Source organism: Vibrio antiquarius, assembly GCF_000024825.1.
GTDB lineage: Bacteria > Pseudomonadota > Gammaproteobacteria > Enterobacterales > Vibrionaceae > Vibrio > Vibrio diabolicus.
This window is the reverse complement of sequence record NC_013456.1, coordinates 978,754-1,209,439: the sequence shown is the minus strand read 5'-3', so window position 1 is coordinate 1,209,439 and position 230,686 is coordinate 978,754. Positions and strand designations below refer to the sequence as shown.

Genomic DNA, 230,686 nt, shown 5'->3' with positions numbered 1-230,686 from the left:
AACGCATTTAATAAATTGTCGCCAGACTCATCAACGGGCAACGCTTCATCACCACTTAAACAATAGTTTTGGTGGCAGTATTCCATCAGCTCAGAAACCAGAACCGAAGGCACTCGCTCGGTGTTGTCTTGGATTGAACGGCCAACATAACTGATGTAGAGCGTTTGCTGTGCAGACAACATCGCTTCGAGGAATAGGTAACGGTCATCATCTCGGCGCGAACGGTCGCCCGGCTTGGTTCTTCCCGTCATCAAGTCAAAGCCTTCTGGCGGCATAGAACGCGGGTACACGCCGTCATTCATCCCCAGTAGACATACGGTTCTAAACGGAATAGATCGCATCGGCATCAGGGTACAAAAGTTCACTTGACCAGCCAGGAAGCGCTGGCTGACTCGTGTGCCAGATAATTTGTTTTGAAGGTATTGGCTGATGATCGACGGCGATAACGCATCATCAAATGCGGCATCAGCTAATTGCTCTTTGAGTTGGCTGAGCGTATCTCGAATGGATTTGAGCGCCATTTCACCTTCTAACTCAACCGAGAAGAAGTCATCCAGCAGTGAAACTAATGTCTCTCGCCAACTATCAATAGTCTGAACATGAGAAAGTTTGCTTCGATAAGTGCTAATTTGTTGGATAAAGTGTGCCAACTTGCCCGCCAGCTCTGCGCCCATGCCTTGCACTTCGTTGTACGGAGACAAACTGCCTTGCTCGGTTTCAAACAAACCTGCGGATTCTGGCATCGCGTAGCCAAGCAACATGCGTTGAATACCAAATTGCCATGTGTTTTGACGGGTTTCCGGCAGTTCAAATTCGCGTCCGGTATTGGCATCCAACCCCCAGCGAATTCCCGATTCTTCAACCCATTGTTTGGCTTGTAAGAAATCATCTTCGCTGAGTTCAAAACGCTTTAATATCGCTGGAGTTTCCAGAAGTTCGAGTAGTTCTGATGCCAAACAGCGCGTATTGGGTAAGTTCACCAACTGCATAAATGCGGCCAGAATTGGGCTCTCTTGATCGGCGGTTCGGTCAGAAATCGAATAGGGAATAAAACGCTCACCCGGTGCGTTACCAAAGACCGCCTGAATCGCAGGGCTGTAAGCGTTGATGTCCGCGACCATCACGATAATATCGCGCGGTTTTAACGTTGGGTCAGCATCGAACATCGCCAATAGTTGATCATGCAGCACTTCCACTTCACGCATCGGGCTGTGGCAAGCGTGCAGGCTGAGTGATTTATCACCCAAGCGAACCACTTGTTTGTGATGACTGTTTTCAATCTGTTGGTCATCTTGATGTTCTTCAAGATTGAGAATATCCGCTTGCAATTGATGGAGCAGACTGTCGCGCTCAACATCAACAAACGCTTCAATTTCATGAGACTCCAGCTGAGACAACAGATACATATTGTCACGCCCGAGTTTACCCATGGACGCCAACAGACTGTTTCCGACCACATCGGTGTGCAGCTCATCGATCACATTATCTTCCAGTGATCCTTTCAGTTGCTCAGTTTCACCTTGCACTTCCGAGTGATCGTCATGCCACACAACGTGCTGACGATGTTTCGCCGCCAAACGAGCCAGATATTTGCGATCTCGAACTTCACCCCAGTAATAACGACACGGGTTGGTGAACATCAGATGCACGTCGATGTGTTCACCAATTGCTTTTAGCGCATCCATATAGCGAGGCGGCAACGAAGAAATGCCAAAAACAAACAAACGCTTGGGTAAATGGTCAAAATTGCCGTTAAAACTCTCTAACGTGTCGATAAAGTGCTCATAAAGGTTGGCACGGTGATATGGAGACTGTCCTAATGACACAGTGTGATCATACAACGCTTGCCATAAGATCGGCTGCCACGGATGCTCATCTTCCAGCTCTGGCACACTATGCCCAGCTTCCCAACTTGCGATCCACTCCGGACGATACACCAAGTAACCATCGAAAATATCGGCAATTTTCTCAGCCAGCTGATACAGCTTAGAGTGATCACTGTCATCTTTGAGGTACTGCGCTAACGGCGAAAACACGTCTTGGTTGAGAAGCCCCGGCAGCAGATGCATCAACTTCCAAGTCATCGCTTCTTTGTTAAACGCACTGCGTTTTGGCACGTCTGGCAACACCTGCGTAAACATTTCCCAAATGAAGGTAGCAGGAAGCGGAAAATCAATGTTCGCGGCAACACCAAACTCTTTGGCCAATTCCATTTTTAGCCACTGGGACATGCCCGGACTTTGAACCAGAATTTGTTCTTTTTCGAACGGGTTTTCCAGCGGACCGATTCGAATCAGTTCGACAAGGAGTGATTTAAGAACGTCAACTTGGTTGGAGTGATAAACAGTAAACAAATTGGGAATACCGAGCGCCGATTGAAACTGTTAGCTAGCTTAGCACAGCCCCATTTAAACCCGCAGTGATCTCGCGTTCGGAAAAAACAAAAGGTTATATATCACTCAAATAGAGTATGAATCTTCTGAATTTTCACATGTCAATCAAGTCTGACACTTCCATACAAAATGTGACATTCGTCGCAACTATTCCATAATAAAAAACACTGTTTTATACTCTCTCTACCCATAATTTATAAACAAACAAAAAGTATGTTTCGCAAACTGTCTTCCAACAGCGCTTGGCTGATTGCTTTTTTTGCTTGCTTTGCAGTGTACCTGTCGATCGCTTGTTATCCTTTTGTGTTGTCTAACAATCAGAATGAACCGCTAACCTTGTTGCAAGGTTACTATTTGGTTTCGACTCAATATGGCTGGCTGGGCTTGATCGCTCTTCCATTTATGTTGTTGAGTTTATTGCTCTCTTTTCTACCGACTCGAGCATTCAAAGGTATCGTGATCGCTATCGCGATCTGTCTATTGATCATGTTTAAAGTCGATATCCTCGTTTTTCAGCAATACAAACTTCACATCAACGCCCTATTAATCCGTATGTTTTTCGAAGGTGGCGGTGATGTCTTCGATATTTCTTGGATGAGTTGGCTAATCTTCATCAGTGAAGTTGCCGTTCTGGTGATCGGGCTCGCCTGTACCGTTTGGGTAAGTAATAAACTGGCACAAAGCCGAGCTAAGTTCGTTTTGATCAGCGTCTGGTTTGCTGTATTGCTCAGCACACAGATGATTCATGCGTACAAAAACGCGCTTTACGACGATGAAGTCAGTCAGTTTTCGAATAACTGGCCACTTTACTACCCGCTGACGGCTCGTAAATTTATTTACAAACACGACCTAGTGGATGAGAACATTGCATCGAAGAACCGCGTAGAGTTAACCAACATTGAACGGAGCTCACTCAACTACCCGCTTGCGCCGATTCAAGTGCAAAGCAAAGAGAAACAGCCCAATGTTTTGTTTATCTTGGTTGACGCGTGGCGCTACAGTGATGCGACGCCGGAAGTCATGCCAAATGTCAGCAAGTTCGCCGAAAAAACAGTGAATTTCACACAACATATGAGCGGCGGCAACTCAACTCAAGCGGGTATTTTCAGCCTGTTTTACAGCTTGCCCGCGACCTACTGGGAAAGCTTTTACGCAAGCCAACGCTCTCCTGTTTTTATGGATACGCTGCAAGCAGAAGGCTACCGCATGGGCATTTTTGGCTCGGCACCGCTCACCAGCCCGCCACTTTCTCGCACGGTATTCAAAAAAGTGTCGGACTTGACCTTGAAACAAAGTGGGGAAACGGCCGTCGAGCGCGATCAGCAGATCACAGACAAGTTCATCGAGTTCCAAAAGCAGGACAGCGACAAGCCGTACTTTGGTTTTCTGTTCTACGATGCCGCCCACGGCACGGTGTTTCCTGAACCTGAATTTGCGAAATTCAAACCATACTGGGAACGCGTTGACCACATTTTGCTCAACAACGATTTTGACGCTTCGCTTTACCACAATCGATACAAGAACTCGTTGTACTACATCGATAGCTTGATTGGTGATGTGCTGAAAAACGTCGACTTAGACAATACCATTGTGGTGATTTCATCTGATCATGGTGAAGAGTTTAATGACCATAAGATGAACTATTGGGGCCACACGGGTAACTACAGTGACGTACAAGTGCATGTGCCTCTTTACGTGTACATACCAAATCGTCAACCAGAGCAAATTGATTACCGCACGACCCATTTTGACGTCGTGCCAACCATGATGAATACGCTGTTTGACGTTCAAGGCACAACGAGTTCATACAGTGTTGGTCATAACTTGTTTGATAGTTCTGCCCCTCGCGATTGGTATATTGCTGGCAGCTACTACAACTATGCATTGGTCGGCAAAGAACTGATGCTTGTGGTCAATCCTGGCGGGCACTCTCAGCAACTGAATCGCCAGTTAAAAGTCGAGAAAGAACAGAAAGTTCCTGTCGATATCATTCGTCATTCTCTGGATGAGATGTCGCGATTTTACAAAAAAGGCTAGTGTCCAACATCGACGCCGATTGAAATAAAAAAGCCTCTTGGCAGTAAGACCAAGAGGCTTTTCCCTATCTGCTATTTAAGCGTGATGCACGCTCATCAAGCGTGGCTGAATCAATAAGTTGTTGATGTATTGTAAAGCCACATAAGAGACAACAAATGTTGCCACAATCAACTCAAGACCAGCTAAGCCTCGCACTTGTTGAACATAGTGCGCAGCCAATCCTTGCAACTCCATCCAATTCGCCATTTTAAACAGCGCCGTCGCACCGATCACCATCGGGAAAGTGAACGCCGCATAGCCTGGGCTAAATGGCAGTCTAAGCAATTTAAAGAATGCGAGGTAAATGATGGCTGTCATCAATACCGCGATACCAAATAGCATAGCGATGATCACTGGTGATGGTGTCGCAGTGACCGTTAAGTACCCTGCCAATGATAGACTTGCTGGCGCTGCCATGATTGCCATTGTTGGTTTCGCTGCATCCGGAATTTCATGGGTAAACATGAAACGGTAAATCATCATCGGCAACATGATCGCGTACGCCACCATCCCAAACATCAATGCACCTTGTGCTACTGGTGCTAACATCGGGTTTCCAGAGAAAGACACATCCGCAACGATGATACCCACTGGCGGTACAAACCAACTAGGAACCATGTGGTGCAATTCAAAATCTTTGGCGCGATGGTAAACAAAGCTCACCAAGAACACGATGTGCAGAACCACTGCAATCAGCCAAAGCACATCACCAGCCAATGGGTAAAAATGGCCGAGAGAGTTCGATACCACCATAGTGCCCATCGCAAATGTCGGAACCACGCTGCCCACAACCGGATGAGCCAGATCTTCTCTCAATAAATGGTTATGTAGCAAAAACTTGGTTGCCAATATAGCCAACAATACGCTCGCGATACCCGCACTAATCCACTGTCCGTAGCCATGTAATTCGGCGAAGTTTTCCCAGCTCCAGCCTAAGCTTGCAATACCAAGAGCCAAACCCGCCATCGGAGTTGGGGCTCCCATTACTTTCGCTTTTGTTCTTTGAATCATGATGACCTCAACCAGACTCACTCTTGATGGAGCGTATAATACGCTTGCACTTCGTTCCGATATATCTAATTATTTAAAACAAACGTTCAAAATTACTTAACGGTGGGGTATGGCAAGTCACATTTCTCTTAAACAACTGAAAGTGTTTACGACGATCACGCAGCACAAAACGCTCACAGCAGCTTCTGATAGTCTCTTTTTATCGAAAGCCGCAGTGAGCATGGCACTCTCAGAATTAGAAAAACAGATCGGCCATCACTTGTTTGATCGTGTTAATAACCGGCTGATTTTGAACCAAGAAGGTCAAAAACTGCTGCCACTGGCGGATGAGTTACTCAACCGAGCCAAAGACATCGAGAGCATTTTCGATGGTGACCAAGCGGTATCGGGCCAACTTCGCATTGGTGCCAGCGACACCATTGGTAACCAAGTCGCACCCTATTTGCTTAGCGAATTTCGTCAGCAAACGAACCATCGTTCTCAAAGTCTGTTCATTTCTAACTCTGCACAAATCTGCGACATGCTGACCGATTACGAGTTAGACATCGCCCTCATTGAAGGCAAAACACTTCACCCTGAATTGCAGTCTACCCAGTTTAGCGAAGATGAAATGTGCGTGATTTGCGCGCCCGATTACCCAGCCGCGCACGAAGGGCCAATAAACTTAACCGAGCTAGAAAACAGCGAATGGATATTGCGAGAGGCAGGATCTGGTTCACGCGAATTTTTTATGCGCGTTGTCGCGCCGCGCTTGGAACATTGGCATGAAGCTTTTCAGCTCAATACCACCGAAGCGTTGATCAACTCAGTATCGGCGGGGTTAGGCTTGGGCTGCTTGTCACGCTTGTCTGCTGAACCTGCTATTCGTGACGGTCGCGTGCAACTGCTCGACATGCCTTTGGATATGAAACGTCGCTTCTGGCTACTGGTTCACAAAGAGAAATACCAAAGCCCACTACTCAGAACGTTTATCGAATTTTGCCAAGATTGGGAACGACCAAATAACCTTTATCTAGAGAATACGCCCTCCAAGTAAAACGGAGATAGTTTAAATGCTGGTCAGTTAGTTGTACGTGTCTCTCATTCTTAGGCTTGTCGCTAGACTTAACTGGTCAAAAACTGTATAAAAAGCCAGTATCAATACACCAAGTTAGGGGACCAACCATGGCTGTAATCGTCAAGTACGTGGTAGAACGCAATGGAGAAGAGAAAATGACTTTTACCTCTAAAGCGGAAGCTGACGCATACGATAAAATGCTAGACATGGCAGACGAACTATTCACGCTGCTAGGTAAAAGTGAACTTCTAGAAGACGAAGGTAAGCAAGAAGATCTTGCGATGTACCTCGCTCAAAACAAAGAAGAAGTGCTTTACGCACTGGGTGCAAAACGCAAACCGGCACCAAAGAAAGCAAAAAAGCTTGAATCTGTAGAAGAAGACAAGCAAGAAGACGCTGCATAAGCCTCTCATTTGTTAAAGAAACGCCGCATCATGTGGCGTTTTTTATATCTGAAGGCACACATCATCATAGAAAGCTCGCCCTTTCTTTCGAGCACAGATACGACAAATCGCCTTCTTTCATTTCAACAAACACCTGCTAATTGACCACCTCACAACCACATTTCTCATCAGACAGACATATCTCCCAAAAGACAAAAGGTATCCATCTACAGACTTTATCTATTTCCCCTCTTTAAACTCCCTAGCACTCTCATTATGATGGCTGACAACTTAATTATTTCTTGTCAGTGAACAGACGAGACACAAGACTCAACACATGGAGATCAACTATGGCTTTCTTTTCTCTAGCCTTTGGTACAGCGACTAAAAACCGCGATGGTAAAATCATTGAAGCGTTTTTTCCAAACCCAGTTCTTAACCCAAATGAAGAGCTTGTTAACGCACTAGCAGCAGTAGCAGGTTACGAACAAGGCAACCAAGCTATCGAGATCTCTGCAGCACAAAGCGCAGAACTTGCGGCGGCTTTCGAAGCAAACGGCGATGCAGCAAACGCATCTTTCGCAACCAAAGCAGCAGAATCAGCACAGCCGCTTGTACTGGTTATTCTAGCTACGGATGAACAGCCACAATCTGTTGCTGAAGGCTTCCTAAAACTTCAACTTATCTCTAACCGTCTAGTTAAGCCACACGGCACAGTACTGGATGGCATCTTCGGTCTACTACACAACATCGCATGGACTAACGAAGGCCCAATCGACCTACCTGAGCTGGCTGAGCGTCAAATCGAAGCTCGCCTAGCTGGCCGTACGCTAAGCGTAGATTGCGTAGACAAGTTCCCTAAAATGGTGGACTACGTGGTTCCAACTGGCGTTCGTATCGCAGATACTTCTCGCGTACGTCTTGGTGCACACGTTGGCGAAGGCACAACGGTAATGCACGAAGGCTTCATCAACTTCAACGCGGGTACTACTGGCGTGAGCATGGTTGAAGGCCGTATTTCTGCGGGTGTGGTTGTTGGTAACGGTTCAGACATCGGTGGCGGTGCATCTATCATGGGTACACTATCTGGCGGCGGAAAAGTGGTGGTTTCCATCGGTGAAAACTCTCTACTAGGCGCAAACGCAGGTCTTGGCTTCCCAATGGGTGACCGTTGTACTATCGAATCAGGTCTATACGTAACTGCTGGTTCAAAAGTGCGCATGCTAGATTCTGCTGGCCAAGAAGTCGAAGTGGTGAAAGCACGCGATCTTGCCGGTGTTTCTGACCTACTGTTCCGTCGTAACTCTGTAACAGGTCAAATCGAGTGTCTTGCAAACAAGAGCGCAGTTGAACTGAACAGCGAATTGCATAAAAACAACTAATAAATAGTTAAGAAAAATCCCCCAGCAGGAAACTGTTGGGGGATTTTTTAGCTTACAGCAAAATGCGTGATTACTGATTTAAAAAGCTGACTGCTTTATCTGGGAAATCAGTAAACAAACCATCCACTTTCACTTGGTTGTAGTACACATCCATCATGCCTTCAAAACTGTCCGTGTACGCAGGAATACGTCCAGGATCGGCACGGAACGTGTATGGGTGAACTTGTAAACCAGCGTCTTTTGCAGCCTTCATCAACGGCTTAATGATGATGTTGTCTTTGGTTGACTTATCATCCACCAGCATCGGCTTCCAAGGTCCAATTCCTTCCGCGTAACTCGCTACTTTCTTCATGCCGTCGGCTTCGAACATCCAGTCATAACTGTATGGTGTTGCTGTATCGCCTTTGTACACCATAGTTTCGTTCCAATCGGTGTAAGCCATAAGCTGAACGAGCTTTAAGTCCATATCCATTGCAGGCATGAGTTCACTGTTGATGCGTTGAAGTTCATTCGCATCAAAACACTGAAGGTAGACTTTGTCGTCTTGAGAGCCGTAACCGTACTGCTTCAAGACTTTAAGTACTGCTTTAGAAATGTCCTTACCTTCATGACGATGGAACCAAGGCGCTTTAATTTCTGGGTAAATACCGATGTCGTAACCCAACGTCTTGTTAAGTCCTTGGATCAGCTCAATCTCTTCAGCAAACGTCGGCACGGTAAAATCCGATTTCCACATTGGGAATCGTGTCGGATAACCAGCGACCTTATTACCTTTGTCATCGATATTAAAGCCTTCAGTTACTCGCAGCGATTTGATTTCCGCCAGTGTGAAATCAATCGCGTAGTAGCGACCGTCTTTGCGTGCGCGATCAGGAAAACGCTCCGCAACATCCGTTACACGATCGAGATAATGGTCATGCAACACGACCAACTGGTCGTCTTTCGTCATTACCACATCTTGCTCTATGTAGTCAGGTTTCATTGCGTAAGCAAGCGCTTTGGCTTCTAGCGTGTGCTCAGGCAAGTAACCCGATGCGCCACGGTGTGCAATTACAAGCGGTTTCGCAATCGCACCAGCAGATAGGCTAAGTGCTAAAAAAGTAAGACATACTGACTTTGTTTTCATTGTTATTTCCTTGATAAAGCGAAGAGGCAGTATTCCACTGCCTCTTTAAATAAATATTACGCTAGCGCTTCCTTTTCGCGCTCTTTTTGCTCGTGGTGCGCACGCTCACCTAAGAAGGCGTACATCAAACACACAATAGAAGTAATACAAGAACCCACTAAGATGATAAAGCCACCATCCCAGCCAAAGTGGTCTACCGTGTAGCCCAGAATCGCGTTTGCGGCAACTGCCCCACCTAAGTACCCAAATAAACCAGTAAGACCAGCAGCAGTACCAGCGGCTTTCTTCGGAGCGAGTTCAAGTGCGTACAAGCCAATCAGCATAACCGGACCATAGATTAGGAAGCCAATTGCAATCAGCGCCATCATGTCCACCATTGGGTTACCAGCAGGGTTAAACCAGTAAACCATCACTGCAACGGTCACTAGCACCATAAATAAGATGCCAGCAGGTGCACGACGACCTTTGAACAATTTGTCTGAAATCCAACCACACAATAACGTGCCTGGAATGCCGGCCCATTCGTACAAGAAGTAAGCCCATGACGATTTATCTACCGAGAAATCCTTCGCTTCTTTTAGGTAAACAGGTGCCCAGTCCAGTACGCCGTAGCGAATTAGGTAAACAAATGCGTTTGCAATTGCAATCGACCAAAGCAGCTTGTTGTTGAATACATACTTAAAGAAGATTTCCTTGGCTGTCATTTCTTGTTCGTGCGACTTGTCATAGTCATCAGGATAATCGTCTTTATACTCTTCGATCGGTGGCAAACCACAAGATTGAGGCGTATCGCGAACCGTCATCCAAACAAACACAGCAACCAACGTGGCGAAAAATGCAGGAACATAAAATGCAGTGCGCCAATCATCGTTAAATGCCCACAGGCCAAGAATAAATAGTGGACCAATCAAACCGCCACCCACGTTGTGTGCCACGTTCCAAACCGAAACGATCTCACCACGCTCTTTACGTGACCACCAGTGCACCATGGTTCGTCCACATGCGGGCCACCCCATGCCTTGGAACCAACCGTTCAAAAAAAGCAAAATGAACATCGCAGTGACGCTGCCAGTCGCCCATGGCATAAAGCCAAAGCAAAACATCACTAATGCAGACATCAGTAGGCCGCCACTAAGGAAATAGCGAGGGTTGGAGCGGTCAGAAACGCTGCCCATTAGAAATTTAGAGAGACCATATGCAATGGAAACAGCTGCCAGCGCGACACCTAAGTCACCGCGGCTAAAGCCTTGCTCGATAAGATAAGGCATCGCCAAACTGAAGTTTTTACGAACCAAATAGTAACCGGCGTAACCAACAAATATACCGATAAAGAGTTGCCAACGGAGGCGAGAGTAGGTGCTATCGATACTGCCTGGGGACAGACGATCAATATGCGCCTTAGGTTTGAATATTCCAAACATAGGAACCTCATTATTTTGTATGCGATGGTAAAAAACACAAAAGGAGCGAACGAAACAAAAAAAATCTTCGTTCGAAAGTTCATGAATTGTATTGAGTTAGGATTTTATTTCTGTGACAAATGTTGCACATGAATTAAATATAAGTAAATACAGTAAATTAGAGCGCATTAATTAGACCATAGTTCAACTTTACTCATAATTAGTTAATATGAAACTGATGTTTCAACCTCTCATTTGAGCATTCTAATTCGAAACCAATGAAACAAAGGCTCGAATAAGAACACAAATTAACCGTAAAAAGGGTGTTTCACATCCATCCTTGTTACGCGAAACCACTAAATAACTAAAAAGATGAAAAATGTTCGCGCTTAGTATCAAACGAAATAACAAAACTAATGTTATCTGAACTCAAACCTAGACAGTGATTCACGAACACAAGACATAAACCGCGTTTATTTTCCTCTCCATTTTCATAATTAACACTAATTTGGATAACAAGTTCCTCTCGAGATATAAACATTGCAACGCATTTTCTGATATCACCGCTAGTCCTTGATGTACTTGACCTCGCCTTACCTCTTTAGGGTTAATTACTACGCAAAATCTGAGTAATAAATCTCCAAGCACGTAGCAGCTTCACAAAACTCCTCTTACCAGTTGTGCATTCTTTTTCACATCGGTAATTTGAGCGCTTCCAAAACACACTTCGTAGCAAAGAAGTTCTTTTCGTTGTTTTCTTTTTCGATTAAAAGATGCGCCATTTAACAAAAACGAAGACTTTGATTAACAATTTTATGCTCAAACGCTCATTTTTAACGCGCGTTTGTTTTCGCAAACGTTTATATGTGCACAATAGTATCGTGCTAGACAGGCAAAAATGATCAAAGGACTTTTAACATGACAACGAACAAACACCCCTCTCTGCTCGGAGAATGTTTGGCCGAGTTTATCGGTACAGGACTACTTATCTTCTTCGGCGTAGGCTGTGTCGCAGCCTTAGTTCTAACAGGCGCATCATTTGGACAATGGGAAATCAGTATTGTATGGGGCCTAGGTGTCGCCATCGCTATTTACTGTACTGCCGGCGTTTCAGGCGCGCACATCAACCCAGCGGTAACCATCGCACTCGCTATGTTCCATGGTTTTGATAAGGCGAAAGTGATGCCATACATCATCGCCCAAATGCTTGGCGCATTCTGCTCTGCTGCGTTGGTTTACAGCTTATACAGCAACCTTTTCACCGACTACGAAATCGCACATAACTTCGTCCGCAGTAGCCAAGATGCACTAGCAACCGCTGGTATCTTCTCAACCTATCCACATGCTTCCCTCTCTTTCTTTGGCGCTTTTGCTGTGGAATTCGTTATCACTGCCGTGCTGATGTTTGCGATTTTGGCTTTGGGCGATGAAAATAACGGCGCTGCACGAGGTGCAATGAACCCGCTGTTAATCGGTATTTTGATTGCCGTGATCGGTGGTTCTCTTGGTCCACTAACTGGCTTCGCGATGAACCCTGCGCGCGACTTTGGACCGAAACTGTTCGCTTACTTCGCAGGCTGGGATTACGCTCTGACAGGTGCTAAAGACATTCCTTACTTTATCGTGCCTTTACTTGCTCCGATTGCAGGTGCGTGCTTTGGTGGTTGGTTGTATCCAAAAGCGATTGCGGCTTACCTTCCACAACAAGGCCACGGCTGTACAATTCCAAACCAATGTGAGACGGAAGAAGAAACAGAAGAAGCTAGAGCTTAAAACTGACGCAACTCGAACATTTACTAAAATATAAATAACGAAACAAAAGGATTCTTACCATGACTGAGCAAAAATACATTGTTGCCCTAGACCAAGGTACGACAAGCTCTCGCGCAGTAATTCTTGATCATGACGCGAACATCGTAAGCGTCGCACAGCGCGAATTTACTCAGATTTATCCAGAGGCAGGTTGGGTAGAACATGACCCAATGGAAATCTGGGCAACACAAAGCTCTACGTTGGTAGAAGCTCTAGCTAAGTCTGGCATCCGTAGCGACCAATTGGCGGCTATCGGTATTACTAACCAGCGTGAAACTACCATCGTCTGGAATAAAGAAACAGGCAAACCCGTTTACAATGCGATCGTATGGCAATGTCGCCGTACTGCTGACATCTGTGAAGATTTAAAAGCGCGTGGTCTAGAAAACTACGTACGTGACAACACAGGTTTGGTGCTTGACCCTTACTTCTCAGGTACCAAAGTGAAATGGATTCTGGACAATGTTGAAGGCGCGCGCGAAGACGCAGAAGCAGGCAAGCTGTTGTTCGGTACCGTCGATACTTGGTTAGTTTGGAAGATGACTCAAGGCCGCGTTCACGTGACCGACTACACTAACGCATCGCGTACAATGCTATTTAACATCAACGATCTATGTTGGGATCAGAAAATGTTAGATGAGCTTGGTATCCCAGCATCTATGATGCCAGAAGTAAAACGTTCATCGGAAGTTTACGGTAAGACCAACATTGGTGGTAAAGGCGGTACTCGTATTCCTATTTCTGGTATTGCTGGTGACCAACAAGCTGCGCTTTACGGCCAAATGTGTGTTGAAGCGGGTCAGGCGAAAAACACTTACGGCACGGGTTGTTTCTTGCTAATGAATACGGGCCAAGAAAAAGTCACTTCGACGCACGGCCTACTGACAACTTTGGCTTGTGGTCCTAAAGGTGAGCCTGCTTATGCACTTGAGGGTGCCGTATTCATGGGTGGTGCTTCTATCCAATGGCTACGCGATGAATTAAAAATCCTAAACGGTGCAGAAGACTCTGAATACTTCGCAACCAAAGTGGATACCTCAAACGGCGTTTATGTCGTGCCTGCCTTTACTGGTTTAGGCGCACCATACTGGGATGCCTACGCACGTGGCACGATTGTCGGCCTTACTCGCGGCGTGAACTCAAACCACATTATCCGTGCGACTTTGGAAGGTATTGCTTACCAAACTCGTGACGTACTGGATGCGATGCAAGCCGACTCAGGTATTAAACTTGCGAATCTTCGCGTCGATGGCGGTGCGGTAGCGAACAACTTCCTAATGCAGTTCCAATCCGATGTATTGAATACAGAAGTACACCGCCCTCAAGTAACAGAGGTTACCGCTCTTGGTGCAGCCTACCTTGCAGGCCTTGCCGTGGGTTACTGGGATAGCATTGATGAGTTGCAGAATAAAGCGGTGCTTGATCGCACGTTTGAGCCGCACGATGATGAAGAAAAGCGCAATCGTCGTTACAAGGGTTGGAAACGCGCGGTGAAATGTGCGCAAACCTGGTCTGAGCTTCACGACGAAGAAGATTAATCTCACCTCCATACGAAAAAAGAGCGCCATTTGTGCGCTCTTTTTTGCGCTTTGCCCCTGATTCCTGAACTCGCTTACTTCTCACAACGCGCAAATTCGAGCACAATAGAGCTTCGAATTTGAAGCATTGGCCGTTACCAATGCACAAGGGAGTGGTAAGTGAAGCAAATACCTCGACACCAACAGATTGTTGAGTTGGTGAAAAAACAAGGCTATGTCAGCACGGATGAGTTGGTAGAAAGATTCAATGTCAGCCCACAAACCATCCGACGCGATCTTAATGAACTCGCCGACGACAACAAAATTCGTCGTTATCACGGTGGTGCAACCATCCCTCTCAGTTCTGAAAACACATCTTACAACACGCGTAAAGCGCTCAACTTCAATGAAAAAGATGTCATTGCAGACGAGGTGGTCAAGCACATTCCTGATGGCGCGACTCTATTTATTGATATCGGCACCACACCAGAAGCGGTTGCGCGAGCGCTCAATAAAAACCATAAACAGCTACGCGTGGTTACCAACAATATCAACGTGGCAACCATTCTCTTCCCCAACCCAGAGATCAAAGTCATCTTAGCTGGCGGTGAAGTTCGAAGTCGCGATGGCGGCATTGTTGGAGAAGCCACTCTCGACTTCGTTAAACAGTTCCGTCTCGACTTTGGCATTCTTGGCATCAGTGGTATCGACTTTGATGGTTCACTGCTGGATTTTGATTATCACGAAGTAAGAGTCAAACAAGCGATCATCGACAACAGCCGCAGTGTATTTCTTGCCGTCGACCACACCAAGTTCGGGCGCAATGCCATGGTGAAGCTAGGCAATATCGCTCAGCTCAACATGATCTTTACCAACAAGCAGCCACCAGAAGAAATCTTGTCGATTTTAAAAGAAGCTTCAATTCCACTTGAAGTCGTTGAAGCGAACGAGACAAACTTCGAAAACGAGTAGTTTCAATCATTAATTTGCCTCTCAAATGACCTCTGTCTTAATTAGGCAGAGGTTTTTTTGTGCCTAAATCACACAAAACGCTCACAAACGAAAATAATAGATGATCACAAACGAAACCTAAGCTAGGATTAGATCATGTTCTAAAATGCTCGTTCGCTCACCAAGAGGTCAAATTTATGAGTATACAAAAAAATGCTTCCACTACTAGCTCATCCACTACCTTAGACTTGATCGTAATTGGTGGCGGCATTAACGGGGCTGGTATTGCGGCAGACGCAGCTGGCCGCGGTTTGAGTGTTGGCTTATACGAAGCAAGTGACTTTGCGTCCGCTACTTCTTCGGCAAGTTCTAAACTGATCCACGGCGGTTTACGCTACCTTGAACACTACGAGTTTCGTTTGGTTTCGGAAGCGCTCGCAGAGCGTGAAGTTATTCTTCGCAAAGCGCCTCACGTTGCCCTACCAATGCGTTTCCGTTTGCCTCATCGCCCATTCCTACGTCCAGCTTGGATGATTCGCTGTGGTCTGTTCCTTTACGATAACTTGGGTAAACGTACGACTCTGCCAGGCAGCAAAACAGTCAACTTAGCGAAATCGGGCTTGCTAAAACCAGAAATGAAAACCGGTTTCGAATACTCTGACTGTTGGGTTGATGACGCGCGTTTAGTATTACTTAACGTTCTGGCTGCTCGTGAAAACCATGCAGAAGTACGTAACTACTGCCGCGTAGAAAAAGCACACCGTGAAGGTGGTATCTGGCATGTCACAATTCATGACGTGATGACAGACCAACGTTTCGAACGCAAAGCAAAAGCACTAGTAAACGCAGCTGGCCCTTGGGTAAAACAGTTCTTTGATGATGGATTAGAGCAAGCCTCTCCTCGTAACATTCGCTTAATCAAAGGCTCGCACATCGTTGTTCCTCGTATCCACAACGAACCGCAAGCCTACATTCTTCAAAACAAAGACAACCGCATCGTATTTATGATTCCTTACTTAGATAAGTTCTCAATCATTGGTACAACAGATGTGGAATACAAAGGTGACCCACGCGAAGTGGCAATCTCAGATGACGAAGTCGATTACCTCATCGACATCGTAAACCAACACTTTGTCCACCAGCTGACTCGCGAAGATGTGGTTTGGACATACAGCGGTGTTCGTCCTTTATGTGACGATGAATCTGACTCTCCGCAAGCGATCACACGAGACTACACGCTAGAACTCGATGCGGAATACGACCATGCACCTCTGCTTTCTGTCTTTGGTGGTAAGCTGACGACCTACCGTAAACTGGGTGAAGCGGCAATGAAAAAGCTGGCTCCTTTCCTACCAGAGATGGGAAGCGACTGGACGGCAAATCAAACCCTACCTGGTGGTAACTTCAGCTGTAGTCGTGAACAATTAGCTAAACAAATTCATGCTAAATACGCTTGGGCGCCAGAAGCATTGATTCTTCGTTACGTGACACAATTTGGTACCCAAACGTGGAACTTAATGGAAGGCACAGCAAGCGAAGCTGACCTTGGACACGCGTTCTCATCGCAAGCCGGCGGTGTTTACCAACGTGAGATCGACTACTTAATGAACCATGAAATGGCAATGACCGATGAAGACATTTTGTGGCGTCGTACCAAGCTTGGTCTGTACATGAACGACGAAGAAAAGCTGGCTTTATCGGACTATTTAAAAGAAAAGCTACAGCAGAAAGTGGTTAATCTTTCTCAAGTTGGCTAACTGCTCCTCCCCTCCCCACTAGAAAGCCTGCCTCGTTGCAGGCTTTTTTATTTTGCTGTTTTTACACCACACTTTGGCTTGCTTCGCTTGATTACAAATAAGAGCAACTATTCATAGACATTTAGCGTTAAATGCAATCATACTCATTTAAATAATTACCCCTGAATCACTTCATGGCGCTAGGTTCAGAACGTTATCACTGATGCACTTCCCGGAAAATAATGCAGTGGAAGAACAGGCTCTTTCCAAGTTATTTGGGGAAAGGCTCAGACAAGGAAAAGAAAATGGGTTTTATGATTGAACATTGGGATTTTTCAACCCCAGAAGCAACTCAGCAATCCACAACGGCGGAGCAGATTCAAGCCAAACATTGGTACCATTGTGAGCGGCTGCATCCCGATATTCGGGGCTGGCTAGAACAAAACCAAGTGCCACGTGCCACTGTTGATCACCTGTTAGCCGACGAGAGCCGACCGTCTTTCCACCCTTTGGATGACGAGAACTTCATGTTGATTTTACGAGGCGTCAATATGAATGGCGATGCTTCACCAGAAGACATGCTCAGTATTCGAATTCTCTATTTTCAAGGGGCACTGATTTCAACACGTAAGATCCCATCGCGTGCCATCATGGAAATTCGTCAAGCATTGGCGGAACACAAAGGTCCGAAAAGCCTTGCTGGTTTACTTCATCAGATTATTGAAGGATTAAATAGCAAAATAGACGTTTACCTCGATACGATTGAAGAGACGTTAAACCAGTTTGATGTGAATGATGAATCGACGTACAAGCATATGGCGACTCAAAAAGCGCTTATCTCCATCAAACGTTTTATTCGCCCTCAGCAATATGCTATTCGTGATCTCGTTGAATCAGAGTCCGAGCTGGTGGCTTTAAGGCCCCATCAATATCGCTTCGCCCACAATAATATTACGCGCATAAATGAAACACTTGAGTTTTATCTTGGAGAAGTCGCTCTCTTTCAAGAAGAAATCAAACATCATCGTGACGAGAAAACTAATAAAAACAGTTATCTATTTACCTTGGTGGCGACTATTTTCTTGCCAACCAGCTTCCTAACAGGTTTGCTTGGCATCAACATTGGCGGTATGCCAGGCGTGGAATCCGCCATGGCGTTCACCTGGTTCTGTATCGCTTTAATTGTCATCTTTGCTCTAGAGTGGTGGCTATTCAAACGTTTGGGGTTCACGAATAAAACGGACGACGAAGACGAATAAGCGCTAATCCTATAAAGAACAAAAATCAAAAGAGGAGCGCGCGGCTCCTCTTTCTCTACTCACATTAGAGCCCTATCCGGGATGACCATCAACGCGAGGTGTAATAAGCATCACGCCAAAGCGCCACACAAACAGGCCAAATGCGACAATCCATAACCCGCCGCTGATATCAATCCACAGCATCATATTGGCAGGATCAAATATCACGGCAAAACTGCGAACCAAAGCTGCCGCGGTAATCGCCGCAAACGCAAAGCTCATGTTCGGACCTTTGTAGATCATGCGACCAGTATGTCCCATCGTCACGCGCGCGATCATCGCCAAAATCAAACCGCCTAATGCACCTATCGCAAACAGGTGAATCAGGTTATGGCTAGCAAATGCGTCTCCCCAAGCACCTCGTAAAATTAAGCTTAGTGGCAAACACAAATACGCAGCATGCAGCGACCACACTAAAGGCTCGCTCAGGGTTAACCAAGGTTTCCAGCGAACAAAACGCACCAACTGAGCAACTCCTGCAAACAGCATCAACGGATTGCCTAATTCTGCAAACGTCACAGGGAAAAAGCTCAGCACAAATAGCATTACCAACGGCAAGTTCGCGAACCATTCTAACCAAGCCAGTGGTTGCGCTTTTTCGAAATTAAATCGACGCGCAGTAAAGAATGGAATCACACGTCCGCCCATGACCGACAATAACAGCGTAAACCACCACAACATCGCCTGCCATACAGCAGAAGAGCTAAACGACGGCATGCCTTTTATTGTTGCGTAGCTTGCAAAGTTCGCAAAAATGGCCAAAAGAAACAGCGGTACAAAAAACAGATTACGCCAACCTTTGGCTCGATAAACACGAATGCCTACCTCATAGGCAACAAACAACAAAAATACCGCTTCAATGCTGCTGGTTAACCATAACGGCGCTGACGTCCAAAGCAATATTCGGGGCGCGAGCCATAAGCCAAATAAGACCAAAAGCGTGTAATGCTTGGTGCCATTAATGCCAGTCCAGTTTTGTACCGCGGTCAATACAAAACCAACCACAATCGCCATCGAAAAGCCGAACAACATTTCATGAACGTGCCACCATAATGCCGGTACAGTTAATGCGTTTGGCTGTCCGCTCTGGAACATCCACACCCACAACGCGATCGCAACAATGGCGTAAATCGACCCAAACAGAAAAAACGGCCGAAAGCCTAACCGCAGCCATGCGGGGATTTTTTCTTCCACTTTTTTATCGGTGATATTCAGCATTATCTTGCCCTCAAGCGTCTCTCGATGCTGGTTAACTCAACTACAATATTGATGCTACCATAAACATGCATAAAAAATACATGTTATTAGTTAGGATTATACTTAAGAGGTAAAGTTGTGCTTCAGAGGCGGGTTAGGTATAAACGGTGAGAGACACAACCATCAGTTAAGGGATGCAACGAAGATGTACATATTTGGCTATGGCAGTTTGATTAATTCTGCGTCACGTAAGTTAACCGGACAAACGGGAGAAGCCATTCCCGTCATTGCTCATGGACTGGTGCGCTACTGGGGAAAGATTGATGACAGCTACACTCTGTCTCCTCTGGTTGTGAACCAAGGCGATGGGCAGGTCAACGGCGTTTTACTCGAAGTGAATGAAGAAGCTCTCGCAGAATTCGATCGCCGTGAGCGTGGTTATCATCGTATTCAAATTCAGCCAGATCAAATCGAAACGGACGCGAACTTTAACCAAGAACATAGCATCTGGGTTTACGTAAAAGACGAGCCATTACCACCGTGCGTAAAAAACCCAATCATGCAAAGCTATGTCGATACCGTGCTAGCAGGTTGCTTAGAAGTATCTCATGCGTTTGCAGAGCATTTTGTGCGTCACACCATTGGCTGGCAACACGCAAAAGAAAATGACCGCCATCAACCTAAATATGGCAACCTAGCAGGCGTGCAAGAGCATCATTACGAGTTGATTGATAATCTAATAAAAAAAGGAGCCTAACGGCTCCTTTTTAGTATCTATGTTTTGCTTATGCGAGCTTAAAACTTGTAATCAACGCCAACGTACAGGCTGTCAAAATCAAATTCAAGATCGCCACCACCTTCAACATCGATGGTTACTGTAGAAGCACGGTAGCCACCAGAAACAACCAGACCTGAAGCAAATTCATAACCCACTTCAGCACCATAGTTAAAGCCAGCATCGCTACCATCAGTCTTACCAGTGAAACCAGAAAGGTTTGATTTTGCCTCTAAATCAACCCCAGTTACACCTAGACCAACAACAGCACCAACATAAAAACCAGTGCCAGAGAATTGGTACTTAGGTTTAGCATTAAGGTTGAATGAATAACCTTCAACAGTAGCTTCTAACCAATTACCCGCGCCCGATGCTTTTTCTTCGAAGCTACCGTAGTAAATGTACTCACCTTCTAAAGCCAATTTGAAGTTTTCTGAATATTGCAGCTCTTTACCTACCGCAATACCCAAACCTGTAGCTGAAGAGCTGTAAGAGTGACCTTCAACTTCAAGATCAGAGTTAAGAATATCTGCGCCAACATACCAGTTACCTTTTGCTTGAACTGACGCTGAAGCAACCACTGCACCTAAAGCCAATAATGGCAATACTTTTTTCATTATAATTTCCTATGTTTTTCATACTGTTAAACAGTTTTTAAAAGCGCGGAGATTATAAATAGAGTTGAATATATTCCTATTGATTTATTTATAAAATGAGACACAAAACATAAACACGAACAATAAAACGTTTGCTTGATTAAACTCTAAACAATTCTCACCCCAGTCGGCATCGCTCTTTCTGGCGTAAGCAACACACTTTCGGACTCATCATCCGTTTCTGCGCATAACAACATACATTCTGAGGTTTCACCGCGCATTTTGGCTTTGGCAAGATTACACAACACGACCACTTGTTTGCCCATCAACTCTTCCTCGGTGTAATAAGGTACTAGGCTGGTTACGGTTTGCAGTGTTTTTTCACCAATATCAATTTGCACAATGTACAGCTTGTCTGCATTTTGATGACGAGCCACTTCAATGATTTTTCCGGTACGAATTTCCAGTTTGGCAAAATCTGAGTAAGCGATAGTTTCCATAATTAAAACCTCAGTAAAGTTTTACTAAAAAGATAACGTTTACACTATCAGTAAGCTTAATAAATACAAGTGGTAAAGATCTCATTTCCGAAAGCAAATCCCCTATCAAATTGCACTTATTACACAATGGGTGTTTAATACTTCCAGTCAAAATTTTTAGCCACTAAAGGTTCTATATGGCAACGATCAAGGATGTCGCGAAAGAAGCCGGTGTTTCGGTCGCAACGGTTTCTCGCGTGATCAACAAGTCCCCAAAAGCCAGTCAATCATCGGTAGAGTCGGTCACCAAAGCAATGAGCAAATTGGGTTACAGACCCAATGCCGCAGCTCGCGCACTGGTGAGTCAAAGCACAAATACCATGGGTGTGTTGGTGAGTGATGTGTCCGATCCTTTCTTCGGCACGCTGGTCAAATCCGTCGATAATATCGCGCGCGAAAATGGCAAACATATCTTGATTGGCAACGGGTATCACAATCCAGATGATGAGCGTCAAGCCCTAGAATTGCTGATCAACAGCCGTTGCGATGCAATAGTCATCCACTCGAAAGGCTTATCTGATGAGGATCTAATTGGCTACGCCCAAGAAGTAAAAGGTATGGTGCTTATCAATCGTCATATCCCAGAGCTGGCTGAACGCTGTATTTCCCTTGATAACCGCAAAGGAGCATTCCTCGCGACAGAATATTTAATTCGTCACGGGCATCGCAAAATCGCTTGCATTGCCTCATCCCACGATATCGAAGATACAGATGAGCGATTGCAAGGTTACCAAGCCGCATTGAAAGAACATGGTATTGAACTCTCCAAAAGCTACATCGAATACGGTGAACCCAACAGTGATGGTGGCGAAGTTGCGATGACCAACCTGTTAACCAAATCTTTGGAGATTACTGGAGTGGTGGCCTACAACGACTACATGGCCGCTGGCGCACTGGCAGCGTTGAATCAAAATGGCATTGACGTACCAAGTAAGGTTTCTATGGTCGGGTTCGATGATGGCTTAATCGCCCGCTTTGTTCACCCTAGCTTGACTACTATTCGCTACCCAATCGAGATGATGGCAGAACGAGCCGCCCGTCTGGCTTTGGCGCTATCTCGTGACGAAAAAATTGAAGACGAAACCATTATTTTTAGCCCAACTTTAGTACGAAGAAACTCTGTCGAGCGTTGTTGATGGTGGATAACCTGTAAATTGAAAACGAAAAGCCCGCTCAGGTTATTGAGCGGGCTTTTTCTTTGAGCACTTGTCGAGACGATATGGATTCTAGCTCAAGGCTTCGTTCGGTTTTGCAGACTTCACGTCAACGCCTTCCGCAAACTCACCACGCTGTAATTTTTCTCGTAAAATCGCGTGTTGGTCTTCGGTAAATGTGTAGCGAGACATAATGAAAATGCGCACTAGAGCTCCCAATGCCGGTAGCAACGCAATACAGAAGAACATACCACTGAGCGCGGTTTCCGTTTGCGCCGCATTTGGTACATAGCCAATCATCGTCAAGATAACCCCCGTTAAGCCGCCCGCTACTGCAACAGAGAGTTTGCCTGTAAAGGTCTGTCCCGAGAACGTGATCGCCGCGGTACGTTTGCCGCTGTGGTAGTAAGAGTACTCTACTGTGTCTGCAATCATGGCCGAGATAAGAGGGTTGGTCATCATAAAGATGCCTGTAATCACCGCTAACCACGCCATCACGACCGTTGGATTATCATAGCCAGTAAAATAGAACCCAATGCGAGCGATGATCTCTAAAACGCACAGCGCAATAAAGATGTCACGTTTTTTGAAACGCTTTGTCAGCACAGGCGTAGCTAAACACGCAATCGCACTTACCAAAGTGATGGTACCAATCAGAGAGACTAAACCTGCGTCACCCATGTTGTATGTGAAGAAGAAAATGTATAAGCCATTCACCAGATTGAAGAACACATTCATGAAAAACGCTGCCAGAATAAAAAACAACGGCTTGTTTTTACGAACGGCTTGAAAGGTTTGTTTTAGCGTGACTTTTTCGCAGCTCTTCGTCGAGATGCGTTCTTTGGTGTTATAAAAACCGTTCAGCATGAAGAACAAACCCGCGATCATCAACACAATCACAGCTGGTAAGTAACCCTGATCTGCTCGGCCATCAGCGAAGTAAGCGCTCAGTTTCGGGAACACAACCAAAGTTGCACCAATACCTGCATTCACCCCTAACATGGCACAAGTTGCCGCTTTTGCTCGCTCTTGCGGTTCATCCGTCATAACAGAAGACATAGACCAAAACGGCACATCAGAAATGGTGTAAAGCGTACCCCAAAGAATGTAAGTGATACCGGCATACATCACTTTTGTCGACGTATCAGCATCAATGTTATAGAACGCGGCAACCGTGACCAGAACAATCAGAATCGGCGTAAACAGCATGTAAGGGCGGAATTTACCAAAGCGAGAGTCTAGCGTGTCCATGTATCCGGCAATGAGCGGATCGTTCACCGCATCCCACACACGAGCAATCAAAAAAATCGTACTCGCCGCAATTGGAGAAATGCCCAAAATATCGGTATAGAAATAAAGAATAAAAGAGCCGACTAGACCAAAGCTAAAGCACTGGCCTACCCCATAGCCGAAGTAAGACATCAGCTCCTTATTGGTGAGTTTGTTTTGTAGAGTAGTCATTGTTCACGTCTCAATTGATTTTATTGTAAATAATAAACCGACCCACTTCTCAGAGTCGGCTCACAGGCAATTAATCCACTTCTGCGAGTGTTTTGATCAATTGCACTTCGCTTGCGTCATACGGCTGTCCTTGCTCATCAAGCAGATCGTGGAACCATTGACTCGCATAGTTTGCATCGCTACGTTTTATCTCTGGCCAAGGCAGATGCGTTTGTGTTTTTCCTTTCACTAATCCCCACTGGTAGCAGCCAATGTTTTTCTGTTTAAAGACCGGAAGCTGTTCGTGCATGTACGATTGCGCATGACGAGCAAGCCACTCAGTACACATCATTGGTCGGTTGTAGCTTTCTACAATTTCAACGGCTTTATGGAACAGATCGAGTGGTAAGTAAGCGTGGAAAGTAATGATGTCCGATAGCTCCATCGCTTTGCGATCGGTTGGGTGTTCATAAATCGGCAGGCTTCGGTCAAGAATGCTTGGCGCATGCCAAGCGCCAACTGTGAGAGGCTGAGTTGGGTTTTCTTCACGTGCCCACTCAAACGCTTGTTCCATCAGCTCATGACTAAAGATTTCCATTTCTTCGTCGTAAGCGATCTCACCCGTAGTGGTGAAAATCATGCGGTTGGTTGGCTCGTTATAGAGATCCCAAATAACGATTCGAGGGTCATTTTTGTAGGTAGAGATGATGTCGCGAATATACGCTTCGACCTCACCCCACATAGATTTGTCCATCACCACATTGCGACCAGGACTTGCTGCTGCTTGGCTATTGTGCAAATCCGGTACTGGCGCTTTTTGTTCACCAAGATAAGGATGGTCGCCCGAAAAACCGCAGTCATCCATCGGCGTGAGCATCACTTTGATTTGATTGCGTTCGCAAATATCCAGAAAGCGCTCAATTCGCGCATGTAAACCATCGCGATCCGCTTGCCAAACTATAAATGGTAAGTTGGTACGTAAAGTGTTGTAACCCACATCATGCGCCCAAGCTAACTCTTGTTCCATCACCTCAGGTGCAAAGGATTCCGCTTGCCACATCTCATTCCAGTTAACCGCTGTGCGCGGTAAATAGTTAAAGCCACGTAGCCAGCCATGCTCTTTTTGCCATTGCCACGCTTTCTCTTCCGACCATCTTTTCATCTTACTCACCTTAAAACTAAATTATTAACTAATAATATTAGCTAATATATTAATTAGTAATTTAATGACTAGATGTTCAAAGAATAAACGTGGTAAAAATCACAGCTTTTAAGTTACTCTGACTTACTTTTGTGATCTTAATCTTTAAAGGATGATCCGAACTTAATCTTTAGCTAATATCTTTAGCTAACGAAATTACGTAAAAGAGCAGAATGGCTAAAAAAATCACCATGAGTGACATTGCGGCGGCGGCTGGCGTCTCTCAGTCGACCGTATCGCTGGTATTGAATGGCTCAACTTCCGTAAAAATCGCGGAAGCGACCAAACGTAAAGTGCTCGAAACCGCAGAATCACTTGGCTACAAAAACAAAAAGGTTGCCCATGCTTTGGGACGCCCTAAAAAGATCGCATTGGTGATCAACGGCTTAACCAGTTATGACCCATTTATCGATGCCATCAATGCAGCGAGAGAAGAAGCGTGGTCGAACGACTACATATTGGTGACGTTCAATTACAGCCATGATGAAGTGTTGGCAAGCAAGATTGAGTCGGAGATCAACGGCGGTGATTACGCAGGTTTGGTTTATGCATCCAGTATGACGCGAGAGTTGGAGCAGCAACGCGTCACAACTTCCTTACCGACTGTGCTGCTGAACTGCACCAACGAAGAACACACCGAAACGCCAAGTATTTTGCCGGCCGATATGATTGGAGCTTACAAAGCAGTTTCACACCTCACAGCGCAAGGCTATCGTCGCATTGCCATGCTGTCTGGTGAAAGTTGGATGCTAGCCAGTAAGCAACGTGCCGATGGTTATCGTCAGGCTCTCATTGATGCAGACATCATTCCTAACTCAGAGTATTTAGTCGATGCAAACTGGTCGCTAAAAGAAGCGCACCAGCAAACACTGGCACTACTGAATATGGAGCAGCCGCCAGAAGCGATTTTCTGTGGCAGCGACTATATGGCAATGGGGTGCTACCAAGCGATAGCAGAGTTGGGGTTGAAGATTCCTCAGGATGTTGCCGTTGTCGGTTACGATAATCAGCAAATCGCCTCTGAAAGCTTTCCAGCATTAACGTCGGTTGAACTGCCCTACTCAGACATGGGTAAACTCGCAATCGAATCGTTGATGGCACTGATTGAAGGGCAACCGTTGCTTTCTAACAAACGCAAAGTAGAGGGTGAGCTCATCGTTCGAACCTCTTCGACAAAAACAAAAAAGGTGGGCATGTAGCCCACCATAACACCCAAAGTCGTTGGAGTTGCATCGCTGCCGCTGCAAGTTCAAAGGGCAGAAGTGCTATCTAAAATTCAAACTGATAAGTAGTTTGATGCTGATAGCAATCCCCAGAGCTCAACACCCCATTGTTGAGTCCCCATTCTGGTTTGTTTGGCCCGTCTGGAAAGTACTGCGTTTCCAATGCTAGGCCGTCATAGCGTTCGTAAGTTTTACTTGCACCGGGCGTACCGGCTAAGAAATTACCTGAATAAAACTGGATGGCAGGCTTGGTGGTTTTCACCTTCATCACCACATCTTCTTTTGGTGCAATTACAACCGCAGTGACAGACACGCCATCGGTCACTTCAGGCATGAATACAAAGGCGTGATCGTAGCCACCAGCAGTTTTCTGATCTTGCTCAGCAAGAAATTCTTGGCCAATCGATTTTGGCTCGGTGAAGTCGAAACTGGTACCCGAAACTGGTTTTTGTTCACCGGTAGGAATTAACCCCGCATCCGTTGGCAAGTAATGCCCAGCATTGAGCTGTAAAGTATGATCCAAACTTTTTGCGCGGCTCGCCTCACCAGCCAAGTTAAAGTAGGCGTGATTGGTTAAATTCACTGGTGATGTTTTGTCGGTCTTAGCATCATAGGCGATAGCTAGTTCATTCTCGTCAGTGATCGTGTACGTCACCTTCACATCGAGATTTCCCGGATAGCCTTGATCACCGTCCGGGGAGCGAAGTGAAAAAGTGACCTGTTGATCATTTTGCTTTTCAACCTTCCAGCGGCGCTTATCAAACCCTTCCAGCCCACCGTGCAGTGAGTTTTCACCGTTATTGATACCAAGTTGATACTTCTCTCCGTCTATCTCAAACTGCCCCTTCGCAATTCGGTTAGCAAAGCGGCCAACAATGGAACCGAAGTAAGCGTCTTGCTTCATGTGTTCAGCCATATTTGGTGAGCGCAACAACACTTCACGGTTTTCACCATTTACCGGTAATGTGCAACTCAACCACGTCGCACCGATATCCATAAACGACGCCGTCATACCATTCGCGTTGGTCAAATGAATCAGATTCGCAGTTTGGCCATCAAACGACGGCGTTTGCGCCATCGCTTGTTCTAGTTGTTGAAAATAGGCTTTCATCATCATTCCTTACAGCACTTCAACCAAACCCGCACCATTTTTGGCTTGGCAAACATAAATCGACTCTTTTAAGCCCGTAGCCGCTTGGTACTTCGCTTCAACTGCCGCTTTCACGTCATCAACCAGTGCTGGCGGTACAAGTGCCACGATGCAACCACCAAAGCCACCGCCGGTCATGCGCACGCCGCCTTGATCGCCGATCACCTCTTTGACTATCTCCATCAGCGTATCGATTTCTTTTACCGTGATTTCGAAATCATCGCGCATCGAGGCATGAGACTCGGCCATCAGCTCGCCCATACGCTTCATGTCGTGTGCTCGCAGCGCTTGCGCCGCTTCCACAGTACGATCGTTTTCTGTGATGACATGACGGGCACGTTTTGCCACCATTTCATCCAGCTCAGCGACTTTCTCGTTGAACTGCTCAATCGTCACATCGCGCAGCGCTTTCACACCGAAAATGCGCGCTGCTTCTTCACATTGCTGACGACGAGTGTTGTATTCGCTGTCGACCAAACCACGTTTTTTATTCGAGTTGATGATCACGACTGCCATGTCTTCTGGCATAGAGACCGCTTCTGTTTCAAGACTACGGCAATCTAATAGCATCGCATGATTTTCACGCCCTTCCGCTGAAATCATTTGATCCATGATGCCGCAGTTGCAACCGACGAATTCGTTCTCTGCTTGCTGACCGTTTAAGGCGATTTCGGCTTGGCTGATTTCAAGGTTAAACAGCACTTTAAACGTTTGACCGATCACCACTTCCAATGCCGCCGATGAGCTCAAACCCGCGCCTTGAGGTACGTTGCCGCTGACTGAAATATCCGCCCCAGTAAACTGGTAGCCACGCGCCAGAAGACACTTCACCACGCCGCGAATGTAGTTCGCCCACATTTTATCTTGCTGGAAAGTAATGGCTTGTATGATATCGAATTCGTCCACTACGTTACCGTAATCGACCGACACCACACGCACGATATTGTCTTCACGCTTTGCCGCCGCCACGACCGTTTGGTAGTTAATGGCACACGGTAGGACAAAACCATCGTTGTAATCGGTGTGCTCACCAATCAAGTTCACACGACCAGGCGCTTGGATAATATGGCTAGGTGCGTAGCCCAACACTTGCTCAAATGACGCTTTCACATTTTGGATAAGTTCAGACATAGGGACGTTCTCTTAAAATAGTAATTTGTGTGGGATAGCGCGTTGAGCCTAACTTTCTATCTGTAAAGTCGCGCTATCCCGTTATTCGTAATCAGTCCAATTTAAAGACTTAGCATTCTTTGTAGTGGACATCACTCACATCACGCAGACGTTGCGCGGCTTGCTCTGCGGTGAGATCGCGTTGGCTTTCTGCCAGCATTTCGTAGCCCACCATGAACTTACGAACCGTGGCACTGCGCAGTAGTGGCGGATAAAAAAGTGCATGAAGCTGCCAATGGTCGATGTCTGTGCCTTGGTCAAAAAACGGCGCGTAGTGCCAGCCCATTGAATATGGGAATGAGCATTGGAATAAATTGTCGTAACGGCTGGTCAGCTTCTTGATCGCTAGCGCTAAATCGTCTCGTTGCTCATCGCTGAGTTCGCTCATGCGACGAATGCGCGTTTTCGGCAACAACATGGTTTCGAACGGCCAAGCAGCCCAGTAAGGCACCACCGCCAGCCAGTGTTCGGTTTCCACCACAATGCGTGAACCGTCTTTGAGTTCCGCTTGTACGTAATCCACCAGCAAGTTGCTGCCGTGTCCTTGGTAGTAGACTTTTAGGTTGTGCTCTTTACGCTCGATTTCATTTGGTAAGAAGCTGTTCGCCCAGATTTGACCGTGCGGATGAGGCTGAGAACAGCCCATGGTTTCGCCTTTGTTTTCGAACGCCTGAACCCAAATGTATTCCTTGCCGAGCTCTTCAATTTGCTCATTCCATGTATCAATCACGCCACGAATTTTATCCACTGGCAGCTCCGGTAAGGTTTTGCTGTGATCTGGCGAGAAGCAAATCACTCGGCTCAAACCACGCACGCCTTGCGTTTTGAATAGCGGGTTGTTTGACTCTGGTGCATCTGGTGAATCCACCATCAGCGCAGCAAAATCGTTATTGAACACATAGGTGCCTTCGTAATCTGGATTAACATCGCCAGAGATACGTTCGTTGGTTGGACAAAGGAAACATTTACCGTCATAGCTTGGTAGCTCATCCAATGCGGGCTTTTCATCTGCGCCGCTCCAAGGGCGTTTTGCACGGTGAGGTGAAACCAAAATCCATTGCCCAGTCAGAGGGTTGTAACGGCGGTGTGGATGATCCACTGGGTTAAATTCGACATTCGACATGTTACTTACTCAACTCTTTAAAATTCTTCAAACTCAGCTTCCCAAAACCGTGAGAAGCGCAGATGGCCACGCGGCGACTGCAATTACTCCGGGGAATAGCCACTAGGGTTGTTTGACTGCCAGTTCCACGTATCGGCGGTCATTTCAGCTACCGTGCGTGTTGCTTTCCAGCCTAGTTCACGCTCGGCTTTTTCCGTGCTTGCCCAACATTCAGCAATATCCCCAGGACGACGCGGGCAAAACTCGTAAGGCACTGGTTTACCGCAAGCGGCCGCGAACGCATCCACCATCTCAAGTACGCTCGAGCCTTTACCTGTACCTAAGTTGTAAATGTGCAAACCCGATGTTTCCCCCACCGATTTCAAAGCCGCAATATGGCCGTCGGCCAGATCCATCACATGGATGTAATCACGCACGCCAGTGCCGTCAGGGGTTGGGTAGTCGCTACCGAATACCGCGAGTTTTTCTCGGCGGCCAACAGCGACTTGGGCGATAAATGGCATCAGGTTATTGGGAATGCCTTGTGGGTCTTCCCCCATGCAGCCCGATGGGTGCGCGCCAACTGGGTTGAAGTAACGCAGTAAGGTGATGCTCCAGTCGTTTTCAGCATGGAACAGATCGCTTAAGCACTGCTCCACCATATATTTGCTGCGTCCGTATGGATTGGTGGTTGCGCCTGTTGGTGAATCTTCCGTAATCGGCACTATTTCAGGGTCACCGTAAACCGTTGCCGATGAGCTGAATACGATGCTTTTCACGCCCGCTTTACGCATGCTGCGCGCTAACACCAATGAGCCATTGACGTTGTTGTCGTAGTACTCAAGTGGTTTTGCCACCGATTCGCCAACTGCTTTGAGGCCAGCAAAGTGGATCACGGCTTGGATGTCGTGCTGCGCGAATACCGTATCCAAAAAGGCTTCGTCACGGACGTCACCTTGGTGGAACGCAGGCTGTTTGCCAGTCAGCGCTTCAATACGGTTTAACACTTCCAGTTTGGCGTTACACAAGTTGTCGACGATGATAGGTTCTATTCCCGCTTCAATCATCTGAACGCAAGTGTGACTACCGATATATCCCATACCGCCTGTGACAAGAACTTTCACTTTTGCTTCTCCACGTTTGCTGCTTTCTGTTCATACCTCACTCTGATGCGCTAAAAGCCAATCGCTATTGCATCGAATCAGTACGCCCATTTCTTAACTGGCTAAAAGTCTAGCAACCAATCTCGATCCAGATCCGTGATCGAATTCAAATTGTGTAAACGTTTCCACAAAATTACACAAAAGCCTTATTTTAGATGCTGACTTTAGTTAAATTAAACCAGGAAGATGATGAGCAGTGAAGATGAGTCGAACAGATACCGCTCTCTTTCGTGGATCGCACGATTTTACTAAAAGTTTGTGCATCCCTAAGTAGCTGTTTACAATAGCCAGATTATTGAGTTCTCACTTGGACTGTGAGCAATGCCAACGGGAAATGTACATGGCAACACTAAAAGATATCGCCACTGAAGCGGGCGTCTCACTTGCAACTGTATCGCGAGTTTTGAATGACGATCCGACGTTGAGCGTTAAAGAAGAAACCAAACGCCGCATTTTAGAAATCGCAGAAAAGCTGGAGTACCGCACCAGCAGCTCGAAGAAAGCCACCAAAGAAGCCAAGCAAAAACATCACTTTTTGGCCTTGTACAATTACAAACAAGAAGCAGAAGTGAACGACCCGTACTACTTGTCGATTCGTCATGGGATTGAAACTCAGTGCGACAAACTCGGCATTACGCTAACCAATTGCTACAACAGCGAAATTGATATTGAAACGCAGAAGATCACGGGTGTCCTTTTAGTCGGGAAAGTCGACCAAAAGGTGGTCAATAAGTTACCTAAACGCCTAGCCGATAGCATCTGTTACATCGACTTTTCAGATCCAACTAGTCCTTACGATTGCGTTGATATCGACCTTGTAAGAATCAGCAAGCAAGTGGTTGATTTCTTTGTACAACAAGGCTACGAGCGTATCGGATTTATTGGTGGACAAGACGAACCCAACACCGCAGACATTCGTGAAAATGCGTTTGTGGACTACGGCAGTCTAAAAGGTGTGGTTTCTGAAGACGACATTTATCGTGGCGATTTCTCTAGCTTGTCCGGTTATGACTTAGCGAAAGAGATGCTGGCCAAAGGCGATTTCCCAAAAGCGATGTTCATTGCTTCGGACTCCATTGCGATCGGTGTGTTACGAGCAGTGCATGAGTTTGGTTTAAACATTCCTGATGATATTGCGCTGATCAGCGTGAACGACATTCCTACCGCGCGCTTTACCTTCCCTCCTCTATCTACCGTTCGTATTCATTCTGAAATGATGGGGATTCAAGGCGTGAACTTGTTAGTAGAAAAATACCGTGACGGACGCGCACTGCCCCTTCAAGTGTACGTTCCAAGCAAGCTCAAGCTACGCGGCACAACTCGATAAAAACACCCTCAAAACTGCTCAAATAAAGCACTGAATTTTCAGTGCTTTTTATTTCTTCTTTTATTTTCTACCGAATTTTTACTGTTTTTACTTTCCAAAACAATCTAGAACGCATTCCTTTACTCTGATCACATCTTGCTCAACATTGGTCATTTAAAACGTGACCAAGTTAAAGTAAAACGTTTTCACTGATTTATTTTAGTAAAACTTTTACTAATATCTTTCTCAGATTATTCATAAGCATTTTTCACAATACATCGGCCGTTGTTTTTGCACTGATGTTGAGCCGCGATGAAACCAATCCGCACTCCAACATAAGCGCACCAAGCCGAGGGGAGATCAAAACGTGAACAATTGGGAAAACTTCCAACACTTACACGAGAATCGTATGGCACCGCGTGCGTACTTTTTCTCCTACGACTCTGTTCAGAGCGCACAAACCTTTCAACGTGAACTGAGTCGCCGCTTTATGTTGCTCAGCGGCCAATGGACATTCCGTTATTTCACCAACCCAATGTTGGTACCTGATGAGTTTTACTCACAAACAATGAACGGCTGGGGACACATTACCGTCCCAAACATGTGGCAAATGGAAGGCCACGGCGATCTGCAATACACCGATGAGGGCTTCCCATTCCCGATCGACGTCCCGTTTGTACCAACCGACAACCCAACGGGCGCTTATCAACGCACATTTACACTTGGTCCACAGTGGGGTAACCAACAAACCATCATCAAGTTCGACGGCGTGGAAACCTACTTTGAAGTGTACATAAACGGCGAGTACGTCGGCTTTAGTAAAGGCAGCCGACTCACAGCGGAATTCGACATTTCCAAGTTCGTCCAACAAGGCGAAAACTTACTCTCTGTACGCGTGATGCAGTGGGCCGATTCCACTTACATTGAAGACCAAGACATGTGGTGGACGGCGGGGATATTCCGTGATGTTTACCTAATCGGAAAAGAGAACATTCACGTCCAAGACCTAACAATTCGCACCGATTTCGCCGACGATTACCAAAGTGCGACGCTCAGTGCTCAAATCGAATTGGAAAACCTTTCCACCGCTATCGCGTCTGGCTATACGCTGGAATACGCGCTGCATGACAAAGGCACTGTCGTAGCCAGTGGTCAATGCGATTCACTGACTATCCAAAACCACCACTCAACAAGCTTTGCGATTGATATGGTGAGCCCAACGCATTGGACGGCTGAAAATCCTTACCTTTACCACTTGTTCATTACCTTAAAAGATCACCAAGGCAACGTAGTGGAAGTGATCCCACAACGCGTGGGTTTCCGTGATATCAAGGTGCGTGATGGCCTGTTTTACATCAACAATCAATACGTGATGCTGCATGGTGTCAACCGTCATGACAACGACCACCTAAAAGGTCGCGCAGTGGGCATGGACCGAGTGGAAAAAGATCTGATTTTGATGAAGCAACACAACATCAACTCAGTTCGCACCGCACACTACCCGAACGACCCACGCTTCTACGAGTTGTGTGATATTTACGGCCTGTTTGTGATGGCAGAAACCGATGTGGAAACCCACGGCTTTGCCAACGTTGGCGACCTGAGCCGTATCACCAATGATCCAGCATGGGAAGCGGTGTTTGTTGATCGCGCAGTGCGCCATGTGCACGCACAGAAAAACCACCCATCGATCATCATGTGGTCACTCGGTAACGAATCGGGTTATGGCTGTAACATCCGAGCGATGTATACCGCGACCAAAGCAATTGATAACACCCGTTTAGTTCACTACGAAGAAGACCGCGACGCTGAAGTCGTCGATGTGATTTCGACGATGTACTCACGCGCTCAACTGATGAATTACTTTGGCGAGCACCCACACGAGAAGCCACGCATTATCTGCGAATACGCACACGCGATGGGCAATGGACCAGGTGGTTTAACCGAATATCAAAATGTGTTCTATGCGCACGACCACATTCAAGGTCACTACGTTTGGGAATGGTGTGATCACGGCATTCTAGCGCGTGATGAACACGGCCAAGAGTTCTACAAATACGGCGGCGATTACGGTGACTACCCAAACAACTACAACTTCTGTATGGATGGTCTGATTTACCCAGATCAAACCCCGGGCCCAGGCCTGAAAGAGTACAAACAAGTCATTGCACCGGTGAAAATCCGCGCCGTTGAAGGTTGCCATGACCGCTTCATCGTTGAGAACAAATTGTGGTTCACCAACCTCGATGATTACACCATTACTGCTGACGTGCGTGCCGAAGGTGAAACCCTGCATAGCGTGCAATTCAAAGTCAAAGCTTTGGTCGCCAACAGCGAACGTGAAGTGACCATCGACTTGCCAGAATTGGATGAACGCGAAGCCTTTGTTAACTTCACCGTACGCAAAGACAGTCGCACGCTTTACAGCGAAGCCAACCATGAAATTGCGGTGTATCAGTTCCAACTGAAAGAAAACACCGCGACGTTGCCTGCGCTGGTCAACCACAATATTCAACCCTTGGTGCTTGAAGAAAGCCGCCTAGAGCACGTGATCACAGGTCATAACTTCGCGCTTACTTTCTCGAAAGTAAACGGCAAGCTGACTTCTTGGCGCGTAAATGGCGAAGAGATCATTCAATCAGAGCCGAGACTGAACTTCTTCAAACCGATGATTGATAACCACAAACAAGAGTATGAAGGTTTGTGGCACCCAGCGCATCTGCAAATCATACAGGAGCACTTCCGCACACTTGCTGTGGAAGCAACTTATGATTCCGTCTTGATTACGACCACCAGCATCATTGCGCCGCCGGTCTTTGATTTTGGCATGCGTTGTACCTATCGCTATCAAATCAATGCTCAAGGCCATTTGAACGTGGAACTGAGTGGCGAGCGCTACGGCGACTATCCTCACGTGATTCCGGTCATCGGCTTGGATTTGGGCATCAACGGCAGCTTTGATCAAGTGAGTTACTACGGTCGCGGCCCTGAAGAGAACTATCAAGACAGCCGCCAAGCTAACCTCATTGATGTTTACCACACCAATGTGGCGGACATGTTCGAGAACTACCCGCTCCCGCAAAACAACGGCAACCGCCAACACGTGCGCTGGGCCTCACTCACCAACCGTCATGGCACAGGGTTATTGGTGAAACCTCAGCAAGAAATCAACTTCAGCGCGTGGTTCTACACCAACCAAAATCTGCATGAAGCGCAACATACGATCGAGCTAGAAAAGAGTGGCTACATCACCCTTAACCTTGACCATCAAGTGATGGGATTGGGCTCGAACTCATGGGGCAGCGAAGTGTTCGACTCTTACCGCGTGTACATGGACGAGTTCCGTTACGGTTTGACGCTGATGCCACTGCAAGCAGGCGATTGCAACGCACAAGTGATGGCAAACCATGATTTCGACAACGCGTTTTTCACTCAAACCAATACTCAATCAGTCAACGAGGCGTAACCCATGATCGTGTTAGACAGCTTAGAGCAATTCAAACAGGTATATCGCAACGGTCGTAAATGGAACCGCTGTGTGGAAGCCATTGGCAACATCGGCAACATCAAAGATGGCGTGATGCACTCGATTGGCGATTCACTGGTTTACATGGTTGAAGATGGCATCGCGAAACAAACCGAAACGTTCATCGGTAACCGTCGTTACTTCGATGTGCATTACTACCTCGAAGGCCGAGAAACCGTTGAGTTCGCGGATAAAACCACGTTAACCCTAGAACAAGCTTATCGTGATGAAACTGACCGCGAATTTTTTTCTGGTCAGGGTGAAACACGTGAGCTTTGCGAAGGCCAAGTGGCGATTTTTGAAAACAGTGAAGCGTACCGCTTCCACGGAGACAACCGCGTAAGAAAAGTGGTGCTCAAAGTGACCATCGAAGATGGCTACTTCCTAAATAAATAAAACAAGAGAAGGGCTGTGGTCACAGCATTACAAGCCCTTCCTCCCTACAATTCCAACGTGATTCACCGGAGATAGAACATGTCTGAATCCAAACGTAATACGATAGGCAAATTCGGGTTGTTGTCCCTCACCTTTGCTGCAGTATTTAGCTTTAATAACGTAATCAATAACAACATCGAGATCGGTCTAGCGTCTGCGCCAATGTTCTTTCTGGCGACCATTTTTTATTTCATCCCTTTCTGTTTGATCATCGCAGAATTCGTATCTCTGAATAAAGATTCTGAAGCGGGTGTCTACGCATGGGTAAAAAGCTCACTCGGCGGTCGCTGGGCGTTTATCTCTGCCTACACTTATTGGTTCGTTAACCTATTCTTCTTCACGTCCTTGCTGCCGCGTGTTATCGCTTATGCGTCTTACGCGTTCTTGGGCTATGAATACATTCTGACGCCATTCACCACTACCGTACTCAGTATGATTTTGTTTGCGTTTGCGACCTACGTATCGACGAACGGCGCGAAAATGTTGGGGCCAATTACGTCGGTGACCTCCTCCCTCATGCTGCTACTGACAATGTCGTACATTTTACTGGCTGGCGCAGCGTTGATCGGCGGCGTAGAACCAGCTGACCCAATTACTGTAGAAGCGATGATCCCTGATTTCAGCTGGGCATTTTTAGGCATTACTACATGGATCTTTATGGCGGCAGGCGGTGCGGAATCGGTCGCGGTTTACGTAAACGATGTGAAAGGCGGCTCGAAATCGTTCGTTAAAGTCATCATCATCGCAGGTATCTTTATCGGCGTGCTTTACTCAGTTGCGTCTGTTTTGATTAACGTATTTGTTCCTAGCGAAACCCTAAAATACACGGGAGGCTCGGTTCAAGTATTTGAAGGTTTGGCTGCGTACTTTGGTTTGCCAGAAGTATTGATGAACCGCTTCGTAGGCTTGGTATCCTTTACCGCTATGTTTGGCTCTCTACTGATGTGGACAGCAACGCCAGTGAAAATCTTCTTCTCTGAGATTCCAGAAGGCATTTTTGGTAAGAAAACCGTAGAGCTGAACGAAAACGGCGTGCCAGCTCGCGCAGCTTGGTATCAGTTCCTTATCGTTATCCCATTGATGATCATCCCAACATTAGGTTCTAACACCGCTCAAGATCTGATGAACACCGTGATCAACATGACCGCGGCGGCATCCATGCTGCCACCGCTGTTCATCATGCTGGCTTACCTGAATCTGCGCTTGAAACTGGATCACGTCGAGCGTGATTTCAAAATGGGCTCACGCAAAATGGGCATCGCTACCGTATCGGTACTGATCGCTATCTTTACTGTTGGTTTCTTAGCATCGACCTTCCCTACGGGGGCCGACATCATGACCATCATTTTCTACAACGTTGGCGGTATCGTGATTTTCCTTGGCTTTGCTTGGTGGAAGTACAGCCAATACGAAAAATCATTGAATCAGGAAGAGCGTATAAAAGAAGCCGCGCCAGCTTCGCAAGCGGTATAACACAGACTCTCAATGACAAACATTCTGGGCACCCTTTGGTGCCCTTTTTATATGTGAGAGGTAATGGTCGAAGAAACTAATTCGCGTAGCCAAATGCCTTTGTCTTCATTGTTTCGGCTGGAATGCCACAGCATGGCAATATCAAAATCCGCAACGGCGATCGGCGGATTAACAGTAATGAGATCGTCCGAAAAGCCCTCCGCCAACGCCATTTTTTCTGGCACGATGGCAATGAGATCGCGCTTTTTCAATAAATGCCGAATGGTGAGAAAGTTGCGCGACGCCACGGTGACTTTACGGCTTAAGCCATGTTCTGCGAGCTTTTGGTCTACTTGTGTCTTCAAGCTCCCATCGGGACTTACCAGAGCTTGCTCTATGTTAGCGAACGCTTCCAGAGACAGCTGTGTTTCCCCTTTCAATACCTGTTTATCACACATGCACACGTGCTTTTCCGTGTACAAGTACAAGCTCTCAAAGTTGTCATCCAACACTGGCATGCTGCCAATAATGACATCGAGCTTTTCGTGCTCAGTTAATGCCACGTAGTTGCTGCGATTGACGTTAATAAAACTGATCTGGGCCTCTGGTGCGCGCTGGCGTATTTCGTCATAAAGCCGAGGAGCAAAAATAAACTCGGCATAATCCGTTAACCCAATGCGACATATACCCGCGTAATTTTCAGGTTGGAAGGCAGACTTAGTGAGCAAGTCTTTGGCGATAGAGTCCAGCAAATGATGCACGGTTGGCGCGATGTGGTGAGCGTGCTCGGTGGGCTCCATCTTGTGCCCTTTTCGCTCAAAAAGCGGGTCGTCAAACAACAACCTTAAACGAGACAAACTATGACTCATCGCCGACTGGCTAACGTAACTTTTCTCTGCCGCAACGCTAACGCTTCGATAGCGATACAAGTAGGAAAACGTCACCAATAAGTTCAAGTCAATGTTGCGCCATTGAATGTCCTCTTTCACCTCAGCACCCTTATCCCATTTCATTCATAAATGAAATTAAATTTATCAATTTGAGTCATTTTAGAGCATCCGATAAATTAGCAACAATGCTTTTTAGATAAACAGGCTCGACATGTTCACCATCTTCAAAACTTTTTTCTGGCTGGGTTGGTTCAGCTTCGGCGGCCCTGCGGCTCATATCGGTTATTTTCGCCAAACCTTTGTTGAGAAACTGAAATGGCTTGATGACAGCGAGTACGCGCAAATTGTCGCGCTCAGTCAGTTTTTGCCGGGACCCGGCTCAAGCCAAGTCGGCTTTGCATTGGGTTATAAACGCGGCGGTTTAGGTGGCGCATGCGCAGCATTTGTCGGATTCACGCTTCCTTCGGTGATCATCATGTTGTCGCTGGCGATGGTGAGCAGCCAAATCACCGACACCGCAGTGTTCCAAAACATCGTTCACGGCCTAAAACTGCTCGCTGTCGTCGTCGTGGCGGATGCGGCTTGGGGCATGTACAAAAACTTCTGCCAAGGCAAACTGACCGCGGGTTTGTGCGTCGCGACTGCGATTGCGTTGCTGGTGGCACCAAGCATCATGACGCAAATGCTCGTGTTGCTCGCAGCAGGTTTTGTCGGCATGCGATATCTGAAGAAAGACTCCGCGCCATCAGCCGAGCCGTTTAAACCGTCTATCGCACCATTGGCTCTATTTACGGTGCTTTTGCTCGGCTTACCGTTAGTGGCTCATACGTTACCTTTGCTTGGACTGTTTAGTGATTTTTTCCAAGCTGGTAGTTTAGTGTTTGGTGGCGGTCATGTGGTGCTGCCGCTTCTACAAAACATTGTTGGCGACCAGCTCAGCCAAGATGCATTTTTAACAGGCTACGCCGCTGCACAAGCTGTACCGGGGCCAATGTTCACCTTTGCGACTTTTATCGGTTATGAGCTTTCGGATACGCCAATTTTAGGCGCTCTGATCGCAACGCTTGGCGTATTCCTCCCAGGGTTTCTTTTACTGCTTGGCGTTCTTAAGAACTGGCAAGCACTGGCAGGCAAACCGTTGGTCTCTGGTGCCATCAACGGTGTAAACGCCTCGGTAGTAGGATTGTTACTCGCGGCACTTTACCAGCCAGTATTTAGCAGCGCAGTTGTTGCTCCCATCGACATGGCGTTAGTGATTGCAGGTTTTTATATACACAAAAAGCTCAACCTTTCGGTGCTGTGGATGATCGTGTTTTTTGTGGCGGCAGGCCTTGTCACGGGCATGATGTAAAAATCTTAAACGACAAACTCTTAGCGGGCACTTAAATACAAGTGCCCGTTTTCTCAACTAAGCTTAATGACATTGGAAGGATAGAGATGATGGATCGTCGATGGAACAAGACAACAATTACCAGATCAACGTAAGTTGGCAGCAAAAAGCAGCGACTTGGCTCCAGTCTATGAAGAACGAGTTATTGATCGATAAGATTTTCTACACCTATTGCTTTATCTCGACTGCTGTCATTTATCTTTGTTCTTTATATCTCGATTTCCCTATTGATTACTCTTTTACCACTTACCTTGAAACGCTCATACAAGCTTTGTATGTCACAGGTTTAAGCTGGTGTATCTACTATTATTTCTATCTCATACTGCGCAAAGAAAAACAGCCAGCAAAGCGCTTCATACGAAAACTGAAGCATCTTATTTTTCCACTGCACCGCCCTGTATCAGTGTTTGTTTCGATGATGGCACTTAACCTGATTTTCTCTAACCACACGTTTTTGAAATCGCTTATTCCAATCATCAATCCTTTTAAATGGGATCTAACCTTTGCGAATATTGATACGCTGTTGCACTTCGGCGTTGCACCTTGGGAATTGACCCATGCATTGTTCTCCAATGCTTGGGCCTCACTGGTGCTAAACGTAGCCTACAACGCATGGTTTTTTTGTATGTGGGGTATACTCATCTTTTTCCTTATCTACAAAAAATACCCGTTGGTAAGGCAACAATTTTTACTCACGTTCGCATTGTCTTGGATGATTCTTGGTGTCTTCTTCGCCACGTTACTCTCTTCAGCAGGTCCTTGCTACGTGGAGCTTATCACTGGAGATGAACAGTTTGTTCCTCTGATGAAAACGCTCGAAGCCCAAAGCCAATATCTTACCAATGTGGACGCTGGGCAATTGTGGGCATTGCCTACACAGCAATATCTTTGGGATGAGTACATCGCGAATGCCAATGGTATTGGCTCTGGCATTTCGGCAATGCCGAGTTTGCACGTTTCCATTGCTGTTTTGATGGCGCTATCAATTTATAGACTCAACAAAACCATCGGCTACTTTGCTTACGCTTTCGCCGTCATCATTCAAATCGGTTCGGTACATTTAGCGTGGCATTATGCGATTGATGGCTACCTCGCAACACTCTTGACGGTGATGTTATGGAAGATAGTTGGTTGGGCTTTGCGGCGCTATGTTTCTTACCCTGAAAGAAGCGAATGAACGGCTAATTGAACAAACACCTTTGCAACGGACTACTCTCCATAAATGAAAAAGTCCCCAAAAATGAAAAAGTCCCTAAAAATGAAAAAGCCACTCCATCTTGCTGAGTGGCTTTCTTTTTAAAGAGGCTGTGAAGCTATTGGAGAAGCGCGGTAGAGGTATCCCCTCGCTCTCTGACCATTGCTAATGCTCGCTCTAAGTTTTTATTTGCCAGTTCATAGTAGGCAGGATTCTTATCAATAGCCTGTTGTAGATAAGGAATCGCCTCGCCTGGTTTGCCTTGAAGGATCAAGAAGTAACCAACATTATTGAGTGCTTCCGGCTCTGTCATGTGTCGACTAAAAATACTCAGAGCTTGTCGTGGTTGATCTTTTGCCAGTGCAATGAGACCCAAGTTATTGATTCCCTTTTCATCCCCCGGCTTAATGCTCAGCGCAGCTTGAGTAAAGTGCGCCGCTTTTGAATAAGCTTTTTCCATGTAGTAGGAATAGCCTAGGCTGACTAAAGCATTGACGTTTCTTGAATCAATATCCAACGCTTTTCGAATTAATGCCTGCGCAATATCGTGGTCGCCACGAATGTCGTAAAGTACACCTAGACCAGAGTAAGCAGAAACCGGTGATTTATCATCATAGCGATACGTTGCAACGCTCTCAGCTGTAATGTTGTCTTTGGTGATAATCGGATCGCCATCCATACGAATTTGATCAGCATTCAAAGCGCGGATGTAGTAACTCTTCCCGACGTCCTTTTCGCCACGTTTCGTATACAGAGTGCCAAGTTCTGTGAGGGAACCAATGTGATCAGGGTTCTCTGCTAAAGATGCTCGAAATGATTTATCCGCAAGTTCTGAATTCTCTCTTGCCAAATGGATACGCCCCACGGTGTATAACGTTTTGTCTTTATGGACCGCATTCGGGAAAGAGAGCGAGCGAATGTATTCATACAACGCTAAGTCGACATTTTTATTGCTTAATGCAATATCCCCTCGAGAGATTGCCTCTTCCTCTGTTTTTGGAGGTTCATCATTGGTGAGTGACTCAACGGGCTTACCTGAGTACAGCGTTGAATCGAAGTCTGATGACTGTTCAGTTGTTGAACATGCGGTAAGCACCAACAACGAGATGATGACGTATTTCTTAATCCACATAACGATCCCTATTTTGCTTTTTAATTAGAAAATGCCTCAGCCAATGAAATTAACGCAGGTCCAATAGCCACGATGAAAAAACATGGCCAAATAAACAGCACCATTGGAAACATCATTTTGACTGGGATTTTTGCAGCAATTTCTTCTGCTGCTTGTTGACGCTTATCCCTATAGTCTTCGGTATACTCACGCAAGGAGTTGACTAAGCTCCCACCTATTCGAGAGGCGTGACTAAGCATGCTCACCAGCCCCATCAATTCTTCTAACCCTGTCCTTAATACTAGCTCTCTTAAGGCTTCAGGCATTGGTTTACCCGCTTTAATTTTATTGCACACCGTGTCTATTTCATCGGCAAGCTCTGGGTGCGAGATAACCAACTCATCTGCAACGCGACGCAAAGCCGCATTAAAGCCAAGCCCTGACTCGGTACAAACCACCAGCAAATCGAGCATGTCAGGCACACCTGCACGAATCGCTTGCTGACGCTTGTTGACCATTCGGCGCAAAATAAAATCAGGAATCAGAAGCCCAATAAATACGGATAACGCCATGTAGGTGTACAGATATTTAGATTCCGGAATCGAGAAATACACCAGTGCCGCCACCATCACACCTAGTATTGTTGTGACCGATTTAATGGCATAGAACATCGACAATGCATTGCTTTCATGAAACCCAGCATGCATCAGTTTATTGCGTGTCGTTTGGCGCTCTTTTTCACTGGTTGGCGAAGTTAAAGGCGCTAACGACTCCAATGTGTCAGCCATTTTTTTGTTGTGGTGAGAGACTTCTTTTTTATCACCAGACAGTTCGGCTAACTTTCTTTTAATTGGCGAGTTAACCCCGATAATTACCGAGCCCAGCGTCATCACCACTAACACGGTGGTGATGAGGATCAACCCCATGAGTAACGTCTCTTGGCCGACAGCAAAACCGTTTAACCATCCTTGAATGCTTTCCATAGCTACACCTCAATATTGACGATTTTACGAATCCACAGCGTGCCGATAAATAAGGCCACCATCCCACCAATCACCATTTTGATCCCCATTGGGTGCGTATGAAGCAGCTCAATATACTCAGGCCGAACGAGTGAAATGATGACGTACAACCCAAAAGGCGCTAATACTAATACCCATGCCGACATTCGAGATTCCGCAGAAATGGTTTTGATTTTTCGAGCGAGTTTGAAACGAGCACGTAGGATATGAGAGAGCTTTTCAATGTTTTCGACTAAGTTACCACCCGTTTCTTTTTGCAGTAACACCGCACTCGAGAAAGCAAGCATGGATACCGTAGGGGTTCTTTCCGACATTTGCATAATCGCCAAGCGGAGGTCATAACCATAGTTGAGCAAGTTAAAGGTATTCATGAACTCAGGGCCAAGCGGCGCACTGACCTCTCTGCCTACTTCCCCAAACGCTTGTGTAATTGGCTGACCGGCCTGTAGGACTCGTTTAATGATATCGAGCGCCTCTGGCAGTTGCTCTTCGAACTTCATTAAACGATCTGCAATTCTTTTCTGTAGGTAGAAGTAAACCGACACCCAACAAGCGACAGCAACACCGGCACAGAGGTACCAAACTTGCCCGAATAAGAACAGAAATAGCCCAACCGCAACCCCACCGAGGAAGGTGAGAAAAATAAACCGACTGAACCCCATGTGTATCCCAGCCAATTCCAACTTCTTCTTAAAGTTATCGAATAGGCTGAACCTCACAAGCCATCGCTCTAATGGAGAAAGGTTTTTGAGCGAGTTTTCCCTTAGTAGGGAAATACTCTCTTGATCGATGTGTTTATGACTTTCGTGTATCCGCTTAATTAACTGCTTATGCTTAACCTTTTTACCCGCAGAAGGCAGAATTAACGCCTGGCTAATAAAGAATACGGACAAAAAAAGCAGCACAAGAAAAAGGGGGAATTGACTATCCATAGCAATCTCCTAACGGGCTTTTTCATTGAATATTTCAAATGGTACGTCTAAGCCTCGTTTTACTAATTGGTCATGACAGCTTGGTACAATCCCTGTTGCCATGTAATCACCTAACACATTACCTTCTTGATCGACCCCTCTTCTTTGGAAGGTGAAGATCTCCGACATGGTGATAACGTCGCCTTCCATGCCATTGATTTCTTGTACGCTGACCATGCGGCGTTTACCGTCTTCTTGGCGATCCATTTGCACGACAATATTGATGGCGGAGGCAATCTGCGCTCTCAAGTTTTTGGTCGACACATTCCAACCCGCCATCGAGAACATATTCTCAATACGGCTCAACGCATCCCTTGGTGTGTTCGCGTGAATGGTGGCCAGCGACCCATCATGACCCGTGTTCATTGCCGATAACATATCCACCGCTTCTGAGCCACGAACCTCACCAACAACTATCCGGTCAGGACGCATACGTAGCGAGTTTTTCACTAAATCGCGCTGAGATATTTCGCCTTTACCCTCGATGTTAGAAGGACGTGTTTCTAAGCGAATAATATGTGGTTGTTGGAGTTGTAACTCTGCCGAATCCTCAATGGTCACAATACGTTGATCACTTGGAATGAAGCCCGACAAAATATTCAGCGTGGTTGTTTTACCAGAGCCTGTACCACCAGATATCAGGATATTCATTTCCCCCACGACCGCAGCATTGAGAAACTTCGCCATCTCTGGAGATAACGAACCAAGCTCTAATAGGTTATCCATATTCAAACGTTCAACCGCAAAACGTCGAATAGAAACGGAAGGGCCATCAATGGCAAGAGGAGGAATAATCGCATTGAAACGCGAACCGTCTTTGAGTCGAGCATCCACCATTGGTGATGCTTCATCGATTCTTCGTCCAACCTGGCTAACAATGCGATCAATGATGTTGCGCAGATGGCGCTCATCTAAGAAGGTATGTGGCGTTTTCTCGAGCTTACCAAAACGTTCGACAAAGATATTTTTCGGACCATTGACCAAGATATCTGAAATCGTTGGGTCTTCAAGCAGCGGTTCCAGCGGCCCTAGACCAAACACTTCATCTTCAATTTGATGTATCACGCGATTGCGAGCTTCAGAGCTCAACGGGTGTGTTTGATCTTCAGCAATGAGCTGAACGACCGCTTCGCGTAACTCCTCTTTCGCGCGATCTTCTTGCAAGTGCGATAGAAGCCCGAGATCCAAGGTATCCAGTAGCTTTTTGTGATAGTAGTGTTTGATCGAGAGATCTTGTTCTAGCTGTTTTTTCTGCTCCTCGATCGCTTTCATCTTGGCTTCAACAGGCGATAAAGCCCTTTGCTCATCTGACGTATCTTCGTCAGATTTTGCCAACTCGACATTCACAACTTTGGATTCTTTTGTTTCATCTACGGAATTGAAAGAACTCCCGACGCCTTTCCGTTTGAAAAACATAACTCCCCCTTACTAAGAAAATAGTTTTTTGATCCAACTTTGATTCTCTTTGGTCGGACTTTCTAATAAGTGCGATATTTCAGCCAAAGAAGCTTTCAGCGCACTATTTTTCTTAGATTGAACAATTGGGTTACCCAAATTAGCGCTCTCGATAGCAATAGCAAAATTATTAGGTACTAAATGTATCGCATGTCCACTAACTGCATTTTCAATGTCTTTCAAAGATATTGTTGATTTCTTTTCAAAACGATTAACAATCAGTTCAACCTGATGACTACTTAAACCATAGTCTAATTCTAAAGAACGTATGTAGCTGACAGCATGCTTAACCGAAGTAACATTCTGCTGCATAATTAAAAAGATATGCGTAGCCGGAGAAACAATTTGTTGATAAACATGCTCAACACCATGAGACAAATCCACAATAATATGTGAGTAAAACTGTCTCAGAATAGGTAATAACTTACTGACTTGAACTGCGTGTTTATGATTATCCTTGGTATCATTTTGGTTAAAACATAAATAATTCAAACCTGAAGGATGTTGATATACGAGACCTTCTAGTGATAACTCATCCAAATCATTAACAGAATCAATCACATCATTAATATTGTATTTTGGCTTACAGTTTAAATAATCGGCCGCATCACTAAACTGCATATCTAAGTCAATGAGCAATACTTTACTCTTCGCGTAACTTGACAGTTCTATCGCGGTGTTGATCGCCAGTGTTGTTGCACCCGAACCACCTTTTGTATTGATAAATAAAGTTAAATCGCCCATTTGTTTATTGGCAATCTTTTCATCCGCGGTCGATTTTAATAGCGGATAAAGCTCACCAAGATCAACAGAACGCGACAAATAGTCTGTTGCGCCAAGCCTCAATGCCATTTTGAGAGATGCCGTATCGTTTTCATCACCAAAGACAATCAAAGCGGTGTGATTATGCTGTAAGCTACTGTCACTAGAGTACACATGAGCCACTTTCTGCGCCCAACTTTCACCGGTTTCAATATAAATAAGATCGGGAATTTGCTTATTTTTAACAAAGTCTAAATTAAAAGACTCTAGCTCTATCCAATCAATATTTAGATTGACACATTCGGATAATTCATCAGCAATATGAATTTTAAAGTTTGACGTAGAATAAACTATCCAAACAATCAAGTTAGTTTTTAAACTTTTATATGTTTCTTCATTTATTTTAACTGGTTTCAACATAAAGCTACTCCATTAGCAATCCGTAATGACATTGGTCCCTTCGGGTCTAAGTATTCCTAAACTCTCTGCAGGCAATATAGTTTCAAAAGCTGGAGTACTCCCTACTGCATTAATTAAAGCAGCTAAAACAAAAAACTGAAAAGTATAATTTACCGCTCTTGCTCGAACATATTTAATTTGAGAAAACTGCGCATTTAATACGTCATTAGACGCTGGAGGGGTAGAAAGAAAGCCTGATACATCAACACTTGCACCAGCTTCATCAAGATAATCTATCTGTAAATTACTCGCAGAAAAGCCTGATGGATAGAGATCTGATACAGCTGGTAAGTTAGGAATGTCATCCCTATCAGCGATATAGCACACGGTAGCAAGCCTCGCAGCTCTTCGTGTTACCTCATTGACCATTTGCACCGAAAAGAAATAGATCGCAAACTCGATGATCAAAAACAGGACTAATATAACGGCCAAAGCGATTACCGAGAACTCAAGCTGCGTCACTCCTTTTTGTTTCGTTATCAATCGTTTCATGGGCCTGTCCTCATAGACGTGGTCGCCCCAATGCTAAATTGCAAAGAAGTGCTCGAAAAAGGTAAGGTCGAGAATATCGGCACGTAATTGTAAGTCGCCGATAGAGTGACCACCTTATTGGTACTCGTTGGTTGGGTAATGACAATATCATCCACACTGATATGGTCTATCACAGGTGTAGTAGAGGCTATTGGGCTTCCATACACAACGACATTCTTGATACTGGTTTCGTCAGCAATTGACTCAAAGTTCAACGTGCCGTACGTATCAACGACGGCATACCTTGCCCCATTCTGCAGCGCTTTATTGACCTCGGTATACTGAATAAAAGCTCGGCTCACATCGATCACTAAAACGGTTAGCATCAATAGCACTGGCAAGGCGAGAATAAACTCTATGATTGCCAGCCCTTGTTGACTGCAAATATTTGGCCTTTGATGCTTTCTATTTGAATACAACATATCAAGAGGCCCCGCTAAACGGATCTTTGTACAGCTGGATACGGTAGAAGCCTTTATCTGTCGGATCCGTGCCAGTCGAACCGTTATTAATTAAACAATCATAAAGAAATTGCCCAAACACTGATGATTGACCTGAGTTACTGACTTTTTGTAGTAAAAAGAAGCAACCAAAGCCCAAAACATCAAAATCAGACTTACCTGTAGAAGCCGTACAATCTACGATAGGGATACGCAAAATCCGGCGTCCGTTCAGACCACCATCACCGGTATAACTACTGCCATCACAAGCACCACCGCTTTCACAAGAGCTTAGCTCCTGACGATAGTTGGCGTAATACAGGTCGCCTGCGTACTCCGCATCGGTCTCAGCCAAAACATCGGGCTCTCTCACGTATTTGTCTGGTAAAACCGTTCCGTCATTTTTAATCGGTCCCGAAAAGTCGTTGAGCCTCACATTCAGTCCCTGTGCAACTGGACCTGCACTATTACCTGGTTTAGTCGTAACGGTATCGCCAATTGAGGCGCAACCGTTGTAAGCACCAGACAATGCATCACGAACTAAGGCTGCACCACTATTACCCGTTCCTTGCCCAAAATCGAGTAACTGAAAGTTCCCGGGCCCCATATCGGTGTTATTCTGATCCCCGACTTTCAGCTCATGCACTAGAGAAGGATCCATATCTACATTAGGGTCGTAACCCGGCGGACGATACCCCCATGCATCACTCACATCACCAGCAGGATCACCACACATGGCGATTGGCGTTAAATTACACGTATATGCAATAGCCGCACTCCGCCCTGCAACCGCACTCGCAGAGACCTCTTTATCAATCCCAAACAAACCACTCAGATACTGCGTTAGGCTAATATCGGTGACCGCTACGCGGACATAAATATCGTACTCCCCCAATGGCGGTGTAAAACTTGCTGCACTTACAAACGTCTGCATATCATGCGAGAATGTCACCGCTGTATTACTGTCACTAAACGTCAGCTCAGAATTTCCAGGTTCGGTTGATATTCCACCAAGCGTTGTTCTCACTGCGGTTTCAGCCTGATTCACATCCTCTGTCTTATCGGCAACGACAGCACCTGCAAGGGCCGCAGTATCGACCGCATTCTGTAAACGTGTTTTATTAAGAACTTGGTGGTTTAAATCAATACCAAACGCCGCAACGCCTAGCAGAATCAACAAAACCAAGCTTATCAACACTAAGGTAATCCCTTTCTGGGTTCGCCTTGGTGCTATATGCATATTCCTTCGCATAGCCCCTCCTAAGTGAACATATCACTTACTCATCTTTGGCCACCCCGTTGTTGTTATATACCTCTAAGCTAACTTGTGTACGCTCACCACTACCTTCCGGTAAATAACCCAAATTCTCATACCACGCTTCTGGATTAAGAGTTTGTTCAGCGCGCAACTGGCTAACCGAGATACCAAGCTCGGGGTCATTCGCACAGCCAAACAAGCCGAATGATGTGAAACAAATGGTCATTATCATTATGCTTTTCATCTTGCTCTCCCACTTATAGACTGTGCCCAAACTTGCCCTCAGAGCCACCTTCTGACGAACCGTATTGAATAAAGTTGTTGTTAGTATCTTCTTCGCTGATGTCGTTTAGCTGGTATCTATCAAAATCCAACTCAGCACCTTTACCAAGCAAATAGAACTCCACATCGTTCGGAGCCACAAAGCCATCCGTTGGCAGTGTGATTCGACGTCGATCGATTGGGGTTGCTAATCGAGGGGTGACCAGAATGACAAGTTCTGTTTCCCCTGAGGTAAACTCTTCACTCTTGAACAAGCGCCCCAAAACAGGTAAATCACTCGCTCCAGGTATGCCATCCGCGACATTACGTGCGTTTTCACTCAATAAGCCTGCAATACCAATGGTTTGGCCATCAGCCAGCTCAATCGTGGTGCCAGCACTTCGTTTGGTGATTGGCGGAATAAAGAACGTGGCATTCACTTCGTTTGGATTAAACGTCAGCACACCTGAGTTGGAGATTTCACTCACATTGACGTTCAATTTGAGGTTGATTCTCTTATCACTCAAAATAAACGGAACGAAGTCGAGTTGAACACCGTACTCTTTATAATCGATGGTAATACCATCTTCATTTGGTACTGGAATTGGGAACTCACCACCAGCGACAAACTCGGCTTGCGTACCACTTAATGCGGTAAGGCTAGGCTCTGCCAACACTTTCGCCACACCATTTTGTTTCGCCACATCAAGTGCGAAGGTAAACAAGGTATTGCTGTCGATAAACGACCCAAGAAAACCGAAATCTTCGACTGTTGGGACGTTCAAAATCGGTCCAATGCCATCAATACCGCCACCAGCAGTCGTACCACCCCAGGTAAAGTCTCCACTTCTTTGGAAAAAGTGGAAGTTTGAGTCAAAGCGTCTTACTAGTGTGCGCTGCACTTCGGCAACGGTCACTTCTAGTGTCACCTGTTGAGCCCCGCCAATAGAAAGTAGATTGATCACCATGCTGTCATCATCTTTAGAGCTGTCATCTTCTTCATCTGCCGCTTCACCCAAAGCGAAGGTTTCAGCAATTTTAACCGCAGTGTCCATGTTTTGCTGACTGCTGACCAAGCCCCTAAGTACCACTTTTTCTTGCGCACTGTGCACTTCGATATTTTCATCCGGCAAGAACTGATAAAGCTTTGATTTAAGAGTGTTTAGATCATGCGTGACTTCCACGTTAAACTGCTCAATTAACCGGCCTCGGCGATCCCACACCGACACATTCGTGGTACCTAACTTCTTACCAATAAGAAACAGCTCGTTCGATCTGAGCACTAAAATATCCAAGACTTCTGGATCCCCTAACGTCACTTTCTTCGCTTGGCCGGATATCATCAATTGGGTTGATTGGTGATGCGCAACGGTCACGACTTTTCCTGACTGCACCGTGGCTGCGTTAACAGACAAGCTGACAAAAAGTAACTGGCTAACGAGTAATATTATTGTTTTCATAATTCACCTAATTGCTGACTCGGACACTGGATGCCTGAGATCCCTTAATAATGGTCACACTAGGTCGTGGCGTGTATTTTCTTGCTACAACAGGTTTATCCACTTCATGAGGGTTGCGTAGAGCAAGTTGAATGTCGCCTTTGCTGTTCGCCGATAGGAGCTTTTCTGCCTCTTTCGGTGTTACTTCTAAAGTCACCGCACGCACAATAACGGGTTTGTTATCATTGGTTTTGGCTGTTTGGTCGACCGCAAGAACGTTGATGTTTTTAAGCACCGTTTTTGTTGTGGCGTTTTTACCTTGTCCATAACTCACGGTATTCAATACATCGACCTTATTGCCCGGCAACAAGAACCCGGCCACACCGATAACGTCATTAACACGAATGGTGATTGCTCGTTTGTTTTCAGGAATTAAAGCAGCAAGTGTCGCGCCCTCACCGGGCAATGCAAGACGATTCGAATTAACCAGCTCGCCCGCATAAATGGTATTGGCAACAATTCTTCCCAATGCCTGTTCTTGTACTTTTAGCGTTTCATCGTCTATCCAATCCACTTCCATGAGCTTAGTAGACAAATGTTTCTCAGATAGAATCGTTCCTGGCTCTAGTTCCATGGCGGCAACTAAAACTGGGTGTCTTTCGACCTCTTCTAACTCGACAGTTGGTTGGTTTCTGCCATCCATCCATTGTTTAGCGATCAAAACGGCGGCAAGGCCGAAAACAATGGAGAGCAACAGCAACATGATGACTTGAGTCCGACTCATAATTTAGATCTCCCTATTCATCCACTGTGAAGTACAGTCCCCAGGCACGGGTTAAAATGTCTGATGAGACGACCTTCTCTTTCCCTTCGAACACCAAAATATCGCGGCTAATACCGAGTAAGTCTTTTGGTAAACAAGGGTAGTTGGCGACATCATTGTCGCGATGTAACTGACTTAACGTATCGAAAAACTCAGGCACAAGCGTCATTTGGTAATCTTTAGCAAGCGAAACCCAAAGCGCTTGATAATCTGTCAAACCAAGCGGTGTAAACTCGATCTTGTAACCCAAACGACGTAAAAAAGCGGGGTCTGCAATTTTGCTTGGTGCAAAGTTGGAGGAGAATGCCAGAGTGAGCATAAACGGCACCGTGACTTGTTGACCATTTGGCAAAGCTAGATGGTCAAATAAGTATTCCATTGGAACGATCCATCTATTTAGCAGGGCATCAACAGGCATTGACTGACGACCAAGGTCATCAATCACCAAGATTCCGTTGTTAGCCATCATTTGCAGTGGCGCAATCCATACACGATTATGCTCGCTGTGGTTTACCTCAAGCATATCCAATGTCAGCTCACCGCCAACTTGAATGTTTGGTCTTTCACAAAGAACCCAGCGTTTGTCGTAATGCGTTTCCAACTTAACGAAAACCTGAGAATGGGAGTTGTCTAAGCGACGGTGATGATGCTCTGAGAACACTTTAATGATGTTGCCATCGGCATATACGGCATAAGGAATGAATACCGAAGTGTTCATTGCATTGAGCACTCTTGATGCGACGTAACTTTTACCGGTACCCGCATGACCATACAGCAACAAAGCACGCCCCGAGTTAATGGCCGGCCCTAAAACGGGTATCAAATGATCCGAACCAAACACGTCAGACAGCGCTCGCTCAACATCATTGCGATTAATAGGATGCTTGCGAAGATCTTGTCCCTCAACAACCGTCCAATATTCTTCCAAAGAGACGGGAACAGGACCGATATACGGATCTTTTCTATACGCAATGTCTGCTTCTGCAAGCCCAAGCTCGGTTAAACTGTAGCGTACGTTGGAATACGATGTACTCAACTTGTCTGATGCTGGCTGATAAACTTCTACCCAACTTCGCTTTCTTAACTGCGCCAAAGCAAGCTCGACAATATTCGAAACAATACAAAGCCGTTGCGTTAATTCAATTAAGTCACATTTGGGATAGGCAGACAGATGTTTCAACACTAGGTTTTCAACAACTGAAGACGGCACGCCAAGACCCTCGACAGACGAAGGCACCTTTGGTGGATTTATTTGTGGCACGAGTTTTTCCCAATACACAGAGCCCATCACACTTCCCCTCTTGAAGTTGCCTAGTCAACTGATGCTGCATGCCATTTTTTATTATTATTTAATGGGTGTAGGAGAAATAAGCTAATCCAATTACGATTATCGGCGCGAAAGGAATGACTAACGGCTTATTAGACCTAAAGCCTGGTGTTACTTTTTCTAAGCAATACCCTTTTATCTGGTGTGATAGAGCAACACTAGTCGATGACACGTGTAACATTAGATAAAAAATGCCCACGATGCCTCCAGCAAGTATTATTCCAGTAGACGCTTCCCCAAGGTTACTCAGACCCAGCCATGCCCCTATGACGGCGAGCAACTTAACGTCTCCTCCAGCCATTACTTTGAACAGATACAGCGCGAAACACACTGCAAACGCAACCAACCCACCATATAAATGATCCAAGCCACTTGTTGCTGGGTTGTAAATTACGTTTGCAGTAACAGCAACCAAAAGCATAAGCACCGCTTTGTTTGGTATTCTGTGTTTCTGAGCGTCTGATACTCCAATCGCAATAAGCAATGACCAAATAACTAACTCGCTAACCATTACGAGCTGCTGATACGACCAGCTACTGAAGTAAACTTGTTAGACAAAGTCGTCCAGAAGCCTGAAGTCAAGAACGCTGTAACAATTAATGCCGCACCTAGAATGTACTCTAAAAGTGTTAGCCCCTCTTCATCTTCCATGAAGTCCTTGATTAGATTGCGAAAGTTATCCATATGATTATCCCCTTTAACGTATCTCGCTATTAATGATACAGGTCTCATGTGCACCTGAATCATGCTTAAACATTAGTCACCGAGAATTAGGGGGGTTAGGACTTTTTTGCCAAAGGTTGGTACTTTCTTGCCTACCTGCGCTTCAGAATCAAAATGTATCAATAACGAGACACATCACCACCAACTATGTGACACCTTTCACACTTGCAGTATGACTATATAAGCCTAAGCTTAATAAACGAAAGGGTGAGGTCTGAAGCTCAAGGAATGAGGCTCGACTGACCTCAATACATACTAACGTTGGTGTAGTACGTACTGAGCGGGATTCATATGGATAGACTGACCAAAGCTTATTGGATTGGAGAGACTCTTTGCTCGCTGCCGGAATCACTTCGCTGTGAGTTTGATAAGAGCTTTGAGATTATGGACTGTAGCAAAGATATCTCTGTGCTTAGCGATAAAGAACACAGCTATTTCTTCTACTACATGACTTGCGATCATCGAGAGCACCTGAAAGGCGTCATCACGCTCTGTGAAAATCTCGACAAAAAACTGATCGTTATACATCCAACCGATATCGAGCCTCACTTACCGCCAAAGCATATTTGTGCGGAATATTATACGTTGAATGAAATCACCCTCCCGATTTGGCTATCACAGATAAAATTGAAATACTTTTTGCACAGCAAGGTCGACGAAGAACAAATTTCGGTCGATAAACTCTTTTCTCGAAGCGGAAAGTCGAATTTTTCTGACGTGGTTCATTACATCGCCAATAACGTCCATAAAGACCTAAGGGAAGAGGAAGCTGCTGCGCTTTGTCACTACTCACCGAACTACTTTTCCAAAGTATTTCATCGCAAAGTTGGTATGTGCTTTCGTGATTATGTCACTGCGAAACGCATTTCATTAGCAAAGAAAATGCTCGTTGAAAATGAATCCATGAAAATTGCCTATATTGCTTATCAATGTGGATACCGAGATGTCTCTTACTTTTCTCGAATTTTTAAGAAAAAAACAGGCCTGTCCCCAGCGAATTACCGGCAACAGTTTTAGGCGCTATTAGTACCGACTTTAGGGGTAACTAACGCTATCCTCCCCACATATTTCATCAAAATGCATTCCCGTGTCGTTATTTAACATGCTAAAGTTAACAATGCGTTAACAATTATAAATACAACGAGAAGACATGGAGTCACTAAAAATGAATCAGCCGAATCTAAACAGCGCTGCTGGTTGCGCTCTCCCACCACCAAATGAAATGATTCTCAAATGGGCTCAAGAGCGCCCAAATGAGGTCTACCTAAAGCAAATTATTAACCGACAATTTGTTGAATACACGTTCGCTGATGTTGCCGATCAAGCCTTAAAACTCGTCAGTGCACTACGCAACCTCGGAGTACAGCCTGGCGACAAAGTGGCGTTAGTGTCTAAAAACTGTGCAGAGTGGTTTATTTGCGATCTTGCGATGATGCTTGGCGATTATGTCAGTGTGCCAATCTTTCCTACCGCCGGCGCGGACACCATCGAATACTGTGTGACTCATAGTGAAAGTAAAGCGCTCATTGGCGGAAAACTTGATGATCCTAAAGCAACCCAGCAAGTCATTGATGCAATGCCGGAACTCATTAGTATCGCGCTCCCCTACGATACTGCGCCAAAATGTCAGTACGAATACCAAGCGCTCATCGCTGATGCAATGCCAAGTGAAGAGCGTCCACAGCACTACGACGATAAGCTAATGTCTTTGGTGTATACCTCAGGTACGTCAGGATTACCGAAAGGTGCGATGCTGACCTACGGAGCGTTTAACTGGTCCGTACAACAACTGATAAACCATATCGGTATTCAAGAAAATGATCGTCTATTTTCTTACTTACCTTTGGCTCATATTACAGAGCGCGTCTACATTTTTGGCTCATCCATCATGGGTGGTGTACCAACAGCATTTCCAGAATCATTGGATACCTTTATCGAAGATGTAAAAATGCACCGCCCGACTCTGTTTATCTCAGTCCCGCGATTATGGACGCTATTCCAACAACGTATTCAAGACAAACTTCCACAGAAGAAGCTCAACATTCTATTGAAAATCCCATTCGTCAATTCTCTGATCAAGAAAAAGCTCGCAGAAGGATTGGGGTTGGATCAGGCTCGAGTATTAGGCTGTGGCTCTGCCCCGGTATCACCAGCACTGCTGGAATGGTACCACTCTGTAGGACTCAATATTACTGAAGCTTGGGGCATGACAGAATCATTTGCTTATAGCACGCTCAACTACCCATTTAGAGCTGACAAAATTGGTAGTGTCGGTAATGCTGGACCAGGTATTGAGTTAAAAATCGCTGACGATGATGAAATCATGGTGCGTGGCAAAGGGCTATTTTCTGGCTACTACAAAAATGACATTGCCACCCAAGAGTCTTTTGATTCAGAGGGCTGGCTACACACAGGCGACATCGGCTCTATCGACTCAGATGGTTACCTAACCATTCAAGGCCGTAAAAAAGATAACTTTAAAACCGCCAAAGGTAAGTTTGTCTCTCCAGTTCCTATCGAGAAAAAACTTTTCGAATACAGTCGCGTAGAGATGATGTGCCTCATCGGTTTAGGGCTACCAGCCCCGATTCTTTTGGTTGTGCCACATGATTTTCCTAACTTTGATCGGGAACGGTACGCACGAACCACCCGCAAAGTCATTGCAAAAATGAATCAAGAACTCGCCTCTCATGAGCAAATCAAAGGCGTATTAATGATTAAAGAGCCTTGGAGCATTGAAAATGGCGTATTGACGCCAACACTCAAAATTAAACGTCATGTGCTTGAGCAAAAGTATCATGAAATTGGTCACAACTGGCCGAAAGGTGAATTGGTTGTGTGGGAAGAAGACTTATAGCCTTGTCTGCACTCCTCAATATCATTGGGGAGTGCAGTTTAATTCTGAGCTTGAATCAAACTCATAAACTACTCTCTCCAAAAAGGCTTCCTCACTTCACTATTAATTTCCTTTTCATCTAATCCAATATCGTCCCAAAGATGTTCTGGTAACTCTCTCAAGTGACGACGTGTCTTGTAGTTTCTTCTCCAACTAGCAAGTTTAGAATAAATTAACTGTAATCCGGTCTGATGGTCAGCTGGTAAAGTGCGCTCACAAGTGTGTGTCATGTTTTCCATGTAACCAACTCCTATAACAATGTTGACCACTTAATAATCAGCGACTACGCTGATATCCTCAAACGATAGAATCTGCCATTGAGTTAAGGAAAACTAATGTGAAAGATCGAATGCCTCCTTTACAGGGCTTGTATTACTTCTTCGTTGCAGCAAAGGAAGGTAGCTTTAAAACAGCGGCAAAAGAATTGTTTGTTACGCCAGCTGCCATCAGTCAGCAAATTCGTCATCTTGAAGAGTTTTTAGGAACGGACTTATTTGTTCGCCAGCACAGAAAAATAGTGCTCACACCTGAGGGAGAGCTGCTGTTTACTCAGGCAGAAAGAGGGTTTGCTCATTTGCAGCAAGGGGTGAGATTGGTTAATCTAGATCCTAATCCTAACCACCTTTCGATATCAACACTCCCCTCTTTCGCTCACCATTGGTTAGTCCCGAAAATTACGGCTTTTCGTCAGCGTCACCCTGATATCGCCTTACTATTAGAACCAACCAATGATTTGGTGTCTTTTCAAGATAGTCAGATCGATTTGTGTGTCCGTTACGGTTTAGGAAAATACCCTAATTTAGAATCACAATGGCTGATGGATGAAGCTTTTTATCCTGCCTGTCATCCGGTATATCAGAAAGAGCACGGCATCTATCGCATTGAAGATTTAAGCAAAGCAGAGCTCATCGAAGACGTTTGGCCAGATCTGGACTGGAACATGTGGTTAGCGAGACTTGGTCATTCAGCGGCAAAGCCTGCTTTAAAATACAGTGGCTCACACTTAGTGTTAGAAGCTGCGTTATCACTACAAGGCGTAGCGCTCGTCAAACACAGTTTAGCTCATCAATATTTCCGTTCAGGCAAACTGGTCCGAATTGGTGATATAGCCATTAAACCCAAATTTGCGTATTACCTGTGCGCTCCAAAAGGCTACTTAAAGCGACCTAAAGCCCAATTGTTTGCACAATGGTTGAGAGAAGAAATAGAAACATTTGAAAAGTCAGTGATACCAGATTTTAAAACCATCGACCTCAATGTTAGTAATACTGGCTCAGCTTCAGAATAGTCGGTAAACAACACCAAAGACGTATATCAGCGAAACAAAAACGCGCTGTGTATAAGCGGTTAGATACAAAAAGCCCCGCACTAGGCGGGGCTTTCAAGTTATAGAGTTAACTTAAGAATTACTTCTTAGCGTTACGCTCTTTAACGTCAGCAATTACTTGCTCAGCAACGTTTGCTGGACATGGTGCGTAGTGTGAGAACTCCATAGAGAACTGACCACGACCAGAAGTCATTGTACGTAGAGTACCGATGTAACCAAACATTTCTGATAGAGGTACATCACCCTTGATACGTACGCCAGTAGACGCAGCTTGTTGGTCTTTGATCATACCACGACGACGGTTAAGGTCACCGATTACGTCACCAACGTGATCTTCTGGAGTGAACACGTCAACTTTCATGATTGGCTCAAGAAGTTGCGCGCCAGCTTTAGGCATAGACTGACGGAATGCGCCTTTAGCAGCGATTTCGTAAGCGATTGCTGAAGAGTCAACTGCGTGGAAACCACCGTCGAATAGTTCAACTTCAACGTCTAGAGTTGGGAAGCCAGCTAGAACACCGTGCTCCATCATTGACGCAAAGCCTTTCTCAACTGCAGGCCAGAATTCTTTAGGTACGTTACCACCAACAACTGTTGACTTGAACGTGAAGCCAGAGTTTGGCTCACCTGGTTTGATGCGGTAATCGATCTTACCGAACTGACCAGAACCACCAGACTGTTTCTTGTGCGTGTAGCTGTCTTCGATTGCTTGAGTGATAGTTTCACGGTAAGCAACCTGTGGAGCACCAACTTCTAGCTCAACGCCGTAAGTACGCTTAAGGATATCTACCTTGATGTCTAGGTGAAGTTCACCCATACCTTTCAGGATAGTTTCGCCTGAATCTTCATCAGTCTCAACTTGGAATGATGGATCTTCTGCAACCATTTTACCGATCGCGATACCCATCTTCTCAGAACCGCCTTTATCTTTAGGCTTAACTGCGATAGAAATTACTGGATCTGGGAAGATCATTGGCTCAAGAGTACATTCGTGCTTAGGATCACATAGAGTGTGACCAGTTTGAACGTTCTTCATACCAACTACAGCGATGATGTCACCAGCTTGTGCTGAATCGATCTCGTTACGCTCGTCTGCGTGCATCTCAACCATACGGCCGATACGCTCTGTTTTACCAGTTGCAGAGTTAAGTACTGTGTCACCTTTCTTCATCTTACCAGAGTAGATGCGGATAAAGGTTAGAGCACCAAAACGATCGTCCATGATCTTAAATGCAAGCGCACGTAGTGGCTCGTCTGCAGATACAGTCGCAACTTCACCAGTTGGCTCACCAGTCTCTGAATCAGTTAGAGGCTGTGGATCAACTTCTGTTGGAGATGGTAGGTAATCAATTACCGCGTCAAGAATAAGTTGGATACCTTTGTTCTTGTACGCTGAACCACAGTAAGTTGGGAAGAATGCTAGATCACGAGTACCTTTACGGATACAACGTTTGATGTCTTCTAGAGATGGCTCTTCGCCTTCTTCTAGGTAAGCCATCATTAGATCTTCGTCTTGCTCTAGAGCAGTTTCGATTAGCATTTCACGGTATTCAGCAGCTTTTTCTACCATGTCTGCTGGAATATCTTGAACTTCGTAGTTCTCTGGCTGGCCAGACTCATCCCATACGTAAGCTTGTTGGCTTAGTACGTCTACAACACCTACGAAATCTTCTTCGATACCGATAGGTAGAGTCATAACTAGAGGTGTAGCACCTAGTACGTTTTGTACTTGATCTACAACTTTGTAGAAATCTGCGCCCATACGGTCTAGTTTGTTAACGAAGATCAGACGTGATACGTGTGATTCGTCAGCGTAACGCCAGTTAGTTTCTGACTGAGGCTCAACACCACCAGAACCACAGAATACACCGATACCACCGTCAAGTACTTTTAGAGAACGGTAAACTTCGATAGTGAAGTCAACGTGTCCAGGAGTATCGATGATGTTTAGACGGTGATCGTTCCAGAAACAAGTTGTTGCTGCAGACTGGATTGTGATACCACGTTCAGCTTCCTGCTCCATGAAGTCAGTTGTAGTTGAACCGTCGTGTGTATCACCGATCTTATGGATCTTACCAGTTAGCTTTAGGATACGCTCTGTAGAGGTAGTTTTACCCGCGTCTACGTGAGCAAAAATACCAATGTTTCTGTATTTTGATAAATCAGTCATTGTCTTACTCTGTTAATAAGGTATAAAGTGCGCGCAGAGTATATCACATTCTGTCAATACTGATACCCTTGCGTGCGGATGGAAGAAAAAAAATTTTAACGTGAAATTTCCGTCCCCAAAGCATAGTCAAACACAGCAATTTATGTACTTTATTCGCATTTTATTGAGGACGGATAGAACAGTTTGTGATTCCACAAATACCATTCTTATGAGCATTACAGCTCGTCAAAAGCCTCTATGGCTTCCGACAATTTCTTAACGCCGTGAATTTGCATGCCAGGAATGCCGCCTTTCGGCATGTTGGCTGCAGGCACAATGGCTTTCTTGAAACCATGTTTGAACGCTTCATTCAAACGTTCTTGCCCACTTGGCACAGGACGGATTTCGCCTGCAAGCCCGACCTCACCAAAAATAACCACATCTTTGGGTAGTGGACGGTCACGAAAACTCGATAAAAGCGCCATAACTAACGCAAGATCGGCACTCGTCTCCGTCACCTTAACACCGCCAACCACATTAACAAAGACATCTTGGTCTGCCATTTGTAAGCCACCATGCTTATGCAACACAGCGAGCAAAAGTGATAAGCGGTTCTGCTCCAAACCGACCGCAACACGGCGAGGGTTTGCCAATTGCGAGTAATCCACCAACGCTTGAATCTCTACTAATAGAGGACGCGTACCTTCCCAAACCACCATAACAGAAGAACCTGATGTTTCTTCTTCACCACGAGAAAGGAAAATCGCGGATGGGTTACTCACTTCTTTCAACCCTTGGCCTGTCATTGCAAAAACACCGAGCTCATTCACAGCGCCAAAGCGGTTTTTATGACTACGCAATGTGCGAAAGCGGCTATCAGTACCACCATCAAGCAGCACTGAACAGTCTATAATGTGCTCAAGAACTTTAGGGCCCGCAAGGGTACCATCTTTTGTTACGTGACCAACAATAAATACCGCGACGTTATTCTGTTTTGCGTATCGTGTCAGAGCTGTCGCAGATTCACGTACTTGAGCAACACTGCCCGGTGACGATTGAACATCTGAAACGTGCATTACCTGAATCGAGTCAATCACCATAATGCGAGGTTGCTCTTTTTCAGCAATTTGGCAAATTTTGTCGACGTTCGTTTCCGATAGCATTTTTAAATGATCTTTCGGCAACCCTAGTCGAGAAGCACGCATCGCCACCTGCTGCAACGATTCTTCACCTGTTACATAGAGCGTTGGCATTTGCGCAGACAAACTACACATGGTTTGCAGCAGCAAGGTGGATTTACCCGCACCAGGGTTACCACCAATCAAAATAGCGGCGCCGGGTACAACGCCCCCACCTAATACGCGGTCAAGCTCTTTAAACCCACTGGTGAAGCGTGGCACTTCCTGCAGATCAATTTCAGATAACGTTTGAACTGTTGCTTCTGTTGCGGAGCCAGCGTAGCCGGATAAACGTTCATTACGAGCAACCGTTGGCGATGCAGCGATACGGACTTCTGTTATCGTATTCCACGAACCACATGCGTTACACTGCCCCTGCCAACGGGGAAAATCCGCGCCACAATCATTACAAACATACGCTCGTTTTGCTTTCGCCATGATGCCTCGATTTTTTCTACAAATGTGACTAAGCACAGCCAAGTCAGACCTTAACTGAAATGAACTATTGATATACTTAAGTTTTACTTCGCTTAGCCGATACAATTTAAAGTAACGACATACTCTAACAGAAATAATGCAGCAATCTGAAATTCTCTCGATCGCAGAACGACTCATTCCCGTTTACGGTTCGGATGACTTTGACTTTGTCCTTGGCCAATTGACCGAGGAAGAGCCGCCTTCGGCCAAAATCTTAGTGAAGATGGAACTTAATCGCTTGATGGCTCCGTGCAAAAAAAGCATCGATCTGCGCGGTCGCGTCCAAGGTGAATGTCGCGAGTATATTTTGGATGGTATTCCACATTGGTTAGATGACGTTGCTTTCAACGCTTACCATAAAAACATCAAAAAGTTTGGCGGCTACACTGAGGGAATGTGGGAAGCTTTGGTCAACACACGGAATAACTTTCGCGTAATGAGCAAACGTCTTACTCAACAAAAAACGCAATCGTTAACGGATCCTAAAAGCCCTTTCTTAGCGGAGCCCGTTCACCTCGGCTATGACTTAAAGCGCCAAGAAAAGCGCTTGAAAGTCCAATCTCAAGTCGAGATTTGCCGATCTAAAGGGCAACTTCTGCATGGGTTAAGCATTGACTTATCCTGCTCTGGCGCAAAGTTCAAAGTCCCAAGTGCGTTTAAATATAACCTTGGGGAGATTATTCAGGTCACGTTTACTGAATTTGCCAGCAAATCTCAGGTTGCCGGTATAGAGAAACCGCTGGCGTACCGCATACTTGCGGTTGATGACTGTTACGAGAATGACTCAGTTCGATATCTCAGAACCATACGTTTAACTGAAACCAATGTCGTTACTCGAGTGATCGATGAAGCGCTCAACAGCGCAGCTAAAAGAGCTCGTCACGATAATCAAGATAAGATCATTCGAGCTCGAACTCGTGGTTATGAGCACATCGCGCTTAAGCACACCAGCAGCTTACCTCTATTCTTTGATGGCAGTGAGCTGAAACTCGCTATGTTGACGCCAAACAATCAAAAGCTTTGGCAGTACTGGCATGATGAAAGGAACCAGCAAATGTTTGGATCCTTATTTAATGAGAAGCGAGTCGCGTCACTCATTAAACCTGGCGTTAAAGGCACCACAAACGTCCTTTATTCATTTACTCACGAGCACGAAAACCGAACCTATTTCTATTCGATGCTTCGTCCTGAGGCCACTCGTGAACAACGCCAGCTATTTTGGCATTTAGGTGCTAAACGTGAAAGTTGGCGCGCGTTTAGAATTTCGATATTTGAACTGTCAGAGCAAGAACAGGAAGACTTAGCCGCTTTCTCTCCGGAGTTAGCTGAAACGTCCCAATCATTGACTCACATAGGCATCTTGCAAGAAATTGCTGACGAAAAATCAGGGCAGGATTATCTGCTCACTGAAAAGCCGCGCTTACCCGCAAATACGTTAAATGCATTTCGCCATCCGAGAAGAATTATAGGCAACCCGAAAGGCATTTATTTTGATGCCAAGTCTCGTCGTAAAGAGCCACGTTACCGATTTAAGACCCCAATAGAACTACGTTCTGGGCCTGTCACAGCGAGCGGCAGCACTGTCGATATTTCAAAGCGAGGGCTCGGCATTAAACTGGACGAACCTACCATGTTGCGCTCTGGGCAAGAGGTTCAGATCAACTTCCGAGAGTTACAGCTCTACGACAAAAAGCTGCCTTTAACGTCGGTGCCATACCGGGTAATTCGTGTTAGCCCAGATGGCTGTAGCGTACAGTTAGTTATTGATGAAAGCAGCCACACCATTAAAGTGATCGCCTTTTTCAACAGCATTATCGAGCACAATCAAGATAAGTTGATCCCGCAAAAAGAGATGCTACCGAGTAATGCGTTACTTGAAAGACTGCACAGCATGTTGCTCTCTCGAACTCTGAGCACACCCATTTTTATCAGTAAAACAGCGTCGTCTTCAATCAAAACCCCCGTTATTGGGGTGAATTTGCCGCTACCTAAGCACATTGAGCTTTTTGCACGCCTTGGGCACGATCAATTGTTGTCACTTGAACCTATCTTTAAAGGTCGAACAAGCACATTAATCGCAGAGCCGATAAAGCGTGTAGAGGGAGCTCAAGCAAGGCATCAGGATATCTACATTAGCGCAGCCAAAGTCGGCAATAAAATTACAGGCATTGAGTCTAAGCTTCATCAAGAGTTCAACAGCGTAAAAGAACGGATTCAATTTATAAAGAAAGCGCGAATGATGGGTGACTTCTACGTAATTCGCTTATCTACAGCCCCAATTTTCGATCCGATGACATCGTTGCTGCAACAAGATTTAAGTGACTTAACCCAATTTGGTGTACATCAAGCGAGCAAATTAGAAAAGGAGCTGACCGCTTTGGTCGGTTACAGTGAGTTTGAAGACATTACGGAAGAGGTTGTAATTAGATTGGAGTTAACCGAGTAAATTTAGAGCCATACTAAGTCAACGAAAAACACCGCCAGAAAGGCGGTGTTTTTGAATGGATAAATTAAGGTTTTGCTTTCCAGCTGACCTTTTGCTGCTTCACCAGTGCACCAGATAAAATACAGAGCACACCGCCTAAGCCTGCAAAGCGAATCGCAGATTGCGCTTGAGCTTCCACTTTAGGTTTTGCGTGGTACGCGATACCTAAGCCCGCCACCGACATCATCACAAGATCGTTAGCGCCATCACCGACAGCAACCGTGTTGTGCTGCTCAATTTCGTATTCATCCGCCAACTCCACCAGGATATCTGACTTCATCTGCGCGGTAACCACATCGCCAAGTACGTTCCCCGTGAGCTTACCATTAATGATTTCCAACTGATTAGAGCGAGCAAAATCTAAATCGACTTTATCTTTGATATAGTCCGAGAAGTAAGTAAAACCACCGGAAGCAATCGCTGTTTTCCAGCCTAGTGCTTTTAACGTTGCGATTAACGCTTCAAAGTCCGGCATAAATGGCAATTGGGAACGAACTTGTTCAAGAATTGATTCATCCGCACCTTTGAGCTTGCCTACGCGTTGACGCAAACTTTGCTCAAAATCCAGTTCTCCTTGCATCGCACGTTCAGTAACTTCTGCCACCTCATCCCCGACTCCGGCCAATTTTGCGATTTCATCAATACACTCTATCTGGATTGCCGTTGAGTCCATGTCAAATACAATCAAACCTTGGGTTGAGAGATCTGGAACTTCATTAAGCGAGGCGTAATCCAAGTTGAGGCTTTGTAAGATCGTTTCGTGTTGAGGGGTCAACTCTCCTGCCATCAAGGCGACTTCATATTGGCCAACTTTCCACGTTTCTAACACGGGGTTGTAGACACCTGTGAAGAAATCAATGTCTTCAAAATGACGTGGCGAAAGGTATTCTGCAAACACTATCCAGTTTGCTTTTGCTTTATCTAGTTGGGAGGCAAATCGAGTCTCGGGTAATCGTTTTAAAAGTGTCGTATGTTTTCTGATAGGCAAGCTTTTTGACGCGTCCATGTATATAATCCCTTATGACTTTGCTAAAACGTTACCTCAACAAACTAAAAAGGCAAGTCTTTGTTTTATTTTAAATGGATGAGTAAAGAGCATGAGTGAATCCTTGTTCTCAGTAAGGAATGCCCTAAGAATTCTGGCACTAATCCTACTGTGTGTGATGTTGTTTATCACGATCAAAAACAGTGTTGTGATCAGTAAGGGCAACGAGAAAATTCAAGCACAGCAGCTTGAGACACTCACCAAAGTTTTGATTTCACAGGCGTCTCTTTCTGCCAGTGAAATGATTTTGACCAAAGATCAAGAACGCTTACTTAAGCTGACAAACCAGCTAGCACAAGACCGTTTGGTGTTTGATGCGACAATATATGATGCACAAGGCGTACGTTTAGCGTCTAGTGAAGATGCGCTATCGGTACGCGAAGTTTTAGGCTTAGACACGCCCTTGGCAACAGCTTCCATTGGCCGCCAGCAGTTGGTTGAACCAGTATTTGCCGATGAAGCACTCATCGGTTTTGTTCGCGTTACCTTTGAGACAGGTCGTGTAACCGCGATTTCTGACCACCACTATCGTAAGAGTGATCGCTACATGTACATGATGGTGCTAATGAGTTTTGTGTGCGGCATGTTATTCATTATGATTTTACGTAGACAGCCTATCCGCCGTAAAAAAGCGCAAAACCTACTGCTAACCAAATAGTCAGTCGGTAATCAACATCTAATACAAAAACAGCCCGCATTGTGCGGGCTGTTCTTTTAGTTCTTAATGTCAAGAAACTAAGATGACTCTTTGTCGCTTATTCTTCGTCGCCTAGCAATACTGAATCTAGTGCGATTAGCATCATGTCGTTGAATGTTGTTTGACGCTCATCAGAAGTTGTTTGCTCACCCGTTTTGATGTGATCTGAAACCGTACAGATTGTCAGAGCTTTTGCACCGTATTCTGCCGCTACGCCGTAAATACCCGCCGCTTCCATTTCAACACCAACAATGCCGTACTTGTCCATTACGTCGAACATTTCTGGATCTGGCGTGTAGAAAAGCTCCGCTGAAAATAGGTTACCGACTTTCACATCAATGCCACGTGCTTTTGCTGCGTCTTCTGCCGCGCGAACCATTTTGTAGTCTGCGATTGCTGCAAAGTCATGACCTTTAAAACGGATACGGTTCACTTTAGAATCCGTACACGCGCCCATGCCGATCACAACATCACGCACTTTGATGTCTTCGTTTACTGCGCCACAGCTACCAACACGGATAATTTTCTTCACGCCGAAGTCTTTAATTAGCTCCGTTGCGTAAATCGAGCATGATGGGATACCCATACCGTGGCCCATAACCGAGATCTTACGACCTTTGTATGTGCCTGTGTAACCGAACATATTACGCACATCACACACTTGCACAACGTCTTCAAGGAAGGTTTCTGCGATGTATTTTGCACGTAGCGGGTCACCCGGCATCAGTACGACGTCTGCGAATGCACCCATTTCAGCATTGATATGTGGAGTTGCCATTTTCTTTTCCTTAACCTTTCTCTAGCGCTCCGCGCTTAAGGCGATATAAGCCAGAGTATTCTCATTTCCGACAAGCAGTACTTGCATACTGCAAACATAAAACTAGGAGCATTCAGCTCCTAGTTTTCAATATCCTAATTATAGGAAATTCTTACCGTAATCCATTGGAGAAGTACCGAAGTAGCTCGCCAATGTTTGGCCAATGTCTGCGAATGTTTCGCGGCGGCCAAGAGAGCCTGCTGGCACTTTTTGACCGTAAACCAATACTGGGATGTGCTCACGAGTATGGTCAGTACCTGGCCATGTTGGGTCACAGCCGTGGTCTGCTGTTAGGATAAGCACGTCATCTTCACCCATCAGTTCAAGCACTTCATTGATGCGACCATCAAAGTACTCAAGCGCCGCAGCGTAACCCGCTACATCACGGCGGTGGCCGTAAGCTGAATCGAAGTCAACGAAGTTAGTGAATACGATGGTGTTATCACCCGCTTCTTTGATCGCTTCTTTCGTTGCTTCAAATAGTGCTGGAATGCCTGTTGCTTTGGTTTTCTTAGTGATCCCACAACCTGCATAAATATCTGAAATCTTACCGATGGAATGAACCTGACCGCCCTTCTCATCAACTAACTTTTGTAAGATAGTCGCTGATGGTGGCTCTACAGATAGGTCACGACGGTTACCCGTACGCTCAAATTGACCTTTACCCGGGCCAATGAATGGGCGCGCGATTACACGGCCGATGTTGTAATCTTCTAGTTCTTCACGCGCAATTTGGCAAAGCTCTAGTAGACGATCCAGGCCGAATGTCTCTTCGTGACAGGCGATTTGGAATACAGAGTCCGCAGAGGTGTAGAAGATTGGCTGCCCAGTCTTCATATGCTCTTCACCCAAGTCATCAAGAACTTGAGTACCAGATGCGTGGCAGTTACCTAGGAAACCGTCAAGACCCGCGCGCTCAAGAATGCGATCCGTCAGCTCTTTAGGGAAGCTGTTTGATTTGTCTGTGAAGTAACCCCAGTCAAACAGAACAGGAACACCTGCGATTTCCCAGTGACCAGACGGCGTATCTTTACCAGAAGAAAGCTCTGCGGCGTGACCGTACGCACCAATGATTTCGGCATCTGCGTCTAGGCAAGGTGCGAAGCGACCTGTTGACTCTTTATGTGCCATTGCCAAACCTAACTTAGATAGGTTTGGAAGGCGTAGTGCGCCTTGACGTTGGTCGTTATCTGCTAAGCCTTTTTCGCATTGTTCTGCGATGTGGCCTAGTGTGTCTGAACCTACATCACCAAATTTCTCAGCGTCAGCGGTTGCACCAATACCGAATGAGTCTAGTACTAAAATAAATGCTCTTTTCATTGCTCGTTCCTTAGGCCCACTCGGCTTTTTATTATGGTTGAGTAGGCCTTGTGTAATTACTTGTTCTATTAAATATCTTCTGCACGAATTTGGCGGTAAACCTCTGGAGTTGGTGTGTACTCACCACCTACTTTGATTGCACTGCGCAGTGCTTTTGCCGCTTCTTCCCACTGCTCTTCACTGCGAGCGTGGATAACGGCAAGAGGTTTATCGCTATCTGCAACTTCACCCAAGCGGATGAACTCGTCGAAACCTACGGCATAGTCGATTTCATCAGTAGCAACACGGCGACCACCACCCATAGCAACGACAGCCATGCCAATCGCACGCGTGTCCATTGCTGAAACAATGCCCGTTTCAGTCGCGTAAACAGGCTTGATGACTTCCGCTTTTTCTAGGTAGTTATCGTAGTTTTCTACGAAGTCTGCTGGGCCGCCAAGACCCGCAACCATCTTACCGAAGCATGCTGCTGCTTTGCCGTTGTCTAGTGCTTCCATCAATTTCGCACGTGCGTCTTCTGTGTTCTCAGCCAGTTTGCCAAGTACCAGCATTTCTGCACAAGAAGCCATGGTGACTTCAAGTAGGCGTGGGTTACGGTATTCACCCGTTAGGAAACGAACTGCTTCACGAACTTCCACCGCATTACCTGCCGAAGAGGCCAATACTTGGTTCATGTCTGTCAGGATTGCAGTGGTCTTAGTACCCGCACCGTTTGCTACTGCAACGATTGATTTTGCTAGCTCTTCAGACGCTTCGTAAGTTGGCATGAATGCACCAGAGCCGACTTTAACGTCCATCACTAGCGACTCCAGACCCGCCGCCAATTTCTTAGAAAGAATGGAAGCCGTGATCAGAGAAATGTTGTCTACGGTTGCGGTAATATCACGAGTCGCGTAAACACGCTTATCCGCTGGAGCAAGGTCACCAGTTTGACCGATGATCGCCACACCTGCATCTTTAGTTACTTGCCCAAACACATCGTTGCTTGGTGTGATGTTGTAGCCTGGAATAGACTCAAGCTTATCTAGCGTACCGCCTGTGTGGCCAAGACCACGGCCAGAGATCATTGGTACGAAACCGCCGCATGCTGCCACCATAGGGCCAAGCATCAAAGACGTTACGTCACCCACACCGCCGGTAGAGTGTTTGTCGACAATTGGGCCACCAAAGTTCATGTGGCTCCAGTCGATAACCATGCCCGAATCACGCATTGCACACGTTAGGGCGATGCGCTCATCCATGGTCATTTCATTGAAGAAAATCGTCATAGCAAACGCCGCGATCTGACCTTCAGATACGGTGTTATTTGCTACGCCTTGAATAAAGAAGTTGATTTCGTCTGCGGTAAGTACTTCACCGTCACGTTTTTTACGAATGATTTCTTGTGGTAAATACATTAGTGCCTCCCATGCTCTCAGTGAGCCATGGTTAAGTAGGATAGAAGAGGTTTGGTAGCACCCGTTTAGGTGCTACCGTTCAGACATATTATTGGGATTAGTACGCTGCTGGATCAGCAGTTTCGTCTGTCACTTCTAATGTATTTAGTAGGTTAGTTAGCAGGCTAGACGCACCGAAACGGTAGTGACGAGCATCAACCCAGTTGTCACCTAGGATTTCGTCAGCCATTGCTAGGTATGCAGCTGCGTCTTCAGCAGTGCGCACACCACCTGCTGGTTTGAAACCAACAGTTTCTGCAACACCCATGTCGCGAATCACTTCAAGCATCATGCGTGCGTATTCTGGTGTTGCGTTTACTGGCACTTTACCAGTTGAAGTTTTAATGAAGTCAGCACCTGCTTCAATACAGATTTGAGATGCTTTCTTGATTAGTGCTTCTTCTTTTAGTTCACCCGTTTCGATGATGACTTTAAGAAGAATATCACCACAAGCCTCTTTACATTGCTTAACTAGTTCGAAGCCTACTTTCTCATCACCCGCCATTAGAGCGCGGTATGGGAAAACAACGTCAACTTCGTCTGCACCGTAAGCAACCGCCGCTTTTGTTTCAGCAACAGCGATTTCGATGTCGTCGTTACCGTGTGGGAAGTTCGTTACTGTTGCAATGCGAACCTCTGGCGTACCTTGCTCACGAAGTGTCTTCTTAGCAATAGGAATAAAGCGAGGGTAAATACAAATTGCAGCTGTGTTGCCTACTGCTGTTTTCGCGTCATGACATAATGAAATCACTTTTGCATCAGTGTCATCGTCATTCAACGTAGTTAGGTCCATAAGTTTAAGTGCACGTAGCGCTGCTGCTTTTAAATCGCTCATTTCTATCTCCGATCAATATTCAAAAAATTCACTACTCAGCCTTACATCACGTCTCTAACTATAATCAACAAGTCGAGACAATGTGAGTAAATGGCTAAACAGTCTATTAATGAACGGACTTGGTTCCCTGAAGACTCGGCATATACAGCGAAAATTTCATATGCCAATTGCTATCCTTGTCACCGCACAGTACCAGTTTGGCCTATGGCACAACAATCTATGATTGCGGTGTCTTTAATATCACATCACACAGCAAAACGCCTATTAGATCTGATATTGCTGGGCAAGTCATTTGCCCATCGATTATGTAATATTCATTACGTGATTAAGTATCAACCTTAACCACTATCCTGTGATTAATACATTATAGAGTTTCACCGCAAAACTGTAGCACCAAATAGAGCGCAAACGGTTTGTATCTCAAAATTTCCTAGCCCCTATTCCATCGGCTGCGTAACTCATAGACTGAGTCCGGCACCCGGTGAAATTTTAGAGCCCGAAAAACGAAAAATGCCCCGCAGCAATCTCTTGCTACAGGGCATGATGTAAAACGGCGTCTATATATTAAGAACCGATTCTAATTATAGTGCTGCAAGGCTTAAGCAGAAGCCTGCAATTGTCGCTGCCATAAGGTTAGACAACGTACCTGCAAGAACAGCTTTAACACCCATGCGAGCGATGTCACTACGACGGTTTGGTGCAAGGCTACCTAGACCACCAAGTAGAATCGCGATAGAAGAAAGGTTCGCGAAACCACATAGTGCGAATGAGATGATAGCTGTTGTCTTCTCAGACATTACTTCACCAGTTGCCGCGATTACTTGAGCGTTTTCACCTAGGTATGGTGTGAAGTTCAAGTAAGCAACGAATTCGTTCACTACGATTTTCTGACCGATGAATGAACCAGCAGTTACTGCTTCAGCCCATGGAACACCGATTAGGAATGCTAGTGGAGAGAATGCGTAACCTAGGATTAGCTCTAGCGTTAGTTCTGGCATGCCGAACCAACCACCGATGCCACCTAGCATACCGTTGATCAGCGCGATTAGACCAACGAATGCGATTAGCATTGCACCTACGTTAAGCGCAAGTTGTAGACCAGAAGCCGCACCGCCCGCTGCTGCGTCGATTACGTTTACTGGTTTGTCGTCGCCGCCGTCCATCGCTTCTTCGATACTTTCGTGAGGCTGGTCAGTCTCTGGGTGAAGGATTTTAGCGAATAGTAGACCACCTGGTGCCGCCATGAATGATGCTGCTACTAGGTACTCTAGTGGAACACCCATTGAAGCGTAGCCCGCTAGTACACCACCAGCAACAGAAGCTAGACCACCACACATTACCGCGAATAGCTCTGATTGAGTCATTTTTGGAACGAATGGACGAACAACTAGAGGTGCTTCTGTTTGACCTACGAAAATGTTTGCTGCTGCTGACATTGATTCCGCACGTGAAGTGCCCAGCGCTTTTTGTAGTGCGCCACCAAGAATCTTGATAACCCATTGCATAACGCCAATGTAGTAAAGAACTGAAATCAGTGCAGAGAAGAAGATCAGTGTAGGAAGAACACGGAATGCGAAGATGAAACCGCCGCCGCCGAATACTTCGAACATCTTGTCAGAAACAAGACCACCGAACAGGAATGATGAACCATCGTTACCGTAGTTGATAACGTTAGAAACACCTGAAGAGAAACCGTTTAGTAGATCACGGCCCCAAGGTACATACAGAACAAATGCACCTAATGCGAATTGGATAGCGAATGCGCCACCCACAGTTCTTAGATTGATAGCTTTTCGGTTATTAGAAAATGCCACTGCAATCGCAAGAAGCACTACCATACCGATTAGGCTCATAAACAGGCTCATAGTTTATGACTTCCTTATAAGTTATTTATTGGCGTGTTACAAAATGGAGCTATAAAGCGGGAGCAATTATACTCATGCAGAATCAATTAAAGTAATGCCAGCCTCACACTTTCCTATAAGATTCATGATTGATTCAGCCAGCTTTGTGAGTTAATTCACAATAAGCAGGAAAACGTTTTCTATTTCAAACCACATCTTTAGATTTTATTCACATATCAAGAAAGCAAAATTGCTATTTTTCCATAACTGAGAGGCAATCGATTGCTTTGAGCCGTTATGCAACTCTACGAGCTCATTAAAGACGTGAATGAGTTTGGCTGGGTGATTCGACTCCCCTTGATATCCAAGTATAGGCATATCCGGTGCATCTGTTTCGATCACGAGATGTTTGAGTGGTAATTTTTGAATTGCGTCGCGCGTTTTTTTCGCTCTTGGGTAGGTGATGGTTCCTCCTACACCGATAAAAAAACCTAATTTGACCCACTCCATTGCTTGCTGATAACTCCCAGAGAAAGCATGTAGCACACCTCCCCGAGGGAGCTTCGCCGCTTTAACCATTTGAATAAGGCGATTGTGCGCTTTTCGGCTATGTAAAATAACTGGGAGTTCGAAGCGTCTAGCCAGTTCAAATTGAACTTCAAGTGTCTTTTCTTGCAACTGTGGGTCAACATCAATGGCAAAATCTAGCCCACACTCTCCTATTGCCACGCACTGGGGAACATTTTGTTTTAGATAATGTTCCAATTCAGCAACGTGCTGCTCGACGTTATCTTCAAGAAAATACGGATGAAACCCAAGGGCGTAATACAAATTGGCATGTTGATCTGCCAAGGTTTGAATACGAGCCCAGTTTTGAGGTCCCACTGAAGGAATCAGAATTCTTGTCACACCTTGCGTTTGAGCTAGCTGAAGTTGATGTGCAAAGTCACCTTGGAATACATCAAAGTCAAAGTGACAATGGGTATCAAAGAGCTTCATCTTGAGACTTTTTATCTGTACCGACAAACTGAGAATCAGAAAATAGCAGAGCTTCACTGGTCTCTTCATTTTGATGGGCAGGATCTTTTCGATACGGAACGCAGCTGCGTTTTTGATCAGGGGTTAACCCCATCTCCTTGCACCAGTCGTCGTAACGCTTCAATCCTCGTTTAAACCAGTTCATACCTCATCCTTATAAAAAACGCCCTTGGCTAAGTTTATAGCCAAGGGCGTTTTAAAATCTAGTTTGCGTTAAAGCTTACCCAAACCGCTTTTTGATTAGTGCTCACGCGTCGCACGGAAATCAATATCAGGGAAACGCTCTTTCGCCAAGTTTAAGTTAACCATTGTTGGTGCAATATACGTTAGGTTATCACCACCATCCAATGCTAAGTTTGCTTGGTTCTTACGTTGGAACTCATCCAGTTTCTTCGCATCATCACACTCAACCCAACGCGCAGTTGCAACGTTAATGCCTTCATAAATCGCTTCAACGTTATATTCAGACTTCAAACGAGCCACAACAACATCGAACTGAAGTACACCAACGGCACCAACGATCAGATCGTTGTTTTGTAGTGGACGGAATACCTGTACCGCACCTTCTTCTGATAGTTGCACCAAGCCTTTTAGTAGCTGTTTCTGCTTTAATGGATCTTTCAGGCGAATACGACGGAACAGTTCCGGGGCAAAGTTCGGAATACCAGAGAACTTCAGTGACTCACCTTGAGTAAAGGTATCACCAATCTGGATAGTACCGTGGTTATGCAGACCAATGATATCACCCGCGTAAGCGTGTTCTGCACGTGAACGGTCACCAGCCATAAAGGTTACTGCATCAGAGATACTTACCTGCTTGCCAAGACGAACGTGGTTCATCTTCATACCCTGCGTGTAAGTACCCGATACAATACGCATGAATGCGATACGGTCACGGTGTTTCGGGTCCATGTTTGCTTGGATCTTGAATACGAAACCAGAGAACTTCTCTTCTGTCGCTTCAACTTCACGCTCAACCGCTTGACGCGTTTTCGGTGCTGGTGCCCACTCTGTTAGACCGTCTAGCATGTGGTCTACACCGAAGTTACCTAATGCGGTACCGAAGTAAACTGGCGTCAGGTCACCTGTTAAGAACATTTCCAAATCAAACTCAGGGCAAGCACCCATAACAAGCTCAAGCTCTTCTCGAACACTTTCCGCAAGGCCTGCACCGACTTTTTCATCAAGCTCTGGGTTATCTAGACCTTTGATGATTCGAACTTCTTGAATCTCATGACCGTGACCAGATTCGTATAAAATCGTTTCATCACGGTGAATGTGGTACACACCTTTAAACTCTTTACCACAGCCGATTGGCCACGTGATAGGCGCACACATCATGCCCAATTCGTTTTCTACTTCGTCCAATACTTCCATTGGATCACGAACGTCACGGTCAAGTTTGTTCATAAAGGTCACGATTGGCGTATCACGTAGACGGGTTACTTCCATCAACTTACGAGTACGATCCTCGACACCTTTCGCAGCATCGATAACCATCAAACACGAGTCGACTGCCGTTAGAGTACGATATGTATCTTCCGAGAAGTCTTCGTGTCCAGGAGTATCAAGTAGGTTTACCAGGCAATCATTGTAAGGGAACTGCATCACCGACGTGGTTACCGAGATACCACGTTCCTTTTCCATTTCCATCCAGTCTGATTTTGCGTGCTGTGCATTACCACGACCTTTAACCGTACCTGCTTTTTGAATCGCGTTTCCGAATAAAAGGACTTTTTCAGTAATGGTGGTTTTACCCGCATCCGGGTGAGAAATAATAGCGAACGTTCTACGTTTAGACACTTCGCTTAGAAAAGGTGTATTTGACATGAAACTGGTCTTCTTTGATGTCTGAATGCTTGCTCGAAAAGCAAACACGCTTTTTAGATTCAATATTGCGCGGTATTCTCGCTTATTATTGCCTCAGGGGCAACTGATCGCTTTAGGGGCGACTTCCCTTATGGGATGCGTTAACGTTAGTGAAAGAAGAGATAACTCATGATGATCGCATCTTCTTTTCCCGTGCCAGTTTTCGCAGGGTAATAGTTATGACGTCGATCAACTTCATTGAATCCAGCTTGTTCATAAATATAAATAGCAGGCTTATTACTCTCTCGCACCTCAAGCCAAGCACTCTCCGCTTTTGATTGCTCACAATGCTCTAAGAACGCATCCAACAGTTTTTGACCATAGCCTTTACCCTGAAGATGCGGCGCGATAGCAATATTCAGCAACGTAACTTCACCGACAATATTCTGCGCATAGAAGTAGCCAATCACCATCTCGCCATCGAACATCACATGATGACATGCTCCACGGCTGGATAAATCACGTACCAAAGACTCTGCCCACGGATGCGAGTGTGCTTGCTGCTCAATTTGCCAAACTTGATCTAAGTGCTCAGCGCACATTGGTAAGATTTTAGTTGTCATTATTTACCTAGGGGTTCATGTGCAATACCAATTGCAGTAAAACGGGAATTAATGCTTATTTGCTCGAATTGTTGTAAGAACAAATCTGTTGCCAAAGTGCACGTTTTTGTTGGGTATTCCCATCCACATCTTGCAACAATGGCGATGTCAGCGGTTTAGTGTCAGGCAATACTTCGGCTTCACACCCTGCAAACCAAACCCACTCAAGCTCGTGCTGGCCAAGTAATGGAAATCGCTCTGGCTCAATATGTAACGCTTGGTCAAGCGTTAACTTCATACTCTTTAGGATGTTTTCAAACAAAACCGCCGTCTCATTCTCTGGACATACCGGAGAGATCAACAGGAGTTTGCAAGAACTTTGCAAATCGATTTTTGGCGATTGGTAACCTGCCAATCTATCTGGGTGTACCAGCTCCCATGTGCTGATGCCCATTTCGTGTAAATACTGTTTCTCGTTAATTGACATTTTCCGTCACCTATTTGAACGAGGGCAATCCTAACAAATAATCGTGATTATACCTAAAGGACTTCAAGGAACACCTCAATACATTGGAATGATTGAACTGTTCTGCCTATGACAATGGCCACACCGTAGGTATAACATATGAGGTACATTATGAAATTCTTACCTACACTGCTGCTTTGCGCACTGGTAGCCACCACCAGCATGAGTGTTTTTGCTAATAGCAGCGATGAGTGGGAGCTGATTGCAACGAAAACCGTCAAATTCCAAACAGAAACGGATACCGTGACACCAAATAGTCTATTCCGAAATCGCAGCTTCAGTAAAATTAAACTGAAATGTGTGCAGGGCACGGTAGACATTAACGACTTAAAAGTCGTGATGACGGACGGTAGTGAGAAAAAGCTAACCTCTATGGGTGTGCTAACAAGTGGATTATCGACTCGTGCATGGAGCCTTCCCGGCTCAAAAGAAGCGAAGCTAAAACAGATTGAAATGACTTACAGCAGTTGGGGCAGCAGAAAACTTAATGTTTTAGGGCTAAGTAAGAAAGCAAAAATAGAGGTTTGGGGTAAGAAGAAAAGTGACCAGTCATCCTAATCTCCCTATCTCAGTTTTCAATGAACTAAGAAAGAAGCCCACTGAGTTAGTGGGCTTCTTTCATTTACAGTTCAGAGAACTCTGGCGCGTAATCTATGCGTCCGGAGCGTCCGGCACATTGACCTTCAACCAACTCTGCGATACGAAATGCACCTTTAGGAACATCCCAAGCGCATTCGAATCCCATCTCGTCGCATGATTGAAAGCCCTGGCGCGCGTAATAATCAGGATCGCCCAACACCACACACACTGGATAGCCAAAATCACGCAGTGAATCAAAACCTTCTTTGATCAACTCTGCAGCGATGCCTTGGCGACGGTAATCTTCATGAACAGCCAATGGCGCCAGCCCTTGCCACGACAAATCTTCACCATTTAAGGTCACTGGGCTAAATAAAGCATGGCCTATCACCTCTCCCTCATCTGTACACGCGACTAAGGAAAGTGTGAATTTGCTGTTTTCGCGCAAACGCATCACAAGCTTAGCTTCAGCTTCCGTCGGGAAGGCGTGTTTCAATAAGCGGTCAATGGTAAGAATGTCCGCAGGGGCTTCAGTTCGAATAAGCATTCGCTACTCCGGTTGGTTGTGCTGGCGCTTGAACCCCTTTCTGAACAAAATCAGCCAATTGATTCAAAGCGACTTGCATTGCTTTCGGTAACTGCTCTAAGTCGACACTGTCCATTAAGTTTTTCACTTCTAAGCCAAGCTCAGTATCGCCTTCAATTGAAAGGCGACGTTGGAAGAACAGTGTGTCAGGGTCTTCTTTACGACCAGCAATCAGTACTAGGTCGTTTAGATTACCACTAAAACTCACATCTTCCTGAACTGGTTTTTCAGCTACCACTAATTTTTCGTCTTGATAGCTGATGTACCATGCTAAGTTCAAGTCTTTAATCGCAACTTTTAACCACTTGTCTTCAAGGAACTCAAAGTCACCATCTTCCAAGGCTTCTTTAAACACCATTTTTAGCCCCTCCAGCAATGCTTTTTGCTGAATTGGCTGTGGTAATAACTGGACTGGAGAACGCAAAATGTTAGCTGCGTTCTTTACTAGTTGACTGCGAATCTTGTTTAACACGTTCATTATCCGTTACTTTGTCATTAGGTTGCCTATATTAAGCAATCGTGGCAATGAGATTACTGTTATGTATCAATAAAGTGCTTATTTTAGATTGGTGGATTATTGTTCACTAACGCTTCTTTTTTTGAAGTTACGTGTATTATTGATGCGAACAGGTGGATAAACACTTTTACAACCGTATTTTCAAAGTTATAGTTATCTGAGCGTATCCATGTGATTGTCGACTGTAAAGTTAAAACCGCGAGCCCTTTAATGGCAAGCGATACTGGACTTGATAGTAGACCGCCGCAGGCTTATCAGGGTGTCGCTTTTTATACACGGACGAATAATCTGGCTCATTGGAGATCGGTAATACCCTAATGCCTTCCCAGCAATTAAAACATTGGTTTGCCACGCTAACCTCAAATAGCCCTTTCTTCTTTGCCATTCTTGATAAAAAACACAATTATCGAATGGTAAGTGACCGTTACTGCGATATCGCAGGTTTAAGTCATGAGGAAATCATCGGCTTAAACGATTGCCAGGTACTGGGTGAGCAGTTTTATAAAAAGCTGGCCCCTTACTATCAGCGTGCATTCAAAGGAACGCATGTCGAAGCCGAAATCACCCTCGATGAAACCGACCTTGAAACCAGCCTGCACTTTAGTCTGTCACCGGTTTTTGAAGGTAACGAAATTCGCTTTGTCGTTTTTCACGCTGTGGATACTTCAGAAAAGCAGATCCTCGTACGCTCCTTAGAGGAGTCCGAAAGTAAATTTGCGAAATTGACACAACTACTGCCTGACGGTCTGCTGCTTATCGAAGATGACATTATCATCTCTGCCAACCCTGCATCAGCACGCCTTCTGGGACTGAACTCTCCCCATGAGTTGCTAGGCGAGGAGCTCAGCCGTCTATTCATCGATGAAAACAGCAAGAAAGTGTTTAGTCATCGTTTGAGTGCATTAATTTCTGACAAGCCGTTTGTTTGCTTAACCAGCGCGAGATGTGGCTTTGAACGAAAAGTTCAGTTACACGCAGATTCTACGGCGATATTAGGCAGCGAGTCTCAAATCATCTTGATCCAAGACGCTGACGATACACCCAAGAATTTGTCTTCTGCATCGAATGAAGACATACACATTGATTCGCTCACCAAACTCTACAACCGCTTTGGCTTCACCAAACGTTTGGAACAGCTGATCAAAAAGCAAACACCGCTTCTGGTGTTCTATTTGGATATCGATAACTTCAAAAATATTAATGACTCACTTGGTCACCACATTGGCGATAAAGTGATTCAAGAGGTATCGGCCCGTCTTAAACGATTATTGCCAAATCAAGCGATTATTGGTCATTTGGGTGGCGATGAGTTTGGCGTCATTCTGCCAGAACCAGAAAATACCCGCATGGCTGAAATTTTGTCAGATCGCATTATCTCGTTGATCAACCAGCCTTTCGACTTGCACCACTTCAGTAAACGCCTTGCGTGCTCAATTGGTAGCGTTCGTTACCCTGAAGACGGGCAAGATGCGCGAATCCTGCTACAAAATGCTGATACTGCGATGTATGAAGCCAAAGATCGTGGCCGAAATCGCCTGATCAAATTTAACGACCAGATGAACAAAGAAGCGCGCATGCGTTTGTGGCTTGAAATCGAACTGCAAAAAGCATTGCAGCAGAACGGTTTGGAGGTGTGGTATCAACCAAAGGTTAACGCGCGTGACTTCAGCATTAATGGTGCCGAAGCGCTCGTTCGTTGGAAACACCCTGTCGAAGGTTACATTAGCCCAGGTTCATTCATTCCTGTCGCCGAGCGTGCAGGGTTAATCGAACATCTTGGACGCGTCGTGATGCGTGATGTTTTCAATACGGTAAAACGTTGGAAACAACAAGGCATACTGCCAGGTCGTGTCGCTATCAACCTCTCTCCCGAGCAATTTGGTAACCCACAGCTGATCGACTTTATGGAAAAGTTGCTTCGCACTACCGAGCTTGATCCAAGCTGCATTACCTTCGAGCTAACCGAAAGTGCCGTGATGAGTGATAGCGAACATACACTGCAAATGCTGAATGCGATTAAGAAACTGGGCTTCGCCCTCTCTATCGATGACTTTGGTACTGGTTACTCTTCCCTTTCCTACTTAGCGCGCTTCCCTATCGACGAGCTGAAAATCGACCGCGCGTTTATTAACGATATCGACACGCTACCCAAACAGGTCACTGTGATTGAAAACATCATTAATCTGGGTAAGTCACTCGACTTGACGGTCGTTGCCGAGGGGGTGGAAACCCACCAGCAAGCTACTTTGCTCTCTAACCTTCAATGTAATGCGATTCAAGGATTCCATTTTTATCGCCCACAGCCAAAACATGAAATTGAAGAGCTGTTTGTACAGAATCGTCGTCACAAGAACTAACCCCGACTCGATACCCTTACTCTCAAGGGGTAAATATCGACTTTATTGAGCTAAACCTAACTTAGGTCAATTTCGCTATTCATAATTCTTCATAAAATGCGGACACCTTTTTATTCTCAATGATTGTGAGCATATGGAACTCTTGTGTCCCGCGGGTAACCTGCCTGCGTTAAAAACTGCGATTGATTGCGGTGCCGATGCCGTCTACATTGGCTTCAAAGATGATACCAACGCCCGTCACTTTGCTGGCCTCAACTTTAACGGCAAAAAGTTAGAAAAAGCGGTGCAATACGTTCACGACCGCGACAAAAAAATTCATGTCGCGTTGAATACCTTCGCTCATCCCAATGGCTTTGAGCGCTGGACGAACGCGGTAGACAATGCAGCGGCATTGGGTGTGGACGCGCTGATTGTTGCAGACATTGCAGTTCTGGAGTATGCAGCTCGCAAATATCCCGATCTGGAACTACATCTTTCAGTGCAAGCATCAGCGACCAACATCGCAGCCATTGATTTTTATAAACAGAACTTCAACGTAAAACGTGTGGTGCTGCCTCGCGTCTTATCGATTCATCAGGTGAAGCAGCTTTCGCGCAACATCACTAGCGATGTCGAGCTAGAAGTCTTTGCTTTTGGTAGCCTTTGTATTATGTCCGAAGGCCGTTGTTATTTGTCATCATACATGACGGGTGAGTCCCCAAACACTGTGGGTGCCTGTTCTCCTGCCAAATACGTTCGTTGGCAAGAAACTGATCAAGGCCTTGAGTCTCGTCTGAACAACATCCTAATTGACCGCTACTGCGCAGGAGAAAACGCGGGCTACCCTACACTCTGTAAAGGTCGTTTTGAAACAGAAATTGATGGTGAGAAAAAACGCTATCATGCTCTGGAAGAGCCAACCAGTTTGAACACCCTTTCGATGCTGCCAGAACTGTTTGCCGCTAATGTCGCGTCTGTAAAAATTGAAGGGCGCCAACGCAGCCCAGCATACGTAGAGCAAGTCACTCGAACATGGCGAGCCGCGATTGATCGCTACCAAGCCAACCCGGAAGCTTACCAAGTTGAAGCCGCATGGGATGCGACGCTCGCAAATGTGTCGGAAGGAACGCAAACCACCCTAGGTGCTTACCACCGTAAATGGCAGTAGAGGTTAAGATGGATAACTCAATGAAATACGCACTTGGCCCACTACTCTATTTTTGGCCAAAACAAGATGTAGAAGCCTTCTACCAACAAGCAAAACAAAGCTCTGCAGACATTATTTACCTGGGTGAATCGGTTTGCTCTAAACGCAGAGAAATGAAATCAGCCCACTGGTTGGAAATCGCTAAAGACTTATCTGCTTCTGGCAAGCAAGTCGTTATCTCTACGATGGCGCTACTGGAAGCACCGAGTGAAGTAAACATCATGAAGAAGTACATCAATAACGGTGACTTCGCCATTGAGGCTAATGACGTATCGGCGGTTCAATTAGCATCAGAGCATAAAGTGCCTTTCGTCGTTGGTCCTGCAATCAATACTTATAACGCACACACGCTCAACTTATTTTTGAAGCAAGGTATGGTTCGCTGGTGTATGCCTGTCGAGCTCTCTCGCGAATGGTTAAACGATACTTTAGTTCAGTGTGACGAGCTTGGTATTCGTAACAAGTTTGAAGTTGAGGTATTTAGCCACGGTTATTTACCTTTAGCGTATTCCGCTCGCTGTTTCACAGCCCGAGCTGAAAACCGAGCGAAAGACGATTGCGAAACCTGCTGTATCAAATACCCAACAGGAATCCAGGTCAGTAGCCAAGAAGGGCAAGAAGTCTTTAACCTTAACGGTATTCAAACACAATCAGGGTATTGTTATAACCTGATCAATGACTTACCAAGCATGCAAGGGCTGGTTGATGTGGTCCGCTTAAGCCCTCTCGGTGTGAGTACACTTTCTGAGTTAGAGCATTTTCGCTCAAACGAGCATGGCGACAACCCTGAAAAACTCGAAAGCCGCCAATGCAATGGCTATTGGCATCAGCTAGCTGGCTTAGAAGTAAAAAACATTTAGCTCTCCAAAAAAGAAAAGCGAGGCCCAACCTCGCTTTTCTCTATCAGCCATTGTTAACAGGCTTGCACTGTTGGCTCAGCCGAAGTTTCGTTTAGCAGCTTTTTCACGTCCCGCCACAACATACTGACCACGACTAAACTCAGCGCAATATTGGACAATGGGAAAGCCAGCCAAATACCTGTCACGCCAAACAGTTTCGGCATAACGAATAAAAACGGCAGTTGAACCAACATGTTGCCTAATGTCACAAACATGGCTTTGCTGCCTTTGTTTACCGATTGGTAGTACGCAGCCGCCACGACTAAAAAGCCATCTAGGAACAACGCAAACATGTGTAAACGAATCCCGATCACCGTGCTATCAATCAACTGTTGATCAGCATTGTTAAACACCGAGACCAACTCGTACGGGAAAAGGTTCATCAAACCAACAAACGCTACACCACCAAGCACAGATGTCCCCATTGCGACTTGCAGTAATTTTCTGACGTTCGCCTGGTTGCGCGCCCCGTGATTGAAACTCACTAGAGGTTGCATACCGTTCGCGATTCCCTCTGCAATTAGATAGTAAACCGTCACGATGTACCCCAAAATGGCGTACGCTCCGATCAACATTGCACTTCCGTACTGAGCAAATAATGCGTTGTGCATTGCCACCATCACAGAGCCGTACGCGTACATAAAGAAGCTAGATGTACCGATCATTATAATCTTTGGTGCAACATCAACTTGAACCTTAAAGTCACTGATTCGAAGGCGTAAGGTCGCTTTTGAAGTAAAGAAGTAACCAATACCAAGCACGGTTACCACCAATTGTGCCAGCGCTGTAGCAATGGCCGCTCCGGTTAACTCCCACCCCAACCAAGCAATAAATACGTAGTCTAATACAATATTAATGACAGCACCGATGACCATCAGCATCGTTGCTAAGTTCGGGCTGTCGTCATTGCGTAAAAGAAATGGAACCGCGATAGAGCCTAGCGTAAATACGCACGCGACAATCAGAATATGCAGATATTGCAGCGCGAGTTCAAACACTCGCCCTTCCGCCCCCTGCCAGCGAATAAATTCATCGGCAAAATAGAACAATATGGTAGCAACGACCGGCATCAATATCGTTAACAACCCCAATCCGGTTGTTAAAATACGCTTCGCGCCTTCATGATCGTTTTCTCCTTGCTTAATCGACGTTAGCGCACCAGTCCCCACGCCAATCATCATCCCTATACCAAGGATGGAACCGATGATCGGCCACGCAACATTGATCCCTGCTAATCCGTCAGCACCAACATAACGGCCAATAAAAATGCCATCAACTATTTGATATAAACCGTTCACGAGCATTGCTGCGACGGTTGGAATCGTATATTTCCAAAACTGTCTATAAATTGAGTTTTGCATGACTGCCACCAGTAGTTAGCAAAGCTAACCATTTAATTAGCAAGACTAACTAAATAGTTAAATTAAATAAAAGAAAAATGAAACACCAAAGGCTAATGCGTACAGCGGAGGCCTTTGGTTTAATTTAAAATGACTTATTGCTCAATGCTTTATTCAGTAAAGCTTGTAACTGCTCAGCTTCTTGCTGATTTAATTGTTGCATCATTTGTTCAGAGATATCTTTGTAAACCACCTGCTCCAAAGACATTTTTTCTGCGACTTCTTCTGTCAGCAATACACGCTTAGCACGGGCATCCTCATTACATGCGATGCGTTTCACTAAACCCTTTTTTTCCAAACGAACAACCATTGTCGATGCGGAAGGCTTAGTCACTTGCAACTCTTCTGCAAGATCGGTTATTCGTACACCCTCAGGGTAAACCTGAATCACACGTAAATAGTCGAACTCATTAAAGCTTAGATGTGATAACGGATCTTCTTTGGCATAAACACGCCAAGCTTTGGCGCAAAAACGCTCTAAATCAATCAAGCTTTCTTCTAGTGCCACAAAATCCACCACTACTTAGTTAGCAAGGCTAACTATTTTAAATGAGTCACTCATCAAGTTCAATCATAAAAAAGCCGCTCTCATCGAGCGGCTCTAAATCATTCAATTTCCTGCTTCTTAGCGGCCTTTAGCTTGGCCAATCTGTCTTGCTGTAATTGATCGTAGATTTGTGCCAGTTCTAAGAAGGAATACCGGTGCTCAACATAATCATAAACGTTGAACGAAATCGCGAGCTTATAAAGTGAGATGGCACTTGCGATGTCACCTTCAAGCTGATTACGCTTTCCAAGGTAGAAATACGTTTCCGTCAATCGTTCAGCTAGGCGATAGTTCTCTCTCGTTCCATCCATAATTGCTTTAAGAGCGTCTTCGTCCGAGACGTCTCGCAGCATGATGGCAACAAGAACCCATCCCCACTCTTCACTACGATCTCGTAAATAACGCTGTTGAAGATTGGCTTTTGCTTGCTCTGGATTTTGCTCAGCTTCGATGATGTACAGCCATAATGAACGAAAAGGATCCGTTGGCATTTCTTGATAGTGCTTGGTCATATCTTCTAAAGCGAGATCGATTCGGCCACCATAATACAGTGCAATCGCACGGTTGCGTTCAGCATAGGTATTATCCGGAGCCAACTCTATGGTCGAGTCAAACGCTTCATAAGCCGCGTCAAACTCCCCTACTTGGGTGAAATACACCCCCAAAAGATTGAAGATATCCGGTTGAGCAGGATTCAACTGCAAAGACTGGTTAAAGTCCAAACGGGCAAGATCACGCAAACCAACGCTATCGTAGTAGCTACCGCGCTCATAATGCATTTTAGCGCGTACTTCATCACTAAGATCAGGACGTTGTAGCAACTGCGATAAACGCGCGATTTGTACTTCTTGTTGAACGCTAGGCTGAAGTGGCACCGCCATCGGTGGATATAGCCACTTTTGTGCTGATTGCTGAGAAGTATTTGCACAACCGGTCAGCGCGATAGCAACACATAAACTTGCGGTTTGAAACCATTTCACTAATTGATACTCCTGTTTGGACCGCTCAAAATTTATTTCTCTTAATGCAATATAGGCGATAACCTCGTTTGAGGTTAATGCGTCGAAATAAACCAAAAAAAGGGGAGCGAAAATGCTCCCCTTTTATAACATGCTTTCAGGCCCTTAATCTAATAAAAGGCTGAAAGTCTCATTTTGTCTTACTCGTCTTTCGCAGCTGGTGCTTCAGCAGCAGCTTCTTCAGCTGGCTTTTCTACCGCTTCTTTCATGCTTAGACGTACACGGCCTTGGCGGTCGATTTCAAGAACTTTAACTTGAACTTCTTGGCCTTCAGCTAGGTAGTCAGACACTTTCTCAACGCGTTTTTCTGCGATTTGAGAAATGTGTACAAGACCATCTTTGCCTGGAAGAACCGTTACGAATGCACCGAAGTCAGCTAGACGTGCAACTTTACCCGTGTAGATACGGCCAACTTCAACTTCAGCAGTGATCTCTTCGATACGGCGGATAGCTTCTTTCGCAGCAGTGCCTTCAGTTGCAGCAATCTTGATAGTACCGTCGTCTTCGATTTCGATAGTTGTACCAGTCTCTTCAGTTAGAGCACGGATAACTGCACCACCTTTACCGATAACGTCTTTGATCTTCTCTGCGCTGATCTTCATTGTGTGAATACGAGGAGCAAATTCAGAGATGTCTTCACGAGCACCAGAGATAGCTTCATCCATTACAGATAGGATGTGCTTACGTGCACCTTGAGCTTGGTTAAGCGCAATTTGCATGATCTCTTTAGTGATACCTTCGATCTTGATGTCCATTTGAAGTGCTGTGATACCAGTGTTAGTACCCGCTACTTTAAAGTCCATGTCACCTAGGTGGTCTTCGTCACCAAGGATGTCAGAAAGAACAACGAAGTCGTCGCCTTCTTTAACAAGACCCATTGCGATACCCGCAACAGAAGACTTGATTGGCACACCTGCATCCATAAGAGCAAGAGAAGTACCACATACAGAAGCCATTGAAGAAGAACCGTTAGATTCAGTGATTTCCGATACAACACGTACTGTGTATGGGAACTCATCTACTGATGGCATTACTGCTGCGATACCACGTTTAGCCAGTTTACCATGGCCGATTTCACGACGCTTAGGAGAACCTACAAAACCAGTCTCACCTACACAGTATGGAGGGAAGTTGTAGTGTAGTAGGAAGTGATCTTTACGCTCGCCTGTTAGCTCATCAATGATTTGAGCATCACGCTGAGTACCTAGAGTTGCCGTCACGATAGCCTGAGTTTCACCACGAGTGAATAGTGCGCTACCGTGTGTGCGAGGAAGAACACCAGTGCGTACATCTAGTGCACGAACCATGTCTTTTTCACGGCCATCAATACGAGGGTTACCCGCGATAATGCTACGACGTACAACTGTTTTCTCTAGATCATGGAAGATAGTGTGGATTTCTTTTGTATCCGCTTCAGGATCTTCAGCAAGAAGAACTTCATTTACTTCCGCAGCGATCTCATTGATACGGTCGTAACGAGCCATCTTCTCAGTGATTTTGTAAGCCTCAACAAGCTTCGCTTCTGCTAGCTCAGCAATCTTATCTTTAAGCGCTGTGTTTTCTTCAGGAGCTACCCAATCCCAAGCAGGAGTTGCCACTTCTGCTTTGAATTCGTTGATAGCTTTGATAGCAACTTGTTGTTGATCATGACCGTAAACAACCGCTGCTAGCATTTCTTCTTCAGTTAGGTTGTCCGCTTCTGATTCAACCATCAGTACGGCTGATTCTGTACCAGCAACAACAAGATCAAGCTTAGAAGTTTCTAGTTCAGTTTGGCTAGGGTTAAGTACAAGCTGACCATCGATATGACCAACACGCGCCGCACCGATAGGGCCGTTGAATGGAATGCCAGAGATAGCAAGAGCAGCAGAAGTACCGATCATTGTAACGATATCTGGCTGAACATCTGGGTTTACAGACATTACTGTCGCGATAACCTGAACTTCGTTTTTAAACGCGTCTGGGAATAGCGGACGGATTGGACGGTCGATTAGACGAGCTGTTAGCGTTTCGCCTTCAGAAGGACGACCTTCACGCTTGAAGAAACCGCCTGGGATTTTACCCGCAGCGTAAGTACGCTCTTGGTAGTTAACCGTTAGTGGGAAGAAGTCTTGACCTGCAACGGCTTCTTTTTTACCTACAACAGATACGAATACAGACGTATCATCCATTGTGACCATAACTGCTGCTGTAGCTTGACGTGCAATAACGCCAGTTTCTAAAGTAACTGTGTGGTTACCGTACTGGAACGTTTTAACAACTGGTTTTTCGAACATTGTTATTCCTTGTTTCTAATCTTCCTTTAGTGCTTAAAGAAATCTTAGATGTGTTAATTGACACTCAAGACATTACGAATCGCGACTAGTAAAAAGAAACTCGGAAATTCCTTTTGAATAGTCGCGACCTTTTGGTCGACGTGGTTGACTGTAATGCTATGAGCTTTTGAGAAAACCTCTTACGAGGTTTAGCCGCCAGTATTATAACGGCATAAGTCTAATTTGGCTAAATTTAGGCAACAAAAAAGGGGCATAAAGCCCCTTTTTAGACAAACTGCTATGCAGTCGCTGATTAGCGACGTAGGCCTAGACGTTTGATTAGGTCTTGGTAGCGAGCTAGGTTTTTACCTTTTAGGTAATCTAGAAGCTTACGACGACGAGAAACCATGCGTAGAAGACCACGACGGCTGTGGTGATCGCCTTTGTGCGCTTTGAAGTGACCTTGTAGGTGGTTGATAGAAGCTGTAAGTAGAGCTACTTGAACTTCTGGTGAACCAGTGTCGCCTTCGCCTTGTGCGTATTCTGCAACGATTGCTGCTTTAGTTTCTGCATTCAGAGACATAATTCTCTCCTAATAAGAGTAGGTTTAAAGTTGTAGCAGCCAATCTCTGATTCAGCCGCTACGCGAAGCGCGGATTATAGGGAAATTTCCTATCTCGTGCAATATAAAAATACCGACACTCAGGTCGGTATTTTCAATCATTTACTTGGATGCGACGTCATCTCGGAACACAACCAATCGCTTAGGAGCGATTTTGCCATCTTCGTTCATTTCGCCAACGCCAATAAACAAACGCTCTTCACCCATGGTAAGGCGAAGTGAGCCTTCGGTAGGCGCACCAAATACTTGAACAGGTTGCCCATGCTGAACCATATCCGCCAGTTCAGGCACTAAGTTGACTTCTGGTAAGTCTTCTACCGCTGTATCCATTGGTAACAGCAATGGGTCCAGTAGTTCTCGAGGAGCGCGTTCTTCACGGTGTGCTTGCTCTAGTAACTCATTCAGTTGCTCAAGTGTCACCATCTTCTCGTAAGGGTATTTCGCAACACCAGTGCGTCGAAGCATAGTTACGTGCGCACCACAACCTAACATTTCGCCTAGGTCATCCACGATGGTACGAATGTAGGTGCCTTTTGAGCAATGAACTTCCATCTCGACTTCATCGCCTTCAAAACGGTGAAGAACAATCTCATATACCGTGATCTTACGAGATTCACGCGGAACTTCGATGCCTTTTCGAGCGTATTCATACAAGGGTTTCCCTTGATATTTCAACGCTGAAAACATGGAAGGTACTTGATCAGATTCGCCACGGAACTTCTCAATGCACGCTTCTAGCTTGTCTAACGTAACATCGATTGGACGTGTCTCTACGACTTCACCATCCGAGTCAGACGTGTTGGTACGTTCACCAAGCTTTGCGATCACACGGTAGCGTTTATCAGAATCTAGAAGAAACTGAGAAAACTTCGTCGCTTCACCCAAGCAAATTGGCAGCATGCCTGTCGCTAATGGGTCCAAGGCACCAGTGTGGCCTGCTTTCTCAGCAAAGTAGATTCGCTTTACTTTTTGCAGTGCATCATTGGAAGAGATGCCTGTTGGTTTGTCCAACAGTATAACGCCATTAATTGGACGACCTTTACGACGACGAGCCATTATTCTTCGTCCTCACGACCAGAGTCTTTTTGCTTTTTCTTGTCTGAGCTTACCACTTCAGACACTAGGTTAGACATACGCATACCTTCAACAAGCGTATTGTCATAATGGAAGCGGATTTCTGGCGTTAGACGTAGGCGAATGCGCTTACCTAACATCATGCGAATGTGCACTTCGTGCTCGCGTAGTGCAGCTAGACATGATTCTGGTGTTTGCTCACCCACACATAGGAAGGTTACAAATACTTTTGCGTAAGCAAGGTCACGAGAAACTTCTACGTCTGAGATCGTCACCATGCCAAGGCGAGAGTCACGAACTTCACGTTGAAGGATCATCGCTAGTTCTTTTTGCAGCTGCTGTGCAACGCGCTGCGTGCGGCTAAATTCTTTTGACATATCTTTACTCTTATATAGAAAGAATGGGGGGTTGGTCAAAGCCAGCCCCCCATGGTGTATTCAACAACCAATTACTACTTATCTTTCAAAGACAATATTAGTAATTTTAGTCAATTAGTCTAGAGTACGTTTAATTTCAACGATTTCGAAGACTTCGATTTGGTCACCAACGCGAACATCATTGTAGTTCTTAACGCCGATACCACATTCGTAGCCATTCTTAACTTCTTGAACGTCATCTTTGAAACGACGTAGTGACTCTAGTTCACCTTCGTAAATAACAACGTTATCACGCAGTACACGGATTGGGTTGTTACGCTTGATCACACCTTCTGTAACCATACAACCAGCGATAGCGCCCAGTTTCGGTGACTTAAACACGTCACGAACTTCAGCAAGACCAATGATCTCTTGCTTGAATTCTGGAGCAAGCATACCGCCCATTGCCTGTTTAACTTCGTCAATCAATTGGTAAATGATTGAGTAGTAACGTAAGTCAACAGCTGCGGCTTCTACAGCACGGCGAGCAGAAGCATCTGCACGAACGTTAAAGCCAAGGATGATTGCGTTTGAAGCTTCCGCTAGTACTACGTCAGTTTCCGTAATACCACCAACACCAGAACCAACGATGTTCACTTTAACTTCGTCAGTAGATAGCTTAACTAGTGAGTCTGCGATTGCTTCTACAGAACCTTGAACGTCTGCTTTAAGTACAACGTTAAGTTCAGCAACTTCACCAGCAGTCATGTTAGAGAACATGTTCTCTAGTTTAGATTTCTGCTGACGAGCAAGTTTCACTTCACGGAACTTACCAGCACGGTAGTTAGCTACTTCACGCGCTTTACGCTCGTCACGAACTACTGTTGCTTCATCACCTGAAGATGGTACACCTGAAAGACCTAGGATCTCTACAGGGATAGATGGGCCAGCCGAAGTAATTTCTTTACCTAGCTCATCACGCATTGCACGAACACGGCCGTATTCTTGACCACAAAGAACGATGTCGCCTTTGTTTAGTGTACCTGATTGAACAAGTACTGTTGCAACTGGACCACGACCTTTATCTAGGCGAGATTCAACAACAACACCAGATGCCATGCCTTCAGCTACAGCTGTAAGTTCAAGAACTTCAGACTGAAGAAGGATTGCTTCTAGAAGACCATCGATGTTTGTACCCTGTTTAGCAGAGATGTGAACGAACATGTTCTCACCGCCCCACTCTTCAGGAATAACGTCGTATTGAGCAAGCTCGTTCTTAACGTTATCTGGGTTCGCATCTTCTTTATCGATCTTGTTCACAGCAACAATTAGAGGAACGCCTGCCGCTTTCGCGTGCTGAATCGCTTCTACTGTTTGTGGCATTACGCCATCGTCTGCTGCAACTACAAGAACAACGATATCTGTCGCTTGAGCACCACGAGCACGCATTGCAGTAAACGCTGCGTGTCCAGGAGTATCAAGGAACGTGATCATGCCGTTGTCTGTTTCAACGTGGTACGCACCAATGTGCTGAGTAATACCACCCGCTTCGCCAGAAGCAACGTGTGTGCGACGGATGTAGTCAAGTGTTGACGTTTTACCGTGGTCAACGTGACCCATGATAGTAACAACTGGAGCACGTGGAACTGCTTCCGCGTTAGTGTCACGGTCAGATAGTACCGCTTCTTCCAGTTCGTTCTCTTTACGAAGAACTACTTTATGGCCCATTTCTTCAGCAACAAGTTGTGCTGTTTCTTGGTCGATCACTTGGTTGATAGTCGCCATAGCGCCCATCTTCATCATTACTTTGATAACTTCTGTCGCTTTAACCGACATCTTGTTAGCAAGTTCTGATAGAACGATCGTTTCGCCAATTACAACGTCTTGCTTAGCAACCGTTGCTGACTTATCAAAGCCATGCTGCATTGAAGTCGGTTTAGCAAGTTTGCCTTTACGACCTCTACCGCCACGTTGGTTGTTACGGCCACCGCGAGCTTGGTCGTCTTTACCTGAAGCTTTTTTCTTCTTACGACGACCGCTCTCTACTTTGCGATCTGCTTCATCTTCGGCTTCACGTGCGTATTGTGAAGTCGTTACATGGTAATCTGTATCTTCCATATCACCCTTTTTCTCTTCTGCAGCAGACCAACGCTCTTTATTCTTTTCAGCCAATTCGCGAGCTTCTTCAAGCTTGCGCTGACTTTCCTCTTCAGCCTTACGCTTAGCTTCTTCTTCCTGACGACGTTTAAGCTCGTCGGCCTCTTTTCGCGCTGCTTCTTGCTTAATTTTCTCTTCAGCATCACGCTTTGCTTTTTCTTCAGCATTGCGTTGTGCATTCGTATCTACGTCTCGCTTCGCTTTTTCTTCAGCTTCACGTTTCGCTTTTTCTTCCGCTTCACGTTTTGCAGCTTCTTCAGCTTCACGTTTTGCAGCTTCTTCAGCTTCACGTTTTGCAGCTTCTTCTGCTGCACGTTTTGCTGCTTCTTCTGCTTCACGTTGTGCTGCTTCTTCAGCTTCACGTTTCGCTTCATCTTCAATTGTGCTGCGCTTCACGTATGTACGTTTTTTGCGCACCTCAACCTGAACATTCTTACTCTTACCACCACCCGCGTTCACACTAAGTGTACTACGAGTTTTACGCTGAAGCGTAAGGCGAGTCGGCTCTGAATCACCTGATTTATCACCGTGTTCTTTCTTTAGATGAGAGAGAAGCTTCTGCTTCTCTTCATCAGTAACATTGTCAGAGCTCGCCTTTTTAATGCCAGCGTCAGCAAGTTGTTCAATCAAGCGGTCGACTGGCGTACCAATCTCATCACTCAGTGCTTTAACTGTTAATTGTGTCATGCCGCTTCCTCCTTGCCGAAAATTATGCTTCTTCGCCGAACCAACAGATGTTACGTGCGGCCATAATTAGCTCACCTGCACGTTCTTCGGTCAGGCCTTCGATACCTTCTAAATCGTCAATACCTTGGTCAGCAAGATCTTCCAGTGTCGCTACACCTTTCGCTGCCAATTTAAATGCCATCTCACGCTCAAGACCTTCAAGTGCAAGCAGATCTTCAGCTGGTTCTAGACCTTCAAAAGACTCTTCTTGTGCTAGTGCGATCGTCGTTAGTGCATCTTTTGCACGTCCACGAAGCTCTTCGATTAGCTCTTCATTCAAACCATCGATTTCTAGTAGCTCGTTAACTGGCACGTATGCGATTTCTTCTAGCGTTGAGAAACCTTCTTCAACAAGAAGTTGAGCGAAGTCTTCTTCAATATCTAGGTACTTCATGAAGTTTTCAATAGATGCTTGTGATTCTTCAGCGTGTTTCTTCTGAAGATCAGCAACTGTCATAACATTCAGTTCCCAACCTGTTAGTTGAGATGCTAGACGCACGTTTTGACCATTACGACCGATAGCTTGCGCTAGGTTGTCAGCTTCAACTGCGATGTCCATTGAGTGTGCATCCTCATCAACGATGATAGAAGCAACATCAGCTGGCGCCATTGCGTTGATAACGAATTGAGCTGGGTTATCATCCCAAAGCACAATATCGATACGCTCACCACCAAGTTCGCCAGAAACAGCTTGTACACGTGCACCACGCATACCAACACACGCACCTACAGGGTCGATACGTTTGTCATTTGTTTTGACAGCGATCTTAGCGCGAGAACCAGGATCACGTGCCGCGCCTTTCAACTCGATAATATCTTCAGCGATTTCAGGCACTTCAACACGGAATAGTTCTGCCAGCATTTCAGGCTTAGAACGAGTGATGAACAGTTGGAAACCACGTGCTTCTGGCGCGACTTTGTAAAGAAGACCACGAACGCGGTCGCCTGGACGGAAGTTTTCACGAGGAAGTTGGTCATCACGTAGGATTACCGCTTCAGCGTTGTTACCAAGGTCAAGTACGATTGTGTCGCGGTTTACTTTTTTCACTACGCCAGTGATTAGATCACCTTCATTGTCGATGAACTGCTCAACGATTTGTGCACGTTCAGCTTCACGAACTTTTTGTACGATAACTTGCTTAGCCGTTTGAGTCGTAATACGGTCAAACGTTACTGATTCGATTTCGTCTTCTACGTAGTCGCCAAGCTCGATTGAGTCATCTTCGTACTGTGCTGCTTCTAGTGAGATCTCTTTTGTAGGGTTCTCAACATCATCAACAACTAACCAACGACGGTAAGTCACAAACTCACCAGTTTTACGGTCAATGGCAACACGTACGTCGATTTCGATTTCGTATTTTTTCTTTGTAGAAGTTGCTAGAGCAATCTCAAGAGCCTCAAAGATACGCTCACGAGGTACCGCTTTTTCGTTCGATACCGCTTCTGCTACCGCTAAAATTTCTTTACTCATTGTATTTAGCCTCTAAGCTTAAACTTTTTTAGGGAACTAAAATTTAGGGATCAGGTTAGCTTTGGAAATGTTACTTAGAGCAAACTCTTCTTGCTGACCGTCTACAGTAATTGTCACTGTTTCGCCATCAACGCCGTGGATAATACCTTTCCACTTACGACGGTTTGCTACAGCCATTTTCAATACGATGCTGACCTCGTGACCAATAAATTGCTCGTAATGTGCTGCTTTAAAAAGTGGTCTTTCTAAACCTGGAGAAGACACTTCTAGGCTGTAAGCAACAGAAATTGGATCTTCAACGTCTAAAACCGCACTAACTTGGTGGCTAACTTCTGCACAGTCGTCCACGTTAATACCATTTTCATGGTCAATGTAGATGCGTAACGTTGAGTGCGCGCCTGCACGAATGAATTCTAATCCAACCAACTCATAGCCTGATGCCTCTACTGGTGCTTCAAGCATTTCAGTAAGTTGTCTTTCTAAACCAGTCATTTAACCACTCCAGAAACAAAAAAAGGGCTCAGAGCCCAATCAAAAAACCAAGCAGTCTCTGAGCTATTTCAAAAAGCTCAGATAACAAAAAACCCCGATAGTCGGGGTTTTATGCTGCTGGACCCTGATACGTTAAGAATAGCCAACAAATGCTTCTCTTAACTCGTAGTGTGGTTAGCACTACGCAAACTTGCCAATCTACGATTTCTTCTTAAAGAAAGAGATTGGTTGCGGGGGCCGGATTTGAACCGACGACCTTCGGGTTATGAGCCCGACGAGCTACCAAGCTGCTCCACCCCGCGTCCGACTTGCTGAGCATTATACTCGCAAACAAGTGATTTACAAGTTTGTAAATACATGGTGCCGAGAGAGGGACTCGAACCCTCACACCTAAGGCACTAGCACCTCATGCTAGCGTGTCTACCAATTTCACCATCTCGGCATCAAAACCTTACAGCTTATTGAGGAATTTCATCACCCGCAGGGGCTGGAACTTCACTCGCTGCATCCTTAACTTGTTCAACAACTGGTTGACCTAATGTTGGGTCTACCCATTGTGATTCAATCTTGTGCGTAGACATACGACCAAGCAACAAGCTAACGATAAAGAATACGGTTGCTAAAATAGCAGTTGTTCGGGTTAAGAAATTACCTGAGCCGCCAGCACCAAACACTGTGTTTGAAGCACCAGCACCGAACGAGGCTCCCATATCTGCGCCTTTACCTTGTTGAATCAACACAAGGCCAATCACACCAAGCGCTGCCAACAGGTAAATCACAAGTAGAACTGAAAACATTTTTTCCACCTATGTTCCAAATTGTTGAGCCAGCGCCGTTCAAGAGAATAAATCATAATTGAACAAGGCTAGCGACCTCCTAACGGGAGGCGGAGCAATACTAGCGAAAGCCGGTAACGCTGACAAGGGAAAATTAGTAAAAAATCAATGCCAATGCGCTAAGCGCTCAAAAAAAGGGCAAAAGATGCCCTTTTCATTCACCGCACACTTTAACGCAATGATTAACAACTTGCTTTTACAGCTTCGGCAATTTTCAATGCAGAGCTTTGAACTAGCTCGCCATCCTCACCTTCCACCATAACGCGAATCAAAGGCTCTGTGCCAGATTTACGCAGCAATACACGTCCTTTATCACCCAGCGTCGCTTCTACTTCGGCGACGGCGTTTAGTACTGCTTGAGCTTCAAGAGGATTACTTTCCCCTGCAAAGCGGACATTTTCTAGAACCTGAGGATACAACGTCATGCCTTGCGATAGCTCATGCAAAGACATATCACTGCCAACTACAGAAGCAAGTACTTGCAGTGCTGCAACAATCGCATCGCCCGTGGTGACTTTATCTAATAAGATCACATGGCCTGAGTTTTCAGCACCAATTTTCCAGCCTTTTTCTAGCAGTTGTTCCATGACATAACGGTCACCAACAGCGGCACGTACGAATGGAATGCCTAGCTGCTTTAAGCCATTTTCCATGCCCAAGTTAGTCATCAACGTACCAACTACACCACCCTTTAGCTCGCCACGACGAAGAGCATCACGAGCAATAATGTAAGCAATTTGGTCGCCATCGACTTTGTTGCCAAGGTGATCGACCATAATGATACGGTCACCATCACCATCAAATGCTAAACCAAGGTGCGCTTGCTCTTCAACGACACGCTTTTGAAGCGCACGAACATCTGTTGCGCCCACTTTTTCATTAATGTTGATGCCGTTAGGCTCTACGCCCATTGCAATAACTTCTGCGCCAAGCTCTTTGAAGACATTTGGAGCAATGTGGTACGTTGCACCGTGCGCACAATCTACCACGATTTTAAAGTTTGCAAGACTCAATTCAGATGGGAAAGTACTCTTACAGAATTCGATGTAACGGCCTGCAGCGTCATTTAGACGAGTGGCTTTACCAAGTTCTGCAGACTCAACACATTCAATGTCTTTATCCAGCTCAGCTTCAATCGCCAACTCGATATCGTCAGGTAGCTTAGTACCTTCAGAAGAAAAGAATTTAATGCCGTTGTCGTAATATGGGTTATGCGATGCAGAAATCACAATCCCCGCCTCTGCGCGGAAAGTTTGAGTTAAATATGCCACTGCTGGGGTTGGCATTGGACCAGTAAATGTTGCTTTAAGTCCCGCTGCAGCAAGGCCTGCTTCTAATGCAGATTCAAGCATATAACCGGAGATACGCGTATCTTTACCTATAATAACTTTCTTTGTGCCTTGTTTTGCTAGTACACGACCAGCAGCCCAGCCAAGCTTAAGTACGAAGTCCGGAGTGATTGGGTATTGCCCTACTTTACCGCGCACACCGTCAGTACCAAAGTAACGTCTTTTATTCGACATAAACTTTCCTTTATTATTTTTAAATATTGTTTTTCGTCATCTCAACAACTTTCATTGCTTCGATTGTCTCTTCAAAGTCATGCACACGAATGATCTGCGCGCCTTTCATTGCTGCAATCGTAGCGCAAACGACACTCGCATTTGTACATTCAGCCGCAGGCTTATCCAACAATTTAAAAATCATTGATTTACGAGACATGCCAGCCAAAATTGGCAGGCCGAATTCATGAAACTTTTCAAGATGAGCGAGCATATGATAATTGTGTTCTATCGTTTTGCCAAAGCCAAATCCAGGATCGAGAATCAGTTGAGATTTATCAATCCCTGCTGCTTCACATGCCGCGATACGTTCTTCTAGAAAGGCAGATACGTCGCTCATCACATCATCATAATGAGGTGCAATTTGCATGGTTCTAGGTTGACCTTTCATATGCATCAGACAAATTGGAAGCTTTGCTTCTGCTGCGACTTCGAGAGCACCAGGTTCTTGCAAAGATCGAATGTCATTGATCAAATCTGCACCAGCATCAATAGCTTGACGCATAACTTCCGCTTTACTGGTATCGATCGAAATCCACACATCGTACTTTTCACGAATGGCCTTGATTACTGGGACAACACGTCGAAGTTCTTCTTCTAAAGACACATCTGGCGCGCCAGGCCTTGTCGACTCCCCACCAACATCAACAATGCTTACCCCAGCCTTTATCATTTTATCAACTTGAGCAAGGGCGAGTTCAATCGAGTTGTATTTACCACCATCCGAAAAGGAATCCGGAGTCACATTTAGAATGGCCATAACATGTGGACGGGAAAGATCTAAAGATTTGTTATTTGCTGTAATCATCATCATAAACACAAAAACCCCGAGATAACTCGGGGTTTATTATTATCAACACTCTTTATTCAGAGTCTTTCTTTTCAGGCGCTTCGCTAGAAGTCGCTTCTGGAGAGCTAGACTTTTCTGCATCTTTCGCAGCGTCCGTAGCTTCTTCTTTAACTTCTGGCTTTGCTTGAGGCTTCTCGCTGTCTTCAGGTTTGCTAGTTGAGTTATCACTCCAACCCGCAGGCTCACGAATTTCAGCTTTGCGCTCCATTAAATCATCAATTTGACGAGCATCAATGGTTTCATACTTCATCAGCGCATCTTTCATCGCATGCATGATATCCATGTTTTCTTGAAGAATCTTCTTCGCACGGTCATAGTTGCGGTCAATGATTTGACGAACTTCATCATCAATCAGCTTCGCCGTATCATCAGATACATGCTTGGTCTGAGTCACGCTACGACCAAGGAACACCTCACCTTCATCTTCTGCATACAGTAGAGGACCAAGCTTTTCAGAGAAACCCCATTGAGTAACCATCTTACGAGCAATATCAGTTGCACGTTCAATATCGTTTGACGCGCCTGTTGAGACTTTATCAGCACCGTAGATAAGCTCTTCCGCTAGACGACCACCGTACAAGCTAGAGATCATAGACTCTAGATGCTGGCGAGACATGCTGACACGGTCTTGCTCTGGTAGGTACATCGTCACACCCAACGCGCGACCGCGTGGAATGATCGACACTTTGTACACTGGATCGTGCTCAGGTACTAAACGACCAACAATTGCGTGACCTGCTTCGTGATAAGCCGTTGACTCTTTTGTCTCTTCAGACATCACCATTGAACGGCGCTCGGCACCCATCATGATTTTATCTTTCGCTAATTCGAATTCAACCATAGAAACGTTACGCTTGTTACCACGCGCAGCAAATAGCGCCGCTTCGTTGACTAGGTTTGCTAAATCAGCACCAGAGAAGCCTGGTGTACCACGAGCGATTAGAGAAGGCTCTACGTCACCTGCTAGAGGGACTTTACGCATGTGTACTTTTAGAATCTGCTCACGACCACGTACATCTGGCAATCCAACCACTACTTGGCGGTCAAAACGACCAGGACGTAGCAACGCTGGATCAAGAACGTCTGGACGGTTAGTTGCAGCGATTACGATGATACCTTCGTTACCTTCGAAACCATCCATCTCTACTAGCATTTGGTTTAGTGTTTGCTCACGTTCATCGTGACCACCACCAACACCAGCACCACGCTGACGACCTACCGCATCGATTTCATCGATGAAGATAATACAAGGCGCTGCTTTCTTAGCTTGTTCGAACATGTCACGTACACGAGATGCACCGACACCCACAAACATTTCTACGAAATCTGAACCCGAGATGGTAAAAAATGGTACTTTTGCTTCACCAGCAATGGCTTTCGCTAGAAGCGTTTTACCAGTACCAGGAGGACCAACCATTAACACACCAGTAGGAATCTTACCGCCCAGTTTTTGGAAGCGGCTTGGATCACGCAAGTAGTCCACCAGCTCTTTCACGTCTTCTTTTGCTTCGTCACAACCAGCGACGTCAGCAAAAGTTGTCTTGATTTGTTCTTCGCTCATCATTCGAGCTTTGCTCTTACCAAAAGACATAGCGCCTTTACCGCCGCCGCCTTGCATTTGACGCATGAAGAAAATCCATACACCAATCAGTAAGATCATTGGGAACCAAGAAATGAAAATAGTACCAAGCAAGCTTTGCTCTTCTGGAGGCGTGCCCTGTACTTTCACGTTTTGGTTAATTAGGTCATCTAGAAGCTTTTGGTCATACACTGGCATGTAAGTGACCATTTTGGCACCGCCGCCACGACGAACAAAGCTAATTTCACCGTCTTTAAAAGTTGCTTCTTGAATCTGGCCTTGGCCAACTTCCTGTACAAACGTGGTGTAATCCACGGTTCTGCCATTGCTTTCTCCAGGGCCAAAGCTCTGGAATACCGACATCAATACGACGGCGATAACAAGCCACAGAATTAAATTTTTTGCCATGTCACTCAAGGTGTAAGCCTCTCGATAACTAATTGTAATTAAAGGTAGGGTACTACAGTTCATTCACTGTAGCTATAGTGTTAACACGCTCTCAAGAGAGCAAAATGGTTAACCTTTGTAACCAGTGGCTACAACAAAGACTTCTCGAGAGCGAGCTCGCGATGAGTCTGGTTTTCTAATTTTTACGGCTTTAAACATGTCTCGGACTTCTTTCACATACTGATCGAAGCCTTCCCCCTGGAAAACCTTTACGACAAAGCTACCATTAGGCGCTAGAACTTGTCGACACATATCTAAAGCCAATTCAACTAAATACATAGCACGAGGTTGGTCAACAGAGTTATTTCCCGCAATATTAGGTGCCATGTCAGACATTACTACGTCTACCATTGAAGGTTGGATTCTTTCTAACAAAGCTTCCAATACAGCATCATCGCGAAAGTCGCCTTGTAAAAAGCTGACACCCGCAATCGGGTCCATAGGAAGCAAATCACACGCAATGATCTGACCACTGTCTCCTACTATCTTAGCAGCATATTGAGACCACCCGCCCGGTGCCGCACCCAAATCGACGACTGTCATCCCAGGCTTTAACAATTTATCTTTCGTTTGAATCTCATCGATCTTGAAATAAGCACGTGAGCGATAGCCTTTTTTACGAGCCTCATTCGCGTATTTATCATCAAAGTGTTCTTTCAACCAACGACCAGAACTAGCCGAATGTTTTTGTTTACTCATTTTAATCCCAACAGGCGCAAATTGGAGCTATTGTTTTAATAGGCGCTACCTATTACTCAATAAATTATAGTCTTCAGCAATAGATGGCGTTAAAATAGCTTTTTTCAACCCTTATTTTAAAGAAAATTGGCCGCGTAATGAACCTAAGCACCAAACAAAAGCAGCACCTTAAAGGCCTAGCTCACAGTTTAAAACCTGTCGTGCTAATGGGCGCAAATGGACTTACAGAAGCCGTGCTAGCAGAAATTGAAATCGCTCTTAACCATCACGAACTGATCAAAGTAAAAGTTGCTTCAGAAGATCGTGAAACAAAACAGCTAATCATCGACGCTATCGTACGTGAGACGGGCGCAGAAAAAGTTCAGACTATTGGTAAAGTGCTTGTGCTATACCGCCAGTCTGAAGAGCGTAAAATCGAAATCCCTCGTAAGTAATTCTACTTACGTTGCTGAAGAAAAAAGGTCGCCATTGGCGACCTTTTTGCGTTTTATTGGAGTAACAGACTACTCTCAACGACTTAGATGTATTCTACTCGATCGATTTCGAAGTCTTTCGCGCCACCCGGAGTTTGAATAGCAACCTCATCGCCTTCCATCTTACCGATCAAGCCACGAGCAATTGGTGAGCTTACTGAAATACGGCCAGCTTTAATGTCTGCTTCGTCATCACCAACAATTTGGTATGTTTTTTCTTCTTCGGTGTCGATGTCAATCAAGGTTACGGTTGAACCAAAAATAACTTTACCCGTGTTCTCCATCTTCGTTACATCAATTACTTGAGCAACTGACAGTTTGTATTCAATGTCACGGATTTGTGCTTCACAGATACCCTGCTCTTCTCGAGCGGCGTGATATTCTGCGTTCTCTTTTAAATCACCTAACTCACGAGCTTCAGCGATTGCCTCTGAAATTTGAGGACGTAGTTTAAGTAGACGATCGAGTTCTGCACGTAGCTTTTGCTCGCCACGTAGTGTCATTGGAACTTTTTCCATTTTATAACCTCAAGCCCAAATGGGTCTTTGGACAAAAAAAAGCCCACCCTGCCATAGGGCTGGGTAGTGCGCTTAAAGATGTATTTCATTTAGTGTAAACAAACTCCCGGACGAAATCATCTTAATTCGAAACGCTGTAAGACTATGCCCTTTCGGCATAATGATATAAGTCACTTTTAGAACGATTGTAGAGTGCATCACTGTCGCAATTTGTTGAAAAACAACACTGTTCATTACACCAAAAACATCAAAAAAGATAAAAACTAATCAATGTCAGACGAATGTTATAGCCACAAAATCCCATTTAAAACAAAAAGTTAAATCAAAAACCAGACCAATCGAACAGTGTTCATCGATACGATTTATATCATTTTACTAACTCATACGGAAACTTTAGCAGTAAAACATGTCCAGCGAGTTGTTAGATCAAAGGCTTACAAGGGCGAATTATACCGCTCATTGGCCGATTATAGACCAACAACTTGTGAGAGATTACCTCTCCCCCATACAACAATGATTATGGACAGCTAACTAGGACAAATAAGATGAAAAAGACTCTAATTGCTCTTTCTGTATCTGCAGCAGCTATGGCAACTGGCGTAAACGCAGCTGAACTTTACAACCAAGACGGCACTTCTCTAGAAATGGGCGGCCGTGCTGAAGCACGTCTATCTATGAAAGATGGCGACGCTCAAGACAAATCTCGCATCCGTCTAAACTTCCTTGGTAAACAAGAGATCAATGACAACCTATACGGTGTTGGTTTCTGGGAAGGTGAATTTGAGACTGCTCAAAACGGTACTGTAGACGGCGACGACAAGAGCGATCTAGAAACTCGTCTTGCTTACGCTGGTCTTGGCGGTGCTTACGGTGAGTTCGCATACGGTAAAACTGAAGGTGCACTAGGCGTTATCACTGACTTCACAGATATCATGGCTTACCACGGTAACTCTGCAGCAGACAAACTAGCTGTAGCAGACCGTACAGACAACATGATGGCTTACAAAGGTCAATTCGAAAACCTAAGTGTTAAAGCAAGCTACCGCTTCGCTGACCGTGTAGAACAAAACGGTGAATACTCTGATAACAAACAAGACGGCTACTCTCTATCAGCTATCTACGCTGTAGCAGACACTGGTCTTGAGCTTGGTGCTGGTTACGCAGACCAATACGATGCAAACGAGTACATGCTAGCTGCATCTTACACAATGTCTGATCTTTACTTCGCTGGTATCTTCACAGATGGCGAAAAAATGACTGACACATTCAACAACACTGTTGATTACACTGGTTACGAACTAGCGGGTGCTTACACGCTAGGTCAAACAGTATTCACAACGACGTACAACAATGCAGAAACTGACAACGAGACTTCTGCAAACAACTTCGCTGTTGATGCTTCTTACTACTTCAAACCTAACTTCCGCGGTTACGTTTCTTACAACTTCAACCTAATTGACGCTGGCGATAAGTTCGGCTCAACTAGCGGTAAGACAGTTGCGAACAAGATCGATGCTGAAGACGAGCTAGCTCTAGGTCTACGTTACGACTTCTAATTCCGGTCTTTGACTAGAATATCGAATGCCCGCTTCAAGCGGGCATTTTTTATACTCCATTTTAAGCCGCGCGCCTTTCTCTCATGTCTCATTCCTGATGACATATAAAGCATTTCTTTAGTTACCTAGCATATTGAAAGGACTTGCGTATACTCAATCACATAACTCACCTTAGAAAGTATCATTATGCGTTTACGTTGGCCCTTGCTCATATTCTCTTCATTACTTTCTGCTTTTTCACAAGCGTACCCTCATCAAGAAGTGTTGCCGGAAGGCTCTCGCATCAGTTTAGTCGCGGAAAAACTCAGTGAGAATGCTGAACTTGACGGTGTTCATCCTACCGAACAATTATTCCCACCAGCCAGTACATTAAAAATCGTCACAGCATTAGCGGCGAAGTTAGAGCTGGGTGATAACTTCCGCTTTCGAACCAAGCTAGAAGCGTCGAGCTCAGACGCAGTGATTTACTTTGTCGGCGATCCAACGCTCCAAACCAACGATTTAAAATCACTTCTTACCCTAGCCAAGAAAAATGGTTTAAAACGTATTGACGGTGACTTATGGCTCGATAACAGCGCATTCACTGGTTACAACCGTGCAGTGGGCTGGCCGTGGGATATCTTGGGAGTTTGCTACAGCGCTCCGGCATCGACCATCACACTCAATAACAACTGTGTACAGGCTTCTATCTATACGCAAAAGGACGGTGGGACTCGAGTCTACGTACCTGAGCATCAACCTATTCGTGTCACAAGTACCGTAGAAACAGTTTCTAAAACCATTAAGAAAAGTCGTCATTGTGACTTAGGTTTAGTTGCAAATCCCGATAACAACTACAAGCTAACAGGGTGCTTGGTTGAAAGAGACAAACCATTGCCACTGAAATTTGCCGTTCAAGATCCCGAACTTTATACCAGCCATAGATTGGCAGCTTTGCTTAAGCAGCTCAATATTGAGTTGTCAGGAAAGATTAGGATCGGTTCGGCTCCGGAAAAACAGCGCAAGCTAATCGCCATGCATCAATCAGAGGCATTAACAGACATTCTGGAAGAGATGCTTAAAAACTCTGATAACTTGATTGCAGATACATTAACCAAAACACTTGGCGCTAAGTTTTTTGTTCAGTCAGGTAGCTTTGCCAACGGTACAGAGGCGATCAAACAGATCATTTTCGCCAATACTGGTATTGATATTCGTAATGCGCGCCTAGAAGACGGCTCAGGACTTTCACGAAACAATCGTATCTCCGCCACCAAAATGGCGGAAATTCTTCGTTATATTTGGCAGCACGAAGACGAGCTTAAACTGATCGCCATCATGCCGAAGTCAGGTGAGTCAGGCACACTAAAGTACCGACAAAGTATGCGAAAGTTGCCAATTAAAGGACAATTGATCGCCAAAAGCGGCTCCCTCTACGGAACTTACAACATGGCCGGATATGGCTTGGATAAAAATGGTCAACCTAATACCGTTTTTGTTCAGTTTGTTTCAGACTACTTCCCAGAAAAAAGGGACGATAACAAACCTGTCATCGCCCCTATTACACATTTTGAGCAGCTTTTTTATAGTGATATTGTGAACTTTAGTCAGGCGATACCCAAGAAATAGTTCACCACATTAAAGTATATCCACATCCCTGAAATATCGACGATAGATGCAAGCACTGGACTCACCAATACCGCTGGGTCCATCTTGCAAGCTCGTGCAATAATTGGTAGCAGTCCACCTAATGTTGTAGAAATTGTTACTTGGATGAATAACGCAACCGCTATTGCCAATGCGATATCGGTAAGTTCAAAGCCCCCTGTTGATTGACCGGCACTAAATAACATAATGCGTCCAATCATCACGATAGCGATAGCTAACGCAATAAATAGAGCAACGCGGCTCTCTTTCCACAAAACTTCTAACCATTGGCGTTTTTTTAGCTCTCCAGTTGCAAGAGCACGAATCACCAAAGTTGCAGCTTGTGTTCCTGTATTACCACCAGCCGCAGCGATCACAGGCATGTACACCGCAAGCAAAACGAGCTGGCTAAGAGTGTCCTCATACTGAGCAATGATCAAACCCGACACAATCCCTAAAAGTGCCAGTGCAATGATCCACCCAATACGCTGCTTCACGTGCCCCAAAACACTAGTCGATAAATAACCATCAGGTGTATCAACTTCAGACATATGCAAACCCAATTGGTGAGCATAATGACGTGCGCGTTTGTCATGGCCTGCTTGCTCAAGTTGAGCAATAAGACTATTCACATAACCGACAGAGCAATGCTGTAAAATACCTACTGCCTCATCAATCGGCATGATCGTAAGCAAATGGACTTGTTGCTCTTGCTCATACTGCAAAAATGCATTGCGAGCTGCACCAATTTCTACTTCAGAAAAGTTTGGTGTTGTTTCAATAAAAGTGTTGTTCATTACCGTCATGGCGAATCTCCCGATTGGCATTGGTAACGACCATCGACAAGGCACGCAAAGTCAATCTTGCATACTTAAAGTCACACAACAATTAAGATGCACAGAGAAAACCAATGCGGATGCACTGTCTATTCAGAATGTATGAAGGAAATAACGAGAAGAAAATTAGAAAAGATGCCTCACCACTTAGGTAAGGCGGAGATCGCCAATACCGAAGCGGGTTATTTCGCTCCCTTGCTCTTACTCACCCAACGACTGGGAGGATGGTCGGTATTGTTCATGTAAATCTCCGATAACGCTGCCATTATTGGCAGCGCGAGTATAGTAGCAAAGTTCAACATGTTTGGAAGGTTTACTTTGTCTTTTTCGCTAAATTTTTATACAAAAAAGCGCCCATAAGGCGCTTTCATTTGCAGCGGTTATTGATTACTGAATAGTAATACGTGCAAATTTACGTTTGCCTACTTGGAACACGTAAGTACCCGCTTCTGGAGCAAATTTGCTGTCCGCAATTTTTTCACCATCCATCTTCACAGCGCCCTGCTTAACCATACGCATCGCATCTGACGATGATGGGCATAAGCCAGCTTCTTTCAACAGATTGCTCACTGGGCGACCTGCATCAAAATCAAATTCTGGCATTTCATCAGGAATTTGGTTCTTCGCAAAACGGTTTACGAATTCTTGCTCTGCCGCATCTGCATCAGCTTCACTGTGGAAACGAGCAATAATTTCTTTTGCTAGCAATACTTTGATGTCACGAGGGTTTTTGCCCGCTTCTACATCAGCTTTGAATTGAGCAATCTCTTCCAGAGGGCGGAAAGATAGCAGCTCGTAGTAGCTCCACATTAGGTCATCAGAAATAGACATGATTTTACCAAACATTTCGCTTGGCGCTTCGCTGATACCGATGTAGTTGTTTGCTGACTTAGACATCTTCTTCTCGCCATCAAGGCCCACTAGAAGAGGCATCATCAGTACAACCTGTGGTTTTTGACCGTGAGACTTTTGCAGTTCACGCCCCATTAGCAGGTTGAACTTCTGGTCAGTACCACCAAGCTCAACGTCAGTTTCCATTGCTACTGAGTCCCAACCTTGTAGAAGTGGGTACATGAACTCATGAATAGCAATTGGCTGACCACCCGCGTAACGCTTTTTAAAGTCATCACGCTCTAGCATACGAGCAACGGTTTGGTTTGCAGCAAGACGAATCATACCTTCTGCACCAAGCTCAGATAACCACTCAGAGTTGAACTGAATCTTAGTTTTTGCAGGGTCTAGAATTTTGAATACCTGCTCTTTGTAAGTTTCTGCATTACGCAATACGTCTTCGCGGCTTAGCGGTGGACGTGTTGTGTTTTTACCTGTTGGGTCACCAACCATTGCAGTGAAGTCACCAATTAGGAACGTCACCTCATGACCTAGCTCTTGGAACAAGCGAAGCTTATTGAAAATAACCGTATGACCTAGGTGAATATCTGGAGCCGTAGGATCCGCACCCAATTTAATACGTAGAGGACGGTCTTCTTTTAGTTTTGCGATAAGCTCTTCTTCTGGAATCAGCTCTTCAACACCGCGCTTAATCTCGGCTAGTGCAGCTTCAATGCTCGCCATTCTTGTTCACTCCCACAGATTTGGCAAAAATATAATAGCTGAACATATTACTTGAATAGCGATGCATTTTGAAACACGTTAGACTAGGTAGTTGTCAATTTTTCCGTTTAATTTAGCAATCAAGTACCTCATGCATTCGATTTTTGTCCGACTTCCACTCTTGCACAAAGTATTGATCGGTTTTTTTAGTGCGCTGATTATCTTCGCGCTCTTCTTTTTACCTGATCCGCAAGACCTAGACCCGCAGCAGAGCCGATTAAAAGTTGGTCAACATTATCCTGTGCCAGTTTCCCTAGAACTCAGTGCACTAAACAGTTCGTCTCCAGCGTCTCCAGCGTCCCCCGCTGTACTGCGTTGGGAAACGTACAAAGTGAAAAATGGTGAGAGTGCCGCCATCTTGTTTAGTCGCGTGGGGCTTTCTGCCCGCCTATTGCATGATCTTGTCTCATCAGACAAAGAAGTGGAAAAGCAATTAACCCGGCTTCGACCTGGCGATCGATTGCAATTCGGTTTTGATGAAAACAACGACTTAGTACAGTTAAGAAGAACATTAAGCGCATTCGAAACTTTTCGTATCACGTTAAAAGACGGCAAATACGTCTCAGAAGTCGATAAAAAAGAAGTCGACTTCCAGTACAACTACGCTGAAGCCACCATCAAATCAAACTTTTGGAATGCGGGAATCTCTTCAGGATTAAATGGCAACCAAATCATGGAACTGGCCGGCATATTTGGCTGGGATATCGACTTTGCTTTAGATATTCGTAAAAACGACAGCTTCCGAGTGCTTTACCAAGAGGAAGTGGTAGAAGGTGAAGTGATTGGACGCGGAAAAATCATTGCTGCGATATTTAAAAACCAAGGCGATACTTTCACCGCAATACTGGATCAGAAAAGTGGCAAGTATTATGACGAAAATGGGCGTGCAATGAAAAAAGCATTCTTACGCGCGCCGTTGGATTTCCGTCGAGTATCGTCTAACTTCAACCCACGCCGCTTACACCCTGTAACGGGACGCGTTCGTCCTCACCGAGGCACAGATTATGCGGCACCTGTGGGCACCCCGATTTGGGCGGCTGGCGATGGTGTCGTTCAAAAATCGTCTTACAACAAATTTAATGGTAACTACGTTTTCATTAAACATAGCAATACTTACATTACCAAGTACCTGCACTTAACCAAACGTACGGTACGAGCGGGTCAACGCGTTAAACAAGGTCAAACCATTGGTACGCTTGGCGGAACAGGTCGTGTAACAGGCCCTCACTTGCACTATGAGTTCCTTGTGAATGGTGTCCACAAAAACCCGCGTACGGTGAATTTGCCACAGTCTAAATCCCTAACAGGCAAAGCGAGACAAACTTTCATGGCAAACGCAAAAATTAGCATGGACAAACTTGAGCGCTACAGCAAACTGTTAGCAATGAAGTAAATTGATGCATTGAAAAGGGCAGCTCAGCTGCCCTTTTTGTTTCTTTAATATCATCACGATGAAGCTTACTTTTCGGAGTGATGCTCTCTCCCGAGCATGAGCAAGCATGGTGTCAGAACCAGCGTTAACAAAGTCGCAAACGCCAACCCACCCGCGACAGCCGTCGCAAGTTGAGACCACCATTGAGTGCTTGGCGCGCCAAATTCCACTTTTTGGTTAACTAAGTCGATGTTCATTTCTAGCACCATTGGTAATAAGCCTAGTATGGTGGTCACCGTCGTGAGTAAAACGGGCCTTAAACGCTGCACACCTGTGCGCAAGATCGCCTCAGATTTCTCTAAGCCACGTTTACGCATCTGATTATAAGTATCGATTAATACGATGTTGTTATTCACAACAATACCTGCAAGCGCAATCACCCCTATTCCCGACATGATGATGCCAAATGGCTTTTGGAAAATAAGCAATCCAGCAAAGACCCCAACGGTAGAAAACAACACAGCACTGAGGATTAAGAAAGCTTGATAAAAGCTATTAAACTGCGTAATTAAAATCAGAGCCATCACACCAAGCGCGACAATAAAAGCATTTTGCAAGAATGCTGATGAGTTTTCCTGCTCTTCATTTTGACCCCGAATCTTATATTCAATGCCTTCCGGTAAGTCGAGCTGTTCCATTCCAGCGGCAATCTTCGGTAGCTCAAGAGCCAAATTGTAACCTTCCACCATATCCGCTTTAATATTGATAACTCGATGACCGTCGACCCGACGAATGGTGTCTTGCTTATGATCTGGTTTGATTTGAGCAAAATTCGTAATCGGTACCAGACCAGCTGCCGTTTTCACTCTCAGTTGGTCAAATCGACCAATATCGCGCTTATCTTGTGGATAGCGTACCAAAATATCGACTTCTTCATCCGCATCATCGGGCAAATAATCGCCTATTTTCAAACCGTTTGTAACAAACTGAACAGTATTCCCGACTAAGGTCGCATCCGCTGCAAAGCGAGAGGCGTCATCTCGCTGGATATCAATTTGCCAATCAATCCCTTCCTTATTAGTGGTATCACTCAAATTGGTCAGTGCAGGATTACCATCAGCCCAGTGTCGGACTTTTTTGGCCGCTTCATCTAACGCACTAACACTCAAGTTTCGCGATGAAACTTCAATCACGAGATCATGCTCAACAGGCGGTCCTGCGTCCGGGAATTTATACTCAAGTTCAACACCATAAAAGCGATCTGTGGTCTCTTTTAGCTCTTCAATAATGGTTTTCACTTTGCGTCGATACTGCCAATCCACAGGTGTTATCTGAATCTGTCCGATTTCATCCCCATTATCACTGGAGCCTGTACGCGTATAGACACTTTCAAACTCGTCATGACCGAGCATCACCTTCTCTATTTCGCGCATAACAACATCTTTTTCGTGAATAGACAGGTCACCATAAGAGCGAACTTTAACGGTAAAAAAGGCGGGGTCCACTTCAGGGAAAAACTCGGCGCCCAAGCCGGCTTTGTTGTAGGTAAAACCGACACCTGCCGCTAGCAGTATCGCGCTGAATAAGACTTTCCATGGATGACGAATCGCTACCGACAGAGTCTGGTAATAAAGCTTGGTAATGCCTGTCGCTTTTTCAAAATTGCCGTTATGCAGCTCAACCATTTCTCGCTGAGCTTTCTGATTGACTACTTGAGGCTTGCCAATGATCCCACCGATGACAGGAACGAACAGTAAAGCCATCATCAGCGAAGCGGCCAAGGTAGCAATTAAAGTAAGTGGTAAGTACTTCATGAACTCACCTGTGATGTCTGGCCAGAAAAGTAACGGAGCAAACGCAGCCAATGTGGTTGCAGTGGATGCGGTAATTGGCCATGCCATCCGCTTTGCTGCATCTCGATAGGCTTCTTTACGTGGCGTACCTTCTTGCATGCGCCTGTCAGCAAACTCTGTCACCACAATGGCACCATCCACCAACATGCCCACCGCCATAATTAAGGCAAACAGTACGACGATATTGACCGTCAACCCAAATACCGATAACACCAACAACCCAGTCAAGAACGATCCCGGAATAGAAATACCTACGAGAAGCGCGGTCCTAACCCCCAATATAGCAATAATGACGATCACGACGAGGATAATTGCGGATAAGATATTGTTTTGTAGATCACTGAGCATCAATTTGACATCGTCGGATTGATCCCAAGTGTATTTGACTTGCAAATTGTCGGGCCACTCGGCTCGCTGTTGTCCCTGAGCCAGTACTTCTTTTACCAGCTCGACCGTTTCAATGATGTTTTCCCCTGCCCGTTTTTTTACGTCCAAAACGATGGCAGATTCACCATCTAAACGAGCAAAACTTTCAGGGTCGCGAAATGCACGTCGTACTGTCGCCACATCGCCAAAGGTGATCACCTCTTTGCCATTCACTTTGATTGGCAGTTCAAGCACATCTTTCAGTGAATCAAACACCGATGGGACTTTTACCGAAAAGCGTCCATACCCAGTATCGACAAATCCCGCTGCAACCACTCGGTTATTCAAGGCGATTAAATTATAAATATCCGCTTGATCGAGACCGTAGCTTTCCATCAATAGCGGATCGACAACTATTTCCACGATGTCTTCGCGATCCCCTGCGATTTCAACCTCAAGAACCTGACGGAAACTCTCCAAACGATCACGTAGCGTTCTGGCAATCTGTACAATGGTCCGCTCTGGTACGGTGCCATATAGAACAACAGTCAAAACAGGCTCTTCAGATGCAAACGTGACTTCATTTACCGTTGGCTCATCACTGTCCTCTGGTAATTTTGGCTTCGCAAGGTCAACGGCGTCTCGGACATCTGCCATCGCTTTATCAAGATCCACTCCAACACTAAATTCCAGCGTCACCGAAGCATGACCTTCTGATGCCACAGAGGTCATCTCTTTTACGCCTTCAATAGAGCGCAACTCTTGCTCTATTGGGCGAACTAATAAACGCTCGGCATCGACGGGAGAAATGCCTTGATGCCCAACAGAAACGTAGATAATAGGAATGGTAATATCAGGGCTCGATTCCTTGGGGATTGTGACGTAAGTAATGACACCGGCAATTAAGATCATCACCAATAATGTCAGCATGGTGCGAGCGCGGAATAACGCAGCATCAATCAGAGTGTACATAAGTGCTCCTTACTGCTCACTAGCCGCTTCAACAACTACGTCATCAACTTTGTTGGCCAGTACTTGATCGCCATCGCGAACAAACCCTTGCCCCAGCACGATAATATCGGCTCGCTCTCCTAACCCAGAGAGCCAAACGCCATCATCCTCGGCCTTAACAAGCTGAATCGGAACAAATTCCACATGCTCATTACGCAGTGTTTTAACACCTAAATTACCTTCTTCATCGAGTGCTAGCATTGCAGCCGTAATCTTTACCGCTAACACTTTACTCAACGGCAACTGTACTTCAGCGCTCATACCGGCCGGAATTCTTGCGTCTTGATTATCAATTTCGATTTCAATTGGAAATGTATTAGTAGAAGCAGAAGAAACACGTCCAATGTAGCGCACATGACCTTGATGATGCTGTTGGTTAATGGTTCTTACGTCGGCTTCTAGGCCTTCCTTAAGGTATTGTATATGCCGTTCACTGACATCAGCTTCAATCACTAAAGTATCCAAATCAATGACCGTCGCAATAGGATCGCCAATCCCGACAAAATCACCTAACTCAACAAAGTGGTGATCTACAATGCCATCGAATGGCGCTTTCACCTCAGTATTTCTTAAAGCCGTTTGCACGTTACTCAAATTCGCACGTGCATCCACCAATGCCGCTTGTGCTGTCGCAAACGCAACTTCGCCCTGTAGTCCGCGACTTTTTAGCGATTTAGCTGCATTAAACTCTTTCTCTTTAACCAACAGCATCGCCTGAGCCCGCTTGAGCTGAATACCAAGATCGCGCTTGTCGATGCTTGCAATCACTTGCCCCTGCTTGACTGTTTGACCTTTTTCTATACTGAGGCTGACTATTTTACCGGCGACTTCAGCGCCAAGGCGCGCTTGACGATTGGGTGCAGTCCGCCCATACAGTTCGATGGTTTTACTTGTGGGTTCAGCAATAAAGGTGTCGAACATCACCTTTGCAAGTGGCGTGGTGTTCGTTGAAGAGGATGAAGAATTGAGATTATCATCTTGTGCTTTCAGTTGACCGATTGCCAACCATGCAACAAGAAGCAATATGAGGATAAGAGATACTAGCCACGGGCGCTCGACAATGCGACGTCCGAAAGACGATCCAGACATATAAAGTCCTTTTTATTATTTCTCTGCATATTCTGCGAGAGCGACTTTACGTGACATCCTTCTACGTAAAGTTCAGGCAGCCACTGGCTGCCTGATTGGTGTTAATTACACACTGAACGATGCACCACAACCACATGTTGTCGTTGCATTTGGGTTGTTTACAAAGAAGCGCGCTCCTTCTAACCCTTCTGTGTAGTCAACAATGCCGCCAACGAGATATTGCAGACTCATAGGGTCTACAACCAGTGTTACACCACTGTTTACGATTGTCGTATCGCCTTCGTTTACATTTTCATCAAAAGTAAAGCCGTATTGGAAGCCGCTACAGCCGCCACCAGTAATGTATACGCGCAGTTTCAATGCTGGGTTTTCTTCTTCAGCAATCAATGCTTTAACGCGAGATGCTGCTGCGTCAGAAAAAGATAATGGTACGTTTACTTCGCTCACGAAGACCTCTCTCACTCGTGTAATGCGTCAAGCCTGAAGCAAGACGTCAAATTTGTGCTAATTGAGACGATTATCCAATACCTGACAAACTCGTTCAAGTATTCACCGCCGATTCTTTATAACAGATGCGGATATATAAGATTACACTGCGAAACAACACATAAATTAAGCAAAACGTTTCTAACTTGATTATAGCTAGGTACAATGCGCTCCACTTGGTCCGAGCAATCAAAAGAGGATAACCCCATGACCAAATCATCAGAGCTGTATCAAAAAGCTCAGCAAACCATCCCTGGCGGTGTCAATTCACCAGTTCGTGCATTCAACGGCGTTGGCGGCTCTCCGCTATTTATCGAACGAGCAGACGGTCCACTGATTTTTGATGCCGATGGTAAAGCGTACATTGATTACGTTGGCTCTTGGGGTCCAATGATTCTTGGCCACAACCACGCGGTTATCCGCGAAGCCGTCATTGACGCAGCACAACGTGGCCTCAGCTTCGGTGCGCCAACAGAACTTGAAATCGCGATGGCAGAGTTAGTGTCTGAACTTGTTCCATCAATGGAGCAAATTCGCATGGTAAGTTCTGGTACAGAAGCGACTATGAGCGCGATTCGCCTTGCACGTGGCTTCACTGGTCGCGACAAGATCATGAAGTTTGAAGGTTGTTACCATGGTCACGCAGACAGCTTGCTAGTCAAAGCGGGCTCTGGTGCACTGACCCTTGGTCAACCTAGCTCTCCTGGCGTTCCTGCAGATTTTGCTAAGCACACGCTAACAGCAACATTCAACGACCTAGATTCTGTACGCGAGCTATTCGCTGCTAACAAAGGCGAAATCGCTTGTATCATCGTTGAGCCAGTTGCAGGCAACATGAACTGTATTCCACCAGTGGAAGGCTTCCACGAAGGTCTACGTGAAATCTGTGATCAAGAAGGCGCGCTACTAATTTTTGATGAAGTTATGACAGGCTTCCGTGTGGCACTTGGTGGCGCACAAGCGCACTACAACATCAAGCCAGACCTAACGACACTGGGTAAAGTGATCGGTGGTGGTATGCCAGTGGGTGCTTTCGGTGGTCGTAAAGAAGTAATGCAATACGTTGCGCCAACGGGTCCGGTTTACCAAGCGGGTACGCTTTCTGGCAACCCTGTCGCAATGGCTGCAGGCTATGCATGTTTGAACCTTCTTAAAGAAGAAGGCAACGAAAAACGCCTAGCTTCAAAAACCAAACAACTAGCAGATGGCTTTAAGTCTCTAGCAGAGAAACACGGTATTCCTCTGGTTGTGAACCAAGTGGGCGGCATGTTCGGCTTCTTCTTCACTGACCAAGAAAAAGTGACTTGCTACGAAGACGTAACGAAGTGCGATGTGGAACGCTTCAAGCGCTTCTTCCACTTAATGCTCAAACACGGTGTCTACCTAGCGCCTTCAGCGTTCGAAGCGAGCTTTACTTCCCTTGCTCACGGTTCAAAAGAAATCGATGCCACGCTAGAAGCGGCTGACCGCTGTTTTGCAACTCTTGCAGAAGAAGCAAAATAATCGCTTAAAAGCTGCGATAACTAATTTAAAAAAGGACCATCACGGTCCTTTTTTATTGCCAATTCAATATAACCAATACTGCTAAAACACCAATAACAATGCCAAACCACGGTATTCGTTTGGCTTTTTTCTCGGTTTGACACTTTTTATCACCGTTGCAACAACCCATAGTTCATCTCTTGATTGATAACCGACTGATTTGTGGTCATTATAACAAGGTATATTGCTCTGCTCTAATTCGGCATTGTCATAAGCTTGAAAGAGTTAAGAGTGCAAAGTAATAAAGGTTCAACGCCATCTTTGAAGGCGCAAACCGTAAACGTCACCTGTAAGTTGGACTAATCTCATGCCAAATAATGTAAAAATAACGTCGAGTCACCGAGTGCTAATGGTCGCTTTACTCGCCGCTGCTTTTGCTTGCTACTTATTGGTTGAGCCATACATCAATTCCATTGTGATGGCTTTTATCATTTCTTTGCTCATGTTTCCGGTACACGAATGGTTTGAGCGAAAAATTCCCAAGCACCCCAATATGGCCGCACTGCTGTCATGTGTCGTCTTGACGTTTATTATCGTTATACCACTGCTATTTGTGTTTGCAGCCATTGTTCAACAAGGCTCTGTTTTTTCACAAAATACGTACAACTGGGTCACTAATGGCGGCATCCAAGATATATTTCAACACCCTTTTGTTATCAAAGGTTTAGCTATAGTTAATGAGTACTTACCTTTCGATAAAATCGAGCCCAAAGCCATTGCTGAGAAAATTGGTCAATTTGCTACATCGTTTGGCTCTAACTTAGTTGCTATCAGTGCCAAAATTTTAGGAGACGCCACCAACTTCCTAATGAATTTTTTCCTGATGCTGTTTGTGCTGTTTTTTCTACTTCGTGATCACGACAAAATTATCTCTGCGATTCGTCATATTCTGCCACTCTCACGTAGCCAGGAAGACCGTATATTGACAGAGATAGAGCAGGTTTCTAAATCAGCCGTGATGGGCTCATTCCTAACGGCTATTGCTCAGGGTCTGGCTGGCGGTATCGGTATGTGGCTCGCTGGCTTCCCTGGGTTATTTTGGGGAACGATGATGGGCTTTGCATCATTCATTCCAGTGGTCGGAACCGCACTAATCTGGATTCCTGCAGCGGCGTACTTGTTCTTAACAGGCGATATGACTTGGGCTATCTTCTTGACGGTGTGGAGTGTGGTCGTCGTTGGTTCTATTGATAACCTATTGCGTCCGCTGCTAATGCAAGGCAGCGCAGGCATGAATACCCTAATGATTTTCTTCTCGTTACTGGGTGGTCTGCATCTATTCGGATTGATCGGCCTGATTTACGGTCCACTTATTTTTGCCGTGACAATGGTACTGTTTAATATCTACGAAGAAGAATTCAAAGACTTCCTCAACCAGCAAGACAACAGCTAGTCACAGCTTAATCACTTCAAGCTTGGGGCAGATTGTGCGAAAATCTGCCCCAAATTATTTCTGATGAACCCAATTTATGTCTGCTTATATCGCTCCTAGCCAAATAGCTCAGCGTCAGCTCGAGTACTTCAACGGAAAACATGTTTTAGTTGCAGGTGAAGTCGAAGATCTCTTTACACTTGAACTGACCAAACACTGTGAATCTGTAGAAGTCTTCACATCAAACTACAGCTTCTACCGTCAAATTCGCACTCATAACAAGGTTAAAAGCCATTTTGGTTCTGAGTTTAATACTGAGACACAAGCAGACATGGTGCTTTTGTACTGGCCTAAAGCCAAAGCCGAAGCCGAATACCTTCTGGCGATGTTGATGGCGAAACTAGGTGTGAACACTGAAATTGTAGTGGTTGGCGAAAACCGCTCAGGTGTTAAAAGCATCGAGAAGATGTTCAAAGAGTATGGCCCGGTCAATAAATACGATTCCGCTCGTCGCTGTTCATTTTACTGGGGCACTTGCCTCAATGAACCAAAGCCGTTCAATCAAGCAGACTGGTTTAAAACCTATACGGTCACACTTGGTGAGCAATCACTGACTGTTAAGAGTTTGCCTGGAGTATTCAGTCATGGCGAATTCGATTTAGGTAGCCGCCTATTACTCGAAACCCTACCTACTCTATCAGGTAAAGTCCTCGACTTTGGATGTGGTGCTGGGGTATTAGGTGCTTTCATGGCAAAAGCCAATCCAGAAATTGCGATTGAGATGTGTGACATTAACGCGTATGCCATCACATCGAGTCAAGCCACACTAAAAGCCAATGGATTAACCGGCCATGTATTCGCCTCTGATATTTACTCAGACACTGCCGACGATTATCGTTTTATCATTAGTAACCCACCTTTCCACAGTGGTTTAGATACGAACTACAACGCAGCAGAAACACTATTGGGTCAGGCTCCAAAGTATCTAGATAGCCATGGTGAAATGATCATTGTCGCGAATAGCTTCTTAAAATATCCACCAATTATTGAGCGAGCGTTTAATAATTGCGAGACGCTAAATAAGACCAATAAGTTTTCTATCTACTACGCGAAAAAGTCATAATCTTCCCTCGCGCAGGTACAAACCTGCGCGATTTTTTCTCAAAAACTCAATACTCATAAGAAAAACTGCGTCACCCTGCACGCTTTACAACTAACTTTCTTGTCAAAGAAAAAAAACTCGTTAATTTTGTTAATTCTATCTAGTTGAACTTCTTATCCGTTTTTAACGAGAACCTCGGCAGCGAAGTACATTTTAGAACTGCCCTTTATGAGTTGTAACCTTATCCATGTTTAAATTCTACAAAAAACAGAAATTTAAGCGCCTTCAGAGTACACTGATGACCGCATTTCTGGTGCTCAGTATCACACCTCTTACTATTACTGCGATCTTTTTCCTACAGTCCCACAGTAAAGATCTGCAAGAGCAAAGCACCTCACACTTGTTGTCTGTTAGAGATACAAAACAACAGCAAATTATCGACTACTTTGAGGCGCGGGAAACTGAAGTCATGGGCTTTGTGCGCTCTGAACTGGCTTACGCCAGTGGTGGTCGATTCTACGGTCTCGTCAATGCTTTTAGTCGTTTAGGCAATGACATTGAAGAATCTCGTAAAAATGCCCAACAGCGCTACATTGAAGGCAGCGGAGATCAAATCAAAACGTCAACGTTACCCGAGTCTTCCAACTATGTCGGAAGTGAACGTTACCGACTCTTACATAAACGTTACCACTGGGCCTACTTGGAGCTCCTCAAGCGCTCTGATTTTAATGATATTTTGCTGGTCGATATCAACGGTAATGTCACCTACTCGATCAACAAAGACGATAACTACGGAACAAACTTATTATCAGGCCCCTACAAAGACTCAGCACTTGGCAAAACCTTCAAGCGTCTAGCTGATGACGTCACTGAACGCCGTAAGGTGAATGAAGACTACACCCCTGTGATTGTGTCTGATTTCGAACTGGAAGGTGGTAAACAAGTCGCTTGGTTAGGTGCTCCAATTGTTCAGCAAGGCTACCTACACAGCTATGCTATGTTCCGCTTACCAAATAATGGCATCACGAAGTTAGCCGCAGACGCCAACCGAGAGTCATCCATTAACACCTTACTGGTTGGAAATGATCACCAACCTCGCACAATTAACACCAAGCAAGATGACATTAAGAACAGCTTAGAAGTGATCGATAAAGCACTCTCTGGTGCATTTGGCGTCGGCACTTACACGAACGGTTTAGGTGAAGAGATCATCGCTGCTTATGCACCGATTGAAACGCGTGGTGTTATTTGGGCACTCGTCGTGCAATTACCAGAAAACGAAGCTTTCGCTCGTATTCATCAACTAGAAAAACTGTTTGTTATCGCCATGCTGATCGCCATCATTCTAGTGGTAATCGCTTCCCATTATTTATCAAACTTTATTACTTCTCCGTTGCTGAAGTTAACTTGGGCTGCCGAAAAAGTGTCTGCCGGAGATCTTGATGACACTACCTTTAATACGGTTCGCAAAGATGAAATTGGCCGTCTTGCGCTGAGTTTTGAACGAATGCAACGCTCTATTCGAGAGAAAATTCAAACCATTAAGAAGCAAAATGAAGAGCTCGAGAGCAACATCCAGATCATTCAAAAACAAAATGATGAATTGCAATTGGCCGACAAACTTAAAGATGAGTTCTTAGCCACCACTTCTCATGAACTTCGCACACCATTGCACGGCATGGTCGGAATCGCTGAGACTTTAGCGTCCGGCGCTAACGGTGCTATTCCTGCTAGCCAAAAATATCAGCTTGATATCATCATTAAAAGTGGGCAACGTCTCGCAAACCTTGTTGATGACTTATTGGATTATCATAAAATGCGTTACGGAAGCATGGATATCCAGAAGTCAGCGGTGAGTTTAGCCAGTGCAACGCGACTGGTACTAGAGCTTTCCAGCCATTTACTCGGAAATAAAACCATCCGTATCATCAACCAAGTACCAGCGGATTTGAAAGTGGTGTCTGCCGATCCTCAACGCCTTGAACAAGTGTTATATAACCTGATCGGTAATGCGATTAAGTACACCTCAGAAGGTAAAATCGTTATCTCCGCCAATGTGGTTGATGATCATGTTCGTGTGCAAGTTGTGGATACTGGGCAAGGTATTCCCGCAGAACATCTTGAACATATTTTCGAACCACTTATCCAAGCAGGACAAGACGCAAGTCGCTATCGTCAAGGTGCGGGGCTCGGGCTTTCGATTAGCCGTCAATTGATTGAGTTGATGGGTGGCTCGTTATACGTCAGCAGCCAGCCTATGGTCGGCACCACCTTCAGTTTCACGTTACCACTTGCCAGTGAAGAAGAGATCCAAACAACTCAAACCCTTGCAGCGCACGGACACTTCCAGATTCCTGAAATCGATGTAGAGAACAATGAAGACTTATCACTGCCAGAGAATCCAGACGGCCCGTTACTGTATGTCGCTGACGATGAGCCAGTAAACCTGCGTGTGCTTGAGAGTTTCTTACGTTTAGAGGGCTATCGCATACGTACCGTCTCTGATGGACCAGAAACATTAGCACTCGTTGAGCAGGAAAAACCGGAACTCCTGTTATTGGATATCATGATGCCAGGCATGAGCGGCTATCAAGTCTGCAGTGAATTACGTGAAACTTATGACCATGCCGAGCTACCTATCATTATGCTAACCGCGCTTAGTCAAACAGAAGATCGTGTACGAGGCTTTGAAGCAGGAGCCAACGACTATTTGTCTAAGCCATTCAATAAACAAGAGCTAGCTGCGCGCATCCAAGCGCACTTAACGGCAAGCCAAGCTGAAATGCGCCACATGGAGAATAAGATACTTGAATCTGAACTTCGCCAACGAGCGGCTGTAGAGGCAAGCTTATTAGAAACTCAAGGGCGATTGTTGGAACAACTGGAATCGGCTCCTGAAGCGATTATCTGTTTGCGTGAAGATAAACGTATCCGGTTTGCTAATGAAGCTGCTTGCAAGCTATTCAAGCGTAACTTAGAACAATTAAAACGTTCATCTGCCGATGAGTTGATTGCACCTAAGTATCTGACCGTCAAACAACCTCATTACTGTGGCAAGATTGATATCTATATTGAAGATATTCGTCAAAACATCGAAGCAGACATTCTTAAACTACCTGAAGGCTCAGGCTTAGATGTCATGTATATCTTTAATGTTGGCGGAGGAGCCAATGCCGCTCGCATACACAACCTAGAAACCGCAGTAGAGGTGCTTTCAAGTTATGCTTTTGATGGCGATAAAGACCAGCTGCAGAAGCTGAAAGAACTCGGTGGAGAGTTTACACGCCTTGCAGACAAAGCGCTTGGTAACAAAAAAGACAAACAAGAGCTAATGCGAGAAATTCTGGTCGACGCAATGACACATGCCTTAGAGTATTGGGAGTCAGTTACTGGTGAAAGTAAATTCGCATTTGCCGAACAAAGTGGCTTATGGCGCGTTTATCTTGACCGTAGCACTCTGCAAACACGCACTTTGGATAAATACATGCGTATAGAAACGCTGCCAAAAACGCCACGTTGGAGAACGGTATTGAGCTCGATAGAATTCATCCTTGAACACTGTAAAGAACAGAGTCCTGAGCGTGCGTACATCGAAGCTCAACGAGATAAACTACAGCGACTGTTGACCAGCTAATACCTATCAAAAAACTAGCCCAGCGCATACGCTGGGCTTTTTATTATCCAAGCCTTCTCTTTCTCTAAAGACGAACAAGACAGCGACTCTCTACCGTTACCACATTAAAATGCCGAATAAGCCTCTGGACGAAGTTGTCCATGGTAGGCACTCCAAACATACGCTTCTATCACTCTAACCTGCCCAAGTTAGGTTGAGTCGAGCGAATAAAACACTTCATTTTCACAATAAAAAAAGAGCAATAAATGAGAGAAAACTGTCGATAAAAGAGACTATTTTTCAGATAACAAACGGTTTTTAACCAACAATTGACAGAGATTGCGAACTCAATCACAACAGAACGGCAGATTAATTTTTAGCTAATTAATTAACACATTTTCTGCATGTGAGCGAGATCTCCGAACCAGGAAGAGAATCATAAGGCTTTTATTTTAAATAGATTATAGGTTAGCAATTACTAACACTCACTATTAATAAGGATATAAACTGCGACGCATATCAACGTTTATTTTTTGGTCTATCTCTAGTCAAATTTAGCCAAAATAACGTTTATAACGGAGAGTGACGATATTTTAACGTTTTTAACGAGAATCGAGTTTGATTATTTTATGGATAAGGTGTTTTCTTACTCCTGCCTAAGGCCTACAGGCCACTCTTGGCGAAACTCAATGTTGTAATGAGTAATGCATAAACAAGAGGTAGGTCTTGGAGAGTGTTTATCAATTGATGACATTCAATTCCATTTAGTGAAATGAAAGCAAATAGTAAGGAACAGCTATGCTTGCCAATATTAAAAAAACAGCACTAGCAACAGCAATTATTGCAACGGCTACTACAGGTTTTGCATCGGTAGCTACTGCGGCTGAACGCAGTGAACTGACTATCCACCCTAAAGAGTTTACAACTTTCGTTCGTAACTTTAACCCTTTCTTGGGTGCAACTAACCTGCACACAACAACCGACTTTATTTACGAGCCGCTCGTTGTTTTTAACGAAATGCACGGTAACACGCCAGTATTTCGTCTAGCAGAAAACTTCACCATGGCTGATGACCTAATGAGCGTGACCTTCGATATTCGTAAGGGCGTAAAATGGTCTGACGGCAAAGCGTTTACCGCTGATGACGTAGTTTATTCTTTCAACCTAGTTAAAGAGAAGCCAGAGCTAGACCAATCTGGTATCAACTCTTGGGTTACTGGCGTAGAGAAAGTTAACGACTACAAAGTTAAATTCCGTCTAAGCGAAGCAAACTCAAACGTTCCTTACGAAATTGCGAAAGTACCAGTTGTACCTAAGCACGTATGGAGCAAAGTGAAAGATCCAGCAACATTCACAAACGAAAATCCTGTAGGTAGTGGTCCATTTACCGAAATCGACACTTTTACACCGCAACTATACATTCAGTGTGAGAACCCGAATTACTGGGATGCTGATAACCTAGATGTAGACTGTCTACGAGTGCCACAAATCGCGAACAACGACCAATTCTTGGGCAAAATCGTTAACGGCGAAATGGACTGGACATCTTCATTCGTACCAGACATCGACCGCACTTACGCTGCTGCAAGTCCGAATCACCACTACTGGTACCCACCAGCGGGTACTCAAGCGTTTGTAGTGAACTTCAAAAACCCAGACGCGGCGAAAAACGAAGCACTTACTAACGTTGACTTCCGTCGTGCGTTCTCTATGGCGCTAGACCGTCAAACGATTATCGACATTGCATTCTACGGTGGCGGTACAGTAAATGACTTCGCTTCGGGTCTAGGCTACGCATTCGAAGCTTGGTCTGACGAAGAGACGCACAACAAGTACAAAGGTTACAACACATACAACGCCGAAGGTGCGAAAAAGCTTCTTGCTAAAGCAGGCTTCAAAGATGTAAACAAAGATGGCTTTGTAGATACACCATCTGGCAAGTCTTTCGAGCTTCTCATTCAATCGCCAAACGGTTGGACTGACTTTAACAACACTGTACAACTAGCTGTTGAGCAACTAGCAGAAGTAGGCATTAAAGCACGTGCTCGTACTCCAGATTTCTCGGTATACAACCAAGCAATGCTAGAAGGTACATACGACGTTGCTTACACCAACTACTTCCACGGTGCGGATCCACACTTGTACTGGGACAGCGGCTACAACTCGAAGCTACAGTCTGGTGACGGTATGCCTCGCTTTGCAATGCACTTCTACAAGAACGATAAGTTAGACGGTCTTCTTAACAGCTTCTACAAAACCGCTGATAAGCAAGAACAGCTAGAAATCGCTCATGGTATCCAGAAGATCATTGCTCAGGACCAAGTAACCATTCCTGTGCTATCTGGCGCGTACATGTATCAATACAACACAACTCGCTTCACTGGTTGGTGGAACGAAGAAAATCCTAAGGGCCGTCCAAACATTTGGGCTGGTATCCCAGAGCGTCTACTTCACGTGCTGGACCTAAAACCAGTTAAATAAGTAGAAGTTCATTTCAAGCGGCATACATCCCGTGTGCCGCCTATAAAAATCCCTTGTTAACGAAACCAATATGTGGCGCTCGTCGTCAGGGGATTTTTCGCTCTAAATTTCGCTAGGAGCGACCTGAAACCAGAAACAGGGAAAAAATCTGGGTGAGTAAGGTGTGAGTTATGGGTTATTTTTTAAGACGTTTGTCGTTCTATCTTGTCGCGCTCTTAGTTGCAGCGACGTTAAACTTTATTATTCCGCGAGCAATGCCTGGTGACCCAGTTACCATGATGTTTGCTAACGCTTCTGTACAGGTGACGCCAGAACGAATCGCAGCAATGAAAGAACTGCTCGGTTTCGTTGATGGGCCGATTTACATTCAGTACTTTTCGTACATTAAAAACATTCTAAGTTGGGAGCTAGGTACATCAATCCAGTTCTACCCTCTTTCAGTTAACTCTTTACTAGGTAGTGCATTTGGCTGGTCTCTCTTCCTAGCTGGTACTGCGGTTGTACTTTCTTTCTCAATCGCTTCTGTACTCGGTATTTTTGCCGCTTGGAAGCGTGGTAGTAAGTACGATGCATTCGTAACGCCTGGTACATTGATCATTCAAGCTATCCCACAGATGGTTATCGCAATGTTAGCGCTGTTTACCTTTGCGATTGGCCTAAAATGGTTCCCATCTGGCTATGCTTACACGCCAGGTACTATCCCTGATTGGTCAAGCTGGGAGTTCATCAAAAACGTGGGTTACCACGCAGTACTCCCGCTATTCTGTGCAACCATCGTTCAGATCGGCGGCTTCCTCGTCAATATGCGTAACAACATGATCAACCTTCTCGCCGAAGACTACATCACGATGGCGAAAGGCAAAGGGCTGAGCGAGAACCGTGTCGTCTTCAATTACGCCGCACGTAACGCGCTACTTCCAAGTGTAACCGCGCTATCTATGTCTTTGGGTATGGCCATTGGTGGTCAATTGATCATCGAGATGATTTTCAACTACCCAGGTTTAGGCACCGTGCTACTTAACGCAATTCACGCTCGTGACTACCAAGTACTTCAAGGTCAGTTAATTATCATGACGATGTTCATGCTGTGCTTCAACTTAATGGCTGACATGCTGTACATGATTCTAGACCCTCGCCTACGTACGGGAGGCAAATAATCATGAAAGAACTATTCAAACTTATTTTAGGTAACTCATTCGCTCGAATCGGTCTTGGTATTGTTACCGTATTCGTATTCGTTGCGATCGCAGCTCCTTTACTTACGAAACATGCGCCAGACAAGCGCACCGGTAATCCACACGAATACCCAAGCTTTGTCGTAAAACAAGCGCAAAATAATCCTGATGGCTGGGTAGCTAAAAATCTAGCAGATGATCGTCGTACGCTGATTATGTCGAAAAAGGCTGATCACGTTCTGGGGACTTCACGTATGGGTCGTGATATTTGGTCACAAGTGGCTTATGGTGCTCGCGTATCGCTGGGTGTCGGCTTTGGTGCTGGCATCATCGTATGTTTCCTAGCAACGGTCATTGGTATCTCGGCAGGTTACTTCGGCGGCAAAGTGGATGACATATTGAGTGCAGCGATGAACATCATGCTGGTAATCCCTCAATACCCATTGCTCTTTGTACTGGCAGCCTTTATTGGCGAAGCAGGTCCACTCACCATTGCCTTGATTATCGCTGGTACCTCTTGGGCGTGGGGCGCACGTGTTGTCCGTTCTCAAACCATGGCTCTGCGCGAGAAAGAGTTTGTGAAAGCCGCTGAAGTATTGGGCGAGTCTTCATTCCGCATCATCTTCGTTGAAATTTTACCAAACCTAATCCCGATTGTCGGTGCAAGCTTCATCGGCTCAGTAATGCTCGCTATCAATACTGAGGCTGTAATCTCGTTCTTGGGCCTGGGCGATGCCAACACCATCAGTTGGGGCATCATGCTTTACAACGTGCAAACCTCATCAGCAATGTTGATTGGCGCATGGTGGGAAGTATTAGCACCTTGTATCGCCTTAACTCTTTTGGTGACTGGTCTTGCTCTACTTAACTTTGCCGTTGATGAAATTGCTAACCCACAGCTTCGTTCTCACAAAGGCATGAAACGCTGGAAGAAACTGGCAGAGAAAGACAAGAAAGAGCGCGCGCCTGAAATGGCACCACAAAATGCACTATGGAGCGGAGATAAATAATCATGACTGCACCACTAATTTCTATCCGTAACCTATGCGTAGATTACATCACAGATGCGGGCGATGTCCGCGCCTGTAACAACGTTAGCTTTGACATTGCGCCAGGTGAAGTCTTTGGCCTGGCAGGTGAATCTGGCTGTGGTAAATCCACTGTTGCTTTCTCGCTCATGCGTCTTCATAAGCCGCCAGCATTCATCACTGGTGGTGAGGTCATCTTCAACGGAGAAGACATCATCAAGTACAGCGATGAACGTATGCAATCATTCCGCTGGAGCGAGATGTCGATGGTGTTCCAAAGTGCTATGAACGCATTAAATCCGGTGCTTACGATGGAAGAGCAGTTTTGCGATGTCATCATGCGCCACACCAACATGACACGTGAACAAGCGAAAAAGCGCGCCGAAGGATTGTTGGAAATCGTTGATATTCACCCAAGCCGCTTGAATGACTACCCACACCAATTTTCTGGTGGTATGCGCCAGCGCTTAGTCATTGCGATTGCTCTGGCTCTCAACCCAAAGATGATCATCATGGATGAGCCAACGACGGCACTCGATGTTGTGGTTCAGCGTGAGATCTTACAAAAAATCTATGCACTGAAAGAAGAGTTCGGCTTCTCGATCCTTTTCATTACCCACGACTTGTCACTCATGGTCGAGTTCTCGGATCGAATCGGCATTATGTACTCCGGTGAGTTGATTGAAGTCGCCCCTTCTAAGCAAATTCTGGAAAGTCCTTACCACCCTTACACCAAAGGTTTGGGTAGCTCTTTCCCTCCACTAACTGGTCCTAAAACCAAATTAACTGGTATTCCAGGCAACCCTTTGAACCTATTAGAGATTCCTCAAGGCTGCCGCTTCCAAGCTCGCTGCGACCGCGTCCACGAAGCTTGTACACGAGTACCAACTCAGCTGCGTCAAATTGAACCTGGTCGTTTTTCAAATTGCCACTTATACGGCGACACGATTGCTCAAGCTAAGGTTTAACAACAAAAAATAACGCTAGCTAAGAACAAAATTACACTGGAGAGAATTATGAGCAAACAACTCGGCGAACTGCTGATTGAGGGTAAACATGTCGTTAAGGACTTCCCTTTAAATAGTAACTCAATCAAGCAGTCAAAAATGCGCGCGATCAACGACGTGTCATTCAAGATGTACAAGAGCCGCGGTTTGTCAGTAGTAGGTGAATCAGGCTCTGGTAAATCTACTACCGCTAAAATGATAGCTAAAATGTACGCCCCTACAGAGGGTGTGATCGAATACAGAGGTCGTGATATCCAAGATATTACCTCTCGACATGACTTGATGACATACCGTGAAGGCGTACAAATGGTATGGCAGGACCCATTTGGCTCACTAAACCCTACACACAATATCTTTCACCACATTGCTCGCCCGTTGCTGATCCATAAAAAGATTGCACCAGGCAACAAAAAGGAACTGGAAGAGCGTGTGTATGACCTACTAGAACAAGTTGGTCTGATTCCGCCAAAAGAAACCGCGCAAAAGTTCCCGCACCAGCTATCTGGCGGTCAGCGTCAACGTGTAAACCTAGCCCGTAACATCGCTGTAGGTGCAGAAGTGGTATTGGCAGATGAGCCAACATCAATGCTGGACGTGTCAATTCGTGCTGGTGTTTTGAACTTGATGGAAGAGATGAAGTTCGAGAAACAAATGTCTCTGCTTTACATCACTCACGACATCGCAACGGCGCGCTACATTGCTGAGGATCTCGCGGTTATGTACGTAGGTCACATGGTTGAATGGGGGGATACTGAGGAAATCATTCACGATCCTCAACACCCATATACGCAACTGTTGGTATCTGCTGTGCCTGATCCATCGAAGTCTATCCACGAGAAGCTGAAAGGCAACAAAGGGGAAATCCCACTTTGGACACCGGATTCAGTCGGCTGCCCATTTGCAGGACGCTGCGTACACGCAACCGATAAATGTCGCGAACGACTACCAGGAGTCACTCAGCTTTCTGAGAACCACTTTGTTCGCTGTTACTTATTTGAAGATTAATTATAACGAGGGTCAGGTTCAGCCTGACCCATTCCTGTTTTATCGTTTCCCGGAGACATTGAATGCTGCTACTGACTAACCACATTGGTTATGAACATCTGGGCCCAAAGAAAGCCATTGTCCAGACCGAACAACCACACTTGTCTTCTTACACTGCCCAATTGATTTGTGCCACTACCGAGCAAACCGTGGCAACTTTTGCGGTTGAAGAACAGGGTAAAGTGGCGAACTGGCATCAGGGCTATTTCTACCTTATCGACTTTTCATCTTTCACAGATTCAGGCGACTATTTCCTGCAAGTGGAAGATACGCGCTCTTCCTCTTTCACCATTGGCGAACATATTCTGTTGGATCAAACTTTGTCGGATGTGATCCACTACTTCAAATCACAACGTTGTGGTGGAATTTTCGATCAACAAGATCGACAAGTTCCAGTGCTCAACGCCAACCAAACGGTTGATGTACACGGAGGCTGGTACGACGCATCTGGAGACGTTAGCAAGTATTTAAGTCATCTTTCATACGCTAATTATTTGAACCCTCAACAAACTCCAATGGTGGTTTGGAACATCCTAAAAGGGCTTTCATTGCTTGAAGGAAGCGAAGACATTGCAGCCTTCACACGTACACGTCTTATTGAAGAAGCCCTGTTCGGTGCAGACTTCCTTGTTCGTATGCAAAACGAAAAAGGCTTCTTCTACATGACGGTCTTTGATAAGTGGAGCAAAGATACTGCGCAACGAGAAATTTGTGCCTACGAAACGCAACTTGGTCACAAATTTGACGACTACCAAGCAGGCTTTCGACAAGGTGGCGGTGTCGCCATCGCAGCGCTGGCCGCGGCGTCGCGTTTAGGTATTCACGGCGAATACGATCAACAAAAGTACCGCAATGCTGCTGAAAATGGTTACTGGCACTTAAAAGAGCACAATACGCAGTACCTCAATGATGGTGAAGAAAACATTATCGACGAATATTGTGCGCTACTAGCCAGTGTAGAACTGTTTACAGCCACCAAAGAAACTCGCTACTTGGAAGAGAGCCGTTTGTGGGCACAACGCTTAATTGCCCGCCAAATGAGCGATGAGCAGATTCAACACTTTTGGTCAGCAAACCAAGACGGCAGTCGTCCATACTTTCACGCAGCTGAAGCTGGCCTACCTGTTATTGCCTTGTGCGAATATCTAGCAATTGAAGACGACTCCGTACAGACAGAATCGGTAAAACGCATCGTTAACCGAGCGTGTGAGTTTGAGATCAATATATCGAATAAAGTGACCAACCCATTCGGTTACCCTCGCCAGTATGTTAAAGGCGTAAATGAGTCAAAACGCGATGCATTTTTTGTCGCACACAACAATGAATCCGGCTATTGGTGGCAAGGCGAGAATGCTCGATTGGGCTCACTCGCGACCATGGCGTATCTCGCTCAACCGCATATAGCGTCGCAAGAAATACAGCAACAACTTTCCGTGTTTGCTCAAGATGCATTGAACTGGATTGTAGGCTTAAACCCATACGACATGTGCATGCTTGATGGCCACGGTCGTAACAACCCTGATTACCTTCCTCAATATGGTTTCTTCAACGCTAAAGGCGGTGTGTGTAACGGAATCACTGGCGGCTTTGAAGACGAGGAAGACATCGCATTTAACCCACCAGCACAAAAAGACGACATGTTACAAAACTGGCGCTGGGGCGAACAATGGATCCCACATGGCGCTTGGTACTTACTCGCGATAATGAGTCAAGCTCAGCATATTTCTCAGTTGGCAACCTCTAAAAATATTAAGGAACAATAATCATGGGGATGTATTTTGTCGGTATCGATGGTGGCGGCACGTCATGTCGAGCCAGGATCAAAAATTCACAAGGTAATTTTCTTGGCGAGGCCAAAAGCGGCAGCGCCAACATCATGCTAGGTGCTGAAGTTGCAATGGCTTCGATTCTTGAATCCATCACTTCGGCTGCCGAGCAAGGTGGCCTGACACAACAAGATTTTACATCGATGCATGTCGGCTTAGCCCTTGCAGGTGCTGAGCACAAAGCATCTTGGCAAGCCTTTATGTCTCTTCCTCATCCGTTTGCCAGTATGACTCTTAATACTGATGCTTACGGCGCGTGCGTTGGTGCACACAATGGCGAAGATGGCGCAATCATGATCGCAGGAACGGGTTCTTGTGGCATCTATCTTAAAGGATTGGAGCAGCACGTTGTCGGTGGTCGCGAATTCCCTATTTCGGATCAAGGTGGCGGCGCAGTGATGGGGCTTCGCCTAGTTCAACAAGTGTTGTTAGCAGAAGATGGCATCAGAGAGAAAACGCCTCTAGCACAACACGTCATGGCGCATTTCGAAAATGACGTCGATAACGTGGTGGCTTGGTCTAAACAAGCGCTTCCTCGTGATTATGGCCAGTTTTCTCCTGCAATTTTCCAACATGCAGAACAAGGTGATGCACTAGCAATTGAGATGCTGAAGCAAACTGCAGCTGATATAGAAATGTTTCTCGTGGCATTAAACAAGTGCGGCGCAACGCGTATTTGTTTAATGGGCAGCATTGCTGAACGTATTTTACGTTGGCTTTCGCCACCCGTTCAGCAATGGGTTGTTGAGCCACAGTTTGACGCGATTGAAGGCGCAATTATGTTTGCAGGTAAACCTGAACATAACCTTTACTCGCTCAGTGCGGCGTAGGAGTAGATATGGAATATCGTGTTGATCTCGTCGTCCTATCAGAGCAAAAGCAAAACTGCCGTTTCGGACTGACTTTCCATAATTTGAGCGATCAAGATCTCCACAATTGGAGCCTGATTTTTGCTTTTGATCGCTACATTCTGCCGGATAGTATTTCGAATGGCCAGCTCAAGCAAATTGGCAGCTACTGCACCCTCAAACCAGAAGGGTTGGTGTTGGCAGCTAACCATCATTTTTACTGCGAGTTCAGTATTGGTTCGAACCCATTCCGTTACTATTCTGATGGATTCAATGAAGCCTTGGTCAACTTTGAAGTCAACGGCAACCTTCAACGAGCTCCAGTCGATGTCACGCCGATCGTATTGGCTTCACCGTACCGTGAACGTAGTGAGATCCCTTCCAGCTTGACGCATGCACAGCCTTTATTGCCAAAACCAAACCATATAGAAGTCAGCGATCACTGCTTTAGCTTTAATCATCAAGCTGGCGTTGCGGTTTATTCAAACCTAGCCAATGCAGCTAAAGAGTGGTTACTTGAAGAGCTTAAGCGCATTCATCAATTTGAGTTCGCATCAGACAATGGCAGTCAGATCATCTTCAAAGGCAACCCAACCTTGGATGAAGGCGCTTACAAGCTGAAGGTAGCAGAAGAGTCGATCAAAATTGAAGCAGGCTCTTCGTCTGGTTTTACCCATGCTTGTGCAACGTTATTGCAACTAATCAAAGTTGGCGATCAACCAGCCTCAATGGAAGTGGTTTGCTGTTCGATCAAAGACCGACCACGTTTTCGTTACCGCGGTATGATGCTAGATTGTGCTCGCCATTTTCACTCCGTTGAGCAAGTCAAACGTTTGATCAACCAGTTGGCTCACTACAAGTTCAATACATTCCATTGGCACCTTACCGATGATGAAGGTTGGCGAATTGAGATCAAATCATTGCCTCAACTAACCGATATTGGCGCATGGCGTGGGTTGGATGAAACCAATGAGCCACAGTACACGCACCTTGCTGAGCGTTACGGCGGTTTTTACACTCAAGAAGACATCAAAGACGTGGTTGCCTTTGCTTCGAAACGAGGCATCACTGTTATCCCTGAAATCGATGTACCAGGCCACTGCCGAGCTGCCATCAAGTCGTTACCACACCTATTGGTAGAAACAGAAGATACCACCGAATACCGCAGTATTCAGCATTACAACGACAACGTCATTAACCCAGCTCTGCCGGGGAGCTATGAGTTTATCGATAAAGTGTTGGAAGAAGTATCCGCGTTGTTCCCAGCCCCTTATGTTCATATCGGTGCGGATGAAGTACCTAACGGCGTATGGTCAAAAAGCCCTGCATGCCAAGCACTAATGGAACAACTGGGTTACAGCGACTACAAAGAGTTACAAGGGCACTTCTTGCGTCATGCCGAAGACAAACTGCGCAAACTTGGCAAGCGCATGCTGGGTTGGGAAGAAGCACAGCATGGCGACAAAGTCAGCAAAGACACAGTGATCTATTCGTGGTTAAGCGAAGAAGCGGCGTTGAACTGCGCGCGCCAAGGTTTCGATGTGGTGCTACAACCTGCACAAACCACCTACCTAGATATGACCCAAGATTACGCACCAGAAGAACCGGGCGTGGATTGGGCTAACCCGTTGCCGCTAGAAAAAGCTTACAACTATGAACCACTCGCTGAAGTGCCAGCCGACGATCCAATACGTAAACGCATTTGGGGCATTCAAACAGCATTGTGGTGTGAAATCATCAACAACCAGTCTCGTATGGACTACATGGTCTTCCCGCGCTTAACCGCAATGGCAGAAGCATGTTGGACAGACAAACAACACCGAGATTGGACCGACTATTTATCACGTTTGAAAGGACACCTACCGCTGCTTGATTTGCAGGGAGTGAATTACCGTAAACCGTGGAAGTAATACAGAGCTGATGTAGAAGCATCACGCTTGAAGAGTTTTTAAATTTTGGCTGCAGACGCAGCTTTGTAAAAAGGAAAGACACAAATGAAATACGGCTATTTCGATAACGAGAATCGTGAATACGTCATTACTCGCCCTGATGTACCTGCTCCTTGGACCAACTACCTAGGTACAGAAAAATTCTGTACCGTTATCTCGCATAACGCAGGTGGCTATTCGTTCTACAACTCTCCAGAATACAACCGTGTTACTAAGTTCCGTCCAAATGCGACATTCGATCGCCCAGGACACTACGTTTACCTACGTGATGATGAGACGGGAGATTACTGGTCAATCTCTTGGCAACCAGTTACCAAAAGCCTAGACGAAGCGAACTACGAAGTTCGTCATGGTTTGTCGTACTCTAAATTCAAGTGTGAATACAGCGGCATTAGCGCAACCAAAACGCTCTTTGTACCAAAAGGCGAAGATGCAGAAATTTGGGATGTAGTAATCAAGAACACCTCAGACAAACCGCGTACGATCAGCGTATTCTCATTTGTTGAGTTCTCGTTCAGCCACATTCAATCTGATAACCAAAACCACCAGATGTCTCTCTACTCTGCTGGTACGTCATACAACGAAGGCGTGATTGAATACGACCTGTACTACAACACTAACGATTTCGAAGGCTTCTACTACCTAGCGTCAACGTTTGATCCAGATTCATACGACGGTCAACGTGATAGCTTCCTAGGTCTATACCGCGACGAAGCAAACCCACTAGCAGTAGAACAAGGTAAGTGTTTTAACACCGCACAAACGTGTTACAACCACTGTGGCTCTCTGCACAAGCAATTTACTATCCAACCAGGAGAAGAAGTTCGCTTTGCTTACATTCTAGGTATCGGTAAAGGCAACGGTGAGCGTCTACGTGCTAAGTACCAAGACCTTGCAGAAGTCGACAATGCATTTGCTGGCATCAAAGCACACTGGGATGAGCGTTGTGGCAAGTTCCAAGTGAAATCGCCAAACGAAGGCCTAGACACCATGATCAATGCTTGGACGCTATACCAAGCAGAAACATGTGTGGTTTGGTCTCGCTTTGCTTCGTTCATCGAAGTGGGTGGTCGTACTGGTCTTGGTTACCGCGATACGGCGCAAGACGCAATTTCCGTTCCTCACGCGAACCCGAAAATGACTCGTAAGCGCATCGTTGATCTACTGCGTGGTCAAGTAAAAGCGGGTTATGGCCTACACCTATTCGATCCTGATTGGTTCGATCCTGAAAAAGCAGATGTTAAACCATCTAAGTCTCCAACGGTTGTTCCTACTCCGTCCGATGAAGATAAGATCCACGGTATTGAAGACACTTGCTCTGATGATCACCTATGGCTAGTACCAACCATCTGTAAATACGTGATGGAAACCGGTGAGCACAGCTTCTTCGACGAAGTGATTCCTTACGCGGATGGCGGTGATGCAACCGTGTATGACCACATGAAAGCTGCGCTAGACTTCTCAGCTGAATACGTGGGTCAAACGGGCATCTGTAAAGGTCTACGTGCCGACTGGAACGACTGTCTAAACCTAGGTGGCGGCGAGTCTTCAATGGTGTCTTTCCTACACTTCTGGGCGCTACAAGAGTTCATCGACCTTGCAAAATACCTAGGCAAAGAAGCTGACGTTGAGAAATACACCGAGATGGCGGCAAACGTTCGCGAAGCGTGTGAAACACACCTTTGGGACGAAGAAGGCGGCTGGTACATTCGTGGTCTAACGAAAAACGGCGACAAGATTGGTACAGCGCAACAAAAAGAAGGTCGTGTGCACCTTGAGTCAAACACTCTTGCGGTGCTGTCTGGTGCGGTATCTCAAGAGCGCGGTGAAAAGGCAATGGACGCAGTCGACGAGAATCTATTCTCTGAATACGGCCTACATCTGAACTCACCATCATTCGCAACACCAAATGATGATATCGGCTTTGTAACGCGCGTTTACCAAGGCGTAAAAGAAAACGGTGCGATCTTCTCACATCCAAACCCATGGGCTTGGGTTGCTGAAGCAAAATTGGGGCGCGGTGACCGTGCGATGAAGTTCTACGATGCACTCAACCCATACAACCAAAACGACATCATCGAAAAACGTATCGCAGAACCGTACTCCTACGTGCAGTTCATTATGGGTCGAGACCACCAAGATCACGGTCGTGCAAACCACCCATGGCTAACTGGCACATCTGGTTGGGCTTACTTCGCAGTGACCAACTTTATCCTTGGTGTGCGCACAGGTTTTGATGGTCTAACTATCGATCCATGTATTCCAACTAACTGGCCTGGATTTGAAGTCACTCGTCAGTGGCTAGGCGCGACTTACAACATCAAAGTTGTTAACCCTGATTCAGTCAGCAAAGGCGTGAAATCTATCACTCTGAACGGCGAAGCTATCACTGGCGCATCAGTACCAGTTCAAGCGGAAGGCTCCGTGAACGAAGTGATCGTAACACTAGGTTAATCGCTGAAAAATGCCCCAATGCACTTTTGCTCTTTAGCTTGTGCATTGGGTTCGCTAGCAAAATTTTAAGGCGCGGTGTATTGCCGCCCTTATTGAGGTTCGAATCATGATCAAATTTGGTACAGGCGGTTGGCGCGCATTCATCGGTGAAGAATTCACTAAAGATAATGTTCGTTTGGTTGCTCAGGCAGTAGCAAACATCACTAACAGAGAATCAGTGGCAGATCGTGGCTTTATCATTGGCTATGACCGACGTTTTCTGTCTGATAAAGCGGGCCGTTGGTTTGCCGAAGTTTTAGCGGCAAATGGCATTGTAGTTAGCTTTATCGATAAGTTTGTTCCAACGCCAATCGTGATGTTCAAAGCAAAAGAGATGGGCTGTGCATACTCAGCGTGCATCACCGCATCGCATAACCCTGCCGATTACAATGGCATCAAAGTCTTCATTGAAAGTGGTCGTGATGCAGATGAAATCATTACCGAGAAAATTGAAACTCAAATTTCTACACTTACCGCACAAGATGTGAAAAGTGTCGATTTTGATCAAGCGGTTGAAGACAAGTTGATTGAAATCATCAACCCGATGAACGAGTTTGTTGATTCAATCATCGACTTTATCGACATTGAAGCAATCAAAAAAGCCAACCTTCGTGTGCTGATTGACCCGATGTTTGGTGTCGCGAAAAACGCACTACAAACCGTCCTAATCAACGGCCGCTGTGAAGTAGACGTGATCAACGACGGAAAAAACCCAGACTTCGGCGGTTTAATGCCTTCTCCAAGTGCTGCGACCCTGTACCGCTTGATGCACCTTGTCGAGCAAGAAGGCTACGACATCGGTATTGGGACTGACGGCGATGCAGACCGTCTTGGTATCATCGATGAGAAAGGCAACTTCATTCATCCAAATGAAGTGCTGATTCTTCTGTATTACTACCTATTGAAATACAAAGGTTGGAAAGGCTCAGTCGTACGTAACATCGCGACAACACACCTATTAGACAAAATCGCCGAAGATCACGGTGAGAAATGTTTTGAGGTTCCAGTGGGCTTCAAACACATCAGCTCGCAAATGGAAGCAGATGACTCACTGATTGGGGGAGAAAGCTCTGGTGGTTTAACTATTCGCGGTCATATCAAAGGTAAAGATGGTGTGTTCGCATCAAGCTTACTGGTTGAAATGATCTCGGTAACGGGCAAAAAGCTGTCTGAGCTACTGGATGAAATCTATGGCAAGTACGGCTACGCGTACATGGCAGAAGGTGATTGCAAATTCAAACCAGCGCAAAAAGAAGTCCTATTCAACAAGATATATGTTGAAAAACAACTGCCTGAGTTTGAGTTCGATATTGAAAAAGTCAGCTACGAAGATGGCGCGAAAGTCTACTTCAAGAACGGCGGTTGGATCATCGCGCGCTTTTCTGGTACTGAGCCATTACTACGTATTTTTGCAGAAATGCAAGATAAGGACACTGCGGAACGTGTTCTTCAACAGTTTAAAGAGTTCTTGTCTCTATAACTGACCTTGTGCCCGCTTCGAGCACTTCGGCTACGCTTGTCATGTAATTCAAGCTGTCGCTAAGGGGAAGAATACTTGCCCGGCATCACTGCCGGGCTTTTTTATTGTGTGTAGGCAGGCATAAGAGAATAGTAAAGGTACCCAGTAACGTTATGCGAATGCCAGCACGCCCTGCGTTTCAATTTTCACAGCAACAGACTCACCAATATTTAATGCCTGCGATGCTGTAGCCAACAAACGGTCGCCATTCGCATCAATCACGTAACGGCAATGGTCGCCCATAAAGTGCTGCTCCAGCACCGTTACTGAGCTCTCTTCATCAGATTGAATTTGCACATGTTGCGGCCTTAGCAACAAAGAGCATTCAGACTGCACTGGGATCTCTTGTTGGGCTGTGGCTTCAACCACACCCAAGTGGGTTTCATATTCTGAATCCGAAACTCGTTTAGCGGCCAGATAGCTACCACCACCTAAGAAATCCGCAACAAACTTACTTGAAGGCTGGTAGTAAAGCTCAGATGCCGTGCCATACTGCTCGATAACACCATTGTTCATCACTGCCATTTTATCCGCGAAGGCAAAAGCCTCTTCACGGCTATGCGTAACAAAAATGGCAGTCACGCCTTGCGCCTTAAAAATCTTACGGATCTCACTTATCAACTCATGGCGAACTTGCGTATCAATATTGGAGAACGGCTCATCCAACAACAATAAGTCTGGGCTGTAAGCTAATGAGCGAGCAATCGCAACACGCTGCTGCTGTCCACCAGACAATTGATGAGGATAACGATCGCCATAGCCTTGCAAATGCACGAGCTCGAGCATCTCTTGGACTTTGCCATTTTTCTCTTTTGTCGAGTAATGCTTTAAGCCAAAGGCAATATTTTGCTCCACCGTCAGGTGAGGAAAAAGCGCATAATCTTGGAAAATCATCCCGATATTACGCTGTTCTGGTGGCAACCAGTTCTCCCCATCATCAATCGTGACGCAATTTAAGCTCATTTCGCCTGACGTTAACGGCAATAATCCCGCAACGGCTTTTAATAGTGTTGTTTTTCCGCAACCACTTGCACCTAGTAAACAGACAATTTGCCCTTGTTCCACCTCAAGAGACAATGATTCCAGTACGGTTTGATCATCATATTGGCAGGTTAGGTTTTTAATTGATAATGCGCAGCTCATCAGTGATTTTGCTCCAGTGAACGGTTAACAACAACAAGCGGGATCAACCCAACAAGAACCAACAAAACCGCAGGCAAAGCGGCCAATTCCAAATGCTCATCCGAGGCGAAGTTATAAACGTATGTGGCTAGTGTTTCAAAGTTAAACGGACGAAGTAATAGGGCCGCATTGAGCTCTTTCATCGACTCGATAAACACTAACAGAGCCGCAATCAGTGCACCACGTTTAACCAGCGGAAAGTGCACACGCCACAGCATGGCATTAGGCTTACAACCCATGGTGCGAGACGCCATATCTAACGAAGGCGAAATTTTATTTAAGTTACTTTCGATACTACCAATCGCCACCGCTGAAAAGCGCACAACCATGGCAAAAACCAGGGCGAACATGGAGCCAGAAAAAATAAGTCCCGGTCTGCCCCACTCCATGGCTTTAGCAAGGTCGTTGACGCGGTGATCCATAAACAGTACTGCGACCATCACACCAATCGCTAATACGGTTCCTGGCACTGCATACCCCATCGAAGAAAGACGCATAAATGCCAAGCTTTCGCGCTTGCCATTGACGCGATGGGTAAAGTTAACGATCAGTGCTACAGCAACACCAATAATGGCGGCAATAACCGACACGACCAAACTATTCCATGCGTATTCACGAAACTCGGGGGTCCAACTCTGCGCAAAGTAAGTTATCGCATAATCAATCAGCTGTAGTAATGGCAAAATAAACGCGACCGAAACCAAGCCCCAACACCAAACCAGCGCGGTCCACTTTTTCCAGCCCGTCAACTCATAACGAAAATCTTCGTGACTGTTAAATTGGCTTTGAAAAAGCTTTTGTTTACGACGACTGTAGCGTTCGGCACTGAGAAGCAGTACTACAATGACGAGCATCATGGCAGAAATCTTGGCTGCAGCATTAAGATTAGAGTACCCCAACCAAGTATCGTAGACCGCTGTGGTTAACGTATTCACAGCGAAGTAACTTACAGTACCAAAGTCACCGATAGTCTCCATTGCGACCAGCGACAAACCCACAGCGATAGAAGGTCGCACTAATGGCATCGAGATGCGCCAAAAGCTTTCCCATGGAGAGCATTTGAGCAAACGCGCGCTTTGCAACAAAGAGACATTTTGCTCCATAAATGCAGCTCGACACAGCAAATACACATAAGGGTACAGCACTAAAGCCAACACAAAGGTCGCGCCAGGCAAGGTGCGAATATCAGGGAACCAATACTCGCCAGGTCCCCATCCGGTTACATCACGCAAAAAGATCTGAATCGGTCCTGCAAAATCAAACCAATCAGTAAAAATATAACCAATGATATAACCTGGCATCGCAAGAGGTAGCACCAATGCCCACTGCAACCATTTTTCGGTCGGCAGTTTACACATGGCCATTATCCAAGCGCTTGGTATACCAAGAATTAAGGACAACACCATTACGCCAATAGTGAGCGCAACCGTGTTAAAAATATAAGTCGGCATGACTGTCGCCATTAAATGGGCAAACAAATCATCCGTTTCACCAATTGCGGTGTAGAAGATCGCTAAGATCGGCAAAACCAGTAACAGAGTTATTACCCCACTACTGGTTTTCCATAAAGAGTGTTTATCTTTCATCGCCTAATTACTGCAAGGCTGTATGAAATACAAATGCTGTTGCAAATACATCTCATATCCTTTAATCAAATGGGGGTACTGTTATACCCCCACAAGGAATTAAAGGTCAAATTTCACTTCGTCTAATAGCTTAATTGCCGCTTCGTGGTTGGCTGCAATATCGTCTAGAGAAAGCTTGTCTGCTTTAAAGTCACCCCAAGATTCCACAAGTTCAGAACGCTTCACGCCTTCTTTAACAGGGTACTCGTAGTTAACTTCTGCGTACATCTGCTGCGCTTTGTCACCCGTTAGGAATTCCATTAGCTTCACAGCATTGTCTTTGTTTGGAGAGTACTTCGCCATCGCCATACCAGAGATGTTTACGTGAGTACCTGTAGTCTCTTGGTTAGGGAAGTTGATGTAAACTGCATCTGCCCAAGCTTTTTGCTCTTTGTCATTAACCATTTTACCTAGGTAGTAGCTGTTACCTAGAGAAACATCACATAGACCTTCTTTGATCGCTTTAACTTGTGCACGATCGTTACCTTGTGGTTTGCGAGCAAGGTTTGCTTTCACGCCTTCCAACCACTCTTTGGTGTCTGCTTCGCCATTGTGAGCAATCATTGCTGAAACTAGAGAAACGTTGTACGGGTGCTTACCGCTACGAGTACAGATTTTACCTTTGAACTCTGGCTTAGCTAGATCTGCATAGTTGAAATCTGCGCCTAGTTTACCTACGCGATCACGTGAAGAGTAAACACTACGTGAACGTAGAGTTAGAGCAAACCACTCATTCTCTTTATCTTGGTATTGAGCAGGTACGTTTTCTTCAATGATTTTGCTATCTACTTTCTGAACTAAACCTTTGTTTGTCAGTTCAGCTAGACGACTGATGTCTGTCGTAAGGATAACGTCAGCTGGGCTGTACTCGCCTTCTTGAGCTAGCTTTTCTGCTAAGCCTTTTTTAGCAAATTTTACGTTTACTTTGATGCCAGTTTCTTTAGTGAACTCGTTGAACATAGGTTCAACTAGGAAAGGTTGACGGTAAGAGTAGACGTTCACTTCTTCAGCAGCCATTGCTGTTGGAGCTAAGGTTGCGCAAGTTAATGCTGAAAGAGTTAGCAGTTTTTTCATTGTTTAATCCTTTACCATGCTAATGATAACGTTTATCAGTTGCGTTATTATATGTATGTTCAATAAGAAGACAATGACAAATATTAAAAAACCTGCTCATCGGAGCAGGTTTTTATAGGTTGAGAGTGTAACTATTTATTACAGGCTATTGATTACTTCACAGTGACAAATTCTGGGTACGCACCGACACCACAATCATGCATGTCCATACCTTCCATTTCTTCATCTTCCGTGACGCGAATTCCAACGGTTGCTTTCAAGATAGCCCACACCACTAGGCTAGCACCAAATACCCAAGCAAAGATAACGACAGCACCTAAAAGCTGTGCACCGAATGTAGCATCGCCGTTACTTAGTGGCACAACCATCAAACCAAAGAAGCCACAAACACCGTGTACTGAAATCGCACCGACTGGGTCATCAATTTTCAGTTTATCTAGGCCAATGATGCTGAATACGACTAGCACGCCAGATACTGCACCGATAGCAACCGCATATAATGGCGATGGTGATAGAGGATCTGCAGTGATGGCAACCAAGCCAGCTAGCGCACCATTGAGAATCATCGTTAAGTCCGCTTTGCCCCAAGTTGTTTTACATACAAATAGCGCCGCAATAGCACCTGCAGCAGCAGCTGCGTTGGTGTTTAGGAAGATCTGACCTACCGCTGTTGCGTTCTCAAAATCTGAAACCATCAACTGAGAACCACCGTTAAACCCAAACCAACCAAACCAAAGGATGAAAGTACCTAGTGTTGCCAAAGGCATGTTTGAACCTGGAATCGGGTAGATTTCACCGTTTTTGCCATATTTACCTTTGCGAGCACCAAGAAGCAATACACCAGCAAGAGCTGCAGAAGCACCAGCCATATGTACGATACCTGAACCTGCAAAGTCGCTAAATCCAGCTTCTGCTAGGAAGCCACCGCCCCATGTCCAATAACCTTCCATTGGGTAGATAAATGCGGTCAAAATTGCAGAGAAAACCAAGAAAGACCAAAGCTTCATACGTTCAGCCACCGCACCAGAAACGACGGACATTGCCGTTGCAACGAAGACGACTTGGAAGAAGAAGTCAGATTCTAGAGAGTGATCAGCCCCTTCTCCTTGGGTACCAATCAACGCACCAAATGAAGGTAACCAGCCTCCTTCTCCGTTGTCGACATACATGATGTTGTAACCAACGATCAGAAACATCGTACATGCAATTGCGTACAAACAGATGTTCTTCGTAAGAATTTCTGTTGTGTTCTTAGAGCGCACAAGACCAGCCTCTAGCATCGCAAAACCAGCTGCCATCCACATTACCAACGCACCGGAAATGAGGAAGAAAAAGGTGTCAAGTGCGTAACGTAACTCGGTTACTGTTGTTGTTAATTCCATAATAAGTTTCTCCAATCCCTTGAATTCTTAAAGTGCTTCTGCGTCCATTTCGCCCGTTCGGATACGCACCGCTTGGTTCAGGTCGTAGACAAAAATTTTACCGTCACCAATCTTTCCTGTTTGCGCAGCTTTTGTAATCGCTTCAACCACTCGCTCAACATTATCCGCGTGAGTAGCGATTTCAATTTTCACTTTTGGTAGGAAATCGACCTGATACTCAGCGCCGCGATACAGTTCCGTGTGGCCTTTTTGACGACCAAACCCTTTAACTTCTGATACCGTCATCCCTTCGATACCGACGTTAGCCAATGCTTCTCGCACATCGTCTAATTTAAACGGCTTAATAATGGCATTGATTATTTTCATTCAATTCTCTCCGAAGCTTTCATCCTGAAACACTTCTAATAATCCAATCTACGTGCCAAGTTTTTAAGTCATTGAATAATAAAAACTAACGTCAATTTACATATCTATAAACAAAAAGGGCGCACCATATCGGTGCGCCCTTTTCACAAATTTAAAGCAACAGAAGGAAAGTTACCCAAAACTGTGCACTAAATGTTCAAAAAGTCTTTCCATCGCTCGATAAGAATCATGAAGTCCTCTATTCCACAGCTTGCTGTACTTTCTGCATTGTAGAAATCGAATTCACTTTCCATCTCAACATCATGGTCATGGGCCAATGCGTTTTCTTGCACTAGGACTTCATCGCCCTGAATCATCAAGCTAATTTCTGTACCTGTTAGGTTATGCTCTTGAGAAGGCGCTGAAAATGACTGCTCAATTAGCTTTTCAACCTGAGCAATCTTCATAGGGTCTTTGCCAATTTCTTCTTGTAGCCAGCGCCCAACAATCTCATGCCCCATGCTGCACTTTACGTAGTACTCGCCCATCAACGTGTTACGGATGAATTCAAATTCCATCGAGATTGCCTTTTCGTATCAATTTGGTGCGGAGTATAGCGAATTGCGCTCATAAAAAAAGCACCTCGTTTGAGGTGCTTTTTAATTGTGCAGTTAAACTTATGCAGGCTCTTGGAAGATCACTTCATCCGCTTTCTTGGTGTACTGATCCATTTTATGGAAGTTCAAGTAGCGGTAAGTATCTGTAGCGGTTGCATCAATTTGCTTCGCATACTCCAAGTACTCTTCTTTAGTTGGAATCTTACCAAGGATTGCACCTACGGCAGCTAGTTCCGCAGACGACAGGTAAACATTCGCACCAGTACCTAGACGGTTCGGGAAGTTACGCGTTGAGGTAGACATCACTGTTGATTTGTCTGCAACACGCGCTTGGTTACCCATACACAGTGAACATCCTGGTGTTTCGATTCGAACCCCAGCACGGCCAAAGATACCGTAATAACCCTCTTCCGTTAGCTGATCCTTGTCCATCTTCGTTGGCGGAGCGATCCATAGACGAGTTGCAAGCTGTCCATTGAACTTATCTAGCAGCTTACCAGCAGCGCGGAAGTGACCGATGTTCGTCATACAAGAACCGATGAACACTTCATCAATCGCTGTGCCTTGTACTTCAGACAACAAGCGAGCATCATCCGGATCATTCGGTGCACATAGTACTGGCTCATTGATTTCAGCCATATCGATTTCAATCACATGTGCGTATTCAGCATCTTTATCCGCTTGCATTAGCTCAGGATTTGCCAGCCACTCTTCCATCGCTGTAATACGACGTTCGATAGTACGGCGGTCACCGTAACCTTCAGAGATCATCCACTTCAGCATTACAATGTTAGAGTTTAGGTACTCTTCGATCGACTCTTGCGACAGTTTCACAGTACAACCTGCCGCAGAACGCTCAGCAGAAGCATCAGAAAGCTCAAATGCTTGCTCAACTGTTAGCGTTTCTAGGCCTTCAATCTCAAGGATACGGCCAGAGAATTCGTTGATCTTGCCCGCTTTTTCTACCGTTAGTAGACCTTGCTGAATCGCGTAGTAAGGGATGGCATGAACAAGGTCACGTAGTGTGATACCCGGTTGCATTTCACCTTTAAAGCGAACCAAGATTGACTCAGGCATATCTAGTGGCATAACGCCTGTCGCAGCAGCAAAGGCAACCAAACCCGAACCTGCTGGGAATGAAATACCTAGCGGGAAACGAGTATGTGAGTCACCACCAGTACCAACTGTATCCGGTAGTAGCATACGGTTTAGCCATGAGTGGATAATACCGTCACCCGGGCGAAGAGATACGCCACCGCGGTTCATGATAAAGTCCGGAAGTGTGTGGTGCGTGTTTACGTCTACTGGTTTTGGGTACGCAGAGGTGTGACAGAAAGACTGCATGACAAGGTCAGCAGAGAAGCCCAAACACGCCAAGTCTTTAAGTTCATCACGAGTCATAGGGCCGGTAGTATCTTGCGAGCCTACTGTCGTCATCTTCGGCTCACAGTAAGTACCAGGGCGAATGCCTTCTACGCCACACGCTTTACCAACCATTTTCTGTGCAAGCGTGTAACCCTTGCCAGAATCTGCAATTTCACCAGGTTTACGGAATACATCCGAAGGCTCAAGACCTAGCGATTGACGCGCTTTGTCTGTCAAACCACGACCGATGATCAATGGGATACGACCGCCAGCACGAACTTCATCAATCAGTACTTCCGTTTTCAGCGAGAACTCAGCTAAAACTTCACCTGTTTCGTGATTACAAACTTTACCTTCATATGGGTAAACATCGATAACATCGCCCATGTTGAGCTTAGTCACGTCGACTTCGATTGGTAGTGCGCCCGCATCTTCCATTGTGTTGAAGAAGATAGGTGCAATTTTACCACCAAGCACATAACCACCAGCACGTTTGTTTGGAACGTAAGGGATATCATCTCCCATAAACCAAAGTACTGAGTTGGTTGCAGATTTACGTGAAGAACCAGTACCAACAACATCACCAACGTAAACCAATTGGTGGCCTTTTTCTTTCAATTCTTCAATTTGCTTGATCGGACCAATATTGCCCGGTTGATCAGGATTGATGCCTTCACGCTCGTTCTTCAGCATCGCAAGTGCGTGCACTGGGATATCAGGACGAGACCAAGCATCAGGTGCAGGTGAAAGGTCATCCGTGTTCGTTTCACCTGTTACTTTAAATACAGTTAGAGTGACTTTTTCTTCAAGCTTAGGCTTAGAAAGGAACCACTCAGCATCAGCCCATGACTGAAGTACTTTCTGTGCATGCGCATTGCCTGCTTTTGCTTTCTCTTCTACATCATAGAAAGCATCAAACATCAGAAGTGTATGAGACAATGCTTCTACAGCAATCTCTGCCAGTGCTTCGTCATCAAGTAGCTCAACTAGCGGCTCGATGTTGTAACCACCTTGCATAGTGCCTAGCAGTTCAGCCGCTTTTTCACGACTCACTAATGGTGATTTAACTTCACCTTTTGCTACTGCTGTTAGGAAACCCGCTTTAACATAAGCGGCTTCATCTACACCTGGTGGGATGCGGTTTTCAAGTAGGTCAAGAATGAACTCTTCTTCACCTTGCGGGGGATTTTTCAGAAGTTCTACAAGTCCAGCAACTTGTTCTGCGTCTAGCGGTTTAGGAACAACTCCTTCAGCAGCACGCTCTTCGACGTGTTTACGGTAGGCTTCAAGCACGACTTTTTCCTCTCATTGCGGTTCCTCCTCTATTATTACTATTGTTAAAGTAAAGGAGTGAACATCCTTGGAAACTTGGCTCTCCATTGCCCTTGTTTTCATTCAATTATGATTGAGAAACAGCGCCGTAGAGGCCAAACTGTGGGCAAAATAATAGCAAATTTAACCTTAAATTAAAATCTTATCATTTTGACCAACATAGCAACTTACGACTAAAGTTCTGCTAATTTTGACCAAATATGCCAAGTTTTTGCTTTCTTATACCCGGTTAATTAAACGACGTTCCTACGATCAAATACACAGCATCCATATCCTGCTCAGTACGACCATAAGCCAACATAATTGGCCCGATTGGTGAGTCAACACCAAAGAAAATAGAGCCAGCATTGTAAAGTGGCGCTTCATTCAGCTTCAGATCATTATCTGACCACACTCCACCGTATTCCACTGATGCACCTAGGTAGACTGGCGCTTCAAATAGTCCAAAGTCGTTGTCGAACCATTTGTATCGGTACACCAAGCTACTAAAAAACAGGTTCTGTCCAATCAAGCTATTTCTTGGGATGCCAGATAGGTTTAAAAAGCCGCCTAACTCTCTCGGATCAAGTGGAACCGATGAATTTTTACTTTCTACAAAACTATATTCTGCATGTCCGACTAAAGTATGACGCTGATGACTGACCGCACCTTTGAATCGCGCGGAGATTTCATACACAGTATCTTCAATCATCTTTTCCGTGTCGAGCAGAGTGATGCCTTCCGGACTCTTGTCATGAGATACGAAATATTCAAGATCGACCAGCAGTCCGCGAGTAGGAAATGCAAAATCATCAAGCGTATCGAGTCGATAGCTCGCAAATATACCTTTGCGCTCGAAGTCTAGCTGCCCTGCCGAGGCCAAGGTAGACAGCTCAATATCTCCTGTAGAGTAACGAGCACCAAGGCGCAACTCTTGCCATAACGTAGGTTGAATGCCAATCGCCAGTTCTGAAGCAAAGTCATTATAGGAAACAGGTAAGAAGTCGTTAACTGAGCTGAGGTCCGGATTTTCAAATTCGCTAAAAGGTAAGTTTCTATCTTCACTGCTGTATCCAACACGGCCAGCAACAAAAAGCGTTTGACTAGATAAAACAGGCGAATACAACTCAGCTTCTATCAGCTTATCCGTGCCCATTTCTACGTTGAACGCCAACTCTGCACCATGCGAGTTTAAATTAGTAAAATTGGTCGACATACCGATGCCGTATTGGCTATCCGTATCGAAGTCATCTTCAAGGAAAAATCGAAAGTTAACGTAATTCGGCCCCCACGACTTTTCGTTAACATCAAAAACCAACAATGTCTTACCATCAACATCTTCAAAGTGATAAGTGATTAACTCAAAACGATCCAGCGCATAGAGATTTTCAACGGCTTTTTCTATTTCAGCCGTTGAAATACGACGACCTGTTTTCAATTGAATACGGTTAGTAAGTAATACATCACTGTAGTGCGTGTTATTCACTATCACAATGTCATCAACAATGCGTTTATCACCGTAAACCAGCGTCTTACGTACCTCTTGCTTGTGATCAATGTACTTTTGGTATTCTGCGTTCGATAAACTTAGACCTTGCAGCTTATCTTCAAGCTGCTTGGTAATATCGTAGCCCGCTTGAAAAGCCCAAGGCATTTTGTCGAACTCGACCGTTTCCATGGTGCCTACATTGGGACGAATATAAATATCTTGTGGTTCAAGCTCGTCCACTTGCTGTTGTGTACTACGACGAACGAGATAGTTAGAGAGTTGGTCCGCGACAGTAAACAGCCCGGTAAATTCATCTTCGGTTTTGTAGTCGGTGCTAATATCGACAGCAATAACAACATCTGCCCCCATGGCGCGAGCCACATCGACAGGCATATTATTAACGACACCACCATCGACAAGCATATGGCCATTGAGCTTATAGGGAGGGAGCGCTCCTGGTACAGACATGCTAGCCATCATGGCGTCCACGAGGTAGCCATTGCCAAGAACCACTTCCTCTAGCGCAAGAATATCTGTCGCCACAGAGCGATAAGGAATGGCAAGATCATCAAAAGAATCGAATCGTCCCAAATTCCCAGTAGTCTCGCGCAATACGCGCAACATGTTCTGGCCTTGCACCACACCCGTTGGGGCACGAACCTCACCAAATCTTAAGCCGAGGTCAGTGTTAATTTGATAGCGGTCTTCATACTCTTTATCACGAACTCGGCGTTGACTACGGTCGACACGATCTCGATAGCCACTGCTCCAATCGACGGTGTAGATAAAACTTTCAATTTCATCAGCGCTCATCCCCGTTGCATAGAGACCACCAACATAAGCGCCCATACTGGTGCCCGTTACGATATCGACCGGGATCTGCATCTCTTCTAACGCTTTGAGGACGCCGATATGCGCAGCGCCTTTTGCTCCGCCACCGGCGAGCACAACTGCCACCTTTGGACGAGGCTCCACGTCATCCGTTTTTGCTAGAGAGTTGGCGAGGGAAACTGAAGGAGTGGTGATCAAAAAGGCACTAACCCAAAGCGCGAAATGGCGAGTCGACGGGCTTGATAACAGCTTTTTGAACATTCACTTCTTCCTTTGTTGAATTTCTTATCAAGTAGGGCGTGCTAGCAGCACCGCACTAACACGCCCTAATATGTACTAAGAATTGACCAGAGAGACAAGCTAATGTTGTTGATTTGGCGATGCTACCAATCAAATAAGCTGTTAAGCCAGTTTGATTTCTTCTCACACTGCTGCTTTATTTGACCCGTTTTATCCCAAACTGGCAGTTTATAATCACTACGACAGTTCATTTCTAAACCACCATCTGATGTCGGCTTAAATCCTAACGTGGTGATCTCTCTTGGCCATGGAAGCTCTAAACGCTCAGGAATGCGTTGCTTCAAATACTCTGCGTACACTCGTAATGCACCGCTCGATCCCGTTAGATGAACCGGTTTGTTATCGTCGCGACCTAGCCAAATTGTCGTCACTTCACGGCCATCAACACCGACAAACCAGCTATCGCGGTTATCGTTACTGGTACCCGTTTTTCCTGCCAGTGCAGCCCAACCAAACTGGCTTTGTAAGAAGCGGCCTGTACCTTGAGCAACCCCCTGTTTCATCGCGTAGGTCGTTAGCCATGCTGCTTGCTCATCCACGGCTCTTGATGAACGAGGCAAGGATTGATAAAGCACATTACCTTCCATATCCATCACTGAACGCAGAGCGGTCAGTTTCGCACGTTTGCCTGAGTTCGTCAGTGTCTGATACATCTGCGCGACTTCAAACGGCGTCAAAGAAAACGAGCCCAAAAACATCGAAGGCACTGGGCGGATTTCGTCTTTGTTGACGCCCAAACGCTCTAAAGTATCGGATACTTCTGGGATACCAAGCGCCATGCCTAAGCGCACCGTTGGCACGTTGAGTGACTTCGCTAAAGCAATGTAGAGTGGCACATCACCACGGTATTTTCGGTCGTAGTTACGCGGTGTCCATACATTACCTTTACTGCTTTTCAGGCTTAGCGGCGTGTCGTGCAGCGTCGTGCCTAGGTTATATTTTTCCGGTTGTTCTAAAGCCGTCAAGTAAATCGCTGGTTTAACTAGAGAACCAATTGGACGACTGGCATTGAGCGCGCGGTTAAAACCTTCATAACCAACACGTTTACCGCCAACCATGGCACGGATTTCACCACTATGACGATCAACCGCAACAGCGGCAGCTTCCAATTCTTTACCGCCTCGTTTAGCTAGCTCCGGGATCTTTTTCGCGATGGCTTGCTCCATTTTGCTTTGCGATACCGGATCCAGAGACGTAAACACGCGCAGCCCGGTTTCCGCTTTAAATCGCTCCCCCACTTTTTCTTTCAATTCAATGCTCAATTGCTGGAAATAAGCGGGCTGACGGCTCGCGATACGTGGTTTGCTCTGCGTATCAAGCGAACGACTGACGGCTTGCTCATACTGCTCTGAAGTCAGCATGTTTTGCTGCATCAACAAACGTAATACAAGATCGCGGCGCTCTTTCGTGCGCTCGGGGTAACGAATTGGGTTGTAGTAAGACGGTCCTTTTACCATCCCAACTAACATCGCCAGTTGATCGATTCGCAGCTCTTGGATCGGTTGTCCAAAGTAATAACGCGATGCCAAGCCAAACCCGTGGATCGCTTCACCACCACTTTGCCCTAGATACACTTCGTTAAGGTAGGCTTCCAAAATACGATCTTTGCTGTAACGGTAATCCAAAATTAACGCAATATACGCTTCTCTAACTTTGCGCCACAGCGTCTTATCACGGGTCAAAAACAGGTTTTTCGCCAACTGCTGAGTTAGCGTACTACCGCCTTGAACAGTACGACCCGCTTTAATGTTTGCAACCATTGCTCGTGCAATCGCGAGTGGAGACACCCCATCGTGTTGATAAAAATCCCGGTCTTCGGTCGCAAGCAGTGCATCAACTAAAATTTCTGGGAACTGATCACGACGCAAGAACAGACGCTGCTCATCTTGATCTTTCTCCAGCATACCCAACATCTTAGGCTCTAAGCGTAAGTAACCAAGATCACCTCGGGACTCTAAAGACTGAATACGCTGTAAGCCAGAATCTGAAAAATGGAGCATCACGTGACGATCCGGTTCAGGACCATCGGCAAATTCAAATGGACGACGGATCAGCTCAATACGAGTGTAAGAAGATGAGTACTCACCAGGATAGCGAGGCTGACTTACCTTACGGTAATTCAGTACATCCAGCTCGTTACGAAGTTCTTGAATGGTGATATTTTCACCCGGATTTAAGTTCAAGATGCGAGCATAAACCACCGTTGGCAGTTCAAACAGCTGACCTTCAAAGCGCTCTTTCACGACACTGTCTAAATAAATACCTACAAACAGCAAAACAGCGGCAAGCGCAACACCGGCTTTCCAGCTAAATGACCACAAAACTTTCAGCCACGAACGTTTCTCGTTAGCCGGCTTTTTACTCGGTGTGCGTCGAGTCGGTTTTGTCGTTCCTTTATTGGTTGTACTTTTCTTCGCTGGCGCTTTTTTCGCGCTAGGCTTCTTGCTGTTAGTCATTATTCAATTGTCTTTTTGTTTTCGTAGTTGCTACATGATTGGCAGGATCATCTGGCCAAACGTGTTTTGGGTAGCGCCCTTTCATCTCTTTTTGGACGTCTTTATAGCTTCCATTCCAGAAAGCCGCCAAGTCAGACGTCACTTGCAGCGGACGTTGTGCCGGTGAAAGCAGTTCAAGCACTAAACGCTTGCGACCAAGCGCTACCGTAGGGGAGCCACTCTCACCAAATACCTCTTGCATACGCACCGATAATTTCGGCTCATGGCCATACTGGTAACGGATACGCTTCTTTGAACCTGTCGGCAGTTGGTAATGCTCTGGTAACCATTCATCCAGTTGTTGATTGAGTGGCCATCCTAATCGAGCGTTCAGCGCTTCGACCAAGTTTATCTTGCTCAAATCGTTAACCGAACTGACGGACGTCATGTACGGCTCTAACCACTCTTCTAATGAATCCAACAAACTGGCTTCATCAAACATTGGCCATGATTGCTCGGGTAACCATTCCACCGCACAACGAATCCGAGCCAACAAGCTCTCCGCTGCCGGTGTCCAGTTTAGACTCTGTAAGCCCTGGCGGCGGACATACGTGAGTAAAGCTTGTGTCATTTTTTCTTTGCCAGGGCTTGGCAAAGGCTCGCGTTCAACCACCAGCTGACCGAGTTTTGTTTGTCGCTCAGCCATTAGACGCCCTCTTTTTTCATCCCAGTCTACGACTTCTTCAGACGAAAATAGCGCTTCAAAGGTCGCTCGCAATATATTGACATCCAATTCACATGCCGAATGAATTTGACTGGAGTTAGAATGAGAACGCATTAAGTCAACGGCAACCAAATACTCACAGCCGCCTAGCATGTCTTCCTGACGACATTCTGCACCATGACCATTAGCCAAAGTAAATCGCCCAAATTGATTTGTGCGCTGCTGCGCAATGCGATCTGGAAATGCCAAACTTAACACCAGCGGTAATACCTCTTCATCCACGCCTTTCAGGTCAAATACCGTATCTAATTTGTACGCCAGAGATTGAGCACGCTTGAACAACATCGACTTTTTTGGATGAGTACCAACAAGCCAACGATGCAAACTATGAGCGATATTGGTGACGTTTCTTTCTGGCTCTTCAATCAGTGCGACCGCCGCCAAAGCAGCATTTAACATCTTATCACTGTAAGATTGCGCTTTGATTAGCATCGCAGCCGCACGAGGTTCGACGCCTAGTTCATGTGCCTGTTTTCCTTCGGATGTTAATTGACCTTTTTCCGTCAGTAGCCCCAATGACACCAATAGCTGCTTCGCTTGTTCCAATGACGCATTAGCGGGAACATCAAGCCACTTTAGATCGTGGATATCACTCGCTCCCCAAAAGGCAAGCTCCATAACTAAACTAGCCAAATCGGAATGCAAAATTTCGGGTTGGGGAACAAGCGGTTGCTGCTTGAACTGGCTTTCAGAATAAAGACGAACACAAATGCCCTCTTCTATTCGTCCCGCTCGTCCTGCACGCTGAATCGCTGAAGACTGTGCAATGCGTGTTTGCTCTAAGCGTGTTAAACCGTTTTTCAAATCAAACCGGGCAATACGCTCTAACCCAGAATCAACCACAAGGCGAATGCCTTCAATCGTCAGTGAAGTTTCTGCGATGTTGGTCGCGAGTACGACTTTACGCTTGCCGTGTTCTGCCGGCGTGATGGCTTTTTGTTGCTCAGTAAAGCTCAGTTGCCCGTAAAGCGGACACACTTCAATATCATCCGCCAAATGAGATAAACGTTCTTCGACTTGTTTAATGGCCCCAACGCCCGGTAGGAAAGCCAACAAAGAGCCGGACTCTTTGTTCATAAGACTTTCTATTGTTTTTGCCATACTCGTAGGTAAATGATCATTCACACCTAACGGTTGGTAACGCATTTCTACGTCGAAACTGCGTCCTTCTGATTCAATGTAACTGGCTTCCGGCAACAACGACTGTAAGGCTTGTTGATCAAGCGTTGCCGACATTACCACCAGCTTGAGATCGTCTCGCAATGCCTCTTGAACTTCTAAACTGAATGCCAAAGCGGTATCGGCATGAATGCTGCGTTCATGAAACTCATCAAAGATCAGCAGATCAACACCATCCAGTTCAGGGGCAGTTTGAATCATCCTAGTCATGATCCCTTCAGTCACGATCTCCAACTGCGTTGCAGTACTTACCTTTGCCTCGCCACGAACTCGATAACCCACGCGTTGCCCTACTTGCTCTCCCAATTGAGCAGCAAGATAACGGGCAATATTACGCGCCGCGAGTCGTCTTGGCTCAAGCATAATAATTTTGCCAGCAACCGAATGATTTAAGAGTAACTGCAAAGGGAAGTAAGTCGACTTACCGGCACCAGGCGCCGCTTTTAAGATCACTTGATGTTGATTTTTGACCGCCGTCAGCAACTCAGGCATCACGGCTTCAATCGGCAATTGTGACAAAGGAAATACCTTGTGGTGTAATGGTGGCAACATTGTACATAAAAAAATTTTTGTCTAAATAAGCAAATGCATTTCACACCCGCTTTAGAGTCCGCCACTCTACTCAAACGCTATAAACGCTTTCTTGCCGATATCGAACTCGATACCGGTGAAGTTCGTACTATCCACTGCGCAAACACTGGCGCTATGACAGGTTGTGCGACACCCGGAAACAAAGTTTGGTTTTCCACTTCCGACAACCCGAAACGAAAATATCCCAATAGTTGGGAGTTGAGTGAAACCGAACAAGGCCACCGCATTTGTATCAATACCGCGCGCGCCAACCAATTAGCCGTTGAGGCTATTGAAAATAATGTCATTTCAGAGCTTTGTGGTTATGACACACTTCAAACTGAGGTGAAATACGGTAATGAAAATAGCCGAATTGATATCTTGCTCAGCGCAGACAACAAGCCAAAGTGCTATATAGAAGTGAAAAGCGTCACTCTTCTTGATGAGACCGACTCTACTGGACAAGGATACTTCCCAGATGCGGTCACGACTCGGGGACAAAAGCACCTGAGAGAGCTCACAGAAATGGCACAAAATGGAAGTAGAGCCATACTTTTATTCACTGTTTTACATTCAGGTATTGAAAAAGTATCCGCGGCGCACCATATAGACGCGAAATATTCACTATTACTCAAACAAGCACAAGACGCTGGAGTGGAAGTTCTCTGCTACAAAGCTGAACTGAGCGATACTGGAATGAAGCTGATTTCCGCTATTGATTTTATCAATTAAGAGAAAAAATGATGTCGTCTTCACATTGACGATAACTTTGCGATTCAGTATTTGCTTGCACCGCCTCTTTTTGCTATAGATACCCGCCTTAAATTGACTGCGTAGCAGTTGACTAGGTGTAAGTAGGAGATGCTGTATGCCAGAATCAAAGAAGAAAACGATAGGCATCCTAGCCATTGCCGGCGTGGAGCCATATCAGGAAAAACCTGGTGAAGAGTACATGTCACCAGAGCAGGTTGAACACTTTACGAAAATCTTAACAGCTTGGCGCGACCAGCTGAGAGCTGAAGTGGATCGTACCGTTCACCACATGCAGGACGAAGCAGCAAACTTCCCAGATCCAGTTGACCGCGCCTCTCAAGAGGAAGAGTTCAGCCTAGAACTGCGTAACCGCGACCGCGAACGCCGTTTGATCAAGAAGATTGAAAAGACTTTGGATAAAATCAAAGAAGACGATTTTGGCTTCTGTGAGTCTTGTGGCGTAGAGATTGGCGTTCGCCGTCTTGAAGCACGTCCAACCGCTGACCTATGTATTGACTGTAAAACACTTGCAGAAATCAAAGAGAAGCAAATGCAAGGTTAATCAACCAAGCATTATGATTATTGAAGGGAGCTCAGGCTCCCTTTTTGTTTTGACTACCTTTGCATCCCATTTGTTTACTAAATTCGAGATACACGCATGACACGCTATGTAGGTCGATTCGCCCCATCTCCTTCTGGTCCTTTACATTTTGGTTCACTGATTGCCGCTCTTGGCAGCTATTTTCAAGCGAAAGCACACAACGGAACCTGGTTAGTACGTATTGAGGACTTGGACCCACCAAGAGAAATGCCAGGTGCGGCGCAACTTATCCTAGATGCGCTCAAAGCCTACCAGCTGCATTGGGATGGAGAGGTGGTATACCAGAGTGAACGTCATGACCTTTACCAAGCCCAAATAAACACATGGCTCGAAAATGGTGAGGCCTATTATTGCCAATGTACTCGAAAGCAAATTAAAGAGCATGGCGGGTTTTATCCTGGCACTTGCCGCGATAAAAACTTGAAAGACGGCGCGATTCGCCTAAAAATGACCAAGCCTGTCGCTCATTTCTTCGATCAGAAGCGTGGAACAATTAAGATTCCAGAGCAACTCGTTAATGAAGATTTCATTATTAAACGTCGAGATGGATTATTTGCTTATAATCTTGCGGTAGTATTGGACGACATCGACCAAGGCGTCACAGAAGTCGTGCGTGGTGCAGACTTAATCGAGCCAACAGGGCGTCAAATCAGTCTGTACCAGATACTTGGGCAGCCTGAAGTCAGCTACTTGCATTTACCATTGGCGATGGACAACAACGGCAATAAACTGTCGAAACAAAATCACGCGACGGCTATTGATATAGAGACACCAAAGCCTACTCTATTACGCGCCATGACATTTTTGGGCTTCGAGATACCGGAAGCCATAAAAGCGGCCAACATAGAAAAGATTCTTCGTTGGGGCTGCGAAAACTGGCGCTTGGAACAGCTTCCAACAGAGATCGAGATCACACCGTGATTCTCAAATGGCATTGTGTAGGCTATCATTAGCCGCAAATTAGGCCCTAGAGGCGCAAAAACTAACCAAAGCAAGATTGGACTAAACCCAGTTATTGCCAGATGCACATGAATACAAACGACTATACACCAAGCGAACCTGCCACTATTCCAGAGCTCGCTCTCAATGTAATAACTCGTGAAGAGCACAACATTTCGCGTAAGCAGATCAGTGATAATGCACTGAAGGTACTGTACCGCCTAAATGGTGCTGGTTTCGATGCTTTTCTTGTGGGTGGCGGGGTTCGAGACTTACTGCTTGGACAGAAACCAAAAGATTTTGACATTGCGACCAACGCAACGCCGGAACAGATCAAACAGCTATTTCGTAACTGCCGTTTGATTGGTCGCCGCTTTCGCTTGGCTCACATTATGTTTGGCCGAGACATCATTGAGGTTGCGACATTCCGTGGTCACCACCAAGAGCAAAAGAACAAGAGCATCTCTCAACAATCTAAAGAAGGAATGCTGCTGCGGGACAATGTCTACGGCACCATCGATGAAGATGCTGAGCGCCGTGATTTCACGATTAACTCGATGTACTACAACATCGCGGATTACTCGATTCACGACTACGCACGTGGTATTGAGGATTTAGAAGATCGCCTCATTCGACTGATTGGCGATCCAGAAACACGCTACCGTGAAGATCCAGTACGTATGTTGCGTGCAGTTCGCTTCGCAGTAAAACTGGACTTTGATATTGAAGAAGACACCGCGGCACCAATCGAACACATGGCACCGTTGCTCGGTGACATTCCGTCAGCGCGTCTTTTTGAAGAGTCACTCAAGTTATTGCAATCCGGTCATGGCTTAGAAACCTACCACCTACTGCGTGAGTACAACCTATTCCAGCAACTCTTCCCGACGATTGCAGCGCACTTCACGGAAGATTACTCCTCTTACACAGAGCAAATGTTGGATCTCGTGTTGGATTCTACTGACATGCGCATCGAAGATGGGAAACGCATCAATCCAGCATTTATGTTTGCTGCAATGCTGTGGTACCCACTGTGTGCGAAAGCCGATGAACTGATGGAAGAGCGCAACCTAGGCCATTACGACGCTATTATGGAAGCGAGTAACATCATTCTTGATGAACAAGTTCGTACAATTGCCATTCCAAGACGCCACACCGCAACCATTCGCGAGATTTGGCAGTTACAGCTTCGTCTTCCACGACGCAACGGTAAACGTGCATTCCGTCTTATGGAGCTCAATAAATTTAGAGCTGGCTTTGATTTTCTTGAAATGCGCGGTGAAATTGAAGGTGGTGACACTCAGAAGCTTGCCAAGTGGTGGGAAACTTTCCAAAATGCAGGCCGAGAAATGCGTCAAGCAATGGCTGCCGACCTAGACGGTCAATCACCGAAGAGTGGTCAGCGCCGCCGTAAAACCTATCGCAAGAAAAAGAGTAAGCCTAAGTCATGATCACAGCGTACATTGCGGTAGGCAGTAACTTGGCTGATCCTGTCAGCCAAGCGAAGCAAGCGATTGAAGCGTTAAAAACGCTGCCTAAATCAGAATTTGTTCAGGCTTCTTCGCTATACAGCAGCACGCCAATGGGACCACAAAACCAACCGGATTACATCAATGCGGTTGTGTCGATTAACACCAGTTTGACGCCTCTTGAGTTGCTCGATTGCACACAAGCCATTGAGCAAGAACAAGGGCGTGTCCGTAAAGACGAACGTTGGGGACCAAGAACCTTGGACCTCGACATTGTTCTTTATGGCAATGAGGTGATTAATTCCGAGAGGCTGATCGTTCCTCATTATGGAATGAAAGAGCGTGAATTCGTACTCTACCCTCTTGCGGAAATTGCACCAAGTTTACAACTCCCCGATGGGACCGAGGTCTCTAAACTACTGGAACAAGTAGATAGAAACGGCCTCAGTATCTGGCAGTCATAGCCAACTCCTAGTAAGGATAAAACCATGAAAAAAATGACCATCAACGACCTAATCAAGTGGAAGCAAGAAGGTCGTAAATTTGCTACTTCAACCGCTTATGATGCGAGCTTTGCCCAACTGTTTGAAAGCCAAGAAATGCCAGTACTTCTTGTTGGTGATTCTCTAGGTATGGTTTTGCAAGGTCACAACGATACTCTGCCAGTAACGGTCGATGATATCGCTTACCATACTCGTTGCGTACGCGCAGGTAGCCCAAATTGTTTGTTGATGGCTGACATGCCATTCATGAGCTACACCACGCCAGAGCAAGCTTGCGAAAATGCGGCTACACTGATGCGTGCTGGTGCCAATATGGTGAAAATTGAAGGTGGTGACTGGCTAGTCGACACTGTAAAAATGCTCACTGAACGCTCGGTTCCAGTTTGTGCTCACCTTGGTTTAACTCCTCAAGCCGTGAATATTTTTGGTGGTTACAAAGTTCAAGGTCGCGATCAAGAAAAAGCGGACCGCATGGTGAAAGATGCGTTAGCACTGCAAGAAGCAGGCGCTCAAATCGTCTTACTAGAGTGCGTGCCTGCTGAGCTTGCTGAGCGTATTACGCAAGTGCTCGACGTGCCTGTTATCGGTATTGGAGCTGGTAACGTGACAGATGGTCAAATTCTCGTGATGCATGATATGTTCGGTATCTCTGCCAACTACATGCCGAAATTCTCCAAAAACTTTCTTGCTGAAACAGGTGATATGCGCAAAGCCGTTGCTAAATACATTGAAGATGTAGCCAACGGTGTATTCCCAGACGACGCTCATACCATTGCCTAGAGGATAAATGCATGCAAACTTTTGCGGAAATCTCAGCAGTTCGTGAACACCTTAAAACCTTTAAACGTGAAGGTCGTAAAATTGCGTTTGTCCCAACCATGGGCAACCTTCACGAAGGTCACTTAACTTTAGTGCGTAAAGCACGCGAATACGCTGATATCGTTGTCGTAAGCATCTTTGTTAATCCGATGCAGTTTGATCGTGCAGACGATTTAAATAATTACCCGCGTACGCTAGAGGAAGATTTAAGCAAATTAACCTCTGAAGGGGTCGATGTGGTATTTACGCCGACACCAGAAGTTATCTATCCTGAAGGGCTTGATAAACAAACGTTTGTTGATGTTCCGGGTCTATCGACTATTTTAGAAGGGGCTTCACGCCCTGGTCATTTCCGTGGCGTCACAACCATCGTAAACAAGCTATTTAACATCGTTCAGCCAGATGTGGCCTGTTTTGGTGAGAAAGATTTTCAACAACTTGCTGTTATCCGCAAGATGGTTGTCGATCTTGCGATGGACATTGAAATCATCGGTGTACCAACCGTACGTGAAATGGACGGTTTAGCAATGAGCTCACGTAATGGTCTGCTTACACTTGACGAACGTCAACGTGCGCCAGTACTTGCTCGTACAATGCGTTGGATCAGCAGTGCCATTCGTGGCGGCCGTGATGACTACGCATCGATCATCGAAGATGCGAGCGACCAACTGCGAGCTGCAGGTTTGCACCCTGATGAGATCTTCATTCGTGATGCTCGTACATTACAAGTGATCACACCAGAAACGACACAAGCCGTCATTCTGATGTCTGCGTTCTTAGGCAAAGCTCGTCTTATCGATAACCAAACGGTAGATATGGTTGTCGAAGCGAAGGAAGAAGCAGAGTCTAGTAATACAAACTCAGAGAGCGCAGAGTAAGCTCTGAGCCATCAAGACGTAAAAAGGTCGACTCTTAGTCGACCTTTTTTATTTTCTACGTATAGACGCAATCTAACCCTTCAGGGCGTGTTTTAAACCGCTTGTGCAGCCACATCCACGCTGGAATATCACGTTTTATCATTTTCTCAAGCTCTTGGTTCAAGATACTTGCCGCTTTAATCGCATTACGCCTCTCGAAACGCTCACTGATATCTTTTCCAATATATAACGTGTAATGGTGATTCTTGCTCACTGTGACGCCAGATATGACCGCACACTTTGTTGCGTCTATAAGCACACTAGAGCCCACGGTACTCGCGGCTTGTTCAACAGCAAAGAACGGCGCAAAAACAGAATGGCTGACGCCATAATCATGGTCGGGCAAATACCACAGTCGATGACCATTTTTCAGAACTTTGAGCATTGATTTAACGTCTTTTCGATCAATCATTTGATGCCCAAAACGAGTTCGACCTCGATGTTGAATAAACTCATAAGCAGGGTTCGAATTTGGGCGATAAACGCCATAACCTTTGGCAAACTGGCTAAAAATACGAGCGGTTATCTCCAAGTTTAAATGGTGACTGCACACCACCAACACACCACGGCCATTCTTTTCCTCAGCGAGTAAACGATCTTTTCCAACAATAGAGGTTATCCGACGTATCCGCCAATCTGGCCAAAACCAGGCGATCCCCGTTTCGATGATCGCCATTCCCGTATATTGAAAGTTTTTTCGTACTACGTCCTTACATTGCCAGTCCGTAAAATCAGGGAAACACAGCTGGAGATTACGCAGAGCGATCTTGTGTCGGCGCTTCATTACATGCATCGCAACACAACCGATGCTTCTACCTAAGATTCGCAATACTATGTATGGCAGTACATTAACAAGAATCGCTAAAGATCCAAATGCCAGCCATACAGACCAATATTTGGGCTTAAGTAACTGATAGGAGAAAGGCGGCGGCGGGACAATATTCATAGGATCACTCATTTATTACAAATGATTGAAACCTATCATGATAAAAACTGAAAGATTGTATGGTTATGTATTGTTATGCATGCCAAAGAGCAGCATGATTCGCTGCTCTTTGTTGTGTGGGAGAGTCTTAGCTTCTTAGCCCAATACCTTTCGTTACTAAGTAATGAGCAACGGCATACAGCGCTATCACAAACACCGCAAGCACACTGAATGAGGTGACAATACCCACATCCGATACGCCTAAAAAACCATAACGGAACGCATTCACCATGTAGACGATTGGGTTAATCTTAGAGACACCTTGCCAAAATTCAGGCAGTAAGCTGATGGAATAAAAAACACCACCCAAGTAGGTTAACGGGGTCAACACAAATGTAGGAATGATCGAAATATCATCAAACGTTTTTGCATAGACCGCATTGATCAGCCCGCCTAGAGCAAATACAACGGATGTCATGAAGACGGTCGCAACAATAATGCCCCAGTGTTCAACTTGCAGATCCACAAACAATAAAGACACACAGGTAACAATAGCGCCTACTAACAAACCTCGAGTCACACCGCCCATTACGTATCCAGCAATAATCACGTAATTTGGCACCGGTGCCACCAGCAGCTCTTCAATGTTCTTCTGTAGTTTTGCACTAAAGAACGAAGACGCCACATTCGAGTATGAATTGGTGATCACCGACATCATGATCAAACCTGGAACTATGTACTCCATGTAGCTAAAGCCGCTCATCTCACCGATTCGAGAGCCAATTAGATTACCGAAAATGATGAAATACAGTGTCATTGTGATTGCAGGCGGAACTAAAGTTTGCACCCAAATGCGCGTAAAACGGGTGATCTCTTTGCTCAGCAAGCTACGAAATGCCGTCCAATATAAACCGTACATTTACTTACTCCCTTCTCTTACAATGCTGACAAACAACTCTTCCAGTCGGTTGGCTTTGTTACGCATTGAAAGAACTTTAGTACCATGCTCTGTTAACTGACTGAACACTGAATTCAATCCTTGGCTTTTATCTAGCTCTATCTCTAAAGAGCCATCAACAATACTTTGTCGATTGACGCCTTCAAGCTCAGGCACCTCGCCTTCAGATTCAATGTCTAGGATAAATGTCTCGACGCTTAACTTACCTAGCAACGCCTTCATGGTGGTGTTTTCAATCAACTCACCCCGGTTGATAATGCCGATATTTCGACACAGCATCTCCGCTTCTTCTAGGTAGTGCGTCGTCAAAATAATCGTAATCCCTTGCTCTTGGTTGATCTCTTTCAGAAATTCCCACATTGAGCGGCGTAGTTCAATGTCCACCCCAGCCGTTGGTTCATCCAAAATGAGCAACTGCGGCTCGTGCATCAAAGCTCGGGCGATCATCAACCGGCGCTTCATTCCGCCAGATAAATTACGGGCACGCTCTTTACGTTTTTCCCATAAATCGAGTTTTTTCAGGTACTTTTCAGCTCGTTCTTTGGCTAATACTTTAGACACACCGTAATAGCCCGCTTGCTGCATCACGATTTGTTCAACAGTTTCAAACTGATTGAAGTTGAACTCTTGTGGCACCAAGCCTAAATTCTGTTTGGCCAACTCAAGGTCGGTATCAATGTCATAACCGAAAACTTTCGTCGTCCCAGAAGTTTTGTTCACTAAGGAGGAGATGATGCCAATCGTGGTCGATTTTCCTGCACCATTGGGACCCAGAAGCGCGTAGAAGTCACCCTTTTTCACTTGGAGACTAATACCTTTTAACGCCTCAAAGCCACCTGCATACGTCTTGCGCAGCTGTTCAATTTCTAATGCGTACATAAGGTCGTGATTGCCGTTTGTTTGTGATTACTAATACCGACTCGATGTTTATCAGCGGTTTACTACGAAATCGCCTTGGGTATTGTACTGGAGGTCCATCAGTTTATCGTTGAATAACGATGATTACAATTAAACCTTTCGATAATATTGGAAATATAGTCCTTATCAACGTAAAGGTTATCTGCAAGTAAGGAAAAGTTAGGGAATAAAAAACGCAACAGAGCGCTGTTGCGTTTTTAACGATCAGAGTGATTACGCCGTTATACGCTGATACTGGTCCGCCTCGACATGAGCTACCGCCGCATTTAATGCTTCATAACGGAATTGGTACATATTGTCATTCGGGACAAGATCAATAACGTGGAACTTTTCTAGCTGTTCTCGCGTGCGCTCATTTGGACACAACAAATACACGGCACAATTAGCATCGAGCGCATCTTTAATCGCGTTTTCTAACGCTAAACCGACAGTAACATCAATCATAGGTACATCGGTAAGATCGAGAATCATCACATCATAATCCGAAATACTGGAGTGCTGGCGTGAAATTGCCTTAGAAACACTGAAGATCATTGGACCCGAAAGATAAAAGAACAGTACTTTGCCATTGGCGCGATCAAGCAAGCCACGCTCGCTGTCAGTTAGCGGCACATCGTCTTCATCCGCGTCACTGATCGCTTTCACTTGCCTCGCCTGTTCTCGGCTCAGACGCTCAATGATAATAATGTTGGAAATAAAGACGCCCAAGCCCACGGCAACGATAAGATCAACAAACACTGTGAGCAACATAACGCCATACATTACCGCCATTCCGGAAAAGCTAACCTTGTGTGCTCGTTGAATAAAACTCCAATCCAAAATGTTAAAGCCGACATATACTGCAATGCCAGCCAACACAGCCATTGGGATCGGCTCCGTTAATCCACCAGCAACCAATACGACCAATGCAAGCATAAGTGCACGAATCACACCGGACAATGGCGAACGAGCCCCAACTTGAATGTTAGTCACAGTGCCCATCGTTGCGCCCGCGCCAGGTAGTGCACCGAACAAGCCTGAGATCATGTTGGCAAGACCTTGGCCTCGCAGTTCTTTGTCTGAGTCGTGCTCTTTACGAGTCAAGGAGTCACCGATAACCGCCGTCAACAAAGTATCGATACAACCTAAGGTGCCGAGCACCAACGCATCAATAACCATCTCAACAAACATATCTGGATCAATATGAGGCGCAACGAGAGAAGGCAATCCTGCCGGGATTTCACCGATACGACGAATGTCTTCCGTATCGAAGAGCATCACAGACAACAAAGTCACCGCAACCAACGCCACGAGTTGCGCTGGTACATATTTTCGATATTGCTTAGGGAAGAAAAAGAGAATACCCAAAGTCAGTAGACCTAAAAACAGTTCACTGAACTTAAGGTTAGAAATGGTATCCGGCAAAGCAGATAATGTTCCGAGCACTCCTCCAGAAGGCGCGGCATGCCCCATCAAAGGTGATAGCTGCAAAATGATAAGAATCACGCCAATCCCTGACATAAAGCCCGAAATCACGCTATAAGGCATCAAGGTAACGTATTTACCCAGTTTTAACGTCCCTAATAGGATTTGGAACGCACCAGCCATCATAACAACCGTGAAGGTCATGGCCATGCCCGTTTCTGGATACTTCGCCATCATACTGGTTAACACAGCGGTCATGATTACCGTCATTGGCCCTGTTGGTTCTGATATTAACGTATTAGAACCACCAAACAACGAAGCAAACAAACCGACCATTATTGCGCCCCAGAGGCCTGCTTCTGCCCCTGCACCGGATGCAACACCGAACGCTAACGCCAAAGGAAGAGAGATAATCGCTGTGGTTACCCCGCCAAATACATCCCCTTTGAAATTAATATCTTCAAAACGACTACCGAACACTGCTGATTTCCCTGCATTCAATTTTAAAAAGTAAAATGTCATTACTTTAACGAGCCAGGCGAAAATTTAAACCATAAATAGATTAAGGCTAAATTCACACCACAAATAATTAGGCCTAATTTTACGTTTTTATTGATGAAAACTAGTCAGATGAGTCCTGTCTGACGAATATTTAACGAGATCGAAATTGTAACATTGTGTATAGTTACAACACTGATCGCTTGCATGTTCATATAAGCGGCAGCGCTTTTGTCTTTTAAGGGAAGTAGTTTGCAAGATGCCGGAAATTAAACAGTTATTTGAAAACAATTCAAAATGGTCTCAAGAGATCAAATCTGATCGACCTGAATACTTCGCAAAACTCGCAGAGGGTCAAAAGCCCGATTTTCTTTGGATTGGCTGTTCTGATAGCCGTGTCCCTGCCGAGCGACTAACCGGACTATACTCGGGTGAACTATTCGTTCATCGGAATGTTGCAAACCAAGTCATCCATACTGATCTCAACTGTCTGTCCGTCGTTCAATACGCCGTAGACGTTCTTAAGGTTAAGCACATCATTGTCTGTGGACACTATGGCTGTGGTGGCGTAAACGCAGCCATTGATAACCCTAAGCTAGGTCTTATTAATAATTGGCTGTTACATATCAGAGATATCTATTTCAAACACCGCACTTACCTAGATCAAATGCCGCAGCAAGATCGAGCAGATAAACTAGGCGAGCTTAATGTCGCAGAGCAAGTGTACAACTTGGGTAACTCAACCATCCTGCAAAACGCTTGGGAGCGTGGGCAAGATGTTGAAATTCATGGCGTGGTATACGGAATTGAAGATGGTCGTTTAGAGTACTTAGGCATTCGTTCTAACTCTAAGGAAACCGTAGAAGCGTCTTATCAGAAAGCCCTTTCGACGATTCTAAATACAGACAATAAGCTGCTTTGTCGCTAAGCTACATCTAAAAGTTGAACAAAAAACGCCCATCTGAGATGGGCGTTTTTTTATATTTTTAATGCTGCTCTCAATGATTATTCTTGAGGTACAACTTTACCGATGTATGGTAAGTGGCGGTATTTCTGCGCGTAATCAATACCCACACCAACGACAAACTCATCTGGGATTTCGAAACCAATCCAATCCACTGGAACATTCACTTCACGACGAGATGGTTTATCTAGGAGCGTACAAATCGCGATAGACTTCGGCTCACGCAGTGATAAGATCTCACGGATTTTATTTAGTGTGTTACCTGTATCAATGATGTCTTCAACAAGCAAAATGTCTTTGCCTTTGATGTCATCATCCAAATCTTTCAAGATACGAACGTCACGTGAACTTTCCATTGTGTTGCCGTAGCTTGACGCTGTCATAAAATCCACTTGGTGAGTCAGTTCGATAGCACGTGCCAAGTCTGCCATAAATACAAATGAGCCACGCAATAAGCCTACCAACACAAGATCTTCACTACCTTGATAACGCTCTGTAATTTGTTTGCCTAATTCACGAACTCGTTCCTGAACTTCTTGCTCAGAAATCATGACTTCTATTGTATGTTTCATACTGTGCTCAATCTAATTTGTGGGTTGAGGTAAGTCGCACGCAAACGATCACCTAATCTTACGGCGTGTAGTGTATCACCACGTTCATTGGGTTGAAAGTCACATCCTGTTGCCAAAAAATCTTGGAAGAAGGTCTTAGTTTTATAAAGTTCATAGCTAAATTTATCAATTATAATGACATTACTGTATATAAATTGTTCTACAGATGTTGACCTTGTTGATATGCACCATTACACTCATCATTGCTTTAAGCAACTATTAAAATAATCAATTAGGGGGTTACCCCCAATATCAACTCAAATGGCAAGGAAAATGGATATGGACTCAATTGCAAAGAGACCTAGAACTAGGCTTTCCCCGATCAAACGTAAGCAACAGTTAATGGAAATCGCATTGGAAGTATTTGCGCGTCGCGGCATCGGTCGTGGTGGTCACGCAGATATCGCAGAAATTGCTCAAGTTTCTGTGGCGACCGTTTTTAACTACTTCCCGACTCGTGAAGACTTAGTGGATGAAGTACTCAACCACGTCGTACGTCAGTTCTCGAACTTCCTATCGGATAACATTGACTTAGACTTACACGCGCGTGAAAACATCGCCAATATCACTAACGCGATGATTGAGCTTGTCAGCCAAGATTGTCACTGGCTAAAAGTTTGGTTCGAGTGGAGTGCTTCAACACGTGATGAAGTATGGCCATTGTTTGTTTCAACTAACCGTACTAACCAGTTGCTGGTACAAAACATGTTCATTAAAGCGATTGAACGCGGCGAAGTGTGTGACCAGCACGATTCAGAACACTTGGCAAACTTGTTCCACGGTATTTGTTACTCACTGTTTGTCCAAGCGAACCGTGCAAAAAGTGAAGCGGAACTTAAGCACCTTGTTAGTTCATACTTAGACATGCTTTGCATTTACAACCGTGAACACTAAAGCTTAACTCGCAATATATGTCAGCCCACCGTTTGGTGGGCTTTTTATTGTCTGCTGTCAGCCGAGCACACGTTTATATTCCTACCTAACAAACATAAAAAAACCGCTGCAATGCAGCGGTTTCTATCATTAAGTCAGACAAAGCTTACTTCTTCTTAACTGCTTTTTTGTTTGGCAGGTCAGTGATTGAACCTTCAAATACTTCAGCAGCTAGACCTACAGACTCGTGTAGAGTTGGGTGAGCGTGGATAGTCAGAGCGATATCTTCTGCATCACAGCCCATCTCAATTGCAAGGCCAATTTCACCAAGTAGTTCACCACCGTTAGTACCAACGATAGCACCACCGATTACGCGGTGAGTTTCTTTGTCGAAGATTAGCTTAGTCATACCGTCTGTACAGTCAGATGCGATTGCACGACCTGATGCTGCCCATGGGAATGTCGCCACTTCGTACTTGATGCCTTCTTCTTTCGCTTCTTTTTCAGTCTTACCAACCCAAGCTACTTCTGGCTCAGTGTACGCAATTGAAGGGATAACTTTAGGGTCGAAGTAGTGCTTCTTACCAGAGATAACTTCAGCAGCTACGTGACCTTCATGCACACCTTTGTGAGCAAGCATTGGTTGACCAACGATATCACCGATCGCGAAGATGTGAGGAACGTTAGTACGCATTTGCTTATCAACGTTGATGAAGCCACGCTCGTCAATTTCTAGACCCGCTTTTTCACCGTCGATTAGCTTACCATTTGGTACACGACCGATAGCAACTAGAACCGCATCGTAACGCTCAGCTTCAGCTGGCGCTTTCTTGCCTTCCATTGAAACGTAGATACCGTCTTCTTTTGCTTCAACTGCTGTTACTTTCGTTTCTAGCATTAGCTTGAACTTGTCTTTGATACGCTTAGTAAATACTTTCACGATATCTTTGTCTGCTGCAGGAATTACCTGGTCAAACATTTCAACAACTTCAACTTTAGAACCTAGAGAGTGGTAAACCGTACCCATTTCTAGACCGATGATACCACCCCCCATGATAAGCAGTTTTTCTGGCACTTCTTTTAGTTCAAGAGCGTCAGTAGAGTCCCAAATACGTGGGTCTTCATGCGGGATAAATGGCAGTTTGATTGGACGAGAACCAGCCGCAACGATTGCGTTGTCAAAGTTAACAACTGTTGGCTCACCTTCGCCTTCTACAAGGATAGAGTTAGGGCCAGTGAACTTACCGTAACCGTTAACTACTGTAACGTTACGCATCTTAGCCATGCCGCTTAGGCCACCAGTTAGTTGGTTAACAACTTTTTCTTTCCAGATGCGGATTTTGCTGATGTCTGTTTGAGGCTCACCGAACACAACGCCGTGGTCAGCCATCGCTTTCGCTTCTTCAATTACTTTAGAAACGTGAAGCAGTGCTTTAGATGGGATACAACCCACGTTCAGACATACACCGCCAAGCGTGCTGTAACGTTCAACTAGTACAGTTTCAAGACCTAAATCCGCACAACGGAATGCAGCGGAGTAACCAGCAGGACCAGAACCAAGTACAACAACTTGGGCTTTAATTTCTTTGCTCATTTTGACCTCTTGTAGTCATTATCCCTAACAGGCTGAGTGGGTATCGATTTTTTATGTTTAAGAGAGATTTGTTTTAAACAGTTATTTTCAGACCGCTAACAGTTTACAGAGATGTTAATGGTGTGAAAAGTAAATCAATTTAGCCTGTGAGCTAGACAACAATTCGATTGTGAAAACCCTGAACGAAGCAAGGCTGATAACCAAATTGTCGGTAATTATGATTAGCAGAGGCGGCTAAGTTGCCGCCTCTCATTCATCTAATTTCTATTACAGAACTAGACGACGAATGTCAGATAGACATGAGTTTAGGTAAGTGATGAAGCGCGCACCTTCAGCACCATCGATCACACGGTGGTCGTATGATAGAGATAGTGGAAGTTGTAGACGCGGTTCGAACTCTTTACCGTTCCATACCGGTTTCATTTCTGACTTAGACACACCTAGGATACCAACTTCTGGCGCGTTTACGATTGGAGTAAACGCCGTACCGCCGATACCGCCTAGGCTAGAGATAGTGAAACAGCCACCTTGCATGTCAGCCGCAGTTAGCTTACCAGCACGTGCTTTCTTAGAAACAGCCATTAGCTCTTCAGATAGCTCGTAGATGCCTTTCTTGTTCACATCTTTAAATACAGGAACAACTAGACCGTTTGGTGTATCTACCGCAATACCAACATTCACGTATTTCTTCAGAATTAGGCTCTCACCGTCTTCTGATAGAGAAGAGTTGAACGCTGGGAACGCTTCAAGCGCTTTAGCTACCGCTTTCATGATGAACACTAGTGGCGTGATCTTCATGCCAGTGTCTTTCTTCGCTTCAATCGCGTTTTGCTCTTTACGGAATGCTTCAAGAGCCGTGATGTCTGCGTTATCCCACTGTGTAACGTGCGGGATCATTACCCAGTTACGGTGTAGGTTTGCACCAGAGATCTTCTTAATGCGAGATAGCGGTTGAACTTCTGTCTCACCAAACTTGCTGAAGTCCACTTTTGGCCATGGTAGTAGACCAAGAGCCGCGCCGTCGCCTTTACCAGATGCTGCTGCACCTGCGCCAGACTCAAGACGCTTAAGTGCATCTTTCACGTAAGCTTGAACGTCTTCTTTTAGGATACGGCTCTTACGACCAGAACCTTTAACCTTAGAAAGGTTAACGCCAAATTCACGTGCTAGACGACGAACAACTGGAGACGCGTGAGCGTACTCATCGTTTTCTTTGAAATCGCCAGTCGCTGCTGGAGCTGCTGCCGCTGGAGCTTCTGCTTTAGGAGCCGGAGCCGCAGGTGCTGCTGCTTGAGCTGGAGCCGCTGCAGGAGCTGGAGCTGCGCCCGCCACTTCGAATACCATGATTAGTGAGCCAGTAGACACTTTGTCGCCAGCTGCAATCTTGATTTCTTTCACTGTACCAGCGAATGGTGCAGGAACTTCCATAGAAGCTTTGTCACCTTCAACAGTGATTAGAGATTGCTCTTCTTCCACTGTGTCGCCAACGGCAACCATGATCTCAGTAACTTCAACTTCGTCGCCGCCGATATCTGGAACGTTCACTTCTTTTGCCGCAGACGCTGCTGGAGCTGCTGTCGCAGGAGCTTCAGCTGCCGCTGGTGCCACTGGAGCGCCTGAACCTGCTGTTTCGAATACCATGATAAGTGAGCCAGTCGATACTTTATCGCCAGCTGCAACTTTGATCTCTTTTAGCGTACCTGCGAATGGCGCTGGAACTTCCATAGAAGCTTTGTCGCCTTCAACAGTTAGAAGAGATTGCTCTTCTTCGATGCTGTCGCCAACGGCAACCATGATTTCAGTAACTTCAACTTCATCACCACCGATGTCTGGTACGTGAACTTCTTTTAGTTCTGCTGCCGCTGCTGCTGGAGCTGGAGCTGCTGCTGGAGCTGCTTCTGCCGCAGGAGCAGGTGCAGCGTCAGCTGCACCCTCGGCTTCGAAAATCATGATTAGAGAACCAGTAGAAACCTTGTCGCCTTCTGCAACTTTGATTTCTTTAACGATACCCGCTTGAGAAGCAGGAACTTCCATAGAAGCTTTATCGCCTTCAACTGTGATCAGAGACTGCTCTTCTTCAACCTTGTCGCCAACGCTTACAAGAATCTCAGTAACTTCAACCTCATCCGCACCGATGTCTGGTACATTAATTTCGATTGCCATTTCTTATCTACCTTCTTAATTAAGCGTATAGCGGGTTTGTTTTCTCTGTGTCGATGTCGAATTTCTTAATTGCTTCTGCAACTACAGATTTCTCAACTTCGCCACGTTTCGCTAGTTCAGTTAGCGCTGCTACTACTACGTAACCTGCGTTCACTTCGAAGTGACGACGTAGGTTTTCACGGCTGTCTGAACGACCAAAGCCATCAGTACCAAGAACTTTGAAAGACTCAGCAGGAATGTATGCACGAACCTGCTCTGCGTAGTTCTTCATGTAGTCAGTTGCTGCGATAGCAGGTTCCGTACCCATTACTGTTTGGATGTAAGGTACTTTCGCTTCCGCTTCTGGGTGAAGCATGTTGAAACGCTCTGCATCTTGACCATCACGAGTTAGTTCGTTGAATGACGTTACAGAGTAAACATCAGAAGCAACACCGTAATCTTCGCTTAGGATTTGAGCTGCTTTACGTACTTCATTCATGATAGTACCAGAGCTCATTAGCTGAACTTTAGCTTTGTCGCCCGTGTAAGTTTCTAGCTTGTAGATACCTTTGCGGATGCCTTCTTCAGCGCCTTCTGGCATTGCTGGCATTGCGTAGTTTTCGTTCATTAGCGTTAGGTAGTAGAACACGTTTTCTTGTTCTGGACCGTACATGCGACGGATACCGTCTTGCATGATTACTGCTACTTCGTACGCGAATGTTGGGTCGTAAGAAATACAGTTAGGAACCGTACCCGCCAAAATGTGCGAGTGACCGTCTTCGTGCTGTAGACCTTCACCGTTCAACGTTGTACGACCCGCAGTTGCACCTAGTAGGAAACCACGTGCTTGTTGGTCACCAGCCATCCACGCCATGTCGCCAACACGTTGGAAGCCGAACATTGAGTAGTAAATGTAGAACGGAATCATTGGTAGGTCGTTTGTCGAGTATGAAGTCGCTGCAGCAACCCATGAAGACATAGCACCTAGCTCGTTGATACCTTCTTGTAGAACCTGACCTGAAGTCGCTTCTTTGTAGTAAGAAACAACGCCACGGTCTTCTGGTGTGTAAGTTTGGCCGTGCGGGTTGTAGATACCGATTTGACGGAACAGACCTTCCATACCGAATGTACGCGCTTCGTCAGCAATGATAGGAACGATGTTCTTACCAATGTTCTTGTTCTTAAGTAGAACGTTTAGTGCACGTACGAATGCCATAGTAGAAGAGATATCACGCTTCTGTTCTTCTAGTAGTGGCTTGAATTCTTCTAGCTCAGGAACGATGAATTCTTGAGTGAATTTTGGTAGACGCTGTGGTGTGTAGCCGTGTAGCGCTTTACGACGAGCGTGTAGGTATTCGTACTCTTTTGAACCTTCTTCAAGTTTCAGGTACGGAAGCTCTTTCACTGCTTCGTCAGTTAGGATGTCTTGAAGACCTAGACGATCACGTAGGTGTAGTACGTGAGTCATGTCCATCTTCTTAACTTGGTGCGCGATGTTCTTACCTTCAGCCGCTTCACCCATGCCGTAACCTTTAACAGTCTTAGCTAGGATTACTGTTGGACGACCTTTAGTTTCTGCCGCGTTTTTGTATGCCGCGTATAGCTTAGAAGACTCGTGACCACCACGCTTAAGTGCGAAGATTTCGTCATCAGTCATGTCAGCAACAAGTGCCGCTGTCTCTGGATATTTACCAAAGAAGTGCTCACGTACGTACGCGCCATCTTTAGATTTGAATGTTTGGTAGTCGCCATCGATCGTTTCGTTCATAAGCTGTAGAAGCTTACCAGAAGTATCTTTAGCTAGTAGTGAATCCCAGTTGTTACCCCAGATTACCTTCACTACGTTCCAACCAGCACCTTTGAACAGACCTTCAAGTTCTTGAATGATCTTACCGTTACCCATTACAGGGCCATCTAGACGCTGTAGGTTACAGTTGATTAGGAAACATAGGTTGTCTAGTTTCTCACGCGCAGCGAAAGAGATAGCACCACGTGATTCTGGCTCATCCATCTCACCGTCACCTAGGAACGCGTAAACGCGCTGCTCTGAAGTATCTTTAAGACCACGGCCTTCTAGGTACTTAAGGAAACGAGCTTGGTAGATAGAAGCGATTGGACCTAGGCCCATCGATACTGTCGGGAACTGCCAGAATTCAGGCATCAGTTTAGGGTGCGGGTATGAAGGAATACCTTTGCCGTCTACTTCTTGACGGAAGTTGTCTAGCTGCTCTTCAGTTAGACGACCTTCAACGAATGCACGTGAGTAGATACCTGGTGAAATGTGACCTTGGTAGTAAACTAGGTCGCCACCGTCCTTCTCGTTTGGCGCACGGAAGAAGTGGTTGAAACATGTCTCGTAGAACGCAGCAGAAGACTGGAAAGACGCCATGTGGCCGCCTAGCTCTAGGTCTTTCTTAGATGCACGTAGAACGATCATGATAGCGTTCCAACGAATAATTGAGCGAATACGACGCTCAAGTGTTGTGTCACCTGGGTATGCTGGTTCTTGGTCTGCAGGAATCGTGTTGATGTAGTTAGTTGTGATACCTGTTGGCATATCAACACCGTCTAGACGTGCTTTATCTAGAACTTGCTCTAATAGGAATTGAGCACGCTCTAGACCTTCTTCACGTACAACTGACTCAAGCGCTTGTAGCCATTCTTGAGTTTCCAGTGCATCTACGTCATGCTTCATATCAGACATGGCGATCTATCCTTCTGTTGGTTGGATCTACTTATTTAAGTAACGCTCTTACGAGTCATTACCCTGCTGAATTCGACGTAGAGAACGCTCTCGTCGAGACTCTTCTCGAGTCAAATCCAACAATGTTTCTTCGATGTAAGCCAAGTGCGAGTGGGACATTTCTCGCGCCTTTTCAGGCTGACCAGAAACAATCGCATCCACGATATTGGCTCGGTGTTTACTGACTTTCTCGACCGCTTCTGGGCGGCGACGTAGTAATTTAAAATTTTGTAGAATATTTTGCTCAAGCAAAGGTGCTAAGCTTCGAACAATGTGCAACAAAACCACGTTGTGCGCGGCTTCTGTCAAAGCGATCAAAAATTGCATCACTTCCGCAGATTCAGCTTCGATATCGTTGTTTGCTTGCTCTTGGCTAATGCGCTCAAGGCAACCTTGAATACGCGCAAAATCTTCTTCGGTACCACGTAAAGCTGCAAAGTAAGCTGAAATTCCTTCCATTGCATGACGAGACTCAAGCACATCAAGCTGGGTTTCAGAATGACTAGACAACAAATTCAACAAGGGATCTGAAAAGCTCTTCCAGATATTCTCACTTACGAATGTTCCGCCACCTTGGCGACGAGTTAACAAACGCTTCGCTTCTAAGCGTTGAATGGCTTCTCGGACTGAAGGACGAGACACATCGAACTGTCTTGCCAGTTCACGCTCTGGAGGCAGTTGTTGCCCCGGAGACAATGTTCCTTCCACTATCAACCTTTCTAACTCTTGTTCTATAACATCAGAGAGTTTTGGCTGACGAATCCTTTGATAAGCCATAATTTATTGTTCTTCTACTCTTGCAGGTAATTGGTAATACCAATTTTAAGTTGGTGCAGAAATTAACATAATTAAAACGCCACTGTCCAGCCGAAAATTGACCTAAATCATAGAACGAGCTTACTTCCAACACTCTGATAACAATCGACTGTTAAAACAGCAATAGAATTGGTATGACCAATTACATAAAGCATACAAATGGGAAGTCGACGTGCTAGCAATTTTGGAAAAGAAATACAGAAAATGACAAAATTATCAGTCTATTTCTTCACCAAAACGGCGTATACGAGCGTAAAAATGTAGTTAACTTTTAACAATCATTAATATTTCTGGTATCAAAAAAAGGCATACCTGATCGTATGCCTTATTTATTTCGCTTTTTTGAATTTACACTTTCGCTACAAATCAACGCTGTATAAGCTGTCTATATTTCACCCAATCAAAGCTTAGACCAGGATCGCTTTTTCTCAAGGGCGCAATATATTGATGACCGGTAATTCGTGGCAGGGTGATGTGGGGATAAGACTGCATAATCACCTCAGTGATCTCTGCAAGTGATTGATATTGCGCATCTGTGTAGGCAGTAAATTCTGTCCCTTCAAGCTCGATACCAATGGAATAGTCATTACAACGCTCCCTGCCCGCGAAACTGGATTGACCGGCATGCCATGCTCTATCGAGAAAAGAAACAAATTGAACAACCTCGCCGTTTCTCTTAATCAAGCAATGTGCAGAAACGCCCATTTTGTGAATAACTTCAAAAAATGGATGTGCGTTTGGGTCTAGCTTGCCAGTGAAGAAGTCCTCTATATATGGTCCACCAAACTGCCCAGGAGGCAAACTGATGTTGTGTACCACCAGCAGAGAGATGTCGTTTATATCAGAGCGGGCATCAAAAAATGGTGACGGAACATGCTTTGCCTGTGTCAGCCAGCCATTCTCGATAATTGGGCGCATATCAACCTCTCTTCTTTGCAAATTAACTGCTGAAATTATTGACACCGGAGAGTATCATCCGTTGCCATCTCCCTTTCAAGACAAGATTTGCGATGAAGAACACACACAACATTCAAAAACGCCTAGAATACCTTAAACAACAACTCCCTTTAGAGATCACTCGCTCTGTCGCTGATACCTTAAAAGAAGATCTAGGTGGCAGTGTCGACGTAGATAACGACATTACTGCATCTTTGATCCCTGCCGAGGCAGTTAATACCGCAACGATTATTACTCGCGAGCATGGTGTGTTCTGTGGTCAAGCATGGGCTGATGAAGTTTTTAAACAGCTCGGTGGTAAGGTCAGCATTGAATGGCACGTAAAGGACGGCGATAAAGTCGAACCTAACCAAACCCTTTGTACGCTGACAGGCCCTGCTCGTGACTTGTTAACTGGTGAGCGTAACGCAATGAACTTCATCCAAACGCTGTCTGGCTGCGCAACAGTTACCGCAGAGTACGCTGAAAAAATCGCGCATACTGAGTGTCGTCTACTAGACACACGCAAAACCATTCCTGGTCTGCGTAGCGCACTAAAATACGCCGTGACGTGCGGTGGTGGCTTTAACCATCGCATCGGTGTGTTCGACGCTTACCTTATTAAAGAAAACCACATTATTGCTTGTGGTGGCATCACTCAAGCCATCCAAAAAGCGAAAGAGCTTAACCCTGGCAAACCGGTAGAAGTAGAAACGGAAAGCTTAGAAGAGTTGAAACAAGCGATAGACGCTGGTGCCGACATCATCATGCTCGATAACTTCACGAAAGAAATGATGCGTGAAGCCGTAGCGATTAATGCAGGTCGTGCCGCTTTAGAAAACTCCGGCAATATTACGCTAGAGACCATCGCAGAATACGCAGAAACCGGTGTCGATTACATTTCGGTAGGCGCGTTGACTAAGCATCTAAAAGCGATGGATCTTTCGATGCGCTTCAAATAACAAAAGCAACAAATCTCAAATTACTTCAAATAACTCAGTGGGTTGTGAGTAATTCATCATTAAAAAGGGCCAATTGGCCCTTTCTTTTTATCCACTAAAAAATAGTACTACTCGCAAAACTCTGCATGCGATATGCAACTTTTCACCAAAGAGTTTTATCTCACTCGAGAGCCCATCTCTTCCCCATTTTCAACCCACCTTAACTCTCCATAATCTTTCGCTAATGCAAGAGCATTATTAATTTTTAGGAAAGGGTTAAAAATGAAAAACAGTAAACAAAAAAAACAACAGGGTTTTACTCTGATTGAATTAATGATTGTGGTGGCGATTATTGGCATCTTATCTGCTTTCGCAGTTCCTGCTTACCAAAATTATACTAAGAAAGCGACATTGTCAGAATTTCCAAAAGCAGCTGCGGCAGCCAAATTAGCAGTAGAATTATGTGCCCATGAGAATGCCTCAAATGAAACAACATTTATTAGTGAATGTGTAAAGGAAGAAAATGGAATTCCCGCTAAATTCGTTTTGAATAATATAGAAATTAGCGTTGTTAAAGCCACAGATGCTAGCGTTTCTGGTGCGATAGCAGTTATTGCCGCAGCTGATAAAGTTAAGGGACCTATTGCTAAAGGCGAGCAATATATCATGGCTGCATCATATAAAACTCAAGGCTTAGAGTGGGGGGCTTCATGTAAAGCTGGCGGTAAAGCACAAACAGACTACTGCCCAAACTAACTTAAATGTTGACCAACCTATCCACGGCTCTTCGCCAAAAAGGGTTACTGACCTTTTCCCAAGAAGAATCGTTAATAGAGCAAGTCAAAGCTTCTGGCATTTCGATGCCAGAGGCTTTACTCAGTTCTGGATTATTGACATCAAGCGAACTCGCTGAGCACTTAAGTTCTCTCTTTAGTTTGAGTCAGCCCGAGTTATCTCAGTATGAGTACGCTTCGCTTTGTCAACAACTCGGTCTACGTGAATTAATCACTCGACATAACGCACTCCCACTCCAGCGTACGCCTTCAACTTTGTTATTAGCCGTTGCCGACCCGACGAACCAACAAACAGAAGATGACTTTCGTTTTGCGACAGGGTTACAGGTTGAACTAGTCTTGGCGGATTTTCGTCAACTCAGCGCGGCAATTCGACGCTTGTATGGTCGTTCATTGAGTCATGAGAAGTCTGGATTAAAAGAGATCAACCAAGAAGAGTTAGCCAATCTGGTTGACGTGGGCGCAGATGAAATCGATAACATTGAAGACTTGAGCCAAGATGAGTCTCCTGTTAGCCGTTACATAAACCAAATTCTGTTGGACGCTGTGCGCAAAGGCGCATCCGATATCCACTTTGAACCTTATGAAAAGATGTACCGCGTTCGCCTACGCTGTGATGGCATCTTAATTGAAACACAGCAGCCACCAAGCCACTTAAGTCGCCGCTTATCCGCTCGTATCAAAATCCTCTCTAAGCTTGATATTGCAGAGCGACGTTTACCACAAGATGGGCGTATTAAGCTCAAGTTGAATCAAGACACCGCGATTGATATGCGTGTATCCACGCTACCGACTCTATTCGGAGAGAAAATTGTATTACGACTGCTCGACAGCAGCTCTGCGTCACTGGATATCGACAAGCTTGGTTATAGCGAACAACAAAAACAATTGTACTTGGATGCGCTGCGTCGCCCACAAGGCATGATTCTGATGACAGGCCCTACCGGGAGCGGAAAAACCGTTTCTCTGTACACTGGGCTGAGTATTCTCAATAAGCCAGAAATCAACATTTCCACAGCAGAAGATCCGGTAGAAATTAACTTATCGGGCATTAACCAAGTACAAGTACAACCCAAGATCGGCTTTGGCTTCGCAGAGGCATTGCGCTCTTTTCTTCGTCAAGACCCCGATGTGGTAATGGTCGGTGAGATTCGTGACTTAGACACTGCGGAAATCGCCATAAAAGCATCGCAAACCGGTCACTTAGTACTTTCAACCTTACATACCAATTCTGCGGCTGAAACGGTGATTCGTTTATCAAACATGGGAGTAGAAAGCTTTAACTTGGCCTCCTCTCTTAGTTTGATTATTGCCCAGCGCTTAGCCCGTAAACTGTGCTCGGTCTGCAAGCAACCACAAGAGCTTACCGTTCAGTTGCAACATCTCGGTATTCAAGCAAGCGACAACATTTTTAAAGCCAATCCCGACGGATGCAATGAATGTACTCATGGTTACTCCGGCCGAACGGGGATTTATGAAGTGATGCGCTTTGATGAATTTCTTTCCGAAGCGCTTATTAAAGGCGCGTCGGTACATGAACTAGAAAAACTCGCCATCGCAAATGGTATGAGCACGTTACAAATGTCGGGCATAGAAAAACTCAAACAAGGGATCACAAGTTTTAGTGAACTACAGCGCGTACTTTATTTTTAATCCTTTAATCAGCAGTCACCTCTATGAAAAGCACTACACCACAACTTAAAAACTTCCGCTGGAAAGGCATCAACAGTTCTGGCAAAAAGACGTCTGGACAAACCCTCGCGATGACAGAAATTGAAGTACGCGAGCGTCTAGACGCACAGCACATCAAGATCAAGAAGTTAAAGAAAAGCAGTATCTCGTTTCTCACTAAACTCAGCCATCGCGTAAAAGGCAGAGACATCACGGTGTTTACCCGTCAAATTTCGACGATGTTGATAACCGGTGTACCCTTAGTTCAGGCTTTAAAATTGGTCTCAGAAAACCATAAAAAAGCAGAGATGAAATCCATTTTGATGAGCGTGACACGCGCCGTTGAGGCAGGTACACCCATGTCAAAAGCCATGCGCACTGCAAGTGAACACTTTGACCCACTCTATACCGACCTTATCGCAACAGGTGAGCAATCCGGTAACTTAGCGGAAGTATTCGAGCGCTTAGCCACCTACCGAGAAAAAAATGAGCAGCTTCGTGCGAAAGTGATCAAAGCACTGATTTACCCAGCGATGGTAGTGCTAGTAGCGTTAGGCGTGTCGTTTATCATGCTCACCAAAGTCATTCCCGAGTTTGAAAAAATGTTTGTTGGTTTTGGTGCTGACTTACCTTGGTTTACCAGGCAAGTATTAGATCTTTCCGCCTGGACACAAAACTGGAGTCCGTTTATCGCACTAGGCTCCATTAGTTTATTCATCTCGGCGAGAGTCCTCTCTAAGCGTTCAGATTCTTTTCGCTTAATGCTCAACCGCTCTGTGCTTAAATTTCCTGTTCTGGGCCCTGTATTATCAAAAGCCGCTATCGCCAAATTTAGTCGAACACTCGCCACAAGCTTTACAGCGGGTATTCCAATTCTAACCAGTTTAAAAACCACATCAAAAACCTCAGGAAACTTACACTATCAACTCGCCATAGAAGAAGTTTACCGTGATACCGCCGCAGGTATGCCAATGTATGTTGCCATGCGTAACTGTAATGTGTTCCCTGAATTAGTGTTACAAATGGTCATGATCGGTGAAGAGTCTGGTCGACTTGACGATATGCTCAATAAAGTTGCAACGATCTACGAGTTTGAAGTCGATAACACCGTCGACAACCTTAGTAAAATTCTAGAGCCGCTAATTATCGTTTTTTTAGGCATCGTTGTTGGCGGATTAGTGACAGCAATGTACTTGCCAATCTTTAACTTAATGAGTGTATTGGGCTAGAATGAGCTGTTAACTCCTTTAAAACAGCATCTTGCTGATTTCACTCATCGCTCAAGAGACAAATATGGAAGTATTCCAGTACTACCCTTGGCTATTCGTTGTGTTTGCCACCATCTTCGGTCTTATCGTGGGTAGCTTCCTCAACGTGGTTATTTATCGACTACCTAAAATCATGGAACTAGAATGGCGACGCGAATGTGCCGAGTCATTTCCTGAATACAAAATAGAACCTCCTAAAGAAGTGCTGACCTTGAGCGTCCCACGCTCCTCCTGTCAGAAGTGCGCAACGCCGATACGTATTCGAGACAACATCCCTGTGATTAGCTGGCTGCTTTTAAAAGGCAAATGCCACAACTGTCAGACAGCTATTAGCGCACGCTATCCACTGATTGAACTGCTCACTGCGTTCTGCTCAGGCTTTGTCGCTTACCACTTTGGTTTTAGTTACTTTACCGTTGCGCTACTCTTTTTCACTTTTATCTTAATCGCCGCAACATTTATCGATCTCGATACTATGTTGCTACCAGACCAATTAACATTACCATTAACTTGGGCTGGCATTGCCTTAGCATTAGTCGAAATAAGTCCTGTTACTCTACAAGATTCTGTCATTGGTGCTATTGCTGGTTACCTATGTCTCTGGTCCGTTTACTGGGGCTTTAAGCTACTTACTGGTAAAGAAGGAATGGGATATGGTGATTTTAAATTACTAGCAGCACTAGGGGCTTGGCTGGGCTGGCAGTCACTGCCGATGATCATTCTACTTTCTTCTGTGGTTGGCATCGTATTTGGCATCATTCAACTACGCTTGCAAAAACAGGGAATTGAAAAAGCTTTCCCTTTCGGTCCTTACTTAGCAATTGCTGGTTGGATAAGCTTAATTTGGGGCGACCAGATTTTAAACTGGTACTTTACTTCAGTTTTAGGAGTGTAAATGGCTTTGGTTATTGGTTTAACAGGTGGCATCGCTAGCGGTAAAACAACCGTCGCGAATCTGTTCAAACAACAATTTAAAATCGATATCGTCGATGCCGACATTGTAGCAAGAGAAGTTGTCGAGCCAGGCACTCCCGGCCTAAACGCGATTATTGAACATTTTGGTCACGATATCGTTCGTGAAGACCAAACTTTAGATCGCGCAAAGCTGAGAGAGAAAATCTTTTCAAACTCAGATGAAAAAGCATGGCTCAACGCACTGTTGCACCCGATAATTCGTGAAAAGATGATCGAAGATTTGCAGCAAGTCACCTCAGATTATGCGTTACTTGTGGTGCCGTTGCTCGTAGAAAACAAGCTAGACAGTTTGTGTGATCGAGTTCTTGTCGTCGATGTAGAACCGAATACGCAGATATCTCGCACGATGAAACGAGACAATGTGAGTGAAGAACAAGCACGCGCTATCCTTGCCTCTCAAGCATCAAGAGAGCAAAGACTCGCGCTTGCAGACGATGTGGTTAAGAATAATCCAAGTGACCCAGATCTTTTGCTTCAAATCACAGATTTGCACGAAAAGTACCTAGCCATGTGTAAGAAAAATCTGCGAAAATAGGAACGAAACTCACAAAGGCTTATGTCGATGACCACGCACAAATTTGAACATCCGTTAAATGAGAAAACTCGTATTTATCTAAGAGTGGAGTCTCTGCTGCGTCAGGCTCACTTGGCCTCTGGGTTTAGCGAAAATCACCAGTACCAACTGTTTTTCCGTGCGTTATTCGATATGGTTGAAATCTTCGAACAGATCCAGCTGAAAAGTGAACTGGCCAAAGATTTAGAGAAACAACGACTGTCGTACCGCCATTGGCTAAATGTTGATGGCGTCGATCAAGACGCATTAAATACCCTACTACAAGAGATAGATGTCGTTCATAGCCAACTGATGGGTGCAGAGCGTTTTGGTCAAGCACTAAAAGAAGATCGCTTCTTAAGCTCTATCCGCCAACGCTTTAATCTACCGGGTGGTTCATGCTGTTTTGATTTGCCAGCGTTACATTACTGGCTTCACCTACCCATTGAACGTAAAAAGCATGATGCACAGCAGTGGCAAGTAAGCTTAAAGCCCTTATCTGATGCGCTTTCGCTATGGTTGAAACTCACCAGAGAGACCGGACATTTCAAAGCTCAAATCGGTCGTGCGGGTTTCTTCCAAAGTGACGCTGATGAAGCTAATATTCTAAGACTTCACATCCCAATGGAATATGGCGTTTATCCTATGATTTCTGGCCATAAAAACCGCTTTGCGATAAAGTTTATGTCGTTTGAAAACGGTCAAGCGTGCACACAAGATATTGAGTTTGAACTTGCTGTGTGCAGCTAAGACTCACCCCCACAATCTAAAATTCAACGCTTTATTGTGCGTATATTGGATAAAATTTCGTAGCAGCAATAGCGCGTTGAATAAGCCATCTTGAATTCATTTAGGTATACTACCCTTTAACACCAATTAGTAATGGGACGCTCAACTATGTCTAAAATTACCATCGTTCAATGCCCACAATGTGGCGCCGACGTAGAATGGGGAGAACAAAGTCCTCATCGCCCTTTCTGCAGTAAACAATGCCAAATGATTGATTTTGGTGAATGGGCAGATGAAGAAAACACCATCCCAGGCGCCCCCGATATGTCCGACAGTGATGGCTGGTCTGAAGACCAGTATTAATTGAGGCACTAGGGTAAAGGAATATCCTAGGCTCCTTCTTGGGGAGTCTGAATCACGCTCTTTCGTCGCTGTCCAGAGTGACGAATTTTAACCGCGGAGCCCTGTAATCTTTGGTCATCATTTGCCGTCATTCCGAGGAGCCATAGCGACATCAGGAATCTACTCACAGCAAGGATGAAGCTAACAACTTAAACACATGCATTTTCGACTAGTAGATTCTAAATCACGCTCCTTCGTCGCTGTCCAGAATGACGAATTTGTAACCGCAGAGCCCTGTAATCTTTGGTCATCATTTGCCATCATTCCGAGGAACCATAGCGACATCAGGAATCCACTCACAGTAAGGACACTTCTGAAGTTGACGACTTAAACACTAGTGCTTTCGGCTAGTAGATTCTGAATCCCGCTACTTCTTCGCTATCCAGAATGATGAATTTTAACCATTGCGGTCTGCAATCGGTATTCATTCACCCCTTTTCAACTCTGACTATTTTGATGACCTAGCAAAGCTATTTTTATTCGAGCAAGGCAGAGGCGCGGAGTATATGCCAGTGCATGAGCATCGGCAGTTCAGGTCGGATGAAAAGAAAACGAGCAAGCTAATTACACAAATAAAAAAACGGAGCCCTAAAAGGACTCCGTTTAAGATGAGAACGCTAGTTATAGCATTACTTCTTAGCAAGTTTCTCTTTGATACGAGCAGACTTACCAGAACGCTCACGTAGGTAGTACAACTTGGCACGACGTACTGCACCACGGCGTTTAACTTCGATGCTATCAACGATTGGAGAGTGTGTTTGGAACGTACGCTCAACACCTTCACCGTTAGAGATTTTACGTACAGTGAAAGCAGAGTGTAGACCACGGTTACGGATTGCGATTACAACGCCTTCGAAAGCCTGTAGACGCTCACGGTCACCTTCTTTTACCTTAACTTGAACTACAACAGTGTCACCTGGTGCAAATTTAGGTAGGTCTGATTTCATTTGCTCTTCTTCAAGAGCTTTGATGATGTTACTCATTTTTTAAATTCCTAGAATAAACTGATACTAAATAAATTAGGTTACTTTGCGTTATGTTCACTAATGAACTCAGCAAGTAATTGTTCCTGTTCGTCAGTCAGAGCTAGGTTTTCCAGGAGCTCTGGTCTTCTTAGCCAAGTTCGGCCCAGCGACTGTTTTAGTCGCCATTGACGAATGTCCTTGTGATTGCCTGACATCAGTACCGCTGGTACCTCTTTGTCATCCAATACTTCTGGACGCGTATAGTGAGGGCAATCTAACAAGCCATTTGCAAAAGAGTCTTCTTCTGCTGACGCGAAATCCCCTAGTACACCCGGAACAAACCGAGAGACAGAGTCGATTAACGTCATGGCTGGTATCTCACCACCCGTCATCACAAAATCACCAATCGACCATTCTTCGTCGACTTCAGATTGAATGATGCGCTCATCTACCCCTTCATAACGACCACAAATCAGAAGCAAGTTCTCATTCGTTGCCAGTTCTTCCACTCCTTTCTGGTCGAGCTTGCGACCTTGAGGAGAAAGGTAGATGACTTTCGTCTTGCCCGGTGAGGCTGCTTTCGCGGTATGAATGGCATCGCGCAAAGGCTGAACCATCATTAACATACCAGGGCCACCACCGTAAGGTCGGTCATCGACAGTGCGATGTTTGTCGTGAGTAAAATCTCTAGGATTCCAAGTCTCAATCGACAAAAGACCTTTTTTAACCGCTTGACCTGTTACTCCAAAATCAGTAACAGAACGGAACATTTCTGGAAAAAGGCTAATAACGCCAACCCACATGTTTATCTCGCTCTGTAATTTTGGAGATTAGAATCCAGGATCCCAGTCAACTTCGATCCGTTGAGCTTCGCGATCAACATTAATGATCACTTGCTCTTCAAGGAACGGGATTAATCGTTCCTTCTGCCCGAAAGCATCTTTAAGATTTGCTTTAACAACCAGAACATCGTTTGAGCCAGTTTCTAGCATGTCAGTAACGACACCTAGATCGTAACCTTTAGTGGTTACAACTTGCATCCCAAACAATTCGCGCCAGTAGAACTCATCTTCTGACAATTCAGGAAGTACCGCAGGGTCAATAGCAATTTCAAAGTTCGTCATTAGATGCGCGTCTTCACGAACATCCATGCCTTCCAGCTTAGCCACCATACCTTTGTTATGGCGCTTCCAGCTTTCTACTTTGTACTCAACCCACTTGCCCTTTTGGTTAATATACCAAGGGCTGTAATCGAAAATGCTTTCAGCATTGTCTGTGTAGGAAAAAACCTTAAGCCAACCTCGAATGCCGTAAGTAGCACCAAACTTGCCTACAACAATCTTTTCGTTGCTCATTGTTTCTTTACCTTTCATCGACATAAACTAGTTTCTACTTTTCAAGTAAAAAATTAAGCCGCTTTTTGAGCGTCTTTAACTAGCTTAGCAACGCGGTCAGATACAGACGCGCCTTGACCAACCCAGTGGTTAACGCGGTCTAGGTCTAGACGTAGACCTTCTTCTTGACCTTTAGCAGTTGGGTTGAAGAAACCAACTTTCTCGATGAAACGGCCAGTTGCAGCGTTGCGGCTGTCCGCTACTACGATTTGATAAAATGGACGCTTTTTAGCGCCGTGACGTGCCAAACGAATGGTTACCATGTCGTCCTCTTTGCTTTCTCAAAAATAAAATTAACCCCAAAAACCATTCAAGAAATTAAACAGTTTGGGGTCTCGTGCCAAAATAAAGCTCCGGAATTTTACTCTTCTCCCGGAGCAATGCAAGGAGTTTAGTTACTTTTTCACCAACATAAATTGAATTTAAAGTTTGTGACGTACCTAACACCCTGAATCTATACGCGATCGATTAATTAACGACCAAATGGGTTAAAGCCACCGCCTCCACCCATGCCGCCCATCATGCCTTGCATGTTGCGCATCATGCCTTTCATGCCACCTTTTTGCATCTTTTTCATCATCTTCTGCATTTGGGTGAACTGTTTTAGTAAGCGGTTTACGTCTTGAACCTGCACACCAGAACCAGCCGCAATACGCTTCTTGCGCGAGCCTTTGATAATCTCTGGGCGTTGACGTTCTTTCATTGTCATGGAGCTGATGATCGCTTCCATCTGTTTGAACATCTTGTCATCGACTTTGTCTTTCACATTGTCTGGTAGCTGAGACATGCCAGGAAGCTTATCCATCATGCCCATCATGCCGCCCATGTTTTGCATCTGGCCTAGCTGTTCACGGAAATCTTCAAGGTCGAAACCTTTCTTCTCTTTGAACTTCTTCGCCAGCTTTTCTGCTTTTTCTTGGTCAACGTTGCGTTGTAGGTCTTCAATTAAAGACAGAACGTCACCCATACCAAGAATACGTGAAGCAACACGATCTGGATGGAACGGTTCTAGCGCGTCAGTTTTTTCACCGACACCCAAGAATTTGATTGGTTTGCCCGTTACATGGCGTACTGACAGTGCCGCACCACCACGAGCATCACCATCAACTTTAGTTAGAACCACACCAGTAAGAGGTAGCGCATCGCCAAAGGCTTTTGCTGTATTTGCTGCATCTTGACCCGTCATAGCGTCAACAACAAATAGCGTTTCTACTGGGTTGATAGCTGCGTGAAGATCTTTGATCTCCCCCATCATCTCTTCATCAATCGCCAAGCGACCTGCGGTATCGACAATCAATACGTCGTAGAATTTTTTCTTCGCATGGTCAATCGCTGCATTGGCGATATCAATAGGCTTCTGATCTGGTGATGAAGGGAAGAAGTCAACACCGATGTCTGATGCCAGCGTTTCAAGCTGCTTGATTGCCGCAGGGCGGTAAACGTCGGCAGACACAACCAAGACTTTCTTCTTGTCACGTTCTTTTAAAAGCTTAGATAGCTTACCTACCGATGTGGTTTTACCCGCACCTTGTAGACCCGCCATAAGAAGCACAGCAGGTGGTTGAGCGGCAAGGTTTAGCGCCTCATTCGACTCACCCATTACGGCTTCAAGTTCTGTTTGAACGATCTTGATAAATTCCTGACCTGGAGTCAGAGATTTAGAAACTTCTACACCTACCGCTTTTTCTTTAACGCGGTTAACAAATTCACGAACAACCGGAAGCGCAACGTCAGCTTCAAGTAAGGCCATTCGTACTTCACGTAGGGTCTCTTTAATGTTGTCTTCGGTCAGACGACCTTTGCCACTGATATTTTTCAGCGTTTTGGATAATCGATCCGTTAAATTCTCAAACATCTTTGTCTCTTCGCTAAAATGGCGATTAATTAGTGTGAGTATACATTAGCCAAGGTCTGAGTCATACCCGTACCGCTGCTCTATTCTTGTCTCTATTTCTATATGGTGCGGTAACTTATTAATTTCAATATCTCATCTCTCACGATTGATGTCGGATATAACGTAGCCCCAAAGTGTAATGCAAGGTATAATTTCCTCATTGTGCACAATAATATTTAGGATTCATGGATAGCTTAATAGCCATCGCGGCCGCCATACTTTATGTTTTGGCGATTGCGACCATCATACCCGGACTCTCACAGCAGTCAGGAATCAAAGCAAAAACAGTGTTTGCTAGTGCTGCCTGTGCGCTTGTTTTTCATGCGTGGATTTTGAGTGATCTGATTTTTGATGGTTCAGGTCAAAACCTTAGTATTCTAAACGTAGCCTCTTTGATCAGTTTTATTATTTCTCTGGTCATGAGCCTTGCTATGTTGAAAAATCGGTTGTGGTTTTTATTGCCTGTCGTTTATAGCTTTGCTGCCATCAATTTATCTGCTGCCACATTTTTGCCAAGCACGTTTATCAAGCACCTAGAGAATGACCCTAAGCTACTCATTCATATTTCTTTTGCGCTGTTCTCATACGCAACTTTAACTATCGGTGCACTCTACGCACTTCAGCTGGCTTGGTTAGATCACAAACTGAAAACAAAAAAATCTTTGGCGATTAACCCAAACCTGCCGCCTTTATTAATGGTAGAGCGTCAGCTATTCAAAATTATTTTGATCGGTAATTTATTGTTAACTGGCACGCTCATTACTGGCTTTGTCTTTGTGCAGGATATGTTTGCTCAAGGTAAAGCGCATAAAGGCATTCTTTCTTTCATCGCTTGGATTGTGTACTCAATACTGCTTTGGGGTCATTATCAAAAAGGTTGGCGTGGTAGAAAAGTTACTTGGTTCGCTGTCGCAGGGGCAACGCTGTTAACTCTGGCGTATTTTGGCAGTCGCTTTGTGAAAGAAATCATCTTGAATTAAGGAGCTCTAGGGCTCCTATCCTTTATATTTTAGGCTAGATAAAATACAGTACGCCTTAACCCTTTGACTTAACGGACTTACTCAACCGTTATATAACCCAATACTTACAAGGAACAGCAACGTTTTGGACGACATCTCTACGGGTATCTTGTTTGCGCTACTCGCGTGTCTTATCGTCATATCAGGTTACTTTTCCGGCTCAGAAACAGGGATGATGTCTCTGAACCGTTATCGCTTAAAGCACTTAGCCAAAAATGGGCATAAAGGCGCTAAGCGAGTCGAAAGGCTATTAGACCGTCCAGATCGTTTGATTGGTCTTATTCTTATCGGCAACAACCTCGTTAATATTCTCGCGTCCGCCATCGCGACCATTATTGGTATGCGTTTGTATGGTGATTTAGGTGTCGCTATCGCAACCGGTGCACTGACTATGGTTGTATTGGTTTTTGCTGAAGTTACCCCAAAAACAATTGCAGCGCTGTACCCTGAACGCGTGTCTTACGCGAGCAGTATCCTACTGACCATATTGATGAAGTTACTATCGCCTTTGGTGATGCTCGTTAACTTTATTACGAATGGCTTTATTCGTTTACTTGGCGTAAAAGCGGATCACTCAGTAGAAGACCATCTTAGTTCCGATGAGCTGCGTACCGTAGTAAACGAAGCTGGCGGCTTGATCCCTCGCCGACACCAAGACATGTTGGTGTCTATTTTGGATCTTGAGCACGTCACTGTGAACGACATCATGGTGCCACGTAATGAGATTACCGGTATCGATATTAATGATGACTGGAAATCCATCGTTCGTCAGCTTACCCACTCACCACATGGACGCATTGTTTTTTATCGTGACCAAATTGATGAAGTGGTTGGCATGCTGCGCCTGCGTGAAGCTTACCGCCTGATGCTGGAAAAAAACGAGTTCAATAAAGAGACGCTATTACGTGCTGCGGATGAAGTCTATTACATCCCGGAAGGTACGCCACTGAACGTGCAAATGTTAAAGTTCCAACGCAACAAACAGCGTATTGGTCTGATTGTTGATGAGTATGGCGACATTATTGGCTTGGTGACATTGGAAGATATTCTGGAAGAGATCATTGGCGAATTCACGACCTCGATTTCTCCAAGCCTTTCTGATGAAATCAGTCCTCAAGGTGACGGAAGCTTCCTCATTGAAGGCAGCACCAATATCCGAGATATCAATAAAGGCCTGAAATGGGATTTACCAACGGATGGCCCAAGAACGTTAAACGGTCTTATTTTAGAGCACCTGGAAGATATTCCAGAGAGCCATTTAAGCGTGAGAGTGGCGGGTCATCCAATGGAGCTTGTTGAGATTGAAGAAAACCGCATCAAGCTCGTTCGTGTTTATCCTAAAAAGAAAAAATAGCCCCTATCTACAACTCACGATAAGAAATAAAAAGAAAAGAGCCTGATCATGTCAGGCTCTTTTTAGTTCTGGATAAATATGCTTCTTGATAAGTTTTTAGCAACTAGTCGATGCGCAGCTCTTTTAGCATCGATTCAGGCAAAGCAAGTTCATCATTTTTGTTCACCGATACACCAGCATCCAAAATGCTCTTCGCGATTTGTTGTGCTTCTTCTAAAGAGTGCATCGCTGCCGTACCACATTGGTATTCGTTGAGTTCAGGGATCTTGTTCTGGCTTTCTACCTTTAGTACGTCTTCCATGGCCGCAATCCAAGCATCCGCTACTTGCTGCTCTGATGGAGTGCCAATCAGGCTCATGTAAAAGCCCGTGCGGCAACCCATAGGCGAAATATCGATGATCTCAACAGAATCGCTGTTTAGATGATTGCGCATAAAGCCTGCATAAAGGTGCTCTAGTGTATGAATACCTTTTTCAGAAAGGATGTCTTTGTTTGGCGCGGTAAAGCGTAAATCGAAGACAGTAATCGTGTCCCCTTTTGGGGTCTGCATGGTCTTCGCCACTCGCACTGCCGGTGCATTCATGCGAGTGTGGTCCACGGTAAAACTATCGAGTAAAGGCATTACATCTCTCCTGATTGTAACTCCAATACCTCTCGGTACTGGATAAATGTCATTCATCCCTACAGCACATAAACAGGCTGTAGGTTAAAAGAACCAGCTGCTGTTGTCTTCCAATTCCTGACGACATTGCTTCAGCTGCCAGCCATAAGTTTTTGCAGTTTGTTCAACACGTCGAGCGACTTTGAGCAAGCTGGGCTTTCGCTTATAAGTACCTCGCTTGTACCCACCTCGACCTTCATGATAAGCCAGATATTGACTGTATGGGTCCCATAACGAAATCCCTAGTTGGCGCCTCGTTTCGTGAGTATACCAACCGACAAACATCATTGAATCATCAAAGTTGGTACGAGAACCGCCCTGACCCGTCGCATCTTGGAAATCTTCCCAAGCAGGATCTTGAGCTTGAGCGTAACCATACGCACTGCTGACTCGTCCCCAAGGGATAAATCCCAATAAATAGTCTTTGGGTGGTTTCGCATCGTGCCGAAAGCTGCTTTCTTGTTTAATGATAGCCATAGCGACATGAATGGGGGTTCCCCACTTTTCTTCCATATCTTTGGCATCATCATACCAGCCGGATTTCTCTCGAAATATCTCACATAAATTATTCTGCTGCTTTGGCGGTGCCGTGGCACAACCTGCAAGTAACATGCTTCCGAGTACCGATACTACTAACGGTTTAATGTTCAATCCCACCCAACCTTTACCTATTCACTACTGCTTCAGATAAGCAAAGTAATCTTCCAAAAAATCATCAAAAGATAGCGTGTCACTTTGTTCCGCTTGCTTTTGCTTTTCTACTGACGACGCCACTTCCGTTTCCATCGTATCTTGCGAGTAGTACTGATAACCGTGAGCTAGATTTTCCTCGCGGTACTTCATGCCAAGCGCACAGCCGACTTTACCTAACCCACCAAGCTCTTTCGTCAGCTCTAATAGTTGACCTGAAATCGTTAGTTCTGGGTTATCAACCCATGTCTCGAGTTTATTACACACATCTTGGTATGCACTGCCACCAGCAGCCATATCCATTTGCTGTGCTATCTGACGCAGCTCGACAAAAACTCGATGCGCCCAATCTTGCAGAGATAGACGTTCACCTTGGCAACCAATTTGCAGCATTAGCCCTTTTTCACGACCAGAAACAATGACTTTGTTCCAGTTGTCGCGCCAACACTCTAATTCACAGTTGTCCATTGGATCCGAGTCTGACAAGGCCGCCCAAGTCAGGAAGAGATCAAGGAATCGTACTTGCTCTTCATCCAACCCCACTGCGCTGAATGGGTTAACGTCTAGAGAGCGAACTTCAATGTACTCAACCCCACCGCGTCGTAACGCATCTGAAGGTTTCTCACCACTTTTCGACACGCGTTTCGGGCGAATTGGAGCGTATAGCTCGTTCTCAATTTGTAAAATATTGGAATTAAGCTGGCGGTATTCACCGTCCACTTTGACGCCTATTTTCGCAAACTCTTCTGATGGGTGACGAATCGCATCGCTCAAACCATCCAGATACTGATCAATGCTGTTAAAGCCAATTTTCAGTACACTTTGCGCACTATTGGTGTAGCCCAGATCGCTCAAACGCAAAGACGTCGATTTCGGCAAATACAAAGTGCCGCCAATTTTCTCGAATGGCAGATCGGTTTCACGACCTTGAATAAAAGAGCCGCATAACGCTGGCGATGCACCGAAGAAATACGGAATCATCCAACCAAAACGGTAGTAGTTACGGATCAGCGCAAAGTAGGCATCAGACTTAGCATCTTGGCGGGCTTGTTCATCTTGCTCGCCGTATAGCGCATCCCAAAATGTCTCAGGGAACGAGAAGTTAAAATGCACACCTGAAATGATTTGCATCAGGCTGCCATAGCGGCGTTTTAGACCTTCTCGGTACAGGGTTTTCATTTTTGCTGCATTCGAAGAGCCGTACTGAGCAAGCTGAATATCCTCTTCCGAGCCAACATAACATGGCATAGAAAGAGGCCACATCTTTTCTTCACCCATTTTTGTCTGCGTGAAGTGATGGATATCTTTCAGTTGTGCCATCAGTTCTGGAATTTCATGTGACACAGGAGTAATGAACTCTAACAATGATTCAGAAAAATCAGTCGTGATCCATTGGTTTGTGAACGCTGAGCCTAACCCCTCTGGATGAGGTGTTGTTGCTAGATGTCCATCCTGACGATAGCGCAAAGTTTCTCGCTCAACACCGCGTCCAAACTGCTTAAATACTTCGGGGTTTGATGCAACTTTTTTTAGTCGCGCAGCAAAATCAGTCAAAATGAGGTTCGCTTATATTGGGAGCAGGACACTTGTCACAAAGGACAAGCGTAAGCTAAGTTATTGATATTTAATGCATCTAGATAAATAACCCACGAAAAGTCGCTTATCTAGATGAATAGCGGAGAAACGTTTCTCCGCTATTAAATGTGTACTCTATCGAATGATTTCAAGCTCTTCTACGTCTTTCCCCAACTTTTCTAATTGAGGACGCAGTGATTTAGCATCACCAACGACGATAATTTGATAGTCATTTGGATCAAACCACTTTTGAGCCAGTGCATTCAAAGTCTGCTTATCAACTTTTTCTACGATAGCGTTTCTTTGCTGCAAGTAATCTTGATCGAGGTTGTACTTAAGAATATCACTAATGAGTTCCGCTTTTTGTGTTGGCGTTTCATATTTCAGTGCATCTTTTTGACCGACCGCTTGACGCATAAATTTCATCTCTTCATCAGTAATTCCTGACTGCGAGTATTCATTTAGCTCATTTTCCATCTCAATGATAGAAGCAACCGTTGCATCCGCTCGTACTTGCGCGGTGAAAACAACCGAGCCAGTTTCTGGATTTCCAGAGAAGTAACCGTAAGCGCCGTATGTGTAACCCTTGTCTTCACGTAGGTTTTGGTTAATGCGGCTATTGAAGTTCCCTGCTAAGTTGAAGTTTGCCAGTTGGCTTAGGTAAAAATCGCCCGTTGCATCGTAAGGCATACCCTGACGAACCATCATGACCACACTTTGCGGGGCTCCTGGTTTATCAACAAGATGGATCTTTTGCTCACCTAATGCAGCGATGCTTTGCGGCGCATACAATGGCGCAGCTTCATCCTGCCAGTTTTTCCAGAACGTCAGCTGCTGTTCAATTTCCTGTTGTTCAATGTCACCAACAACGACGATTTGCGCACTTTGTGGCGTGTAATGCTTCGAGTAGAATTCACGGACATCATCCAACGTTAGTGCACTTACCCCTGCTTGCGTGCCGTCTTTTGGTCGAGCAAAAACAGAGTCTCCATAGAGCACTTGGCGACTCGCTTGTGATGCCATCCAGCTTGGATTTTGGTGCTCATACACAAGACCTTCTAGCGCTTGCATCTTCACACGCTCAAAGTCTGCTTGCTTGAATGCAGGAGACAGCAACATCTCTTCGACAATTTTCAACGTCGGCTCTAAGTTCTTTTCTAAAGCAGAAACGCTGATGTTTGTTGTGTAGCCTGTTGCATTCACGGAGATGGCACTACCTAGTTTATCGAGCTCAGCTTGAATCTCTTCGACACTACGTTTCGTTGTGCCTTCTTGCAACATCGCGGCGGTCAATTGGGCAAGACCTTCTTTGCCCTTTTCAACAAAACGTGTTCCCGCAGGTAAACTAAACTGCATCATGACCGTTGGTGTTTCATCGCTAACCGCGCCAAGCAACTCCGAGCCATTATTAAAATGAAGCTCGTACAACTCAGGCATCGTCGCTTTCACTGGCTCCCCTACAGGCGGTTGCACAGAGCGATCGAAGTTATCGGTCGCACGACGATACGCCAATTGATCATCAGTGATCTTCTCGTATTCTGGTAGCGTACGTTTTGGCGTCACAAAGGTCGCTGGTTTTACGACAAGGTCAGTTTTTCCTTTTGGTACCACGCTTAGGGTCACTTTATTCTTACCTTGGATAAAATCCGTATACGCTTTTTCTACCGATGCAGGTGTCACTGCGCGGATCTGCTCAAGCTGTTGCTCAAGACGATCAGGATCGCCGAAAAATGTCTCGTTGGAAGCCAACTGCGTTACTTTGCCTTTAACGCTTTCTAATGCAAAGATAGCATCCGCTTCCGCCTTACCCTTCAATTGTTCAAGGCGATCTTCTGTCACGCCTTTTTCAGCAAACTGATTGAGTGACTGTAAAAGCTCGTCGTACAGTTTTGATAGGTCGCCTTTGTCCCCAGAGTCACCCATTGCATAAACGTAAAAGTTACACGCCAGTTCTGCACAGTCATGGAATGAGCCCGCATCGACGGCTTTTTGAGTCTTGACTAAGTCTTGGTAGAGCACGCTGTTTGTACCGCCACCTAGCACTTCAGATAGCGTGTCGAGAGACGCTTGGCTTTCTTCGCCGTTGTAGGTTGTTGGCCACGCGATCATCACCATAGGTTGTTGAATACGATCCTCTAGCGTGATGTATTTGTCTTCTTGCAGTTTGGCAGGTTGTTTCGGCGCATTTTCAACCTCTGGCCCACGAGGAATCGAACCGAAGTACTTATTTACCCACTCAAGAGTTTGTTCAACGTCTAAGTCACCACCGATCGTGATAGTCGCATTGTTTGGGCCATACCAACGTAAGAAAAACGCTTTGAGATCGTTCACATCAACACGGTCAAGATCTTCAACATAACCAATGGTTTGCCACGAATACGGATGACCTTCAGGATATAGCGCTTCAGACATGCGCTCCCAAATTAAGCCATAAGGACGATTATCGTAACGCTGAGCTCGCTCATTTTTTACAGTAGAACGCTGAATTTCAAATTTGCGTTGAGAAACCGCATCCAACAGAAAGCCCATACGGTCAGACTCTAACCACAACATTTTCTCTAGCTGGTTAGCCGGGACAGTTTCAAAATAGTTAGTGCGATCGCGGTTTGTCGTACCATTTAACGTACCTCCAGCCTCTGTGATGATTCTGAAGTGCTCTTGGTCACCAACGTTCTCTGAACCTTGGAACATCATGTGCTCAAAGAAATGCGCAAAACCAGACTTACCCACTTCTTCACGAGCCGAACCAACATGGTAAGTCACATCCACATGGACCAATGGGTCGGAATCTTCAGGAGCTAAGATCACCGTTAAGCCATTATCAAGTTTATACTTTTGGTATGGAATCTTAACTTTGCCTTCTTCCGCTTTCGATGACTCGACGAAAGTTACCCCCTCCGGCAGTGATGAAACTGGCGTATTTGATACACAGCCCGTGATCACTAACAGTGAGCACGCGCCAACCCAAAACATCTTCATGTACTTTCCTTAAAATAATCCGAGATAGATGGCCGCAAGTAAGCTATACCTAGCAGCCTTTCCTAAAAATATTAAAATCACGCAAGGCAGAAACTTCATTCTCAGCCACCCTGCGGCTAAACACAGCGGGTCTCCAATCACAGGTAACCAGCTAAAAAACAATCCCCAATAGCCATACTTTGACAGCCACTTTAATGCGGTATGACCGTGCTTTTCTTCTTGCGCTTTGTTGGGAATCCACAAGCCAAGCCAATAATTTGTTAAGCCACCAAGCGTATTGCCGATAGTGGCGACCATAATAATTGACGAAACGGAATATTGATTTAATGAGAGAGTGGCAACTAAGCCCGCCTCAGAACCACCAGGTAACAAAGTGGCACTGAGAAAACCGGTCATGAAAAGCACCCATAATGCTGAATCTGAAAACCAAAGCGCTAAACTTTCAAAGCTCGTATTAAATGCTTCTAGCATGTCATATCAAGCAACACCTTGCCTCTGGTTCTTCCTGATTCAACTTGCTGGTGAGCAGCAATCACATCACTCATCGGATAAACCTGTTGAATTTCAGTCTTCAGTAAACCAACGCCAACCATGTACAACAAGGTATCTAATTGCGCTGGATCTGGCTCAACCAACATGCCGTTAGCCTCAAAGCCTAGGAGTTTGGCTTTTTCACAAATCAGCTCAGCCGTGATGGTTGGAACGGTTATGACTCTCGCACCGTCTTTCAGGCATTTAAGCGCATCTAACGCGGCATCTCCACCTACTAAATCAATCAAAACATCAACGTCTTCAACACGTTCTGACACTGGTGCAAATTGATAGTTCACTGCGTGAGCGCCAAGGGTAGCCAGGTAGTCTAAATTTCGTTCACTGCAGGTTGTAAAGACTTCCGCTTTAGTCGCGACCGCGATTTGTACCGCTAGGTGTCCAACGCCACCGGCTCCAGCGAGGATAAGTACGCGATCGTTTTCTGTCACATTGGCTTTGCTGAGTGCTTGTGCCGCAGTTTGGCCAGCCAACGGTAATGCTGCTGCAGCCTCCAAAGTAACTGAACTGGGAACATGACTTAACTCAGCTTCTGGAACACATATGTACTGACTGTACCCACCGCCTCGGACTGGGAAACCGATAAATCCAGCCACCTCATCACCATCATTAAAACGCGACGCCCCGTCTCCACAGGACACGACTTTTCCTGAGATGTCGTAACCTGGTACCCAAGGTAAATTATCCTTGTTCTGCGCAGCTGCCCAACCGAGTCCGGCTCGAGTTTTAACATCAATAGGATTTACGCCTGAAAAAGCGACTTTTACTAAGACTTCACCAGGCTGTGGTGATGGTGTAGAAGCATGTTGAATCGCGAGTACGTTGGCATCACCAAATTCAGTGATAACGATCTGTTTGTGTTCCATAAACCATTCCCTGCAAGAAAACAAAAAGGGATGCGAAAGCATCCCTTTGACTATAAACCATTTTGTTAACCGAAGTTAATCGTGATTTTGTAAATTGGTTGATCATTCCATTTTCGGTAATGACTAGCCGACAAGTGCTAGCAAGATACCAGCGGCAACCGCTGATCCCAATACACCTGCAACGTTTGGTCCCATCGCATGCATCAACAAGAAGTTTTGCGGGTTAGCTTGTAAGCCGACTTTGTTCACCACACGCGCGGCCATTGGTACCGCAGAAACGCCAGCCGCACCGATAAGTGGGTTGATGTCTTCTTTCGAAAACTTGTTAAGCAACTTAGCCATTAGCACACCAGCACCCGTACCAATACTAAACGCAACCGCACCAAGACCTAGAATGCCTAATGTTTCTAAGTTCAGGAATTGATCCGCTTGCAGCTTCGAGCCAACCCCTAAGCCCAAGAAGATCGTCACGATGTTGATCAGCTCATTTTGTGCGGTTTTCGATAGACGATCGACCACACCCGCTTCACGCATTAAGTTACCAAGACAGAACATACCGACAAGAGGCGTTGCTGAAGGTAGGAAAAGAATCGTCATGAGTAATACTGCCATCGGGAACAATACCTTTTCCCATTTACCCACGTGACGCAGTTGCGCCATTTGAATCTCACGTTCTTCCTTAGTGGTTAGCGCCTTCATGATTGGCGGCTGAATGATTGGCACTAAAGCCATGTAGCTATACGCGGCTACAGCAATCGCACCAAGCAAATCTGGTGATAACTTACTTGCTAAGAAAATCGCCGTTGGGCCATCCGCACCACCGATGATAGCGATAGACGATGCATCCGCCATGGAGAACTCCATGCCAGGTACATAGTTGAGCAAAATAGCGCCAAACAGCGTCGCAAAAATACCAAACTGAGCTGCCGCACCTAGCCACAACGTTTTTGGGTTTGCGATCAAAGCACCAAAGTCGGTCATCGCCCCCACACCCATGAAGATCAACAACGGGAACACACCCGATTCAATCCCAATGTAGTAAACGTAGTAGAGCAAGCCGCCAGGCTCAGTAAAGCCAGCATTTGGAATATTCGCCAAGATAGCACCAAAACCAATCGGCAATAACAGTAAAGGTTCAAAGCCTTTTTTGATTGCCAAAAACAGCAAGGTACAACCAACCAGCATCATACAGATTTGGCCGAACTCGAAGTTAGCGATCCCAGTTTCTGCCCAAAGGGTTAACAATCCGTCCATGATACTCCCTTACGCCAGGCTCAGCAGAGGCGCACCTACTGTGACAGCATCGCCTTCTTTAACGTTCAACTCTTGGACAACACCACCACGCGCCGCACGCACTTCTGTTTCCATCTTCATTGCTTCAAGGATGAGTAGTACATCGCCTTCAGCCACTTCAGCACCAGGCTGAACATTCACTTTAAAGATGTTACCGGCAAGAGGAGCAGGCACCGCTTCAGCAGAAGCGCTAGAAGGAGCGCTAGGTGCCGTCGATTTTGCAGGCGCCGCAGAAGGAGCGACAGAGGTTAGCTCGCCTTGAGGACCAACTTCCACCTCATACACCTGTCCGTCAACACGTACGCTATAAGTTTCTACGCCGCCAGTTGCTGGTTGCGCCGCAGGTACGGCAGGCTTCGCGGCTTCTAGCGTTGGTGCAGGTTCAAATGCTTCTGGGTTTTCACGATTCTTAAGGAACTTGAGACCAACTTGAGGGAAAAGCGCATAAGTAAGTACATCATCAACACGCTCACTTGCTAGCTTAATACCTTCTGATTTCGCTTTCTCCATCAGATCAACAGTAAGCGTCTCCATTTCAGGCTCAAGCAAATCGGCAGGACGACAAGTAATAGGCTCTTTGCCATCAAGTACTTTAGCTTGCAGCTCTGTATTTAACTCGGCTGGCGCTTGACCGTATTCGCCTTTCAATAGACCAGCGGTTTCCTTAGTGATGCTCTTATAGCGTTCGCCAGTAAGCACGTTAATCACCGCTTGCGTTCCGACGATCTGCGAAGTTGGAGTCACCAATGGAATGAAACCAAGATCTTCGCGTACACGAGGGATCTCTTCTAAGACTTCATCAATGCGATCCGCCGCGCCCTGTTCTTTCAGCTGGCCTTCCATGTTGGTCAGCATGCCGCCAGGCACTTGAGCAATCAGGATGCGAGAGTCTACACCTTTCAACTGACCTTCCCACTTCGCGTACTTCTTACGTACTTCACGGAAATACGCGGCGATAGGTTCTAGTTGCTTGAGCTTCAAATTCGTATCTCGCTCGGTTCCTTCTAGCATCGCGACTACCGTTTCCGTCGGCGTGTGGCCATAGGTACAACTCATTGAAGAAATCGCTGTATCGAGAATATCAATACCAGCTTCAACTGCTTTTACCGCTGTCGCAGTAGACAAGCCTGTCGTCGCGTGACAATGAAGTGCTAATGGCACATCACAAGACGCTTTGATACGCGTGATAAGCTCTTCCGCTTCATAAGGCTTGAGTAAGCCAGACATATCTTTAATACACAGTGAATGACAACCTAAATCCTCTAGGCGTTTTGCCAAGTCAACCCAAGTGTCTGCGTTATGCACAGGGCTTGTTGTGTAAGACAGCGTACCTTGAGCATGTGCGCCAACATCGACCGTTGCTTTAACAGCCTTCTGGAAGTTTCGCACGTCATTCATTGCATCAAAGATACGGAATACGTCCATACCGTTAGCATGTGCGCGTTCAACGAACTTCTCTACTACGTCGTCGGCATAATGGCGGTATCCTAAAAGGTTTTGACCACGCAGTAGCATTTGCATTGGCGTATTAGGCATCGCTTTTTTCAGCTCACGTAAACGCTCCCAAGGGTCTTCCCCTAAGAATCGAATACAAGAATCAAACGTTGCGCCACCCCAAGTCTCTAGAGACCAGTAACCAACCTTATCCAACTCAGCTGCGATAGGCAGCATATCCTCAATACGCATACGCGTGGCAAATAGTGATTGATGGGCATCACGAAGGACCACATCTGTAATAGCTAGTGGTTTAGACATGCTCTTAAACTCCTTTTTAATCCTGGTTCGGCTACTTCGCGAATGAGGCGCGATGTTTATGAATCGCAGCCGAGATCGCCGCCACTACTTGTGGACTAACAGCTGAAGAGGTTGATTGAATATTAGTATTTGTTTTTGGTGCTGCGATCGGCTCTGGTACTTCTTCTGGTACCAATTTCGACATTAGCCGAACGAGATAAACAAGAATAGTGAGGAAAATAAATACGACCGCCATCCCCGTTAGCATCAGGGTGGCCGCATCTACTAGCAGGCTTCCTATATTAGTCATGTTGCTTCCTTTCTTTGTCATCCTGACAACGTGCAGGACTTTAATAGCGTCAAATCCCGACCAATGGATTATCTCGATTGGTTAAATTTTGTCAATTTTGTTTAAGGAAGGTTTGTAATAATCCTGATAAATGATTATTTATTCACTACCCAGATCACAGTTCATGACAAAATAATTACTGCGAATCTGCTATCTCCTTACGAACAGAGTAAAGGAGGACATAAATAAAAACTGCGATTTGGATTTCAAAACCAAATCGAGATTTACACATAAAAGCTAATAAAAACAAAAGGATGCCATTTAATAACAATTAATAAACAAATAAAAAACAAAGAAGTTACATTTAAACAATTGAAGTTAAAGAAACGGAAATCAATATACAGGAGAGATAGTAAGGATGGATTCACAAACTACAGCAGAAACTTTATTCCAAATTGCTTAGATAAGCACATATTCGCTTTTGGAAAAGAAGGACCTCGCCTCTAACAACTCTAGGCTATAGTTCCTGATGTCCAGATACAAAAAAAGCCTCGCAATTGCGAGGCTTTTTTGTAAGTGGCGCGTCCTGGAGGATTCGAACCTCCGACCGCCTGGTTCGTAGCCAGGTACTCTATCCAGCTGAGCTAAGGACGCGCAGTTTTCGATATCAACTTTCATCAATATCAGGGCAATACCCTTTAATAAGTGGCGCGTCCTGGAGGATTCGAACCTCCGACCGCCTGGTTCGTAGCCAGGTACTCTATCCAGCTGAGCTAAGGACGCGCAGTTTTCGATATCAACTTTCGTCAACATCAGGGCATTACCCTTTAATAAGTGGCGCGTCCTGGAGGATTCGAACCTCCGACCGCCTGGTTCGTAGCCAGGTACTCTATCCAGCTGAGCTAAGGACGCGCAGTTTTCGATATCGACTTTCGTCAATATCAGGGCAATACCCTTTAATAAGTGGCGCGTCCTGGAGGATTCGAACCTCCGACCGCCTGGTTCGTAGCCAGGTACTCTATCCAGCTGAGCTAAGGACGCGCAAGTTTTCGATATCGACTTTCATCAATATCAGGGCATTACCCTTCAATAAGTGGCGCGTCCTGGAGGATTCGAACCTCCGACCGCCTGGTTCGTAGCCAGGTACTCTATCCAGCTGAGCTAAGGACGCGCAATTTTCGATATCAACTTTCGTCAACATCAGGGCAATACCCTTTAATAAGTGGCGCGTCCTGGAGGATTCGAACCTCCGACCGCCTGGTTCGTAGCCAGGTACTCTATCCAGCTGAGCTAAGGACGCGCAATAATCTTATTTTACTTTGTATAACCCGTTTATCAAACGAATTATTAAATAGTGGCGCGTCCTGGAGGATTCGAACCTCCGACCGCCTGGTTCGTAGCCAGGTACTCTATCCAGCTGAGCTAAGGACGCGCAGATCTTCTTGCTAGGAAGTTGTGAAGCAAATCACATTCATTTCTTACGAAACAAAAAAAAGGCCATCGGGCCAGTCAATGAATGGCGGTGAAGGAGGGATTCGAACCCTCGATACGGGATAAACCGTATACTCCCTTAGCAGGGGAGCGCCTTCAGCCTCTCGGCCACCTCACCGTTTTCATTGTTATATCTCAGAAGAGATATGGCGCGTCCTGGAGGATTCGAACCTCCGACCGCCTGGTTCGTAGCCAGGTACTCTATCCAGCTGAGCTAAGGACGCACTTTCTTGTTGATGTCTCAACGTTGCAAGAATGGCGGTGAGGGAGGGATTCGAACCCTCGATACGGGATAAACCGTATACTCCCTTAGCAGGGGAGCGCCTTCAGCCTCTCGGCCACCTCACCGTCTTGCGGAGGCACATATTACGTTTTACCGAAAATATGTCAAACACTTTCTTTGAAAAAATCCACGAAACTGACTTAACCGTTGCTGATTTAATCAAAGTGACTATTAAACGAACTTTACCACTCTATTATGATGAAAAAAAGAGAGTCTTCTCTGAAAAAAAGACATTTATTTTCAAACGACTTCCTGGTGTTCGATTCAACAATATTGACGGATTCACGGCCACACTCAACACAATGGTTTCCGCAAATCTTCAAAAACATTAAAGACTAAAAAGGCCAACCCTTCGGTTAGCCTTTTTCATTCAAACTAAGCTCTGTAAACAGGAGCGACTTAGTAGTTACCTGAAGCAACGTTGCCATTGCCTTTTTCAGCTTGAATGCGCATGTAGATTTCTTCACGGTGAACTGAAACCTCTTTCGGAGCGTTAACGCCGATACGTACTTGGTTACCTTTCACACCTAGTACAGTTACAGTCACTTCATCACCAATCATCAGTGTTTCGCCTACGCGGCGAGTCAAAATTAGCATTCTTTGCTCCTTGAGTAATCTCTAAATTTTCTTGCTACAAAGCTATTATCCAACAAAAGTTATATTTTCGTAAACTACCTTGTTAGCGAAAATCAGCCTAAAAAGGCATGTTTTTGTTGAATGTTTAATGCTTCACTAGACGTAATGTAAGCATCATGCAGAATGTTTGCTGCTGTATCCACACATTCGGGTGCTAAAACTAGCATCATAGTGAGTGCATTCGTTGCGCTGAAATTGATCTCAATATCTCGCTTTGCCAACAAATCGCATGCGTGCTCTACCATTCCATTGGCCTCAAGCCCCACTGCGGTCAACAGGCTTACTACTTCACTATTACGGATTTTGTCGCTGAACACCAGATCGAACTTGGCACATGCATCTTGTTTTATCATGATACCTGCCCGTTCTGCTTCCTCGATCACATTCCAAATGTCTATACCCAGCATCTGACATTGTTTTGTAGCACTAGATAAATGTTCTTTATCGACTTCGATAATGGCAAGGTCACGTTGAATGGCTATACCAGAGACGGCTTGATTGCCTGACTCCCCCTTTACCAAACTGCCTTCATTAACATCAAATGTCGAAAGCACGCGTAGTGGCACATTATTCTTCCATGCAAATTGCACTGAAGGTAAATGTAATACTTTTGCGCCTCGGCTTGCCATCGCTTCCATTGAAGGAAAATCGATAACCGCCAATTTGCGCGCATTTTTCACTACACGTGGGTCACAAGTATAAATACCATCAACGTCGGTAAAGATTTGACACTCGTTAGCGCGCAATGCGCCCGCCAGTGCCACAGCGCTCGTATCTGAGCCACCTCGACCTAATGTGGTGATATCCCCGTTCTCATTCACACCTTGAAATCCCGCAACAATCACGATTTGGTCTTGCTCAAGCAATCCCATAATTGTCGTGGTATCAATGTGTTTAATCGTTGCGTCATTGTGTTGATTATCCGTCACAATATTCGCCTGTGCTCCGGTAAGCGAGCGCGCAGCATGACCCATTTTATTCAAAGTCATGGCTAACAGTGCCATTGACACTTGCTCACCAGCAGAGAGCAAAACATCAAGTTCTCGAGCTGTAGGTACGCTATCTATCTGTTTAGCGAGATCCATCAGTCTGTTTGTTTCGCCTGACATTGCAGACACGACAACAACAACTTGATTGCCATCATTTTTCGCCTTAATGATGTGTTCAGCGACTTGGTGGATTCTTTCAATTGAACCCACAGAGGTTCCGCCAAACTTTTGCACGATAAGGGGCTTTTTCACCAGTCTTCACCTTCCCAAGACCGAAGTCTCTTTAGAACTGCTTACATCTTAAATATTTCCTTTGAGAAAAATTATATAAGCAGTAGTTACAACAAAAACCAAGCAGCTTAAATGACTCGGTTAACTTTTGGTCAATTAAACCACTTGGTTGCTAAAAAAAATTACGCTCAATCAAAGAAACTTGATTGAGCGTAATTTTATTAGTTAAGAGCTTATAAACGCTCTTCTAGCCAAGGCTGAACTGTTTTGATTGCCTCTGGTAGTGCTGAAACATCAGTACCACCGGCTTGAGCCATGTCTGGACGACCACCGCCCTTACCACCGACTTGCTCTGCAACCATTTTAACCAGATCACCTGCTTTTACTTTACCAGTGAGATCTTTAGTCACACCAGCAATCAAGCCAACCTTGTCACCCGTTACGTTTGCAAGCAGTACAACACCAGAACCCATTTGATTCTTGATGTCATCAACCATGGTACGTAGGTTCTTGCTATCAGCACCTTCAAGGGCCGCAACTAGAACTTTTGTGCCATTTACTTCAACCGCTTTGCCCATGATGTTAGCGCTTTCTGCGGCTGCCATCTTATCTTTTAGCTTCTGCACTTCTTTTTCTAGTGCTTTTGCTTTCTGTGCAGACTCTGCCAGTTTCTCTTCGTACTTCGCATTTTGAGCTTCAATAGCGTCTAATGCCGCCTCGCCTGTTACCGCTTCAATACGACGAATACCAGCTGCAATACCGCTTTCTGATGTGATTTTGAATAGACCAATATCACCCGTGCTTGATGCGTGAATACCACCACAAAGCTCAGTAGAGAAGTCACCCATAGACAACACGCGAACTTCGTCATCGTACTTCTCACCAAACAATGCCATTGCGCCTTTCTTCTTAGCAGACTCAATATCCATCACATTGGTTTCAATCGTGTGGTTACGACGAATTTGTGCGTTTACTAGACGCTCAACTTCTTTCAGTTCTGCTGCAGTTACTGCCTCTAGGTGTGAGAAGTCGAAACGTAGGCTGTCAGCTTTCACTAGTGAGCCTTTCTGCGTTACGTGCTCACCAAGAACTTGGCGTAGTGCTGCGTGTAGCAAGTGCGTCGCTGAGTGGTTAAGAGAGATAGCTGCGCGACGCTCTGCGTCAACGATAGTTGCCACTTCGTCACCTTTCGCTAGCACGCCTTCTGCCATTACACCGTGGTGTGCGATTGCGTTGCCGAGTTTTTGAGTGTCTTCAACGCGGAATACACCAGACTCAGTACGGATTTCACCCGCGTCACCACACTGACCGCCTGACTCTGCGTAGAATGGCGTTTCACCAAGCACGATGATGGCTTTATCGCCTGCAGATAGTGAATCTACTTCGTTGCCTTCAACAAACATCGCAGCGACTGAACTAGAACCTTTAGTACCTGTGTAACCACAGAATTCTGTTTGCGTATCAACTTTGATTGCTGCGTTATAATCTGTACCGAATTGACCAGCTTCACGCGCACGTTGACGCTGCTCTTCCATCGCTTTTTCGAAACCCTCTTCGTCGATCGCGAACTCACGCTCACGTGCAACGTCGTTAGTGAGGTCTGCTGGGAAGCCGTAAGTATCGTAAAGCTTGAATACCGTTTCGCCGTCTAGCACTTTGCCATCTAGGTTATCTAATGCTTCGTTAAGAATTACCATACCGCGCTCAAGTGTACGACCGAAGTTTTCTTCTTCGATACGCAGCACTTTTTCAACCACTGCTTGTTGACGCTTCAGCTCTTCGCCTGCTGTACCCATTACTTCTGCTAATACGCCAACAAGCTTATAGAAGAATGCACCTTGTGCACCTAGCTTGTTACCATGACGTACGGCACGACGAATGATACGACGTAGTACGTAACCACGACCTTCGTTTGAAGGCATCACACCATCAACAATCAAGAATGAACATGAACGGATGTGGTCAGCAATAACGCGTAGCGATTGGTTCGATAGATCTTCATAACCAATGACTTCAGCTGCTGCTTTGATAAGAGTTTGGAATACATCGATTTCGTAGTTTGAGTGAACCCCTTGCATGATTGCAGAGATACGCTCGATACCCATACCAGTATCTACCGATGGTTTTGGTAGCGGTTCCATAGTGCCGTCTGCGTGACGGTTGAACTGCATGAATACGTTGTTCCAGATCTCGATGAAACGGTCACCATCTTCTTCAGGCGTGCCAGGACGACCACCCCAGATATGTTCACCGTGATCGTAGAAGATTTCAGTACATGGACCACAAGGACCAGTGTCGCCCATTTGCCAGAAGTTATCAGACTCGTAAGGCTTGCCACCTTCTTTGTCACCAATGCGCACGATACGATCAGCAGGCACGCCAACTTTTTTGTTCCAGATGTCGAATGCTTCGTCATCGGTTTCGTAAACGGTTACCAATAGACGATCCGCAGGCAGTTTAAGAACTTCGGTTAGGAATTCCCAAGCAAATGAAATCGCATCTTCTTTGAAGTAGTCGCCAAAGCTGAAGTTGCCTAGCATTTCAAAGAATGTGTGGTGACGAGCGGTAAAGCCAACATTTTCCAGGTCGTTGTGTTTACCACCAGCACGTACACAACGTTGAGCCGTAGTCGCTCGAGTATAGGCTCGTTTTTCTAAGCCTAAGAAACAATCTTTAAATTGGTTCATACCTGCGTTTGTGAACAGCAGGGTTGGGTCGTTATGTGGAACTAACGATGAACTTTCTACGATTTGGTGTCCTTTGCTTTCAAAGAACTTGAGGAACGCGTTACGAACCTCGTCAGTGCTCATGTACATGCAGCTCTTCCTGAAAATAGTCGAGTTAGAATTTTGCCGTATTGTAGATCATGCAAACAGCTGAGACTAGTTTTCTTGAGGAAAAGAGGGAGTAGAAGAAAAAATTTGAAGCAAAACAAAAATCAGCGCAATTGGATCAACGCTAATCTTGGTCTTCAAAGGCAAGCGCATAGCTAATTTGGTCGAAACTGTAGCCTCGGTATTGTAGAAAACGGACTTGTTTTGCATATTCTTTTTGGTCCTTGGCTTTGACGCCTTTGAATTTCTTTTCTGCCGCCTGCTTAGCAAGTTCAAACCAGTCTTGTGGTTCTTCAGCCATGGCTTGCTCAATCACCGATTCCGCAACACGTTTCTGGTTTAACTCTTGGCGAATTCGACGCTCTCCATGTCCTTTGTATACATGCTGCCTAATTTGGCTCTTCGCATAACGTAAATCATCTAAATAGTTATGGTCTAAGCAAAAATTAATCGCGATTTCAATGTCTGATGCTTCATAGCCTTTCATCGACAGTTTTTGGTACAGCTCATACTGACCATGATCGCGACGGCTAAGCAGTTGGATAGCCGCCTCTTTGCTCGATAATGTTGGTGTCTGGCGCTTTTGGTACATGGTGATCCTAAAGGTATTTTTGCTGTACAGACTCTCAATGGCCTTTGTGATGATTCGATTTTTGATGTCAATAGATACAACAAAGCCCCGCATTGCAGGGCTTTATCACTTTTTAATCTGTGAAGGGATTAAAACTCTTCAGCTTGCTCAGGCGCCTCGCCTGCTTCAGGAGCTTCCGCAAGGGCTGGCGCTAACAACATTTCACGCAATTTAGTATCGATAGTTTTAGCCACTTCAGGATGCTCACGTAGGTAGTTGCACGCGTTCGCTTTACCTTGACCAATCTTATCGCCTTGGTAGCTGTACCAAGCACCAGCCTTTTCAACCAGCTTGTGCTTCACACCTAGATCTACCAGCTCACCTTCGCGGTTAAAGCCTTGGCCGTACATGATTTGCGTATTGGCTTCTTTAAACGGTGCAGCAATCTTGTTCTTAACTACTTTGATGCGAGTTTCGTTACCAACGACTTCGTCACCTTCTTTGATTGCGCCAGTACGACGAATATCAAGACGAACAGAAGCGTAGAATTTAAGTGCGTTACCACCCGTGGTCGTTTCTGGGTTACCGAACATCACACCAATCTTCATACGGATTTGGTTAATGAAGATACACATACAGTTAGACTGTTTTAGGTTACCTGTTAGCTTACGCATCGCTTGAGAAAGCATACGTGCTTGCAGACCCATGTGGCTGTCGCCCATTTCGCCTTCAATTTCTGCTTTTGGTGTTAGCGCCGCAACTGAGTCAACAACCATTACGTCGATAGCGCCAGAGCGAGCTAGTGCATCACAAATCTCTAGTGCTTGCTCACCAGTGTCTGGCTGAGAAACCAAGAGCGCATCGATATCAACACCAAGTTTCTTCGCGTAGACAGGATCCAGAGCGTGCTCTGCATCGATAAACGCACAAGTTTTACCTTCACGTTGCGCAGCAGCGATAAGCTCAAGCGTTAGTGTTGTTTTACCTGAAGATTCTGGACCGTAGACTTCTACGATACGACCCATTGGCAGACCACCTGCACCCAAAGCGATATCAAGAGAAAGAGAGCCTGTTGAGATGGTTTCTACGTCCATTGCTCGGTTATCACCAAGGCGCATGATAGAGCCTTTACCGAATTGCTTTTCAATTTGACCTAGCGCAGCGGCGAGCGCTTTCTGTTTGTTCTCGTCCATTACTTTCTCCGATTTATTCATCTTCTTTGGGCGACGAATAGTAATTCATTTTTCTTAAGCAGCTAACCTGCTCAGCAATGAAAGTTATTATACTGTTGATTCATACAGTGTCTATACCTGTATAGAAAAAATTTAGTTCACTGCTTCTAAGGATTGGCTCTAACCCTTATCAATTCTGGGCTAAGACAGTGTAAGAAATTCTAAATTAAATGTTGATACAATCGAGTCAATGCATGCATCACCGCTTGTTGACGAACTTCCGCCCTGTCACCAGAAAAATGCATGGTCTCAACAAAGAGCCAGTCGTGCTTATCCGCAAAAGCAAAGCAGACGGTTCCAACCGGCTTTTCATCACTGCCTCCTCCCGGTCCAGCAACACCACTGATGGAAACCCCAATAGTGGCATTCGAGTGTTGAAGCGCACCTTGCACCATTTCAATCACAACGGGCTCACTCACGGCACCATGTTCCTCTAAGGTTTCCGCTCTCACACTCAGCATTTCCATTTTGGCTTCGTTGCTGTAAGTGACAAAAGCTCTATCTAACCAACCTGAGCTGCCTGCAATATCAGTAATAGCGGTCGCAACACCGCCACCCGTGCACGATTCTGCCGTCGTTAAAACATGACCATACTTTGCCAATAATGCGCCTAAATTTGCGCTCAATTTTGTTGTTTTTTCCATAGCCAAAATGCCCTTTGTCTCTTTTTACTTGATAGGGATTCACGTATCCTAAGCCGCTACGGAAATAAACAAAAGAACTTACCTGTGAAAGCTGAACAAAAACACACTCCGATGATGCAGCAATACCTCAAGCTAAAAGCTGAGAACCCTGAGATTTTGCTGTTCTACCGCATGGGCGATTTCTACGAACTCTTTTACGATGATGCAAAGCGAGCATCCCAACTGCTTGATATTTCGCTAACTAAGCGCGGTTCGTCAGCTGGAGAGCCTATTCCTATGGCGGGAGTGCCATTTCACGCAGTAGAAGGCTATCTAGCAAAACTTGTTCAGCTTGGTGAATCAGTCGCAATCTGTGAACAAATTGGCGATCCAGCCACCAGCAAAGGTCCGGTAGAACGTAAAGTTGTGCGTATCGTGACACCAGGCACTGTTACTGATGAAGCATTGCTTTCTGAGCGTGTCGATAACTTAATCGCAGCCATTTACCATCACAACGGTAAGTTCGGTTATGCTACGCTGGATGTCACTTCTGGTCGCTTCCAACTGACAGAACCAGAAACCGAAGAAGCGATGACAGCCGAGCTTCAGCGTACCGCACCACGTGAGCTACTATTCCCAGAAGACTTTGAACCTGTACATTTAATGGCGAGCCGCAACGGTAACCGTCGTCGCCCAGTATGGGAATTTGAGCTTGATACGGCTAAGCAACAACTCAATCAACAGTTTGGCACCAAAGATCTGGTTGGTTTTGGCGTAGAACATGCGTCCTTAGGGTTATGTGCTGCTGGTTGTTTGATCCAGTATGTGAAAGATACGCAACGCACGGCTTTACCTCATATTCGCTCTTTAACGTTTGATCATCAGGACCAATCCGTCATCCTTGATGCCGCTACCCGACGCAACCTGGAAATTACTCAAAATCTAGCAGGCGGAACCGATAACACGCTCGCTGCGGTACTCGACCATTGTGCGACGCCGATGGGCAGCCGAATGCTGAAGCGTTGGTTGCATCAACCTATGCGTTGCATTGAAACGTTAAACAATCGTCTTGATGCGATTGGTGAGATTAAAGAACAAGCGCTGTTTGCCGATCTTCAACCAACGTTAAAACAAATTGGTGATATTGAACGTATCTTAGCACGCCTTGCACTGCGCTCTGCTCGCCCTCGCGATATGGCTAGACTTCGCAATGCCATGCAGCAGCTACCAGAGCTAGAATCTGTAACCGCTTCTTTGACCCATCCATATCTAGCAAAACTGGCGCAATACGCAGCTCCGATTGACGAAGTATGTGATCTGTTAGAGCGTGCGATTAAAGAAAATCCGCCGGTTGTTATTCGTGATGGTGGTGTGATCGCTGAAGGCTATAATGCCGAGCTCGATGAATGGCGCAAATTAGCAGACGGTGCAACAGAATACCTTGAGCAGCTTGAGCGAGATGAGCGTGAACGACACGGCATCGATACGCTTAAAGTCGGCTACAACAACGTACATGGCTTCTTTATTCAAGTGAGCCGTGGCCAGAGCCATTTGGTTCCACCGCACTATGTGCGTCGCCAAACACTCAAAAATGCCGAACGCTATATCATCCCAGAGCTCAAAGAGCACGAAGACAAAGTACTTAATTCGAAATCGAAAGCGCTGGCACTTGAAAAGCAGCTGTGGGAAGAACTGTTTGATCTATTGATGCCAAACTTGGAGAAGTTGCAGAATTTAGCTTCTGCTCTGTCTCAACTGGATGTACTACAAAACCTAGCAGAACGTGCAGATTCCTTGGATTACTGCCGACCAACGCTTGTGAAAGACGCTGGCATTCACATTCAAGCGGGTCGTCACCCAGTCGTAGAGCAAGTAACAACAGAACCGTTCATTGCTAACCCAATAGAGCTTAACCCAGCTCGTAAGATGTTGATCATCACCGGTCCAAACATGGGTGGTAAATCCACCTACATGCGTCAAACTGCGCTGATTGCATTGATGGCACATATCGGCTCTTATGTACCTGCAGAATCTGCACAAATTGGTTCTTTAGATCGTATATTTACTCGTATTGGTGCGTCAGATGATCTTGCATCTGGTCGTTCGACCTTCATGGTAGAAATGACGGAAACCGCTAATATTCTGCACAATGCGACTAAAAACAGTTTAGTGCTAATGGATGAAATCGGTCGTGGTACCAGTACTTACGATGGCCTCTCTTTAGCTTGGGCAAGTGCGGAATGGCTCGCAACACAAATTGGTGCGATGACACTATTTGCAACTCACTACTTCGAATTGACAGAGTTGCCAAACCAACTGCCAAACTTAGCGAACGTTCACTTGGATGCGGTAGAGCATGGAGACAGCATTGCCTTTATGCACGCAGTTCAAGAAGGTGCGGCAAGTAAGTCTTACGGCCTAGCTGTTGCGGGCTTAGCCGGCGTACCCAAAACGGTCATCAAAAATGCGCGTAACAAGCTATCTCAGCTAGAGCAACTAGGGCAAAACAGTGACGCACCACGTCCAAGTGCAGTAGATGTGGCTAACCAATTGAGTCTAATTCCAGAACCTAGCGAGATCGAACAAGCCTTATCTGGTATTGATCCTGATGATTTGACTCCACGCCAAGCACTTGAAGAGTTGTATCGTTTGAAGAAGATGCTTTAAATCGATTCACGTAAGTGAGCGCAAAGAAAAAAGGCTATGGTTCCCCATAGCCTTTTGCGTATCTAGTGAAATACGGATTATTTAATCATCTTCGACGTTAAATAAGTTTTCCATATTCAAACCTTGCTTGATTAAAACCTCACGAAGACGACGTAAACCTTCTACTTGGATTTGACGTACGCGCTCACGTGTCAAACCAATCTCTCGACCAACTTCTTCAAGCGTCGAAGGCTCATAGCCTAGAAGACCAAAACGTCGTGCAAGTACTTCTTTCTGTTTTGGGTTCAACTCTTCTAACCAATGAATCAGCGATGATTTGATATCGTCATCTTGAGTCGAGACTTCTGGATCGGAGTTGTTTGCGTCGGGAATAATATCCAACAGCGCTTTTTCACCGTCACCACCGATTGGTGTGTCGACAGAACTGATACGCTCATTGAGACGTAGCATTTTGCTTACATCTTCGACTGGAATATCTAACTGAGCAGCAATTTCTTCTGCGGTAGGTTCGTGATCGAGCTTCTGAGAAAGTTCACGCGCAGTACGCAGATAAATGTTTAGCTCTTTCACGACATGAATAGGTAGACGGATCGTACGAGTTTGGTTCATCAACGCACGTTCGATCGTTTGTCGGATCCACCAGGTCGCATAAGTAGAGAAGCGGAAACCACGCTCTGGATCGAACTTCTCGACCGCACGGATCAAACCAAGGTTACCTTCTTCAATCAGATCGAGTAGTGCTAGGCCGCGATTACTGTATCGACGAGAGATCTTGACCACCAAACGTAGGTTACTTTCGATCATACGTTTACGTGCCGCTTCGTCGCCACGCAGAGCTCGTCGAGCATAAAGCACTTCTTCTTCGGCAGTAAGTAGAGGTGAGAAGCCAATTTCACCTAGATACAACTGAGTTGCGTCTAAGCTTTTACTGCTCGCGTCAAATTCTTCACGCGCAGCCGTTTTGCTTTCTGTGGATGATGATTTTTCGAGTTCGTTATCAATGGTCTTCACTGACGCATTGTCAAATGCAAACTCTTCAACTTTGGTTACTGTGTTGCTGATACTCATAACGCCTCCCCCTGGCGAGTTAGCAAGACATGACAACTCAATATGTCGCTAAATGATGTCGCAAGTTGTTTTTCAAAGTTTTAAGGCAAATAGCGTTTTGGATTCACCGATTTACCTTGATAGCGAATTTCAAAGTGTAGCTTGACTGATTTTGCACCTGAACTACCCATGGTGGCGATTTTCTGTCCGCTTTTTACACTTTGTCCTTCTGATACCAGCAGTTTGTCATTATGTGCATAGGCGCTTAAATAATTGTCGTTATGCTTTACTATAATTAAGTTGCCATAACCTCGTAGCGCATTGCCTGAATAAACAACGGTGCCGGCTGCGGTTGAAACGATAGGTTGACCACGCTGTCCTGCGATGTCGATACCTTTATTTCCCTGTTCTCCCGCCGAAAAGTTCTTGATTACTCTCCCTTTTGTTGGCCACAACCACTTAGAAACTTTATCACTCTTCGCCGTGGTAACTGGCGCTTTTTGCTTCACTTTTTGGTTATCTTTTGAACCAACATACTCCTTTGTTTTCGATTGTTCAACCTTCTTTGGAGGCTGTTTTTGTACGACTTTAGGCTTAGTCTCTGTAGGTTTTTGACTAGAGTTTTTACTTGAAGTTTTCGGTTTAGAGGCTGTTGATGTTTTCGTCACTGGGGCTGGTGGCGTCGTAACAACAGGAACCACAACGGGTTCAACTTTTTGGCCATATTTAGGGGCGACATATTTCGGAGCCCAAAGTTTTAGCCTCTGTCCAGGGTAGATGGTGTAAGGCTGAGTTAACTCATTGTAACGGACAAGATCATTTACATCTTTATCTGTGACATAAGCTATGAAGTAAAGTGTATCGCCTTTTTTTACCTCATAATAACTCCCCCTGTAACTTCCTCTTTCAAGGCTTGAATAGTCTTTCTTTAAGCTAGAGACAGGTGCAGGAGAATGCGCTGCACAACCAACTAGTCCTGCAGCAAACACAAAGCTAATACCAATATGACGTAATAACTTACTCACCTATCCCTAACCCTTAAGCTAAATCACCCGCAACCAGAGGTACAAATCGAACCATTTCCACAACAGTAGAGAGATATTCATCTCCCTTACGTTCAATTTTTAGTAACTGTTGCTCCGTGTCTCCAACAGGAATCACCATCTTACCGCCATCTTTTAATTGTGCGAGAAGTGCTTGGGGGATCACTTCTGCAGCTGCAGTAACAATGATGGCATCGAAAGGACCCCGAGCTTCCCAGCCTTGCCATCCATCAGCATGCTTGGTTGAAACATTGTAGATATCCAATTGTTTCAGACGGCGTTTTGCTTCCCATTGCAACGATTTAATTCGCTCAACGGAGTATACATGGTCAACAATTTGCGCCAGTACTGCGGTTTGATAACCGGAACCCGTTCCGATTTCCAGTACGTGACTCGTTGGCTCTAGTTCGAGTAACTCGGTCATACGAGCAACAATATAAGGTTGAGAAATAGTTTGTCCCTGACCAATCGGTAACGCATTGTTATCGTAGGCTTGGTGCATCATCGCTTGAGAGACAAAGCTTTCTCGTGGTAAGCGTTGGATAGCATCCAGAACTCTTTGGTCTTTGATGCCACTGGAGATAAGAAACGCTATCAACCTGTCAGCATGTGGGTTACTCATTACTTCTCTTCCTTTAACCAACTATCCATTGCACGCAGCGACTCATGAGCAGTGAGATCAACTTGCAGAGGCGTCATTGAAACTCGACCATGTTCAATCGCATAAAAGTCGGTGCCCTCACCCGCATCTTGCTCTTTTCCTGGAGGCCCTAACCAATAAATATCATGGCCTCTCGGATCTTTCTGCTTAATCATATTCTCTGCGTGATGACGCGCACCTAAACGCGTGACTTCGATTTCGCCCAGGTTTTCTGCTGGTAAGTCAGGCACGTTTACGTTCAATAACCGATTCGTTGGAATCGGAGACGCTAAATGCTGTTGCACAATTTGACGTGCAATTTTTGCGGCAGATTCGAAATGACGCTTACCCACCAGCGAAAAAGCAACCGACTGAACACCAAGGAAATGCCCTTCCATTGCTGCAGCTACCGTTCCTGAGTAAAGAACGTCATCACCCAAATTTGCACCGTGGTTGATACCTGATAAAACAAGATCGGGCAAATCATCTTTCATCAGCTCATTCAGCGCGAAATGTACACAATCTGTAGGCGTTCCTTGCACTGAATAGATATTTGGGGCAATTTCAGTTACGCGCAATGGTTGCTCTAGTGTCAGTGAATTCGAAGCACCTGAACGATTTCGGTCGGGTGCGACAATGGTCACTTCAGCGATATCTCGCAACTCATCAGCAAGTGCATGAATCCCTTGCGCATGTACGCCATCGTCGTTGCTGATTAAGACTCTTAGGGGCTTCGCGTTTAGTGAATCCTGTTCCATTAGTATTCTCTTTCTACTTCAACCTCATTAACTAACTCACGAACGATAGAGGTTGCAAAAGATCCCGCATCCAGTGAGAAAGTCAGCGTAATGTTGTTACCTTCAACCGTCCAAGCTAAATCTTGTGGCTTCAGCGCAATATCGCGACGGTCGTGGCGCATGCGATTACCACGAATCAGCGCCATGAGATCAGGCTCTTCATCTAAGAACGGTTGTTCTAAAGTAAGCGCATCCGCTTGAGTTGGAAGCGCATTATCACCTGCTAGGGCCGCGGTAATTGCCACTTCACCTGCAGCAAATTGTGCTTGTAGATCTGCGATATTGCTTGCATCAATCAACTGAGTGCCAGAACTTGTCTGTGCAATATCACCATCGATGAATTTATCAAACACACCACTTTCTAGACGAGCAGAAACGATACGGTTGAAGATCCACGAACGCGCCGCTGATAAATACATGCTGCGCTTATTTTGATTACGGGTACGAACGTTTTCACGTCCCCATCGACGTGCTTCTTCAAGGTTGTTGCCATCATTGCCAAAACGCTGACTACCAAAGTAGTTTGGCACACCAACTTGTTTCACTTTTTCAAGGCGTTGCTCTACATCTTCAACGTCAGTCACTTCAGACAAAGTGACAACAAACTCGTTCCCTATTAAGTCTCCAGGACGCAGTTTTTTGTTGTGTCGATCAGTCGCTAAGATCTCAATACTCGGATATTGAGCTAGGAATGCCGAGAAATCCGGCGTTTCCCCTTTCGGTAAATGGACACTCAGCCACTGTTCCGTCACCGCATGGCGGTCTTTAAGGCCTGCCCAGCTAACGTCTTTCGACTTTACGCCACAAGCTTTCGCCAACTCATTCGCAACAAAACTGGTATTTTCTCCAGTTTTTCGAATGCGCACCATTAGGTGCTCGCCTTCGCCCGTAAAGGCAAAACCTAAATCCTCACGAACCTGAAAATGTTCTGGTTGCGCTTTGATTTTTGCCGATGCAACAGGCTTACCCGTTAGATAAGCCAATGAAGATAAAATATCTGACATGATGTTTTTCCGCTGTTTACACAGCATTAAGGAGCAAGTTGGTTAATTATTGCTTGAACAGAAGCACCACGGCTTCCGTTGCAATGCCTTCTTTGCGTCCAGTAAAACCGAGACGCTCTGTCGTCGTCGCTTTTACGTTAATGTTACTAATATCGGTTTCTAGGTCTTCCGCAATCGCCGCACACATCGCGTCAATATGAGGTGCCATCTTAGGTGCTTGTGCCATGATGGTGACATCGGCATTACCAAGGCGGTAGCCTTGCTCTTTGACACGACGATAAACGTCTTTCAACAATTCGCGGCTATCTGCGCCTTTCCATTTGTCATCCGTGTCTGGGAAGTGACGACCAATATCACCCGCAGCAATCGCGCCAAGCAGCGCATCAGTCAAAGCATGAAGAGCAACATCACCATCTGAGTGGGCTACTAAGCCCTGCTCGTAAGGGATAGCAACACCACCGATAATGACCGGGCCTTCACCACCAAATTTATGCACGTCAAAACCGTGACCAATTCGAATCATTTTTTATCCTTTCTTTTTTAGCCGCGCTCACGGCTCAGATAAAACTCGGCTAACGCGAGATCTTCTGGCTGAGTAATTTTTATGTTGTTCGCATTACCCTGGACTAAAGCAGGCGCTTCGCCCAACCACTCTAAAGCCGATGCTTCATCCGTGATGGCTACGCCTTGTTCTAATGCGTCAGCCAGTGCTCGAGTCAGTTGTTGAGTTTTAAACATTTGTGGAGTCAGTGCATGCCACAATGCTTCTCTCTCTACCGTATGACCTATATCTTGTGCTGCATTCGCTCGCTTCATTGTGTCTCTCACTGGAGATGCAAGGATGCCACCCGTTGGGTGAGCGCAGCAAATATCAATCAAACGGTCAATGTCGGATGTTAATACACATGGCCTTGCAGCGTCGTGGACCAATACCCACTCGCTTTCCAGATGTTCATTGACATAGTTTAGCCCTGAAAGTACGGAATCAGCGCGCTCTTTACCACCCGCGACTTGAATTACATCGGGATGGTTCGCGATGGTTAACTCAGGGAAATAAGGGTCACCTTCGGTAATGGCGACAACCACTTTCGAAATTCGTGGGTGCGACAGCAACTTTTCTACAGTGTGTTCCAGCACCGCTTTTCCGTCGATCAATAAATATTGCTTAGGGCGGTCAGCCTTCATTCGACTACCGACACCGGCAGCAGGAACAATTGCGACATGCGATGAGTTCACATCCAACATTTTAATGATTTTCCTCACCTATAATGCGGTAGAAAGTCTCGCCATCTTTAACTAAACCAAGCTCATGACGCGCACGTTCTTCAATCGCATCAAGACCTTGCCTTAAGTCATCAATCTCAGCAAACATTTCATTATTGCGAGCTTGTAGCTTGCTGTTCACTTGTTGCTGAACTTCAATTTCATCTTTTACTGTGTAGTAGTCAGACACTCCGTTTTTACCAAACCATAGAGTGTATTGAAGCAAGCCAAACAGTAGCGTAAGGGCTATAACAAAGATTCGCATATCGCTGCTAACATTCTGTACCGGAAGGAATTAGATAAGGTGACATATATAGCATAAATGCGAGGTCGCCTCTAGGGGAGAAAGGGAGACTCACACGCTCCTTACAAGAAATAAGCAGCAAAATGAAACAAAGACATATTAAGCTATTCTTAGCACTCACCAAAGTAAGACTAAGAAATACAAGCCTATAGATACAAAAACACCCCGCAAAATCAGGGTGTTTTCAAAGCTTCAATCTAAGCGGTTAATCCAATGAAGAACTAAGCTTGAACTTCTTTAAGACCGCTTCTTTGAAACATGGAGGAGCGTGCTCATCTAGAGCTTCCTCGATGCAGATAAATGGGTTGCTTTCTTTAGGTATGGCAGCAACACGGCCAGAACGGCTCATCGCTCTTAAATAAAAAACGCCCCACCGAAGTGGAGCGTTTCTAGAAAGCTATTTAGCTAAACTCATTCAATTAAGAATTAAGCTTGACCTTTAACTTCTTTAAGACCGTTGAAAGGAGCGCGCTCACCTAGAGCTTCCTCGATACGGATTAGTTGGTTGTACTTAGCAACACGGTCAGAACGGCTCATAGAACCAGTTTTGATTTGACCTGCAGCAGTACCTACCGCTAGATCAGCGATAGTTGCATCTTCAGTTTCGCCAGAACGGTGAGAGATTACTGCTGTGTAACCTGCGTCTTTAGCCATCTTGATTGCAGCTAGAGTCTCAGTTAGAGAACCGATTTGGTTGAACTTGATAAGGATAGAGTTAGCTACGCCTTTCTCGATACCTTCAGCAAGGATCTTAGTGTTAGTAACGAATAGGTCGTCACCTACTAGTTGAAGCTTGTCACCTAGTAGTTCAGTTTGGTGCTTGAAGCCATCCCAGTCAGACTCGTCTAGACCGTCTTCGATAGAAACGATTGGGAATTGGTTAGCTAGCTCAGCTAGGTAGTGGTTGAACTCTTCAGAAGTGAAAGTTTTACCTTCGCCTTTCATGTTGTAGATGCCAGCTTCTTTGTCGAAGAACTCAGATGCTGCACAGTCCATAGCTAGAGTAACGTCTTTACCTAGTTCGTAACCAGCAGCTGCAACAGCTTCTGCGATAACTTCTAGAGCTTCAGCGTTAGATTTAAGGTTAGGAGCGAAACCACCTTCGTCACCAACTGCAGTGCTGTAGCCTTTAGACTTAAGAACTTTAGCTAGGTTGTGGAATACTTCTGCACCGATACGTAGACCTTCTTTAAGAGTCTTAGCACCAACTGGTTGGATCATGAACTCTTGGATGTCAACGTTGTTGTCTGCGTGCTCACCACCGTTGATGATGTTCATCATTGGTAGAGGCATAGAGAACTGACCAGCTGTACCGTTTAGTTCAGCGATGTGCTCGTATAGAGGCATGCCTTTAGCTGCAGCAGCAGCTTTAGCGTTTGCTAGAGAAACAGCTAGGATAGCGTTAGCACCGAATTTAGATTTGTTTTCAGTGCCGTCTAGTTCGATCATTACTGCGTCGATTGCAGCTTGGTCTTTAGCGTCTTTGCCAACTAGAGCTTCAGCGATTGGGCCGTTTACAGCTTCAACTGCTTTAAGAACACCTTTACCTAGGAAACGTGCTTTGTCACCGTCACGTAGCTCAAGAGCTTCGCGAGAACCAGTAGATGCGCCAGATGGAGCTGCCGCCATACCTACGAAACCGCCTTCTAGGTGTACTTCAGCTTCTACAGTTGGGTTACCACGTGAGTCGATGATTTCACGACCTAGAACTTTAACGATCTTAGACATTAATGTTTCCTCTCGTTTCAAATATAAATGTCAATTTTAAAGGGCAGCAGCACAACCTTCGCCGCCGCCCGTATCCTTTTACTTCTCGAATTCGCCGCGTGCGTTTTGGCCCGCAGCCTTAACGAAACCTGCAAACAATGGGTGGCCATCGCGAGGAGTCGATGTGAATTCTGGGTGGAACTGAGCCGCTACAAACCATGGGTGAGCTGGGTTCTCAATCATTTCCACTAACTTCTTGTCCGCTGATAGGCCAGAAACTTTCAGACCTGCTTTTTCGATTTGCGGACGAAGCACATTATTCACTTCGTAACGGTGACGGTGACGTTCATGGATCGTCGCGCTACCGTACAGTTCACGAGCTTTCGTCCCTTTCTCTAGGTGACATAGCTGTGAACCAAGACGCATCGTACCACCTAGGTCAGACTTTTCAGTACGCTCTTCTACGTTACCTGACTCGTCTACCCACTCTGTGATCAAACCTACCACAGGGTACTTAGTCTCTTTGTTAAATTCTGTTGAATGTGCACCTTCCATACCCGCAACGTTACGCGCGTATTCAATTAGTGCAACTTGCATACCCAAACAAATACCTAGGTAAGGCACATTGTTTTCGCGTGCATATTGAGCCGCACGGATCTTGCCTTCAATACCACGATCGCCGAAGCCACCTGGAACTAGGATCGCGTCTAAGCCTTCTAGCAGCTCAACGCCTTTTGTTTCGATATCTTGTGAGTCTACATACTTAATTGTGACACTTAGACGGTTTTTCAAGCCAGCGTGTTTAAGCGCTTCGTTCACAGACTTGTATGCATCTGGCAATTCAGTGTATTTACCAACCATACCGATGGTTACTTCACCAGTAGGATTTGCTTCTTCGTAAATAACCTGTTCCCACTCAGAAAGATCAGCTTCAGGAGCTGTGATGCCAAAGCGAGCACACACAAGATCATCTAGACCTTGAGACTTGATCAATTGAGGAATCTTGTAGATAGAATCTACGTCCTTCATTGAAATTACTGCTTTTTCTGGAACATTACAGAATAGTGCGATTTTCTTACGTTCATTCGCTGGAATAACGCGGTCGCTACGGCAAACTAGGATATCTGGCTGAATACCGATAGATAGAAGTTCTTTTACAGAGTGTTGAGTTGGCTTAGTTTTCACTTCGCCCGCTGCCGCTAGGTAAGGAACAAGTGTTAGGTGCATGAACATTGCGCGCTCACGGCCTAGTTCAACGGCTAGCTGACGAATCGCTTCCATAAATGGTAGTGATTCGATATCACCAACGGTACCGCCAACTTCAACGATAGCCACATCATGGCCTTCAGAGCCAGCAATTACACGGTCTTTGATCGCGTTAGTGATGTGAGGGATAACTTGAATAGTTGCGCCTAGGTAGTCACCACGACGTTCTTTACGAAGTACGTCGGCATAAACACGACCTGCAGTGAAGTTGTTACGCTTGGTCATCTTGGTACGGATGAAACGCTCGTAGTGACCAAGGTCAAGGTCAGTCTCTGCGCCATCTTCTGTAACGAACACTTCACCGTGCTGAGTAGGGCTCATTGTGCCCGGATCAACGTTGATGTAAGGGTCAAGCTTCATCATAGTCACTTTAAGACCACGAGCTTCTAGAATAGCCGCAAGAGATGCTGCTGCAATACCTTTACCTAGAGAGGATACAACCCCGCCAGTAACAAAAATGTAATTTGTCGTCATGTTTAACCTGAAATTGGTTGAATGAGGGAAATGGAGTGCTTCTGGACGGGAGATAAATATACCAGAAGCTCCTTACCGCCACAACGTGAAATCTATCACACCGTAATTTTTTATTTTTTGCTTCAAATCAAAGTGAGCAAAGACAAACCAAAGTCCGTTTTCGTGTTAAGAGGTAAACTGGCCTCATATTGTATATTCCGCTTATTTCCCCCTATCTAGACTCTTCTCGCTTTACTTCATCCCAGAAATCGTCGAGCTCTGATAAAGAACAATCTGTAAGCGCTTTGCCTGACTGCTGGACCTTTCCTTCAACTTGCTTAAAACGTCTCGCAAACTTTAAGTTTGCTTTACCTAGTGCGACTTCTGGATTTTTATCAAGATGGCGTGCCAAATTGACGGTCGCAAATAGCAAATCGCCGAGTTCCAACTCCACTTTTTCTTCATCAGGCTGAACTTGTAGTGCTTCTTCCATGACTTCATCAATTTCTTCTCGCACCTTATCGACGACCGGGCCAAGAGAGTCCCAGTCAAATCCATATTTCGCACATTTTTTCTGTATCTTTGTAGCACGAGAAAGTGCCGGCAAAGAGTTTGGTATTGAGTCTAGGATACTTTCTTCCGCTTTGCCTACCTGCGCTTTTTCTTTTGCTTTTTCCGCTTCCCAGTTGGCGTTGATTTCCTCGTCCGATTCAAACTCAACATCTGAAAAAACATGAGGATGACGGCGAGTCAGTTTTTCATTCACGGTTTCGACGACATCCGAAAAGTCGAACAGCTCTTGCTCTTTCGCTAGCTGACTGTAAAAAATCACCTGAAACAACAAATCCCCTAGCTCTTCTTTCAGATTTAGCCAATCACGATTCTGAATCGCATCCACCACTTCGTAGGTTTCTTCGATGGTGTGCGGAACGATGGTGTCAAAGGTTTGTTTTAAGTCCCAAGGGCAACCGCTTTCTGGGTCACGCAACTTCGCCATGATTTGTTCTAATTGTTCAATTGGATGACTCATTTTTTGTTCCTTTAAACCTTTCTACTAAAGAAAAAGGTGAGCAGTCAAAACCACTCACCTTAAGTTATTTCATTGGTCGGTTTTTACTAAACAGTTGGCTCTTTTAGCAAGGCAGCAAACTTATGAGACTCCTGAGCATGGTTCACCATGTGATGGAGCGAATAAGTGCAGCTAACGCAGTAAAAGTGACAAATACGACGTGAAAGTTAGCCGAGGCGTTTCACCGTCATGACATCCTTTATTTGTTCTACCCGTTTCGAAACACGAGAAAGCACCTCAATATTGGTGACTTCTAGATCAAAATCCATGATGGCAAGTTGACGTCTGTAATCGACTCGGTTCTTCATACTGGTCACTTTGATCTTTTCGTTGGCGAACAGTGTCGTAATGTCTTTGAGTAGACCACCTCGCTCCATCGCTTCAACACGGACGGTGAGGATGTATGACCCGACGAAGCCGCTGCCCCAGACAGTATCGATGATACGCTCTGGCGCGTGATGGCGCAGTTCTTCTAGCTGTTCACAGTCACTACGGTGTACTGAAATCCCTCGGCCTTGCGTGATGTAACCACAGATATCGTCACCTGGAATTGGCTGACAGCAACGCGCTAGGTGCGTCATTAGGTTATCAACGCCTTCTACAACGACGGCGTCTTTTTTCGGTCGGCTTTGCGCTGGTGATTTGTGCTCTGCTTCTTGCAGTTTTTCCAGTGCTTGCTGGTCTTCTTCTTCTGCCGTTGGCTTGTTAACGAGCGCATTAATATGGTTAATGATTTGGTTGATACGCAAATCACCGCTACCAACACCAACGTAAAGCTCATCTGGTGTTTTGACGTTAAACCGTTTGAGAGCGTAATGCTCAGCATCTTTTAACGTTGCGCCAATTTTTGCTAACTCATGTTCAAGAATTTCACGACCCGCTTCGAGGTTCTTCTCACGGCTTTGCTTTCGGAACCAGGCGTTAATTTTGGCACGCGCGCGGCCAGAATGAACGAAGCCTAATGATGGGTTTAACCAGTCTCGCGATGGGTTAGGCTCTTTCTGAGTGATAATCTCAACCTGATCACCCATATGTAGTTTATGAGTAAACGGTACTATGCGGCCTCCGACTTTGGCGCCAATACAACGGTGTCCCACTTCGGAGTGAATATGGTAGGCAAAATCTAGCGGCGTTGCCCCCATAGGTAAATCGACAACATCGCCACGAGGCGTAAACGCATAGACGCGGTCATCAAAGACTTGGCTACGTAGCTCATCAAGCATTTCGCCAGAATCTGACATTTCTTCTTGCCAATCCAGTAGCTTACGCAGCCACGTAATCTTCTCATCATAACCGCTTCGGCTGCTTGCCCCTTCTTTATATTTCCAGTGCGCGGCAACACCCAGCTCCGACTCTTCATGCATTTGCTTGGTACGAATCTGGATCTCGATGGTTTTGCCTTCTGGCCCTAGAATTACGGTGTGGATCGATTGATAACCGTTTGGTTTAGGGTTAGCAACGTAGTCATCAAACTCGCTCGGTAGGTGCTTGTATTTGGTGTGAACTACACCCAAAGCCGCGTAACAGTCTTGCAGTTTGTCTGCGATGATACGTACTGCTCGAACATCAAACAGCTCATCGAATGCCAAACTCTTCTTCTGCATTTTTCGCCAAATGCTGTAGATGTGCTTAGGTCGACCACTCACTTCGGCGTTAATACCTGACACTTCCATTTCGTGCGTGAGGTCTTCAACAAAGTCTTTGATGTACTGTTCACGAACGATGCGTCGCTCAGAAAGCTGCTTGGCAATTTGTTTGTAAGTTTCCGGCTGTTGGTAGCGGAAAGCGTAATCTTCAATTTCCCATTTCAGCTGACCGATGCCTAATCGGTTTGCTAGCGGCGCATAGATGTTGGCACACTCTTTTGCCGCCGCACGTCGAACCTCATCAGGCGCTTTTTTAACTTCAATAAGATTACAAATTCGTTCCGCGAGCTTGATAACCACACAGCGGAAGTCATCCACCATGGCAAGCAGCATGCGGCGTACGTTATCTACCTGAGATGACGCCGCACTGCCTTCCATGTTGACATTGAGTTGGCCAATAGCCGCCATCTCTTCAACGCCATCGATTAATTTTATGATTTCTTTGCTGTATTTCTCTTCCAGAATTTCTCTGTTAAAAGCACCACTTGAAACCAAAGGAAACAGTTGTGCAGCCACTAAGGTGGCCTGATCCATAGACAAGGTGATCAAAATTTCGATCATTTCTCGTCCACGCCACAACAACAGTTCCGCTTGCTCGTTATCGGCTAATACCGTCTGGCAATCTCGATATACTTCGATTAAGCGTGAGGCTGTGTTTTTCTCTTGTCCTAGGCTAGCCACCCAGTTTTCGAGTTCAAACTGTTCATCTTGGTTTAAATGCGCGCTTCTTACCGCAACCATCTCATCATCCTAATTATTATATTCGTGTGGTTTGACTAACACCGTCCAGGTTAGTTCTTTTACCTGCGCGTAAACGCTGGCTTTATGACCACCCACCACAAATAAGGGGCCAAAGTCCTAAAGTTAGGACTTTTCAAACAATGCCATCGATTCTAGATGACTGGTATGAGGGAACATGTCCAGCATACCTAATTTAGTTAATTTATAGCCTTGCTCCATCAAGCTTTGGCTGTCCCTAGCAAGGGTAGCAGGATTACAAGAAACATAAACTACACGCTGTGCGCCAAGCTCAGAAACTTGATCGATGATCCCACTTGCCCCCGCGCGTGCTGGGTCTAACAGCACTTTATCAAACCGTTCTGCCGCCCAGACCTGCCCTTCAAAATCTTGCTCAAGGTTAGCGTGATAAAATTGCGCATTATTGATTTGGTTCAAGGATGCATTATTTGTAGCTTTTTCGACCATCTCTGCAACACCCTCGACCCCAACTACGTGCTTAGCTAACTTCGCAATCGGTAAACTGAAGTTGCCTACGCCGCAGAACAAATCTAACACTCGGTCACTCTTTTGCGGGTCTAACCACTCAACCGCTTGCTTGACCATTTTTTTGTTTACGGCTTGGTTCACTTGAATGAAATTATTTGGCGCAAAAGGAATTTTCACGCCAACCTCTTGATAAAAAGGCATATCACCTTCAACAAGGTTTAGCTGATCTGTTGCTGGCATTAAGTACAGCGATGCATGATGACGTTTTGCCAGCTCCGTTAGAGCGTTAGTTTCAACCGTTGTCAGAGCACTCAAGTGACGCAACGTAATACACGGCCCATTATCACCAAGAACCAGCTCTACATGGCCCAATTGCTCCGGCTTTTTAAACGCTTTTAGTGCTGAATAAATCTCTGGAAGCAGAACGTTCAGTTCCGGCGCCAGCACTGGGCAGTCGGTCACTTGCGCGATTTGCTTACTCTGCTTTTTACGGAAACCAAAATGTAGCTGACGTGTTTTTTTATCGACAAATAAGCTCACTCGCGCACGACGACGATAGGCCAGTGAATCCCCTAATAATGGCGCATCAAGCTCGATATCATTGCCTGAAAATTTTCGCATCAGCTGACGCAGTGTTTGCTGTTTGTACGTCAATTGTTGGTCATAATCTAGATGTTGCAAATCACAGCCACCACACTCGTGGTAATGCGGACAAAATGGCTCCACGCGAGTGTCACTCGGCTTGAGAATCTTAATCAGTTTACCGCGAGCAAATTTACTTTTTTCTTCCACTAATTGTGTGACGACTTCTTCTCCCGGCAATGCGCCATCAATAAACAGCGGTTTTTTCTTTAGGTAAGCAATACCTGCGCCGTGGTGATCTAAACGCTCCACTTGCACCGCTTGATGACGAGTATTGAGTTGGGTTTTCTTTTTCGGTTGAAAGATGCGTGCCATGCTCTATGCCTGATTTATGTCTAATTGCTCTTCGGCTTCACTATTCTTGATTGCAGCCGTTGTGTGATTCGAGTGACTTGATTATGCTTACCGTTTATTAGGTGACGTCACTTCTTTGCTCAACGCCTTATCGTGCGCTTGAGAAATAATGCGTTATTTTCCCATATCCAGACTCCGATGTAATTAGATAACATGACCAGATATGGCTTACGAGCACGTGTAATTACACTGACTCTCGCTCCCACTCTCATCATTGGTTTATTACTGAGCGGTTTTTTCTCTTTCAACCGCTACCAAGATCTTGAGAAACAAGTTATCACCACTGGTAACAGCATCATTGAGCCGTTAGCAATTGCCAGTGAAACTCATCTACTATCAGAAAGCCGAGAGGCGGTACGTCGCTTGATAAGCTACGCCCATCGCAAAAACTCTAAACTGGTTCGTAGTATCGCGGTGTTTGATGAACATCATGAGCTCTTCGTGACATCTAACTTTCACCCTAATTTCGAAGCCTTGATGTTCCCTAAAGATAAACCGATCCCGCAACTGGGCAATTCGGAAATCTACGAAAACTCACTGATATTGCGCGTACCTATTTTGTCCGAGGGTCACTATTTAGCTGAGCTGTCGAACGAAAGCCAAGGAACCAAAGCAATTGGTTATATTGCCGTTGAGTTAGATCTCTCCTCTTTAAGGCTGCAACAGTATCAAGAAGTTTTCTCTGCTTTTTTAGTTCTTATACTCGGTCTTGGCTTGGCAAGTGTGTTTGCTTCACGTCTGATGCACGATGTTACCCAGCCTATCACCCACATGAAGAATGTCGTTGACCGCATCCGCCGTGGTCACCTAGACGTGCGTATCGAAGGTAAAATGCATGGTGAGTTAGACCAACTGAAAAACGGTATTAACGCCATGGCGGTATCTCTATCGGAATATCACGTGGAGATGCAGCACAGTATAGACCAAGCTACATCAGACTTGCGTGAAACGCTTGAGCAGCTAGAGATTCAGAACGTTGAGTTAGATATCGCGAAGAAACGTGCGCAAGAAGCGGCCAGGGTTAAATCTGAGTTCTTGGCGAACATGTCGCACGAACTGCGTACTCCGCTCAATGGGGTTATTGGCTTTACTCGTCAAATGCTTAAAACGCAGCTTTCTAACAGCCAAACTGATTACCTACAGACGATTGAGAAATCGGCGAACAATCTACTGAACATCATCAATGACATTCTCGACTTCTCGAAACTTGAGGCGGGTAAGCTGGCGCTGGAAAACATTCCGTTTGATTTCCGAGAAAGTTTAGAAGAAGTGATTAACCTACAAGCCACAAGTGCACATGAGAAAGGGTTAGAAATCACCCTAAAAGTGGACCCTAAAATTCCACCGGGTTTAGTTGGGGACCCACTACGTATCCAGCAAATTTTGACGAACTTAGTCGGTAACTCAATCAAGTTTACCGAGCGAGGCAACATTGATGTTAGCGTTGAAATGCGCTCTCAATCAGGGGACTCCGTCGAACTGCAATTCATGGTGCGTGATACCGGCATTGGTATTTCTGAACGTCAGCAAGCGCAATTATTCCAAGCATTTAGCCAAGCGGATGCCAGCATTTCACGTCGCTACGGCGGCACTGGGTTAGGTTTGGTTATCACGCAGAAATTGGTAAGCCAGATGGGTGGCGAGATCAGCTTAACCAGCCGCCTACACCAAGGTTCGACGTTCTGGTTTACGGTGCGCTTGCACTCAACCGAAATGCCGATGAGCGAACTGATTGAAGTGGAACTTCTGACTGGCAAACAGTTGCTATTGATTGAACCAAACATGCAAGCCGCATCCGTAACCCAACAGATTCTAAGTCAAGAAGGTATCTTAGTAACCTACCGCTCTTCGCTACCGAAAAACGAAGAACAATATGACTATGTATTACTGAATTTAGCGGCAAATCAAACGCATGATGCAGACGTCATTACACCTTGGATAGAACAAGCGAAACGCATGGCTCCGAGTGTGATCCTAGGGACGCCGAGTACCGAACTGGCACTTGCCGACCAAATTATGACAGAGCATCACGTCCAATGCCTGACGAAGCCGTTGTCTCGCCGTAAACTGCTACAAAGCCTAATTAGCGAACATGTCGAATCACCACCAACATTGAGTGCTCCAATTACGCCAAGCGAAGGGGAGCGTTTACCTCTGACGGTGTTAGCGGTGGATGATAACCCAGCGAACTTGAAGCTGATTTCCGCTCTGCTCCGCGAACGAGTAGAAACCGTCACCGCCTGTAGCAATGGCCAGCAAGCGGTGAACCTGGCGACGGAGAAAAAGTACGACTTAATCTTCATGGATATCCAAATGCCGCAAATGGATGGTGTGACCGCTTGTCAGCACATTAAAGAGTTGGAGTTAAACAAAGATACGCCAGTGATTGCGGTAACGGCGCATGCCATGGCGGGAGAAAGAGACCGCTTGCTCTCGGCTGGAATGGATGATTACTTAACCAAACCTATTGAAGAGCATGTGCTACAACAGGTTTTGGTTCACTGGAACCCAAATGCTTGTACTGAGAGCATTGGCAAAGTCGCCCCTTCATACGTTGATGAGCCTGAAGGGAGCGCACCACAATCCGTTTCTTCGCCTCAGCAGGATGTGATTATTGATTGGCAAGCTGCCTTAAAACAGAGCGCGAATAAAGAGGATCTAGCCAAAGACATGCTGCGCATGTTGATTGAGTTCATCCCTGAAGTAGAAGCAGTCGTTGACCAAGCTCTGGAGCAAGAAGATATCTCCCGTGATGACCTAATTCATGTCATCCATAAGCTGCACGGCAGTAGCTCATATTGCGGAGTGCCTAGGCTGAAATCACTCTGTGCGACGCTTGAGCAAGCACTGCGCTCAGGGATCAGTCTTGAGGAGGTTGAGCCTGAAATGTTCGAGCTGCAAGATGAAATGATTAAAGTCACAACGACTGCAAAATTATACCTTGAACAGTAATCTGCTCGAGAGACAAGAAAGCCAGAGCATCTGCTCTGGCTTTTTAGTATTTTGTTTAAGACTTACAAGCTAGGATTCAAAAATGACCGTCGCCACAGCGTAATGACGCTCATCGGAAATGGACAGGTGAATGTGGTTAACGCCCATCGCATCCGCTATTTGCTTTGCTGTGCCCGTCAATGCGAGCACTGGCTTTCCAAGCGCATCGTTCGAGATGGAAAAATCGTGAAACGTGACCCCTTTTGCGATCCCTGTCCCCAATGCTTTTGAGGCCGCTTCTTTGACCGCAAAGCGCTTAGCAAGATAACGGCCTTGCAGCTTAAGCTGTGAAAATTTAGCCATTTCTTCTTCTGAAAGAATACGCTGAGCAAAAGGCTCACCACTACGAGCTAACGCTTTTTCAATACGCTCAATTTCTGCAATGTCGGTCCCTAACCCTATAATCGCCATCTAGATAGCCCTATTACTGGCGTGCCTCAATCATCAGTGCTTTCATGTCCGCAACCGCTTTATTCAAACCATCAAATACCGCGCGACCAATGATTGAGTGACCAATGTTGAGTTCGTAAATTTCTGGTAATGCAGCAATTGGCGCGACATTGTGATAAGTCAGGCCATGCCCGGCATTAACAATAATACCTAGGTCATGAGCATAACTCGCACCAGCGGCAATCTTCTTCAGTTCAGCTTGTTGTTCGTCTTCTGTCGTCGCATCAGCATAATGACCCGTGTGTAGCTCAATAAACGGAGCACCACACTTTTTCGCAGCTTCAATCTGTTGACGGTCAGCATCAATAAAGAGTGAAACTTTAATGCCTGCATCTGTCAGCTTTTTCGTCGCAGCTTTAATTTTTTCAAGCTGCCCTACTACATCTAAGCCACCTTCCGTCGTCAGTTCTTCACGCTTTTCAGGCACTAAACACACAAACTCTGGTTGAGTTTGCAGCGCAATCTCAACCATTTCGTCAGTCACTGCCATCTCTAGATTCATACGCGTTTGAATGGTTTCACGCAGAATACGTACATCACGGTCCAAAATATGGCGACGGTCTTCACGTAAGTGAATTGTGATACCATCCGCGCCTGCACGCTCAGCAATTTCTGCAGCGTGAACAGGATCAGGGTATTTTGTACCACGTGCATTACGTAGAGTGGCAATATGGTCGATATTGACGCCTAAATAAATTGAGCTCATTTTCCGTTACTCCGTGCTCTGGGGGTCTGAATGAAAAATTCACGACTTTTTAAAGGTTTGCCGCCAAGATACGGCTTTAAGGCTATACGTGTAAAGCGTTTTGCCGCTTTTAGCTGCTCTTTAGTGACGAACCGCCGCTCACTGATAGCAATCAGCTCATTCCCTAAAAACGTAAGGTTATCGCGCCTAACCGAAGCTATGAAGCCTTTTTGTTCCCGGTAACGATACGTCATCTCTGGGTCGACGGGCTCGCCAGTACCTGCACAGTGCAAGAAATCCACGCCATACCCCATAGAAGAGAGCAATGCTAACTCAAAACGACGCAGTGCTGGCTCAGGGTTCTCGTTGTGTGCCAACTCTGTTAACGCATGCAAATAATCATGAAATAGCGCTGGCATTGGCACTTCAGCCATCAAGATACGGCCAATCAGTTCATTGACGTACATGGCTGAGTAGAGATTAATGCCCGTTAACGGTAAGCCTAGGCTTATCGGCTCAGCTTGACGCAAAGTCTTCATTGAACCTTTTCCCGACCATTTAAGTAACAGCGGAGTAAAAGGTTGCAATGCGCCTTTTAAGTTCGAACGCTTACTGCGCGCGCCTTTGGCCATTAAAGTCATTCGGCCATATTCCTCACTAAATACATCAAGGATTAAGCTCGATTCACTGTAAGGGCGGCGATGTAAAACAAAACAGCGCTGTAAACCTTCGGAAGACAGATTACTCATCTAAGTCATTGTGCCTAAAAAGTGTGAAATAAAAAATAAGGAGCCGAGCGGCTCCTTATTTTAATCGATACTGAGTTTTCATCGATGTTGGAGCGAAGCATCTTCGCAGCCAAGATTATAAGTCGTCGATATAGCCCAACGAGCGCAGTGCTCGTTCATCGTCAGCCCAGCCAGATTTCACTTTTACCCAGGTTTCTAGGTAAACCTTACGACCGAACAACTCTTCCATATCTAAACGCGCTTCACGACCAATGGTCTTGATCTTCTCGCCACCTTTACCAATCACCATTTTCTTCTGGCCATTACGCTCAACAAGAATCAAGGCATTGATGTGGAAACCGTCGGTTTCTGGGTTGTAATCAAAACGTTCAATCTCGACCGTTACCGAGTATGGCAATTCTTCACCCGTGAAACGCATTAACTTTTCACGCACAATTTCAGATGCCATAAAGCGCTGGGAGCGATCAGTCACGTATTCTTCTGGGAAGTGGTGCGTTGCTTTAGGTAAGTGATTACGCACGTGCTTACGCAGTACATCAATGTTCTTCCCTTGCTTCGCAGAGATTGGCACAACGTCCACGAAGTCCATCTTCTTAGACATCTCAGCCATGTGTAGCATCACCTCGTTACGATCTTGCACGTTGTCGACTTTATTGACACAAAGCACAACTGGGAAGTTCGATTTTTGAAGCTTAGTTAGCACCATCTCATCGTCTTTGGTCCAATGCGTACCATCGACTAAGAAGAACACTAGGTTTACATCACTTAGAGATGAGTTAGCCGCACGGTTCATCAGGCGGTTAATCGCACGCTTTTCTTCAATGTGAAGTCCTGGCGTGTCGACGTAAATCGCTTGGTAATCGCCATCCGTGTCCACACCCATAATGCGGTGGCGTGTTGTTTGCGGCTTACGTGAGGTGATCGAAATCTTCTGACCCAAGATTTTGTTCAGAAGTGTCGACTTACCTACGTTTGGGCGACCAACAATAGCAATGAAGCCACAGTGCTGGTTTTCTGGCGAGCTTGGCTCACCTTGTGATGCGAAAAACGCATCGATATCGAATTCGTTATCAGCCATTTGTTAATTGCTCAAGTGCTGTTTCAGCAGCCGCTTGTTCTGCCTTGCGGCGGCTGGTGCCTTTCCCGATTACAGGCTTGTCCACACCTGCTACTTCACACTCAACCGTAAACTCTTGGTTGT

General features: G+C 45.5%; 189 protein-coding genes and 12 tRNA genes (2 of these 201 running past the window's edge). 66 read left to right on the top strand and 135 right to left on the bottom strand.

What is annotated here, in order from left to right:
* On the bottom strand, positions 1-2,354 hold the 5' portion of the coding sequence (recC, locus tag VEA_RS05730; RefSeq protein ID WP_006742566.1) for an exodeoxyribonuclease V subunit gamma. Its footprint begins 1,138 nt before the window's first position; only the first 2,354 of its 3,492 coding nucleotides appear in the window; it begins with the start codon at positions 2,352-2,354; its stop codon lies beyond the left edge, outside the window.
* A 252-nt stretch (positions 2,355-2,606) separates the two neighbouring features.
* Between recC and VEA_RS05725 the strand changes: the two genes are divergently transcribed.
* Complete coding sequence (locus tag VEA_RS05725) at positions 2,607-4,430, top strand: DUF3413 domain-containing protein (RefSeq protein WP_006742567.1); 1,824 nt, start codon at positions 2,607-2,609, stop codon at positions 4,428-4,430.
* Positions 4,431-4,505: 75 nt separating this feature from the next.
* Here VEA_RS05725 and VEA_RS05720 read toward each other — a convergent pair whose 3' ends face one another.
* Positions 4,506-5,480, bottom strand: coding sequence for a TDT family transporter (locus VEA_RS05720; protein ID WP_006742568.1), 975 nt, complete (start codon positions 5,478-5,480; stop codon positions 4,506-4,508).
* 109 nt (positions 5,481-5,589) lie between these two features.
* Here VEA_RS05720 and VEA_RS05715 point away from each other — a divergent pair, with 109 nt between their 5' ends.
* From VEA_RS05715 to dapD, 3 genes are all read left to right on the top strand, one after another.
* Positions 5,590-6,516: a LysR substrate-binding domain-containing protein gene (locus VEA_RS05715; RefSeq protein WP_006742569.1), complete on the top strand. Its 927-nt coding sequence runs from the start codon at positions 5,590-5,592 to the stop codon at positions 6,514-6,516.
* A 128-nt stretch (positions 6,517-6,644) separates the two neighbouring features.
* A complete protein-coding gene (locus tag VEA_RS05710; protein WP_041852896.1) occupies positions 6,645-6,941 on the top strand; it encodes a YebG family protein in 297 nt (98 codons plus the stop codon).
* Positions 6,942-7,270: 329 nt separating this feature from the next.
* Positions 7,271-8,302 carry a 2,3,4,5-tetrahydropyridine-2,6-dicarboxylate N-succinyltransferase gene (gene dapD / locus VEA_RS05705; protein WP_012841475.1) on the top strand — a complete coding sequence of 344 codons (1,032 nt, stop codon included), beginning with the start codon at positions 7,271-7,273 and terminating at the stop codon, positions 8,300-8,302.
* Between the two features lie 70 nt (positions 8,303-8,372).
* Here dapD and glpQ read toward each other — a convergent pair whose 3' ends face one another.
* Complete coding sequence (gene glpQ / locus VEA_RS05700) at positions 8,373-9,428, bottom strand: glycerophosphodiester phosphodiesterase (RefSeq protein WP_012841474.1); 1,056 nt, start codon at positions 9,426-9,428, stop codon at positions 8,373-8,375.
* A 56-nt stretch (positions 9,429-9,484) separates the two neighbouring features.
* On the bottom strand, positions 9,485-10,849 hold the full coding sequence (gene glpT / locus VEA_RS05695) for a glycerol-3-phosphate transporter (RefSeq protein WP_006742417.1): 1,365 nt from the start codon (positions 10,847-10,849) through the stop codon (positions 9,485-9,487).
* An 897-nt stretch (positions 10,850-11,746) separates the two neighbouring features.
* Between glpT and VEA_RS05690 the strand changes: the two genes are divergently transcribed.
* The 5 genes from VEA_RS05690 to VEA_RS05670 all read left to right on the top strand — a co-directional run bounded on the left by VEA_RS05690 (position 11,747) and on the right by VEA_RS05670 (position 18,103).
* Positions 11,747-12,601: an MIP/aquaporin family protein gene (locus VEA_RS05690; protein WP_006742416.1), complete on the top strand. Its 855-nt coding sequence runs from the start codon at positions 11,747-11,749 to the stop codon at positions 12,599-12,601.
* A 59-nt stretch (positions 12,602-12,660) separates the two neighbouring features.
* Complete coding sequence (gene glpK / locus VEA_RS05685) at positions 12,661-14,178, top strand: glycerol kinase GlpK (protein WP_006742415.1); 1,518 nt, start codon at positions 12,661-12,663, stop codon at positions 14,176-14,178.
* Between the two features lie 159 nt (positions 14,179-14,337).
* Positions 14,338-15,129 carry a DeoR/GlpR family transcriptional regulator gene (locus VEA_RS05680; RefSeq protein WP_006742414.1) on the top strand — a complete coding sequence of 264 codons (792 nt, stop codon included), beginning with the start codon at positions 14,338-14,340 and terminating at the stop codon, positions 15,127-15,129.
* Positions 15,130-15,305: 176 nt separating this feature from the next.
* Positions 15,306-16,865 (top strand): glycerol-3-phosphate dehydrogenase, encoded by a 1,560-nt coding sequence (gene glpD / locus VEA_RS05675; RefSeq protein WP_006742413.1) that lies wholly within the window; start codon positions 15,306-15,308, stop codon positions 16,863-16,865.
* 284 nt (positions 16,866-17,149) lie between these two features.
* A complete protein-coding gene (locus VEA_RS05670; RefSeq protein ID WP_012841472.1) occupies positions 17,150-18,103 on the top strand; it encodes a CorA family divalent cation transporter in 954 nt (317 codons plus the stop codon).
* A gap of 72 nt (positions 18,104-18,175) precedes the next feature.
* Here VEA_RS05670 and VEA_RS05665 read toward each other — a convergent pair whose 3' ends face one another.
* Positions 18,176-19,360 (bottom strand): NnrS family protein, encoded by a 1,185-nt coding sequence (locus VEA_RS05665; RefSeq protein WP_006742411.1) that lies wholly within the window; start codon positions 19,358-19,360, stop codon positions 18,176-18,178.
* A gap of 184 nt (positions 19,361-19,544) precedes the next feature.
* Here VEA_RS05665 and VEA_RS05660 point away from each other — a divergent pair, with 184 nt between their 5' ends.
* Positions 19,545-20,096 carry a gamma-glutamylcyclotransferase family protein gene (locus VEA_RS05660; protein WP_012841471.1) on the top strand — a complete coding sequence of 184 codons (552 nt, stop codon included), beginning with the start codon at positions 19,545-19,547 and terminating at the stop codon, positions 20,094-20,096.
* Between the two features lie 38 nt (positions 20,097-20,134).
* Here the strand turns inward: VEA_RS05660 and VEA_RS05655 are convergent, their stop codons facing one another.
* Both VEA_RS05655 and VEA_RS05650 read right to left on the bottom strand, forming a co-directional pair.
* A complete protein-coding gene (locus VEA_RS05655; RefSeq protein ID WP_012841470.1) occupies positions 20,135-20,731 on the bottom strand; it encodes an outer membrane beta-barrel protein in 597 nt (198 codons plus the stop codon).
* Between the two features lie 146 nt (positions 20,732-20,877).
* Complete coding sequence (locus tag VEA_RS05650) at positions 20,878-21,210, bottom strand: tRNA-binding protein (protein ID WP_005494151.1); 333 nt, start codon at positions 21,208-21,210, stop codon at positions 20,878-20,880.
* Positions 21,211-21,386: 176 nt separating this feature from the next.
* Here VEA_RS05650 and VEA_RS05645 point away from each other — a divergent pair, with 176 nt between their 5' ends.
* Positions 21,387-22,385 (top strand): substrate-binding domain-containing protein, encoded by a 999-nt coding sequence (locus VEA_RS05645; RefSeq protein ID WP_006742409.1) that lies wholly within the window; start codon positions 21,387-21,389, stop codon positions 22,383-22,385.
* A gap of 90 nt (positions 22,386-22,475) precedes the next feature.
* Here VEA_RS05645 and VEA_RS05640 read toward each other — a convergent pair whose 3' ends face one another.
* Positions 22,476-23,864 carry an MFS transporter gene (locus VEA_RS05640; RefSeq protein WP_006742408.1) on the bottom strand — a complete coding sequence of 463 codons (1,389 nt, stop codon included), beginning with the start codon at positions 23,862-23,864 and terminating at the stop codon, positions 22,476-22,478.
* Positions 23,865-23,934: 70 nt separating this feature from the next.
* Complete coding sequence (locus VEA_RS05635; RefSeq protein WP_005494146.1) at positions 23,935-25,005, bottom strand: cellulase family glycosylhydrolase; 1,071 nt, start codon at positions 25,003-25,005, stop codon at positions 23,935-23,937.
* 212 nt (positions 25,006-25,217) lie between these two features.
* Between VEA_RS05635 and VEA_RS05630 the strand changes: the two genes are divergently transcribed.
* Entirely contained in the window at positions 25,218-26,243 is a 1,026-nt protein-coding gene (locus VEA_RS05630) for a LacI family DNA-binding transcriptional regulator (RefSeq protein WP_006742407.1), read from the top strand.
* A gap of 70 nt (positions 26,244-26,313) precedes the next feature.
* Here the strand turns inward: VEA_RS05630 and galM are convergent, their stop codons facing one another.
* From galM to galE, 4 genes are all read right to left on the bottom strand, one after another.
* Positions 26,314-27,378 carry a galactose-1-epimerase gene (gene galM, locus VEA_RS05625; protein WP_012841469.1) on the bottom strand — a complete coding sequence of 355 codons (1,065 nt, stop codon included), beginning with the start codon at positions 27,376-27,378 and terminating at the stop codon, positions 26,314-26,316.
* 9 nt (positions 27,379-27,387) lie between these two features.
* Positions 27,388-28,548, bottom strand: coding sequence for a galactokinase (gene galK, locus VEA_RS05620; RefSeq protein WP_006742405.1), 1,161 nt, complete (start codon positions 28,546-28,548; stop codon positions 27,388-27,390).
* A 109-nt stretch (positions 28,549-28,657) separates the two neighbouring features.
* The gene (locus tag VEA_RS05615; RefSeq protein WP_006742404.1) at positions 28,658-29,710 is read right to left on the bottom strand and encodes a UDP-glucose--hexose-1-phosphate uridylyltransferase; all 1,053 of its coding nucleotides are present in this window, start codon (positions 29,708-29,710) and stop codon (positions 28,658-28,660) included.
* A gap of 83 nt (positions 29,711-29,793) precedes the next feature.
* On the bottom strand, positions 29,794-30,813 hold the full coding sequence (gene galE / locus VEA_RS05610; protein ID WP_006742403.1) for a UDP-glucose 4-epimerase GalE: 1,020 nt from the start codon (positions 30,811-30,813) through the stop codon (positions 29,794-29,796).
* A 379-nt stretch (positions 30,814-31,192) separates the two neighbouring features.
* On the opposite strand from galE, the gene ebgR reads away from it, so the two are divergent.
* The 4 genes from ebgR (at position 31,193) to VEA_RS05590 (ending at position 37,592) form a co-directional block, all read left to right on the top strand.
* Positions 31,193-32,179 (top strand): transcriptional regulator EbgR, encoded by a 987-nt coding sequence (ebgR, locus tag VEA_RS05605; RefSeq protein ID WP_012841468.1) that lies wholly within the window; start codon positions 31,193-31,195, stop codon positions 32,177-32,179.
* Between the two features lie 346 nt (positions 32,180-32,525).
* Complete coding sequence (gene ebgA, locus VEA_RS05600; protein WP_006742401.1) at positions 32,526-35,624, top strand: beta-galactosidase subunit alpha; 3,099 nt, start codon at positions 32,526-32,528, stop codon at positions 35,622-35,624.
* A gap of 3 nt (positions 35,625-35,627) precedes the next feature.
* Positions 35,628-36,080 carry a beta-galactosidase subunit beta gene (locus tag VEA_RS05595; protein ID WP_012841467.1) on the top strand — a complete coding sequence of 151 codons (453 nt, stop codon included), beginning with the start codon at positions 35,628-35,630 and terminating at the stop codon, positions 36,078-36,080.
* A gap of 78 nt (positions 36,081-36,158) precedes the next feature.
* The gene (locus tag VEA_RS05590) at positions 36,159-37,592 is read left to right on the top strand and encodes an amino acid permease (RefSeq protein ID WP_006742400.1); all 1,434 of its coding nucleotides are present in this window, start codon (positions 36,159-36,161) and stop codon (positions 37,590-37,592) included.
* Positions 37,593-37,639: 47 nt separating this feature from the next.
* On the opposite strand, the gene VEA_RS05585 is transcribed toward VEA_RS05590, so the two are convergent.
* Positions 37,640-38,560: a LysR family transcriptional regulator gene (locus VEA_RS05585; protein WP_012841466.1), complete on the bottom strand. Its 921-nt coding sequence runs from the start codon at positions 38,558-38,560 to the stop codon at positions 37,640-37,642.
* Between the two features lie 112 nt (positions 38,561-38,672).
* On the opposite strand from VEA_RS05585, the gene chrA reads away from it, so the two are divergent.
* Both chrA and VEA_RS05575 read left to right on the top strand, forming a co-directional pair.
* Positions 38,673-39,812, top strand: coding sequence for a chromate efflux transporter (chrA, locus tag VEA_RS05580; RefSeq protein WP_006742398.1), 1,140 nt, complete (start codon positions 38,673-38,675; stop codon positions 39,810-39,812).
* Between the two features lie 100 nt (positions 39,813-39,912).
* On the top strand, positions 39,913-41,028 hold the full coding sequence (locus VEA_RS05575; RefSeq protein WP_006742397.1) for a phosphatase PAP2 family protein: 1,116 nt from the start codon (positions 39,913-39,915) through the stop codon (positions 41,026-41,028).
* 136 nt (positions 41,029-41,164) lie between these two features.
* Here the strand turns inward: VEA_RS05575 and VEA_RS05570 are convergent, their stop codons facing one another.
* The 14 genes from VEA_RS05570 to VEA_RS23800 form a co-directional block, all read right to left on the bottom strand.
* Positions 41,165-42,178, bottom strand: a complete 1,014-nt coding sequence (locus VEA_RS05570) for a tetratricopeptide repeat protein (protein WP_006742396.1) — start codon at positions 42,176-42,178, stop codon at positions 41,165-41,167.
* A gap of 20 nt (positions 42,179-42,198) precedes the next feature.
* Positions 42,199-43,140 carry a type II secretion system F family protein gene (locus tag VEA_RS05565; protein WP_006742395.1) on the bottom strand — a complete coding sequence of 314 codons (942 nt, stop codon included), beginning with the start codon at positions 43,138-43,140 and terminating at the stop codon, positions 42,199-42,201.
* A 2-nt stretch (positions 43,141-43,142) separates the two neighbouring features.
* On the bottom strand, positions 43,143-44,111 hold the full coding sequence (locus VEA_RS05560) for a type II secretion system F family protein (RefSeq protein WP_006742394.1): 969 nt from the start codon (positions 44,109-44,111) through the stop codon (positions 43,143-43,145).
* 9 nt (positions 44,112-44,120) lie between these two features.
* On the bottom strand, positions 44,121-45,566 hold the full coding sequence (locus tag VEA_RS05555) for a TadA family conjugal transfer-associated ATPase (RefSeq protein WP_006742393.1): 1,446 nt from the start codon (positions 45,564-45,566) through the stop codon (positions 44,121-44,123).
* A 12-nt stretch (positions 45,567-45,578) separates the two neighbouring features.
* Positions 45,579-46,787 carry an AAA family ATPase gene (locus VEA_RS05550; RefSeq protein WP_006742392.1) on the bottom strand — a complete coding sequence of 403 codons (1,209 nt, stop codon included), beginning with the start codon at positions 46,785-46,787 and terminating at the stop codon, positions 45,579-45,581.
* A 12-nt stretch (positions 46,788-46,799) separates the two neighbouring features.
* Positions 46,800-47,318: a TadE/TadG family type IV pilus assembly protein gene (locus VEA_RS05545; RefSeq protein ID WP_041852895.1), complete on the bottom strand. Its 519-nt coding sequence runs from the start codon at positions 47,316-47,318 to the stop codon at positions 46,800-46,802.
* Positions 47,315-47,779, bottom strand: coding sequence for a TadE/TadG family type IV pilus assembly protein (locus tag VEA_RS05540; RefSeq protein ID WP_012841464.1), 465 nt, complete (start codon positions 47,777-47,779; stop codon positions 47,315-47,317). The genes VEA_RS05545 and VEA_RS05540 overlap by 4 nt, the downstream gene beginning before the upstream one ends.
* Before the next feature lies 1 nt (position 47,780).
* The gene (locus VEA_RS05535) at positions 47,781-49,049 is read right to left on the bottom strand and encodes a pilus assembly protein TadG-related protein (protein WP_006742391.1); all 1,269 of its coding nucleotides are present in this window, start codon (positions 49,047-49,049) and stop codon (positions 47,781-47,783) included.
* Between the two features lie 25 nt (positions 49,050-49,074).
* Positions 49,075-49,299 carry a hypothetical protein gene (locus tag VEA_RS05530; RefSeq protein ID WP_012841463.1) on the bottom strand — a complete coding sequence of 75 codons (225 nt, stop codon included), beginning with the start codon at positions 49,297-49,299 and terminating at the stop codon, positions 49,075-49,077.
* 13 nt (positions 49,300-49,312) lie between these two features.
* Entirely contained in the window at positions 49,313-50,776 is a 1,464-nt protein-coding gene (locus VEA_RS05525) for a type II and III secretion system protein family protein (protein ID WP_006742390.1), read from the bottom strand.
* A gap of 7 nt (positions 50,777-50,783) precedes the next feature.
* A complete protein-coding gene (gene cpaB / locus VEA_RS05520; protein WP_006742389.1) occupies positions 50,784-51,539 on the bottom strand; it encodes a Flp pilus assembly protein CpaB in 756 nt (251 codons plus the stop codon).
* Between the two features lie 13 nt (positions 51,540-51,552).
* Positions 51,553-52,866 carry a hypothetical protein gene (locus tag VEA_RS05515; RefSeq protein WP_006742388.1) on the bottom strand — a complete coding sequence of 438 codons (1,314 nt, stop codon included), beginning with the start codon at positions 52,864-52,866 and terminating at the stop codon, positions 51,553-51,555.
* Between the two features lie 61 nt (positions 52,867-52,927).
* Positions 52,928-53,416 (bottom strand): A24 family peptidase, encoded by a 489-nt coding sequence (locus tag VEA_RS05510; protein ID WP_041852894.1) that lies wholly within the window; start codon positions 53,414-53,416, stop codon positions 52,928-52,930.
* Positions 53,416-53,589 (bottom strand): Flp family type IVb pilin, encoded by a 174-nt coding sequence (locus VEA_RS23800; RefSeq protein ID WP_031781043.1) that lies wholly within the window; start codon positions 53,587-53,589, stop codon positions 53,416-53,418. Before VEA_RS23800 ends, VEA_RS05510 begins: the two co-directional genes overlap by 1 nt.
* A 330-nt stretch (positions 53,590-53,919) precedes the next feature.
* On the opposite strand from VEA_RS23800, the gene VEA_RS05500 reads away from it, so the two are divergent.
* Together VEA_RS05500 and VEA_RS05495 are read left to right on the top strand one after the other, a co-directional pair.
* The gene (locus VEA_RS05500; RefSeq protein WP_006742387.1) at positions 53,920-54,645 is read left to right on the top strand and encodes a helix-turn-helix domain-containing protein; all 726 of its coding nucleotides are present in this window, start codon (positions 53,920-53,922) and stop codon (positions 54,643-54,645) included.
* A gap of 148 nt (positions 54,646-54,793) precedes the next feature.
* Positions 54,794-56,485 (top strand): AMP-binding protein, encoded by a 1,692-nt coding sequence (locus VEA_RS05495; protein ID WP_012841461.1) that lies wholly within the window; start codon positions 54,794-54,796, stop codon positions 56,483-56,485.
* 68 nt (positions 56,486-56,553) lie between these two features.
* Here the strand turns inward: VEA_RS05495 and VEA_RS05490 are convergent, their stop codons facing one another.
* Entirely contained in the window at positions 56,554-56,763 is a 210-nt protein-coding gene (locus VEA_RS05490; RefSeq protein WP_041852893.1) for a DUF1127 domain-containing protein, read from the bottom strand.
* Between the two features lie 98 nt (positions 56,764-56,861).
* On the opposite strand from VEA_RS05490, the gene VEA_RS05485 reads away from it, so the two are divergent.
* Positions 56,862-57,812 carry a LysR substrate-binding domain-containing protein gene (locus tag VEA_RS05485; protein WP_012841460.1) on the top strand — a complete coding sequence of 317 codons (951 nt, stop codon included), beginning with the start codon at positions 56,862-56,864 and terminating at the stop codon, positions 57,810-57,812.
* Positions 57,813-57,930: 118 nt separating this feature from the next.
* Here the strand turns inward: VEA_RS05485 and fusA are convergent, their stop codons facing one another.
* Both fusA and radA read right to left on the bottom strand, forming a co-directional pair.
* Positions 57,931-60,021, bottom strand: a complete 2,091-nt coding sequence (gene fusA, locus VEA_RS05480; protein ID WP_012841459.1) for an elongation factor G — start codon at positions 60,019-60,021, stop codon at positions 57,931-57,933.
* A gap of 215 nt (positions 60,022-60,236) precedes the next feature.
* On the bottom strand, positions 60,237-61,616 hold the full coding sequence (radA, locus tag VEA_RS05475; protein WP_012841458.1) for a DNA repair protein RadA: 1,380 nt from the start codon (positions 61,614-61,616) through the stop codon (positions 60,237-60,239).
* A 136-nt stretch (positions 61,617-61,752) separates the two neighbouring features.
* Here radA and VEA_RS05470 point away from each other — a divergent pair, with 136 nt between their 5' ends.
* The gene (locus tag VEA_RS05470; RefSeq protein WP_012841457.1) at positions 61,753-64,101 is read left to right on the top strand and encodes a PilZ domain-containing protein; all 2,349 of its coding nucleotides are present in this window, start codon (positions 61,753-61,755) and stop codon (positions 64,099-64,101) included.
* Positions 64,102-64,165: 64 nt separating this feature from the next.
* On the opposite strand, the gene serB is transcribed toward VEA_RS05470, so the two are convergent.
* Positions 64,166-65,146, bottom strand: a complete 981-nt coding sequence (gene serB / locus VEA_RS05465) for a phosphoserine phosphatase (protein WP_006742382.1) — start codon at positions 65,144-65,146, stop codon at positions 64,166-64,168.
* A gap of 91 nt (positions 65,147-65,237) precedes the next feature.
* Here serB and VEA_RS05460 point away from each other — a divergent pair, with 91 nt between their 5' ends.
* Positions 65,238-65,843, top strand: a complete 606-nt coding sequence (locus VEA_RS05460; RefSeq protein ID WP_041852892.1) for a YtjB family periplasmic protein — start codon at positions 65,238-65,240, stop codon at positions 65,841-65,843.
* Between the two features lie 97 nt (positions 65,844-65,940).
* On the opposite strand, the gene deoD is transcribed toward VEA_RS05460, so the two are convergent.
* From deoD to VEA_RS05410, 10 genes are all read right to left on the bottom strand, one after another.
* Positions 65,941-66,660 (bottom strand): purine-nucleoside phosphorylase, encoded by a 720-nt coding sequence (deoD, locus tag VEA_RS05455; RefSeq protein WP_006742381.1) that lies wholly within the window; start codon positions 66,658-66,660, stop codon positions 65,941-65,943.
* Between the two features lie 138 nt (positions 66,661-66,798).
* Entirely contained in the window at positions 66,799-68,019 is a 1,221-nt protein-coding gene (locus VEA_RS05450; protein ID WP_006742380.1) for a phosphopentomutase, read from the bottom strand.
* Between the two features lie 68 nt (positions 68,020-68,087).
* Positions 68,088-69,416, bottom strand: coding sequence for a thymidine phosphorylase (deoA, locus tag VEA_RS05445; protein WP_006742379.1), 1,329 nt, complete (start codon positions 69,414-69,416; stop codon positions 68,088-68,090).
* Positions 69,417-69,513: 97 nt separating this feature from the next.
* Positions 69,514-70,290 (bottom strand): deoxyribose-phosphate aldolase, encoded by a 777-nt coding sequence (gene deoC / locus VEA_RS05440; protein ID WP_006742378.1) that lies wholly within the window; start codon positions 70,288-70,290, stop codon positions 69,514-69,516.
* 581 nt (positions 70,291-70,871) lie between these two features.
* Positions 70,872-72,155 carry a NupC/NupG family nucleoside CNT transporter gene (locus tag VEA_RS05435; RefSeq protein WP_006742377.1) on the bottom strand — a complete coding sequence of 428 codons (1,284 nt, stop codon included), beginning with the start codon at positions 72,153-72,155 and terminating at the stop codon, positions 70,872-70,874.
* 204 nt (positions 72,156-72,359) lie between these two features.
* Positions 72,360-73,133, bottom strand: a complete 774-nt coding sequence (locus tag VEA_RS05430) for a TatD family hydrolase (RefSeq protein ID WP_012841455.1) — start codon at positions 73,131-73,133, stop codon at positions 72,360-72,362.
* Positions 73,120-73,317, bottom strand: coding sequence for a DUF5363 family protein (locus tag VEA_RS05425; protein ID WP_012841454.1), 198 nt, complete (start codon positions 73,315-73,317; stop codon positions 73,120-73,122). The genes VEA_RS05430 and VEA_RS05425 overlap by 14 nt, the downstream gene beginning before the upstream one ends.
* Before the next feature lie 95 nt (positions 73,318-73,412).
* Positions 73,413-75,002 carry a peptide chain release factor 3 gene (gene prfC / locus VEA_RS05420; protein WP_012841453.1) on the bottom strand — a complete coding sequence of 530 codons (1,590 nt, stop codon included), beginning with the start codon at positions 75,000-75,002 and terminating at the stop codon, positions 73,413-73,415.
* 146 nt (positions 75,003-75,148) lie between these two features.
* Positions 75,149-75,604 (bottom strand): ribosomal protein S18-alanine N-acetyltransferase, encoded by a 456-nt coding sequence (gene rimI, locus VEA_RS05415; protein WP_012841452.1) that lies wholly within the window; start codon positions 75,602-75,604, stop codon positions 75,149-75,151.
* Positions 75,605-75,659: 55 nt separating this feature from the next.
* Positions 75,660-76,070, bottom strand: a complete 411-nt coding sequence (locus VEA_RS05410) for a DNA polymerase III subunit psi (RefSeq protein ID WP_005394642.1) — start codon at positions 76,068-76,070, stop codon at positions 75,660-75,662.
* Between the two features lie 150 nt (positions 76,071-76,220).
* On the opposite strand from VEA_RS05410, the gene VEA_RS05405 reads away from it, so the two are divergent.
* Positions 76,221-76,667 (top strand): hypothetical protein, encoded by a 447-nt coding sequence (locus tag VEA_RS05405; protein WP_012841451.1) that lies wholly within the window; start codon positions 76,221-76,223, stop codon positions 76,665-76,667.
* Positions 76,668-76,731: 64 nt separating this feature from the next.
* Here VEA_RS05405 and VEA_RS05400 read toward each other — a convergent pair whose 3' ends face one another.
* The gene (locus VEA_RS05400; RefSeq protein WP_012841450.1) at positions 76,732-77,235 is read right to left on the bottom strand and encodes a GNAT family N-acetyltransferase; all 504 of its coding nucleotides are present in this window, start codon (positions 77,233-77,235) and stop codon (positions 76,732-76,734) included.
* Positions 77,219-77,746 (bottom strand): ubiquinone anaerobic biosynthesis accessory factor UbiT, encoded by a 528-nt coding sequence (gene ubiT, locus VEA_RS05395; protein ID WP_005394645.1) that lies wholly within the window; start codon positions 77,744-77,746, stop codon positions 77,219-77,221. The genes VEA_RS05400 and ubiT overlap by 17 nt, the downstream gene beginning before the upstream one ends.
* 362 nt (positions 77,747-78,108) lie before the next feature.
* Here ubiT and VEA_RS05390 point away from each other — a divergent pair, with 362 nt between their 5' ends.
* The 3 genes from VEA_RS05390 to VEA_RS05380 all read left to right on the top strand — a co-directional run bounded on the left by VEA_RS05390 (position 78,109) and on the right by VEA_RS05380 (position 82,194).
* The gene (locus VEA_RS05390) at positions 78,109-80,148 is read left to right on the top strand and encodes a sensor domain-containing protein (protein ID WP_005394646.1); all 2,040 of its coding nucleotides are present in this window, start codon (positions 78,109-78,111) and stop codon (positions 80,146-80,148) included.
* 133 nt (positions 80,149-80,281) lie between these two features.
* On the top strand, positions 80,282-81,295 hold the full coding sequence (ubiU, locus tag VEA_RS05385; RefSeq protein WP_005394650.1) for a ubiquinone anaerobic biosynthesis protein UbiU: 1,014 nt from the start codon (positions 80,282-80,284) through the stop codon (positions 81,293-81,295).
* Positions 81,296-81,315: 20 nt separating this feature from the next.
* Positions 81,316-82,194: a U32 family peptidase gene (locus VEA_RS05380; RefSeq protein WP_041853020.1), complete on the top strand. Its 879-nt coding sequence runs from the start codon at positions 81,316-81,318 to the stop codon at positions 82,192-82,194.
* A 53-nt stretch (positions 82,195-82,247) separates the two neighbouring features.
* On the opposite strand, the gene VEA_RS05375 is transcribed toward VEA_RS05380, so the two are convergent.
* From VEA_RS05375 to rlmE, 17 genes are all read right to left on the bottom strand, one after another.
* Positions 82,248-83,594: an MATE family efflux transporter gene (locus VEA_RS05375; RefSeq protein WP_005394652.1), complete on the bottom strand. Its 1,347-nt coding sequence runs from the start codon at positions 83,592-83,594 to the stop codon at positions 82,248-82,250.
* Between the two features lie 124 nt (positions 83,595-83,718).
* On the bottom strand, positions 83,719-84,141 hold the full coding sequence (locus tag VEA_RS05370) for a MarR family winged helix-turn-helix transcriptional regulator (protein WP_005394653.1): 423 nt from the start codon (positions 84,139-84,141) through the stop codon (positions 83,719-83,721).
* A 98-nt stretch (positions 84,142-84,239) separates the two neighbouring features.
* Positions 84,240-85,160, bottom strand: a complete 921-nt coding sequence (nlpI, locus tag VEA_RS05365; protein WP_012841449.1) for a lipoprotein NlpI — start codon at positions 85,158-85,160, stop codon at positions 84,240-84,242.
* A gap of 179 nt (positions 85,161-85,339) precedes the next feature.
* Positions 85,340-87,475, bottom strand: a complete 2,136-nt coding sequence (pnp, locus tag VEA_RS05360) for a polyribonucleotide nucleotidyltransferase (RefSeq protein ID WP_005394655.1) — start codon at positions 87,473-87,475, stop codon at positions 85,340-85,342.
* A 292-nt stretch (positions 87,476-87,767) separates the two neighbouring features.
* Complete coding sequence (gene rpsO / locus VEA_RS05355; protein WP_005380094.1) at positions 87,768-88,037, bottom strand: 30S ribosomal protein S15; 270 nt, start codon at positions 88,035-88,037, stop codon at positions 87,768-87,770.
* A gap of 141 nt (positions 88,038-88,178) precedes the next feature.
* Entirely contained in the window at positions 88,179-89,132 is a 954-nt protein-coding gene (truB, locus tag VEA_RS05350) for a tRNA pseudouridine(55) synthase TruB (RefSeq protein ID WP_005394656.1), read from the bottom strand.
* Positions 89,132-89,527, bottom strand: a complete 396-nt coding sequence (rbfA, locus tag VEA_RS05345; protein ID WP_005394657.1) for a 30S ribosome-binding factor RbfA — start codon at positions 89,525-89,527, stop codon at positions 89,132-89,134. Before rbfA ends, truB begins: the two co-directional genes overlap by 1 nt.
* A 114-nt stretch (positions 89,528-89,641) precedes the next feature.
* On the bottom strand, positions 89,642-92,350 hold the full coding sequence (gene infB / locus VEA_RS05340; RefSeq protein WP_012841448.1) for a translation initiation factor IF-2: 2,709 nt from the start codon (positions 92,348-92,350) through the stop codon (positions 89,642-89,644).
* A gap of 22 nt (positions 92,351-92,372) precedes the next feature.
* Positions 92,373-93,860 carry a transcription termination factor NusA gene (gene nusA, locus VEA_RS05335; protein WP_005380084.1) on the bottom strand — a complete coding sequence of 496 codons (1,488 nt, stop codon included), beginning with the start codon at positions 93,858-93,860 and terminating at the stop codon, positions 92,373-92,375.
* Between the two features lie 36 nt (positions 93,861-93,896).
* On the bottom strand, positions 93,897-94,352 hold the full coding sequence (gene rimP / locus VEA_RS05330) for a ribosome maturation factor RimP (protein WP_005394659.1): 456 nt from the start codon (positions 94,350-94,352) through the stop codon (positions 93,897-93,899).
* A gap of 225 nt (positions 94,353-94,577) precedes the next feature.
* Positions 94,578-94,654: transfer RNA gene (locus VEA_RS05325), tRNA-Met, on the bottom strand.
* A 56-nt stretch (positions 94,655-94,710) separates the two neighbouring features.
* Positions 94,711-94,794: transfer RNA gene (locus VEA_RS05320), tRNA-Leu, on the bottom strand.
* A 16-nt stretch (positions 94,795-94,810) separates the two neighbouring features.
* Entirely contained in the window at positions 94,811-95,149 is a 339-nt protein-coding gene (gene secG / locus VEA_RS05315; protein ID WP_005394661.1) for a preprotein translocase subunit SecG, read from the bottom strand.
* Positions 95,150-95,370: 221 nt separating this feature from the next.
* Positions 95,371-96,711, bottom strand: a complete 1,341-nt coding sequence (gene glmM, locus VEA_RS05310; protein ID WP_012841447.1) for a phosphoglucosamine mutase — start codon at positions 96,709-96,711, stop codon at positions 95,371-95,373.
* Between the two features lie 19 nt (positions 96,712-96,730).
* Positions 96,731-97,561 (bottom strand): dihydropteroate synthase, encoded by an 831-nt coding sequence (gene folP, locus VEA_RS05305; protein ID WP_041852891.1) that lies wholly within the window; start codon positions 97,559-97,561, stop codon positions 96,731-96,733.
* Between the two features lie 52 nt (positions 97,562-97,613).
* Entirely contained in the window at positions 97,614-99,587 is a 1,974-nt protein-coding gene (gene ftsH, locus VEA_RS05300; protein ID WP_041852890.1) for an ATP-dependent zinc metalloprotease FtsH, read from the bottom strand.
* A gap of 108 nt (positions 99,588-99,695) precedes the next feature.
* On the bottom strand, positions 99,696-100,325 hold the full coding sequence (gene rlmE / locus VEA_RS05295; RefSeq protein WP_005388985.1) for a 23S rRNA (uridine(2552)-2'-O)-methyltransferase RlmE: 630 nt from the start codon (positions 100,323-100,325) through the stop codon (positions 99,696-99,698).
* 137 nt (positions 100,326-100,462) lie between these two features.
* Here rlmE and yhbY point away from each other — a divergent pair, with 137 nt between their 5' ends.
* Positions 100,463-100,759 (top strand): ribosome assembly RNA-binding protein YhbY, encoded by a 297-nt coding sequence (gene yhbY, locus VEA_RS05290; protein WP_005380066.1) that lies wholly within the window; start codon positions 100,463-100,465, stop codon positions 100,757-100,759.
* An 83-nt stretch (positions 100,760-100,842) separates the two neighbouring features.
* Here the strand turns inward: yhbY and greA are convergent, their stop codons facing one another.
* Positions 100,843-101,316, bottom strand: coding sequence for a transcription elongation factor GreA (gene greA / locus VEA_RS05285; protein WP_005380065.1), 474 nt, complete (start codon positions 101,314-101,316; stop codon positions 100,843-100,845).
* A 545-nt stretch (positions 101,317-101,861) separates the two neighbouring features.
* Here greA and VEA_RS05280 point away from each other — a divergent pair.
* Together VEA_RS05280 and dacB are read left to right on the top strand one after the other, a co-directional pair.
* On the top strand, positions 101,862-102,872 hold the full coding sequence (locus VEA_RS05280) for a porin (RefSeq protein ID WP_012841444.1): 1,011 nt from the start codon (positions 101,862-101,864) through the stop codon (positions 102,870-102,872).
* A 186-nt stretch (positions 102,873-103,058) separates the two neighbouring features.
* Complete coding sequence (dacB, locus tag VEA_RS05275; RefSeq protein WP_012841443.1) at positions 103,059-104,480, top strand: serine-type D-Ala-D-Ala carboxypeptidase; 1,422 nt, start codon at positions 103,059-103,061, stop codon at positions 104,478-104,480.
* Here dacB and VEA_RS05270 read toward each other — a convergent pair.
* Positions 104,459-105,304: a magnesium transporter gene (locus VEA_RS05270; RefSeq protein ID WP_012841442.1), complete on the bottom strand. Its 846-nt coding sequence runs from the start codon at positions 105,302-105,304 to the stop codon at positions 104,459-104,461. The two genes, dacB and VEA_RS05270, sit on opposite strands and share 22 nt — an antisense overlap.
* Before the next feature lie 417 nt (positions 105,305-105,721).
* Positions 105,722-106,909: a tyrosine--tRNA ligase gene (tyrS, locus tag VEA_RS05265; RefSeq protein WP_012841441.1), complete on the bottom strand. Its 1,188-nt coding sequence runs from the start codon at positions 106,907-106,909 to the stop codon at positions 105,722-105,724.
* 130 nt (positions 106,910-107,039) lie between these two features.
* Here tyrS and shyC point away from each other — a divergent pair, with 130 nt between their 5' ends.
* Entirely contained in the window at positions 107,040-108,341 is a 1,302-nt protein-coding gene (gene shyC, locus VEA_RS05260) for a peptidoglycan DD-endopeptidase ShyC (RefSeq protein ID WP_006743355.1), read from the top strand.
* 65 nt (positions 108,342-108,406) lie between these two features.
* On the opposite strand, the gene vmeK is transcribed toward shyC, so the two are convergent.
* From vmeK to erpA, 3 genes are all read right to left on the bottom strand, one after another.
* Positions 108,407-111,511: a multidrug efflux RND transporter permease subunit VmeK gene (gene vmeK / locus VEA_RS05255; protein WP_012841439.1), complete on the bottom strand. Its 3,105-nt coding sequence runs from the start codon at positions 111,509-111,511 to the stop codon at positions 108,407-108,409.
* 9 nt (positions 111,512-111,520) lie between these two features.
* The gene (locus VEA_RS05250; protein WP_012841438.1) at positions 111,521-112,639 is read right to left on the bottom strand and encodes an efflux RND transporter periplasmic adaptor subunit; all 1,119 of its coding nucleotides are present in this window, start codon (positions 112,637-112,639) and stop codon (positions 111,521-111,523) included.
* 105 nt (positions 112,640-112,744) lie between these two features.
* Positions 112,745-113,086 (bottom strand): iron-sulfur cluster insertion protein ErpA, encoded by a 342-nt coding sequence (gene erpA, locus VEA_RS05245; RefSeq protein ID WP_005380031.1) that lies wholly within the window; start codon positions 113,084-113,086, stop codon positions 112,745-112,747.
* Between the two features lie 246 nt (positions 113,087-113,332).
* On the opposite strand from erpA, the gene hemL reads away from it, so the two are divergent.
* The 14 genes from hemL to VEA_RS05175 all read left to right on the top strand — a co-directional run bounded on the left by hemL (position 113,333) and on the right by VEA_RS05175 (position 136,085).
* Entirely contained in the window at positions 113,333-114,628 is a 1,296-nt protein-coding gene (gene hemL, locus VEA_RS05240; RefSeq protein WP_012841437.1) for a glutamate-1-semialdehyde 2,1-aminomutase, read from the top strand.
* Between the two features lie 346 nt (positions 114,629-114,974).
* Positions 114,975-116,060, top strand: a complete 1,086-nt coding sequence (locus VEA_RS05235) for an AI-2E family transporter (protein ID WP_006743285.1) — start codon at positions 114,975-114,977, stop codon at positions 116,058-116,060.
* 76 nt (positions 116,061-116,136) lie between these two features.
* Entirely contained in the window at positions 116,137-117,162 is a 1,026-nt protein-coding gene (rsmC, locus tag VEA_RS05230; protein ID WP_006743286.1) for a 16S rRNA (guanine(1207)-N(2))-methyltransferase RsmC, read from the top strand.
* Positions 117,163-117,388: 226 nt separating this feature from the next.
* Positions 117,389-120,775 (top strand): hybrid sensor histidine kinase/response regulator, encoded by a 3,387-nt coding sequence (locus tag VEA_RS05225; RefSeq protein WP_006743287.1) that lies wholly within the window; start codon positions 117,389-117,391, stop codon positions 120,773-120,775.
* 777 nt (positions 120,776-121,552) lie between these two features.
* A complete protein-coding gene (locus VEA_RS05220; RefSeq protein ID WP_005394703.1) occupies positions 121,553-123,235 on the top strand; it encodes an ABC transporter substrate-binding protein in 1,683 nt (560 codons plus the stop codon).
* 170 nt (positions 123,236-123,405) lie between these two features.
* Entirely contained in the window at positions 123,406-124,392 is a 987-nt protein-coding gene (locus VEA_RS05215; RefSeq protein WP_005394705.1) for an ABC transporter permease, read from the top strand.
* 2 nt (positions 124,393-124,394) lie between these two features.
* Positions 124,395-125,420 (top strand): ABC transporter permease, encoded by a 1,026-nt coding sequence (locus tag VEA_RS05210; protein ID WP_005394707.1) that lies wholly within the window; start codon positions 124,395-124,397, stop codon positions 125,418-125,420.
* 2 nt (positions 125,421-125,422) lie between these two features.
* Positions 125,423-126,406, top strand: coding sequence for an ABC transporter ATP-binding protein (locus tag VEA_RS05205; protein WP_005394709.1), 984 nt, complete (start codon positions 125,423-125,425; stop codon positions 126,404-126,406).
* 48 nt (positions 126,407-126,454) lie between these two features.
* A complete protein-coding gene (locus tag VEA_RS05200) occupies positions 126,455-127,450 on the top strand; it encodes an ABC transporter ATP-binding protein (RefSeq protein WP_005394711.1) in 996 nt (331 codons plus the stop codon).
* 62 nt (positions 127,451-127,512) lie between these two features.
* A complete protein-coding gene (locus tag VEA_RS05195) occupies positions 127,513-129,252 on the top strand; it encodes a glycoside hydrolase family 9 protein (RefSeq protein ID WP_012841435.1) in 1,740 nt (579 codons plus the stop codon).
* Positions 129,253-129,254: 2 nt separating this feature from the next.
* Positions 129,255-130,145, top strand: coding sequence for a glucosamine kinase nucleotide-binding domain-containing protein (locus VEA_RS05190; protein WP_012841434.1), 891 nt, complete (start codon positions 129,255-129,257; stop codon positions 130,143-130,145).
* An 8-nt stretch (positions 130,146-130,153) separates the two neighbouring features.
* Positions 130,154-132,073 carry a beta-N-acetylhexosaminidase gene (locus tag VEA_RS05185; protein ID WP_012841433.1) on the top strand — a complete coding sequence of 640 codons (1,920 nt, stop codon included), beginning with the start codon at positions 130,154-130,156 and terminating at the stop codon, positions 132,071-132,073.
* A gap of 84 nt (positions 132,074-132,157) precedes the next feature.
* Entirely contained in the window at positions 132,158-134,566 is a 2,409-nt protein-coding gene (locus VEA_RS05180) for a glycoside hydrolase family 94 protein (protein WP_012841432.1), read from the top strand.
* 106 nt (positions 134,567-134,672) lie between these two features.
* A complete protein-coding gene (locus tag VEA_RS05175) occupies positions 134,673-136,085 on the top strand; it encodes a phosphoglucomutase/phosphomannomutase family protein (protein ID WP_012841431.1) in 1,413 nt (470 codons plus the stop codon).
* A 150-nt stretch (positions 136,086-136,235) separates the two neighbouring features.
* Here VEA_RS05175 and VEA_RS05170 read toward each other — a convergent pair whose 3' ends face one another.
* From VEA_RS05170 to hrpB, 10 genes are all read right to left on the bottom strand, one after another.
* On the bottom strand, positions 136,236-137,267 hold the full coding sequence (locus VEA_RS05170; RefSeq protein ID WP_005396732.1) for an ABC transporter ATP-binding protein: 1,032 nt from the start codon (positions 137,265-137,267) through the stop codon (positions 136,236-136,238).
* Positions 137,267-138,892: an ABC transporter permease gene (locus VEA_RS05165; RefSeq protein WP_005396731.1), complete on the bottom strand. Its 1,626-nt coding sequence runs from the start codon at positions 138,890-138,892 to the stop codon at positions 137,267-137,269. Before VEA_RS05165 ends, VEA_RS05170 begins: the two co-directional genes overlap by 1 nt.
* 99 nt (positions 138,893-138,991) lie before the next feature.
* Positions 138,992-140,005 carry a Fe(3+) ABC transporter substrate-binding protein gene (locus tag VEA_RS05160; protein WP_012841430.1) on the bottom strand — a complete coding sequence of 338 codons (1,014 nt, stop codon included), beginning with the start codon at positions 140,003-140,005 and terminating at the stop codon, positions 138,992-138,994.
* 152 nt (positions 140,006-140,157) lie between these two features.
* On the bottom strand, positions 140,158-141,387 hold the full coding sequence (locus VEA_RS05155) for an ammonium transporter (protein ID WP_041852889.1): 1,230 nt from the start codon (positions 141,385-141,387) through the stop codon (positions 140,158-140,160).
* A 27-nt stretch (positions 141,388-141,414) separates the two neighbouring features.
* A complete protein-coding gene (locus tag VEA_RS05150) occupies positions 141,415-141,753 on the bottom strand; it encodes a P-II family nitrogen regulator (protein ID WP_005396729.1) in 339 nt (112 codons plus the stop codon).
* 188 nt (positions 141,754-141,941) lie between these two features.
* Positions 141,942-142,310 (bottom strand): YacL family protein, encoded by a 369-nt coding sequence (locus tag VEA_RS05145; RefSeq protein ID WP_012841428.1) that lies wholly within the window; start codon positions 142,308-142,310, stop codon positions 141,942-141,944.
* Between the two features lie 99 nt (positions 142,311-142,409).
* A complete protein-coding gene (acnB, locus tag VEA_RS05140; protein WP_012841427.1) occupies positions 142,410-145,007 on the bottom strand; it encodes a bifunctional aconitate hydratase 2/2-methylisocitrate dehydratase in 2,598 nt (865 codons plus the stop codon).
* A 268-nt stretch (positions 145,008-145,275) separates the two neighbouring features.
* The gene (locus VEA_RS05135; RefSeq protein ID WP_006743315.1) at positions 145,276-147,606 is read right to left on the bottom strand and encodes a patatin-like phospholipase family protein; all 2,331 of its coding nucleotides are present in this window, start codon (positions 147,604-147,606) and stop codon (positions 145,276-145,278) included.
* Between the two features lie 122 nt (positions 147,607-147,728).
* Complete coding sequence (mrcB, locus tag VEA_RS05130; RefSeq protein ID WP_006743316.1) at positions 147,729-150,101, bottom strand: penicillin-binding protein 1B; 2,373 nt, start codon at positions 150,099-150,101, stop codon at positions 147,729-147,731.
* A complete protein-coding gene (hrpB, locus tag VEA_RS05125) occupies positions 150,094-152,562 on the bottom strand; it encodes an ATP-dependent helicase HrpB (RefSeq protein ID WP_012841426.1) in 2,469 nt (822 codons plus the stop codon). Before hrpB ends, mrcB begins: the two co-directional genes overlap by 8 nt.
* A gap of 66 nt (positions 152,563-152,628) precedes the next feature.
* Here hrpB and sfsA point away from each other — a divergent pair, with 66 nt between their 5' ends.
* The 7 genes from sfsA (at position 152,629) to panC (ending at position 158,575) form a co-directional block, all read left to right on the top strand.
* Positions 152,629-153,345, top strand: a complete 717-nt coding sequence (gene sfsA, locus VEA_RS05120) for a DNA/RNA nuclease SfsA (protein WP_006743318.1) — start codon at positions 152,629-152,631, stop codon at positions 153,343-153,345.
* Positions 153,346-153,481: 136 nt separating this feature from the next.
* Complete coding sequence (gene dksA / locus VEA_RS05115) at positions 153,482-153,928, top strand: RNA polymerase-binding protein DksA (protein ID WP_005386584.1); 447 nt, start codon at positions 153,482-153,484, stop codon at positions 153,926-153,928.
* Positions 153,929-154,024: 96 nt separating this feature from the next.
* Positions 154,025-154,888: a tRNA glutamyl-Q(34) synthetase GluQRS gene (gene gluQRS, locus VEA_RS05110; protein WP_012841425.1), complete on the top strand. Its 864-nt coding sequence runs from the start codon at positions 154,025-154,027 to the stop codon at positions 154,886-154,888.
* A 101-nt stretch (positions 154,889-154,989) separates the two neighbouring features.
* Positions 154,990-156,357 carry a polynucleotide adenylyltransferase PcnB gene (gene pcnB / locus VEA_RS05105; protein ID WP_005396721.1) on the top strand — a complete coding sequence of 456 codons (1,368 nt, stop codon included), beginning with the start codon at positions 154,990-154,992 and terminating at the stop codon, positions 156,355-156,357.
* Complete coding sequence (folK, locus tag VEA_RS05100) at positions 156,354-156,839, top strand: 2-amino-4-hydroxy-6-hydroxymethyldihydropteridine diphosphokinase (RefSeq protein ID WP_005396720.1); 486 nt, start codon at positions 156,354-156,356, stop codon at positions 156,837-156,839. The genes pcnB and folK overlap by 4 nt, the downstream gene beginning before the upstream one ends.
* Positions 156,840-156,863: 24 nt before the next feature.
* Complete coding sequence (gene panB, locus VEA_RS05095) at positions 156,864-157,658, top strand: 3-methyl-2-oxobutanoate hydroxymethyltransferase (RefSeq protein ID WP_005396718.1); 795 nt, start codon at positions 156,864-156,866, stop codon at positions 157,656-157,658.
* Positions 157,659-157,669: 11 nt separating this feature from the next.
* Complete coding sequence (gene panC, locus VEA_RS05090; protein WP_005396717.1) at positions 157,670-158,575, top strand: pantoate--beta-alanine ligase; 906 nt, start codon at positions 157,670-157,672, stop codon at positions 158,573-158,575.
* Between the two features lie 55 nt (positions 158,576-158,630).
* On the opposite strand, the gene VEA_RS05085 is transcribed toward panC, so the two are convergent.
* From VEA_RS05085 to VEA_RS05070, 4 genes are all read right to left on the bottom strand, one after another.
* Positions 158,631-159,560 (bottom strand): Kdo(2)-lipid IV(A) acyltransferase, encoded by a 930-nt coding sequence (locus tag VEA_RS05085; RefSeq protein WP_012841423.1) that lies wholly within the window; start codon positions 159,558-159,560, stop codon positions 158,631-158,633.
* A gap of 127 nt (positions 159,561-159,687) precedes the next feature.
* Positions 159,688-160,458: an ABC transporter permease gene (locus VEA_RS05080; RefSeq protein ID WP_005396714.1), complete on the bottom strand. Its 771-nt coding sequence runs from the start codon at positions 160,456-160,458 to the stop codon at positions 159,688-159,690.
* Positions 160,459-161,376: an ABC transporter ATP-binding protein gene (locus tag VEA_RS05075; RefSeq protein ID WP_006743166.1), complete on the bottom strand. Its 918-nt coding sequence runs from the start codon at positions 161,374-161,376 to the stop codon at positions 160,459-160,461.
* Positions 161,377-161,628: 252 nt separating this feature from the next.
* Complete coding sequence (locus tag VEA_RS05070) at positions 161,629-163,299, bottom strand: SulP family inorganic anion transporter (protein WP_012841422.1); 1,671 nt, start codon at positions 163,297-163,299, stop codon at positions 161,629-161,631.
* A 277-nt stretch (positions 163,300-163,576) separates the two neighbouring features.
* On the opposite strand from VEA_RS05070, the gene can reads away from it, so the two are divergent.
* Positions 163,577-164,245: a carbonate dehydratase gene (gene can / locus VEA_RS05065; protein ID WP_005379996.1), complete on the top strand. Its 669-nt coding sequence runs from the start codon at positions 163,577-163,579 to the stop codon at positions 164,243-164,245.
* A gap of 77 nt (positions 164,246-164,322) precedes the next feature.
* Here can and hpt read toward each other — a convergent pair whose 3' ends face one another.
* Positions 164,323-164,853, bottom strand: a complete 531-nt coding sequence (hpt, locus tag VEA_RS05060; protein ID WP_005379995.1) for a hypoxanthine phosphoribosyltransferase — start codon at positions 164,851-164,853, stop codon at positions 164,323-164,325.
* Between the two features lie 318 nt (positions 164,854-165,171).
* Between hpt and opaR the strand changes: the two genes are divergently transcribed.
* Entirely contained in the window at positions 165,172-165,786 is a 615-nt protein-coding gene (gene opaR, locus VEA_RS05055) for a transcriptional regulator OpaR (protein WP_031780576.1), read from the top strand.
* Between the two features lie 145 nt (positions 165,787-165,931).
* Here the strand turns inward: opaR and lpdA are convergent, their stop codons facing one another.
* The 5 genes from lpdA to ampD all read right to left on the bottom strand — a co-directional run bounded on the left by lpdA (position 165,932) and on the right by ampD (position 173,978).
* Entirely contained in the window at positions 165,932-167,359 is a 1,428-nt protein-coding gene (lpdA, locus tag VEA_RS05050; RefSeq protein ID WP_006743169.1) for a dihydrolipoyl dehydrogenase, read from the bottom strand.
* A gap of 267 nt (positions 167,360-167,626) precedes the next feature.
* Positions 167,627-169,522, bottom strand: a complete 1,896-nt coding sequence (gene aceF / locus VEA_RS05045; protein WP_006743170.1) for a pyruvate dehydrogenase complex dihydrolipoyllysine-residue acetyltransferase — start codon at positions 169,520-169,522, stop codon at positions 167,627-167,629.
* 19 nt (positions 169,523-169,541) lie between these two features.
* Complete coding sequence (aceE, locus tag VEA_RS05040; RefSeq protein WP_005396679.1) at positions 169,542-172,205, bottom strand: pyruvate dehydrogenase (acetyl-transferring), homodimeric type; 2,664 nt, start codon at positions 172,203-172,205, stop codon at positions 169,542-169,544.
* Positions 172,206-172,253: 48 nt separating this feature from the next.
* Positions 172,254-173,021, bottom strand: a complete 768-nt coding sequence (gene pdhR, locus VEA_RS05035) for a pyruvate dehydrogenase complex transcriptional repressor PdhR (RefSeq protein ID WP_005396680.1) — start codon at positions 173,019-173,021, stop codon at positions 172,254-172,256.
* A 405-nt stretch (positions 173,022-173,426) separates the two neighbouring features.
* Positions 173,427-173,978, bottom strand: coding sequence for a 1,6-anhydro-N-acetylmuramyl-L-alanine amidase AmpD (ampD, locus tag VEA_RS05030; RefSeq protein WP_012841421.1), 552 nt, complete (start codon positions 173,976-173,978; stop codon positions 173,427-173,429).
* A gap of 92 nt (positions 173,979-174,070) precedes the next feature.
* On the opposite strand from ampD, the gene nadC reads away from it, so the two are divergent.
* From nadC to yacG, 8 genes are all read left to right on the top strand, one after another.
* Positions 174,071-174,958, top strand: a complete 888-nt coding sequence (gene nadC, locus VEA_RS05025) for a carboxylating nicotinate-nucleotide diphosphorylase (RefSeq protein ID WP_012841420.1) — start codon at positions 174,071-174,073, stop codon at positions 174,956-174,958.
* A 261-nt stretch (positions 174,959-175,219) separates the two neighbouring features.
* Positions 175,220-175,693, top strand: a complete 474-nt coding sequence (locus VEA_RS05020; RefSeq protein ID WP_012841419.1) for a pilin — start codon at positions 175,220-175,222, stop codon at positions 175,691-175,693.
* Positions 175,694-175,698: 5 nt separating this feature from the next.
* Entirely contained in the window at positions 175,699-177,384 is a 1,686-nt protein-coding gene (gene pilB / locus VEA_RS05015) for a type IV-A pilus assembly ATPase PilB (protein WP_006743172.1), read from the top strand.
* A 23-nt stretch (positions 177,385-177,407) separates the two neighbouring features.
* On the top strand, positions 177,408-178,631 hold the full coding sequence (locus VEA_RS05010; protein WP_006743173.1) for a type II secretion system F family protein: 1,224 nt from the start codon (positions 177,408-177,410) through the stop codon (positions 178,629-178,631).
* 64 nt (positions 178,632-178,695) lie between these two features.
* Positions 178,696-179,565, top strand: coding sequence for a prepilin peptidase (locus tag VEA_RS05005; RefSeq protein ID WP_012841418.1), 870 nt, complete (start codon positions 178,696-178,698; stop codon positions 179,563-179,565).
* Positions 179,566-180,180 (top strand): dephospho-CoA kinase, encoded by a 615-nt coding sequence (gene coaE, locus VEA_RS05000; protein WP_012841417.1) that lies wholly within the window; start codon positions 179,566-179,568, stop codon positions 180,178-180,180. It begins immediately after the preceding gene.
* A gap of 27 nt (positions 180,181-180,207) precedes the next feature.
* On the top strand, positions 180,208-180,948 hold the full coding sequence (gene zapD, locus VEA_RS04995; protein ID WP_012841416.1) for a cell division protein ZapD: 741 nt from the start codon (positions 180,208-180,210) through the stop codon (positions 180,946-180,948).
* Positions 180,949-181,095: 147 nt separating this feature from the next.
* The gene (gene yacG, locus VEA_RS04990) at positions 181,096-181,290 is read left to right on the top strand and encodes a DNA gyrase inhibitor YacG (RefSeq protein ID WP_005396692.1); all 195 of its coding nucleotides are present in this window, start codon (positions 181,096-181,098) and stop codon (positions 181,288-181,290) included.
* 668 nt (positions 181,291-181,958) lie between these two features.
* Here the strand turns inward: yacG and rplS are convergent.
* The 5 genes from rplS to ffh all read right to left on the bottom strand — a co-directional run bounded on the left by rplS (position 181,959) and on the right by ffh (position 185,543).
* On the bottom strand, positions 181,959-182,312 hold the full coding sequence (rplS, locus tag VEA_RS04985; RefSeq protein WP_005379971.1) for a 50S ribosomal protein L19: 354 nt from the start codon (positions 182,310-182,312) through the stop codon (positions 181,959-181,961).
* 41 nt (positions 182,313-182,353) lie between these two features.
* Positions 182,354-183,097 (bottom strand): tRNA (guanosine(37)-N1)-methyltransferase TrmD, encoded by a 744-nt coding sequence (gene trmD, locus VEA_RS04980; RefSeq protein WP_005425529.1) that lies wholly within the window; start codon positions 183,095-183,097, stop codon positions 182,354-182,356.
* A gap of 27 nt (positions 183,098-183,124) precedes the next feature.
* A complete protein-coding gene (rimM, locus tag VEA_RS04975) occupies positions 183,125-183,673 on the bottom strand; it encodes a ribosome maturation factor RimM (RefSeq protein WP_005379964.1) in 549 nt (182 codons plus the stop codon).
* A gap of 29 nt (positions 183,674-183,702) precedes the next feature.
* On the bottom strand, positions 183,703-183,951 hold the full coding sequence (rpsP, locus tag VEA_RS04970; RefSeq protein WP_005379962.1) for a 30S ribosomal protein S16: 249 nt from the start codon (positions 183,949-183,951) through the stop codon (positions 183,703-183,705).
* 209 nt (positions 183,952-184,160) lie between these two features.
* Positions 184,161-185,543 carry a signal recognition particle protein gene (gene ffh, locus VEA_RS04965; protein ID WP_005385423.1) on the bottom strand — a complete coding sequence of 461 codons (1,383 nt, stop codon included), beginning with the start codon at positions 185,541-185,543 and terminating at the stop codon, positions 184,161-184,163.
* Positions 185,544-185,767: 224 nt separating this feature from the next.
* Here ffh and VEA_RS04960 point away from each other — a divergent pair, with 224 nt between their 5' ends.
* Together VEA_RS04960 and VEA_RS04955 are read left to right on the top strand one after the other, a co-directional pair.
* Positions 185,768-186,562 (top strand): cytochrome C assembly family protein, encoded by a 795-nt coding sequence (locus VEA_RS04960; protein WP_005396694.1) that lies wholly within the window; start codon positions 185,768-185,770, stop codon positions 186,560-186,562.
* Between the two features lie 124 nt (positions 186,563-186,686).
* Complete coding sequence (locus VEA_RS04955; protein WP_005396696.1) at positions 186,687-187,955, top strand: HlyC/CorC family transporter; 1,269 nt, start codon at positions 186,687-186,689, stop codon at positions 187,953-187,955.
* Between the two features lie 103 nt (positions 187,956-188,058).
* Here the strand turns inward: VEA_RS04955 and luxS are convergent, their stop codons facing one another.
* The 25 genes from luxS to pncC form a co-directional block, all read right to left on the bottom strand.
* Positions 188,059-188,577 carry an S-ribosylhomocysteine lyase gene (gene luxS, locus VEA_RS04950; protein ID WP_005396698.1) on the bottom strand — a complete coding sequence of 173 codons (519 nt, stop codon included), beginning with the start codon at positions 188,575-188,577 and terminating at the stop codon, positions 188,059-188,061.
* An 84-nt stretch (positions 188,578-188,661) separates the two neighbouring features.
* On the bottom strand, positions 188,662-189,228 hold the full coding sequence (locus tag VEA_RS04945; RefSeq protein ID WP_012841415.1) for a transglycosylase SLT domain-containing protein: 567 nt from the start codon (positions 189,226-189,228) through the stop codon (positions 188,662-188,664).
* A gap of 63 nt (positions 189,229-189,291) precedes the next feature.
* Positions 189,292-190,860, bottom strand: coding sequence for a glutamate--cysteine ligase (gene gshA / locus VEA_RS04940; RefSeq protein ID WP_006743272.1), 1,569 nt, complete (start codon positions 190,858-190,860; stop codon positions 189,292-189,294).
* 156 nt (positions 190,861-191,016) lie between these two features.
* Positions 191,017-193,860, bottom strand: a complete 2,844-nt coding sequence (locus tag VEA_RS04935; protein WP_006743271.1) for a M16 family metallopeptidase — start codon at positions 193,858-193,860, stop codon at positions 191,017-191,019.
* Positions 193,861-193,869: 9 nt separating this feature from the next.
* Positions 193,870-194,331, bottom strand: coding sequence for a YqaA family protein (locus tag VEA_RS04930; protein WP_005396704.1), 462 nt, complete (start codon positions 194,329-194,331; stop codon positions 193,870-193,872).
* Positions 194,325-195,275 carry an NADP-dependent oxidoreductase gene (locus tag VEA_RS04925; RefSeq protein WP_012841414.1) on the bottom strand — a complete coding sequence of 317 codons (951 nt, stop codon included), beginning with the start codon at positions 195,273-195,275 and terminating at the stop codon, positions 194,325-194,327. The genes VEA_RS04930 and VEA_RS04925 overlap by 7 nt, the downstream gene beginning before the upstream one ends.
* A gap of 123 nt (positions 195,276-195,398) precedes the next feature.
* Complete coding sequence (locus tag VEA_RS04920) at positions 195,399-196,529, bottom strand: sodium ion-translocating decarboxylase subunit beta (protein ID WP_005396706.1); 1,131 nt, start codon at positions 196,527-196,529, stop codon at positions 195,399-195,401.
* Positions 196,530-196,538: 9 nt separating this feature from the next.
* Positions 196,539-198,323: a sodium-extruding oxaloacetate decarboxylase subunit alpha gene (gene oadA, locus VEA_RS04915; protein WP_012841413.1), complete on the bottom strand. Its 1,785-nt coding sequence runs from the start codon at positions 198,321-198,323 to the stop codon at positions 196,539-196,541.
* Between the two features lie 31 nt (positions 198,324-198,354).
* Positions 198,355-198,612: an oxaloacetate decarboxylase subunit gamma gene (locus VEA_RS04910; protein WP_005379932.1), complete on the bottom strand. Its 258-nt coding sequence runs from the start codon at positions 198,610-198,612 to the stop codon at positions 198,355-198,357.
* Between the two features lie 556 nt (positions 198,613-199,168).
* Positions 199,169-199,245, bottom strand: a tRNA-Arg gene (locus VEA_RS04905).
* A 52-nt stretch (positions 199,246-199,297) separates the two neighbouring features.
* A tRNA-Arg gene (locus tag VEA_RS04900) sits at positions 199,298-199,374 on the bottom strand.
* A gap of 52 nt (positions 199,375-199,426) precedes the next feature.
* Positions 199,427-199,503 (bottom strand) — tRNA-Arg (locus tag VEA_RS04895).
* Positions 199,504-199,555: 52 nt separating this feature from the next.
* Positions 199,556-199,632, bottom strand: a tRNA-Arg gene (locus VEA_RS04890).
* Between the two features lie 53 nt (positions 199,633-199,685).
* Positions 199,686-199,762: transfer RNA gene (locus tag VEA_RS04885), tRNA-Arg, on the bottom strand.
* A gap of 52 nt (positions 199,763-199,814) precedes the next feature.
* Positions 199,815-199,891 (bottom strand) — tRNA-Arg (locus VEA_RS04880).
* A 55-nt stretch (positions 199,892-199,946) separates the two neighbouring features.
* Positions 199,947-200,023 (bottom strand) — tRNA-Arg (locus VEA_RS04875).
* A gap of 85 nt (positions 200,024-200,108) precedes the next feature.
* Positions 200,109-200,200 (bottom strand) — tRNA-Ser (locus VEA_RS04870).
* A gap of 29 nt (positions 200,201-200,229) precedes the next feature.
* Positions 200,230-200,306 (bottom strand) — tRNA-Arg (locus VEA_RS04865).
* Positions 200,307-200,338: 32 nt separating this feature from the next.
* Positions 200,339-200,430, bottom strand: a tRNA-Ser gene (locus VEA_RS04860).
* Positions 200,431-200,764: 334 nt separating this feature from the next.
* On the bottom strand, positions 200,765-200,962 hold the full coding sequence (gene csrA / locus VEA_RS04850; RefSeq protein WP_004415691.1) for a carbon storage regulator CsrA: 198 nt from the start codon (positions 200,960-200,962) through the stop codon (positions 200,765-200,767).
* A gap of 92 nt (positions 200,963-201,054) precedes the next feature.
* Positions 201,055-202,242 (bottom strand): aspartate kinase, encoded by a 1,188-nt coding sequence (locus tag VEA_RS04845; protein ID WP_012841412.1) that lies wholly within the window; start codon positions 202,240-202,242, stop codon positions 201,055-201,057.
* A gap of 212 nt (positions 202,243-202,454) precedes the next feature.
* The gene (gene alaS / locus VEA_RS04840; RefSeq protein ID WP_005393870.1) at positions 202,455-205,037 is read right to left on the bottom strand and encodes an alanine--tRNA ligase; all 2,583 of its coding nucleotides are present in this window, start codon (positions 205,035-205,037) and stop codon (positions 202,455-202,457) included.
* 142 nt (positions 205,038-205,179) lie between these two features.
* Entirely contained in the window at positions 205,180-205,647 is a 468-nt protein-coding gene (recX, locus tag VEA_RS04835) for a recombination regulator RecX (RefSeq protein WP_005393871.1), read from the bottom strand.
* 128 nt (positions 205,648-205,775) lie between these two features.
* A complete protein-coding gene (gene recA, locus VEA_RS04830) occupies positions 205,776-206,819 on the bottom strand; it encodes a recombinase RecA (protein WP_005393872.1) in 1,044 nt (347 codons plus the stop codon).
* 200 nt (positions 206,820-207,019) lie between these two features.
* The gene (gene pncC / locus VEA_RS04825) at positions 207,020-207,502 is read right to left on the bottom strand and encodes a nicotinamide-nucleotide amidase (RefSeq protein ID WP_012841411.1); all 483 of its coding nucleotides are present in this window, start codon (positions 207,500-207,502) and stop codon (positions 207,020-207,022) included.
* A gap of 84 nt (positions 207,503-207,586) precedes the next feature.
* Here pncC and mutS point away from each other — a divergent pair, with 84 nt between their 5' ends.
* Positions 207,587-210,148, top strand: coding sequence for a DNA mismatch repair protein MutS (gene mutS, locus VEA_RS04820; protein WP_006743294.1), 2,562 nt, complete (start codon positions 207,587-207,589; stop codon positions 210,146-210,148).
* An 81-nt stretch (positions 210,149-210,229) separates the two neighbouring features.
* Here mutS and rpoS read toward each other — a convergent pair whose 3' ends face one another.
* The 13 genes from rpoS to rlmD form a co-directional block, all read right to left on the bottom strand.
* Positions 210,230-211,216, bottom strand: a complete 987-nt coding sequence (rpoS, locus tag VEA_RS04815) for an RNA polymerase sigma factor RpoS (protein ID WP_005393877.1) — start codon at positions 211,214-211,216, stop codon at positions 210,230-210,232.
* Positions 211,217-211,296: 80 nt separating this feature from the next.
* Entirely contained in the window at positions 211,297-212,220 is a 924-nt protein-coding gene (locus tag VEA_RS04810) for a peptidoglycan DD-metalloendopeptidase family protein (RefSeq protein WP_006743295.1), read from the bottom strand.
* A 13-nt stretch (positions 212,221-212,233) separates the two neighbouring features.
* Positions 212,234-212,860: a protein-L-isoaspartate(D-aspartate) O-methyltransferase gene (locus VEA_RS04805; RefSeq protein WP_006743296.1), complete on the bottom strand. Its 627-nt coding sequence runs from the start codon at positions 212,858-212,860 to the stop codon at positions 212,234-212,236.
* Positions 212,860-213,636, bottom strand: a complete 777-nt coding sequence (surE, locus tag VEA_RS04800) for a 5'/3'-nucleotidase SurE (protein WP_005393882.1) — start codon at positions 213,634-213,636, stop codon at positions 212,860-212,862. The genes VEA_RS04805 and surE overlap by 1 nt, the downstream gene beginning before the upstream one ends.
* Entirely contained in the window at positions 213,636-214,679 is a 1,044-nt protein-coding gene (gene truD / locus VEA_RS04795; RefSeq protein ID WP_012841410.1) for a tRNA pseudouridine(13) synthase TruD, read from the bottom strand. The genes surE and truD overlap by 1 nt, the downstream gene beginning before the upstream one ends.
* Before the next feature lie 46 nt (positions 214,680-214,725).
* A complete protein-coding gene (ispF, locus tag VEA_RS04790) occupies positions 214,726-215,202 on the bottom strand; it encodes a 2-C-methyl-D-erythritol 2,4-cyclodiphosphate synthase (RefSeq protein WP_012841409.1) in 477 nt (158 codons plus the stop codon).
* Positions 215,203-215,219: 17 nt separating this feature from the next.
* A complete protein-coding gene (gene ispD / locus VEA_RS04785) occupies positions 215,220-215,924 on the bottom strand; it encodes a 2-C-methyl-D-erythritol 4-phosphate cytidylyltransferase (protein WP_006743298.1) in 705 nt (234 codons plus the stop codon).
* Between the two features lies 1 nt (position 215,925).
* The gene (ftsB, locus tag VEA_RS04780; RefSeq protein ID WP_005380907.1) at positions 215,926-216,207 is read right to left on the bottom strand and encodes a cell division protein FtsB; all 282 of its coding nucleotides are present in this window, start codon (positions 216,205-216,207) and stop codon (positions 215,926-215,928) included.
* A gap of 465 nt (positions 216,208-216,672) precedes the next feature.
* On the bottom strand, positions 216,673-217,974 hold the full coding sequence (eno, locus tag VEA_RS04775; RefSeq protein ID WP_005383785.1) for a phosphopyruvate hydratase: 1,302 nt from the start codon (positions 217,972-217,974) through the stop codon (positions 216,673-216,675).
* 78 nt (positions 217,975-218,052) lie between these two features.
* Positions 218,053-219,693, bottom strand: a complete 1,641-nt coding sequence (locus VEA_RS04770) for a CTP synthase (RefSeq protein WP_005393892.1) — start codon at positions 219,691-219,693, stop codon at positions 218,053-218,055.
* Between the two features lie 211 nt (positions 219,694-219,904).
* Complete coding sequence (gene mazG, locus VEA_RS04765) at positions 219,905-220,702, bottom strand: nucleoside triphosphate pyrophosphohydrolase (protein WP_005393894.1); 798 nt, start codon at positions 220,700-220,702, stop codon at positions 219,905-219,907.
* Between the two features lie 206 nt (positions 220,703-220,908).
* A complete protein-coding gene (gene relA / locus VEA_RS04760; RefSeq protein WP_005393896.1) occupies positions 220,909-223,128 on the bottom strand; it encodes a GTP diphosphokinase in 2,220 nt (739 codons plus the stop codon).
* 123 nt (positions 223,129-223,251) lie between these two features.
* Positions 223,252-224,571 (bottom strand): 23S rRNA (uracil(1939)-C(5))-methyltransferase RlmD, encoded by a 1,320-nt coding sequence (rlmD, locus tag VEA_RS04755; protein WP_006743312.1) that lies wholly within the window; start codon positions 224,569-224,571, stop codon positions 223,252-223,254.
* A gap of 192 nt (positions 224,572-224,763) precedes the next feature.
* Here rlmD and barA point away from each other — a divergent pair, with 192 nt between their 5' ends.
* Positions 224,764-227,562 (top strand): two-component sensor histidine kinase BarA, encoded by a 2,799-nt coding sequence (gene barA / locus VEA_RS04750; RefSeq protein ID WP_005393899.1) that lies wholly within the window; start codon positions 224,764-224,766, stop codon positions 227,560-227,562.
* A 69-nt stretch (positions 227,563-227,631) separates the two neighbouring features.
* Here barA and acpS read toward each other — a convergent pair whose 3' ends face one another.
* From acpS to rnc, 5 genes are all read right to left on the bottom strand, one after another.
* On the bottom strand, positions 227,632-228,012 hold the full coding sequence (acpS, locus tag VEA_RS04745) for a holo-ACP synthase (RefSeq protein WP_012841407.1): 381 nt from the start codon (positions 228,010-228,012) through the stop codon (positions 227,632-227,634).
* A gap of 13 nt (positions 228,013-228,025) precedes the next feature.
* Complete coding sequence (gene pdxJ / locus VEA_RS04740) at positions 228,026-228,757, bottom strand: pyridoxine 5'-phosphate synthase (protein ID WP_006743311.1); 732 nt, start codon at positions 228,755-228,757, stop codon at positions 228,026-228,028.
* A complete protein-coding gene (recO, locus tag VEA_RS04735) occupies positions 228,754-229,485 on the bottom strand; it encodes a DNA repair protein RecO (protein ID WP_006743310.1) in 732 nt (243 codons plus the stop codon). The genes pdxJ and recO overlap by 4 nt, the downstream gene beginning before the upstream one ends.
* A gap of 115 nt (positions 229,486-229,600) precedes the next feature.
* Positions 229,601-230,563, bottom strand: a complete 963-nt coding sequence (gene era / locus VEA_RS04730) for a GTPase Era (RefSeq protein WP_006743309.1) — start codon at positions 230,561-230,563, stop codon at positions 229,601-229,603.
* Positions 230,556-230,686 carry the 3' portion of a ribonuclease III gene (gene rnc / locus VEA_RS04725; RefSeq protein ID WP_005393907.1) on the bottom strand. It continues 547 nt past the right edge of the window, so only the last 131 of its 678 coding nucleotides appear in the window; the start codon falls outside the window, past its right edge — the gene reads right to left on this strand; its stop codon occupies positions 230,556-230,558. Before rnc ends, era begins: the two co-directional genes overlap by 8 nt.

Bases quoted from the DNA above. Each gene is read 5' to 3' on its own strand.
- VEA_RS05725 (WP_006742567.1), top strand. From the start codon at position 2,607: ATGTTTCGCAAACTGTCTTCCAACAGCGCTTGGCTGATTGCTTTTTTT.
- VEA_RS05720 (WP_006742568.1), bottom strand. From the start codon at position 5,480: ATGATTCAAAGAACAAAAGCGAAAGTAATGGGAGCCCCAACTCCGATG.
- VEA_RS05715 (WP_006742569.1), top strand. From the start codon at position 5,590: ATGGCAAGTCACATTTCTCTTAAACAACTGAAAGTGTTTACGACGATC.
- VEA_RS05710 (WP_041852896.1), top strand. From the start codon at position 6,645: ATGGCTGTAATCGTCAAGTACGTGGTAGAACGCAATGGAGAAGAGAAA.
- dapD (WP_012841475.1), top strand. From the start codon at position 7,271: ATGGCTTTCTTTTCTCTAGCCTTTGGTACAGCGACTAAAAACCGCGAT.
- glpQ (WP_012841474.1), bottom strand. From the start codon at position 9,428: ATGAAAACAAAGTCAGTATGTCTTACTTTTTTAGCACTTAGCCTATCT.
- glpT (WP_006742417.1), bottom strand. From the start codon at position 10,849: ATGTTTGGAATATTCAAACCTAAGGCGCATATTGATCGTCTGTCCCCA.
- VEA_RS05690 (WP_006742416.1), top strand. From the start codon at position 11,747: ATGACAACGAACAAACACCCCTCTCTGCTCGGAGAATGTTTGGCCGAG.
- glpK (WP_006742415.1), top strand. From the start codon at position 12,661: ATGACTGAGCAAAAATACATTGTTGCCCTAGACCAAGGTACGACAAGC.
- glpD (WP_006742413.1), top strand. From the start codon at position 15,306: ATGAGTATACAAAAAAATGCTTCCACTACTAGCTCATCCACTACCTTA.
- VEA_RS05670 (WP_012841472.1), top strand. From the start codon at position 17,150: ATGGGTTTTATGATTGAACATTGGGATTTTTCAACCCCAGAAGCAACT.
- VEA_RS05665 (WP_006742411.1), bottom strand. From the start codon at position 19,360: ATGCTGAATATCACCGATAAAAAAGTGGAAGAAAAAATCCCCGCATGG.
- VEA_RS05660 (WP_012841471.1), top strand. From the start codon at position 19,545: ATGTACATATTTGGCTATGGCAGTTTGATTAATTCTGCGTCACGTAAG.
- VEA_RS05655 (WP_012841470.1), bottom strand. From the start codon at position 20,731: ATGAAAAAAGTATTGCCATTATTGGCTTTAGGTGCAGTGGTTGCTTCA.
- VEA_RS05650 (WP_005494151.1), bottom strand. From the start codon at position 21,210: ATGGAAACTATCGCTTACTCAGATTTTGCCAAACTGGAAATTCGTACC.
- VEA_RS05645 (WP_006742409.1), top strand. From the start codon at position 21,387: ATGGCAACGATCAAGGATGTCGCGAAAGAAGCCGGTGTTTCGGTCGCA.
- VEA_RS05640 (WP_006742408.1), bottom strand. From the start codon at position 23,864: ATGACTACTCTACAAAACAAACTCACCAATAAGGAGCTGATGTCTTAC.
- VEA_RS05635 (WP_005494146.1), bottom strand. From the start codon at position 25,005: ATGAAAAGATGGTCGGAAGAGAAAGCGTGGCAATGGCAAAAAGAGCAT.
- VEA_RS05630 (WP_006742407.1), top strand. From the start codon at position 25,218: ATGGCTAAAAAAATCACCATGAGTGACATTGCGGCGGCGGCTGGCGTC.
- galM (WP_012841469.1), bottom strand. From the start codon at position 27,378: ATGAAAGCCTATTTTCAACAACTAGAACAAGCGATGGCGCAAACGCCG.
- galK (WP_006742405.1), bottom strand. From the start codon at position 28,548: ATGTCTGAACTTATCCAAAATGTGAAAGCGTCATTTGAGCAAGTGTTG.
- VEA_RS05615 (WP_006742404.1), bottom strand. From the start codon at position 29,710: ATGTCGAATGTCGAATTTAACCCAGTGGATCATCCACACCGCCGTTAC.
- ebgR (WP_012841468.1), top strand. From the start codon at position 31,193: ATGGCAACACTAAAAGATATCGCCACTGAAGCGGGCGTCTCACTTGCA.
- VEA_RS05595 (WP_012841467.1), top strand. From the start codon at position 35,628: ATGATCGTGTTAGACAGCTTAGAGCAATTCAAACAGGTATATCGCAAC.
- VEA_RS05590 (WP_006742400.1), top strand. From the start codon at position 36,159: ATGTCTGAATCCAAACGTAATACGATAGGCAAATTCGGGTTGTTGTCC.
- chrA (WP_006742398.1), top strand. From the start codon at position 38,673: ATGTTCACCATCTTCAAAACTTTTTTCTGGCTGGGTTGGTTCAGCTTC.
- VEA_RS05575 (WP_006742397.1), top strand. From the start codon at position 39,913: ATGGAACAAGACAACAATTACCAGATCAACGTAAGTTGGCAGCAAAAA.
- VEA_RS05570 (WP_006742396.1), bottom strand. From the start codon at position 42,178: ATGTGGATTAAGAAATACGTCATCATCTCGTTGTTGGTGCTTACCGCA.
- VEA_RS05565 (WP_006742395.1), bottom strand. From the start codon at position 43,140: ATGGAAAGCATTCAAGGATGGTTAAACGGTTTTGCTGTCGGCCAAGAG.
- VEA_RS05560 (WP_006742394.1), bottom strand. From the start codon at position 44,111: ATGGATAGTCAATTCCCCCTTTTTCTTGTGCTGCTTTTTTTGTCCGTA.
- VEA_RS05555 (WP_006742393.1), bottom strand. From the start codon at position 45,566: ATGTTTTTCAAACGGAAAGGCGTCGGGAGTTCTTTCAATTCCGTAGAT.
- VEA_RS05550 (WP_006742392.1), bottom strand. From the start codon at position 46,787: ATGTTGAAACCAGTTAAAATAAATGAAGAAACATATAAAAGTTTAAAA.
- VEA_RS05545 (WP_041852895.1), bottom strand. From the start codon at position 47,318: ATGAAACGATTGATAACGAAACAAAAAGGAGTGACGCAGCTTGAGTTC.
- VEA_RS05540 (WP_012841464.1), bottom strand. From the start codon at position 47,779: ATGTTGTATTCAAATAGAAAGCATCAAAGGCCAAATATTTGCAGTCAA.
- VEA_RS05535 (WP_006742391.1), bottom strand. From the start codon at position 49,049: ATGCGAAGGAATATGCATATAGCACCAAGGCGAACCCAGAAAGGGATT.
- VEA_RS05530 (WP_012841463.1), bottom strand. From the start codon at position 49,299: ATGAAAAGCATAATGATAATGACCATTTGTTTCACATCATTCGGCTTG.
- VEA_RS05525 (WP_006742390.1), bottom strand. From the start codon at position 50,776: ATGAAAACAATAATATTACTCGTTAGCCAGTTACTTTTTGTCAGCTTG.
- cpaB (WP_006742389.1), bottom strand. From the start codon at position 51,539: ATGAGTCGGACTCAAGTCATCATGTTGCTGTTGCTCTCCATTGTTTTC.
- VEA_RS05515 (WP_006742388.1), bottom strand. From the start codon at position 52,866: ATGGGCTCTGTGTATTGGGAAAAACTCGTGCCACAAATAAATCCACCA.
- VEA_RS05510 (WP_041852894.1), bottom strand. From the start codon at position 53,416: ATGGTTAGCGAGTTAGTTATTTGGTCATTGCTTATTGCGATTGGAGTA.
- VEA_RS23800 (WP_031781043.1), bottom strand. From the start codon at position 53,589: ATGGATAACTTTCGCAATCTAATCAAGGACTTCATGGAAGATGAAGAG.
- VEA_RS05500 (WP_006742387.1), top strand. From the start codon at position 53,920: ATGGATAGACTGACCAAAGCTTATTGGATTGGAGAGACTCTTTGCTCG.
- VEA_RS05495 (WP_012841461.1), top strand. From the start codon at position 54,794: ATGAATCAGCCGAATCTAAACAGCGCTGCTGGTTGCGCTCTCCCACCA.
- VEA_RS05490 (WP_041852893.1), bottom strand. From the start codon at position 56,763: ATGGAAAACATGACACACACTTGTGAGCGCACTTTACCAGCTGACCAT.
- fusA (WP_012841459.1), bottom strand. From the start codon at position 60,021: ATGACTGATTTATCAAAATACAGAAACATTGGTATTTTTGCTCACGTA.
- radA (WP_012841458.1), bottom strand. From the start codon at position 61,616: ATGGCGAAAGCAAAACGAGCGTATGTTTGTAATGATTGTGGCGCGGAT.
- VEA_RS05470 (WP_012841457.1), top strand. From the start codon at position 61,753: ATGCAGCAATCTGAAATTCTCTCGATCGCAGAACGACTCATTCCCGTT.
- serB (WP_006742382.1), bottom strand. From the start codon at position 65,146: ATGGACGCGTCAAAAAGCTTGCCTATCAGAAAACATACGACACTTTTA.
- VEA_RS05460 (WP_041852892.1), top strand. From the start codon at position 65,238: ATGAGTGAATCCTTGTTCTCAGTAAGGAATGCCCTAAGAATTCTGGCA.
- deoD (WP_006742381.1), bottom strand. From the start codon at position 66,660: ATGGCAACTCCACATATCAATGCTGAAATGGGTGCATTCGCAGACGTC.
- VEA_RS05450 (WP_006742380.1), bottom strand. From the start codon at position 68,019: ATGAAAAGAGCATTTATTTTAGTACTAGACTCATTCGGTATTGGTGCA.
- deoA (WP_006742379.1), bottom strand. From the start codon at position 69,416: ATGTATTTACCACAAGAAATCATTCGTAAAAAACGTGACGGTGAAGTA.
- deoC (WP_006742378.1), bottom strand. From the start codon at position 70,290: ATGAGCGATTTAAAAGCAGCAGCGCTACGTGCACTTAAACTTATGGAC.
- VEA_RS05435 (WP_006742377.1), bottom strand. From the start codon at position 72,155: ATGAGCCTGTTTATGAGCCTAATCGGTATGGTAGTGCTTCTTGCGATT.
- VEA_RS05430 (WP_012841455.1), bottom strand. From the start codon at position 73,133: ATGAAGCTCTTTGATACCCATTGTCACTTTGACTTTGATGTATTCCAA.
- VEA_RS05425 (WP_012841454.1), bottom strand. From the start codon at position 73,317: ATGAACTGGTTTAAACGAGGATTGAAGCGTTACGACGACTGGTGCAAG.
- prfC (WP_012841453.1), bottom strand. From the start codon at position 75,002: ATGTCAAATACACCTTTTCTAAGCGAAGTGTCTAAACGTAGAACGTTC.
- rimI (WP_012841452.1), bottom strand. From the start codon at position 75,604: ATGACAACTAAAATCTTACCAATGTGCGCTGAGCACTTAGATCAAGTT.
- VEA_RS05410 (WP_005394642.1), bottom strand. From the start codon at position 76,070: ATGTCAATTAACGAGAAACAGTATTTACACGAAATGGGCATCAGCACA.
- VEA_RS05405 (WP_012841451.1), top strand. From the start codon at position 76,221: ATGAAATTCTTACCTACACTGCTGCTTTGCGCACTGGTAGCCACCACC.
- VEA_RS05400 (WP_012841450.1), bottom strand. From the start codon at position 77,235: ATGCTTATTCGAACTGAAGCCCCTGCGGACATTCTTACCATTGACCGC.
- VEA_RS05390 (WP_005394646.1), top strand. From the start codon at position 78,109: ATGCCTTCCCAGCAATTAAAACATTGGTTTGCCACGCTAACCTCAAAT.
- ubiU (WP_005394650.1), top strand. From the start codon at position 80,282: ATGGAACTCTTGTGTCCCGCGGGTAACCTGCCTGCGTTAAAAACTGCG.
- VEA_RS05380 (WP_041853020.1), top strand. From the start codon at position 81,316: ATGAAATACGCACTTGGCCCACTACTCTATTTTTGGCCAAAACAAGAT.
- VEA_RS05375 (WP_005394652.1), bottom strand. From the start codon at position 83,594: ATGCAAAACTCAATTTATAGACAGTTTTGGAAATATACGATTCCAACC.
- pnp (WP_005394655.1), bottom strand. From the start codon at position 87,475: ATGTTCGAAAAACCAGTTGTTAAAACGTTCCAGTACGGTAACCACACA.
- rpsO (WP_005380094.1), bottom strand. From the start codon at position 88,037: ATGTCTCTGAATGCAGAAACTAAAGCAGCAATCGTTGCAGAATACGCA.
- truB (WP_005394656.1), bottom strand. From the start codon at position 89,132: ATGGCTCGTCGTCGTAAAGGTCGTCCAATTAATGGCGTTATACTGTTG.
- rbfA (WP_005394657.1), bottom strand. From the start codon at position 89,527: ATGTCAAAAGAATTTAGCCGCACGCAGCGCGTTGCACAGCAGCTGCAA.
- infB (WP_012841448.1), bottom strand. From the start codon at position 92,350: ATGACACAATTAACAGTTAAAGCACTGAGTGATGAGATTGGTACGCCA.
- nusA (WP_005380084.1), bottom strand. From the start codon at position 93,860: ATGAGTAAAGAAATTTTAGCGGTAGCAGAAGCGGTATCGAACGAAAAA.
- rimP (WP_005394659.1), bottom strand. From the start codon at position 94,352: ATGACTGGTTTAGAAAGACAACTTACTGAAATGCTTGAAGCACCAGTA.
- secG (WP_005394661.1), bottom strand. From the start codon at position 95,149: ATGTTTTCAGTTCTACTTGTGATTTACCTGTTGGCAGCGCTTGGTGTG.
- glmM (WP_012841447.1), bottom strand. From the start codon at position 96,711: ATGTCGAATAAAAGACGTTACTTTGGTACTGACGGTGTGCGCGGTAAA.
- folP (WP_041852891.1), bottom strand. From the start codon at position 97,561: ATGATGATTACAGCAAATAACAAATCTTTAGATCTTTCCCGTCCACAT.
- ftsH (WP_041852890.1), bottom strand. From the start codon at position 99,587: ATGGCAAAAAATTTAATTCTGTGGCTTGTTATCGCCGTCGTATTGATG.
- rlmE (WP_005388985.1), bottom strand. From the start codon at position 100,325: ATGAGTAAACAAAAACATTCGGCTAGTTCTGGTCGTTGGTTGAAAGAA.
- yhbY (WP_005380066.1), top strand. From the start codon at position 100,463: ATGAACCTAAGCACCAAACAAAAGCAGCACCTTAAAGGCCTAGCTCAC.
- greA (WP_005380065.1), bottom strand. From the start codon at position 101,316: ATGGAAAAAGTTCCAATGACACTACGTGGCGAGCAAAAGCTACGTGCA.
- VEA_RS05280 (WP_012841444.1), top strand. From the start codon at position 101,862: ATGAAAAAGACTCTAATTGCTCTTTCTGTATCTGCAGCAGCTATGGCA.
- dacB (WP_012841443.1), top strand. From the start codon at position 103,059: ATGCGTTTACGTTGGCCCTTGCTCATATTCTCTTCATTACTTTCTGCT.
- VEA_RS05270 (WP_012841442.1), bottom strand. From the start codon at position 105,304: ATGACGGTAATGAACAACACTTTTATTGAAACAACACCAAACTTTTCT.
- tyrS (WP_012841441.1), bottom strand. From the start codon at position 106,909: ATGGCGAGCATTGAAGCTGCACTAGCCGAGATTAAGCGCGGTGTTGAA.
- shyC (WP_006743355.1), top strand. From the start codon at position 107,040: ATGCATTCGATTTTTGTCCGACTTCCACTCTTGCACAAAGTATTGATC.
- vmeK (WP_012841439.1), bottom strand. From the start codon at position 111,511: ATGTACACTCTGATTGATGCTGCGTTATTCCGCGCTCGCACCATGCTG.
- VEA_RS05250 (WP_012841438.1), bottom strand. From the start codon at position 112,639: ATGTCTGGATCGTCTTTCGGACGTCGCATTGTCGAGCGCCCGTGGCTA.
- hemL (WP_012841437.1), top strand. From the start codon at position 113,333: ATGACCAAATCATCAGAGCTGTATCAAAAAGCTCAGCAAACCATCCCT.
- VEA_RS05235 (WP_006743285.1), top strand. From the start codon at position 114,975: ATGCCAAATAATGTAAAAATAACGTCGAGTCACCGAGTGCTAATGGTC.
- rsmC (WP_006743286.1), top strand. From the start codon at position 116,137: ATGTCTGCTTATATCGCTCCTAGCCAAATAGCTCAGCGTCAGCTCGAG.
- VEA_RS05225 (WP_006743287.1), top strand. From the start codon at position 117,389: ATGTTTAAATTCTACAAAAAACAGAAATTTAAGCGCCTTCAGAGTACA.
- VEA_RS05220 (WP_005394703.1), top strand. From the start codon at position 121,553: ATGCTTGCCAATATTAAAAAAACAGCACTAGCAACAGCAATTATTGCA.
- VEA_RS05215 (WP_005394705.1), top strand. From the start codon at position 123,406: ATGGGTTATTTTTTAAGACGTTTGTCGTTCTATCTTGTCGCGCTCTTA.
- VEA_RS05210 (WP_005394707.1), top strand. From the start codon at position 124,395: ATGAAAGAACTATTCAAACTTATTTTAGGTAACTCATTCGCTCGAATC.
- VEA_RS05205 (WP_005394709.1), top strand. From the start codon at position 125,423: ATGACTGCACCACTAATTTCTATCCGTAACCTATGCGTAGATTACATC.
- VEA_RS05200 (WP_005394711.1), top strand. From the start codon at position 126,455: ATGAGCAAACAACTCGGCGAACTGCTGATTGAGGGTAAACATGTCGTT.
- VEA_RS05195 (WP_012841435.1), top strand. From the start codon at position 127,513: ATGCTGCTACTGACTAACCACATTGGTTATGAACATCTGGGCCCAAAG.
- VEA_RS05190 (WP_012841434.1), top strand. From the start codon at position 129,255: ATGGGGATGTATTTTGTCGGTATCGATGGTGGCGGCACGTCATGTCGA.
- VEA_RS05185 (WP_012841433.1), top strand. From the start codon at position 130,154: ATGGAATATCGTGTTGATCTCGTCGTCCTATCAGAGCAAAAGCAAAAC.
- VEA_RS05180 (WP_012841432.1), top strand. From the start codon at position 132,158: ATGAAATACGGCTATTTCGATAACGAGAATCGTGAATACGTCATTACT.
- VEA_RS05175 (WP_012841431.1), top strand. From the start codon at position 134,673: ATGATCAAATTTGGTACAGGCGGTTGGCGCGCATTCATCGGTGAAGAA.
- VEA_RS05170 (WP_005396732.1), bottom strand. From the start codon at position 137,267: ATGAGCTGCGCATTATCAATTAAAAACCTAACCTGCCAATATGATGAT.
- VEA_RS05165 (WP_005396731.1), bottom strand. From the start codon at position 138,892: ATGAAAGATAAACACTCTTTATGGAAAACCAGTAGTGGGGTAATAACT.
- VEA_RS05160 (WP_012841430.1), bottom strand. From the start codon at position 140,005: ATGAAAAAACTGCTAACTCTTTCAGCATTAACTTGCGCAACCTTAGCT.
- VEA_RS05155 (WP_041852889.1), bottom strand. From the start codon at position 141,387: ATGGAATTAACAACAACAGTAACCGAGTTACGTTACGCACTTGACACC.
- VEA_RS05150 (WP_005396729.1), bottom strand. From the start codon at position 141,753: ATGAAAATAATCAATGCCATTATTAAGCCGTTTAAATTAGACGATGTG.
- VEA_RS05145 (WP_012841428.1), bottom strand. From the start codon at position 142,310: ATGGAATTTGAATTCATCCGTAACACGTTGATGGGCGAGTACTACGTA.
- VEA_RS05135 (WP_006743315.1), bottom strand. From the start codon at position 147,606: ATGTTCAAAAAGCTGTTATCAAGCCCGTCGACTCGCCATTTCGCGCTT.
- mrcB (WP_006743316.1), bottom strand. From the start codon at position 150,101: ATGACTAACAGCAAGAAGCCTAGCGCGAAAAAAGCGCCAGCGAAGAAA.
- sfsA (WP_006743318.1), top strand. From the start codon at position 152,629: ATGCATTTCACACCCGCTTTAGAGTCCGCCACTCTACTCAAACGCTAT.
- dksA (WP_005386584.1), top strand. From the start codon at position 153,482: ATGCCAGAATCAAAGAAGAAAACGATAGGCATCCTAGCCATTGCCGGC.
- gluQRS (WP_012841425.1), top strand. From the start codon at position 154,025: ATGACACGCTATGTAGGTCGATTCGCCCCATCTCCTTCTGGTCCTTTA.
- pcnB (WP_005396721.1), top strand. From the start codon at position 154,990: ATGCACATGAATACAAACGACTATACACCAAGCGAACCTGCCACTATT.
- folK (WP_005396720.1), top strand. From the start codon at position 156,354: ATGATCACAGCGTACATTGCGGTAGGCAGTAACTTGGCTGATCCTGTC.
- panB (WP_005396718.1), top strand. From the start codon at position 156,864: ATGAAAAAAATGACCATCAACGACCTAATCAAGTGGAAGCAAGAAGGT.
- panC (WP_005396717.1), top strand. From the start codon at position 157,670: ATGCAAACTTTTGCGGAAATCTCAGCAGTTCGTGAACACCTTAAAACC.
- VEA_RS05085 (WP_012841423.1), bottom strand. From the start codon at position 159,560: ATGAATATTGTCCCGCCGCCGCCTTTCTCCTATCAGTTACTTAAGCCC.
- VEA_RS05080 (WP_005396714.1), bottom strand. From the start codon at position 160,458: ATGTACGGTTTATATTGGACGGCATTTCGTAGCTTGCTGAGCAAAGAG.
- VEA_RS05075 (WP_006743166.1), bottom strand. From the start codon at position 161,376: ATGTACGCATTAGAAATTGAACAGCTGCGCAAGACGTATGCAGGTGGC.
- can (WP_005379996.1), top strand. From the start codon at position 163,577: ATGCCGGAAATTAAACAGTTATTTGAAAACAATTCAAAATGGTCTCAA.
- hpt (WP_005379995.1), bottom strand. From the start codon at position 164,853: ATGAAACATACAATAGAAGTCATGATTTCTGAGCAAGAAGTTCAGGAA.
- opaR (WP_031780576.1), top strand. From the start codon at position 165,172: ATGGACTCAATTGCAAAGAGACCTAGAACTAGGCTTTCCCCGATCAAA.
- lpdA (WP_006743169.1), bottom strand. From the start codon at position 167,359: ATGAGCAAAGAAATTAAAGCCCAAGTTGTTGTACTTGGTTCTGGTCCT.
- aceF (WP_006743170.1), bottom strand. From the start codon at position 169,522: ATGGCAATCGAAATTAATGTACCAGACATCGGTGCGGATGAGGTTGAA.
- aceE (WP_005396679.1), bottom strand. From the start codon at position 172,205: ATGTCTGATATGAAGCATGACGTAGATGCACTGGAAACTCAAGAATGG.
- pdhR (WP_005396680.1), bottom strand. From the start codon at position 173,021: ATGGCTTATCAAAGGATTCGTCAGCCAAAACTCTCTGATGTTATAGAA.
- ampD (WP_012841421.1), bottom strand. From the start codon at position 173,978: ATGCGCCCAATTATCGAGAATGGCTGGCTGACACAGGCAAAGCATGTT.
- nadC (WP_012841420.1), top strand. From the start codon at position 174,071: ATGAAGAACACACACAACATTCAAAAACGCCTAGAATACCTTAAACAA.
- VEA_RS05020 (WP_012841419.1), top strand. From the start codon at position 175,220: ATGAAAAACAGTAAACAAAAAAAACAACAGGGTTTTACTCTGATTGAA.
- pilB (WP_006743172.1), top strand. From the start codon at position 175,699: ATGTTGACCAACCTATCCACGGCTCTTCGCCAAAAAGGGTTACTGACC.
- VEA_RS05010 (WP_006743173.1), top strand. From the start codon at position 177,408: ATGAAAAGCACTACACCACAACTTAAAAACTTCCGCTGGAAAGGCATC.
- VEA_RS05005 (WP_012841418.1), top strand. From the start codon at position 178,696: ATGGAAGTATTCCAGTACTACCCTTGGCTATTCGTTGTGTTTGCCACC.
- coaE (WP_012841417.1), top strand. From the start codon at position 179,566: ATGGCTTTGGTTATTGGTTTAACAGGTGGCATCGCTAGCGGTAAAACA.
- zapD (WP_012841416.1), top strand. From the start codon at position 180,208: ATGACCACGCACAAATTTGAACATCCGTTAAATGAGAAAACTCGTATT.
- yacG (WP_005396692.1), top strand. From the start codon at position 181,096: ATGTCTAAAATTACCATCGTTCAATGCCCACAATGTGGCGCCGACGTA.
- rplS (WP_005379971.1), bottom strand. From the start codon at position 182,312: ATGAGTAACATCATCAAAGCTCTTGAAGAAGAGCAAATGAAATCAGAC.
- trmD (WP_005425529.1), bottom strand. From the start codon at position 183,097: ATGTGGGTTGGCGTTATTAGCCTTTTTCCAGAAATGTTCCGTTCTGTT.
- rimM (WP_005379964.1), bottom strand. From the start codon at position 183,673: ATGTCGATGAAAGGTAAAGAAACAATGAGCAACGAAAAGATTGTTGTA.
- rpsP (WP_005379962.1), bottom strand. From the start codon at position 183,951: ATGGTAACCATTCGTTTGGCACGTCACGGCGCTAAAAAGCGTCCATTT.
- ffh (WP_005385423.1), bottom strand. From the start codon at position 185,543: ATGTTTGAGAATTTAACGGATCGATTATCCAAAACGCTGAAAAATATC.
- VEA_RS04960 (WP_005396694.1), top strand. From the start codon at position 185,768: ATGGATAGCTTAATAGCCATCGCGGCCGCCATACTTTATGTTTTGGCG.
- luxS (WP_005396698.1), bottom strand. From the start codon at position 188,577: ATGCCTTTACTCGATAGTTTTACCGTGGACCACACTCGCATGAATGCA.
- VEA_RS04945 (WP_012841415.1), bottom strand. From the start codon at position 189,228: ATGTTACTTGCAGGTTGTGCCACGGCACCGCCAAAGCAGCAGAATAAT.
- VEA_RS04935 (WP_006743271.1), bottom strand. From the start codon at position 193,860: ATGAAGATGTTTTGGGTTGGCGCGTGCTCACTGTTAGTGATCACGGGC.
- VEA_RS04930 (WP_005396704.1), bottom strand. From the start codon at position 194,331: ATGCTAGAAGCATTTAATACGAGCTTTGAAAGTTTAGCGCTTTGGTTT.
- VEA_RS04925 (WP_012841414.1), bottom strand. From the start codon at position 195,275: ATGGAACACAAACAGATCGTTATCACTGAATTTGGTGATGCCAACGTA.
- VEA_RS04920 (WP_005396706.1), bottom strand. From the start codon at position 196,529: ATGGACGGATTGTTAACCCTTTGGGCAGAAACTGGGATCGCTAACTTC.
- oadA (WP_012841413.1), bottom strand. From the start codon at position 198,323: ATGTCTAAACCACTAGCTATTACAGATGTGGTCCTTCGTGATGCCCAT.
- VEA_RS04910 (WP_005379932.1), bottom strand. From the start codon at position 198,612: ATGACTAATATAGGAAGCCTGCTAGTAGATGCGGCCACCCTGATGCTA.
- csrA (WP_004415691.1), bottom strand. From the start codon at position 200,962: ATGCTAATTTTGACTCGCCGCGTAGGCGAAACACTGATGATTGGTGAT.
- alaS (WP_005393870.1), bottom strand. From the start codon at position 205,037: ATGTACATGAGCACTGACGAGGTTCGTAACGCGTTCCTCAAGTTCTTT.
- recX (WP_005393871.1), bottom strand. From the start codon at position 205,647: ATGTACCAAAAGCGCCAGACACCAACATTATCGAGCAAAGAGGCGGCT.
- recA (WP_005393872.1), bottom strand. From the start codon at position 206,819: ATGGACGAGAACAAACAGAAAGCGCTCGCCGCTGCGCTAGGTCAAATT.
- pncC (WP_012841411.1), bottom strand. From the start codon at position 207,502: ATGGAAAAAACAACAAAATTGAGCGCAAATTTAGGCGCATTATTGGCA.
- rpoS (WP_005393877.1), bottom strand. From the start codon at position 211,216: ATGAGTATCAGCAACACAGTAACCAAAGTTGAAGAGTTTGCATTTGAC.
- VEA_RS04805 (WP_006743296.1), bottom strand. From the start codon at position 212,860: ATGAGTAACCCACATGCTGACAGGTTGATAGCGTTTCTTATCTCCAGT.
- surE (WP_005393882.1), bottom strand. From the start codon at position 213,636: ATGGAACAGGATTCACTAAACGCGAAGCCCCTAAGAGTCTTAATCAGC.
- truD (WP_012841410.1), bottom strand. From the start codon at position 214,679: ATGTCAGATATTTTATCTTCATTGGCTTATCTAACGGGTAAGCCTGTT.
- ispF (WP_012841409.1), bottom strand. From the start codon at position 215,202: ATGATTCGAATTGGTCACGGTTTTGACGTGCATAAATTTGGTGGTGAA.
- ispD (WP_006743298.1), bottom strand. From the start codon at position 215,924: ATGTTGGATGTGAACTCATCGCATGTCGCAATTGTTCCTGCTGCCGGT.
- ftsB (WP_005380907.1), bottom strand. From the start codon at position 216,207: ATGCGAATCTTTGTTATAGCCCTTACGCTACTGTTTGGCTTGCTTCAA.
- eno (WP_005383785.1), bottom strand. From the start codon at position 217,974: ATGTCTAAGATCGTTAAAGTTCTAGGTCGTGAAATCATCGACTCACGT.
- VEA_RS04770 (WP_005393892.1), bottom strand. From the start codon at position 219,693: ATGACGACAAATTACATTTTTGTTACTGGCGGGGTTGTATCCTCTCTA.
- mazG (WP_005393894.1), bottom strand. From the start codon at position 220,702: ATGAGTCATCCAATTGAACAATTAGAACAAATCATGGCGAAGTTGCGT.
- relA (WP_005393896.1), bottom strand. From the start codon at position 223,128: ATGGTTGCGGTAAGAAGCGCGCATTTAAACCAAGATGAACAGTTTGAA.
- rlmD (WP_006743312.1), bottom strand. From the start codon at position 224,571: ATGGCACGCATCTTTCAACCGAAAAAGAAAACCCAACTCAATACTCGT.
- barA (WP_005393899.1), top strand. From the start codon at position 224,764: ATGACCAGATATGGCTTACGAGCACGTGTAATTACACTGACTCTCGCT.
- acpS (WP_012841407.1), bottom strand. From the start codon at position 228,012: ATGGCGATTATAGGGTTAGGGACCGACATTGCAGAAATTGAGCGTATT.
- pdxJ (WP_006743311.1), bottom strand. From the start codon at position 228,757: ATGAGCTCAATTTATTTAGGCGTCAATATCGACCATATTGCCACTCTA.
- recO (WP_006743310.1), bottom strand. From the start codon at position 229,485: ATGAGTAATCTGTCTTCCGAAGGTTTACAGCGCTGTTTTGTTTTACAT.
- era (WP_006743309.1), bottom strand. From the start codon at position 230,563: ATGGCTGATAACGAATTCGATATCGATGCGTTTTTCGCATCACAAGGT.